168 protein-coding genes and 2 pseudogenes are annotated in these 184049 nt (G+C 65.4%); 94 read left to right on the top strand and 76 right to left on the bottom strand.

The window, feature by feature from the left end:
- The 3 genes from VN706_17585 to VN706_17595 form a co-directional block, all read right to left on the bottom strand.
- Window positions 1-173: IS5/IS1182 family transposase (locus VN706_17585; protein HXT17457.1), on the bottom strand; the 173-nt coding region annotated here is incomplete at its 3' end.
- Window positions 174-314: 141 nt separating this feature from the next.
- Complete coding sequence (locus tag VN706_17590; GenBank protein HXT17458.1) at window positions 315-668, bottom strand: XRE family transcriptional regulator; 354 nt, start codon at window positions 666-668, stop codon at window positions 315-317.
- Window positions 643-1026, bottom strand: a complete 384-nt coding sequence (locus VN706_17595) for a type II toxin-antitoxin system RelE/ParE family toxin (GenBank protein HXT17459.1) — start codon at window positions 1024-1026, stop codon at window positions 643-645. Before VN706_17595 ends, VN706_17590 begins: the two co-directional genes overlap by 26 nt.
- Window positions 1027-1480: 454 nt before the next feature.
- On the opposite strand from VN706_17595, the gene VN706_17600 reads away from it, so the two are divergent.
- Window positions 1481-2212: a hypothetical protein gene (locus VN706_17600; protein ID HXT17460.1), complete on the top strand. Its 732-nt coding sequence runs from the start codon at window positions 1481-1483 to the stop codon at window positions 2210-2212.
- A gap of 374 nt (window positions 2213-2586) precedes the next feature.
- Here the strand turns inward: VN706_17600 and VN706_17605 are convergent, their stop codons facing one another.
- On the bottom strand, window positions 2587-5112 hold the full coding sequence (locus tag VN706_17605; GenBank protein HXT17461.1) for an ABC transporter permease: 2526 nt from the start codon (window positions 5110-5112) through the stop codon (window positions 2587-2589).
- Window positions 5113-5312: 200 nt separating this feature from the next.
- Between VN706_17605 and VN706_17610 the strand changes: the two genes are divergently transcribed.
- Window positions 5313-6317: a helix-turn-helix domain-containing protein gene (locus VN706_17610; GenBank protein ID HXT17462.1), complete on the top strand. Its 1005-nt coding sequence runs from the start codon at window positions 5313-5315 to the stop codon at window positions 6315-6317.
- 402 nt (window positions 6318-6719) lie between these two features.
- On the opposite strand, the gene VN706_17615 is transcribed toward VN706_17610, so the two are convergent.
- A complete protein-coding gene (locus tag VN706_17615; GenBank protein ID HXT17463.1) occupies window positions 6720-7022 on the bottom strand; it encodes a hypothetical protein in 303 nt (100 codons plus the stop codon).
- Window positions 7023-7323: 301 nt separating this feature from the next.
- Here VN706_17615 and VN706_17620 point away from each other — a divergent pair, with 301 nt between their 5' ends.
- Both VN706_17620 and VN706_17625 read left to right on the top strand, forming a co-directional pair.
- Window positions 7324-7614: a hypothetical protein gene (locus tag VN706_17620; GenBank protein HXT17464.1), complete on the top strand. Its 291-nt coding sequence runs from the start codon at window positions 7324-7326 to the stop codon at window positions 7612-7614.
- 18 nt (window positions 7615-7632) lie between these two features.
- Window positions 7633-8313 (top strand): hemolysin III family protein, encoded by a 681-nt coding sequence (locus tag VN706_17625; protein HXT17465.1) that lies wholly within the window; start codon window positions 7633-7635, stop codon window positions 8311-8313.
- Window positions 8314-8343: 30 nt separating this feature from the next.
- Here VN706_17625 and VN706_17630 read toward each other — a convergent pair whose 3' ends face one another.
- The gene (locus tag VN706_17630; protein HXT17466.1) at window positions 8344-8673 is read right to left on the bottom strand and encodes a hypothetical protein; all 330 of its coding nucleotides are present in this window, start codon (window positions 8671-8673) and stop codon (window positions 8344-8346) included.
- A gap of 397 nt (window positions 8674-9070) precedes the next feature.
- On the opposite strand from VN706_17630, the gene VN706_17635 reads away from it, so the two are divergent.
- Entirely contained in the window at window positions 9071-9562 is a 492-nt protein-coding gene (locus VN706_17635) for a pyridoxamine 5'-phosphate oxidase family protein (GenBank protein HXT17467.1), read from the top strand.
- Between the two features lie 3 nt (window positions 9563-9565).
- Here the strand turns inward: VN706_17635 and VN706_17640 are convergent, their stop codons facing one another.
- A complete protein-coding gene (locus tag VN706_17640) occupies window positions 9566-10942 on the bottom strand; it encodes a HAMP domain-containing sensor histidine kinase (GenBank protein HXT17468.1) in 1377 nt (458 codons plus the stop codon).
- 213 nt (window positions 10943-11155) lie between these two features.
- Here VN706_17640 and VN706_17645 point away from each other — a divergent pair, with 213 nt between their 5' ends.
- The 14 genes from VN706_17645 to VN706_17710 all read left to right on the top strand — a co-directional run bounded on the left by VN706_17645 (window position 11156) and on the right by VN706_17710 (window position 31925).
- Entirely contained in the window at window positions 11156-12589 is a 1434-nt protein-coding gene (locus VN706_17645; GenBank protein ID HXT17469.1) for a HAMP domain-containing sensor histidine kinase, read from the top strand.
- The gene (locus VN706_17650; protein HXT17470.1) at window positions 12589-12963 is read left to right on the top strand and encodes a response regulator; all 375 of its coding nucleotides are present in this window, start codon (window positions 12589-12591) and stop codon (window positions 12961-12963) included. Before VN706_17645 ends, VN706_17650 begins: the two co-directional genes overlap by 1 nt.
- Window positions 12964-13142: 179 nt before the next feature.
- The gene (locus tag VN706_17655) at window positions 13143-13547 is read left to right on the top strand and encodes a hypothetical protein (protein HXT17471.1); all 405 of its coding nucleotides are present in this window, start codon (window positions 13143-13145) and stop codon (window positions 13545-13547) included.
- Entirely contained in the window at window positions 13544-15040 is a 1497-nt protein-coding gene (locus VN706_17660; protein ID HXT17472.1) for an ATPase domain-containing protein, read from the top strand. Before VN706_17655 ends, VN706_17660 begins: the two co-directional genes overlap by 4 nt.
- 273 nt (window positions 15041-15313) lie before the next feature.
- Complete coding sequence (locus VN706_17665) at window positions 15314-15697, top strand: response regulator (protein ID HXT17473.1); 384 nt, start codon at window positions 15314-15316, stop codon at window positions 15695-15697.
- Window positions 15698-15764: 67 nt separating this feature from the next.
- Window positions 15765-16058, top strand: a complete 294-nt coding sequence (locus tag VN706_17670; GenBank protein HXT17474.1) for a hypothetical protein — start codon at window positions 15765-15767, stop codon at window positions 16056-16058.
- On the top strand, window positions 16055-24637 hold the full coding sequence (locus VN706_17675; protein HXT17475.1) for a glucoamylase family protein: 8583 nt from the start codon (window positions 16055-16057) through the stop codon (window positions 24635-24637). Before VN706_17670 ends, VN706_17675 begins: the two co-directional genes overlap by 4 nt.
- 154 nt (window positions 24638-24791) lie before the next feature.
- On the top strand, window positions 24792-25130 hold the full coding sequence (locus VN706_17680) for a hypothetical protein (GenBank protein ID HXT17476.1): 339 nt from the start codon (window positions 24792-24794) through the stop codon (window positions 25128-25130).
- A gap of 8 nt (window positions 25131-25138) precedes the next feature.
- Complete coding sequence (locus VN706_17685; protein HXT17477.1) at window positions 25139-25327, top strand: hypothetical protein; 189 nt, start codon at window positions 25139-25141, stop codon at window positions 25325-25327.
- 606 nt (window positions 25328-25933) lie between these two features.
- A complete protein-coding gene (locus VN706_17690; GenBank protein HXT17478.1) occupies window positions 25934-28624 on the top strand; it encodes an ABC transporter permease in 2691 nt (896 codons plus the stop codon).
- Window positions 28625-29101: 477 nt separating this feature from the next.
- Window positions 29102-29344 (top strand): hypothetical protein, encoded by a 243-nt coding sequence (locus VN706_17695; GenBank protein ID HXT17479.1) that lies wholly within the window; start codon window positions 29102-29104, stop codon window positions 29342-29344.
- A 327-nt stretch (window positions 29345-29671) separates the two neighbouring features.
- Complete coding sequence (locus VN706_17700) at window positions 29672-29881, top strand: hypothetical protein (GenBank protein HXT17480.1); 210 nt, start codon at window positions 29672-29674, stop codon at window positions 29879-29881.
- Between the two features lie 90 nt (window positions 29882-29971).
- Window positions 29972-30721 carry a L,D-transpeptidase gene (locus tag VN706_17705; protein ID HXT17481.1) on the top strand — a complete coding sequence of 250 codons (750 nt, stop codon included), beginning with the start codon at window positions 29972-29974 and terminating at the stop codon, window positions 30719-30721.
- Window positions 30722-31259: 538 nt separating this feature from the next.
- Entirely contained in the window at window positions 31260-31925 is a 666-nt protein-coding gene (locus tag VN706_17710) for a response regulator transcription factor (GenBank protein HXT17482.1), read from the top strand.
- An 11-nt stretch (window positions 31926-31936) separates the two neighbouring features.
- Here the strand turns inward: VN706_17710 and VN706_17715 are convergent, their stop codons facing one another.
- Together VN706_17715 and VN706_17720 are read right to left on the bottom strand one after the other, a co-directional pair.
- Complete coding sequence (locus tag VN706_17715) at window positions 31937-33031, bottom strand: AI-2E family transporter (GenBank protein ID HXT17483.1); 1095 nt, start codon at window positions 33029-33031, stop codon at window positions 31937-31939.
- Window positions 33032-33035: 4 nt separating this feature from the next.
- Window positions 33036-33503 (bottom strand): response regulator, encoded by a 468-nt coding sequence (locus VN706_17720; GenBank protein ID HXT17484.1) that lies wholly within the window; start codon window positions 33501-33503, stop codon window positions 33036-33038.
- A 241-nt stretch (window positions 33504-33744) separates the two neighbouring features.
- Here VN706_17720 and VN706_17725 point away from each other — a divergent pair, with 241 nt between their 5' ends.
- The 3 genes from VN706_17725 (at window position 33745) to VN706_17735 (ending at window position 36072) form a co-directional block, all read left to right on the top strand.
- Window positions 33745-34098 carry a hypothetical protein gene (locus VN706_17725; GenBank protein HXT17485.1) on the top strand — a complete coding sequence of 118 codons (354 nt, stop codon included), beginning with the start codon at window positions 33745-33747 and terminating at the stop codon, window positions 34096-34098.
- Between the two features lie 188 nt (window positions 34099-34286).
- Window positions 34287-34823 carry a hypothetical protein gene (locus VN706_17730; GenBank protein HXT17486.1) on the top strand — a complete coding sequence of 179 codons (537 nt, stop codon included), beginning with the start codon at window positions 34287-34289 and terminating at the stop codon, window positions 34821-34823.
- The gene (locus VN706_17735; GenBank protein HXT17487.1) at window positions 34789-36072 is read left to right on the top strand and encodes an ATPase domain-containing protein; all 1284 of its coding nucleotides are present in this window, start codon (window positions 34789-34791) and stop codon (window positions 36070-36072) included. The genes VN706_17730 and VN706_17735 overlap by 35 nt, the downstream gene beginning before the upstream one ends.
- On the opposite strand, the gene VN706_17740 is transcribed toward VN706_17735, so the two are convergent.
- The 4 genes from VN706_17740 to VN706_17755 are packed head-to-tail and all read right to left on the bottom strand — an operon-like array spanning window position 36034 to window position 40553.
- A complete protein-coding gene (locus tag VN706_17740; protein HXT17488.1) occupies window positions 36034-37521 on the bottom strand; it encodes a DUF3943 domain-containing protein in 1488 nt (495 codons plus the stop codon). The two genes, VN706_17735 and VN706_17740, sit on opposite strands and share 39 nt — an antisense overlap.
- A gap of 4 nt (window positions 37522-37525) precedes the next feature.
- A complete protein-coding gene (locus VN706_17745; protein ID HXT17489.1) occupies window positions 37526-38725 on the bottom strand; it encodes an ATP-binding protein in 1200 nt (399 codons plus the stop codon).
- The gene (locus tag VN706_17750; GenBank protein ID HXT17490.1) at window positions 38725-40152 is read right to left on the bottom strand and encodes an ATPase domain-containing protein; all 1428 of its coding nucleotides are present in this window, start codon (window positions 40150-40152) and stop codon (window positions 38725-38727) included. Before VN706_17750 ends, VN706_17745 begins: the two co-directional genes overlap by 1 nt.
- A complete protein-coding gene (locus VN706_17755) occupies window positions 40149-40553 on the bottom strand; it encodes a response regulator (GenBank protein HXT17491.1) in 405 nt (134 codons plus the stop codon). Before VN706_17755 ends, VN706_17750 begins: the two co-directional genes overlap by 4 nt.
- A gap of 379 nt (window positions 40554-40932) precedes the next feature.
- Between VN706_17755 and VN706_17760 the strand changes: the two genes are divergently transcribed.
- From VN706_17760 to VN706_17775, 4 genes are all read left to right on the top strand, one after another.
- Complete coding sequence (locus VN706_17760) at window positions 40933-41316, top strand: response regulator (GenBank protein ID HXT17492.1); 384 nt, start codon at window positions 40933-40935, stop codon at window positions 41314-41316.
- Entirely contained in the window at window positions 41313-41552 is a 240-nt protein-coding gene (locus VN706_17765; protein HXT17493.1) for a hypothetical protein, read from the top strand. Before VN706_17760 ends, VN706_17765 begins: the two co-directional genes overlap by 4 nt.
- A 31-nt stretch (window positions 41553-41583) precedes the next feature.
- Window positions 41584-41877 carry a hypothetical protein gene (locus VN706_17770; protein HXT17494.1) on the top strand — a complete coding sequence of 98 codons (294 nt, stop codon included), beginning with the start codon at window positions 41584-41586 and terminating at the stop codon, window positions 41875-41877.
- Window positions 41878-42118: 241 nt separating this feature from the next.
- Entirely contained in the window at window positions 42119-42646 is a 528-nt protein-coding gene (locus VN706_17775) for an FtsX-like permease family protein (GenBank protein HXT17495.1), read from the top strand.
- A 57-nt stretch (window positions 42647-42703) separates the two neighbouring features.
- On the opposite strand, the gene aroA is transcribed toward VN706_17775, so the two are convergent.
- Window positions 42704-43987 (bottom strand): 3-phosphoshikimate 1-carboxyvinyltransferase, encoded by a 1284-nt coding sequence (gene aroA / locus VN706_17780; GenBank protein HXT17496.1) that lies wholly within the window; start codon window positions 43985-43987, stop codon window positions 42704-42706.
- A gap of 370 nt (window positions 43988-44357) precedes the next feature.
- Between aroA and VN706_17785 the strand changes: the two genes are divergently transcribed.
- Window positions 44358-44894 (top strand): hypothetical protein, encoded by a 537-nt coding sequence (locus VN706_17785; protein ID HXT17497.1) that lies wholly within the window; start codon window positions 44358-44360, stop codon window positions 44892-44894.
- Between the two features lie 214 nt (window positions 44895-45108).
- Here the strand turns inward: VN706_17785 and VN706_17790 are convergent, their stop codons facing one another.
- Entirely contained in the window at window positions 45109-46038 is a 930-nt protein-coding gene (locus VN706_17790; protein ID HXT17498.1) for a hypothetical protein, read from the bottom strand.
- 88 nt (window positions 46039-46126) lie between these two features.
- On the opposite strand from VN706_17790, the gene VN706_17795 reads away from it, so the two are divergent.
- The 7 genes from VN706_17795 (at window position 46127) to VN706_17825 (ending at window position 52275) form a co-directional block, all read left to right on the top strand.
- A complete protein-coding gene (locus VN706_17795; protein HXT17499.1) occupies window positions 46127-46276 on the top strand; it encodes a hypothetical protein in 150 nt (49 codons plus the stop codon).
- Window positions 46277-46740: 464 nt separating this feature from the next.
- Window positions 46741-47169, top strand: a complete 429-nt coding sequence (locus VN706_17800) for a hypothetical protein (GenBank protein ID HXT17500.1) — start codon at window positions 46741-46743, stop codon at window positions 47167-47169.
- Window positions 47170-47298: 129 nt separating this feature from the next.
- Entirely contained in the window at window positions 47299-47616 is a 318-nt protein-coding gene (locus VN706_17805) for a hypothetical protein (GenBank protein ID HXT17501.1), read from the top strand.
- A gap of 71 nt (window positions 47617-47687) precedes the next feature.
- Window positions 47688-48614, top strand: a complete 927-nt coding sequence (locus VN706_17810; GenBank protein HXT17502.1) for a universal stress protein — start codon at window positions 47688-47690, stop codon at window positions 48612-48614.
- Window positions 48615-48798: 184 nt separating this feature from the next.
- Complete coding sequence (locus VN706_17815) at window positions 48799-49851, top strand: multicopper oxidase domain-containing protein (GenBank protein ID HXT17503.1); 1053 nt, start codon at window positions 48799-48801, stop codon at window positions 49849-49851.
- Window positions 49848-50729 (top strand): universal stress protein, encoded by an 882-nt coding sequence (locus VN706_17820; protein HXT17504.1) that lies wholly within the window; start codon window positions 49848-49850, stop codon window positions 50727-50729. Before VN706_17815 ends, VN706_17820 begins: the two co-directional genes overlap by 4 nt.
- Before the next feature lie 163 nt (window positions 50730-50892).
- Entirely contained in the window at window positions 50893-52275 is a 1383-nt protein-coding gene (locus VN706_17825; GenBank protein ID HXT17505.1) for an MBL fold metallo-hydrolase, read from the top strand.
- 84 nt (window positions 52276-52359) lie between these two features.
- Here the strand turns inward: VN706_17825 and VN706_17830 are convergent, their stop codons facing one another.
- The 3 genes from VN706_17830 to VN706_17840 all read right to left on the bottom strand — a co-directional run bounded on the left by VN706_17830 (window position 52360) and on the right by VN706_17840 (window position 54603).
- On the bottom strand, window positions 52360-53103 hold the full coding sequence (locus VN706_17830; GenBank protein HXT17506.1) for a universal stress protein: 744 nt from the start codon (window positions 53101-53103) through the stop codon (window positions 52360-52362).
- A 71-nt stretch (window positions 53104-53174) separates the two neighbouring features.
- Entirely contained in the window at window positions 53175-54065 is an 891-nt protein-coding gene (locus tag VN706_17835) for a universal stress protein (GenBank protein HXT17507.1), read from the bottom strand.
- Between the two features lie 100 nt (window positions 54066-54165).
- Complete coding sequence (locus tag VN706_17840) at window positions 54166-54603, bottom strand: ester cyclase (protein HXT17508.1); 438 nt, start codon at window positions 54601-54603, stop codon at window positions 54166-54168.
- A gap of 612 nt (window positions 54604-55215) precedes the next feature.
- Here VN706_17840 and VN706_17845 point away from each other — a divergent pair.
- Window positions 55216-57135 carry an ATP-binding protein gene (locus VN706_17845; protein HXT17509.1) on the top strand — a complete coding sequence of 640 codons (1920 nt, stop codon included), beginning with the start codon at window positions 55216-55218 and terminating at the stop codon, window positions 57133-57135.
- A gap of 631 nt (window positions 57136-57766) precedes the next feature.
- The gene (locus VN706_17850; GenBank protein ID HXT17510.1) at window positions 57767-58231 is read left to right on the top strand and encodes a hypothetical protein; all 465 of its coding nucleotides are present in this window, start codon (window positions 57767-57769) and stop codon (window positions 58229-58231) included.
- Between the two features lie 21 nt (window positions 58232-58252).
- Here VN706_17850 and VN706_17855 read toward each other — a convergent pair whose 3' ends face one another.
- The 3 genes from VN706_17855 to VN706_17865 all read right to left on the bottom strand — a co-directional run bounded on the left by VN706_17855 (window position 58253) and on the right by VN706_17865 (window position 60624).
- Entirely contained in the window at window positions 58253-58984 is a 732-nt protein-coding gene (locus VN706_17855; protein ID HXT17511.1) for a LuxR C-terminal-related transcriptional regulator, read from the bottom strand.
- 190 nt (window positions 58985-59174) lie between these two features.
- On the bottom strand, window positions 59175-59573 hold the full coding sequence (locus VN706_17860; GenBank protein ID HXT17512.1) for a DoxX family protein: 399 nt from the start codon (window positions 59571-59573) through the stop codon (window positions 59175-59177).
- Between the two features lie 91 nt (window positions 59574-59664).
- Window positions 59665-60624 carry an alpha/beta hydrolase gene (locus VN706_17865; protein ID HXT17513.1) on the bottom strand — a complete coding sequence of 320 codons (960 nt, stop codon included), beginning with the start codon at window positions 60622-60624 and terminating at the stop codon, window positions 59665-59667.
- A 136-nt stretch (window positions 60625-60760) separates the two neighbouring features.
- Between VN706_17865 and VN706_17870 the strand changes: the two genes are divergently transcribed.
- Window positions 60761-61102, top strand: coding sequence for a PadR family transcriptional regulator (locus tag VN706_17870; protein ID HXT17514.1), 342 nt, complete (start codon window positions 60761-60763; stop codon window positions 61100-61102).
- A gap of 15 nt (window positions 61103-61117) precedes the next feature.
- Window positions 61118-61846, top strand: coding sequence for a hypothetical protein (locus tag VN706_17875; GenBank protein ID HXT17515.1), 729 nt, complete (start codon window positions 61118-61120; stop codon window positions 61844-61846).
- 266 nt (window positions 61847-62112) lie between these two features.
- On the opposite strand, the gene VN706_17880 is transcribed toward VN706_17875, so the two are convergent.
- On the bottom strand, window positions 62113-62745 hold the full coding sequence (locus VN706_17880) for a response regulator transcription factor (protein HXT17516.1): 633 nt from the start codon (window positions 62743-62745) through the stop codon (window positions 62113-62115).
- An 18-nt stretch (window positions 62746-62763) separates the two neighbouring features.
- Window positions 62764-64053 (bottom strand): sensor histidine kinase, encoded by a 1290-nt coding sequence (locus tag VN706_17885; protein ID HXT17517.1) that lies wholly within the window; start codon window positions 64051-64053, stop codon window positions 62764-62766.
- Between the two features lie 144 nt (window positions 64054-64197).
- On the opposite strand from VN706_17885, the gene VN706_17890 reads away from it, so the two are divergent.
- From VN706_17890 to VN706_17900, 3 genes are all read left to right on the top strand, one after another.
- Entirely contained in the window at window positions 64198-64935 is a 738-nt protein-coding gene (locus VN706_17890) for a hypothetical protein (protein ID HXT17518.1), read from the top strand.
- A 51-nt stretch (window positions 64936-64986) separates the two neighbouring features.
- The gene (locus VN706_17895; GenBank protein ID HXT17519.1) at window positions 64987-66228 is read left to right on the top strand and encodes an ABC transporter permease; all 1242 of its coding nucleotides are present in this window, start codon (window positions 64987-64989) and stop codon (window positions 66226-66228) included.
- 214 nt (window positions 66229-66442) lie between these two features.
- The gene (locus VN706_17900) at window positions 66443-69919 is read left to right on the top strand and encodes an ADOP family duplicated permease (GenBank protein ID HXT17520.1); all 3477 of its coding nucleotides are present in this window, start codon (window positions 66443-66445) and stop codon (window positions 69917-69919) included.
- A gap of 508 nt (window positions 69920-70427) precedes the next feature.
- On the opposite strand, the gene VN706_17905 is transcribed toward VN706_17900, so the two are convergent.
- Both VN706_17905 and VN706_17910 read right to left on the bottom strand, forming a co-directional pair.
- On the bottom strand, window positions 70428-71321 hold the full coding sequence (locus tag VN706_17905) for a helix-turn-helix domain-containing GNAT family N-acetyltransferase (GenBank protein HXT17521.1): 894 nt from the start codon (window positions 71319-71321) through the stop codon (window positions 70428-70430).
- 52 nt (window positions 71322-71373) lie between these two features.
- A complete protein-coding gene (locus VN706_17910) occupies window positions 71374-72276 on the bottom strand; it encodes a LysR family transcriptional regulator (GenBank protein ID HXT17522.1) in 903 nt (300 codons plus the stop codon).
- Window positions 72277-72396: 120 nt separating this feature from the next.
- Between VN706_17910 and VN706_17915 the strand changes: the two genes are divergently transcribed.
- Both VN706_17915 and VN706_17920 read left to right on the top strand, forming a co-directional pair.
- A complete protein-coding gene (locus VN706_17915) occupies window positions 72397-72918 on the top strand; it encodes a DinB family protein (protein ID HXT17523.1) in 522 nt (173 codons plus the stop codon).
- A gap of 21 nt (window positions 72919-72939) precedes the next feature.
- Window positions 72940-75435 (top strand): ABC transporter permease, encoded by a 2496-nt coding sequence (locus VN706_17920; protein ID HXT17524.1) that lies wholly within the window; start codon window positions 72940-72942, stop codon window positions 75433-75435.
- Between the two features lie 44 nt (window positions 75436-75479).
- On the opposite strand, the gene VN706_17925 is transcribed toward VN706_17920, so the two are convergent.
- From VN706_17925 to VN706_17935, 3 genes are read right to left on the bottom strand one after another with little or no spacing between them, the layout of a single operon-like run.
- Window positions 75480-75968, bottom strand: coding sequence for a DinB family protein (locus tag VN706_17925; GenBank protein HXT17525.1), 489 nt, complete (start codon window positions 75966-75968; stop codon window positions 75480-75482).
- Window positions 75969-76016: 48 nt separating this feature from the next.
- Window positions 76017-76394 carry a Rid family detoxifying hydrolase gene (locus VN706_17930; protein HXT17526.1) on the bottom strand — a complete coding sequence of 126 codons (378 nt, stop codon included), beginning with the start codon at window positions 76392-76394 and terminating at the stop codon, window positions 76017-76019.
- 27 nt (window positions 76395-76421) lie between these two features.
- Window positions 76422-78896: an ABC transporter permease gene (locus tag VN706_17935; GenBank protein ID HXT17527.1), complete on the bottom strand. Its 2475-nt coding sequence runs from the start codon at window positions 78894-78896 to the stop codon at window positions 76422-76424.
- A 224-nt stretch (window positions 78897-79120) separates the two neighbouring features.
- Between VN706_17935 and VN706_17940 the strand changes: the two genes are divergently transcribed.
- From VN706_17940 to VN706_17955, 4 genes are all read left to right on the top strand, one after another.
- A complete protein-coding gene (locus tag VN706_17940) occupies window positions 79121-79768 on the top strand; it encodes an LUD domain-containing protein (protein ID HXT17528.1) in 648 nt (215 codons plus the stop codon).
- Window positions 79769-79774: 6 nt separating this feature from the next.
- Complete coding sequence (locus VN706_17945) at window positions 79775-80365, top strand: carboxymuconolactone decarboxylase family protein (protein HXT17529.1); 591 nt, start codon at window positions 79775-79777, stop codon at window positions 80363-80365.
- Window positions 80362-81540, top strand: coding sequence for a beta-propeller fold lactonase family protein (locus VN706_17950; protein ID HXT17530.1), 1179 nt, complete (start codon window positions 80362-80364; stop codon window positions 81538-81540). The genes VN706_17945 and VN706_17950 overlap by 4 nt, the downstream gene beginning before the upstream one ends.
- Before the next feature lie 155 nt (window positions 81541-81695).
- Complete coding sequence (locus tag VN706_17955) at window positions 81696-82232, top strand: hypothetical protein (protein HXT17531.1); 537 nt, start codon at window positions 81696-81698, stop codon at window positions 82230-82232.
- Window positions 82233-82293: 61 nt separating this feature from the next.
- On the opposite strand, the gene VN706_17960 is transcribed toward VN706_17955, so the two are convergent.
- From VN706_17960 to VN706_17985, 6 genes are all read right to left on the bottom strand, one after another.
- A complete protein-coding gene (locus VN706_17960) occupies window positions 82294-84894 on the bottom strand; it encodes a DUF5916 domain-containing protein (GenBank protein HXT17532.1) in 2601 nt (866 codons plus the stop codon).
- A 95-nt stretch (window positions 84895-84989) separates the two neighbouring features.
- Window positions 84990-86495 (bottom strand): PLP-dependent aminotransferase family protein, encoded by a 1506-nt coding sequence (locus VN706_17965; GenBank protein HXT17533.1) that lies wholly within the window; start codon window positions 86493-86495, stop codon window positions 84990-84992.
- 50 nt (window positions 86496-86545) lie between these two features.
- Window positions 86546-87451, bottom strand: a complete 906-nt coding sequence (locus VN706_17970; protein HXT17534.1) for an alpha/beta fold hydrolase — start codon at window positions 87449-87451, stop codon at window positions 86546-86548.
- Window positions 87451-88386, bottom strand: coding sequence for an SDR family NAD(P)-dependent oxidoreductase (locus VN706_17975; GenBank protein HXT17535.1), 936 nt, complete (start codon window positions 88384-88386; stop codon window positions 87451-87453). The genes VN706_17970 and VN706_17975 overlap by 1 nt, the downstream gene beginning before the upstream one ends.
- Entirely contained in the window at window positions 88383-89360 is a 978-nt protein-coding gene (locus VN706_17980) for an RNA polymerase sigma-70 factor (protein HXT17536.1), read from the bottom strand. The genes VN706_17975 and VN706_17980 overlap by 4 nt, the downstream gene beginning before the upstream one ends.
- 6 nt (window positions 89361-89366) lie before the next feature.
- Complete coding sequence (locus VN706_17985) at window positions 89367-91802, bottom strand: TonB-dependent receptor (GenBank protein HXT17537.1); 2436 nt, start codon at window positions 91800-91802, stop codon at window positions 89367-89369.
- Between the two features lie 183 nt (window positions 91803-91985).
- On the opposite strand from VN706_17985, the gene VN706_17990 reads away from it, so the two are divergent.
- The 4 genes from VN706_17990 to VN706_18005 all read left to right on the top strand — a co-directional run bounded on the left by VN706_17990 (window position 91986) and on the right by VN706_18005 (window position 93797).
- Complete coding sequence (locus VN706_17990) at window positions 91986-92360, top strand: VOC family protein (GenBank protein HXT17538.1); 375 nt, start codon at window positions 91986-91988, stop codon at window positions 92358-92360.
- A complete protein-coding gene (locus VN706_17995) occupies window positions 92357-92803 on the top strand; it encodes a DoxX family protein (protein HXT17539.1) in 447 nt (148 codons plus the stop codon). The genes VN706_17990 and VN706_17995 overlap by 4 nt, the downstream gene beginning before the upstream one ends.
- Window positions 92804-92851: 48 nt before the next feature.
- On the top strand, window positions 92852-93298 hold the full coding sequence (locus VN706_18000; protein HXT17540.1) for a hypothetical protein: 447 nt from the start codon (window positions 92852-92854) through the stop codon (window positions 93296-93298).
- Window positions 93299-93359: 61 nt separating this feature from the next.
- Window positions 93360-93797, top strand: coding sequence for a hypothetical protein (locus VN706_18005; protein ID HXT17541.1), 438 nt, complete (start codon window positions 93360-93362; stop codon window positions 93795-93797).
- Window positions 93798-93822: 25 nt separating this feature from the next.
- On the opposite strand, the gene VN706_18010 is transcribed toward VN706_18005, so the two are convergent.
- From VN706_18010 to VN706_18030, 5 genes are all read right to left on the bottom strand, one after another.
- Window positions 93823-94644 carry a DUF5694 domain-containing protein gene (locus VN706_18010; protein ID HXT17542.1) on the bottom strand — a complete coding sequence of 274 codons (822 nt, stop codon included), beginning with the start codon at window positions 94642-94644 and terminating at the stop codon, window positions 93823-93825.
- A 63-nt stretch (window positions 94645-94707) separates the two neighbouring features.
- Window positions 94708-95580, bottom strand: a complete 873-nt coding sequence (locus VN706_18015; protein HXT17543.1) for a hypothetical protein — start codon at window positions 95578-95580, stop codon at window positions 94708-94710.
- 154 nt (window positions 95581-95734) lie between these two features.
- On the bottom strand, window positions 95735-98476 hold the full coding sequence (locus VN706_18020) for an ABC transporter permease (protein ID HXT17544.1): 2742 nt from the start codon (window positions 98474-98476) through the stop codon (window positions 95735-95737).
- Between the two features lies 1 nt (window position 98477).
- Entirely contained in the window at window positions 98478-98810 is a 333-nt protein-coding gene (locus VN706_18025) for a PadR family transcriptional regulator (protein ID HXT17545.1), read from the bottom strand.
- A gap of 63 nt (window positions 98811-98873) precedes the next feature.
- Complete coding sequence (locus VN706_18030; GenBank protein HXT17546.1) at window positions 98874-99641, bottom strand: class I SAM-dependent methyltransferase; 768 nt, start codon at window positions 99639-99641, stop codon at window positions 98874-98876.
- Window positions 99642-99790: 149 nt separating this feature from the next.
- On the opposite strand from VN706_18030, the gene VN706_18035 reads away from it, so the two are divergent.
- The gene (locus VN706_18035) at window positions 99791-100108 is read left to right on the top strand and encodes a helix-turn-helix transcriptional regulator (GenBank protein HXT17547.1); all 318 of its coding nucleotides are present in this window, start codon (window positions 99791-99793) and stop codon (window positions 100106-100108) included.
- Between the two features lie 245 nt (window positions 100109-100353).
- On the top strand, window positions 100354-102813 hold the full coding sequence (locus tag VN706_18040) for an ADOP family duplicated permease (protein ID HXT17548.1): 2460 nt from the start codon (window positions 100354-100356) through the stop codon (window positions 102811-102813).
- A 38-nt stretch (window positions 102814-102851) separates the two neighbouring features.
- Here the strand turns inward: VN706_18040 and VN706_18045 are convergent, their stop codons facing one another.
- The 3 genes from VN706_18045 to VN706_18055 all read right to left on the bottom strand — a co-directional run bounded on the left by VN706_18045 (window position 102852) and on the right by VN706_18055 (window position 106343).
- The gene (locus tag VN706_18045; GenBank protein ID HXT17549.1) at window positions 102852-104306 is read right to left on the bottom strand and encodes an FAD-binding oxidoreductase; all 1455 of its coding nucleotides are present in this window, start codon (window positions 104304-104306) and stop codon (window positions 102852-102854) included.
- Between the two features lie 163 nt (window positions 104307-104469).
- On the bottom strand, window positions 104470-105264 hold the full coding sequence (locus VN706_18050; GenBank protein HXT17550.1) for a LytTR family DNA-binding domain-containing protein: 795 nt from the start codon (window positions 105262-105264) through the stop codon (window positions 104470-104472).
- Entirely contained in the window at window positions 105246-106343 is a 1098-nt protein-coding gene (locus tag VN706_18055) for a histidine kinase (GenBank protein ID HXT17551.1), read from the bottom strand. Before VN706_18055 ends, VN706_18050 begins: the two co-directional genes overlap by 19 nt.
- 166 nt (window positions 106344-106509) lie before the next feature.
- On the opposite strand from VN706_18055, the gene VN706_18060 reads away from it, so the two are divergent.
- Complete coding sequence (locus VN706_18060) at window positions 106510-106950, top strand: DUF6632 domain-containing protein (protein ID HXT17552.1); 441 nt, start codon at window positions 106510-106512, stop codon at window positions 106948-106950.
- 232 nt (window positions 106951-107182) lie between these two features.
- On the opposite strand, the gene VN706_18065 is transcribed toward VN706_18060, so the two are convergent.
- Entirely contained in the window at window positions 107183-107911 is a 729-nt protein-coding gene (locus tag VN706_18065) for a VTT domain-containing protein (GenBank protein HXT17553.1), read from the bottom strand.
- Between the two features lie 190 nt (window positions 107912-108101).
- Between VN706_18065 and VN706_18070 the strand changes: the two genes are divergently transcribed.
- On the top strand, window positions 108102-108593 hold the full coding sequence (locus VN706_18070; protein ID HXT17554.1) for a FixH family protein: 492 nt from the start codon (window positions 108102-108104) through the stop codon (window positions 108591-108593).
- Window positions 108594-108635: 42 nt separating this feature from the next.
- Window positions 108636-109934 (top strand): cytochrome c peroxidase, encoded by a 1299-nt coding sequence (locus tag VN706_18075; protein HXT17555.1) that lies wholly within the window; start codon window positions 108636-108638, stop codon window positions 109932-109934.
- Here VN706_18075 and VN706_18080 read toward each other — a convergent pair.
- Entirely contained in the window at window positions 109873-110736 is an 864-nt protein-coding gene (locus VN706_18080; protein HXT17556.1) for a hypothetical protein, read from the bottom strand. The genes VN706_18075 and VN706_18080 overlap by 62 nt on opposite strands.
- Window positions 110737-111080: 344 nt before the next feature.
- Here VN706_18080 and VN706_18085 point away from each other — a divergent pair, with 344 nt between their 5' ends.
- Both VN706_18085 and VN706_18090 read left to right on the top strand, forming a co-directional pair.
- On the top strand, window positions 111081-111449 hold the full coding sequence (locus tag VN706_18085; protein HXT17557.1) for a hypothetical protein: 369 nt from the start codon (window positions 111081-111083) through the stop codon (window positions 111447-111449).
- A 124-nt stretch (window positions 111450-111573) separates the two neighbouring features.
- Window positions 111574-112269, top strand: coding sequence for an Ig-like domain-containing protein (locus tag VN706_18090; protein ID HXT17558.1), 696 nt, complete (start codon window positions 111574-111576; stop codon window positions 112267-112269).
- A gap of 48 nt (window positions 112270-112317) precedes the next feature.
- Here the strand turns inward: VN706_18090 and VN706_18095 are convergent, their stop codons facing one another.
- Window positions 112318-114297: a hypothetical protein gene (locus VN706_18095; protein ID HXT17559.1), complete on the bottom strand. Its 1980-nt coding sequence runs from the start codon at window positions 114295-114297 to the stop codon at window positions 112318-112320.
- Window positions 114294-114848, bottom strand: a complete 555-nt coding sequence (locus tag VN706_18100; protein ID HXT17560.1) for an RNA polymerase sigma factor — start codon at window positions 114846-114848, stop codon at window positions 114294-114296. The genes VN706_18095 and VN706_18100 overlap by 4 nt, the downstream gene beginning before the upstream one ends.
- Before the next feature lie 169 nt (window positions 114849-115017).
- Here VN706_18100 and VN706_18105 point away from each other — a divergent pair, with 169 nt between their 5' ends.
- Both VN706_18105 and VN706_18110 read left to right on the top strand, forming a co-directional pair.
- Window positions 115018-116229 (top strand): DUF2911 domain-containing protein, encoded by a 1212-nt coding sequence (locus tag VN706_18105; protein ID HXT17561.1) that lies wholly within the window; start codon window positions 115018-115020, stop codon window positions 116227-116229.
- A 10-nt stretch (window positions 116230-116239) separates the two neighbouring features.
- Window positions 116240-117871: a HEAT repeat domain-containing protein gene (locus tag VN706_18110; GenBank protein HXT17562.1), complete on the top strand. Its 1632-nt coding sequence runs from the start codon at window positions 116240-116242 to the stop codon at window positions 117869-117871.
- A 38-nt stretch (window positions 117872-117909) separates the two neighbouring features.
- Here the strand turns inward: VN706_18110 and VN706_18115 are convergent, their stop codons facing one another.
- Window positions 117910-118233 (bottom strand): hypothetical protein, encoded by a 324-nt coding sequence (locus VN706_18115; protein HXT17563.1) that lies wholly within the window; start codon window positions 118231-118233, stop codon window positions 117910-117912.
- 127 nt (window positions 118234-118360) lie between these two features.
- On the opposite strand from VN706_18115, the gene VN706_18120 reads away from it, so the two are divergent.
- On the top strand, window positions 118361-120778 hold the full coding sequence (locus VN706_18120; protein HXT17564.1) for an ABC transporter permease: 2418 nt from the start codon (window positions 118361-118363) through the stop codon (window positions 120776-120778).
- A gap of 10 nt (window positions 120779-120788) precedes the next feature.
- Here the strand turns inward: VN706_18120 and VN706_18125 are convergent, their stop codons facing one another.
- The gene (locus tag VN706_18125; GenBank protein HXT17565.1) at window positions 120789-121805 is read right to left on the bottom strand and encodes an LLM class flavin-dependent oxidoreductase; all 1017 of its coding nucleotides are present in this window, start codon (window positions 121803-121805) and stop codon (window positions 120789-120791) included.
- A gap of 26 nt (window positions 121806-121831) precedes the next feature.
- Window positions 121832-123451, bottom strand: a complete 1620-nt coding sequence (locus VN706_18130; protein ID HXT17566.1) for an ABC-F family ATP-binding cassette domain-containing protein — start codon at window positions 123449-123451, stop codon at window positions 121832-121834.
- Window positions 123452-123498: 47 nt separating this feature from the next.
- On the opposite strand from VN706_18130, the gene VN706_18135 reads away from it, so the two are divergent.
- From VN706_18135 to VN706_18155, 5 genes are all read left to right on the top strand, one after another.
- Window positions 123499-125631 (top strand): LpqB family beta-propeller domain-containing protein, encoded by a 2133-nt coding sequence (locus tag VN706_18135; GenBank protein ID HXT17567.1) that lies wholly within the window; start codon window positions 123499-123501, stop codon window positions 125629-125631.
- 123 nt (window positions 125632-125754) lie between these two features.
- Complete coding sequence (locus VN706_18140; GenBank protein ID HXT17568.1) at window positions 125755-126201, top strand: hypothetical protein; 447 nt, start codon at window positions 125755-125757, stop codon at window positions 126199-126201.
- A gap of 33 nt (window positions 126202-126234) precedes the next feature.
- Window positions 126235-126801: an RNA polymerase sigma factor gene (locus VN706_18145; GenBank protein HXT17569.1), complete on the top strand. Its 567-nt coding sequence runs from the start codon at window positions 126235-126237 to the stop codon at window positions 126799-126801.
- A gap of 9 nt (window positions 126802-126810) precedes the next feature.
- Window positions 126811-127131, top strand: coding sequence for a hypothetical protein (locus VN706_18150; protein HXT17570.1), 321 nt, complete (start codon window positions 126811-126813; stop codon window positions 127129-127131).
- Entirely contained in the window at window positions 127128-127496 is a 369-nt protein-coding gene (locus tag VN706_18155) for a hypothetical protein (GenBank protein ID HXT17571.1), read from the top strand. The genes VN706_18150 and VN706_18155 overlap by 4 nt, the downstream gene beginning before the upstream one ends.
- A gap of 20 nt (window positions 127497-127516) precedes the next feature.
- On the opposite strand, the gene VN706_18160 is transcribed toward VN706_18155, so the two are convergent.
- Complete coding sequence (locus tag VN706_18160) at window positions 127517-127999, bottom strand: hypothetical protein (protein ID HXT17572.1); 483 nt, start codon at window positions 127997-127999, stop codon at window positions 127517-127519.
- Window positions 128000-128207: 208 nt separating this feature from the next.
- On the opposite strand from VN706_18160, the gene VN706_18165 reads away from it, so the two are divergent.
- Window positions 128208-128867: a hypothetical protein gene (locus VN706_18165; protein ID HXT17573.1), complete on the top strand. Its 660-nt coding sequence runs from the start codon at window positions 128208-128210 to the stop codon at window positions 128865-128867.
- A gap of 34 nt (window positions 128868-128901) precedes the next feature.
- On the opposite strand, the gene VN706_18170 is transcribed toward VN706_18165, so the two are convergent.
- Both VN706_18170 and VN706_18175 read right to left on the bottom strand, forming a co-directional pair.
- Window positions 128902-129627: a DUF4386 domain-containing protein gene (locus VN706_18170; GenBank protein HXT17574.1), complete on the bottom strand. Its 726-nt coding sequence runs from the start codon at window positions 129625-129627 to the stop codon at window positions 128902-128904.
- Window positions 129628-129750: 123 nt separating this feature from the next.
- Complete coding sequence (locus VN706_18175) at window positions 129751-130449, bottom strand: hypothetical protein (GenBank protein ID HXT17575.1); 699 nt, start codon at window positions 130447-130449, stop codon at window positions 129751-129753.
- Window positions 130450-130720: 271 nt separating this feature from the next.
- On the opposite strand from VN706_18175, the gene VN706_18180 reads away from it, so the two are divergent.
- The gene (locus tag VN706_18180; protein HXT17576.1) at window positions 130721-131605 is read left to right on the top strand and encodes a winged helix-turn-helix domain-containing protein; all 885 of its coding nucleotides are present in this window, start codon (window positions 130721-130723) and stop codon (window positions 131603-131605) included.
- A gap of 22 nt (window positions 131606-131627) precedes the next feature.
- Here VN706_18180 and VN706_18185 read toward each other — a convergent pair whose 3' ends face one another.
- The 5 genes from VN706_18185 to VN706_18205 form a co-directional block, all read right to left on the bottom strand.
- Window positions 131628-132305, bottom strand: a complete 678-nt coding sequence (locus tag VN706_18185) for a hypothetical protein (protein ID HXT17577.1) — start codon at window positions 132303-132305, stop codon at window positions 131628-131630.
- A gap of 13 nt (window positions 132306-132318) precedes the next feature.
- Entirely contained in the window at window positions 132319-132939 is a 621-nt protein-coding gene (locus tag VN706_18190) for a hypothetical protein (protein HXT17578.1), read from the bottom strand.
- Window positions 132936-134033, bottom strand: coding sequence for a porin (locus tag VN706_18195; protein ID HXT17579.1), 1098 nt, complete (start codon window positions 134031-134033; stop codon window positions 132936-132938). The genes VN706_18190 and VN706_18195 overlap by 4 nt, the downstream gene beginning before the upstream one ends.
- A 187-nt stretch (window positions 134034-134220) precedes the next feature.
- Window positions 134221-135063: a phosphatase PAP2 family protein gene (locus VN706_18200; GenBank protein ID HXT17580.1), complete on the bottom strand. Its 843-nt coding sequence runs from the start codon at window positions 135061-135063 to the stop codon at window positions 134221-134223.
- Window positions 135060-135725 (bottom strand): phosphatase PAP2 family protein, encoded by a 666-nt coding sequence (locus VN706_18205; GenBank protein ID HXT17581.1) that lies wholly within the window; start codon window positions 135723-135725, stop codon window positions 135060-135062. The genes VN706_18200 and VN706_18205 overlap by 4 nt, the downstream gene beginning before the upstream one ends.
- Before the next feature lie 108 nt (window positions 135726-135833).
- Here VN706_18205 and VN706_18210 point away from each other — a divergent pair, with 108 nt between their 5' ends.
- Window positions 135834-138599, top strand: a complete 2766-nt coding sequence (locus tag VN706_18210) for an ABC transporter permease (protein HXT17582.1) — start codon at window positions 135834-135836, stop codon at window positions 138597-138599.
- Between the two features lie 25 nt (window positions 138600-138624).
- Here the strand turns inward: VN706_18210 and VN706_18215 are convergent, their stop codons facing one another.
- Entirely contained in the window at window positions 138625-139371 is a 747-nt protein-coding gene (locus tag VN706_18215; GenBank protein HXT17583.1) for a hypothetical protein, read from the bottom strand.
- A 226-nt stretch (window positions 139372-139597) separates the two neighbouring features.
- On the opposite strand from VN706_18215, the gene VN706_18220 reads away from it, so the two are divergent.
- Window positions 139598-140539: a hypothetical protein gene (locus tag VN706_18220; protein HXT17584.1), complete on the top strand. Its 942-nt coding sequence runs from the start codon at window positions 139598-139600 to the stop codon at window positions 140537-140539.
- A 12-nt stretch (window positions 140540-140551) separates the two neighbouring features.
- Here the strand turns inward: VN706_18220 and VN706_18225 are convergent, their stop codons facing one another.
- The 3 genes from VN706_18225 to VN706_18235 all read right to left on the bottom strand — a co-directional run bounded on the left by VN706_18225 (window position 140552) and on the right by VN706_18235 (window position 143919).
- The gene (locus VN706_18225) at window positions 140552-142057 is read right to left on the bottom strand and encodes a hypothetical protein (GenBank protein HXT17585.1); all 1506 of its coding nucleotides are present in this window, start codon (window positions 142055-142057) and stop codon (window positions 140552-140554) included.
- 93 nt (window positions 142058-142150) lie between these two features.
- Window positions 142151-142858 carry a LytTR family DNA-binding domain-containing protein gene (locus VN706_18230; protein HXT17586.1) on the bottom strand — a complete coding sequence of 236 codons (708 nt, stop codon included), beginning with the start codon at window positions 142856-142858 and terminating at the stop codon, window positions 142151-142153.
- On the bottom strand, window positions 142855-143919 hold the full coding sequence (locus VN706_18235) for a histidine kinase (GenBank protein HXT17587.1): 1065 nt from the start codon (window positions 143917-143919) through the stop codon (window positions 142855-142857). The genes VN706_18230 and VN706_18235 overlap by 4 nt, the downstream gene beginning before the upstream one ends.
- Before the next feature lie 205 nt (window positions 143920-144124).
- Here VN706_18235 and VN706_18240 point away from each other — a divergent pair, with 205 nt between their 5' ends.
- Window positions 144125-145084: a hypothetical protein gene (locus VN706_18240; GenBank protein ID HXT17588.1), complete on the top strand. Its 960-nt coding sequence runs from the start codon at window positions 144125-144127 to the stop codon at window positions 145082-145084.
- 79 nt (window positions 145085-145163) lie between these two features.
- The gene (locus VN706_18245; GenBank protein ID HXT17589.1) at window positions 145164-145616 is read left to right on the top strand and encodes a hypothetical protein; all 453 of its coding nucleotides are present in this window, start codon (window positions 145164-145166) and stop codon (window positions 145614-145616) included.
- A gap of 98 nt (window positions 145617-145714) precedes the next feature.
- Here VN706_18245 and VN706_18250 read toward each other — a convergent pair whose 3' ends face one another.
- The 3 genes from VN706_18250 to VN706_18260 form a co-directional block, all read right to left on the bottom strand.
- Entirely contained in the window at window positions 145715-146215 is a 501-nt protein-coding gene (locus tag VN706_18250; protein HXT17590.1) for a MarR family transcriptional regulator, read from the bottom strand.
- 195 nt (window positions 146216-146410) lie between these two features.
- Complete coding sequence (locus VN706_18255) at window positions 146411-148195, bottom strand: chloride channel protein (GenBank protein HXT17591.1); 1785 nt, start codon at window positions 148193-148195, stop codon at window positions 146411-146413.
- Window positions 148188-148517: a hypothetical protein gene (locus VN706_18260; protein HXT17592.1), complete on the bottom strand. Its 330-nt coding sequence runs from the start codon at window positions 148515-148517 to the stop codon at window positions 148188-148190. Before VN706_18260 ends, VN706_18255 begins: the two co-directional genes overlap by 8 nt.
- Before the next feature lie 158 nt (window positions 148518-148675).
- Here VN706_18260 and VN706_18265 point away from each other — a divergent pair, with 158 nt between their 5' ends.
- A complete protein-coding gene (locus tag VN706_18265) occupies window positions 148676-149167 on the top strand; it encodes a plastocyanin/azurin family copper-binding protein (GenBank protein HXT17593.1) in 492 nt (163 codons plus the stop codon).
- Window positions 149168-149218: 51 nt separating this feature from the next.
- Here VN706_18265 and VN706_18270 read toward each other — a convergent pair whose 3' ends face one another.
- The gene (locus tag VN706_18270) at window positions 149219-150325 is read right to left on the bottom strand and encodes a hypothetical protein (GenBank protein HXT17594.1); all 1107 of its coding nucleotides are present in this window, start codon (window positions 150323-150325) and stop codon (window positions 149219-149221) included.
- 53 nt (window positions 150326-150378) lie between these two features.
- Complete coding sequence (locus VN706_18275; GenBank protein ID HXT17595.1) at window positions 150379-150966, bottom strand: hypothetical protein; 588 nt, start codon at window positions 150964-150966, stop codon at window positions 150379-150381.
- A 140-nt stretch (window positions 150967-151106) separates the two neighbouring features.
- Between VN706_18275 and VN706_18280 the strand changes: the two genes are divergently transcribed.
- The 7 genes and pseudogenes from VN706_18280 to VN706_18310 all read left to right on the top strand — a co-directional run bounded on the left by VN706_18280 (window position 151107) and on the right by VN706_18310 (window position 155163).
- On the top strand, window positions 151107-151637 hold the full coding sequence (locus VN706_18280) for a hypothetical protein (protein HXT17596.1): 531 nt from the start codon (window positions 151107-151109) through the stop codon (window positions 151635-151637).
- A 91-nt stretch (window positions 151638-151728) separates the two neighbouring features.
- Window positions 151729-152562 carry a hypothetical protein gene (locus VN706_18285; protein HXT17597.1) on the top strand — a complete coding sequence of 278 codons (834 nt, stop codon included), beginning with the start codon at window positions 151729-151731 and terminating at the stop codon, window positions 152560-152562.
- Between the two features lie 159 nt (window positions 152563-152721).
- Window positions 152722-153069, top strand: coding sequence for a hypothetical protein (locus VN706_18290; GenBank protein ID HXT17598.1), 348 nt, complete (start codon window positions 152722-152724; stop codon window positions 153067-153069).
- A gap of 5 nt (window positions 153070-153074) precedes the next feature.
- Complete coding sequence (locus VN706_18295; protein HXT17599.1) at window positions 153075-153473, top strand: response regulator; 399 nt, start codon at window positions 153075-153077, stop codon at window positions 153471-153473.
- Window positions 153470-154321: pseudogene (locus VN706_18300) on the top strand (ATPase domain-containing protein). The gene VN706_18295 and the pseudogene VN706_18300 overlap by 4 nt, the downstream one beginning before the upstream one ends.
- A gap of 95 nt (window positions 154322-154416) precedes the next feature.
- Window positions 154417-154776: an ATPase domain-containing protein gene (locus tag VN706_18305; protein HXT17600.1), complete on the top strand. Its 360-nt coding sequence runs from the start codon at window positions 154417-154419 to the stop codon at window positions 154774-154776.
- Window positions 154777-154920: 144 nt separating this feature from the next.
- A complete protein-coding gene (locus VN706_18310) occupies window positions 154921-155163 on the top strand; it encodes a hypothetical protein (protein ID HXT17601.1) in 243 nt (80 codons plus the stop codon).
- Window positions 155164-155321: 158 nt separating this feature from the next.
- On the opposite strand, the gene VN706_18315 is transcribed toward VN706_18310, so the two are convergent.
- Window positions 155322-155669, bottom strand: coding sequence for a PadR family transcriptional regulator (locus VN706_18315; protein ID HXT17602.1), 348 nt, complete (start codon window positions 155667-155669; stop codon window positions 155322-155324).
- Between the two features lie 113 nt (window positions 155670-155782).
- Here VN706_18315 and VN706_18320 point away from each other — a divergent pair, with 113 nt between their 5' ends.
- Window positions 155783-156634 carry a dienelactone hydrolase family protein gene (locus VN706_18320; GenBank protein ID HXT17603.1) on the top strand — a complete coding sequence of 284 codons (852 nt, stop codon included), beginning with the start codon at window positions 155783-155785 and terminating at the stop codon, window positions 156632-156634.
- A 20-nt stretch (window positions 156635-156654) separates the two neighbouring features.
- Here the strand turns inward: VN706_18320 and VN706_18325 are convergent, their stop codons facing one another.
- Together VN706_18325 and VN706_18330 are read right to left on the bottom strand one after the other, a co-directional pair.
- Window positions 156655-157884, bottom strand: coding sequence for a hypothetical protein (locus tag VN706_18325; protein HXT17604.1), 1230 nt, complete (start codon window positions 157882-157884; stop codon window positions 156655-156657).
- Window positions 157885-157916: 32 nt separating this feature from the next.
- Entirely contained in the window at window positions 157917-158516 is a 600-nt protein-coding gene (locus tag VN706_18330; GenBank protein HXT17605.1) for an ECF-type sigma factor, read from the bottom strand.
- A gap of 105 nt (window positions 158517-158621) precedes the next feature.
- On the opposite strand from VN706_18330, the gene VN706_18335 reads away from it, so the two are divergent.
- Window positions 158622-159092: a hypothetical protein gene (locus tag VN706_18335; protein ID HXT17606.1), complete on the top strand. Its 471-nt coding sequence runs from the start codon at window positions 158622-158624 to the stop codon at window positions 159090-159092.
- Between the two features lie 128 nt (window positions 159093-159220).
- The gene (locus VN706_18340) at window positions 159221-159484 is read left to right on the top strand and encodes a hypothetical protein (GenBank protein HXT17607.1); all 264 of its coding nucleotides are present in this window, start codon (window positions 159221-159223) and stop codon (window positions 159482-159484) included.
- Here VN706_18340 and VN706_18345 read toward each other — a convergent pair.
- Window positions 159481-160014, bottom strand: coding sequence for a hypothetical protein (locus tag VN706_18345; protein ID HXT17608.1), 534 nt, complete (start codon window positions 160012-160014; stop codon window positions 159481-159483). The genes VN706_18340 and VN706_18345 overlap by 4 nt on opposite strands.
- Window positions 160015-160425: 411 nt before the next feature.
- Between VN706_18345 and VN706_18350 the strand changes: the two genes are divergently transcribed.
- From VN706_18350 to VN706_18360, 3 genes are all read left to right on the top strand, one after another.
- Complete coding sequence (locus tag VN706_18350) at window positions 160426-161037, top strand: hypothetical protein (protein ID HXT17609.1); 612 nt, start codon at window positions 160426-160428, stop codon at window positions 161035-161037.
- 84 nt (window positions 161038-161121) lie between these two features.
- Window positions 161122-161451, top strand: coding sequence for a PadR family transcriptional regulator (locus VN706_18355; GenBank protein ID HXT17610.1), 330 nt, complete (start codon window positions 161122-161124; stop codon window positions 161449-161451).
- A gap of 14 nt (window positions 161452-161465) precedes the next feature.
- Window positions 161466-164159, top strand: coding sequence for an ADOP family duplicated permease (locus tag VN706_18360; GenBank protein ID HXT17611.1), 2694 nt, complete (start codon window positions 161466-161468; stop codon window positions 164157-164159).
- 10 nt (window positions 164160-164169) lie between these two features.
- Here the strand turns inward: VN706_18360 and VN706_18365 are convergent.
- Window positions 164170-164751, bottom strand: a pseudogene (locus VN706_18365) (NAD(P)-dependent oxidoreductase).
- 76 nt (window positions 164752-164827) lie between these two features.
- A complete protein-coding gene (locus VN706_18370; protein HXT17612.1) occupies window positions 164828-165100 on the bottom strand; it encodes a hypothetical protein in 273 nt (90 codons plus the stop codon).
- A gap of 129 nt (window positions 165101-165229) precedes the next feature.
- Here VN706_18370 and VN706_18375 point away from each other — a divergent pair, with 129 nt between their 5' ends.
- The 5 genes from VN706_18375 (at window position 165230) to VN706_18395 (ending at window position 171171) form a co-directional block, all read left to right on the top strand.
- Complete coding sequence (locus tag VN706_18375) at window positions 165230-167677, top strand: zinc-dependent metalloprotease (GenBank protein ID HXT17613.1); 2448 nt, start codon at window positions 165230-165232, stop codon at window positions 167675-167677.
- 72 nt (window positions 167678-167749) lie between these two features.
- The gene (locus VN706_18380) at window positions 167750-168082 is read left to right on the top strand and encodes a PadR family transcriptional regulator (GenBank protein ID HXT17614.1); all 333 of its coding nucleotides are present in this window, start codon (window positions 167750-167752) and stop codon (window positions 168080-168082) included.
- A 5-nt stretch (window positions 168083-168087) separates the two neighbouring features.
- Window positions 168088-169455, top strand: coding sequence for an ABC transporter permease (locus VN706_18385; GenBank protein HXT17615.1), 1368 nt, complete (start codon window positions 168088-168090; stop codon window positions 169453-169455).
- 125 nt (window positions 169456-169580) lie between these two features.
- Window positions 169581-170756: an FtsX-like permease family protein gene (locus VN706_18390; GenBank protein HXT17616.1), complete on the top strand. Its 1176-nt coding sequence runs from the start codon at window positions 169581-169583 to the stop codon at window positions 170754-170756.
- A 22-nt stretch (window positions 170757-170778) separates the two neighbouring features.
- Window positions 170779-171171, top strand: coding sequence for a hypothetical protein (locus VN706_18395; protein ID HXT17617.1), 393 nt, complete (start codon window positions 170779-170781; stop codon window positions 171169-171171).
- A 12-nt stretch (window positions 171172-171183) separates the two neighbouring features.
- On the opposite strand, the gene VN706_18400 is transcribed toward VN706_18395, so the two are convergent.
- The 4 genes from VN706_18400 to VN706_18415 all read right to left on the bottom strand — a co-directional run bounded on the left by VN706_18400 (window position 171184) and on the right by VN706_18415 (window position 179965).
- A complete protein-coding gene (locus tag VN706_18400) occupies window positions 171184-173619 on the bottom strand; it encodes an ABC transporter permease (protein ID HXT17618.1) in 2436 nt (811 codons plus the stop codon).
- A gap of 169 nt (window positions 173620-173788) precedes the next feature.
- Window positions 173789-176791: a prolyl oligopeptidase family serine peptidase gene (locus tag VN706_18405; GenBank protein HXT17619.1), complete on the bottom strand. Its 3003-nt coding sequence runs from the start codon at window positions 176789-176791 to the stop codon at window positions 173789-173791.
- Between the two features lie 101 nt (window positions 176792-176892).
- Entirely contained in the window at window positions 176893-179601 is a 2709-nt protein-coding gene (locus VN706_18410; protein HXT17620.1) for an ADOP family duplicated permease, read from the bottom strand.
- Between the two features lie 7 nt (window positions 179602-179608).
- Window positions 179609-179965, bottom strand: coding sequence for a PadR family transcriptional regulator (locus tag VN706_18415; GenBank protein ID HXT17621.1), 357 nt, complete (start codon window positions 179963-179965; stop codon window positions 179609-179611).
- A gap of 216 nt (window positions 179966-180181) precedes the next feature.
- Between VN706_18415 and VN706_18420 the strand changes: the two genes are divergently transcribed.
- The 3 genes from VN706_18420 to VN706_18430 all read left to right on the top strand — a co-directional run.
- Window positions 180182-181468, top strand: a complete 1287-nt coding sequence (locus VN706_18420; GenBank protein HXT17622.1) for an ATP-binding protein — start codon at window positions 180182-180184, stop codon at window positions 181466-181468.
- 20 nt (window positions 181469-181488) lie between these two features.
- Window positions 181489-183027, top strand: coding sequence for a nitronate monooxygenase (locus VN706_18425; GenBank protein HXT17623.1), 1539 nt, complete (start codon window positions 181489-181491; stop codon window positions 183025-183027).
- A gap of 110 nt (window positions 183028-183137) precedes the next feature.
- Window positions 183138-184049 (top strand): TonB-dependent receptor (locus VN706_18430; GenBank protein HXT17624.1); only part of this gene is annotated, 912 nt, incomplete at its 3' end.

The raw sequence follows: 184049 nt of genomic DNA on the forward strand, positions 1-184049 counted from the left end.
AGCGGCATCGGCGGTCGCCCCCGCTTCCCGGCGGTGGGATAGTACGGCGCGATCAACGCGCCAAGCGCGGCCCAGGGAATCACCGCATCCATCTCGGCCAGGAATCGCTCGCGCCGCGTGACGCGCTTCTTCGTGCTCCACCCTTCGCCGGCGAACGTCCGCTGCTCTCCCATGGGGCGCGCTCCGAAAAGAGAAAGGACTTCGACGCGGCAATACCGCATCGAAGCCCATTCCGCACAAGAGAAAACTCTATTAAATCAGACCTTCCCTAGGGCCTTGTGCGGAGAGTCAGGCAAGCTGCTGGGTCTGGTTACTCAGCTGCCGGAATGGGCGAGGTCACCGAGGTTTGAGATTCGAACCTCGCCGTCAGGGAAGGTTGCGACAATGTCAAGTCGTCCGCCCATTGCCTCGACATAGCGGCGGAGCGTACTGACAAGCATATCGGCGCGTCGCTCAAGCTTCGAAATCTCATCCTGACCACACTCCATCGTTTCAGCGAGCGTCGCTTGGGTTAGTTCACGCGCGTGTCTTAGCTCTTGTAGCGGCAACTCAGCGAGCATCGCCTTCGTACGCTCCGTCGCACGCGCACGACGCTCCGGCGACATCTTCGCCCGCAGCTCACTGAACTTCTTGTGCCCGACATTACGGCCCTTGTCCTGTCCCTTCATAGTTACCGTCCTTCCGACTCAAGGCTTCGAGGTGTTCGTCGTAGAGATCATCGGCGTGCGCGATCATGCGTTCGTAGAATCGATCGTCGCCGGTCTTGTCGCCGCCGATAAGCAACAAGCACACGCGGCGCGGGTCCCACGCGTAAAAGACTCGAATAGGCCGCCCGCGATGCTGGATGCGCAATTCGCGCATGCGACCATGCCGCGAGTTCTTCACATCCGAGCTGTGCGGATAGCCCAGCGCCGGTCCGCGCTCTTCGAGCAGACCAACGGATGCCGTTATCGATTCCTGCTCGTCCTCGTCCAGTTCGAGCCACCAGGCTTCAAACTCATCGGTGTATTCGACTTCCCAAGCCATCTCATAGGGTCTCCGGCCCGTGATCCAAAGTCGCTTGCCGACCTGCTACAGCTAATGCATGTCAGTGCATATGCAGTATAATGCATGTTACGAGATGCGGCAGTGGCTTACTAGTCGGTCAAGCCTGGGGACCGTTGGGGACCGTTGACGCTCGATTTTGCGCTAATTCGTTAGCGCGTACCGAAGCAAGCTGGCCGTCCGCCGCAGAAAATCAACGACTTACGCAACGACCCCCTTAGCTTCGCCACGCTTCCCAAGCTGGACGTCGTGGGTTCGAGTCCCATCGCCCGCTCTTCACGAGAGCTATATGTACCCCCTGGACCGCTCCTCGCGGACTCAGGGGGTTCGTGTTTCTCGGATAGTAAGCTCGGCGTCGGTCCAGGGTGGCTCAACCACACACCGTGGCGTACCTTGACCGAACAGTGCGCCTGTGACGCGCTCTGAACCCATTCAGATGTCGACCCTTTTGAAGATGGCGACGCTGCTCGCCACTGCTGGCGGCCTGCTGACGGCCCAAACCGCCCGCGGCACTATTGCGGTACCGAACGTGACGTTCGATTACTCGCCCATCGATCAATCTTTTTTTGCGCTCGCCAAGTTGCCGCCCGACAGCGCTCGAATCGCCGCGACGATGCGGCACCTTCCGGCGTGGCGGGATTCGTGGTCGCGACAGGGCCCGGAGCTGTTTCGTGCGACGGTGATCATCACTCACAGTGCATTCAAGTTCTCCGAAGCGAAGGCGGCGCTCATCAGCTGTCCAGGGTATCCCTCGACGAGCTTTCCACTCATGATCAACGTGCGGCTGCTGTTCGACAGTGCCGGTGTTCCAGTCGCGAGGGATACCGCGCGGTTCGCTTCGTACCTGTTTCACGAGACCCTGCACCGGTACATCAGCGACATCATCGAATCGCGGCCCGATTCAACGACGCCGTTGCTGAGGAAGTATGCCCGCGAGCACCCGCCCGTTCTCGCGCACCTCCATCTGTACGCACTGATGGACACGGTCTATCGCCAGTTGCGCAGAGGCAACAACGTTCTGCAGCCAACGGGACCGACGGCGCCGACCGCCGGAGGCGTGCTCGGCGTGAACGACCTGGACCGCGCGCGCGAAATCGTCAGGGCCGAAGGCGTTGCGGCCTTCGTACGCGAGCTGCAGCCGACGGGAAAAACGTCGCCGAACGATTGATGACAATCGGGTGCCGTTTCACCATCTGGCGAACCGCGTTCGGGATGGTGTTACAGGCACGATGCCTCAGGGTCCACCGGGGGGCCACCAACTCAGTTTTCCGGTCGGGATTCACCGTTTTCCTGTCAGGGTGTGCTGGTCGTAAGCCGTTCGAGTACCGTGCTATTCAGCATAGTGGGTCCGGTAGACCGGTCTCCTTCCCAAGCTGGACGTCGTGGGTTCGAGTCCCATCGCCCGCTCCTTCAGAGTTGTTGAACGACAAGATGTTGAGAGCCCCGGCGCGATCGCGCCGGGGCTCTTCTCATTCCGCCTGACGCTCTGGACGGCGTCGCAGCGAGCGAGGGCGCATCGATATGGCCCGCACGCCCTCGTCGTTACTCGTATCTCAGCGCCTGCATTGGATCGACCCGCGAGGCTCTGAGCGCCGGAAGAAAGCCCGCGGCGAAGGCGACCATCGTCAGCACGGCCGCCGCCCCCGCGATCACCACCGGATCGTATCCCTGGAGCTCGTACAGGAGCGACCGGGCGGCCCGGCCCAGCCCCAGCGCGGCGGCGATCCCGATGGCCCCGCCAATCAATGTCATCACGCCCACCCGGCGCAACACGAGCCAGCGCACGGAACCCGCGTTCGCGCCCAGTGCCATGCGCACGCCGATCTCGCGCGTGCGCTGCGCGACCGAGTACGCCAGCACGCCGTACAGGCCGATCGCCGCCAGCAGCGTCGCCAGCAGCGCGAACGCCACCGTCAACGTGCTGATCATGCGGTCGAGATAGACGTTCTCGCGTACCTGCTGCGGCAGCGGTTCGAACGATGCGAGGGGCAAATTCGGGTCGATCGTCTGCATCGCCGCTCGGATGGCGCGAATGCTCTGGTCCGTGGGCAAGCCGGTTCGCACGTAGAACGTGTTCTCGCCCTGGAGCTCCGACTGCGCCAATGGAAGGAAGTAGACGGGCGGAATCTTGTCCTTCACCTGCGAATATTTCGAATTTGTGGCTAATCCAATGATCTCGATGTTTAAAGAATCATTATACACGGACATGTGCTTGCCCACCGCAGTGCGGCCGAGATTGAACTTCTTCGCGAACGCCTCGTTCACGATGGCCACTCTCGTGGCGCCCGCCTTGTCCGCCGCGGTGAAGTCGCGCCCCGCGAGGAGCGGCACGCCGAGCACGTGGAAATAGTTCGACCCCACGTTGCTGTAGCGCGAGCCGTCATCGGTGTCGGCCACTTTCCTGAATCCTTCGACCGACACGGACCGGCCCCGGTTGTTGCCTCCGAGCAGCGGAACGGTGGACGACGTCACGCCTCGCACGCCGGGGAGCGCCGCGAGCGTTTGCTCGACACGGTCGTACAGCGCCATGGTGCGAGTGCTGTCGTACCCGCTGCGCGCCGGCGAGATGCCGAACTGCACGACGTTCGCGATGTCGATGCCAAGATCGACGCGGCTGATGTTCCGGAGGCTCTCGATGAACAGTCCCGCCCCGATCAGGAGCGCCATCGACAGCGCGATCTGGACGGTGACGAGCGACGCGCGGAAGCGTTCCGCGCCGCGATCGCCGGCGAGCTTGCCGGAGTTGTTGCGCAGCGCTGTCACCAGGTCGGGCCGCGTGCTCGAGAGCGCGGGCGCGAGCCCGAAGAGCACTCCGGTCGCCAGCGAGACGACCGCGGTGAACACGAAGACCTGCGTGCTCAGATGAAAGTCGTACGCCCGTGCGGCCTCGGCCGACAACAGGGCGGTGATTCCGCCCAGCGTCCAGTATGCGATGACGATGCTCACGATCCCGCCAAGCACGGCGAGCAGCAGTGACTCGGTGAGGACCTGAGTGACGAGCTGCCGCCGCGTTGCGCCGAGCGAGAGGCGCACCGCCATCTCCGTGGTGCGGTTCGCGGCGCGCGCCAGCAGCAGATTGGCAATGTTGGCGCAGGCGATGAGCAGCACGATGCCGGTGACGGCGAAGAGCAGTGTGAGCGGCAGCCGTGACGCCGTGATGGCCGAGCTCTGGCCTCTCCGCCCGTCGCTGAGCGTGATGACCTGGGCGCGGAAGCGAGCCGCGGTCTGGACGCCCAGGCCCTTGATGCGCGGCGCCTCGACGTCGTTGATGATCGCGTGATACGTGGGGTTGAGCGACGCGGCCGCCTGTTCCATCGTCGCGCCCGGCGCGAGGCGACCGAAGATGTACACGAAGTGCTCGTCGCGGTCGGTTTCGACGCCCTTCCATCCGTCGATCATGAGGCCGGCCATGCTGATCGGGACGAACACGTCGGGCCGCGCACCCAGGGTCGTGCCGCTGAACCCTCGCGGTGCAACGCCGATGATCGTCAGCCGCTGGCCATTCACCGTGATCTGTTTGCCGAGCACCGCCGGGTTCCCCCCGAGGGCGTTTTGCCAGAACGCGTAACTCAGCACCGTCACGTAATTCGCCTCGATGGGCTGATCGACCGTTCGGTCGAGCAGGCGCCCGAGCGCCGGCTGGAGGCCGAGGACCGGGAAGTAGGATCCCGATACGAGAACCCCATCGCCGGTGACCGGGGTCTGTCCAGGCATGGCGACGCTGACGTTGAACGGCATGTGCCCGGCGATCCCGCTGAACGTCGTCCTCCGTCCTTTCGGCGCCGCCCGCTCGAGGTCGCGGAACATCGGGTAGTCGTAGGCCGCGTCGCAGTCCCCGGCCGCGCCGCAGTTGTAATACATCACTTGCGGGCCCGGACTGGCGAAGTTGACCAGCCGTTCGGGATGGGCAACCGGCAGCGGCGCGAGCAGGATCTCGTTGAACAGCGAGTAGATCCCGGCGTTCGCGCCGATCCCCAGCCCGAGCGACAGGATGGCGACGATCGTCACGAAGGGAGTCCTGAACAGCGTGCGGAAGGGGAGCTCGAGACGGCGTATGGCGGAATGCATTGCCGAACGGGTTGAGGAACGGGGCTGAAGGCGGCGGGTGCCGGATCGAGCAGCGGCGTCGGTCGAACGTCATCGGTCGGTGAGACACTCTAGCTGGCTCGAAGGTTTGAGCTTGGCCGAGAGCGGGGTGTGGAATCGGGGGTTGTCCTTACTAGGAGACGATTGTAGGATATAACAGACAAACGTCTATTACGACAGACATGCGCCCACCCCGCCGCTCCCAGAACGCGGTCCAGACGCTGCTCAACACCATCCTCGGTACCGAGGCGAACGTGCGTCTCCTCCGCGTCCTGTCCCGCACCGACACACCGATGACTGCTGGCGAGCTCGCGCGCCGAGCACTGCTCGGTCGGACGTCGGTGTACCCGGCGCTCGAAGCGTTGGAGAGCACCGGCATCGTCGAATTCATTGGCGCCGGCGCGCGTCGGCAACTCCGCTTCCGCTCCGCGCATCCCCTCGGCGGCGCGCTGGTCGAATTGTTCAACGCCGAGGCGCAGCGAGTGGCGGCGATGGTCGGAGCGCTCCGCGTATCGTTCGCGGCCGTCTCGCCGCGTCCCTCGGCGGCGTGGCTCGAGGGGTTGAACGATGAGCGCGGCGGCGAGGAGTCGCTGAGCCTATGGGTCGTCGCTGATTCGAGGTCGCTGACGCGGCTCACCGATGCGCTCACGGACCGAATCAGCGACATCGAGCGCCGATTCGGCGTACAGATCGCGGTGAGCGGTCTCACTCGCACCGAAATCGAGCGACGGGCGAGTGCCGAACCTGACCGATTTGCGCAGGTTGTGCCTCTCGACGGCGTCCCGCCAATGGCGTTCGTTACGCCCGCGGGCAGACGTTCCTCATCAGAATCGTTAGGCTCACATGGCGAGCATGACACGCGCGCACGTCGCCTCGCGATCGCCGTCGCGGCGAAGCTCAAACGTGATCCAATGCTCGTGCAGCGTGCGCGTGCGCGCATCGCCGAGCGAGAGAAGCATGCGTCGTCTGGCGAACGCCGCGCGCTGCGCGAATGGCTGAGAATGCTGGACACGGCGTCGCCCGGGAAGCTCGAGCGGATTCTCACCGACCGAAGCGAACGCGCCACGCGACTTCGCCAGACGCTTCTCGCGCTCGACTTGCTCACGCCGTCCGAGCGCAAGGCCGTTCTCGCGAGCGAGACGGATGAGGAAGCACGTGCGGTGGTCGCGAGGACCAAGCGCCGGTGACGCGCGAAGAGTTGGAGCACGCGATCCGCGCCGCATGCGACGTCACGCGGGACAACGCCGTGTAGGTGTTCGCCGAGAGTTTCCGTCCGGCGGCGTTGGCCGCCATCGATGCTTCCGCTTCGAGCTCTTCAACGATCTCGCTGACCTCGACACGTTCCCGATGTTGCACGCCTGCATCCACCCGAACCTCAGCGAGCGATTGGGTGATGAGGTCCTGTAAGCCGCCGAGGCCGCGGCCGAGGACGGCACCGGTGCTGCCTCCGAGTCCAAGCTGGCCTTGCTTCAGGACCCCGTACGCGAGCATCGCCGTGTGTACCTTGTTGCGCAGCTCATGTGCGAGGTAGCCGAGTCGCTCCGTTGCATCCCGATCACGCGAGCGTTCACGGAGGCGCTGGTATTCCGTCACGGCACCGGCGATGGCGTCGTCGAGCACTTGTTCAGAACACGAAAATCGTCAGTCGAGATGGGCGCGCCCTGGCCAAGAGCCACGCCCGTGATCGCTTGACAGACGTCGCCATAATCGTGGACGACTTGGGCGATCGAGAAACCCATCCTCAACAGGTCGCCACCGTGCTTCGTCGCGCCGGGAGCGAACGCAGCATCTTCATTTGGATCGGCCATCCATTCGGACAACTGGTCGAGGAACAGAGGAATGCCTTTTTCCAACTCGGTGTCGGTTGGCAGGGGCGCTGAGCGCTTGGCCACTCTCTCGCGGGATCGCTCCGGAATCTCAGTGCGGTTCTGCTTGATAAATCGCCTAGCATCAGCCTTGGATCGCCGGACTCGGTGGACAGATGTTGTCTCGCAGATTCTCGCAGATTCTCGCAGATTCTTCGCAGATTCTCGCAGCAGAACGACAAAGCGAGGGCCGTGGCCGTGGCCGTGGCCGTGGGCGTGGGTTCGCGGCCCAGGCAGGGGAGCGGCGCGGATCGGCTCGGGCGAAGCATGCTGCCGCCGACGTCCGGTGGCTGGTGGTTTGCGATGCTGAGCACTATCCGAGGCCTACATGAACGACGAGCAGAAGAACGAGAAGCAGCAGTACGTCGAGGACCAGACGCGCGAATTTCATGACGCGGGCGGCAACATCTGGTCCGCCCGTATCGTTCAAGGCGGTGGCGGGCCCGCGAACACCACCGATGGGCCGCCGATCGCCCGCATTCTTTTTCAGCGCGTCGGATCGGTCGAGAAGGCGTCGGCGACGGTCAAGGATCCTGGGAGCTGGGATTTGGCTTCGTACTCGGAAGAGCATCTCCGCGCGTTGCTCGACGCCGCCAAGCCGCGCTCCACGGCCTCGTAGGAAGTGCCGCTCGCCATCGTGAGTCAGCGAACGGCCGCCTTGGTCAACCGTTCCGAGATCGGCGGCCGCCGCGAGCCAGTCAATGGCTGGTTTCATTTCGCCGGCGCGGCCCTCGCGTGTATCGGGCTAATCCTGCTCATTCGCGAAGCGCACGCTCGCGGTACCATCCGTCACCTGGTCAGCGCGACGACCTTCGGCGCCACCGCGTTTTTCATGTTCGCGGCGAGTGCGCTCTACCACCTGCGACCGGCCTCACCGCGGCAACGGCTGTATCAGCGTCTCGACCACGCGATGATCTACGTGTTCATCGCCGGGACCTACACGCCTCTATGCCTGATAACGCTCTGGCCCGGCACGGACGCCGTCCTCCTGCTCCTCTCCGTCTGGATGCTCGCGGCCATTGGAATGCTGCTCGATCTGACGGGTCGGCCGTTGCGCCGCGGTCAGGCGACGGCGTTCTATCTCGCGATGGGCTGGGCCGTGTTGTTTCTTCTGCCGGCACTTCGCGGACATCCTCGGCTCGTCGACTGGCTGCTCACCGGCGGATTGTTCTACACGGTGGGCGCGCTCGCGTATTGGCGGCAACGGCCGCGCCGGCGCGTGGGACCGATTGGTTTTCACGAGTTCTGGCACCTGTGCGTCATTGTGGCCAGCGCGAGCCACTTCTGGGCGATCTTCGCGTATGTGATCGCACGCTAGCGACCGCAGCGGCGTGTCGTCGGAACACCGTCAGACGGTCTCTCCCCCGACGGCGTTTCCGCCGAGGTGGCCGAAGTATGCTTCGACGCACCACAGGATGGCGCGCCGCGTCAACTCGTGGCGAGCGGCGGCGGGAATACCGGCCGCGTCATCGATCAGATCGTTGAGAACGAGAATGACTTGCCCCGGAGATGTTCCTGCCGCGCGCTCCAGCCCAACGTACGTCCAGACTCCGCGCTGGAGCATCGTGTCGTCGACGGGCCTCGCGGCAAGCGCTTGTTGAATGACGGATCGGAGATCGTTGGCATCCGCGATCTCCTCGACCGTGCGCGGAACGGACTCATCACGAGATCTCGGCACAGTTCCTCGGGATTGGCTGAGTTGACCACATCGATGAATCGAAGCTCCTGCTTGCATAACGCGCACCTCTACTGCCAGCGAGGCGCACCGGCTTTGCTCGCGGCGCGGTTCGGTGATCCCCGCATGTGTCTGAAGACGTGCCGGTGGAGTTCGAACAACGAACAACGGGATAATTAGAGTTATCTAACAGCGAGTCGACGCGCGCGCGCGATCCCGTCGCTTGCCCGGCCCAGGGTCGACATCGGCCGGCCGCGACAGGACGACGATGCGGCTGTGCGTATGCACGGGCATGCGGTGTGCACGCTGCTGTCGGTGTGGAGTGCCCGCGGACGACTGGGGCCGTCTTGCTCACCCTCACTCGCGACGGCGCCGTCGAGAACGCGCCGAGGATGGTTTCATGACAGCGGCGCCCAATGTTGGTCCATCCCAGTTTCTGGACACGCCGATGACGACGGCCGAGTGCGAGGCCCTGCTGCGGCGCGCTTGCTTCGGCCACTTGGCGTTCTCCACGGGGCGCCACGCGGATGTTCGGCCCATCCGGTACGCGTATCGCGAGGACTGGGTGTATTTTCGCGCGGACGTCGGCCTGCGGAAGATCATTGCGGCAAGTCCTTGGCTCCTGCTGTCCGCTACGGAGCTGCAGGATCCGACTCGGGTCTCGAGCGTCATCGTTCGCGGCGGCTGCTACGAGGCCGAAAGCACCGGGAGCACGCTGGGTGACGCGGTAGCGCTGCAAGGCATCATGGAGTTGCGGGATCGCGCCAGCGTGAACCCGCGACGCGCGCCGCGAGTCCGCCGTTCGTCGACGGTGTTTCGACTCCACGTCGACGAGTTGCGCGGTGTCACGGCGTTCGTGCCGTGTCCGGCGGGCGGGGAACAGCGCGGTTAGAGTTTACTCATTACCGGCATGCGGAGCGCGCCCACGGGGAAGGGCAAGGGTAAACGCGGAGCCGACCCCTTCCTGGCTGACGACGGACACCTCGCCGCCCATCGCGCGCGCCAGCTTGCGGCTGATCGCGAGTCCGAGCCCGCGCCCTTCGCGCCTGCCTTCTTCGGCGCGCGCCAGCGCGTTGCGTCCACGGACGAACGGCTGAAACACCAGCCCGAGATCTTCCTCGGCGATCCCGATCCCGGTATCGGTGACGCGGATCCAGACACAATCGCCGACGACCCGCGCGTCGACCGTGACCGTCGCACCGGGGCGCGAGAAGCGCACGGCGTTGGTCATGAGCTGCAGCAGGATTTCCTCAAGGCGCGTGGCGTCGGCGCGAACGTAGATGTCCCGATCGACCGAATCGCCCGACACGCCGCTGATGATGTGCCTGGCGGCGGCGCTTGCTTCCGTCGCTCGCCTGGCGCTCGCCACCGCGTCATGCACGGGCACGTCTTCAGTGATGAGGTTCTCGCCGTCATCCCACCGCGCGAACGCGATCACCGAGTCCACCAGATTCAGCAGGTGGCGTTCGTTCGCCTGAATCCGCTGCACGTCGTGCTGTTGGTCGCCGGTGAGCGGGCCGCGAACGCCCTCGGCGAGCAGCTGTGCGTATCCGAAGATCGCGTGCAGCGGCGTTCGAAGCCCGTGGCTCAACGACGACATGAAGGCGAGACGCTCGGCCAACGCCACCTCGGCGGCGGCGATCGACCTGGCGCGTTCATCCGCGCGCATCGCGTTGTCGATCGCGAACGCGGCGCCCGCCGCGATCTGCTCCGCCAGCACGCGATCCGCATTGTCGAACGCGCGGCCGCCGCGCGGGCCGATGAACGTCAACGAGCCGATCGTGTCGTCGCGAACGCGCAACGGCACGACCATCACGGCCCCCACGTGCAGGGCGCGCAAGGCGGTCAGCTGCTCGCGCGAGCCGGCGACTTTGGCGAGCGCGTCGTCGGAGAGCTCGGCGATGATCTCGGTGCGGCCCGTGCGCCAGACGCTTGGCGCTCCTCTCCGATCGCGAGGAGGCGGCCAACCGTCGATCAGTGTGGCGGCCGCCGACTGGACGAGCGGGTCAGGATGCAACACCGCGACGCGGCGCGGTGGCGAATCGTGTCCCTCGCCGTGGCGCAGGTCGAGGATGCTCCAGACATTCGGATGCGGCAGCGTGAACCGGGCAACCGACGCGAGCGTTTCGTCGAGGCCGTGCGCGTTCATGGCGAGCGTGGTCGCGCTCGCGACGAGCCGGCTGGCGTTTTTCAGAAAATCCGCTTGCTCCTCGTGCGCGTGCAGGCGCTCGATCAATTGGGAGCGAAGCTCGGTCGTGTCTCGGCTGAGCATGGTGCCCTCGAAAAGCAAACGGGGCGACGGAGCCGGCGGAACCGAGTTGTTCGATTGGCAAGGCTGCGACGGAAGGGGCACGGTCATCGGTCGCACGCAACGTGCCGTTCACGCGCCGCGTGCCGCATTCCGACTACATTCCGGCTGAACGCCGCGCGATGGCCACGATTGTGCTCGTCATGATGACGACGTAGATACAAGTGCAGAGGAGCCGTGCGTCATGATCAGCGCGAGGGCAGTGACCGGCCGGACGCGTCGAAGCGCCGCCCGGATCGCATGACGACGATCAGCCAGCAGACCATCGCCGGTCGGTTGATCGTTGCCGCGCTCGCTGAAACCGATCGCGCCGACGCGGCGGAGCGACTCTCGGATCGCCTCGACTACCTCGCGGGACTTCAGGAACGGTTGGCTGCATCGCTCGACGAGACGGAGATGCGCACGACGTTGTCGGGCGTCTGCCTTCCCGGCGCCGACTCGTGGGCCATTGTTGATCTCGTCGAGGCCGACGATCATCTGCTGCGCCTCGCCATCCCGAGAGCCGATCCCGCCGACCAGGCCATCGCGGATGAGTTGAACGGTCAATGGGCTCCGCGCGACGACGACCCGTTCGGCTATCCGGCCGTCAAGCGTGCTGGAGAAACGATCGCCCTGACCGAGCATGTGGACGACGTGCTCGCCGCGGCGGCGCACCGGCCGGAGAACATCGCGGTTCTCCGTGCGCTCGGATTCGCCGCGTGCCTGGTGGTGCCCATTCGCGCGAACGGCCGCATCACGGGCGCCATCACGTTCGTTGCGCGCCGCGCTCGTGCCGCGTACACGGCCGACGAGATCGAGTTCGCCGAGCAGGTGGCGGCGGCATGCGGACGCGCGCTGGACAACGTGCGTCAATTCGCGGCGATGGATCGGCGCCGGAAGGTCGCCGAGGACTCCGACCGCGCGAAGGTCGACGCCTTGGGGCAGGTGACGCACGAGCTGCGCACGCCGCTCAGCGCCATCGGCGGCTACGCGGAGCTGATGGAAATGGGCGTGCGCGGGCCGATCACGAACGACCAACGTCGCGACCTCGAGCGCATTCGTTGGAATCAGCAGCACTTGCTGTCGTTGATCAGCCAGATTCTTGCGTACGTTCGCGTCGAAACCGGCCGCGCCGAGTTCACGCTCGCCGACGTCGATCTCGGACCGGCCGCGGTCGCGGCCGCGGAGATGGTCGCGCCGCTCATCGAGGCGAAGGGGCAAGTCGTAACCTACGAAGCATGCGAAGCAGGAGCTGCGGTGGCGCTCGGCGACATCGACAAGATTCGGCAAATTCTCATCAACCTCATCACGAACGCGATGAAGTATTCACCCGACCAGGCGCGGCTCGTGGTGCGCTGTGGAACGAGCCGAACCGCCCGCTTCGTCGAAGTGTGCGACGAGGGCGAAGGTATTGCCGCGGACAAGCTCGACTCCATCTTCGAGCCGTTCGTGCAACTGCCGGGCACGGCGGCGAAGCGCGGCGGCGGTGTCGGGTTGGGCCTGGCGATCGCCCGCCAGCTCGCGCGCGGCATGCACGGCGAGCTTTCCGTCGCGAGCGAGCTCCACGTCGGCTCCGCGTTTCGTTTGACGCTTCCGAGCGCTGAACAGGCGCGGCGCGCCACGGATTCGTGATGACGACGTCACCAGCGGCGACGTTGCTCATCATCGAGGATAACGAAGACAATTGCGTGATCATGTCCGTGTGGCTCAAGCACGCCGGCTATCAGGTCGTGCTGGCGCACGACGGCGTGCGGGGCGTCGCGCTGGCGCGTTCGATCGTGCCCAGTGTGATCCTGATGGACGTCGAGCTACCGGGGATGGACGGATGGACCGCCGCGCGAGCGTTGCGCGACGATCCGGCGACCAAGGACATCCCCATCATCGCGCTGACGGCGATGGCGCTGCCGCAAGACGAGGAGCGTGCGCGCGAGGCCGGCGTGGAACTGTATCTGACGAAGCCGGTGAGCCTGGCTCGCGTGCTCGAGAGCGTGCAACAGGTTCTGTGAACGGTTCCAGTCGGTTCCAGTCGGTTCCAGTCGGTTCCAGTCGTACTCGTTCTCGTTTGAACGAGAGTTCGACGTTGCCGTGATAGCGCGTGCCTGGGAGGTACGCTAGTCTCAGGAAGCGCACGACGCCCTCCACACGCGCCGGTAGCGCCAACGACCCATCCAGGAGTGCCATTCACATGTCGCGCGACGGAGGTTCTGTCAACGCGAAAGCGGTGGCGCGACGGCTCGTGGAGCGCGGAGCGGACGGCGAGGTGCAGGCAGAGGCACTCGGCGCGGCGATGCAGCGGGCTGCCGGGCAAGTCGTCGACGATCTCAGAAGTGTCGTCGGCGCCGACGGACTCGACGCGTTGCTCGATCGCGCGATTGCGCGTGCTCAGCACGAACACCCGGCGGTCGCGAGCATGCGGCGCGCCGACGACAGCGCCGGCATTCCACTGAACGTCATGCCGGCGATCGAGGCGCACGGAGCCGCAGCCGCTCGCGCGGGGCTCGAAGCCGTCCTCGCGGCGCTCGTCGACATTCTCACCGCCCTCATCGGAGCGGACATGGTACGTAATCTCCTTCACGCCGACGATTCATGACCGCTTCTCCATCCGTGTCCGACGATTCGGTGATGCGGAACATCGCCACCGGTGTTCCGGGGCTCGATGCCGTGCTTGGCGGCGGCCTCTGCGAGTATGCGTTCAACCTCATCGCGGGCGCCCCGGGCGCGGGCAAGACGACGCTGGTGCAACAGATCTTGTTCGCCAACGCGACGCGCGAACGGTCGGCGCTCTATTTCACGGTACTCGGCGAACCGACGGTGAAGATGCTGCGCTACCAGCGGCAATTCGAGTTCTTTGATGCAGCCCGGGTGCCGACGGCCGTGCGATTCGTCAATCTCGCCGCGGAAGCCGCGAGTGGCGACCTCGAGGCCGTGCTGCAGCGCGTCATCGCCGAGGTCGCGGCCGCCCAGCCGGCGTTCGTCGCGGTCGACTCGTTTCGCACCATCGTCGGCGGACGTCGAGCGGGGGAATCGCACGAGTCGCTGGACATGGCGCATTTCGTCAACCGCCTGGCGCAACAACTCACCACGTGGGAAGTCACGTCGTTTCTGATCGGCGAGTATTCGGACACCGAGCAGCGCCAGCCGGTGTTCACGATCGCCGACACCATCCTGTGGTTGTCCGAGGACGTCGACCGCAACTCGGCGACGCGCAAACTGCGCGTGGTGAAAGTACGCGGTCGAAATCCGATGCCGGGACTGCACACCTTTCGACTCAGCACGGCGGGCGTACAAGTCTTTCCGCGGATTCCCGAGCAGGCGCGGCCGCGCCTGCTCCAGCCGGTCGTCCGTCTCAGCACCGGCGTGCCTGGGCTGGATGAGATGACGGGCGGCGGCATTCCGGCGGGCGACGTGGTGCTCCTCACCGGGCCGGCGGGCAGTGGCAAGACGACCTTCGCGACGCACTTCGTCGCGCAGGGCCTGGTCGACGGCGAGGCCTGCGTCGTCGCCGTGTTCGAGGAATACCCCGACGCGTATCTGATGCGCGCCAAGACGGTGTCCGCCGGCTTGGAACACATGATCGACATCGGACGATTGGTCGTGACGTATCTGCGTCCGCTGGATTTGTCGGTGGACGAGATGCTCGCCGAGATCGAGCGCGCCGTCCAGCGCGTCGGCGCCACGCGCGTCGTCATCGACTCGCTCTCGGGATTCGAGGTGGCGCTCGCGCCCAGCTATCGCACAGACTTTAGAGAATCATTATACCGGCTGGTCGGCGCGCTCACCGTGTCGGGCGTGACGGTGCTGATGACGGACGAGGTGATGGACGCGAGCCCGGGCGGCCGCTTCACGCACGAGCGCGTGTCGTTCATCACCGACGACATTCTCGTGCAGCGCTACGTCGAGATCGGCGGCGCGCTGCACAAGGTGCTGTCGGTGGTCAAGATGCGCGGGAGCGAGCACGCGACTGACTTCCGCACCTATCGACTCACGGCGAGCGGCGCGGTCATCGGCGAGTCGCTCGAGCGGTATCACGGAATCACGACGGGAGTCCCGACGCTGGCGGCGCGGGCGGACAAAAGTCCGTGAACTCTCCATGAGCTCTCCATGAGCTCTCCATGAGCTCTCCATGAGCTCGCGCGTCGAGCCGGCGCGTGGCGCCGCCGCGCGTCGCGTCCGCTTGTTTTGCGTTTTCTAAAGTCCGCCGGCATTCCGGTGCCGCGGAGCCAAAGACCCGCCGCCGGTGTATATTACGAATGCTGGTGTGTGGCCTGTGCGCCACCTCCCCCTGGTCTCGCGGGCGTTACCGCCCCCGGCGACTCGAGAGCCTCTCGGTCCAGCTGTCCTCTGATCGGGAGCGCCATGCGCAGAGTCGCCGGCCGAACCGTCCTCATCGTCGAGCCGGATGCCGACTCGCGCGCGCAACTTCGCGCGACGCTCGAATCCGACGGCTACACCGTCATCGCGACCAGCGGCGGCGACGACGCACTGTCCTTGATCGACAATCCGCGAATCAATCTCGTGGTGACCGAGCTCTACCTCGGAAATCGCAAGAGTCGTTGCCTGCTGAACGCGATCTGCACTCCGGCGCCGCGGCGGCGCGCCAAGGTATTGGCATACACCACGCATGGCCAACCGAAAGACCGCGCGTGGGCGGCCGCCTCCGGCGCGGATGCCTACGTGCTCAAAAAGAACGGCGCGGCGCGACTGCTCGAAGTTGCGGACCGGCTCGGACGAGCGCGATGAGCCGCGGTTGCGCGCGGCGCTGTCGGCCGGCGGTAACAATGACGAACCCGTCATGGAGGCGGTCGGCATGATCCGTCGCAGCTTCACCGACCGCGACGGCGTGGCATGGACGGTGGCGGAGTCGCCGCCGCGCGTGCTCACGCTCATTCGCGCGCGCGAGCGGCGTGGCGAGCCGCGCTCACGCGGCCGCGTCGCCGGCGCCGCGAGATTCGCGACGCGCGATCTCGATATGCCGTGCTTGCGCTTCGAGTCGGCGCGCCAGCGGCGCCAGGTCACTCCGATTCCATCCGGGTGGGAGGAGATGCCGGAGGATGAGCTCGAGGACTTGCTCGGCACGTCGACGTTGATGCGCGAGGCGTGACGACCGCTTCGCGTACGCTGTCCCTGGACGCACCGGATGTGCCCGACGACCACGGCTCCGCCGAGCGGAGTCCCATCAAGGGCGAGATCTTTGGTGCGGCGCGGCTAGGTTCGCACGCGCGACGGTTGGCGCGCCGGCACACGCTGGCACCTGTCGCGGCGACGCAATGGCTCCGTCGCCGAGACCGCGGGCCGCTGATCGCGCAGCTCGACGCCACCGAGCGCGCCTTGAACGCGGCGCGCGATACGCTCGCGGCCGCGTCGGCGAGTGGCGCCGACGTTGGACCGGCGGGCGCCTGGTTGCTCGACAACTTTTTCGTCGTGATGGAGCAACTGCCGGAGATCCGCTCCATGCTCCCGGCCGGCTACTACCGCGAGTTGCCGAAGCTCGCGGGCGGCGGACCGCGCGCGGGCTATCCGCGGATCTACGACATCATCGTCGAGTTGATCACGCACACGGACGGCCGCCTCGATGACGCGAGCGTGTGCATGATTCTCACGGAATACCAACGCGTGAGCGCGCTCACCCTGGGAGAGCTGTGGGCGATTCCGGCGATGTTGCGCATTGGATACCTCGAGAACGTTCGGCGCATGGCGCTTCGCGCGTCGCGCGAGGTTGCCGACCGGGCGTCCGCCGATGCGTGGGTGTCGCGTCTCATTGCCGCGAGTCCGGTGGATGACGACGAGCTCGCGGCATTCGTGCATCGCGGTCCGCCATTGTCGGCCGCATTTCTCACGCGCTTCCTCCAGCAGATTCGCAGCCGGCGCGCCGACTTCATGCCGCTGCTCTGGCTCGAGCAGTGGCTCGCCGAAGACATCATGACGGTGGAAGACGCGGCGCAGCGCTCGGCACAAGAGCTCGCGCTCACGCAGCTCGTGATGGCGAACTCCATCGCCAGCCTCCGCCACGTCGCGAACATCGATTGGACGACGCTCGTCGAGGCCGTGAGCATCGTGGAGACGACACTGCGCGAGGATCCGGCGCAGGCGTACGCCCACATGACGCGCTCGACACGCGACCAATACCGGCACGCCGTCGAACGGATCGCCAAGGGCTCGGCGCTCGACGAACACCACGTCGCGGCCGAAGCCGTTCGTGCCGCACGGACCGCGGCGGACGCCGACGGGATCGACGCGCGTCGTGATCACGTTGGTCACTATTTGATCGGCGACGGGCGGCCCGCATTCGAGCGCGCGTGTGAATTTCGCGGCGGACACGCGGCGCGGTTTCGCGAGCTCATCCTCGCGCATCCGGCCGCGTCGTATTTCGGCGCGCTGTCAGTCGTTTTCGCCGCGACGCTTGGCGTGTTGCTCTCGCCGTTCCTGCTCGTCGCGGTGTCCGCCGACCGCGCGTTGTGGTTCGTGATCGCGGCCGCGTTCGCGTGCCTTCCGGCCGCGGACGCGGCCGTCGCGATCGTGCATCAGCTCGTGAACCTCGTCATCCCCGCATCCCGTCTTGCGCGTCTCGACTATGCGGACGGCGTTCCCGAGCGCCACCGCACGGTCGTCGTTGTGCCATTGCTCCTGGGAAGTCCCGAGGCGGTGACGCGTGCGCTCGATCACATCGAAGTGCAGTTCTTGGCCAATCGCGATCGCGAGGTGCGCTTCGCGCTACTGAGCGATTTCCTCGATGCGGCCACCGAGCACACCGCGGAGGATGCGGCGATCGTCGACGCCGCGGTCGCGGGCATTCGGGCGCTGAACGAAGCGTATCGCGGCGAACACGGCGAATCGTACGCGCCCTTCTACATCCTGCATCGCGCGCGAAAATGGAATGACGCCGACGGTGTGTGGATGGGCTGGGAGCGGAAGCGCGGCAAGCTCGTCGAGTTCAACGAATTCATACGCGGCGCGGCGGCGCAAGCGTTCGCGGTCACCGAAGGCGATCTCGAATGGCTGCGCGATGCGCGCTACGTCATCACGCTCGATGCCGACACGATGCTTCCGCGATCCGCCGCGGCGGCACTGATCGGAACGATCGCGCACCCGCTGAACGGTGCCCTGTACGATGCGGCGCGCGGTCGCGTGGTTCGCGGTTATGGAATTCTCCAGCCGCGCGTGAGCGTGTCGCTGCCGAGCGCGAGCGAGTCGCGATTCGCCGCGATCTACGCGGGCCACCCGGGTGTCGACCCGTACACGACCGCGGTGTCGGACGTCTACCAGGACCTCTTCGGCGAAGGCACGTTTACGGGAAAGGGCATCTACGACGTCGACATCGTTCGCCAGGCGACGGACGGCCGATTTCCCGAAAACAGTTTGCTCAGCCACGACTTGCTCGAGGGAACGTTCGCCCGCGCCGGACTGGTCACCGACATCGAAGTGTTCGACGACTACCCGTCGCGCTATCTCACATCGGCTCGCCGCGCGCATCGATGGATGCGCGGAGACTGGCAGTTACTGCGCTGGCTGACGACACGTGTGCCCGGTCATGCCGGCGCCAATCGCCATCCGCTGTCGGCACTCTCGCGCTGGAAGATCGCCGACAATCTGCGCCGCAGCACGACACCGGTCGCGGTGCTGATGTGGCTCGTTGGCGGATGGACGATTCTTCCCGGAACATGGATGACGTGGACGGCGGCCGCCCTCGCCGCCTTCGCCACGCCGTGGATCACCCCGCTGGTGTTCGCGGCCGCGCGCCCGCCGCGCGATCAAGCTTGGCATCCGTACTACACGGCCATCGCCCGCGATGCGTCGCGCGCGCTCGAGCAGATCGTTTTGGCCGTCGTGCTGCTCCCCGACCAGGCGTTGTTGGCCGTCGACGCGATCGCGCGGACGTTGATTCGCGTGCGGTGGACGCGCCGTGACATGCTCGAGTGGCAAACGGCGTCGCACGCCGAACAAACGACAGGACACGGTCGGCGATCGGTGTGGCGCCGCATGTGGCCGTCAGTGCTGCTCGGCGCGAGCATCATGGCGATCGTCGCGTGGCATGCGGGCGTCGCTCCAATGACGCGCGGCGTCATGTGGTGGTCCGTCGCGGCCGCAGGGACGATGCTGACACTCATATGGATGCTCGTACCGGAAGCGGTGCTGGCACTGAGCGCGCCGGTTCGGCGCCGCTCGCTCGTGCTCGACGGCGCGGAGCGAGCCTCGGCGCTGCGCTACGCACTCCATCATTGGCGCTACTTCGATCGCTTCGTCACCGAGGAAACGCACTGGCTCGCGCCGGACAACTTCCAGGAGACGCCGAAGCCGCTCATCGCATCGCGGACGTCACCGACGAACATCGGTCTCCAACTGCTCGCCACCGCGTCGGCGGCGGATCTCGGATTTCTGACGCGCGGCGAGACGATCGATCGGCTCGAGCGCGCGTTGGACGCGATGGAGAAGATGCCGCGCATTCACGGCCACTTCTACAATTGGTACGGCCTGTCCGATCTCGCGGTGCTCGATCCCCCGTATGTCTCAACGGTCGATTCGGGTAACCTCGCCGGGCACCTCATCGCGCTCGCGCAGGGGTGTTTGGAGATGACGCTCGCGCCGATCGATGACGGTCGCGTCTGGGCGGCGATCGAAATCGAAGGCGGACCGCGCGAGAAAGTCAAAGGCACTTGGATCGGCGAACGGCTGCTCGCGTATCAGTCGGCCAACCTCGAGTTGCGCCGCCGAGCGGCGACGGTCGATTCGGACAGCGCCGCGGCCGTGCTTTGGGAGCGGCAGCGTCTGCAAGCGACGGCGGACGAGTTGTCGAGCCTCGATCTCGATCCCGAATGCGATGCGTCGGTTTCGCTTCGCGAGATCGCGGCGTCATCGTCGGCCGCGGCGGCGCTCGTCGCGCGACTCGAGGCGCTCGCCGCGCGATCGCGCGAGATGGCGACGGCCATGGATTTCCGTCTCGTGTATGACGAACGCCGCCGGCTGTTCTCCATCGGCTACGACGCGCGCGCCGGAACGCGCGACGAGTCGTTGTACGATCTGCTCGCGTCGGAGTCGCGGCTCGCGAGCTTCATGGCGATCTCGAAGAACGACGTGCCGGTCGAACATTGGTTTCATCTTGGCCGATCGCTCAGCGTCGCCGACGGCGCGACGGCGCTCGTCTCGTGGAGCGGCACGATGTTCGAGTATCTCATGCCGCTGCTCGTGATGCCGGCGCGGCCCTTCTCGCTGCTCGATCAAACGTGCCATGCGGCGGTGCGCCGCCAGATCGCCTATGGCGACGCGCGCGACGTCCCATGGGGGATCTCCGAGTCCGCGTACAATCTGCGCGATCGCCATGAGACGTATCAGTATCGCGCCTTCGGTGTGCCCGACCTCGCGCTCAAACGCGGGCTTGCTTCGGATCTCGTCGTCGCGCCGTACGCGACGGCATTGGGGCTGACCGTCGACGCCCACGCGGCGTTGCACAATTTCTCTCGCCTCGAGCGCCGCGGAGCGCTTGGCCTCTACGGCTTTTACGACGCGCTCGACTACACGCGACACGACGAGGATGAGCGATTCGCCGTCGTCCGCACGCACATGGCCCATCATGTCGGCATGAGTCTCGTCGCGTTCGATAATGCGTTGAGCGTTGCTGCTCGTGAGCGTGAGGGCATCTGGCAGCGGCGGTTCATGGCCGATGCGGCGGTTCGCGCGACCGCCCTCCTGCTCGACGAGCGTATTCCGCGCCGGTACGTTCCGCGGCCGGCGCAGTCCAACGCCCCCGTGGCGACGCCGGCCGCCGCGTCGGCGACGCGAATCGCCGTGCACGAGGTCAACACGCCGCACACGCCAGATCCGCACGTGGCGCTGCTTGGCGGCAACGGGTACAGCGTGCTGCTCACGAACGCGGGAAGCGGCTACAGCAGAGCGAACGACATCGACGTGTTGCGCTGGCGCGCCGACGGTACGCGTGACGACACCGGGCAGTGGATCTACATCAAGGATCTCACTGCGGCGACGCTGTGGTCCGCCGGATACCAGCCGACCTGCGCCCAGCCGTCGTCCTACCGCGCCTCCTTCGCCGCCGATCGCGTCGTGTTCGAGCGGCGCGACGGAGCGGTGGAAACGCATACGGAGATCGTCGTTGTCGCCAGCGAGCAGGCCGAAGTGCGCCGCGTGACGCTCGTCAACCGCTCGCGTGCCACCCGCGAGCTGGAGCTGACGAGCTATGGCGAAGTCGTCCTCTGTCCCGCAAACGCGGATCGCGCTCACCCGGCGTTCCAGAAGCTGTTCGTGGAGACGGAACGGGCGCAGGACGGTGCGCTGCTCGCGAGCCGCCGCCCGCGCTCCGCCGACGAAGCGTGGCCGTGGTGCGTGCACGTGGTCGCGGCGGGTCCGGAACTGATCGGCGACATTACCTGCGAAACCGATCGCGCACGCTTCCTCGGCCGCGGGAGAACGGCTCGTGCGCCACTCGCGCTCGATCGCGATGGCGCGTTGTCCGGAACCGTCGGCGCCGTGCTGGACCCGGTCGTCGCGCTGCGCGTCCGCGTTCGAGTCGAGCCGGGCCGCTCCGCGGTGATCGCGTTCACGACGGCGGTGGCCTCGACGCGAGAGGCGGCGCTTCAACTCGCCGATCGGTATCGCGACAGCGCCGCCGGCGATCGTGCCCTGAGCTTGGCGCGCACGGAAGCCGAAGTCGAGCTGCGCGATCTCGACATCGCGCCGGCCGACGTCGCGCTCTTTCAGGAGCTCGCCGGGGCCCTGATCTATCCGCACGAGGCGCTCCGCGCGCCCGCCGCCGAACGCGCGCTCGTGACGTCCGGGCAGGCCGCCCTCTGGGCGCAGGGGATCTCCGGCGACTGGCCCATCGTGCTCGCGACGATCCGCACGCCGGCTGGATTGGCGAGCGTACGCCAGCTCCTCGTGGCCCACCGGTATTGGCGCATGAAGGGCATTCGGTCGGATCTCGTTATTCTGAACACGAAGGCGCATTCCTACGCGCAGGAGCTGCACGATCAGCTGATGACCGTCGCGATGTCGTCGAGCGAAGGCGGTGTGCTCGAGCAACCAGGGGGCGTGTTCGTTCGCCGCGCCGATCACCTGTCCGCCGACGAGACCGCGCTGCTGCGCTCCGTGGCGCGCATTCACGTCGCATGCGACGGCGTCGGGCTCGGTGAGATCGTGGCCGCCAATCTCCTGAGCCACGCCACGCGCGCGCCCGCCGAACCCAGGACGAACAAAGACGACGAGCCGCCGCGGCCCGCGCTCGCCGTCGATGCGCGCGCGGTTGCTCTGCCCGCGAACGGGTATGGTGGTCTGACCGCGGCTGGTGATTACGCGGTCGATGTGGCGGGCGAGCGCGTGCCGCCGGCGCCGTGGTCGAACGTCATCGCGAATCCGGCCATCGGGTTTTGCGTCACCGAACGCGGCGGCGGTTTTTCGTGGGCCGAGAACAGCTACTTCTTTCGGCTGACGCCGTGGTCGAATGATCCCATCTCGGACCCGTGCGGTGAAGTCATCTACCTGCGCGACACCGAGACGGGGGAAACGTGGTCGCCGACACCGGGGCCGAACGCCGCCGCCGGCCGCGCGTCGCAGTCGCCGCGCTACGAGGTGACGCACGCGCCCGGCGTGACGCGGTTCTCGCACACGCGCGGAAACATCGCGACCGAGCTCACGCTCGGCGTGCCGCGCGCCGACGCGGTAAAGATCTCACATTTACGAATTGTGAATCGCGGCCCGACCTCGCGGCATCTGTCCCTGACGAGCTACGTCGAATGGGTGCTCGGCGCGGAACGCGAGCATACGCGACATCAGCTGCATACGCGATACGACGCGGCCTCGGGCGCCGTGCTCGCGCAGAACTGCTTCGCGCCCGACTTCGCGAATCGCACGGCGTTCTCCTGGATCAGCGAACGCGTCACGAGTCACACGGCGCGGCGCGATCACTTCATCGGGCGGACCGGCGACCTGGTGTCGCCCGCTGGGCTGCGGGCGCCGCAGCTCTCTGGCGCGAGCGGCGCCGGCTACGATCCGTGCGCGGCGCTGCGGTGCGCGATCACCCTGGCGCCGAACGAGACGCGCGATGTCGTCGTGCTGCTCGGCGTCGCGGAAACTGATGCCGCGGCCCGCGAGCTGATCGAGCGATACACGTCGCCCGAGGCCGCCGCCGCCGCCGTTCACACTGCCGCCGACGCGTGGAACGACCGGCTGTCGGTCATCACCGCGCGAACACCCGACGCCGACTTCGACGCCCTCGTCAATCGCTGGTCCTTGTATCAAGCACTCTCCTGTCGCATGTGGGCGCGATCGGCGTTCTATCAATCGAGTGGAGCGTACGGCTTTCGCGACCAGCTCCAGGATTCGATGGCGTTCGTGTACGCCGAACCTGCGATCGCTCGCGCCCATCTGCTGCGCGCCGCAAGCCGCCAGTTCGTCGAGGGGGACGTGCAGCACTGGTGGCATGAGCCGTCCGGACGCGGCGTGCGAACGCGGTTCTCCGACGATCTCGCCTGGTTGCCGTTCGTCGCCGCGCACTACGTGCGCGTCACGGGCGACAGCGGCGTCTTGGACGAACGCGTCGCGTATCTGGAGATGCGTGAGCTCGTCCCCGGCGAGCAGGAAGCGTATGATCTCCCCACCGTGAGCGCGCACACCGGATCGCTGTACGAACACTGCGTACGTGCGATCGACCGCGCCTGCACGGTGGGCGATCACGGATTGCCGCTCATCGGCGCGGGGGATTGGAACGACGGCATGAATCGCGTCGGCGTGGGAGGGAAGGGCGAGAGCGTGTGGCTGGCGTGGTTCCTCGCGACGACGCTGCGTGAGTTCTCGGCACACGCCGAGGGGCGCAGCGACGTCGATGCCGCGACGCGGTGGCGCGCGCGCGCCGATGACTACGCCGCCGCGGCCGAGCGCAGCGCGTGGGACGGCGCGTGGTATCGCCGCGCGTTCTACGACGACGGTACAGCGCTCGGCACGGCCGCGAACGACGAATGCCGCATCGACGCCATCGCGCAGAGCTGGGCCGTGTTGTCCGGCGCCGCGGATCCGGAGCGCGCTCGCGCCGCCATGCAATCCGTGAACGAGCACTTGATTCGCGACGACACCGGCCTCGTCCTGTTGCTTGCCCCGCCGTTCGATCGGTCGCCGCGCGATCCGGGGTACATCAAGGGATATCTGCCGGGCATACGCGAGAACGGGGCTCAGTATACGCACGCGGCGTTCTGGACCGTGCTCGCGTTCGCGCGGCTCGGCGACGGTGACCGTGCGGTGGCGCTTATGAGAATGCTCAATCCGCTGGCGCGCACGCGGACGCCGGAGGATGCGCGCCGCTACGCGACGGAGCCGTACGTCATCGCCGGCGACGTGTATGCGGCGTCCGGCCACGAAGGCCGCGGCGGATGGTCGTGGTACACCGGTGCGGCAAGCTGGAGCTACCGCGTCGCGCTGGAAGGGATCCTCGGCTTCGAGAAGCGCGGCGCACAACTCAGGTTCGACCCGTGCATTCCCGCGGTGTGGCCGGGCTTCGAGGTCGACTATCGGTTTGGCGGCAGCCTCTACGCCGTCAGCGTGAAGAATTCAACGAGCGCATCACGCGGCATTCTGTCGATGACCGTGGACGGCACGGCGGTGACCGACGGGTGGATCAGTCTGGTCGACGACGGCGTGCGCCACTCCGTGGTCATCCTGCTTGGCGCCGACCGAGCGCCGTAGTCGAGCGGCAAGCCGCGCCAGCGATTAGATTACCATGTAGCTGGTGAGCAGCCTCCGGCGGCTCCCTTTCGGCGCTCCCTGTCGCGCTTCGTGCGCGCGGTACGCCTCGAGCCATTTTCTGGCCAGCGTCTTCGCGTCCAGTCAGGGAGGCTCGATGAGTCGGTCTCGAACCCCGCGCGTCGAACCGCGCACGCTCGCGCAGCTCGAGGACACGCAGGATCTCGAGGCGGTCATCTGCGCGGCGCTCGCGGCCCGGCCGATCGACGAATCGATGCTGCGCCGAGGCGTCTGGACGTACGTCCGGGAGGAGCATCACGCCGGAACGTCGCCCGGGCGCGTCATCTTCGCGCTCACGGAGCTGATCGAGAAGTCGATGGCGAAGGCGACGTCGAAGATGGAGCAACAGGCCGTCATGCGCCGCGTCATCCTGTGGTGCGTCGAAGCCTACTTCGGACATCTCGGGGATCGGATGGATGGACGCGCCCGTGTCTAGCTAGCGGCGTGATCCTGATCGTCGAGCGGGACCGGCGGGTTCGAGCGCTGCAATCATTCTTCTTGAACAGGACGATCGACGGACTGACCCTGTGCCGGCTCGTGCGGAGCGACCCGGCACTCGATGACGTTCCGGTCATCGTCTTCAGCATCCTCGCCGCGGCGATCCGCGCGAAGGACGCCGGCCCCGACCCGTGATCCACTGTCGCTCGGCGATTTGTCGCCGGTTCGATCGGCGCAAACGCATGACGATGCGCGATTTAGAGTTCTCGCATTCCTCGTGAGCATGCGAGGATCTCGCGAGGTCGGACCGACGACGTCCAAATGCGTTGTCCGGGCTTCCGGGGCCAGTGCCGGCGCGCGTCAGGCAAACCTTCGCCGATCGGTTCGACCCACCGGGGAACGCGACGACTGCAATGTCACTTGACACGCACGGCGGACCGTAACATAGCCTATCTATGTCATGACGCGCCCGCGCCACGAAATCCCGCCCCAGGAACACTGGACATGCTGATTCTCGGCACGCTCACACGCGGTGATGCCCTACACGGAGTCGAGATCGCTGGGGCCGTTCAGCGGGCCTCCCCGGACGTGCTGCCTGTCGAGGACGGTTCGTTGTATCCGGCACTTCAGCGAATGCTCATCAAAGGTTGGATTCGCGGGACATGGGGCCGCACGGCGGACAGCCGCCGCGCCCGGCCCTCCCGACTCAGGCCCGCCGGGCGGCGGCAGTTCAACCGCAAGGTCGTGGACTACACGACTGTCTCAGCCGCCATCGTCCGCATCCTCCGCCCCGCTTGACCGATGTCGTTCCCTGGTGAGTTCTGGCGGCGCCTCGTGTTTCTCCTGCGCCGAGACCGAATGGCGGCCGATCTCGAAGAGGAGATGCGGCTCCACGTCGCGATGCGCGCGGAGTCGCTCCAACGCGCCGGCGTGGCCGAAGGTGAAGCGCGACTGGCGGCGCGCCGCAGGTTCGGCAACCGGACCACCATCCAGCAAGAGAGTCACGACATGTGGGGAATGATCGGCCTCGAACAGCGCGCGCAGGACCTTCGCTTCGCCGTGAGGGGGCTCATGCGGAGGCCGGCGCTCACGGCCGTCGCCGTACTCTCGCTTGCCCTCGGCATCGGCGCGACAACGGCCCTCTTCAGCGCGACGAACGCGCTCTTGTTTCGCTCCCTGCCGTACGCGGCGCCCGACGAGTTGATGAAAGTCACATTGGTGAAACCGCCGCGAGGCGACCGGCCCGCTGACGACCAGTCGGTCTGGTCGTATCCCAAGTTCCTCACGTTCCGGGCCGCACAACGAGTGTTCTCCGAGCTCGCGCTCTACGGGCCGGACCGGTTCCGAGTGACGAGCGGAACGGCGGAGAGCATCGGGGCGGAGTCCGTCAGCGCCAGCTACCTTCGCACGTTGGGGATTGCGCCCGTCTTGGGCCATGACTTCGATCGCGATCTCGACACGCAGTTCGGCGTGTCCGGAGTGACGATTCTTTCATATGAGTTTTGGGTGCGCCGCTTCAACGGCGACTCTCTGGTCATTGGGAAGACGATTGACCTGAACCGAGATCCGTTCGTGATCATCGGCGTCACACCACCCGGCTTCCGCGGCCTGACCGGGCAAGCCGACATCTTCGTCCCCATCACGGTCCAGCCGGCGACGAGACTCACCGCACAGTCGCACAGCTTCTGGCTTGTCGCGCGTCGCGCGGCGGGTGTCGCCACCCCGCAAGCCACCGCGGAGGTCAAGCGGCTTGGCGTTGTAGTGAACGACGCTCATCCCAACGACTGGGACAAGGTGAAGTGGGGCGCGGCTTCGGAGCCGCTCGACAACGCGCGTGTCGCTCCGCTCGTCAGACGCTCCGTGCTGGTGCTCTTCGCCGCAGTCGCGCTCGTGCTGTTGATCACCTGCGCCAATGTTGGCAACCTGCTCCTGGGCCGCGCTCGAGCACGGCAGCGCGAAATGGCTATCCGCTTCGCGATGGGCGCGAATCGCACGCGCGTTGTGCGCCTTCTGCTCACGGAGGGATTGCTCCTCGCACTCCTTGGCGGCGCGGGCGGCGCGCTGGTCGCGTGGTTCGGCGTGCGCGCACTCTCGTCCCTGAACCCGGCGACGATTCTCCGTGTCGACCGGCCCGGCGCGGTCGGTGCGATCACAATGTCCTCAATCTCTTTGGATTGGGTTGCGCTGGCGTTCGCCTTCGGCGTTGCGCTCGTCATTGGCGCCGCCTTCGGACTTGCTCCTGCAATCCCCATAACGCATTCCTCTCTCGCGGATGCGCTGAAGGCTGGCGCCTCCGAGGCGAAGCGCGGCGCCGGTCACGCGCTGGTCGGGCGGCGCGTATTGGTGATCGCGGAGTTCGCGCTTGCTCTCATCCTGCTTGCCGGTTCGGGTTTGATGATCCGAAGCCTCGGCAAGTTGCTTTCGGTGGATACGGGATTCGACGGGCACGACGTGCTCACCGTTCGCCTCAGCGTCGCCGGCGACACGGTCAAACGCGAATCGGTGCCTCCGCTCTTCACGGAAGTTCTCGAGCGCATCGCGGCCCTGCCGGGCGTTGCCGACGCGTCACTCAACAACTGCCCGCCGCTCGCCGGAGCGTGCAACTCGACCAACATCCGCTTCCTCGACCGCCGCGAGGTGGATATCGCAAACAGCCCGAGCGTGGGCATAGACTGGGCATCGCCCACATGGTTCGCGACGATGCGCGTTCCGCTCGAACGCGGCCGCATCTTCAGTGCGGCGGACCGCGCAGGCACGCAGCAGGTGGTAGTCGTGAACGAAGCGGCCGTTCGAAAATTCTGGCCGAACGAGGATCCGATTGGAAAGCACATCGAGCTTGGGATGGGCGGCCTGAAGGACGCCGAAGTGATCGGTGTCGTCGGCGACGTGCGCCGGCGCGCGGACTCCGCGGCCACCGCGAGCGTCTACGCGTCGGTCTACCAGTCGCCGTTCACGGATATGACGCTCTTCGTTCGCGCGACGGTCGATCCGTCGTCGCTCGGTGGAGCGGTGCGCCGCGCGATTCGCGCTGTCGCGCCCTCCTCGGTCCTGTCAGATATGCGGCCGATGCGTGACCGCGCGGCCGACGCCACGGCACGGGCGCGCTTCAGTGCCGTGCTGTTGACGTTGTTCGCGATCACGGCCCTGCTGCTTGCTGCAATCGGCATCTACGGAGTCATGTCGTTGGCGGTCGCGACGCGCACTCGCGAAATTGGAATTCGCATTGCGTTGGGGGCGGATGGCGCGCGGGTGCAGCGACTCATCGTAGGCGAAGGCGCGGCCCTCGTAGCAATCGGCAGTGCCCTCGGGATCGCCGGTGCCCTCGCGACGACGCGAGTGTTACGGGCGTTGCTGTTCGACCTCTCGCCGTTCGACCCCGGCACGTACGCCGGAGTCGTCGCGATTCTTGCGAGCGCCGCACTGCTTGCGGTTTGGATTCCGGCGCGACGTGCATCACGCGTGGACCCATTATCAGCGACGCGGGTCGATTGAACTACAAGCGACGCTCACCTTCGTTCGATTCGACGGCGGGCTATCTCGGTGATCAACCCGCGTCCGCCGTCAACTAGGGCGCTACGGCGGGCCGCGAACGCAGACGGCGACAATACTCTCGGGATCCATCGACGCTTCGCGACGAGAGCGTTTGAGGAGAACGAGGTTGGCCGCAATGAGCCTCGATTGTTCCGAACGGCCCGCCGATCCCGGCGGGCCATTTTCTTAGCCGGTCGGAGCGCCAACCCGGACCGTAACCGCGTTCGAGAGCCGGTGGTGACCGTTGGGCGTGGCGGAACTACCAAGTCCGTGATCGGCCCGTTGCTTCGCGCAGTCGAACGCTGTAACGGACGACCAACGCGAGCGTCCGGTTGATCGTCTCCCAACAGGATTACTCCTTAGGTGTGATGGTTTCCGGTCCCCGATGAGGGCTACCATGCGTGCGAGGCAGCACTTCCCCGAATCCCGGAGGGATTCATGTCACATTCGACGTCAGCACGCTGGATCGTCACCACGGCATTGACCGTGTTCGCCTCCGCACCGATGCTCCACGCGCAAGGCGCTCCCGACTCCACGAAGATGAAGGCCACGTCGGCGCAGCGGATTCACATCACCAAAGAGACCGGTCCGGGCGCCGAGGTCGTAGTCGCTCGCCGCGACACCGTCACCGTGTACCGAACGCGCGCCGATGCCGGCGCCCTCCATAGTGCGCGTGCTTGATGGGCTCTACTTCGGCCTCGCGGCGGGGACGACATCGCCGACCGGCTCACTCTTTCAAGCGAATAACGCCGGTATGGGCGGGCAGGTGCAGCTGGGATGGAACGTTCCCGGGGTGCCGCTCGGCATCAGAGTCGACATGAACTACGCGCGCTTTGGCCAGGACGCGGCATACGCGCAGGCACATGTCAACGGACAGCTGCTTACGGGCAACGCGGATCTGCGTCTCGCGCTTCCGGTGCTGACGCACCTTCTCGGCCTCTCACCGCGCTTCGGGTTGTTGGCGTCGGCGGCCTCACCTACGCGTCGTATCGAAACCTGCAAATGGATATGCGCGCGGATGTCTGCTGCGGCACGGGTCCGACGAACACCTCGGCGCCAAGCAGCGCGAACCAGCTCGGATGGAACGGCGGCGCCGGCGCGACACTCTCGTTCGGCCACAAGGAGCTGTTCGTCGAATCACGCCTGATCGACTTCAAGTCTCCGAATGCGCTCTCGGCGCGTGCGGTGCCGATCCTCCTCGGGATGAACTGGTTCTAACCAGTCAACGACGGACGGCACGTCGCGGGGATGGTTGACGAGAATCGCGAGCCGTCCCCGTTTCGTTTCTCGAAGGAACTGGAGGGATTCATGTTCACGCATCGAACGGGACGAACGCGCGCGAAGTCGGTGCTCGCCATCGCGCTGGTGCTCATGCTCGCCGCGCTGTGCGGTCTCAGCGCGCAGGCGCCGCTGGCAGTCTCACCGGCCGCGGCGGAGCGCATGGCGAAGCACGCATCGGGATTCCGCATCGTCGTGTCGCTCGCCGAGCGGCGGCTCTGGGTGATCGAGGCTGACGGAGACACGGTGCGTTCGTCGAGCGTCGCGATCGGCGTCGGCACGAGGCTGCGCTATCGCGGGCAGAAGTGGAAGTTCGACACGCCGCGCGGCGAGCGACGAGTGATCGCGAAAGATTCCGGGCCGGTGTGGGTGCCGCCCGAATGGTTCTACGTGCAGACGGCGGAAGAGAATGATCTCAAGCTCGCGAAGATTGACGCGGGGCGGGGGATCGTGCTCGCGGATGGCCGCCGACTCGAGATCCAGAATGGCGTCGTGGGCGTGTCGAGCGACAGCATTGCGTTCGACGCGCTACCAATCGATGAGCACATCGTGTTCGACGAAACCTTGTACATGCCGCCGATCGGCACGCAGAACCGCCGGGTCGTCGGTGCGCTCGGGAGGTATCGTCTCGACCTCGGCGAGGGGTACTTGTTGCACGGCACACCGGACAAGCAGAGCATCGGGACCGCCGCCACGCACGGCTGCATCCGTCTCGGCGACGATGATATCAAGTGGCTGTACGACAACGTGCCGGTCGGGGCGCGGATCTACATCTACTAACGCCGCGCCATCACGCGAAAGAAGCAGGTCGGGCGTCATTCCTTCAGGCGATGGCTGCGCCGAGGCCGCCGCGCGTACGCTCCAAGTCATATCACGGCTGCTGTATGAGTTCTCGAATGTCGCGAGGAATGCCTGATGGCCCGTCATCATCTTGCCATCAACAACGACGCTATCCACACCACCGATGCAGCGCGGGGCGGCGTCGTCGGCCTGCGTGGCCCATGGAATTGCGTGAATCGGTAGTAACACTTTTCTCTTTTCTCTCCGCACGGCGGAATGACATGCTCAGACTGATTCGTTCGAGTATGTTCGCGTTCGTGCTGGTGTCCGTGCTCGTGGCGTGCGGCCGCGGTGCGATATGCGTACCGAGACGTGGTGGTGCCGATTGGTACGTCCATCACGTCGACGCTCGAGGACGAGCTCGTAGCCGCGAAGTGAACGAAGTGAACATGTGAGTCGAGCCGTGTATGTTTGATGTGGCGGTCCGCGCACCGCGGATCGGCACACATCGCTCGCTGAACGCTGCACGAGGCGGCTCATGACGTCGATTTTTTCTGACGGCGATCGCACGATCACCGTGGCGGTGGTCGACGACAATCGACTCGTGCGCGAAGCATTGGCCACGATGCTGAGCGCCGTTCCCGACTTGACCGTTGTCGCCGCCGCCGTCGCAGACCCGGCGTTCATCGAACAAACGAGGCCGGATGTCGTGCTCCTCGACGTCGGATTGGCCGACGATGACAGCCTGAGTGTGGCGACGGCACTCGTGAAGCGGTGTCCCTCCGTCAGGATCATCGTCATGGACCTCCTCCCGATGAGCGACGACACCATGGCGTTCGTCAATGCGGGCGTGTGCGGGTTCATGCTCAAGGACGCGACGTTCGACGAATTCGTCGCCACCATCCGGTCCGTCGCCGCCGGCGACAAGGTGTTGCCCGCGCGCATGACGCAGTCGCTCTTCTCGCAAATCGCGAAGGTCGTCGAAACCGCAGAACCCGCCCGGATCATCGACGATGTGCGCATGACCCGGCGCGAGCGCGAGGTGATCGAGCTGATCGGCGAAGGCCTGAGCAACAAGGAAATCGCGCAGCGGCTCAACATCGCGTCGCACACCGTGAAGAGTCATGTGCGAAACGTGATGGACAAGCTGGCGCTGCACACTCGGCTGCAGATCGCCGCGTACCTTCGCCGGGACGGCGCGTGACGGCGTCCGATTCAGTTGTCGAGTAGCTCGCCCACGTGCCCGAGCGCCGGGACATAATCGCACACGAGGCGAACGCAGACCGTGAGCGGCACGGCGAGCACGGCCCCGGGAATTCCCCACATCCACCCGAAGAACAACAGGCCGAGAAAGATCGCGACCGTATTCAGCGGGAGGTGGCGTCCCAACGCGAACGGCGTCACGACGTTGCTCTCCGTGAGGTGAATCGCGAGAAACACGGCGGGCGCGACGAGCGCATGGGGTAGCGAGTCGATGCTCGCGGTGGCCGCGATCGTGATGAGCGTGAGCGTCACCGTCGCGCCAAGGTAGGGGACGAAGTTCAACACGGCGGCGATCGATCCCCACAGCACCGCGTTCGGAACCCCGATCAACGCGAGAGCGAGCGCGGTCGCGACGCCGACACAGAGATTGACGAGTGACACCGTCACGAGAAAATGAGACGCCGCCATCTCGATCTGATCGAGCAGGCGCTCACGGCGGTCGAGCTCGACCGGGCCAGGCAACAAACCGGCGAGCTTTCGCCGGCCGAGCGCGTCGTTCGCGAGCAGAAAGTACGTCAGAAAGACAACGCTGAGCGTGGCGGGAATGGCCGTCAGCGAGCCGGTGGTGAGGCGCTCCACCATGCCCGGGCTCACGACCTGCACCATAGTCGGCGGCCTTGTCCCCGGCGTTCCCGCCGCCTGCTGCATACGGTCGGCGGATTGCTCGAGCGCGTTGAGGGGCTTCATGACGCGGCGAACCTTCGCCTCGACCGTTTGGATGGTTCGTGGCGCGGAGGCAATCCACTCCATCGCGGGCGACGCGACCAGCGCCGTCGCGCCGCCGACCAGTCCAATCACTCCGAAGACGACGAGTGCCGCCCCGAGGCGGGCGGGGATGCGGTGGCGCGCGAGCCAGCGAACAGGTGCCCGAAACGTGAGGGTCAGCAGGACCGCGATCACGATCGGTAGGGCGAGGGCACGTCCCAATCGGAGCGTCGCGATGACGACGACGATGCAAATCACGACTGCAATGGGCGACGACCGCCGGGTGCGTCCCGCGGGCAGGTCGGCGGCGAGCAGCTTCTGCACCTCTTGCAGCATCGCCATTCGCTTACGGCGCCGTCGGTCGCGATTCCAGCAGCTCAAAGCCGAACCGCCCGAGCACGTTCATCGCGCCGACGAACCCCGAGAACGTCAGCGGCTTCGTGATGAACGAGCTGGCGCCGAGTCGATGGCTGTCGATGACGTCGGAGTCGAGCCGGGACGTCGTGAGCATCATCATGGGAATGTCGACGAGCGTTGGATCGGCTTTGATCCGCTCGATGGTTTCGAGGCCGTCCATTCGCGGCAGGTCGAGGTCGAGCAGAATCAGCCCCGGGCGCGGCGCGGCTCCCGTCTCGCCGGCGTACGCGCCGCGGCGTTGCAAGTAGTCGAGCAGCTGCTCGCCATCTTCGACGAATCGCAGGTCGTTGACGATGTGCGCGTCCTGGAGTGCCTGCTGCGTGCACATCCGATCACCTTCATCGTCGTCACAGATGAGAATCGTGATCGGGATCGTGTACGTGTCCTGGGTCATCATGATGCGTACTCCGCGTCCGTGGGCGTGGCGGGCAGGGTGAGAACGGCGAGTCGAGACGATCCTACGATGCAGCGTAGGATTCGACGCCGAGCGGCGCAATCGCACGAAGGGGCTAGACCGCATCCCGTGGTCTCGCGTCCGCATGCGAGATGGCACTGCTCCAGTCCGGTCGGCGGTGCGTGACGCGTCTCGCCCATTCGTGCGATAGCGGTGCCGAGGCAGCGAGCGTTACCATTCGATCATGAACCGTGCAATCACTACCATCCCCGACCTTTCCTCCCGTGCCGACCGGCTCACGATGAGCACGCGCGGCCGATTCGGCCGTGCACTCATCGATGCGCTACGCGGCCGCCGACACATGTCGCGCCGGCAGCTCAGCGATGCCGTCGGCGACGCGAGCCACGAGCTCCGATGCGGCGGCCTCGATGATCCGGCCGTTCTCGCCTTTCTGGGCGCGGTCGTCGAGGACACGGGGCGGGCGTGCGGCGCCGACCGCCCGTCGCTCCTGTCCGGCCAGCTCCGATGGATGCCGGTTCGTGCGCAAGTGCTCGAGGCCGCGACCTTCGCACTGGCCATCCCACAGGTAGACTCTTGACGCCGACCGGCATGTCGCTCGCCGAATAATCGCGCTCCCGGCGCTGATTCTTTATTTACCCGTTCGCGCGATACCAAGTCGAGCCGACCGAGCATAGTGTTCATAGGCGCGGGACGATATCGATGTGAAGGAGCGGTGCGCCTTACGATCAACGCGACGGCGGGAAGTGACGCGGCTCGGCAGACCGCGTGACGGCGTACACCGAGCAGACCATTGCCGGCCGGTTGATTTCCGCGGCGCTCGCTGAAACCGATCGTGCCGATGCCGCCGAGCGCCGGTCCGCTCGACTCGACTATTTGGCGGGCTTACAGGAACGACTGGCTGCATCGCTCGACGAATCGGAGATGCGCAAGACGCTGTCCGGGGTCTGCCTGCCGGGCGCGGACTCGTGGGCGATCGTCGATTTGGCGGAGTCTGACGGGCGACTCATTCGCCTCGCGATTCCACGCGCCGACGCGGCCGATCAGGCGATCGCCACGTTGCTCAACGACCAGCGGGCTCCGCGGGACGACGACCCGTTCGGATATCCCGCCGTGATGGCTACAGGGAAACCGATCGTACTCGTCGAGGACGTGGACGTGGACGCGGCGCTTGCCGCGGCGGCGCACAGCCCCGAGAACCTCGCGATCCTGCACGCCGGCCGAGCGGAGCGCGCTCTACTTCACGGTGTTGGGGGAGCCGACCGTAAAGATGCTTCGCTACCAGCGGCAATTCGAGTTCTTTGATGCCGCGCGTGTTCCGGCATCGGTGCGGTTCGTCAACCTCGCCGTCGAGGCGGCGAGCGGCAACTTGGACGCGGTGCTCGAGCGCGTCGTCACCGAGGTCGCGGCGTCCGAGCCCGCGTTCGTCGCCGTGGATTCATTCCGCACCATCGTCGGCGGACATCGAGCCGGCGAGCTCGACGGCTCGCTCGAGATGGCGCACTTCGTGAACCGTCTCGCGCAACAACTCACGACGCGGGAAGTGACGTCGTTCCTGATCGGCGAGTATTCGGACACCGAACAGCGCCAGCCGGTGTTCACCATCGCCGATACGATTCTGTGGTTGTCGGAAGACGTGGACCGGAATTCGGCGACGCGCAAACTGCGCGCGGTCAAAGTGCGCGGTCGAGGCCCGATGCCGGGATTACACACGTTCCGCGTGAGCGCCGCGGGCGTGCAGGTGTTTCCGCGCATCCCCGAGCAGGAGCGCCCGCGCCGCATGGAGCCCGCCGTTCGTCTCGGCACGGGCGTGCCCGGACTCGATGAAATGACCGGCGGCGGCATTCCCGCCGGCTACGTGGTGCTGCTCACGGGGCCGGCGGGCAGCGGCAAGACGACCTTCGCCACGCATTTCGTCGCGCAAGGCTTGGTCGACGGCGAAGCATGCGTCGTCGCCGTGTTCGAGGAGTATCCGGACGCGTATCTGACGCGCGCCAAAACGGTGTCGGCCGATTTGGATCACATGATCGACATCGGGCGGTTGGTCGTCACCTATTTGCGTCCGCTGGATTTGTCCGTCGACGAGATGCTGGCCGAGATCCAGCGTGCCGTGCAGCGCGTCGGCGCCACGCGGGTCGTCATCGACTCGCTGTCCGGCTTCGAGGTGGCCCTCGCGCCGACGTATCGCGCCGACTTTAGAGAATCATTATACCGGCTCGTCGGGGCGCTCACGGTCACGGGGGTGACGGTCCTCATGACGGACGAGGTGATCGATGCGCACCCGGGCGGCCGTTTCACGCAGGAGCGCGTGTCGTTCATCACCGACGACATCCTCGTGCAGCGCTACGTCGAGATCGGCGGCGCGCTGCAAAAGGTCCTGTCGGTGGTGAAGATGCGCGGTAGCGAGCACGCCACCGATTTCCGCACTTATCGGCTCACGGCGACGGGCGCCGTCATCGGCGAGTCGCTCACGCAGTACCACGGAATCACCACCGGCATCCCGACGCTGACAGGATCAGCGCCACTTCACGGCGCCGAACCGGTCGGCGCCTAGGAACGTGTACGCGATGGTGAACGCGCCCTCCGACGACGTGAGGTTCGGCAACTTCCCGTACCGCGCGTCGCGCGTCGATTCGACGAACCGCACGCCGAGCGCGTGCCCCCCGACGAACCGCACGTTGAAGCCGATGTTGCCGCGGAAGATCGTCTCGGACCCGTGGACGTCGTCGGAGCCCAAGCCGCTCACGTAGTACTCGCGTGCGGCCATATCAAGCATCAGCCGATCGCCGGCAATGAACCGCAGTGTCACGAGCGCTTGCGGCGTCACGCCAAAATGGTAGTCGCGAATGGCGGCGTTGGTCGGCGTGCTGGGAATGATCGTCGTCGAGCCCGCGGCGCCATACCCCACGCCGCCGAGCGCCGTGCCCTGCATCGCGAGCGCGGGCGTGAGCCAGTACTGGCGCGTCGTGCCGAGCGACGCCGCGGTGCTCGACACACGAAACAGGAACGGCGAGATGTAGTCGTACGTTCCATACACTCCCCACACGCCGCGCGACGTCGGCGTCTCCTTCGTCGGCGCGCCCTTGAGCAGGCCGCGAATCATCACGTTCTCGATGGGGTTGCTCGAGTTGGACAAGAGCGACATCTGCAAGTCGAAGTAGTCGAGCGGACGCGTGTACGCATAGCCCGGTTTTCCCGGCAGGCCGTACGACGCCCAGACCTCCGCCGTCGCGCCGCGATTGAGCAGCGTTCCGGGCACGGCGGTATTGTGCGCGACGGCGTCGAGCGATGCGCCCAATCGCACCTGCCACGACGTTGCCGGCGTGCTGTCGGGCAATTCGGCGCGAAACCGCTCGCCGAACACGCGGCGATTCACCGCGCGCGGCTGCGAGATCGCGTCGGCGACGAAGTCGTGCCAACGCGGCGCCTTGCCGCCACCCGCCGGCCGATCCTTGAGCACGAGATCCGCCACGCGATAGAGCGCTTCGCCAAGCAGGCTTCCCGCTTGGCCCGTCGTGATCATGTCGTTGATCGACGGCGGATCGGTCTCGCCGGCCATCTTCCAGATGAAGCTGCCGATGTTGGCGTGCGCGAGCGACGTCCAGAACGTGTGGCCGCTCGAGCGCGCCAGACCATACATCATCGCGCCCTGATAGGGATGCTCGAATTGATTGACGTTGAACGGATCCTGGTCGTGCACCCAGCGCTGCGTGCGGAGATGGTCCCACGTGCTCGCGAACGTCGCGCTGTACACGCGCTTGCCGTCCTGCATCTCGTTCGCGTACGCAACGCGATCGTAGACGCTGAGGACGGTGAGGAAGCTCGCGATCTCGACGACGGGAAGTACGTTGCTCTTGCCGCCCGTGGTATCGGCCGACGCGCCCGCCTGCGCCGCGGCGAAACGCGTGCCAGCCGTGACGAGCGCGGCGAACCACACGAGCGATCGCAGGACCAGTCCCGCTCCAGGAGAGGATTGATAGAACGCTGATGAAAGGCTCGTCATGCGGTCAGATGGTGACCGCCATCGGCAAGCGGATCGAGAAGCGCGACCCGGCGCCAAGTTCGCTTGCAACCTCCATCCGTCCGTTCATTTGTCTGACGAGTGCGTCCGAGATCGCCAACCCAAGCCCCACGCCCGGCGCCGCCGCCGTCGTCTCGCTTCGGTAATAGGGCTCGAAGATCGACGCTTGATCGGCGTGCGAGATACCGGGACCATTGTCCGACACGAGGACTTCTCCGCACGGGCCCGAGTCGGTCACGCCCTCCGCGGTGCTGAGCGTAATCGACCCCTCGGCGTGGGTAAACTTCACGGCGTTGCCGACGAGATTGACGAGCACCTGGCGCAGCCGCGCCCCGTCGCCGACGACCACGACGTCCGGTCCGCCAACCAGCTGGAGCCGCTGCCGTTTCGCGTACGAGGCCGGGGTGAGCAGATCCACCGCTTCCCTCGCGACCTCGAGGAGACGCACCGGTTCGCTGCGGACGTTGATGGCGCCCGCGCTGAGCCGCGCCATGTCCATGACGTTGTCGAGCAGCGAGAGGAGATGCCGCCCGGCCATGCGAATGCGGCCCAGGCCTTCCCGCTGTTTGGCGGAGATCTCCCCATACAACCCATCTTCCATGATCGTACAGTATCCCTCGATCGCGCCGAGCGGACTGCGGATGTCGTGCGCGAGGGTGGAGAGCGCGCGATCCTTCGCGTCGGTCGCGCCTTTGCTCGCGCGAAGCTGATCCGCCAACTCCACACGCACCTCGCCAAAGAGGCGCGCGTTCTCCAGCGCGGACGCCGCTTGATCCGCGAGGGCCGAGAGCAGCCATTCATCGATGTCGACGGCCGGCCGGTCGAGCGCGAGAGCGAGGAGCCCGATCACCGTGCCGCGCGCGATGAGCGGCACCGCGAGCAATTGGTCGCCGGGCACGTCGAGCAGTCCGCCGAGACGTGCCACGACCTCGTCCGACAACGGCGCGCCGAAGCGAGCCACTCGATCCGCCGCGACGCCATGGGACGCGCGCACCTGCAGCAGATCGTCGGCATCCTGGAGCATCAGGACTGCCGACGGCGCCGACAGCAGATCGGCCCCCTGTTCCACCGTGAGGCGAGCAACTTCGTCGAGCGACGTCGTATACGAGAATGCGCGGTTGATGCCGGAAAGCTTTCGCAGTTGGCCCACCCGCGGCGCCACGCCGCGGGGCTGACTTCCGATCATCACGTGACGATCTCGACGCCCGCGCCGCTGATGGCGATTTCTCGAATCCGGAGGTCGTGTGCGCTGCCACGCGTCTTGAGAATCCGGATCGTACGGCGCGTGGTTTCCTCGCCACCGACCGTGAGCAACAGGACATTGTCCGACAGATAGCTCATGGCGTTCTGCACGCCCTGAATGGACACGGAGTTTGCCGTCGTCTCGAAGTTGAGGATGCTCGTGATGGTGCTCACGGCGAAATGCTGCACGAGCGCATAGAGATAATCGTGCAGCCGCTGTTGATCCGTCGCCGCGCTCGCGAGATCGCCGAGCGCGTCGATGACGACTCGACGAATCTTGCCCTGTTGAATGCGACGGAACATGTCGACGATGATGCTGTCGATCTGCAGTTCGACCGGCGACGCGTACACGAGCTGGAGTCCGTGCGCCTGCGCTTCTTCCAAGTCGACGCCCAGGCTGCGGATGGTGCGCATGAGCTGCGACGGATTTTCCTGAAAGTTCATATAGAGACTGGGCTCGCCTTCGCGGGCTCCCTCCAGCGCGAACTGCAAGCCGATCGTCGTCTTCCCGGCGCCCGACGGTCCGGCCAGCAGCGTGGTCGTACCGCGCCAGACGCCGCCGTCGAGCATGCGATCGAGGCCCGCGATGCCGGTCGAGATCCGTTCGTCCGGTGGTTCGTAGCCTTCCGGCATCGACGGGCTGACGAGCCGCGGATACATGTCCAAGCCCGCATCGGTGATCCGGAATGCGTGTGCGCCTTCGAGATACTTGCTGCCGCGCAGTTTGTAGACGCGGAAGTATCGTTCATCGCGGTTGCCGAGCCGCCGTCGCGACATCTCGACGATGCCGTCCGCGATGGCGAACTCGGGGTAGCGCAGGATGTCGTCCTCGGTGTATTCGCCGAGGAGGAAGGCGGTCGTTCCATACGCCGTGAGCAACGCCGTGAGCTCGTACACGAGCCGGCGCCGGTCGCCGTCGGACGGCATGAGATCGTGCACGGCCTTGAATGAATCGATGACGATGATCTTCGGCGCGAGCGAGCGAATCGCTTCCTTGAGCACCGGAATCAAGATGGCGGGTCCCTCCTTCGACAACTGTTCGCCGACGTCCTCGTAGATCACTTGCGTGCCGAGCTTGGTCTCGTCGAAAAAGCGAAAGCCCTGGAGATAGCGCACGACTTTGGAGAGCGGCTCCGACAACGTCGTGAAATAGAGGATCGGCCGGTCGTCGGCCGCGTTGTCGAAGATCAGTTGTTCGGCGAAGATCGTCTTGCCGGAGCCCGGGTGACCCATGATGATGTTGATCGAATTCGTCGGGAATCCGCCGCCGAGGATGTAGTCGGCCTCGCGATTGCCCGACCGCATGCGGTCGCCTGTTTCGCCGTCGACGTCTCGCACCAGGCGGCGATCGGGAGGTAATAGAATGCTCATGTTACAACCGTCATGACATGGTCCTGGACTGTGGTCAGCTGGCTGACCGTTGCGATGAAACTGGATTCGATGAACGGCTTGCGCAGGAACCCGCGGGCGCCGGCGTCTTCGGCCCGCGTCGCGGCCGCGAGAATACTGAACACGAGCACGGGGACGTGGCGCGTCGCCGGCTCGGCGCGCAGCCGGCGGCAGAGCGTCAGGCCGTCGAGCTTGGGAATGAGGATCTCGGTGATGATCAGCGCGATCGCGTTCGACGTCGCATAGGCGAACGCCGCCTCGCCGTCGTCGACAAATGCCACGACGAAGCCGGCGGCCTCGAGTGCGAATGATTGAAGATCGCGGACGTTGCGATCGCGCTCGGCAATGAGAATCAGCCGACCAGCCAACTGGTCCGTCAGCATTCGCGACGACGCCGAACCATGGTGCCTCCGCCAACGCAGGAGTGGGCTGACCAGTCATGGCTCGGGAGGGCCGGCGCGTCTGCCGCGATGCCGAAGCCCCAAACGGGCAGCCACCAGGCTGCCCACCAGCAACGTCGTAATCTAGCACATTACAGGCCGCGCCGCTCGACACCTCGCTCGTGCACCGCGCGGCCTCATTTCGGTTTTCTAAAGTCTTCCGAATTGTGTGTCGGCGCCGCCGAGCGCCAGATCCGCGGCCGGTGTATATTACGACTGCTGGTGTGTGGCCTCGGCGCCACCTCCCCCTGGTCGCGCGGCTCTCAGCGCCGCGACGACTCGAGAGCCCCTCGGTCCAGCGTGTCCTCTGATCGGGAGCGCGATGCGCCGAACCGCCGACCGAACGGTCCTCATCGTCGAGCCGGACGCCGACTCACGCGCTCAGCTTCGCGCGACGCTCGAATGTGATGGATACACCGTCATCGCGACCAGCGGCCGCGATGACGCGCTGTCGCTGATCGACAACCCGCGGATCAACCTCGTAGTCACCGAGCTCTATCTCGGGAATCGCGAGAGTCGTTGCCTGCTGAATGCGATCTGTTCGCCAACGCCGCGACGGAGCGCGAAGGTGTTGGCGTATACCACGCACGGCCGTCCGAAAGACCGCGCGTGGGCGGCGGCATCGGGAGCCGACGCGTACGTGCTGAAAAAGAACGGCGCGGCGCGGCTGCTCGAGGTAGCGGCCAAGCTCCGTCGCACACGATGAGCGGCGACCCGCGCGACGCACAGCGATCATTCATACGCGCGCCGCTGGCAACGCCGTCCGAGATCGCGAAGCAAGACCCCGCGTATCCCGCGACCGACGCCACACAGCCGAACGAGTCATTGTTCGCCGACTGGCGTCAGCGGTTGGCGCGAAACCTCTCGCGGCGCAGCGACGGCCGATGGGATCCGTTGACGTACGTTCATGACGCGCGGCGCGATCCTGTCGAGGACGAATGATCCCGGCGAGTCGGTCATCGGAACGATCGCCATGATCCGTCGCACTTTCACCGACCGCGACGGCCTTGCATGGACGGTGGCGGAGTCGCCGCCGCGCGTGCTCACGCTCATTCGGCCGCGCGAGCGGCGTCACGAGCCCCGCTCGCGTGAACGCGTCGTCGGTGCCGCGAGATTCGCGACACGCGACCTCGGTCTGGCGTGCTTGCACTTCGAGCCGGCGCGCCAGCGGCGCCAACTCACGCCAATTCCGTCGGGGTGGGAAGAGATGCCGGAGGACGAGCTCGAGGATCTTCTCGGTGCGTCGACGCTGTTGCCCGACGCGTGACGACCGAGTCGCGCGCGCTGGCCGCGGCCGCACGCAGCTGGTTCGGGACGGCGCCGGCCTTCTGCTGTTGCTCGCGCGGCCGTCGACCGGTCGCCGCGCGATCCGGACTACATCAGGGTGAATCTGCTGGGTATACGCGAGAATGGGGCGCGGTACACCCACGCCGCACTCTCGACCGTGCTCGCCATGGTTCGCCATGGCGCGGCTGGGCGCGGAAGACGGTGACGGCGCACTTATGAGAATGCTCAATCCGCTCGCTCGCGCCGGTACGCCGGAGGACGCGCGCCGCTACGCGACGGAGCGGTATGTCATCGCCGGCGCGGACCCGCCGGACGTCATAACCATGGAGCAAGCGCATGAGGATGAGCTCCGGCCGTGGCGGCTTGGCGCTCAGCTCTTCGCGCTTCCGGGAATCATCGCGTTGATCGTCGCCACCTTCGGCATGTACAGCGCAATGGCGTACGTCGTGAGTCAGCGCACGCGCGAGCTCGGCGTCCGAATCGCGCTCGGAGCGCAGCGACGGCGAATCGTCACCGACGTCGTGGCCTCAGGAGTGCGCCCGCTCGCCGCCGGTCTGGCCATCGGCCTCAGCGTCGCGATCGCGTTCGGGAGTCTCGTCGAGACGATGCTCTATGCCACAACGCCGCGCGATCCGCTGACGTTAGCCGCCGTCTCGCTTCTGCTGTTGGCGTCCGGAGTTGGCGGGATGCTCGCGCCGACCTACCGCGCGCTGCGCGTCGATCCGATGACCGCGTTGAGAGCCGAGTAGGTCACTCGCGCCAGGTACGAATCTCCAGAACTCGCTGGCCACGCGCGGCGCGGCGAGTCAACGCGTCTGGCTGATCCGGCGAAAATCGTCGAAGTATGCCGGATATGTCTTGGATGTTACGCCCGGATTTCGAATTACCTGCGGCACGTCTCCAAGCGCGGCTAGCGAAAAGGCCATCGCCATTCGGTGATCGCCATACGTATCGATGACCGCGGAGGTCAGGCGGTCCGGAGGCGTGATGTGTAGATCGCCGGCTCCCTCCACGACCGTTGCTCCCACCTTCCGGAGCTCGGTTGCCATGGCCGCCAGCCTGTCAGTTTCCTTGATTCTCCAATTCCCGATCCCACGAATCGATGTCGGCCCCGTGGCGAACAAGGCGGTGGTGGCGAGCGTCATCGCCGCATCCGGAAAATCGCGCGCATCGACGTCAATACCGTGGAGCGTGCCGCGGCTGACTTCGACCCAATCGTCGCCGCGACGAGTGAATGCCCCCATGTCGCGGAGCGCATCGAGAAACTTCACGTCGCCCTGCGAGGTGTTTCGCTCGAGCCCGGCGACCCGAACGGTGCCACCGCGAATTGCTCCGGCCGCAAGAAAATAGGATGCGGATGACCAGTCGCCCTCGATCGAGATTCGCCCGGGCGACCGATAGGTCTGGCCTCCCTCGACGAGATACGACGACTCACCGGCAAACTGCACGTCGATACCAAACCGCTTCATGACATCGATCGTCATGGAGACGTACGGCAATGACACGGGGTCGTTGACGGTGTGAATCAGCGAACGGCCACGCGCCAATGGCGCGGCGAGCAACAGCGCGCTCGTGAACTGGCTCGACACGCTTCCATCGATGTGAACTTCGCCGCCATCCAGACCAGCGGCGTCGATCCGGAGCGGGGGATAGCCGGCGATCGCGAGGTATTCAATGTGTGCGCCGAGCGCGGCGAGTGCGTCGACGAGCGGACCGATGGGCCGTTCGTGCATGCGCGGATCGCCGCGCAGTGTGAAGGAGCCGGCCCCCGTCGTGAGCATGGCCGTCAGTGGGCGCATGGCGGTTCCGGCGTTTCCCAGAAAGAGATCCGCGTGGCGGACGCGAAACGGCCCGCCGACGCCCGCGATTTCCAGCGATGTCGCGTTTGGTGGTCGTCGGGTCTCTACTCCTAGATGGGCCAGCGCGTCGAGCATGCGGCTCGTGTCGTCGGCGACCAGAACGTTGTCGACCTGCGTGACTCCAACGGCGATTCCCGCGAGCAACACGACCCGATTGGTGAGGCTCTTCGAACCGGGGACCTGAACGACACCTGCGACGGCGCGAACGGGTTCCAGGCGCAGGATTTCCATGTCGCCAGTATAAACTACAGCGCAACATGCACCATCTGGACGAGCAGCGTTGACGGCAGCCGTCCTCTGTCGTGATTCGAGACGGCCTTGCCTTGATCCGATGCCTGTGGTCGACTTCCGTCACTCGGCGCACGGTACTGTAAGTGATTTATTGACAATATATTACACGGACCCTGTATTCGGACGTTTGCGGTCCGGTGCTTGCCAATACGGAGTCGGCAAAGGGTATCGCACCGAGTAGAATCCCCGGCTTGTCAAAACGGAGTGCGCGCGTGAAATTACTTTACGTGTTAATTATTTACCTGAGTAGTTAAGAAACTTCTGTTTCCCACGCTCCGCCCCTTTTCAATCCCCCCCCGGAGAAAACCCCATGTCACTCGCTTCCAAGCTCCTACCACTCGCGGTCCTCGCGACGGCGTTCGTCGCCGCTTGCTCGGACGTCTCATCGCCCGCCCAAACCCTTTCCCCGGCCAGCGCCTCGATGGCAAAGGGCGGCACTGGCGGTGGCGGGGGTGGTGGCGGTGGTGGTGGTGGCGGCGTCACGACCAACCCGATTGTCATCACGACGCCTCCGACGGTGAACGCCTCCGGCAAGTGGTTCGGCACCACGGACGGTCCGGACGTCGTGCACTTCTATACATACGACCTGAATCAACAGGGGTCTGGTATCGTGACCGGGTTCGGCACGATCAAGACGGGTTCGCTCACGTTGCCGACGTCGATCGTTCAGGAGCCGATCATCGGTACGGTGAACGGGGACACCCTCACGATGTACGTCGGCGTCTTGAGCTGCACGCCGGCGACGTGCGTGATGACGCCTTTCTTCCGCGGCATCGTTTCCGGCACGTCGATCGACGGCAAGTTCCTGAACGGCGGTGTCTCGCCGATCACGCTGGCCAAACAGTAAGCCGCCGTCATCCTCATCGCTCGCGCGCGCGAAGCGAGCCGCTCACAACGCCGCCGGAATCACCGATTCCGGCGGCGTTGTCATTTCTCACGAAACGATCGCGAGCGATCGCGAACCAACTCCGGCATGAAGTCGGCCGGTCTCGCCCTGACCGCTCCGGGAAAAGCAGACGTTGATTCGGATAACCGCGAGCGCGCGCGACGCCGTGCGCAATTTAGTGTGTCTTGACGGTTCCCACGATCGGATCGGTCATGTCCTGGACCATGAGCGCGAATGCGTCCATCGGCACGCCGTGTACGGCATGCGTTCCGTTCCAGGTTCCCTCGCCGCTGCAGTCGCTCACCGGATTCAGACTATACGCGGCGACCTGCGACGGCGACGTGAAGTGAGCGAAATACAGCGCACCGAGCGGGCCCGCCGGGACGTCGAACGCCGTGCACAGCCACGCTGAAACGGCGGTCTGCGGAAAGTTGATGAAGACGGATCCATCCCGGTCGACGATGCTCATGGCGCGCAGCGCATCCAACTCGCTCGGCGTGGGAGGATGTGTCTCATCGCTGCAACTGGCGATACCCGAATATGTGCGCATCTCGTTCGCATGCATTTCGCCCAATTCCGGACTCGCCGTCCACGGACCACCCTCGGTGCACCCGAATTGACCAGCGGCACAAATCTCGATCGGTTTCGGCGGCACCTCGCACGCCTTGGACAGGTCTGAAAAGACTGGTCCGGACGAAAACATGGCCTTATCGAGATAACTGCCGGCCCCGTACCACGAGAGCGCGTAGCCCAACGCTCCGGTACCGCCGCTGTGTCCCAGGGCGCCCATTCCACCCGAGGCGCTCTGGCCGCCATGAACATTCTCATAAATGAATTTCATGAGCGTCGCCGGTCTGCATGCGGCAACTCGCAGGTTCTTTTGCGGCAGTCCGGTGTCTTCCCAGTCCGTCGCCCATGCCAGCTGAACGATGCGATAGCCGGCATTTAAAAAACTCTCAGCAAACGTTCGCCCGTCGCGCGGACCGTGATCGAAGGGCGTCGTTCCGCCGCCTCCATCGTGCATGAGAATGGTGCCCTTCACGGCGCCCGGCGGGGTTCGGTAGCCATACGTGACGAGGAGAGGCGCCGTCGCGGGACAACTCACGGTCGATTGAAAGCAACTGGATCCTGCGTAAAAACCAGAGGGACAGCGCGAGAGCGCGGTCGGACTGCTCGCCGTTCCCAGCGGCAAGATGCCTGAATTCGTGGAGGGAATCTCGGGTGCAGTCGCGGGCGATGACGATCCGCAGCCGGCCGCCAGGATCAACGAAGCGAACGCCAGCAGTGAAATGGCGATGGGGTCTTTCGACAAACGTCCTCCGCTCGGCATCGGCTGCGTCTAAACGTTCCCGGTCACCACCAGTGACGAAGACGGCGGCAAAACGTTAAGGCCTCGCGGGCCTCGGCCTCCTGCGAAATCGGCTCCTTGCACAACCTGATGGTAGGACGCGAGCACTTCGTCGCACAGTTCGCGGAGGCGGAGCTTGGTGCGGCGATCCGTCGCCCGATTCGCTTGCTGAGTGGTGGTATCGGCGTGTGTCATGTTGCTGGTTCCGAGGATGAGTTGTGCCGTCGTGGTCGGCTCGAGTCCCCCACCAAGGCAGAACCTGGGCCACCATTCTGCTGCGACCGAGCGTCGTACGCCTGTGCGTTCGTCGAGATCGACGACGTCTCGAGTGAGTGGGCTATTCATTAGAAGATCCGCCGGCAATCCGCCGCATCATGCGAACGAAACACTTCCCTGAGTCGAGTGTATCTTTCGGGACGTATATGCGCACTGGGTTGGCGCATGGTGCGGAGGAGAGACATGAGGAAACTCGCAGGCACCCTCAACGTGATGCCGTCCGCTTCGCGATCGTTTTCGCGGAGCTCGCGCACGCGTGCGAACCTCCAGCACGCTGTGACGCGCCTGATCACCGGCGTTGTCGCGGTTGCCTCCCTCGTATTTGCGGCGCAAACGCTGGATCGGCCGCGTGCCGATGCTTCGCTCGACACGCTGCATTCAGTATCGCCGCCGGCGCCGTCGTCCCTCTTGCGATCGGTGCCATCCTCCCGGATCGCGCTCGAATCGCGGTCACCGGCGCGTTCCGCGACCGGCCTCGGAGCCGCGCTGCCGGTATTCGCGCGGGCGACTTTCGCCAGCACCGTTGCGAGCAGTGCCGCCGCAGGCGCATCCGGCGCCGCCAGCGCGTCGATCATTGGTCGCGGGTACGACGCCACAGCGCCTCCGCGCTGAGTTGATTGCTCGGCACCGCCGAGCGCGTTCCTTCTCGAATCCTGATGGGCACCGGCCTCGCGGCCTCGAATCGCGAGGAGCTCGCGGCTGCCTGTCGATCAACTCATCGCATCACGGGCGAGTCGGGGCTTGGCTGCTCCACTCGCAGGAGACGTATTCATGTCAAAACATAAGAACCATCTTGCACAGTCTCACGAGGAAGACATTCCGCGCCTCGAGCCGTGGCTGTGGGTGCTGGCGAGCTCGGTCATCCCGGTTGTCCTCGCGCTGTATGCGCATTCTGGTTTTGTCATCCCCTCGATCGTGGCAACCGTCGCGCTGTTTCTCACCGGTCTCGCAATGCTTCGGCGCGACACGGTACGACGGCGTCGCGAGGAGGAATGCCAGCATCCGTTCAGGAAGGTTGGCGCGGAACCTTTCACACATCTGGAATTGGAGGGCTTATGACTCGCGGACAACTCGCAACTCCGCGGTCGTCGCTCCCGGCGGCGACAGTGGGCACCCTTTTTTCGCGGATCATGCTGGCAATCGACTTTGGCTCGGCATCGCTCGGCGCCGCGCGCTGGGCGACGACGTACATCGCGTCGGGTGGCGAGGCCGTGCTGATGCACGTCGCGCCGTGCGACGACGATCTCGGGCGCGCAGACGGAGATGCAGACGGAGATGCAGACGGAGATGCAGACGGAGATCACGAGCATGGTGACGAATCAATTCGAGGAATGACGCCTGCATTCGCCGGCGGCCTCGGGGGATTCGCGGCGACGCTCGGCGTCCGGGCCGCGAGAAACATCGTTCGCATCGGCCGCCCATCGAGCTGCCTGGCCGCGGTCACCAATGACGTCGAAGCGCCGCTGCTTGTGCTCGGCCGGCGCATCGCGGCGAATCGTATCGGCATCGGCGAGCCGAACGTGATCGAGCGTGTCGCGCGGCGAACGAACGCATCCGTGCTGGTGGTTCCCGAGGGTACTGCCCGTGCGCCCGAGCACGTCGTGGCGGCGGTCGACGACAGTCCATTTGGACCACTCGCATTGCGCGCCGCGAGCAGGCTGGCGCGCCTTCACGAGATCCCGCTGACCGTCTTGCACGTGCTGTCGCCCGTCGTCGGCGCGTACGAGCGTGTGATTCGCTCGGCGAAGAAACTGCTCGCGTCGAACGAACATGCAACGCGGAGCGCGGGTGCGAGCCATGTGCATGTATCGCCGAACAAGGCACAGTGGCTGGTGAACCTGGGGCGTGCACACGGCGTGTTGGGTCGTGACTCGACTGAGATTGCCATGGGAGATCCGGCGCGCGAGATCACCCGCGCGGCCGCCGAGCGCGGTGCAGCGTTGGTCGTCGTCGGAATGCGCGGCTCGGATGAGGCGCCGGTCGGAAGCATCGGCTCGGTCGTGAGGGAATTGCTGACACGCGCCCCGGTGCCGGTACTGGCGGTCAACGGCATCTAGTGTCTGATTCGAGTGCCACGGCACCGACCGAGTGCGGCGCACCCGCATCCGGTCGGGGCCTGCCAACCTCCTCCAAGGGAAGACTGTGAACGAACCAGAATCTTCGACGGAAACTGACGCGGACGTCACGGATCGCCGGAGTTTTCTGAGCCGCGCGGCGGCGCTATCTCTCGCGATTCCCGGGATGACGCTCGTCTCCTGTTCGACCGGTCAACAGCCGGCCGCCGATACGGCGAAGAAAGGAGCGGCGGGCAACGCGGCTTCAGGGGCGCGGCAGCCTCATAACTCCGATAGCCGTCTCGATTCATCGCTGCTCAAGGGCGAGCATCACGGAGGCACATCCGCCACGGGGACGGCAACTCCGGGTGCTCAAAGCGTCGCATACCATCGCTGGGATCCGGCGCTGCCGCCGGCGTCGACGAGTGGCCGAATTCAGTTGAACTGGCGCGCGCGAGAAGCCCCGGTGCGCACGTCGGACGACACCGTCATCGCCGGTTGGACGTTCGAGGGCGACATCCCGGGCCCAATCGTGCATTGCCGAGTCGGCGATACGGTCGAGTTTACGCTGACGAACGATGCCGACATTCCGCATTCCATGGATTTCCACGCCGCGCAGATCGATCCGAAGAACGCATTCAAGTCGGTGGCGAAAGGGCAGTCGGTGACATTCACGTTCACGCCAAAGTATGCCGGCGCGTTCATGTATCATTGCGGCACGTCTCCGGTGCTCATGCACATCGGCAGCGGCATGTTCGGCTGCATTGTCGTGAGCCCGCGCGAGCCGCTGCCCGCCGCGAAAGAGTTCGTGCTCGTGCAGAACGAGTTCTATCTCGCGGAGGCGGCGAACGGCGTGCGGGCATCGGACTATCAGAAAATGCTCAACACGCTGCCGGACATCGTGTGCTTCAACGGCCGGCCGAATCAATACGTGAAAGAGCCGATCCACGTGCGAGTGGGGGATCGCGTTCGGTTCTGGGTGGTGAGCGCCGGGCCGTCACACCCGTGCAACTTCCACGTCGTCGGCGAGCAATTCGACAAGGTTTACCTGGGCGCGCCGCCCGGGAACGCGATTTCCGGCGTGCAGACGTTCAGCATACCACCGGGCGGCGGCATGGGCTTTGAGCTCGTCTGTGATGTTCCTGGCGAGTTTCCGTTCGTGAATCACGGCTTCGGGCACGGCCAGAAGGGAGCAATTGGAATTTTGGTTGTCGACGGCGAACGCGTTCGAGTGAAATGATGAACCTCCTTCGATTGAAAGTCGTGCTCGCCGCCATCGAGATCGACGAGACGGCGGTCACCACGCTGCGGACTGCATCCGCGCTCGCCGCTGCCGCCGGGGCGCGACTCGACCTGGTGCACGTAGTGCACGCGGCGCGCGACGACGATGCGCGTGAATCGAAGAAGCGAGGCGAGCAAGCCGTGCGCGGGCTGCTCAGTCGCGCAGGAATTGACGTCGACAACACGCCCCTGCACGTGCTCGCCGGCGACGCGGCGCATTCGATTCGCGTACTCGCGGACAAGATCCGCGCCGACGTCGTCGTGCTCGGACCGCACCGACAAGAAATCGATCGCGGGAACAGATTGGGAAGCACCGCACTGGCGATCGTCACGGCGTCGTGGGCGCCGTGCCTGATCGTCACCGAGAGGATGCGCCTGCCGCTCGAGCGCGTGCTCGTGCCGGTGGACTTGTCGGACACCGCTCGGGGAGCGCTGGTGGTCGGGTTGTCGTGGGCATCGGCGCTTCGGTCGCAGAGGAGCGACACCGATCCTGGTGTCCGCTTGACGGCGCTGTACGCCGATCAGTCGTCCAGCGAACGCGGAACGGCGCCGGTCCCTCAGCTCGAGGCCGAGTTGATGCACGTTCGCGCCGCTGCCGGAACGTGGTCCGGCGTCGCGATCGAGGGCCCCGAAATCGTGCCCGGCGATCCCGCGACGGTCATCGCCGCATACGCAACCGAACAACCGGTCGGTCTGATTGTCATGGGGACACGCGGACTCGGACTCGACACGCCGGGACGACTCGGGTCGGTTGCAGGCGATGTCGCCAACCGCGTCGACACACCGATCCTCCTCGTACCGCCGGCGGTGTGGCAGGCGCACGCCGATGCGTGGTGAGATGCTGTTCAAAGATTCGAATATTTGCCGTCTGCTCATGCCACACAAGCATGCCGGACGTGCGTGACGAACGCGCGGGTCGTATGTTCGGCCATGGCCTTTCTGCGGACACCGCGAGACCGCGCCGGCCTGCTCATCCTCGTGTTGCCCCATCATACGCTCAATGAACATCACCTTTCTCGGCGCGGCGCGTGAAGTCACCGGATCGTGCCATCTCGTGCACGCCGGCCCATCGACGATCGCGCTGGACTTCGGAATGTTTCAGGGGCGCCGAAAGGACTCGAACGAGAAGAATCAGGCACTTCCGTTCGACGTAAAGGAACTGAACGCGGTCGTCTTGTCGCATGCGCACATCGATCACTCGGGACGCTTGCCGATGCTCGCCCGATACGGCTACGATGGCCCGATCTACGCCACTCCGGCGACGCACGATCTCTGCGCGATCATGCTCGCGGATTCGGCGCACATTCAAGCAAAGGACGCGGAGTTCCTGCAGCGACGGAACCGCGAGGTCGCGCCGCCATTGTACGACGCGCGCGACGTCGCCAAGGTCATGGGCCAAATGGTTTGTATTCCCTATGACAAACCGTTCGACGTCGCGCCCGGGATGCGAGGCACATTCGTCGAAGCCGGACACATTCTTGGCTCGGCATCAGTCATCCTCGAGTGTACCGAGGGCGCGACGAAACGCCGGCTCGTCTTCTCCGGGGACGTTGGCCGATGGGGGCTGCCGATCATCCGCGATCCGCATCCTCCGGAGGGCGCGGATGCCGTCATTCTCGAATCGACCTACGGAAATCGGGATCATACTCCGGTCGATGAGATGCCGAACCGTCTCGCGGAGATCGTCCGCGAGACCGCGGCGAAGGGAGGGCGTGTCATCGTACCCGCATTTGCGGTCGGGCGCGCGCAGGAGCTCATGTACGATCTGCATCGGCTCTCGCGCGCGAACGCGATTCCACCCATTCCGATCGTTCTCGACAGCCCGCTCGCCATCGCCGCGACGACGATCTTCGCGACAAATCCTGAGGCGTGCGATCAGCGGGAAGAGCTCGTGAACGAGGTCGACGACCTGTTCGACTTCGAGCAGCTCGAGTTTACGCGCGATGCGAACGCGTCGAAGGCGCTCAATACGCGGCATGGTCCGATGATCATCATTGCGGCATCCGGCATGGCCGAGGCCGGACGCATTCTGCATCACCTTGCCCACGGCGCGCCCGATCCGAGAAACACGATCCTGATCGTCGGTTTTCAGGCCGAGCACACGCTGGGGCGTCGGATCGTCGAGCGGCGAGAGACGCTCAAGATCTACGGTGAGGAGGTCCCGCTGAGGGCGCGCGTCGAGATTCTCAACGGCTACAGCGCGCACGCCGATCGCGGGGAGCGGCGGCGGTGGATCGACGCGGTGCGCGGGCCTTCGAGGCGCGATCTGCCTGTGCATCTCGTGCACGGCGAGCCGGAAGCGCAGGACGCCTTCGCCGCGAGTTTGCGCGCGGACGGTTACGCCGTCACTACGCCGGAGCGGGGAGCGACGACTTCGTTCTGATCTTGTGAGAAATATCTAATACCGAACGGTAGCTTCAACGGATTGATCGCGTCATCGTCGTGCTTGGCTTCAGATGCCACCGCGTCACGGACCGCCCTCTCCGGAGCGGGCAGTGACGAGCAGCACCGGAACCTCGCTGTGCGTGACCACATGCTCCGCGACGCTCCCAAGTACCAGTCTGCGTAACCCGCTCGCGCCGCGTGTCGACATTGCAATGAGCTCTACGAGCTCGTTGCGGATGGAGTCGACGATGACAGATCCAACATCGGCGGACTCGATGACACGCACCTCGGCGTGACTTCCGCGCGCGCGAAGGCGCTCCGCGATCGCACCCAGGCGCTGGTCGGCGACGGCGGCTCCGACATGCGTCCATTCGCCGCCATCCGGCGCTTCGTCACCCGACGTCGGCGTCCCCGGCGGCATGACGTGACCGCCGACGCGCTCGCGTCGCACGACTTGAAGGAACACGAATTCCAGCATCTCTGCCCGCGCGAGCGCGAGCAGCCTGGGAATGACACGCAATGCGGCTGACGATCCATCGAGAGGCACGAGTACCCGGCGAAGTGTGACCTGTTTGCCGCGCATGTACTCGCCTCGCGGAGGAACGACGACCACGGGCCGAGGCGATTCGCGAACGAGGCGGTCGGCGACACTTCCTTGAATTGCGCGGCCCACCGGGCCGGCCGCGTTCGTGGCCACGACCACGAACGCCGCATCGTGCGTTTCAAGATCGTGGAGCAACGTCGCGGCGACGTCGGCGCCATCGATGACGTCTCCCGTGACGTATCGCCGAATCCGCGAGCTCGGCCAGCGCGACGGCCACCGCAATCGCGCGCTCGTCCTTGTCCGACCCGTCGACGGTCAGCAGGATCGTCGGCGTCAGGGGTCTCTCGTTCGCATCAGAATGGGTCGACATCGCGCACGTGGTCTCGCCAGACGGCGGGTGGCACCAGGAGGATCGGGACCGACAACCGGCGAGTGACGGCGGCGGAGACAGATCCCCAGATCGATAAGCCGTGGTCCGCGGATGATCGCGTTCCCAGGATCACGAGCTCGCTGCCAGAGTCGATTGCGTGCCGCGAAATCGTAGCAGCGGGATCTGAATTCCTGATCGTGAGCCGCTCGACGGCGACGCCGGCCCAACCGGGCGCATTGCGCTGGAGAACATCGGCGTCGTGGACAACCGATCGCCGCATGTGCGCTGCGTCGTCCGTCGGATCTGCGTCGGTATCGACGTGAAGGACGGTTAGCGTAGCGTCGGTCGAGCTTTGATCTCGAAGCGCGGATGACCATGAGACGGCCACGAGCAGCGATCCTCGCGCGGCCTCGGACATGTCGACAGCGACGAGCGCGTTACGCAGCGGTAGCGTCAATGCCTCTGCGACGACCAAGACGGGAATGAGCGTACACGTCACGCACGCGTAGGCCATACTGCCGACCGGACGGTCGGATGCTGCCTTCGATTGTCCGTCCCGGCGCCCAAGAATTACGACGTCTGCTTTGAGCGTATGGGCGAGCGACGAGAGCGCGTGAGGCGGGTCGCCGAATACGACATGCGCCTGCGGTCGCGTTGCGCTCTTCACCAACGGCAGCGCCTTCTCGATATCCCTGTCGTATTCGCGGCGGCGGTCCGGTGTCACGCTGAGTTCGTCCCGCTCCGACGCGACGTACGCAACGTGCAATGTCGCACCGATTGCCGCCGCCAGGCGCGCGCCGGTTTCAACCGCTCCCGCCGACGTCTTGGTCAGATCGGTCGCGACGAGAATTTTCTCAATTTTCAGCAGACGCATGGGCGGGATCACCAACCCGTCGTGAAACAACCACGATATGAACTACGTGCCATCCAGGGCTATTGGACGACGTGCGTATGCCGATCGTTCAGGCCCGTGTTCAGCCAAGACCAATCTGTTTCATGAACGTTACGAGATCATAAAAGAGATTTTCTTCGATGATTTGTCCGTTCTCATCCCAACGCGCGACGGTGCAGAAGTCCACTTCGAACGACTTGCCGGTCGGTTTGATCTCCGTTCCATCGGGTCCCGTCATCGGTCCAGTCATGGTTCCCGTGAAGTGCGCGATCGAGCAGGTCCAATCGCCCGAGGCGAAGAAGACGCGATAGGGACGATTGTCGAGGTGCTGATTCGGGAAGGCCTTGAAGAAATCGATGGCCTCCTGGTTATGCGCCTTCAGGCCGTTGGTCGGCGGCTTGCCGGGCCAGGTGACGACGACGTCGGGCCGATGCCGCTTTTCGAACGTTTCGAGATCCTGCGAGTTCCAGGCGTCGTCGAGCGTTTGCATCAACTCCATGTTTCTCTTTTCGTTGCTCATGCCGCCCTCGTGTGATAGGAACGACAGCCGCGCTGCAAGACAAGCGCCGTCCAGCATCGCTATACTGCGAGTCGGCACATAGTTCCGCAGTCGGCAAAAGGTCCAACCCCGGAACACTCGCATCTCTCCTTGAGGGATTGACGATCGGCGCGTGGCCGGGCAGCGGATAATGTTCCCGTACCTTCGTCTATGACGCCTGTACTAGCGACGCACCGCCAGTCAACTGATAGACTGTATAATGCGGCGATTGATCCAGCCTGTGGTCGGCGACGATCAAACGGTATGCTCGCGCTGTCTGGTCCCCGGCCTGCGGCGGTGCCCGAGGAGTCCTGGTGCGTGGCGTTCGATACCCCCTGACTATGCGGGGGTCGTCGTTGTGCCGACTGCTTCAGATCTCGGGAGTCGCGATTGCCTCATTCGACGCGGCCGGTCCTTCGATCCGCCGACGGACAATCTCACGAGGCAGGAGGAGAGCGCCTCCAGAAGCGGCGTCGTAAACAGCGGAACCAGGAGGCTGGCTTGACCGGCACCGAGCGGGACGAATCAGCCTCGGCCCGAGCCTTCGATGGCGAGCGTCGAATCGCCGCTCAAGGAACGTTCCGAGTCGCGTCCATGTCCACGGGATTCATCGCGCTCGCGTTGGTCGTCGTTGCGCTGGTCTTGTCGGTGTTGATCCCGGCGCGACAGACCTGGCTCATCACGAAGCTGCTCCGCGAAACCACTGAGGTTCTGAGCCCTGCTCGCTTGCTTCAGGCCGAGTTGCAGTCGGGACTCGCAGAGGAAATTGGCGCGCTTCAGAGTTATGCACTGTCGGGAGACACCACGTTCCTGGCGCGATATGGGGTGATGTCTGCGCGGGACGATAAACGCCTCGCCGCCCTCGACGCGGTCGCCGGCCGCTTCGGCGCGCACTCGGCAGCACATCTCGACACGGTTCGACAACGAATCGAAACCTGGCGACGCACGGCCGGCGCGTCGATCGCGCAACGGGCGGCTCGCGACGACGTCGCGGCGGCGTTTCGGAACGGTCGCGGCGACTACTACGCCTTTCAGGTCGCGATCGCCGACTTGTCGGCGGACTTTGCCGCCGAAGCCTCTGCGCGAGACGATCGGGTTCAGTCGCTGGAGCACCTCGGTCTGATCTGGAACGCCGCGATGGTGCTCGCGGCCTTTGTCGCGCTTTGTGCGGTGGTGATGCTGACCGTTCGAGAGCGCCGGCTCGCGGCATCGCTTCGGAGGCGCGTCAAACAAGAGTCGATGCGTGCGCGGCAGGAGTTGGCGCTGCGCGAATTTGCCGAAGCATTGGCGGGCGCGTTCACGATCGACGACGTGACGCAACGCATTGCCGATGCTGCCTTGGCAACCGTCGGGGGCCGCGGCGCCTTCGTCGAATGGATCTCGATGCAACCGGATGAACCAGCCTCCGTCAGTGTCAGAGCCGTCGCGGGCGCGGGCGTACCACCACTTTCCAGCGTATGTGAATATGCTGGTTCGTATACGGAGCAGGTGGCGGTGAATCCGAAGCCCGCGCTCATTCCGAACCTCGGTCAGGCTGATTCCAGTGCGCGCACCACGCTGAGTGGACCGCAAGGTCCGGCTATCGTCGTGCCGCTTCGATCAGGAGGGAAGCCCCTCGGCGCCCTCTTCGTGCTGAGTAGCCGCGACCATTTTCGTGCGGACGATGTGGCGCGGGCGGCGATCTTCAGTCATCTGGCAGCCCTTGCCTACGAGAAGGTGCGGTTACTAGACGAAGCCATTCAAGGGCGGCGGAGACTCGAGCGCGTGATCACGAGCCGGTCGCGCTTGATGCGTGGATTCAGCCACGATGTGAAAAACCCCATTGGCGCCGCGGACGGATACGCCGAATTGCTCAGCGACGGCGTGTATGGCGACTTGAACGCACGCCAACAAGAGAGCGTCACGCGCTTGCGTCGCTGCGTTCGCGAGGCGCTCGACTTGATCGACGACCTCCACGAGCTCGCGCGGGCCGAGACAGGTCATCTGGCGCTCTCGCCGGATCCGGTCGATGTCGCGGAGCTAGTGTGCGGCGCGGTCGAGGAATATCAGGCGAGTGCGGCGTCGCGCCGGCTATCGCTCACCGTCGAAATCGCGGACGATTTGCCAATGCTCACCACGAGCCGAACGCGGGTCCGTCAGATCCTTGCCAACCTGCTCTCGAACGCCCTCAAGTACGCGGACGCGGGATCAGTCGCCGTGAGCGCCGGTCGCGCGTCAACGGGTCCATTCGGCGCCGGAGGGGATTGGGTGTACATCCAGGTTCGCGATACAGGCCGCGGCATTCCGGCCGACAAACTGGACTTCATCTTCGAGGAGTTCGGCAGAATCGGCGACAGCGATCAGACGGGTGCCGGCCTCGGACTCGCGATCAGCCGGCTACTCGCGCAAGCGCTCGGTGGTCAGATCTCCGTCGCCAGCCGGATTGGAGTCGGTTCCACGTTCAGTCTTTGGCTACCGTTGACGTCTCAGGAGGTTTTGGAGACCGCCGCGGCCGTCCACGAGGGGTCGGGATAGGATCGCAACGTCGCGACAGGCACGATCATCGTGCTCGCGACCTCGTGCTGCGCTTCGCTTGCGTGCGCTTCATACGCGCGCGAATGACATCCGCGAGAACAATGGCGTCGTTGTGTTCTTCGTCCCGAGCCCCGAACACGAGCGTAACACGTTGTCTCGAGGCCCATCGCGCGAGTTGATCGACGAGCTGCGCGTGTTCGCGGAGCTCGCGTTTGTATCGCCGTCGAAACTCGATCCATTTCTCGGGGTCGTGTTGGAACCAACGCCTCAGCTCCGACGAGGGCGAGAGCTCTTTCATCCAGTCGTGAATCGCGAGCCGCCGCTTGCTCAGCCCTCTCGGCCACAGGCGGTCGACAAGGATGCGTCGGCCATCCGACGCCTCCGCCCGTTCATACGCGCGCTTTAGCCGTATCACGCTGAACCTTCCGTGAGATCGAGGAATCTGTCGTGCGGGCTGAGTGCTCACAGCCGGTTCTTGGGCCTCCGACGGGTAAGGTGTCGGCCGCGAGGCGCTGTGTCGTTGGTACGTCCGTCGAGCATCATGGTACACGCGCGTCATTTTGAAGCATCGACGCTGACGACAACTTGTCAATCCCGGCCGTTCACCACGTAGTGAGGAGGATGGAGAATCATGACTGCGTCGCAGATCTTGTCGCTGCAGCCGCCACGCCGCCACAACGCACGGCGAGAAGGCGTGCGCCTCGGGTTGATCATGGCCACGGCAACGTGGCTCTGGGTTGCGCTGGTCGACGCCGTGTTCGGACATGCTTTTCACACGTTCACCGCACTCGGCGGCATCGCGGGCTTCACTGTGATGCACTATCTGTTGAACATCACGTACGCGGTGGTGGTTCTCTCCGTGATTCACGGCGCCGCGCGCGCCCCGAGCCTGATGTTCGCCGTGATTTTCGGAGTGCTGATGCTCGAAGGAGGGATCGCGATGATGACGAACCTCGTGGCAGAAGCAGCGGTCGGAGATATCGCCTGGGTCGGGATTTTCGGCGGCAGCCTCATCGCGACGGCTATCGCCCTTGCTCTGCTGGTTCGAACGCATCCGCTCGCGACGTACCTGCGGCGGGCCGAGGAAGAAACGTAAATGTGCTCAAGGCGGGACGGGTCAGTCGATCAGGCCGCGACGTTGGGCGTGTGTCACGGCTTCGAGTCGATTGTGCGTACGGAGCTTGCGATTGATGTGATGCAGGTGATTCCGCAATGTCTGTGGCGAGATCTTCAGTTTGCGCGCGATACTCGTCGCGTTTTTTCCCTGGGCAAACAACGCGAGAATGCGGCGCTCCTGCTCGGAGAGCGGTTCGACCGGCGCATGATCCGACACGGGATCGGTGACCGCCACGACTTGGCGCGCCAGGTCCGACAACTTCGTCACGAGCGCCTCCCGCTGGCGTCGTTCGGTCATGTCCCGCGCCAGCCTCACGAAGAGCCGTCGGCCAGTCCGCGAATTGTCGAAGACGATCGTCGACACGTTGATCCATATGCGCTCGCCCGGCTTCGTCGAGACCTCCAAGTCGAAGTTCGGAATACCTCGCTCGTCGTTCCAATGGCGCGCGGCGGCCTCGAGGCCGCCGGCGAGCGCGTCGGTGCCCAGCGCGTCCCTCGCGTTGAGCACACTGTCGATGTTTCGGCGGACAACGTCCGCGCTCGCGTGACCGAGCAGACGCTCGGCGGCTCTGTTCCACGAGCAAATCTCGCCGTCGGACGTCACGGTGTATGCGGCATCCGCAGTGTGCTCGAGCAATGCAAACAGTTCCGATTCGAGCATGTGTCTCAGCGTTCCCGGCGTGAGATGCTTGGTAAGGTACGTCGCCGCCGGCTCGAGCGGTGCGTCGGACATATTCGCCCGTGGTACCGTGGCGGCCGGGCCCGCGGACGAGCAGATCGGAATGCGTGCGTACGAAATCTACCGCGAGCGCGGAGGCCGAGTCGGCGACGCGCGAGCACGAACGCGCCCATCGTGTCACGTTTGCGCGAGATCGATTCGACGCTGTCGTGGTGCGGAATGACTGTATTCGCGGAAGTATTACCTATGCTTCCGCGTCACCGCTGTTCCGCGTGGCTGACCGTTCACGTTCGCCGCGCGACATGAGCGCACGAATGTCGTACGATGGTTCGTGCAATCCGACCACGACGGCAATGCCGCCGAGGACGAGAGGGATGATCACAGCGAGCGGATCGCGCAAGACCGTCACGTGTGCGATCGCGGCACCGAGCATCGTTGCAGCGAGGAGCAGCGCGCCGTATCGGCTCGTCCGCGGCGGCGCCATCAGCACGCCGCCGAGCACCTCGACGACGCCGGTGAACACGCGAAACCATTGGCCGAGGCCGATGCGAGCGAAAATCAGCACCCATTCGCTGCCAGGGCGCGAGTCGAACTTGCCCAGGCCGATCGAAACGAAGATGAGCGCGACGCCGACTCGGATCACCCAAAATGCGGATGGTGGCCCGGAGGGCTTCATGGTGGGCCCGCTGTTCTTCCGCGGCGCACCATCGCCGTGATTGCGCTGATCACGACGCTCAACGGCGCCGTACGCGTTCGACGACGTCGCGTACCGCCCACACCACCGTATCGGGGAACTCCAGCGGAATGAAATGTCCGCTTTGTGCGATGACGACCGCGCGGCCATTCGTCGATGCAGCGGCGAGCTCCCGGTGAATGGCCAGCTTTTCCGTCAATGCGTCGGGCGGCAGCGCATCATGGCCTGCTGACAGCACGAGCACGGGCGTGCTTCCGAACCCGCCGGCTGCGCGCGCCTCGTCGCCCAGCGATTGATACGGTCCTTCGCCGCTGTTCGCGACGATGGCGCTCGGCTCCTGCTCGAGGGCGTTGAGCTCGCGCCAGTCACTGGCGGTCCAGGACGGCGGGCGCGAGGGAGTGGGCGCGCTGAAAAATCTAGGTACGCCAAAGAATCCCAACGTCCTGGCAACGCGCGCCATCCCCGCGGGAGACAGCGGGGGCGTTCGCCGCGGTGTGCTGCGCATGCGCGTCGCGATGTCCTCGCTTGCCGGGTCAATCAATACGAGTCCGGCAACTTCATCGCGATACGAGGCGTTGAACACGCGCGCATAGAATCCGCCGAGCGAGTGCGCGACGAGCACGTACGGTGGCCGCTCGCCGGCGGCGTGGAGCAGCGCGTGCAAATCGCTCGCGATCTCGGCCGCCGTGCGCGGCGCCGGGGCCGGATCGCTCCAGCCCATGCCGGCGCGATCGTACCAGCAGGACCGCGCGAACGCCGACGTTCGCGTGAGGATCGGCGTCCAGAAGAAGCCTGGGATTTGCTTTCCCGCTTCATAGACGATCGTCGGCGCGCCGCTGCCGGCGCAATGCAGGTTGAGCTCGCGCGCGCCAATCGATACGCGGTGGCCGACCGCGGGATACCGGCGACTGTCGCGCCATTCCGCGATACGCTCCGATCCTGCGCCGACGATGGCGAGCGCCGGAAGAGCCGCAATGCCGGCCATGCCGAACCGGTTCATTTGGATGCTCCGTCACCTGAGAGGACGACGCCACTATTCCCAAAACGAGAATAGTATGGCGCACTATACCCGGAACGGGAATAGTCGTCAAGCCGTCGCCGCTTGACCTTCGCGGTACGGTCCCTGATACTTGGACATGACGAACAGTTCGCGCCCGCTGGGGCTCACGGCGATCCGGCTCCTGATCGGCCTGGCCGACGGTGAGCGGCACGGGTACGCGCTCATGCAGGAGCTGCGCGTTGACGGCTTCGGTCCGGCGCTCGGGCCCGGCGCGCTGTACCGTACCATTCAGCAACTCGTATCGCAGCACCTCGTCGCCGAGTCGGCGGGCGCGTCGAGCGACTCGTTTGACGAGCGGCGCCGCTACTTTCGTCTCACCGCAGCCGGACGACGAGCGCTCGCGACCGAAGCGGATCGGATGTCCGAGCTGGTGCGCCGAGCGGCGAAGAAAGGCATCGTCGCGCGCGCGCGCGGCTAGGGCGAGCGCCGTCACGTGTCGCGTCCGTCAGAGAGCCGCTCCGTTGCCGTGTATCGGCGACTCGTGGGCGCGTACCCGTGGCGTTTTCGGTCGCGATACGAGGAGGCGGTCGTCGCGGCGTTTGCTCTCGAACTGGAGCGCGTTCAGGGCTCGCGGTCCCGGCGCGCGTTGGCCGCGTTCTGGGCGTTCATGCTCGTTGATCTTGTCGCGAGCGTCGGACTGGCTCATCTCTGGGCTACGCGGCGGCGTTTGGCCTACGCCGCGCGATTGATTCACGAAAGCTCCGGATTCATGGCGGCGTTCGGGACGTTGATCATCGTTTCGGTATGGGCGTGGTCGCGCTTTGCGACCGATGACGGCACGCATACGCGCGCCGTCGCGCTCAGCTTCTGCGTCTCAGCGGTGGCGGCGGCTGTGAGCTGGGCCGTCTCACGATTGATTTGCGTATCGTACGGGGTGCGTCGGCTGCGTAGCCTGGTTCACTACGCCAGCGTACGACGCGCACGAGTCCTGGCGGGTTTCGCAAAGGTGTCATTGACGACGCTCGTCGTGGCTTCGGCAATCGAGCTGCGACATCAGCGCGCGAGCGACGTGTTCATCAACCAAGCGGTCTCGTTTACCTTCTGGGCCGGCCTCGCAGTCGCGCTGACCGCGCTCATCGGTTTGCATTTCGCGCTGGATAAGCTGCTGCAGTATTGTGGCCGCTGCGCGCGGCTCGTCAGCGACCCTTGGAAACGGATCTAGTCCCGCTTCGACGACCGGAACGTTGCCTCGGCGCATGAGGACGCGGTTCCGTCGAGCAACGGGCTCGCTCGTCCACGGAGATAGCGATCGAAGAACGCCACCGTGTAGGCCGAAATGATCTCATGGTCGCGCCGCGCGTTCAACAGCGTCGAGATTCTCCTGCGCGGCGGCCCGAAGCGCTTCGGGTGCGCCCGATGGACGCAGCCGTGAGCGCGCGGATGAATTGGTGCGGTCGAATGGTCATCATATGGGCCGTTGGGTTGGCATTATTCTTCTCGAATGAGCCCCTGCTCGCGTGCCACGCGCACGGCCGCCGTGCGGTTGTCCACGCCCAGCTTTTCGAATATGTGCACGAGGTGCGCTTTGACCGTCGGCTCGGCGATCCCCAGTCCGGCCGCAATACTCTTGTTGCCATCGCCGCGTGCGACACGGTGGAGGACCTCGAGCTCCCGATCGGTCAATGTCACGCGGGCCGGTTGCTGCCAACGCGCCATCAATCGTTCGGTAACGAGCGGTGCGAGATATCGCTCGTCACGCGCGACCGCGCGCAATGCGCGGAACAACTCATCGTGCGGGACATCCTTCAGTAGGTAACCGACCGCTCCCGCTTCGATCGCCCGCAGTACTTCGCCGTCGGACGCATACGTTGTCAAAACGACGATGCGCGTCGACGGACGAGCGCGAAGAATCGCCGCCGCCGCCGCGACGCCGTCGCGGCCCGGCATTCGGAGGTCCATCAGCACCAGATCCGGCTCCAACCGTGCGGCGCCGGCAATCGCCTCATCTCCCGTTGCAGCCTCGCCCACGACGTCGAAATCCGCCTGCGTCGCGAGCACGCTCGTAATGCCACTGCGGACAATCGGATGATCGTCGACGACGAGAATACGAATTCGCGTCATGCGCGCGTCATGCGCGCGTCATGCTCGCGGCAGAGAGATCGCTGCCAACGGCAGCGCGACCGTGATACTCGTGCCGGTTCCACGATCGCTCTCGATGAGAACGTGCCCGCCGAACGGACGCACACGCTCGCGCATTCCGGTGAGGCCCATGTGCTCCACGCGCGAATCATCCGAATTGGTGAACCCACAACCGTCGTCTTCGACGCAGAGCAGCACGAGCTCGTCGACGCATTGCATCGAGACGCCCACGCGTGTCGCGTGCGCGTGACGGGCGACGTTGCTCAGCGACTCCTGCGTCGCGCGCAGAAAGATGACATCGGCGTCGGGCTGGAGGGGTGGCAGCACGCCGATCGTACAGGTGGCGGCGACATCGTTCGCTTCGCTCCATTGCGCGACGATGCGCTCGAGCGCCGCAGGCAGCGTTGCTTCGACCAACTGTGGCGGTCGGAGTGCCCAAACGAGCCGGCGAATCTCCGCCAGGCTTTCTCTCGATACTGCCTGCGCGCTCGCGAGATGCGGACGCGCGCTCGCCATGATGTCGTCGAGAGAAGCGCCGGCTTCAGTGCTCGATCGGCCCACGACCAGCTCGACCGCCTCGAGATGCTTGATCACGCTCGTAAATCCCTGGGCGAGCGTGTCGTGAATGTCACGTGCCAGGCGTTGCCGCTCTTCCTGCACGCCCGACTCCCGCGACCGCTCGGCAAGATCACGCTGCGCATCGTCGAGCTGACGCAGCAGTTGCGACCGAACTGACGCGTCACGGTTGGAGCGATGGATGTAGAGCATGACCGTTCCCACGGTGAGCCCGGTGGCCAAGAGGCCTACGATCCGGGCAAGCGTCAGCTTCGCATCCCATCCGTGGCGCCCGCTCTGGACGAGCAGATCGCCGAGGGAAAGCAGAACGATCAGCGTGAGCGTTGCGATGCCCCATCCAAAGGGGAGAAAGATGAATCCTTGAAGAATCGCGCCGAGGATCAACAGGCTGAATGCGGTATTCGTTGCAACCGCGGCGACGATGATCGCCCAGCCGAGCGTGACGAAGAGGGAGATTGCCCAGCGCCGCCGGAGTATCCAGGCATACGATGAAACGCCGACGGCGTGGTACGCGGCGATCAACACGACTGCGCCGATGGTTCGTGCCGAGCCCCGAGACAGGAGGAAGCGCTCGATTCCGCCGGAGGCGTCGAGGACGATGTAGCAGACGACGAGGAGAGCCGCCGCTTGCGTCCCTGCCCACACGCGGAGCCAGAGGCGCCCGTTGGACGCAAACAGCGGTTCGACTGGCGATTGATCAGAGGCGACGGTCATGACGCGTAGACGAAGGATGCTTCACCAACGTACGCCGCGCATCCGTCAAAAGTTGTATGTCCCCCGCGACCTCTGGACGATACCGGCATTTGCGCTGGAGACGTAGCGTCAGCGCTCCGGCTTCCGGCCCACACTGGAGTGCTCATGTTCCGTCTTGACAGTCGCTTGCTGCGAACGCTGTGCACCGTCGCCATGTGCGTCGTTGGTTCGGCGCCCTCCGCTCTCCAGGCCCAGGCGCGGTGGTATGTCTCCACGATCGGCGCGGACACACTGACACTCGAGCGCGTGGAGCGGGCGGGGAGCAGGATCTCAGGCCTCTGGGTTACCTACCACAATGGCGCGGATCGACATCGGGAGATCATGCGGCATGAGTACACCATGGCATTGACCTCCGAGGGACACCCCAAGTCTGCACACCTCTTGCTGCGGCATCCGGGCGGGAAGGTTGAATACACCTACGACGCGCAGTTTACCGACGATACGGTGTTCGTTGCAATCGTCTCTGACTCCGCGGTGCGCCGAGCGATTGCTGCCCACGGCGCCTATCCCATACTTGGCGGGTCGATCGGGATGTTCGAGGCGATGATTGCCGGGGCGAGAACAGGCCGATCCGCGCCTGATTCGACCGTCATCGTCACCGTGCCGATCACCGGGCCGTTCACGGCGCAGTCGCTGCCGATTGCGCTGCTCACGGTGAATGCGACGCGGCTAGGTCCTCGTGGCGGGCCCACGCTGTATACCGACGCCCGTGGGAGCGTCGATTCGATCGCCGGCGCAAATGGGCAGGTGCCGTTGCGGCGTGTTTCCGCGTTTGACATCGATGCCGTTGCCCTTTCCGCGCATCGATCGCTGGACGCACCGAAGCGAGTGCCGCCGCCATGATCGCTCATAAGCGTACACTAATGAGCGTACACTCATGATTAGATACTCAACATGATCGCGGTGTCTCGCGCGTCCCTGGCCGAAGGCGTCTCCGCCATGACAGCCAATCCATTGCGGACCGCGCTCTCGACACTCGGCGTGGTGATGGGCATTGCATCCGTGATCGCGACGCTCACGCTCGCGGACGGATTTGAGGGATTCCTTCGCGACCGCATTGCCGCCCAGACGGGCATCCTGTCCATTGCCGTCAGTCCGAGAACGCAAATCATTCGTGACGGCTTTGCCTTCCCGAACGCGGTTTACCCGGTCTTCGACCGACACGACGCCGCCGAGCTGCACGCATTCCTTGGGGGTCGTATCGACGTGACGATGAGCGTCACGGGCACCACAATCGTGGAGGCGCCACGCAAACCGGCCCACGCCGCGGCGGTGACTGCGACGCTTGCGAACTATCTCCGCTTTGGCGCCCGCGATGTGTTCGCGGGCCGGTACCTCACCGAGGCCGAGGTCGCACACAACACGCCGGTTGCCGTGCTGTCGTACAAGCTTGCAACGGAACTCTCACCCACTGGAGATCCGGCGGAGATGATCGGTCGCGAAGTGAGGGTACGAGGCCACATGGCCACGACCGTCGGCGTGATGCCGCCCTACGTCGGTGAGACGACGTTCGAAATCTTCGTTCCGCTCCGCCAGGCCGCCGCCGCGCTGGGTGCGCACGACGGGAAAGTGCCATCGCTCGCCGTCCTCGCGCCGAGTATCGAGCTCGTTGATCCCACCAGGGAGCGAATCATTGATTGGCTGGCGACACGCTATCGCGATTGGGACCGTCAGGTGTCCGTCACGACCTCGCTCGCGCAGCTCGCGCAAGTGCGCGGGGCAATGAGCGTTTTGAAATTCGTCCTGGGCGCGTTCGCCGGAATCGCGCTCGTCGTTGGCGGTGTGGGAATCATGAACGTGTTGCTTGCCGGGGTCGCCGAGCGGACCCGTGAGATCGGCGTCAGAAAGGCGCTCGGCGCGCGTCGTCGCGACATCATGTGGCAATTCCTCACCGAGTCTATTGCCATTGCGACCCTTGGAAGTGGATTGGGGACCTGCTTGGGGCTAGGCGGTGCGTTTGCACTTGCGGCGCTGGTTCGCTGGCGTGTGCCGGGAGCGCAACTCTGGGCCGCCGTGACCTGGCCAACCATCGTGACGTCGGTGGTCTCGGCGGTCGCCGTCGGTATCGTGTTCGGAATGTTGCCGGCACTTCGCGCGGCGCGACTGTCGCCGATCGACGCGATCCGCCACGAATGAAGCGCGTGTGCGCGATCCCGCGGCAGTACACCATTGATCGGCCTCCTAAATCCGACCAAGGACCAATGGGTCCGCTCTCCTGCGTGTCATAGGGTTCACGCTGCGCCTGTCTCGGTGAAACAAATCCGTCGCGCGACAGACGCGCGACCGGGCGATCCGCGCGCGGTTTCGGGAATCGCCTGGACATCCGGCGCCTTGCCGCGCATTTATCGGAATGCCGGAAGACGCTTGCGCCGCCGTCGAGCGGCAACTTGGCAACCGCTATCAGATCGTTCGCGCGCTTGGCGCCGGCGCGTTCGGCGCCGTCTACCTCGCGCGCGAGCGCGATCTCCACCGGCTCGTGGCAATCAAGGTGCTGCGCGGCGACCGCGCATGGAGCGACGACGAACGCGAGCGCCTGCTCCGCGAAGCGCGCACCATGGCAAATCTGAGCCACCCGGCGGTGGTGCCGCTACTCGCCGCCGGCGAGTCGAACGGCGCGGTCTACATGGTCATGCCCTACGTAAGCGGAGAGACGCTCGCCGATCGCATTGCGCGCGACGAGCCGTTCGACGCCGACGAAGTTCGACGAATCCTCATCGAGATCGCCGACGCCCTCGCGTATGTGCACGGAGAAGGGGTGCTGCATCGGGACCTCAAGCCCGAGAACGTGCTGCTCGAGCGTGCCGGCGCGATCGATGACCACATCCCGCCGCGCGTGCGACTCATCGACTTCGGCGTCGCCGCGTTTCCGATGCGCGACGCCGGCGTGAACGCGACGCGTGAGACGTGGGGCACGCCGCACTTCATGGCGCCCGAGCAGATGCTCGGCGAGCCGGAACTCGATCCCCGCAGCGAGATCTACTCGTTCGGCGTGCTGGGATTTCTTCTCCTTGGAGGACGTCTGCCGTTCGATGCCACGTCGCCGGCCGAGCGACTCAGGCAGCAGCGCAACGGACCCGTTGTTCCGCTCGGCGTGTGTGCGCCCGATGCGCCGATGGATCTCGTGCGCGCGATCGAACGGTGCCTCGCCTACGACCCCGATCAGCGTTGGCGCCGTGTCCGCGATTGTCGCGATACGCTGATCGCCGGCACAAGCGTCGGGAACAATTCGTTCACGCCGCTGGCACTCGTGCGCCAACGTTTGCGTCCGAATCCAGCCGCGCTCGAGCGATACGCGGCCAGACGTCGCAAACGTGAACAGCCGCGGCGTCCGCGGCGTCCGCTGGTCAAGCGAATCGCCGGCGCGTTCTCCGGGCTCGATGCCGACGCGCGCTTCGCCGCACGCGCGATCAAACGGGCACCGGCATTCTCGGCCGCCATCATCGGAATTCTCGCGATCGGGCTCGGCGCGACGACCGTCGTACTGAGTGCCATCGAAGCGCTCGTCCTGCGCCCGCCGCCGGTGGCGGATCCGAAAGCGCTCGTTGTGATTCAAGAGCAACGGAAGGGTCCGAACAACGTGAATAACTTCGGTGCGAGCGGGTTTCGGTACGACCGCTATCTCGCGTACCGCGACGCCACGGCCGGAGTGTTCACCAACATTGCCGCACAGAGTCATGCGTCCTTCTCGATGCGAGTTGGGAACGCGGCGCGCGCGGTGAGCGGCCTGCTCACATCGGGCAGCTACTTCGACGTTCTCGGAATCCGTCCCGCGCTCGGGCGATTTTACGATTCACAAATCGACAAGCCGGGCGGTGCGCAGTCGGTCGCGGTGCTCGGCTACGACTTTTGGCGAAGCGCGCTCAACGCAGATCCGAACATCATTGGTAGAACGATTCATCTCGACAGCCGCCCGATGACGATCGTCGCGGTGGCACCGCAAGGCTTCCGGGGCGCGATTGGCGCCGTGTTTTCGATCGACGTGTGGGTCCCAGCTCCAGCGTATGCAAGGCTGACTGTTCGCGGCGGAGGCCATAGCGACGACAAAACCGCCGCTGTTCTGCCCGGCTTCTGGATGAACATCTTTGGAAGGCTGCGCCCCGGAGTCGCCGTGCGCGGCGCGAGTGAAGCGCTCAGAGTCATCGCGCCCCGTGTCCCGACCGAGGATCCGAGAACGCGGATTCTGAATGCGTGGGCCGAGCCCGTGCGGACGCTCCCAACCATGATGCAAAAGTCCATGGAGCAATTCATCACGATGCTTTTTGGCGTCGCGCTGCTGGTGCTCGTGGTTGCCGCGGCGAATGCCGCCGGGCTGCTGCTCGCGCGCGCAACCGCCCGCACGCGAGAGATGGCGACGCGGATGGCCGTGGGCGCGGGTCGCGCGCGTCTCATTCGGCAGCTGATCGTCGAGAGCGTGATCTTGTGTGCGGCCGGCGGAATTCTCGGAACACTCATCGCGCTGTGGCTTTCGCGATTTCTCAATGCGTATCGGCCGTCGGGAATTCCGATGTCCGTCGCATTCGGCGTGAATGCTACGGTCCTCGCGATCGTCGGCGTCATTGTGCTGGGGACCGCGCTCGTCGCGGGCATCGTTCCCGCCCTTCACGCCACGGCGGTCGATCTCGCGAGCGCGCTCAAGGCGAGCGGTGTGCAGACCAGCGAGAGACGATCGAGGCTGCGCAGCACGTTCGTCGTCGCCCAGATTGCGTCGTCCGTCGTGCTGCTTGCGATCGCGGGACTCTTCATCCGCTCGCTTCAACGTTCTCTCAACATCGATCCAGGCTTCCGGGCCGAGGGTGTGATCGCCGGCGATTTGAGTGTCGGAGTTCACGGCTACGACCGAAACGCGGCCGAACAATTCTATCAGCGTTTGCTGGCGAGGCTGCGCGCGCGTCCCGAGATCGCTGCCGCCGCGACCGCGAACGCCGCTCCGCTGAGTGGGGCGGTGATGAACGAGGAGACGAAACGCGTCAGTCATTCCGACGACGATGTCGTTGCGCAATGGGCGGTGGCCGACTCCGGGTTCATCGAGCTTCTCGAGACACCATTAGTATCCGGCCGACTCTTTACGAGCCACGATCGGCGCGAGCCGGCGCCCGTGGCGATCATCAACCTGACGCTCGCGCACAAGCTGTGGCCGAACGATCCGCCGCCGAGCATTGTCGGTCGCCGCATCGTCACGTTTGGACGCGAGATGGAGATCGTCGGCATCATCGGCGACGGCAAATACGCGAGCCTGCAAGAGGCGCCCAAGGCGTTCGGATATTTGCCGTCTGCCGAGCAGTTCGGCACGTCACGCCTTCTATACATCCGTGCCAGAACCACGACCACCTCCGCGCTGCGGGCCGCGACAGAGGAGTTGGCAAAGCTCGATCCAAACGTCGCACTCGAGCGCCCGAGGTTACTCGCGCAGGACGTCGACAAGTTTCTCCTGCAGCAAAAGCTTGGCGCGCGGCTGATCGCGGCGTTTGGCCTCGTCGGTGTCGTGCTCGCCATGACGGGTCTCTACGCGGTCCTGGCGTTTGGCGTCGCACAGCGCATGCGTGAGTTCGGGGTGCGTCTCGCGCTTGGTGCGCGCGGAGCGGATATCACGTGGTTGGTCGTGCGGCATGGGTTTGCGCTCATGGCCGTCGGTCTCGTGATCGGGCTCGCGGGCGCGATCGGCGCGGGTCGCGTGGTTTCCAGATTCCTCTACGGCATCGGCGCAGTCGATCCGGCAACGCTCGTGGCCGTTCCACTTCTTCTGGGTTTGGTTGCCGTCGGGGCGTGCGTCGTGCCGGCGCGTCGTGGCGCGGCGGCTGATCCGATGGCGTCGTTGCGCGCGGAGTAGCGCAGCATTCCCCTCGAACGCACGCCCGAGACGCTGCATGCGATGTTGCACGATGTCGGCACGGCGTGGATTGACGCCACGGGAGGGCCCGATACCTGAGGCGCTTACGCCATCCTCGCACATCTCGTCCGCGGCGAGCGCGCGAACTGGATCCCGCACGCCCGGTTCATCCTGTCTCAAAGTACGAGCCGCCGCCTTCCGTCGTACGATCGGTTCGCGCACGTCAGCGACAGTGAAAGCAAATCGCTGTCCCTCCTCTCGCGTGATGGCGAAACAGTACCGGGACGCAATCGGGCCGTGGTGTGCGTAGTTGGCCATCGTGGGCCGATAGAGGAGTGGAAGCGTTCGCGATCGTCGTCTCGTTTTGCTGCATGGTGCACCGAGTCGATCAGACGCGCACAAAGAAGCCGCGCAATGCGGAACCGGCCGGCACCGCGGCGCATTCGTGCGCGAGACGCGAACACTTGTCCATCACGTCCGTGGTTTTCGGGCCAACTTGACGCGGCGGTCATCGCCTGCGACGAAGCTTCTTTTCGAACCAGTGGTGCGCGTAGGGCTCGTCATTGAACGGTTCGATCTCGACGTATCCTGATCGCCGGTACATCGAAATGGCTTCCGTGAGCGTACGGTTCGTCTCGAGGCGCACCGCCGTCGCGCCGGCCATTCGCGCTTCATTCTCGAGCACGTCGAGAAGACGTTTGCCGAGTCCGAGCCCGCGCGACTCCTTGGCGATCCACATGCGCTTGAACTCGGCCGGCTGTTTGCCGTTGAACTTCACGGCGCCACACCCGATCGGACGGCCGCGCACTCGCGCGATCACGAATGCTCCGCTGGGGCGAGCGAACACGCGAGTGTCGGCGTACAGACTTCGCGCCGGATCGAAGCCAAGGTCGAAGCGCTCATTCAACTCGGCGAAGTACTGGGAGAGACACCATCGCGATGTCGCGGTCCGCGGATCCTCGACGTCGAACCGGACCATGGACGCCTGGAGGAGACGTTCGATCTCGGCCAGCGATGACAAGAACGTCTCTCGTTGCGTCGCGCTGAGCGGCTCGAGCATTCGCTGGGCGACAGCGTTGGACCTCTTGTCGAGCTCCCGGCGTTCAGCCAATCCTCGCTTCGTAAGCGTCGCGCGCCGCAGGCGCGCATCGCCGGCGTTGACGCGGACGGTCACCAGCCGCTGCCGCTCGAGCAATCGTAGAAGCCTGCTGACGTATCCTGAATCGAGACCGAGCCGGCCCCGCAGGTCGCGGACGTCGGCGCCGTCGGTGCCGATTTCCCAGAGAAGCCGCGCCTCACCGAGCGGACGGGATCGTCCGAGAAAATGATCCTCGAGTGCGCCAATGCGCTCGGCGACGAGACGGTTGAAGCGCCGGACTTGCTCGATGGCGGGGTTTGCCATGATGTCTGACCTCGGTCAGATATCTGTCCGGGCCGATGACGGGGCGCAAGTCCTATTCACGATCCGTGAAGTGGCTTCGAAACTCCTGCTCGAGAAATGACGCCGCGGGTTCGAGCCGGCCGAGATGGGCGGCTTGCACGAACACGATCGACGCCTCGATGCTGATGCCGGACCGCGTGATTCGCTCCAGCCGCCGGCGTTTCGAATGCGAGGCAAGAAATCGCGAGGGGATAGCCCCGAAGCCGATCCCGCTCGCCACGAGAGACAATTGCATGTCGATATTGTTGATCGCGGCGGCGAGTTCGAACGGAGTGCCGAGCTCGCGCAACCTCGCCTCGATCGCGGCTCGAATAAAGCAACCGGACGGGTTGAGCACCCAGCGGCCGTCGAGCGCGTGATCCTTCGACTTGCTCGAGCGCCGCGGACGAGGTTGCGGTCCTTTGGCCTTGACCAAGACCAGACGTTCTGACGCCAAACGGCTGCTGGCCAAATCGCCGGGTATGGTGTCGTTCGCCGAGAGGAACGCCAGGGCGACGTCGAGCTCGCCGGTGCGGAGCTGCTCGATGAGCTGTTGCTTGAGGTGGGTGCTCAGCACCGGTTGAAGCCGGGGGAAGCGACTCGTCAAGCGCTCGATCGACGCGACGAGGCTCGGCTGTGCGAGCATAAACGACAATCCGACGCGGAAAGCTCCGCTTGGCTCGGCGTCCGCCGCACTGTTCGCCTTGAGATCGTCCATGATGCGCAGCATCTGTCGGCCGCGATCGAGCACCTCGCGGCCTTCGCGAGTGATCCGTCCCGGCTTCACACGACGATCGAGCAGTGGCGTCTTCAATGCCGCTTCGAGGCGCTGGATCTGCCGGGTGACCGCCGACGGCGTCAGGAAGAGCCGTTCCGCCGCCCGCTGCAACGAGCCTGATTCGGCCAGGACGACGAACGTCCGCATCTCATCGAGCACGACAAACTCCCAGTTGCTGGTCGAGCAATATGATATTGCCAAAAGTGCATTTGACGCAAACGTGAATCAGCCTTAACCGTTCGTTCGGGAAACCCCCATCACCAAATGAGGCTGCTCCATATGAAGAAAATTCTGATTCAGTTCGGCTTGTGCGCGCTTGCGGTCCTTCCAATGGCGCCGTCGGCGCAGGCGCAGCGGCAGGCGGGGGGATTACAGGCCGCCCTCGCGGAAGATGCCGGAACGCTGTCCGACAAATTCACTGGCCTCGCGCGTGTCATGTCGGGCAAGTACGACTGGAAGCCCGGGGAGGGCATTCGCTCCGTCAGCGACGTCTTCAACCTGATCGTGGCCGAAAACGGCCTGACCGCCAACGTGCTTTCAGGCTCCCCGGCCCCCGCCAGGCCGGCACCCATCACCGATCCAGAGAAGATGCAGGACGCTCTCAAGACGTCTTACGCGCAGCTGCAAAAAGTGATTGCAGGACTGTCCGACGCCGATCTGCGGACGAACGTGAAACTGTTCGGAAAAGAATGGCCGAAGCGGGACGCCCTGATGCACGTCCTCCTGGATCAACACGAGCATTTGGGACAGTCGATCGCGTATGCGCGCACCAACGGCGTGGTTCCACCCTGGTCCAAGTAGCCGGCCATGCGGGAGATGCGGATGACACGGTTCGTCTCGGAGCTCGGCCAAGATGTTCGCTATGGTGCGCGCATGCTGGTCAAGAAGCCCACACTCACCATCGTGGCCGTCCTGACGCTGGCGCTGGGCGTGGGAGCCAACACGGCCATTTTCAGCATCGTGGATGCCGTGTTGCTGCGTCCTCTGCCATACCGCAATCCGGATCGTTTGGTACGAGTATTCTTTAATGAGCCCGGCGCCGGATTGCGCGACGTCAGGTTTTCCGAGCCCGAGCTCGAGGACCTGCAAAAGCGATCGGGCGTCTTCGACGATGTCACGCCGATCTTCGAGGGCAATGAGGATGTGATCGGCGACGGACCCCCCGAACGTGTCGAGGCCGTCAACGGGAGCTTCAGCTACTTTTCCCTGCTCGGTGTGACGCCGCAAGTCGGACGGTTGTTTCGTCCGCAGGATTTTGTGCCGGGTTGGTCTGATAACGTCGTGATCAGCGACGGCTTCTGGCGCCGCGCCTACGGCGCCGATCCGAACATCGTCGGGCGTATCCTCCGGGTCGACAACGATCCCCAGATCATTATTGGAGTTCTGCCGCGCGGATTTCGCCATCCTGGACCGACCATCTCCGGCGAACCGGAGGTGTTTGCCGCCGGCGGCTTCACCGGGCCGCCTTTTCCGAAGCCAGCGCGCAGTGCCCGCCGTTTTGTCAATGCGATCGGACGACTGAAGCCTGGCCTGACACTGGCGCAAGCGCAGACCCGGCTCACGACGATGGCCGCCGAATTGCGCCAGGCCTATCCCGGCGATTACCTGCCGACGACGCAATGGACAATCGAGATTCAGTCATTGCAAGAAATGTTGGTGGGAAATGTTCGGCCGATGCTATTGGTGTTGCTGGGGGCGGTCATCCTGATCGTTTTCATCGTCTCGTTGAACATTGCGAATCTCCTGTTGGCCCGCGCTTCGGGACGACAACAAGAGATGGCGGTGCGGCAATCGTTGGGCGCGAGTCGCGGCCGTTTGGTGCGACAGATGGTGACCGAATCCATGCTGCTGTCGCTCGTCGGCGGTGTCGCGGGAATCGCAACCGCGGCGGGTACGTTGCGCTTCATCGTGCGCTTCGTGCCGTCGAACGTTCCCCGCCTCAACGAAGTACGAATCGACTGGGTAGTGCTGGCGTTCGCGCTCCTGCTTTCCGTGCTCACCGGTTTGGTGTTTGGACTTGCCCCCGCGTTTCATTCGGCAAAAGGGGCGCTCGCCTCGGCCATTCGCGAAGGCGGTCGAGGATCCGGCTACAGCGTGAAGACCGGCCGATTGCGGGATGTGCTCATCGTCTCCGAGTTGGCATTTGCCGTCATACTCATGGTCGGAGCCGGCTTGCTGCTGCGTACGATGCGCGACCTGTTGCAAGAAAATCCGGGGTTTAATCCGACTCACCTCGTGACGGCAAACCTCGAGCTTCCAAACCCGAACGACCGCGCAACGGACCCGTATCGCGATGTACCTCGCCGAGCCACCTTCGAGCGTGAGTTGCAGCGCCGCATGAACGCAATTCCGGGAGTGGAACGCGCCGCGATCACTTCCGTTCTCCCGAGCACCAATACCAACCCCAATGCGGTCGGTGGTGTGCCGAATGAAGGCTTTGCGATCGAAGATAGACCGGACGCGTCCCTTCAGGACGTGCGCGCCGAGAGATTCCAAATAAGCCCCGATTATTTCAAGGTGTTACAAGCCTCACTCGTGCGCGGCCGCGTATTCACCGAGGACGATGAAGACGGCAAGCCGCTGGTGGCCATCATCGACGAAAGCACCGCGCGAAAGTATTGGCCAACCACCGATCCCCTGGGCCGCCGAGTGCGGTTCACGCGAGACGCGACGAAGCCATGGACGACCATCGTGGGGATCGTCAAGGACATCAAGAGTGACGGCCTCGACATCGACGGCGTTCCCCACATCTACGTGTCGAGCTATCAAGACTCCAACAAGCGACTGAGCGTGGTATTGCGGACGCCTCTCCCCGCGGCTGCTCTGGAACCGCGGATTCGGCACGAAATCCAGAGCATCGATGCGACCTTGCCGGTCTTTGGTGTCGCTTCCATGAACGACGTCCTCGATCGGTCACTGGCGTCACACCGTTTTTCTGCCGACCTGGTGGGCGGATTTGCCGGACTGGCGATGCTCCTGGCCTCGATCGGAATTTACGGCTTGTTGTCGTATATGGTCGGGCAACGGGCGCGCGAGATCGGTATCCGCATGGCGCTGGGCGCCCGGCGGGAACACGTGATGAGAATGTTCTTACAGCGAGGGATCGTGCTCGCCGGCGTGGGCGTCGTTATCGGATTGATCGTTGCCGCATCGTCTGCGTCGCTGCTGGCCAGCTTGCTCTATGGGGTCCGCCCCCACGATCCGGCGGTGTTTCTGATCGTGCCTCTCCTCTTGTTTGCCGTTGCCGTTCTCGCCAGCTACCTCCCGGCGCGGCGCGCGACGAAAGTGGACCCGTTGATTGCCTTGCGCGAGGCATGATCGCGCGGCCCTTTCGCGCGATCGGCTACATCTGACTTCATCACTTATCGAATCAACGCGCCGATGACCGCGAGATGATGATCATCGTGCTCCGCGACAAACTCCGCGTGGTCGATCAGCCGCAGCTCCCGCTTGAGGCGCGGATGCAGCGCGGTACGCGTGACGATCGTCTCGTCAGCATCCATTAGCAGTCGCACCAGCCGGAGTCGCGCCGCACGAAAGCCGGACAGCAGATATTCGATGCTGCGCGCGTTGTGATTGGCATTGGTCGTGGTCCGATTCGTAAGATCGGCCGGCGCAAGCTCGCTCTCACCAGCCAAGTATTGCTCGGCCCGGCGTAACCACAGTGCTTCGAGATCGAACAGATGCCCGACGTTCTCCTGCGCTGACCACCGACCCGGATGCGCTCGCGTCAGGCGCTCTCGTGGCACGCCGCGCGTACGCTCATCGAGGCGCGCGGGAGTTCCGCGGAGCCGCTCGAGCAGGCTCGGAAACCGGCTTGCCGGCAATGTGAATTCAAACGAGTGCTGCAACCACTTTTCCGTTTGCAAGAATAGCCTCGCTGCTATGAGCCTGGATCGTTAGCCGGCGATCATTTCCATCTCGACGATCGCGCCGAGTGGCAGCGCCGCGACCGCTACTGTCGTGCGAGCCGGATACGGAGCCACAAAATGCTTGGCGTACACCTCGTTCATCTCGGCGAAGTGCCGTATGTCGGTGAGATACACGTTCACTTTCACGACATCGACGAACGACTTGTTCGCGGCGCTCATGATCGCTTCGAGGTTGCGAAAGATCTGCTCTGTTTGAGCGACAACGCCGCCCTCGATCAGCTTGCCCGTGGCAGGATCTTGTGCGACTTGCCCGCTCGTATACACGCGATCGCCGTCGCGGACGGCGGGTGAAAATGGACCGACGGGTTTCGCGAGACGGTCAGACGTAATGGGTTGTAGCGGCATATCCAGGGTGTTGGGGAAGGGGTGTGACTACTTGAGCGCCTGTATCGGAGAAACGCGCGTGGCGCGTCTCGCGGGAATGAAACACGCGGCCAGCGCCACGATCCCGAGCACGGCCGGCACGACGGCAAACGTCGTTGGGTCGTTCGACGACACGCCGAACAAGACGCTCGACATCAGCCGCGTCACGCCGATCGACGCGGCCAAACCGACAATGGTACCGGCGGCGGTGAGAATGAGGCCGGGACGGAACGCGAGCCCGAGAATATTTCGAGGCATCGCACCCAGGGCCATCCGAATGCCGAACTCCTGCGCGCGCTGGCCGACGACGAAGGCCATCACCCCATAAATTCCCAGCGCGGCGAGCAGGAGCGCCGACACGGCGAAGACCGACATCAGGAAGAGTGAGAACCGGCGCCGCGCCATCGAAGCCGACTTCAGGTCAGCCATGCTCATGACGCCGAACACCGGAAGCTCCGGATCGATGCTGCGTACCGCCGCTGTGAGTGCTTCCTTCGTCGCCTTCACATCCACATCAGAACGCGTGCGCAGAAACACGGCCAGCTCCTGGCTGGGATATTGAAGAATGGACTGGTACACGCGCGGTGGCGGCGCGATATCCAGCCCGTCGTTTCGCACATCCCCAACCACGCCGATGATTTGGGCTTCTTGTGCTTGACCCCTCGCGATGAACCGCAGCCGTTGACCAACCGCCTCTCGTTGTGGTGAAAATCTTCGGACGAACGCTTCGCTGACTACCACGACCCTCGCGGTGGATTCGGCGTCGTGCTCGGTGAAGCCGCGTCCTCTCTTGAGCGGCGTCCCGAGCACGTCGAAATACGCTGCGCTCACCGCTCCAAACTCCGCCGCGTGATCATTTTCCTGCGTCGACATCTCGTCGGGCAATGAAAACGGGAGGGGACTGTTCACATTGCTCAAGAGCGGGATATCGCTCGACGTGCCCACCGCGGATTGCTCCAGGCCGGGGAGCAGGGCGATCCGGTTCGTTAGTTCCCTGACAAGCCCGGCGCGCTGCACCTGCGTGAAGTATTGATTCGCCTTGGGATTGTTCGGAAAGGGAACCCAGATTTGACCGGTGACGAGCCTCTCCGGATCGAGGCCAGGATCCTGGCTCAGCGCGGCGGAGAAGCTGCGGACGAGCAATCCGGCGCCAACCAGCAGTACCGCCGATAGAGCAACTTCCAGCACGACCAACGCGGCGCGCGATCGATTTTGGCGCACGCTCTGCCCACCGCCCGTCCGTCCGCCATCCCGCAAGTCGCGATTTGGGTCGAGCGTCGATGCGTGGAGCGCCGGCATCAATCCAACCAGCACGCCGGTCGCGAGGGAGAGCACGAGCGCGAGGAACACCATTCGCCAATCAGCGTGTACCTCGGCGAGTCGCGGGACGTCCGCGGGCATCAGCGCAAGAAGCGATCGTTGCGCGAAGAGGAGCATGGCAACGGCAGCGGTGCCTCCGGTGAGCGATATGAGCACGCTTTCCGTCAGAACCTGTCGAACAAGCTGCCCGCGAGAGGCGCCCAGCGCCTGGCGAATTGCAAACTCCCGCATGTGTGCCGAGCCCCTGGCGATCAGCAAGCTGGCGACGTTGACGCAGGCGATCAGCAGCACAAAGCTGACGGCGGCGAGCAGGATCACCAGCGTCGGCCGCACGTTGCCCGTCAGGCTGGTTTCGGCAGGCTCGAGCCGAAGCGACCAACCCAACTGCTTGGGATAATCATTGGGGAAGGTCTGTTGCAACGAAGTCGCCAGCGCATCGAGTCGCTGTTGCGCCTGCTCAAGTGTGATTCCCGGTCTCAACCGCCCCAACGTTCCGGGTAGAAAGCGCCTGACGCGTTGCGGGGGCGAAGGGAATGGATCGCCCGAGAAGCCGGTTCCTGTCCAGATGTCGACGTCGCCGCCGACGGTGTTGCCCGGGTGGCGAAAGTCGGGAGGCATGACACCGATGATCGTGTAGGGGTCTTCATCCACGCGAACGCGGCGCCCGATGATGTGTGGATCCGATCCGAATTGGCGCTTCCAGAGCCCGTCGCTGATGACGACGCCGTCCAGGAAACCCGGCACCCACTCCGCCTGCGTGTACGTCTGTCCGAGGGCCGGCCTCGCTCCGAGGAGCTCGAAGTAGTTCGGGCTCGTCCCGAGTAACTCGATCCGCTCCACTCGGTCGCCGCCCGACAACGCCGTGCTCACGGGAACAATCGCGCTGATCTGCTCGAATACGCCGGAGCGGCGCAAATCGTCGAGCTCGGGGACCGACATCCCAATGTCCTTCGCTCCCGCACGGCCTACGTCATCGAACACGCGCACGAGGCGTTCGGGCTCGCGGAAGGGCAGCGGCTCGAGCAGCACGGCGTTCACGACCGTGAAGATCGCGAGATTCGCTCCGATCCCGAGCGCGAGCGTCAACACGGTGATCGTCACGAACGCGGGGCTCTTCCTCAGCGTCCGGAGCGCATAGCGCACGTCCTGCAGGAGACCGTCCATACCGTCCTCCGTTCGATGCGGCACCGGCGTGATGGCAACGGGCGATTGCCACCTCCCAATGGACGAATGGGTACGTGCAGAACCGTAGTGCGTCAAATGCATGTTTAGCACTATGATATTGCTGACAAAGCACAATCGATAATCAAGTCTTGTGCGTCGGCGCGACAGCCTGTCACACCACGCCACGCTGCTCGGTCATGAAGGCATCACTTTCCGAGAGCCTGATGTCCGCGCAGACACACGCCAGTGCTGTATCGGTCGAGGATTCGTTCGCTGTTCCGGCCACAGCGGAGCAGTTGCAACAGGTGGCTCTGGCGCTCGAGTCGAACGGCTTTGCCGCCGAGGTGGTCGATACCGCGGAGGACGCCCGGCGGCGGATACGTTCGCTCGTTCCGGGCGGCAGCAGCGTGCTGACCGCGGCGAGCGAAACACTTCGCCTGTCCGGCATTGCCGACGATATCGACCACTCGGACGCCGCGGTATCGATCGGAGCCCGCGTGCACTCGATGAATCGACAAACCGAGGGCGAGGCGATTCGCCGCCTCATGGCCAGCCCGGACGTCGTCATCGGAAGCGTCAGCGCGGTGACCCACGATGGATCGCTCGTCGCGGTTTCGGCCAGCGGGAGTCAACTGCCGGCGTATGCGGGCGGAGCCGGTCGACTCATTCTCGTCATCGGCGCGCAGAAAGTGGTCGCCGACCTCGCGGCCGCGATGCGGCGCATCGAGAGCTATGCGCTCCCGCTCGAAACGGAGCGGACGAAGCGCGCCTACGGAGTGCCGAGCTTCATCGGGAAAATCCTGATCATCAATCGTGATTATCGCCCGGGACGAACGACCATCATCCTCACCAAACAGGCCATCGGGTTCTAACGACACATGCCACGCCTTCCAATTCCTACCTTCGATACCGCCCCGGCGGTCGCGCGCCCCGTCCTCGCCGACTTGCGCGAACGCTCTCTCTCGCCTGGAACGCTGCTCAACCTCCACGCGCAAATGTCGACCTCACCCGCGACGCTCATGGGATACATGGGTATGCGGAGCGCCATCGAGCAGTACGGGACGCTGGACGCGAAAGTGCGAACGGCGATCATGCTATCGGTGAGCCGAACTGACGGGGCGGGGTACGCGCAGGCGATCAATGTGATGCTCTGTCGTCGCGCGGGATGGTCGGCCGAAGAGGTCAGCGAGATCGCCGCCGGCACCTTCAACGACGATCCGAAGATCGCGTCACTGCTCGAAGTCGCGCGTCAAGCCGCCAGGAACATCGGCCATGTCGACGACGGCGCGTGGCGCATAGCGCGCTCGAACGGCTGGAGTGCCGAAGAACTGAACGACACGTTCGCCAGCGTCGCGCTCACCATGGTGGTCGACTACTTCGTGCACTTCGCGGAGACCCCGCTGGACGTTCCGGCCGCGCCCGCGGCCGCGGACACACGCAACCTCGAACGAATCAGGAGCCACTCATGATGAAATGGACAATGTCAGGCGCGGCCATGATCGCGGCCCTCGCGATCTCGGCGTGCAGCGATCAGGGAACAACGCAGCCAAGGAGCGCGCAGCCGCCGGTGTCATTCGATCGGCATGACGACGCGTCCACCGACGGCGTCGGTGCCGTGTTCACCAGCAGCAACGCCGTCGGCGGAAACGTCGTGTTCGCGTTTACCCGGCGCGGCGATGGCGTACTGTCGAAGACCGGAGAATTCCCGACTGGCGGGAACGGCGTAGGCGGTGACGTCGACCCACTTCAGTCGCAGAACTCAGTCGTGCTCGCCGACGACCGTCAGCATCTGTATGTCGTGAATGCCGGCAGCAATACCGTTTCGACGTTCTCGATCGCGCCGAACGCGACGCTCCAGTTGCTCGGCACGACCTCGTCAGGCGGCGTTCGGCCGATTTCGTTGGCGGTCAGCAATCACGACGTGTTCGTGCTCAACGCGGATAACTCGGTTGCTACGCTCGCGCTCGATGACGCCGGCGTCCCGGTGGGAGCTCCTGTGGCCCGTGTTTCACTCGGCGACGCGTCCGACGGTCCTTCGACGATCGCCGCGACTCGCGACGGAGACTTTCTCTTTGTGACCCAGCGTTCGGCGAACGCAATCGATGTGCTGCGTGCCGACGCGCGTGGCGCCCTCTCTCTCGTCGAGCGTCGTCCCTCGAGCGGCGGAGTTCCGTTCGGCTTCGCGGTGACGAAACGTGCGCAGGTGATCGTGTCCGAGGCGGCTGGCGATGCGCCCAACGGTGCTGCCTCGTCCTATGATCTCGCGCGAGATGGCTCGCTGACGTCCATCACGTCGTCGTTGTCGACGCACCAGGCCGCGTCATGCTGGCTCGTGCTCAGCAACAACGATCGCTTTGCGTTCGTCGCGAACGCCGGCAGTGGCTCCATCAGCGGGTACGCCGTCGCCTCGAACGGAACGCTCACGGCGCTCGATCCCTCGGGCCGGACCGGCATCACGACTACTCCGGACGCCACACCGCTCGACATGAGCGTGACCCGCGACGGGAAGTTTCTCTACGCCCTTCAGACAGGGACGGGAACGATCGGTTCGTTCGCGATCGCGGCGGACGGCCGTCTTACCACTCTCGCTGACACGCCGGGCCTCGCCGCCGCGGCGGGGTTCCAGGGCCTCGCTGCCTACTGAGCGGGAACGCGATGCACAGGTATACCTCGTTGACAAGTCTTTAATGGGCGCGCGCCGAGGGCAGTCCTCGGCGCGCGCCACGTGCGAGCGGCCTTACTTGGCGGCGATCACCGGAATCGTTTCCTCATTGCCGGTCGCTTCGTCAATTGATCGACATGTTGCCACACACGGGCGAAGACACCGCCAACCGCCGCTCAAATGCGAATCCGTCGCGCGAGGCAGTGCCGGGATTCGTGCGACTGCTGACGTGGCTCATCGCCATTGGGCTCGGCTACAGCTTTCTTGTCCTTGGCATATCACTTCGCGACCGTTATGTCGCGTACAGCGGAACCGTCATCGCCAAGGGCGTCAGCCCGACCTTGCACAGAACGACGCAGTACCTGGTCATTCGTGATTCGAGCGGTCACGATCATCGCCGCTATGTAACGCCTATGAGCGGCGGTTGGATACCGGTCGGCACGTTCGTCGTCAAGCGGCGCGGACTCTCGGCCACGGTCGAAACTCCGGGGAAGCTCACGCCGTGGCAGATGCTCGATTCCGCTGACAAGGTTCTGGCGCGGCACGGGATCAGACCAGAAGACAAGAACGATCCACTTCAGAACCCGGGGGCGTTCGAGGTCTTCGTTCTCGTATGCGCGGTGGCGGGCATGTATGCCTGCAGCCGGGTGCTGCGCGCCTCGGGCGCGCGATAGCGGTCGTCGGCGCCGACGGGTCCATGAGTTGGCCCGACACTCGTTGCGCCCGGGTGGCGTCTCAATCGGTAAGCCAATACGACACTTTCACCAGCACCGTGTTCGCCGGGTGAAGCGCGAACAGATTCCGGAGATCGTCGCCCAGTCGAAGGCCGCCGTTTGAATCGATCGATCCGCTTCGTCCTTCGTTCCAGACCACGAACAACGTCGATGCCGGTTTGTACTCCCACCGAAAAACGAGATTCGATTGCAGCTGCTTCACGTCGAAGCCGCCGGGATGTGATACGGCGGCCGCGTTGTCGAATGGTGCGAAGCGGTCATCGTACGCGCCCGCGCGCGGCGTGGCCGAGAGCTGGCGAACGTTCGAGTAGACGCCCGTCGAGATGAAAGGCTGAAGGTATGCCTGAAGTGACATCGCGGGCGTCATGGTGTAATTCGCGCGGAGCGTTGCTGACGTCGTCGTTTGGTCGAGATGCGTGAACGCGTAGTGGGCTCCGCCAGCGTCGTTGAACAGCCCGTACCATTGCGCGTCGTTGATGTTGTGGTTCCAGCTCAGCGAGAGAGCGGAACTGAACCGGCCGCCTGCCTTGTAGTCCAACTCCGGCGTGGCATACCAGTCCGCTGCATGGCCGCCGAACGCGCTGTTCGCCCCGGCGCTGAGCGCTGCCACCAGCGACCTGCGATCGTCCGTTGCGACGGACGCAAACGGCCAGATGGTCGACGACTGCCGCAGCGCGGGTCCGCCGCGCGCGGATCGGTCATCATACGTTGCACCCAGCTCGCCAAGGCCAAACCCGCCACGAACGTTCCAGTTGTTTCGGAATAAGGCCGTTGCATTGGTGCTGAAGCTCGCCTCGGTCGGCAGCCCTTCGGCGGTCCAGTGCTGCCACCAGCTCGTCGTCCACGTGAGGTCGCGATAGACCGAGCGCTCGTGATGGTCGGTGACGCTCACCACGTTGTTCCACGCCTGCTCGTCGGCGCGCCGCAGAAAACCCACGTCGTTGATCTCGAATCCAGGCGATCGCCGCTGGTAAAACGTTTCGTATTGCAATCGCTGGCCGCCCACCTTCGCGAACCGGAGCTCCTCCGCGTCGCCATCGAGCATGGTACGAGTGCTGTCCACCGCCAGCGCCCCGTCAGGGCGCTGGAAGTAATGAACGGGATCGGTCTGAACACGCACGATCGCCGCGCGGCTGCCGTGAATGCGGCTGGCGTCCAGGGAACCGCTCACCTCGTACGCGTTCGCGGCAAAACGATGGCGAAAGTCGAGACCGCCGGTGTACGCGTCCGACGTCAGGAATGGCGCTGACCACCGGTCGGTCGCGCGATTCACCGCGGTGACGATGCCGCCGAGGGAAGTGTTGCCGCCGCGGAGATCCTGCGTGAGTCGCACCACCGAGAAGTTCGTCCGCGGTTCGAAGGTCGTGTCCCCCGAGCTCGCCGCTCGGTCGGTCACGGCGTCGAACACGCCGACTGCCAGATTGCCGGCGGTGCGGCCCGTCAGCTTCGCGGCGCCGAGTATGGTGGTGGGGGCGGTGAGCACGGTGTCTCCGTACGCGCCCGCGAGCTGTGGCGCGCGGCCAATCCGCCGGCTGTAATACAGGCCTTCCTTGAAGCAGCTGACGTGACTGCAATTCACGTCGAACCGAAAGATCCCGCGCCCGGCGACGAAGAAGGGCCGGCGTTCGTCGAAGAAGGATTCGTTCGTCGTGAGATTCAGCACCGCGGGATCGGCCTCGACCTGGCCGAAGTCCGGATGCACGGTGGCGTCGAGGATGACGTTCGACGCGAGATGATACCTGAGATCTCCGCCGATGGAAGCGGTCGACGGGTTTGTGAAATGATTGTTCGCGATCGAGGACGCGCGCTTCGACACCGCGTACGGCGTGAGCTCGAACATCCCCGGCGCGTCGACCGAATCGATCCCCGCGAGGGTGCCGAGCTGCGACAGGAGGTCCGGTTGCGAGAGGCTGTACGACGGCCAGCGCACGCGCTCATTGTAACGGTAGATCTGCCGGTCGATGGCGAAGCCGAACGCGCGTTGGTCCGTGTGTTCGAAGCGGAGCTGCGACAACGGAATGCGAAACTCCGCGGTCCATCCCAGGGAGTCGATCGCGGTGGCCACGTCCCACACCGCGTCCCACGCGGGATCCTCCACGCCGCCGTCGTACACCGCCTGATCGATCTTCGTGCCCGCGGCGTTGACCGCGAACTCGTAACCGCTCCGCCGGTCATGGTATGAATCGACGAACAGCCAGATCATGTCGGACGGCGTGAACGTGTCGCGTCGTTCGAGAATTCTGATGATGCTGTCCGGTCGTGCATCGAACGCGCGAACGAAGACGTACAGGTTGGCGGCATCGTACGCGACCTTGGCCTCCGTCCTGAAACGCGGTCGCTGCCCTTCGGTCGGCATCCATTGCGTGAAGCCGGATATCGTCGGCGCCCGACGCCAGATCGCGTCGTCGTCCCTTCCATCGATAATGGGTGGCGTACTGGTCCGAACCGCCGAGATGGTTGCCGCAACGCTCGACGTCTCGCTCGGCTCAGCGCGCGATGCGCCACTCTGAGTTTGTGCGGCAAGAGAGCCCGGTGCGACACACGCCAGGACTGGCGCGAGCGCCGCGAGCGCCGCGAGCGCCGAAATACGAAGCCGAGTCATGCCGACAAACTCGCGACTCGCTCGGCCCTCGAACAGCGCCATTCATGGCGCGGCGATGGAGCCACTTCATCGTGCTGACTCGCGGCTCCCGGTCTTCAGAGAAGGTCGGCCAACGCCCGCACACCCTGGGCGATCCTGCTTGGAGGGGAGCTCGCGAAGTTGAGGACCAGCCCCGGGCCCGGCGCGCGCCGTGCGTAGTACGCGGCAACGTCGCGCAGGTAGAGATGCTTCCGTGCCGCGCGCTCTCGCAGGCGTGACATGTCGGTCCCCGGAGGCAGCCACCCGACCATGTGCATTCCGGCTTCGCTCGCGCCCAGCGTGATGCGGCCTGCGGCGTATCGGTCGACCGCCTCGCGCAGCGCATCTCTTCGTGTGCGGTACGTCTCGCGCATGGTGCGAAGATGTTGCCCGAAATGTCCGCCATTGATGAAGTCTGCCATCACGGCCTGGGTCATGGCCGGCGTGTGACCGTCCAGCCACTGACGTGCATTGGCGGCCGCCGCGGTCAAGCTCGCGGGCACCACGAGATAGGCCAGCCGCAGTGAAGGAAACATGGCTTTGTTGAACGTGCCGACGTAGAGCGTTCGCCCGGCCCGGTCGAGTCCCTGCAGCGCGGCGATAGGGCGCCCGCTGTATCTGAACTCGCTGTCGTAGTCGTCCTCCACGATCCAGGCCGACGCTTTCTCGGCCCACGCGAGCAACGCGAGACGCCTCTCCGCCGTCATGGTGACGCCGAGCGGGAATTGATGCGAAGGTGTCACGTACGCCATGCGTGCGTGCGGAGCGGCTCGAATGCCGGCATCGACATCGAGCCCATGTGCGTCCACGCGGGTCGGAATGATTCGAGCGCCGGCGTTGCGAAACGCGGCCGTCGCACCGGCGTAGCACGGTTCCTCGAGCCACACCTCGTCTCGCGGATCGAGGAGCAGGCGCGCGACCAGATCCAATGCCTGCTGGGTGCTCGACACGACGATGACCTGCGACGATTCGCATTGGACGCCGCGCGCCGCGGTCACGTACGTCGCAATCGCGTCGCGCAGGCCCGCGAGCCCGCCCGGCGGCACCTCATCGAGCAGGCGGCGGTCCAGACGGCGCGAGCGCCGGCCCATGAGCCTGTTCCATATCTCATATGGAAAGACATCGATGCCCGGGCGACAGACGCCGAACGTGGCGTCGACGTCGGCGGCGGCGCTCGGCCCCGCTATGGCCATCAATTGGCCGCGTTTCGACAACGCCGGGTGTTCGGCGGTGCCGCGAAGCGTTCTCGCCGCGGAGCGCGGACTGGAGCGCGGAGTGGAGCGCGGAGTGGAGCGCGGCGCCATCAACGAATGCGTGAGCGCGCTGACGTAACTGCCCGATCCAACCTTGCGGGTGATGAAACCCTCGGCTTCGAGCTGCGCGAACGCCGCTTCGATCGTGTTGCGTGCGACGCCCAGATCGGTCGCGAACGTTCTGGACGACGGAAGGCGCTGGCCCGGCCGTAGCACGCCTCGCACAATCATGTCGCGCAGGCGCGCATAGGCGCGCCGATAGAGCGGAATGGTGTCATCACCGTCCGCATCCGCGAACAACGGGATCGGCATATCGACGCGGTGCTTCATGCCACAATGCTAATGTCGCGTTCCTCCCCTCCGCCAGACTTTGCCGATTATTACGGTGTGCCCCGGCCGTTGTTCGCGTGATGCCACTCGCGGATGGCGCCGGCAACGAGACTCGGGTCGTCGCACATCGGAAAATGATTGCCGCCCGCCAGCACGAGCTCGGACGCATGTGGTACGCGACGCTTCCACTCCGCCTGAAAGCCGAACGGATCATTTCGGCCTCCGAAAATCGTGAGTAGCGGGCCGCGTTGCACGATCGTGCTCACGACTCGTTCTGCTTCGTGGTGGAGCGGCTCGCAGCGTAGAGCGTCGGCCAGGTACTGATGGAACGCACGGATCTGCGGCGCCTGCATCGATTGACGGAACGCCCGACGGCTCGAGGGGTTCAGATGCCGGCCAATTCCGAACCGGCTCGCGGTGATTCGCGGCACCACGTGCGTGAGCACGTCGAGCTCCCGCGCCGCCGCGCTGCCCGCGATCCGAAGCATGAGCCGGAGGAAACGGCCGTTCGGCTGCCAGGCAAACGTGTTGATTGCTACCACGCCATGAAGCGCGGCCCGCGATCGACCGGCACCGACGACGCCGCTAAGGCCGCCGAGATCGTGAACGACGAGCGTGAGCTCTCTCAGGTCGAGGGCACGGATCACGCTGTCGACGGCGTTCGCTGCACTCTCGAGGCTGAGCGGCCAGCTTCCGATTCCGCTGTGACCGGTGCCCGGCGAATCGACGGATATGCACCGGAAATGATTCGAGAGATGTTGAATGACATCGCGCCAGATGAACGACCACAGCCCGGTGTGCACCAGCAACAGTGTGGGGCCGCTGCCAACGTCGTAGTAGGCGACCGGTGCGCCATCAACGTCGATCGCGCGTGCCTGATACGGCCAGCTGCGATCATCGATCGATGGCTGCGTCAGCGCGCGTGAAGATTTCGCTGCTCGTTGTTGTATTGCCATCAATCGGCGCCCACGGGTAACGATCCTGCAAGTTCGCGTGACGGTGCCGAGCGCAGTTTGTCCAAGAGGCGGCCGGAGAAACGCCAGAGCTCGTCCCACGCCGCGGGAACGGCCGCATCGGCTTTCGGCTGGTATGGGCGCAGTCTTCGAATTCTCGTGAACAAAGGTGGCGCGGACGCCTGTACGGACACGCGGCGCAGAACGTCCATGGCGGCATCGGCTGCCTCGACAGGCGTCTGCGCCAGCCACGGATCGAGAACCGGCACCGCCAGCTTCATCCACCAGGGGAAATTCTGGCGAATCTCCGTCTTCACCACGCCAAACTTGAGACACGCGACCCGCGGCGCGGCGCTGTCACCGTTCAGCTGCTCGTGGTATAAGCGTAAGGCGAACAGATCGTTCGCGCGGCAGAATTGGCGAACTGCGCGAAGAACGCCGAACGTTCGCCCCGCGAGAATGTCCTGGTAGCGAATCGGCTCGCCATGCGCCGCACCGTTTATCAGCAACACGACGGACCTGGAACGGTCGGTGTGACTGCTCAAGAGTGGAGACAAATACTGCTGAAGCACGAATCTCGAGAAGTAGTTGATCGCGAAGTGCTGGTCGATTCCGTCGGGCGACAGCTTCCGCCGGCGGTCGACAATGCCCGCGTTGTGCACGATCAGATCGATGCGAGCGGTGTATTTCGAGATCACCAATGCCAGATTTCTAATACCATCGACGGATGACAGATCTCCGGGCACGAACCGTGACTCTGGCTCGATAGTCCTGAGCTCACCCTCGAGCGCATGACCGCGCTCCTCGTTTCGTCCCACCACCATCGTCGCGTAACCTTCGCGAACGAGTCGCCGCGCGAGCTCCCGGCCGATGCCGTTCGTTCCGCCCGTAACGACCGCGATTCTAGCGTAGCGGTTGGAACCGGACGCCGTGATCATGCGACACCGTTCGTCGTGTTCCATTTCCATTGAGAGGCAGCTGACTCCATTGCGGCTGCCGCGGCATCGAGTGTGTGCAAGCGGAGCTCGACCCGGCGCAGCTTCTCCGGATTCGCGACGATGCTGATGCCGCGAATGCGTCCGTCGCTCACGACGATCGTCAACACCTGTTGCGGCGAGTTGCCGACCGCGGTCACCAGCGCCGGTTCCCCGTTGACGTCCAGGACCATCGTCCGCAGGTCCGCCGGACCGACCTTGCGTGTTACACCGGAGAGGAACTTCGCGATCGCCAACGCGCCGCGCAGCGGGCGCCGCGCCGCGGCGCGAATGACGCCGCCGCTGTCCACGTACAGCATCGCGTCCTCGGCCAGCAGGTTCACGACACTGTCGATGTCTCCGAGACGCACCGCGTGCGCGAATTCCGCGAGCAGTCGAGCGTGGAGTGCTCGGTCCGGCCGATAGCGGCGCACGTTCTGGCCCAATCGCACCTTGGCACGGTGAAACAATTGCCGGCAATTCGTTGCCGTGAGCCGCAGTACCTGCCCGATCTCGTCGTATTCGTAGTCGAAGACGTCGCGCAGGACGAAGACGGCACGCTCGCGCGGATTCAACCGCTCCATCACCGTGAGAAACGCGAGAGAGAGCGAGTCGGCAAGCTCCAGGCGTTCGTCCGCCCCGACGTGATCCGTCGGAAGCGGTTCGGGTAGCCATGGACCCACATACTGCTCTCGTCGCGTTCGGCTGGACTGAAGCTGATTCAACGCCAGCCGAGTCACGACGGTCGATAGCCATGCGGCCGGAGTGCGGATCTCGTCGCGCGTGGCGGTCTGCCACCGCAGAAACGTCTCCTGAACCATGTCTTCCGCGTCTTCGACGCTGCCCAGCATGCGGTAGGCAATCGCGAACAGCCGCGCGCGGTGTTCCTCGAAGACCGAGAGCGGTGCAGGCGGTAATTCAGAAATCGAATCGGCCATGGCCAGTCAATAGAGAAGCTTGAGTCCGAATGTCGGAACGATACGAACTCCATCATACACGAGCCGTCCCGTGCGCTCGACAAAGCGCGCGTTGTTGACGTTCAAGCGATCGTACGCGTTCAGTACATCCAGAAATGCGTCGATGCCCAAGGCGCGCGCCTGGCGCTGATAGTCGGCGCGTACGTTGAGTGTATGGAGGTCTGGAAATCGCGCGGCATTGTGCCCGACGATCTCCTGCGAGAACCGCATTGGTCCACTCGGCCCGAAGATCGCGTCGTGCACGACGTACACGTCGGTCGGTTTCCCCTCGGCGAACTTGAACTTGCCCGAAAACGACCAATGCGAGTCGAGCGTATACCCACCCAGAACGTTGATCGCGTGCGGTTGGTTCCCGTCCGCGTCATACCAGCCGTCGCCGCGATGGTCGTTCCGGCGAGATTGGCTGTACGAGTAGCCAAGCTGTCCAAAGAACTTGTCGACCAGCCGCTTGACCAGCGTCACGTCAAGGCCGCTCGCGTATCCCGTGCCGATCGCCTCTTCGATACCCGACGTCTCGTCGCGGCGCACCGCAAGGTCGCGCAATCCGCGATAGTATCCTTCGACCGTCAGCTTCACATCCGGCCGAAGGAGGCGCGACAGGCCGGCGATGGCGTGAGTCGCGCGCTGCGGCGGGAGAGCCGCGTTGGACTCGGAGCCGATCAGGTCGCGCAGCAGCAACGGTTCGAGATAGAGGCCGCCGGCCGCCGTGAACGTGATTCCGTTCCAGGCGGGGCTCGATGCGCTCAGACGGGGCGAGACGTTCGTCCGGCCGCTCAGGCCGTCGCGTTCCACTCGCGCACCGATGGTTACGTCGCCGTCAGCTCCAAGTGCCCGCCGATAGCTCGACGAAAACGCGGCGTCAGTCACGCGTCGCGCCACACGCGCGTTGTACGTTTGCGGGGTGACGACGACGTAGTAAGTGCTCGGCGACGCGCGTGGATCGTTCTTGCCGAACGAATAGAGCGTATCGGATCCGGAAACGGCGCGCCCACCGCCGACGGAACGACCTGCCAGTTCCAGCGACGAAATGAGCGAGTGCGCGCCGTGCACGAGATGCACGACCGATCGTAGGCCAACCTGCGTCTCGGATTCATCGGCGCTGAGGATGTCGGGGCGCGCGGCGATGGATCGGCCGCCGTCGATCGGCGAGTCTGGATACGCGGTGCCGTTCTGGCTCGTTCGAGTGTACCGCTGCGCGTAAACCGTCGTTTGAACGATCGACGCTCCGCCCACCAATGTTCGCAACGACGCGCCGACGACCGCCTTCGTTTCTTTCCAGTAGTATAAAGCGGCGTCGTTCGTGTCGGACTCGGTCAGGATGTTGTCGACCGTCCGGAGCACCTGCTCGGGCGCGAAGATCGCGAGCACCGTCAAGTGATTGCGACGGCCCACGTCGGTCGTGGTCTTCACGATCGCGTCGGTGAAGCTCGGCGTCCCCGCGTCCGCGCGTCCGATCAGCTTGAGCGCACGCTCGAGATTTTCATGCCGCGCCGAAGCGAGGACGCTCGTGTTCGCGAACAACCGGCTCGGTCCATCGTAATCCGCCTCCCAGCCGAGGAGATCGTACCGTCCGCCGAACGTCGGTGTCTCGGTGTTGCCGTCCCGCAGCCGCAGCGACAGCACCGACGCGTCCTTGCCGCCGTACTGCGCCGCGAATCCGCCGGCCCGGAAATCAGCCGACTGTACGAGGTCGGGCGCGAAGATGCTGAAGCGGCCGCCTTGCGCTTCGTCGCTCTCGATGCCGCCCTCGAGATGCGTCACCTTGTCGAACGGGATGTCGTCGATGAGAATGAGGTTGTCCCGCGGCCCGCCGCCCCGCACGGAAAACGCGGAAAATTCTCCGCCGCTGCTGCTGACGCCGGGCAGCGTCTCGATCGCGCGAAACAGGTCGCCGGCCGCGCCCGGGGTTCGCCGGATCTCATCCGCCGTATACGTGAAGCGCGAAACGTCCTGATCGGCGTCTTTCGGGAACGCCTCCGCCGTGACACCGATGACGTCGAGTTGTTGCGCCGCCCGGTCGAGTTGCGCGCTCAGGATGGAGACCTTCCCACGCGTGACGCGAACGTTGACCTCTCGCGCCGCCACATACCCGATACGTCGCACGACGACCACGTAGAGGCCTTCCGGAAGCTCGCCGATCCGAGCGACGCCCAGCGAATCGCTCGTCGCCGCCCGGCCGCCCGGTTGCACGGCGACCGCTGCGCTGTTCAACGGGCGCTGCGTCGATGCGTCGACCACCATGACGCGCAACGCGCCCACCTCCTGAGCGAACGCGCAGCGCACGCACAGCGGCGAGGCGGCGATGAGCGACAACAGGAGGAACGGTGACGCGCGGCGGCCCCATACGGGTGTGCTCTTGAGCATGAGGACCTCGAGCGGGTGATCGATCGGGTCGGCACGCATTCCAAGTCCGCGGCGTGTCGATGGCACAATGCTGCGATAATGACCGGAATGACGGAGTGGGTGTGACATTCGCTTCCGGTGGCGCGGCGCGCGTCACATAGCGGGTCTCACACCACACGTGTCACACGGCGCGTGCGCCGGCGGTCATGATGTCGAACCACGACGGCCCGCTGGCCAGGGCGCATGAGACTCGCACAGGTACGCCTCGTCACGACAGATGTCGTTCGGCTTTCCGAGTTCTACCGCCGGCTCACGTTGCGTGAGCCGCTGGGCAGCGAGGACTACGTCGAGCTGCACCTTGGGGACGCGGGCATCGCGATCAGCAGCCAGCGGGCCGCTGATCTCTACGGCGCAAACGCCGCGACCGCGGCGCGAAACGGTTCGGCGATCATCGATCTCGAAGTCGATGATGTCGATGCCGAGCGCGCGCGGCTCGCGCCGCTCCTCGTCGACGTCGTGCTCGAGCCGGTGACACAGCCGTGGGGCAATCGCGCCATGATGTTTCGCGATCCCGACGGCAATCTGATCAATCTTTTTTCACGCGGAGAGCGGCAATGACCCACGCGGCGACGCACGCACGCAAGCAAACGATCGACGCGATCGCGCCTCCGCAAAACGCTCAATCGGTCAATCGGCCGCGGCGAATCACGGGCAACGTGCTCATGGGAATCGTCGTCGTCGCCTTGATCGGTGCGGCGTCCGCGAAGCTCGTGCATGCGCCATTCCTCGTGAATCAGTTGCGTCCATTCGGATTCGATGACGCCTGGATTTCGATTCTTGGCGTCATCGAGCTCGGAAGCGCCATCCTCTTTGCCATCCCACGTACGCGAGCACTCGGACTCCTGTTGATCACCGGCTTTCTCGGCGGAGCGATCGCCACGCACATCCAGCACGGCCAATCGCCGGCGCAGCCGGCGGTGTTGCTGGCCGTGGGCTGGACCGGCGTGTGGTTGCGGCACCGCGAAGCCAACTGGAGCCGACAGGCTCCGGTACATCCGTGAAATGTCGGAATTTCAAATATCTCTAAACAGTCAGCCAGGCGGCTCGAAATGAAACGGCAGGACATCGTGATGTGGTTTAGCCGGATCATCCTGGTGCTCGTCGCCGGGGTCCTTGTGCTCATCGCCAGGAAGTACCTGTTCGATCCGACGAGCGCGTCGGCGGAACGAGGGATCGTCCTGTCGACGGGAGCGGGGCGCACGATCGCTCGCGTTGGGTTCGGAGGTTTCCCCCTCGCTTGCGCGATCGTCGTCGCGGCATGTGTAGCCTCGGCGAGGCGCGTGAGGTACGGTTTGTGGTTCGTGATCGCGTTGTTCGGAACGGTGCTGTTCGTCCGCCTTGCGGGTGCGGTCGCCGACAACAGCCTGGCCGACAATCTGCCGCTCATCATTCCGGAAGTGGTTTTTCTGACGTTGACCACGGCGGCGCTCATCGTCGGTCGTGCGCACGACGCTGGACCGCGCACGGCACGCGACGCAGTCTCGCGTTCGGGGTGACGAGTCCTTTGAAACCTGTTCGTCACGCAAGGGGTTCGTCGTCATTATATGACTCGAATCCATGCGTGAAACTCCGCAGCGCCTGCGCACTGCCTTCGGGATAGCCCCGCTCGCGGCGCCGCTCGCGGTATTCGTTGCGGTACTTGCTCGCGCCGCCTCGAATGGCGGCCGTCTCTCCGGTCCGACGCCGGCCACTCCGGCGTCGCTCCTGGTGCTGCTCTGGGTATTCATGCTTTTCGGAGCGCCGCTCGCGTATGCGGCGACGGTCATCGTCCTCTGGCCCGCGACCGTGCTGCTCCGGCACTGGAATCTCCTGCGATGGTGGACACTGGCAACGATCGGCGCGCTCGCCGGCACCGTGCTGCTGCGCGCCTACGCCGCGCTGTTGCAGCCAAATGGCACGATCGATCTCGTCCCCGGCGCCGGTGCGATCGCCGGCGCGGCGGTCGCGCTCGCGCTGTGGTGGATGGGACTTCGCGGTGCGCGGCGGGACGTGTAAGCGGTATCGCGCCGGTTGTTCACGCTCACCCCGCCGGGGTGAACTCGCTCAGCGTTCGCAATCGAATCGCCGGATCCTGCCGTGCGATCTCCTGGAGCCAGCCGACGTGTCCGTATCCGTAGATCACGAGAATGCGATCCGCCTCGGAGCCGATCAGGCTGACGATGTTGCGGTAGATCCTGATATTTCTCAGATAGTAGTTTCCTAACAGATCCGCTCCGGCGTAATCGCCCGGCTCGCCCAGCCGCGCCAGCGCGAAGTAGGGGTCCATGTTCTCGGCGATGAACGCGGCCGAATTGGCGTGCGCCAGCGTTTCCAATACCGTGTGCGCCTTCAGGTAGGCGTCCAGCTCCTTGGTGGCTGCGCTCCATTGCGCCAGGATCGGCTGCAATTGCGCCTCCTTGCCGTGCGCCTTGGCATAATCGCTCACGGGTTGAAGCGGGAAGTCGTTGCCCGCCCAGGCATTCACCGCATGGACGCTCCTCAGGCCGAGCTCGCGGGCGGTGCGGTACCCGAGCTGGTTGGTCTCGTCTGCGGATAGCTGATATCGCCCGGCGAGGTACTCGGCATACTCGCGCGCGATCCGGCGGTCATCCTCGATGTCGGCTTCGATCGCGACCGTGGTCGGATGAAACCGTTTCAGCACCTCGATGACTTCGGCGATCTCGCGCTGCCGCTGTGGCGAACGGACGTCGTCGGCTTGCACGTCGTACAAATCGTGATTCCGGTTCGCCATGTGGAAGCTGCCGACGATGAGAATCTCAGGCCGGTGCTGGGACTGCGCCCGGAGCGCGGACGTTGCGCCCGACGCGGCGATGAGTGCGAATGCGACCACGCCCGCCTGCATCTGAATCTCCGAAGAAGCCAGTGCATAGACACGCGACGGGTGCGGAGGGTTGGCCCTCGACTCTTAGATCGCGTCCTTGTGCGTGAAGACCTGAATGACGTTGGCGCGCAGCACTTGCCACGTGACGCCGTTGGGCGTCGTGATCGTCGATCCATCGAGCGTGCCGACGACGTTGAAGAAATTGGCGACGAACTGCGCCGGCGCCGGTCCCTTGCAGTCGAGATTGATCACGTTCGTGAGCGGCTGCGTTCCGTCGAAGTAGTTCGTGATGACGTAGTAGTTCACGCCGTTCGACTGGAACCCGAACTGCTCGAAGACTCCGAATGAATCCACGCTGCCGAACATCATCACGCCGTTGTACACCGCCTGACCGACGAGCTGGGAGCACGGCGCGAGCGGCGTCTTCACCTGGACGTTCACCGTGACGCGGTTGTTGGCCGGCTGCGGATCGGGCGTGTCCGACGTAATGACACCGGTGTTGCTGAACGTGCCGACGGTCGGCGGCGCATTGAGGTTGATGGTCACGTTCGGCGTGTAGCCCGTCGTCTTGTCGAAGTTGCCCATCGCGCACGTCACGACTTTCGCGTTCTGGGCGCAGCGCGCCGGAACTCCGTCCACGGCGGCGTAATTGAACCCGACATTCGCCGGCAGCGTGTCCGTGAACATGACATTGTTGGCCTGGCCGCCGCTCGACCATTTCACCTGGAACGTGTATGTGAAGGCGGCGCCGCCGTTCGGCGAGCCCGTGCTCGACGAGCCGGACATCTGCATGTCGGCGCTGGTGGGCGCCGTATTGAACGAGGCGCGGAGTCCCTGCGGCTCGTTGATGGTCGAGGTCGAGTCGCCGCATGCGGCCAGACCCGCGACGCCGACGATGGTGACGATGGTGACGATGGTGACGATGCAGCGGAGGCGGCCGGACGTAAACGGCGGCATGGTGGTTCTCCAAAATGAACGAGGAAAATCGTTGTCGATGATGCATTACATGGAGATAGTTTATACGACAACTAAATTCGCACAATCGGGAAACCGCTGTCAGACATTAGCTTACGCGCTCCTCAATACCGACCGAAGCCGCTTCCCGGCCTCTTTATTCGTTTCGGAGGGATCGAATCGGATCGACGCCAAGCGCATGCTTGGCCGGCAACACGGTCGCCAAAGCCGCGCTGACGATGATGGCCGCTGCCGCCGCTCCGAGACTCAACAGGTCAACAGGGGATGTGGCGTACAGCAGCGATTGAATTCCACGACCGACGCCGACAGCGGCCACCGCGCCGACGGCGAGACCGACTCCGACCGAACGGAACGCCTCAGCGACGACCAGGCGGATCACCTGCGAGGCGCGCGCGCCGAGTGCGATGCGAATCCCGATTTCGTGGGTCTGCGATCGCACGATGTACCCAACCATTCCGAACACGCCAACACTCGACAACAGCAGGGCAAGGACCGCGAAGCCTCCGACGAGCAGCATCAGAAAGCGCCGTGGCGAAAGCGATTCGGTGACGGCGCTCTGCAATGGCCGGACGCTCGCGATAGTGATCGCCGGGTCGGCGGCTTTGAGAGCCTTCATGACGGCGGGAATGAAACGCGATGCCGGAAGCGAGGATGATAGCACGAGCGAGCCTCCGATTCCCGGATTCTGCGCGAACGGGATGAACACGGTAGGCGCCGGAGCCTTGTCGACCGACTCGCCGCGCGCATTCCGTACGATGCCGACGATCGTGCGGTAGGCGGCGAATGTCTGGTCGTCGAAGAGAAAGATCGTCTTGCCGAGAGGGTCCTGGCCGGGAAAGTACCGCGAGGCCATCGCTTGGTTGATGATCGCTACTCCCACCGGCCTGGGCACCGACGGATTCGTCAGCTCGTCCTGGGTGAAACGATCGGTGTCGTCGAACGAGCGACCGCGAACGACAGGGATGTTCAAAGTTTTGAAATAGCCGGGCGTCACCGCCTGGAATGCCGCCTTCCATTGATCGGCGGCCGACGTCGGCGGTTTCCGTCCGTGAGCGCCGGGCGCATCGGTTCGCCACATGCCACCCGAGTGCGCATCACCAGTGAGTGGAAGCAGCGTAGTCACTCCGACGCCGGTGACTCCGGGAAGACGCGACACCTCGCTGACCAAGTGGTCATAGTACGCCACGCGAAGGAACCAAGGGCGCGCGCCGGGGAATCGGCCGACGGATACACGCAGCTGCGCGGTGTACACGTTCCGGCGGTCGAATCCGAGATCGGTGCCGCGCAGTCGCTCGAAGCTCCTCACCAATAGGGCCGCAGCGACCGTCAGCATCAACGCGAGCGCGACCTGGGCCGCGACGAGCGCGGCGCGATACGGGCGGCCGCCGCCGATCGCGGACGTGCGAGACCGCATCACGCTGTGCGCGTGATCCAGCCCGGCTCGGGCGAGCGGCGCAACTCCCACCAGAAGCGTCACGCCGGTGGTGGCGAGGAGCGCAAACGCCAACGCCGAACCCGCGAACCGTACTTCACTCAAACGAGGCAGTTTCGACGGCGCGAACGCGACGAGCAAGTGCGTAGTGCCGTAGCCGGCGGCGATGCCGGCGAGGCCGCCGAGTGACGCGAGCAAGAGGCCGTCTGTTATTGAATGGCGCATCAATTTTCGGCGGTCGGCTCCGAGCGCGATTCGGACGGCGAGCTCGTGAGCCCGCGCCCTCGCCCGGGCCAACACGAGCGTCGTGACGTTCGCGCAGCCGATCAGCAATACACAGACTGCGAGCCCGAACAGCGCGAGGAGCATCGGACGATTATCGCCAAGTATCGCGCGATCGAGTGGCGCGGTTTGAAGCGACCATCCGGCATTGGAGGCCGGATACTCGGCCGCCAACTGCGCCTCGATCGCCGCCAGCTCCCGCTCGGCGCGTTCCACAGGCGCCGTGTTGCGCACGCGGGCAACCGAGCCGTAATAGCGAAATTGGCGCTCGACAGGCGACAACGAGTGAGCGTACGACATCGGCGTCCAGACGTCGGTCCCATTCGGGAATGCGAATCCGGGCGGCATGACGCCACGCACCCGATAACTCCACGCGTCGTCGACCTTCAACGTCCGGCCGACCACATCGGGTCGGCCGCCGAACGCACGCTGCCAGAGCTCGTAGCTGATGACGACGGAATTCTGAAGTTGGTTCTGACCGTCGAGAGCTGGCTCCGGCGGGAATCCGCTGCCAAGAATGGGATGCACCTCGAGAACGTCGAACAGCGACGGCGTCGCTCCGGCTTCGTGCACGGCCCAGTGATCATGGTCGTCCTCCACCGAGGCCACCGCGTCACGCTCGCCGTACAGCGCAATGTGATCGAGCGAGTGCGCTCGCGCGCGCAACGCCACGAACGTTCCCGGCGACACGGGCCCGTGCGTGACGCTCTGCGCTCGATTCTCTTCCCAAATTCGTATCAGTCGCTCGGGTTGCGCGTAGGGAAGTGGCGCGATCACGATCGCATGTACCACGGCGAAGACGCCGGTGGCGCTACCCACGGTGAGCGCGAGCGTCGCGACGACCGCCGCGGTAAACGCCGGCGCGCGCCGCAACGTGCGCGCGGAATATTTCAGATCTCGAATGGTATCGTCGATCCAGGCGAGCCGCTGCACGTCACGCAATGCTTCGGCGGTCTGATTGACGCCGCCAAACGCGAGCAGCGCCGCGCGTCGTGCCGCGTCCGGCGTGAGTCCGGCGCGCCGGTACTTCTCCGTCTCCATCTCGAGATGGAACGCAAGCTCGGCGTCCGCCTCCCGTTCAGTCGCCCGAGGGCGAAGCAGCGAACGCAGGCGGCGGCTCCAGGCCCGCGCGCGGTCCTTCAGTGTGGGCCGGGTTCGAGACATGTCACCGCCCATCCAGAATCAGGTCGACCGCGTAGACGTACTGGCGCCAGCTCTTCGTTTCAGCGGTCAGCGCGCGGCGCCCCGATGCGGTCAGGGTGTAGAACCGCGCGGGACGATTGTCTTCCGTCGTTCTCCATTCGCTCTGGATCCAGCCCTGCTGTTCGAGTCTTCGGAGCGCGGGGTAGAGCGAGCCCTGGCCGATGCGAAGGAGATGCTCCGATTGCTGCTCGATGCGCTGGGCCAGCGCCCAGCCGTGCAGGGCGCCGAGGGCCAGTGATCGGAGGATCAGGAGATCGAGAGTTCCGCGCAGGAGGTCGGTCGACGAGCGGGCCATGTCGAGTATTGTCGGGTTCCGACAATAGTGCGGCGACTATTGTCGAAAGTCAACAATACGGGTTCATGCGCGTACGTCGCCACGCGCACCGGAACCGGACGAACGCGCGACGACGATCCGGTACCCGATGTCCAACGTCGTGCGCGCGAGGAGGTCGGCGTGTCGTTCAGCCCAGTCGCCGCTCTCGACGTCGCGGCGCAGTCTGATCAGACGTGGATCGTCGTCTGCAACATCATGAAAGGACGAAATCCCTGACCGTACAACGGCATCGAGATACGCCTCGGGGCGGCGCCAATACGCGCCGAGAAATCCGTCGGTGCAATCGGCGGGGATGAGCACGTCATGAACTTCGATCGGGCCCATCATCGCGGTCAGCTCGGCGAAGGTCGCGAAGCGCGGTAGATCGAGCGCCTGAAATTCCGGGAAGTACTCGCGAATGAGCCAGTAGTCGTTGCACGTCGGATCCCACGTCAGGAGGACGACGCGATCGCGCGCGACGCGCCGGCACTCGAGCAGGCCGCGACGCTGATCGGTCCAGTGGTGCAGCGTCAGAATTCCCAGCACCGCGTCGAACTGCCCGTCGCGAAACGGAAGATGCTCGGCCACGCCGCACACCGCCGCGGCGGCGTCCGACGGCCGCTGCGCGATCATCACACGCGACGGCTCGAGCGCGATCACCGCGCGGTCGGCCGGCTCATACGAGCCGGTGCCCGCGCCCACGTTGAGCACGGACGGTGAGCTTCCGAGGGCGGACGCGATCGCGGCCGCGATTCGCGGATCGCTGTGTCGCCGCGCCGAGTAGGCGCGTCCGAGAATGTCGTAAGTGGTCATCCGCGATCCATGATGTCACGTGAAATTATTGCTCGATGGTCGCTCGCGCACCCCGCGGCGATTCGCACGGCGAAGGGCCGAACATGGGGCTTGCGCCGTGCAGGTTCGCACGGCAATAATAGTGACAATGTCACACTTATGAGACGCTCATGCTCGGCGAGTTCGAACAGGTGCTCCTGTTGGCGATCCTCCGGATCGGCGAAAACGCGTATGGCATTCCCATCCGCGACGAGATCCGCGACTGCACCGGACGCGACGTCACTCTTGGCGCCATCTACAAGACCCTCGGACGATTAGCCGAGAAGGGATTCGTCACCGCCACGACCGGAGCGCCGACGCCAGTGCGCGGCGGCCGGCGCACTCGATGCTACTCGGTGACGGCCGCCGGCCGGCGCTCCATTCGTGAGAGCGTACGGGGGCTGAGGAAGCTCACCGCGGGCCTCGACCTCAGGTTCGACGCGCGATGACGAATCACGCCGCGCGTCGATGCGCACCCCGGCTAGCACTCTGGCTTCTCGGCACCTTGTTGCCCGAAGCCGAGCGTGAGCACGTCATCGGCGACCTGCTCGAGGATTTTCATGACGAGACGAGACACGCGGGGCACTTCGGTGCCCGGAGCGCGTTCTGGCGTCAAGCAATCGCCGCGGTCTGGACGCTTTCATTGCACCGCCAGCGCGCCGCCGGTTCACCCGCTCCCCATGGAGATCCATTGATGCGCCAACTCTGGACCGACGTGCGGCATGCGGCGCGGAGTCTTCGCTCCGCGCCGGGCTTCGCGATCCTCTGCGCCGTTACGCTGGGACTCGGGATCGGCTCTGCCGCGGCCATGTTTGGAATCGTCGATCGCATCCTGCTCCATGGCCCCGATCATGTGATCGAGCCCGCGCGGGTCATGCGATTCTACGCCACCGTCAGACACCCGCCCAACGAGCTCGAGACCAATAGCACGACGAGTTACGCCGCGTACACGGGATTGCGCGACGGTGCGCATGCTTTCGCGAGCATCGGCGCATACCAATCGAGCTCCTGGGTCGTGGGAACAGGTGTGAACGCTCGCAGCCTGCCCGGCGTCGCCGCATCGGCGGATTTGTTCACCACGCTCGGGGTTCGGCCCTACCTTGGCCGGTTCTATTCCGCCGCCGAGGACGATCCGCGTGCGCCGCAGGACGTGACGGTGCTCGCGTACGAGTACTGGATCAGAGCGTTTGGCGGTGATCGCGACATTCTTGGACGCACGATCACGATTGCCTTCCGTCCATTCACGGTGATCGGCGTTGCACCACCGGGATTCACCGGCGCCGAACGCTCGGAGGTCGACTACTGGATTCCGCTGTCGAGCGGTGCTCATCCCCGGCCTGACTGGCCGACCACGTGGAACGCGCGCTGGGTGCAGATCGTTGCGCGCGTGCGTCCGGGAATCGATGCCGATCAAGCATCGTCGGACGCGACGACGGCGTTTCGGCGCGCGTACACGGGAACGGACACGAACTGGCGTGACGCGACGATCAGTGTGCGGCCCATCTCGTTCACGCCTGAAGGAACCGAGCCCGCGGTCGCATCGCTTGCGCGGTGGTTGACAGGGGTGACGGTCGTCGTGCTCCTCATTGCCTGCGCGAACATCGGCAATCTGCTGCTTGCACGCGCGCTCCGGCGGCGCGGCGAGCTGGCGGTGCGCCTGGTGCTTGGCATGAGCCGACGGCGAATGATTCAGCTGCTGCTCGCCGATGGCATGCTCGTCGCGCTCCTCGGCGGCGCGGTGGGTGTCGTCGTCGCGAACGCCGCGGGGAACGGGATTCGCCGTTTCTTTCTCACCGATATGACGTGGACGACGTCGGCGGTCGATCCGCGCGTGCTCGCCGTGATCGTCGTTCTGACCGCAATCGTCTCGCTCGTCGTTTCCGTGACGCCGTTGCTTCAGTCGCGTCGCATCGATTTGTCGCAGGCGGTGAAGGGCGGCGCGCGCGACGGCGGCGGCCGACACGAGCGAGTACGCACCATGCTCCTGTTCGCGCAAACCGCGCTCACCGCCGTGCTTCTTATCGCCGCCGGCTTGTTTGTGAGAAGTCTCATGAACGTGCGGCGGATCGATCTCGGGATCGACACCGACAAGGTCGTGGCGGCATCGGTGTACTGGCCGGTGTCGCCGCCGGGCGACAGCGCCGCCAAAGCCGCGGCGGCGCAGCAGGCGCTCGCATGGAATCGGATTCGCGACAGCGTGGCTCATCGGTCGGATGTGACGGCCGCCAGTCTCGTCATCGGTTCGCCATTTCGCAGCGCGTTCACCGTGAATCTGAGCGTGCCGGGCCGGGACACGATCCCGGTCCTCGGCGGCGGCGGGCCGTATGTGACCGCGGTCGGCGATGACTACTTTCGAACCGTCGGCACGCGCCTGCTCAGCGGGCGAGTATTCTCTCCGCACGAGGGCGCGTCGCGCGTCCGCGCCGCGATCGTCAATGAAACGATGGCGCGCACCCTCTGGCCGCACGAACGAGCGCTGGGCAAGTGTCTGCTCATCGGTGGACTCGAGCAGTGCGCGACGATCGTTGGCATCGTCGCGGATGCCCATCGGTTCGGCATTCGCGAGGAGCCGGCGATGCAATACTACGTTCCGCTCGGCCAGGAGATCGGCATCTCCGGGACGACGTTGCTCGTCCGGCCACGCGGGCCGGTTGGCGCGGCGATCGAGATGACGCGGCGCACGGTTGCGCGGCTTGCCCCGGCGGCGCGGTATGTCGACGTCGCCGCGCTGCAGGACCGCGTCGATCCGCAGATTCGCACGTGGCGCGTTGGCGCGGCGCTGTTCGGCGCGTTCGCGGCGCTGGCGATGATCGTCGCCGCCACCGGTTTGTATAGCGTGATTGGTTATCTCGTTGCCCAGCGGATGCGCGAGTTCGGCGTGCGCATCGCGGTCGGCGCTACGGGAAGGAACATCATCACGTTGGTCGTCGGCTACGGTGTTCGGGTGGTGTTCATCGCATTATCCGCCGCGATTCTCGTCGCATGGGCGCTCGGCGGACGCATTGGCCCGCAGTTGTTCGACGAGTCGCCACACGACCCCGTTGTCTATGTGGCGGTGTCGGCGACGATGCTTGCCGTGGCGTTGATCGCGCTGATCATGCCCGCATGGCGCGCGGCACGAACCGATCCGGCGCTGGCGCTGCGGCAGGAATAGTGCGCGAGCGCCGGCACGCGGCTCGTCTGCACGTGCCCTTATGCACGCGCAGGCGGAATATTGCGGTTGCGATGAAAGACGTTGTCGGGATCGTACATGCGTTTGATCGCGGCCAGGCGTTCGTAACTGTTGCCGTAGGCCGCACGCACCGCGGCGTTGGAACTCTCGCTGAGATAGTTGACGTACGTGCCTGTATCGGCGAACTGATGCAGCGCACTCCAGGTGCCATCGACCCATGTGAGCGCCCGGTCCGCGTCCTTTCCATCGCTCCAGCTCGCGCTGATGAAATGGGTGGACTGACCCAGCTTTCGCTGAAATGGCGTCGCGCTCGCCGCGACGTCGCAAATGCGGCCATGCATGTAGTGGCCAAGGCCCAGTTGCCAGCCGGCTGGCGCCGAGGCGATGGAATTGGCGAACGCCGAAATCGCGCCGTCGGACAGCACGCTCAACGTGTCGCCGCGCCAGTAGGTGTTGCTGGTCCTGACCATCGTCCGCTGCGGCATTCTCGCGAGGAATCGCGTCCATGGGGCTTCCTCGATCGTATCAGCAATCGGTGTAGCGAATGTGCGGAGCGGCTCGAGCGCGCGTAGTCCGGCGTCAGGCGGACCGTTCCAGCAAACCATCGCCCAGATTACGGGGTCGGGGTCGCTGAAGATCGACACTTCGACCGCGAGCGGATCAGGCGCCGCCTTCATATAATCGCGATAGAAGCGAAGGAAGGCGCCGATGTCGCTCTGCCGAAACGCGACCACGCCGCCCACGACAGTAGTGATCGGGTGTACGCGATATTCGAGCTGCGTCACGATACCGAAGTTTCCGCCGCCGCCTCGAATCGCCCAGAACAGATCGGGGTGCTCGTTCTCGCTCACGTGAAGCAACTCGCCGCCGGCGGTCGCGATGGTTGCCGATGCGAGGTTGTCGCACGCCGCGCCGTGCGTTCCCAGGAACCACCCAATGCCTCCTCCCAACGTAAGTCCCGCGACGCCGACCGCGGGATTGCAGCCAAGTACGGGCGCGAGGTCCGGTGGAAGAGCCGCCTTGAATTCGCCTGAGACCACGCCAGGCTGTACTCGAGCCGTGCGTTGTCTCGAATCGACCTCGATGGCCTTCATTGACGAGAGATCGATGATCAAGCCGCCATTTACCGTCGAGGCGCCGAGAATGTCGTGGCCGCCGCCGCGAACGGCGAGCTCCAGCGAATGCTCGCGCGCGAACGCGACCGACTTGAGGACGTCGTCCGCGTCGGCGCAGCGAACGATTGCCGCCGGCCGGGCATCCGTACGCGGATTGAAGCTCCACGTACGCCGCGCGCGCTCGTACGGCGCGTCTGCCGGAAGCAGCAGTGTTCCCCTGATCGACGCCCGCAAGGTCTCGAAATCCGATCCCGCTCGCGGAAAATCGCGAAACGCGGACCGACCCAGCAATGGTCGGCCGGCAAATGCCGCGGCCGCGATGGCGCTACGTGAAACAAACGACCGGCGGGAGAGTGTCATGGAAATGCACGCAACGAACGTGAGGAGCGGAGGGAACCGCGAGGCGGATTGGCGATCTGCTGTCCGTGGCGAAGAAAACCGCCTATGTGTTTCGACCATTCCAATGTTCGAAAGGTTTGAAACACACCGCGAGCCCGAAACGTTGCCGGGCCGTCGCTCTCGCTTAGGCTCCGAGCTCGAGCAATCGGCGCAGACCGGCCTGATAGAACCGGCCGGTGACCACCTTCGCACCGCTGCGGAGATGCACGACGTAGGTGCCCTTGCCGTACCGCTCGATCTTTCCCACGAAGCGCGTGTTGATGAGGGCCGTGCGTCGCACGCGCAAGAACGTATCGGCTGCCAGGCGCCGCGCGACGCGATCCATCGTCGTCCGGATCACGAACGCGCGACCGCCGCTATGCACGTGTACGTAATTGCCGGCGCTCTCGATCCACTCGATCTGGCTGGATTCGAGCAGGCGCAGTCCCTCTCCATCTCGCACCGTCAGGCGTTGTGCCGGAACGGGTGCAGCGCTGGGGGCCAAAGCAGTCGGCAGATGCGTCAACAGCCGTTCGAGCCGATCGGCGAGTGAAGCCCCGCGCTGCAACGACAGAACGGAGGCGGCCCGGTCGAGCGCTTCCCGCAGGCGATCGGGATCAACGGGTTTGAGGACATAGTCGAGCGCATGCACCTCGAACGCCTTGAGTGCGTGGCGGTCATACGCCGTCACGAAGATGACCAGCGGCATTTCCTCGACGCCGATGTCTTCAATGATCTCGAATGCCGTCGTGCGGCCCAGTTGGATATCGAGTAACACGATGTCCGGTTTGCGCTCGAGAATCATCGCGACCGCCTCGTCGCGGCGGCCGCACTCGCCGACGCACGCGATGTCCGGCAAGAGGTCGAGCGCGCGCCGGAGCACCCGCCGCGCCAACGGCTCATCGTCCACCACGAGCACGTTCATGACGACCCGGCCCACGGCAGCCGGATCACGACGCTGGTGCCGCGCAGTTGCGCGGCGTCGCGCCGCGCCGACAGCTCGACCGCCGCTCGCGCGCCGTACAGATGGTTCAGCCGCGCCCGCGTATTTCCGAGCCCGACGCCTTCGCGTACCGGATTCACGACTGCCAGCCCCGGTCCGTCGTCCTCGACGCGGATGACCAGCTGATCTCCGTCGCGATGAGCGGACAGACGAATCGTCGTGTGGCCATCGTCGGATTCTCCGTACTCGATCGCGTTTTCCAGGAGCGGCTGCAAGAGGAACACCGGCACTCGCGCCCCGAGCGCGCCTGGCTCCGTGTCGACCTCGACGACCAGTTGGTCTCCGAACCGCAGCCGCTGGATGTCGAGATAATCATCGAGGAACGTCAGCTCCGTCCGAAGCGGAACCTCGTGGGAGTCTTCGTCGAGACTCCGCCGCAGGAGCGAGGACAGCCTCAATATCATCCGGTGAGCGTTGTCACCCTGCGGTACGAGCCCCGAGATGGCGTTGAGCGTATTGAAAAGAAAATGAGGCCGAAGCTGCGATCGTAACGCATCGAGCTTCGACCGGTTGAGCTCCAACTCCAGTGCGGCGTAGCGACCTCGGAAGCGCAGCGCCGCATCCACTGCGGCGACCAGCCAGTAGAAGAACATACCAGCAAAGGCACCCCATGCCAGCGCGGACGGACTGGTGGCGGCTTTCAATGCTTCATGCGCACCGGCCGATCCGGACAGATACAACGCGAACGACCCGAGGCCGAACGCAAGCATGGTTTGTACGACGGCCATGACGATCGATAGGCCCAAGTGCAGAAGCACCGGTCGATAGATCGGCGTTGTGTCGAGTGGCCAACGGTGCGTGGCCACCAAGACCACGGGAGTCAGCAGAGCCCATAACCCCCAGAACAGCAACGCGGCGAGGACGGTCGGTCCGACGTCGACGGGCTGGCCGGTGTGGAGTTGCGTGAGCACCACTTGCCCCGTGAACAGCGTGCCCGCCGCGAGCGCGAGCGCCACGATTCGCGAGATCTGCGTGATGCGCGTGGTCCGCGTGATCCGCATTACGTCGGTTGCCATGCGACATGATGCGTCGATGCTCTGGCGGCGGCAACCGGGTGTCGTTTGTCACGCAACGAGTTCAGTCGATCAGCGTGACGCCGTCGTCGATCCCACAACCCTTGTTGGCATCGTGGAGCACGAGGTAGCCTGCTCTCCGTTCGCACATCTCAAACCGGAGGATGGCATGAAGCGTCAGCGCGCGGTGCAGGTCGTCGTGGGCCTCGTGGGCCTCTTGTATCTGTCCTGGATGTACCCGCTGTTCGATAGCCTGTTGCGGCCCAACTGGCTTCAAAACCATCAGGACGCCTTCCCGATGTTCGTGAGCGTCAACACCGTGCTCGGGGTCTTTCTGTTGCTGGCCGTGAAGCAGCCGGCACGACATCGCTCGCTGATCGCATTTGGCGCTTGGTCCACGCTCGCTCATGCGACAACGATGGCGGTCATGACCGCCGAAGCCTGGTCGCACGGGCTGCACAGGAAGGACAGTCCACAAGACATCGTGATCGTTGGCGCGATTGGCCTGCTGCTCCTCGCCGCGTTACCGGCACGAGACCCAGCACCGGCGCGCACGGAGAGATCTCATTCCGCTCGAACCTCCGTTCAGCCGAATCCAGCGGGGGCGTAGCCAACCGCGGCGACGATCGGGCCGCCGGCCACCAGTTGCTTGTTGCGCGGATCGACCTTGAGGTTCATGTCCCGGCGGCCACGCCGGTGCTCAGGGCCAGCGTCGTTCAGGTCTTCACCCACAAGGACGCGATCTGGCGGAACGGCGGCGGCCCGATCCAGCACACGGCCGCCGCCGCCGCCGCCACCGCCACCGCGATCGCCTGCGCCTTCGTTCGAGGATCACCGCGCGATCACGTCCGGCGCATGCGACGCACGAGCGCCGGCGCGAAGCTCATCGTGACCAGCACCACGCCCGCGCCGACTGACCAGAGCAACGCCTCGTGGGCCGCGCCGGTGGTGAGTCCCGTCGCCACATGAGACGCCAGAAACACGAAGATCGCGGTGCTCGTGAATGACCCGAGCATCGTCGCGCCGACATACGCCACATAATCCATGCGCGCCGTGCCGGCGGAGTAGTCGAGCAGAAGCGACGGAATCAGCGGGATGGCGCGCAGCCGCAGCAGCGTCAGAAAGCCTCTTCGTCCGTGCAGCTTCGCGATGATGTCCTCATGTCCCGCGAGCAGCCGGGTGACCGAGGCGCCGCCGATGAGCCGCGCGATCCAGTACGCGCCCGACGTGCCGAGGATCAGGCCGACCCAGGCGACGACGACCCCCTCGGCGAACCCGAACAGCGCGCCGGCGAGGAGAACCAGCGGCGTCAGCGGAATACCAAGCGCCGCCACGAGCGCAAAGCCGACGACGTACAATGGGCCGATCCACGGCACGCGATGCAGACGGTCCATGAGCCGGCGAAGGCCGCCGCTGCCGAGCAGCGTGAAGTAGCCAAGCCGCCAGGCGACGAGGCTCGCGGCGCCAAGGATCACGACCAGGATGGCAATGCGGACGACGAGCTTCCGGCGGAGACCACGGCGGTCTTCGGTCGATCCATTCACCGCCGGTGTCGCGTGTATGGCAGGCATTCGTGCACACACTGGCAAGGCACGCGCCAGACGCCCCCGATCGCTGCCGCGTGCGTCGCTCTACACACCGGCAATGCATCGAGTCACCGCATACACACGCCGGACATTTTCTGCACAAATCCGGCACGAAAGATTCGCTCGGCACACTGAGCGTTGTGCTAACGTGTCGTTCACCGTGCACCCTCCCCGGATGGCATTCGGAATCATGCGAATCACGCGCCTTGTCTCCATCCCTGTCGCGGCGTTGGTGTGCGCCGCCGTGGTCGGGGCAACCAAGCTGCCGGCTCAGACGTGCACGATTCAGCAAGGCTGGAAAAAGGATTTCATTCCCGCCGTCGCGCGCGATTTTAGCCGCACGCGCGTGACGCAAGGCGGCTTGTATCGCGTCTCGATCAAAGCCCCCGAGTCGCCGCCGCCCACGGGCAAGCTCCACGAGTGGATTCTGCACGTCGAAGACACGACCGGCGTCGCGGTCGACGAAGCGACCATCTGTGTCGACGGCGGCATGCCGGAGCACGGGCACGGACTGCCGACAAGTCCGGAGATGAGCGGCGTGCCCGACGGCGGCGATTACCGAATCGAAGGAATGAAGTTCAGCATGTCCGGTTGGTGGGTCGTCAAGTTCGTGATCCAGGGCCCGGCGGGAACCGACAGCGTCCGGTTCAACCTCGGGTTGCGCTGAGGAATGCCTGTGATGATGCCAAGGCTCATGATGCGAAGGCTCATGATGCGAAGGCTCGCGTTCGGGGCATTCCTGGCCGCCGGCGGCGCGGCCATGATCGTTGTTACGGGATTCGCACGATCGACGATTCCGGACCACACGTCGGAAAGCTGGTCGGCGGACGAGATAGCGAAGCTGCAATCGCTCACGCTCGCGCACATCGATGAGCTCCCGGCCGACCCGTCGAATCGGTACGCCTCGAGCGCCATGGCGGCGGCGTTCGGGCGACGAGTGTTCTTTGATAGCAGTTTCAGCATAAACGGCCGAGTGGCCTGCGCGACGTGCCACCTCCCCAATCGGCAATTTCAGGACGATCGACGCCTTGGTGCCGGTGTCGGGACAACCGGCCGCCGTACGATGACCGTGGTCGCTTCGACGTACAGCCCATGGCTGTTCTGGGACGGCCGAGCCGACAGCCCCTGGTCGCAGGCGCTCGGTCCGTTCGAGAGCGCGGTCGAGCATGGCGGCACTCGTACGCTGTATGCGCGCGTGGTTGCACAATCGCTCGCCCGGGACTACGAACGAATATTCGGCGCGCTTCCTGACGTGAGCCATTTGCCCCATTCGGCGGGACCAAACGGAACCGCCGACGAACGCGCGGCGTGGGACCGGCTGCCCGACGCGACGAAGGACAGTGTGACCCGAGTATTCGTCAACCTCGGTAAATCCATCGAGGCGTTCGAACGTGGCATTCGGTTCGGTCCGTCGCGGTTCGATCGTTACGTCGCCGGCCTGGGCGACTCCGCCGGCACGCGTCGCGACCGCGTGTTGCTTTCTCGCGACGAACGCGCCGGGGCGCGACTCTTCATCGGGCGCGCGCAGTGCACTCGATGTCACAGCGGCGCCTTGCTGACGGACAATCTCTTTCACAACGTCGGCGTGGGCGGTGCGCAGCCGCGGGATTCGGGTCGCAGCGTCGGCATCAGGCTCGCGGATGCAAGCGATTTCAATTGTCTGGGCCGTTACAGTGACGCCTCCGCGAACGACTGCGCGGAGCTGCGCTATGCGAAACGCTCCGGCGCGGAGCTCGTCGGGGCGTTTCGCACGCCGTCACTCCGCAACGTTGCGCTGCGGCCGCCGTACGGACATGACGGCGAGTTTGCGAACTTGGCCGCGGTGCTCGATCACTACAATCGGGCGCCGGCTGCCGCGGTCGGCCACTCTGAGCTCGAAGCGCTTCACCTGACGAGCGCCGAGGTGCGACAGCTCGAGGCGTTTCTGCGCACGCTCGACGGTCCGGTCATTGTGCCGGGATCTCTCGGCCGAGCGGCATCGGACACGGCCCGACATCCACCGACATGAAGTGACCGTCGAGCAGGTCTCGGCCGGTCTGAACGGCGCTGTAGGGAGGAGTCCACCCGTTGTCGAACGCCATGTGACCGACGAGGCGGTCCTCGGTGCGCGCCGCGGTGAACTTGACCGTTCCCGATCCCCGGAGCGTGCTGCCACCGCAGCGGTTCGAGTAGGGCGGAGTCGCGACATATGTGCCCGTGCCGTTGACCGAATCCGCCGTCCAGCGCAGCGCCAGCCGCAGCAGAATTCCGTCCGCCCCGCCGGACCACGTTCCGTCGAGCACTGTCCCGGGCGGCACGATGTATTCGAGTCCGATGAAGATCGACGCGGCCGTAACCTGCGCGGGAAGCGTTGGTGATCGCAGATCGGCGCTCGCCGTCAGGATGTAGGTATCCGATGGCAGCGAATCGCCCAGGATCTCGGCGTTGCCGATTTCTCGAGTCAACGAAACACTCGCGTTCGGCGCGAGGACGAGTGGCAGGGGGTGTCCGGGACAGGGCACGACCGGTACCGCCGACGAAAGCCACGCCAGCGTGTTTCGTCCATTCGCGTGATGCCACGCTCGCACGATCAGGCCGCCGTCGCAGCTACCGCTCTCTGACGAATACAACGTCTCGGGTCTCGTGCCCCGGTTCATGATCAGCAGCGTGACGTCGACCGCTGCGCGCAGAGGACTCGGAGCGACGGACGCCGTCTCACGGAAATCGCCGTCGACGGAGGCGGTATCGCTCAGCAGTGTGCCGGTGCTCAGCCCCGATCCGTCGGAACAGGCGGCGACCGTCAGTGGCACAACGAACGTCATGAAGGTCATGACAGCGAGCGACAGACGCGATGAGGCAGATCGATTCAGCATACGATGCCGAACCGCGCCGATTCCGCCGGCGTCACCGGCGTCACCGACTCGCGATGCATCGCACACGCTTTCTGCGCTCGGCGCTTCTTACAGATCCTGGACACATCTGGCACGAGACGGTCATCGGACGCGGAACGCGGTCAAGTATCCTCCGCCAACCTCGAATTCACTCTTTTCACAGGCAGGGTGTGATGTTCGCTCGGAGATTTTGCGTGGGGGTGTGCGCAACCATTCTTGCGGCCGCCGCTTCTCTCGGCGCGCAGTCAAGTGCAAACCACCCCGACATCACGGGGACCTGGAAGATGGATACCACGAAATTCGACAAGCACGATCCCGCATTGGCTGGTCTTACTCTCACCGTGTCGAACCATGGCGATACGCTCCTCGTCGTCGCGGACGTGGTCGATGCCGGGCGACCACCCGTTCAGATGCGTTCGACCTACCTGTCGATGCAGGCGGCCGCTGGTCAGCCCATCGAGACGCGGACGAGCGTCAAAGGGTGGATCGGCGATACGCTCGTACTGCGGCGCGTCGAGAAGCGGCCGGACCGAACGCTCGAGATCGAGGAACGTTGGACACTCGACGCGAGCGGCCGAACCCTGTCGCGCTCGCAGACGGCGGTCGATGGAATCCGCTGGAGTCGCCAGACACTGGTATTCACGCGGCAGTAACGTCCCGTCGCCGCTGGCTCAATCGTCGCGTGGGATCCCCTGAATCTCGCGCGTGTACTAACCCGGAATCACCAAACCATTCAGCAGCCATTCCGGGAGCCTGGTCGTGTCGTATCTGAGAAGTATGATCGTCGCCGCTGTCGCGTTCGCCGCCATGGCGTGCGCCGGCGATTTGTTCAACCCCTCAGGGCCTGATTCAAAGCCGGCAACTATCGCATCCGCCGTCGGCGATACGCTTCGCGCGGACGTCGCCACATCCGTTGCCATTGCGGCCACCGTACTGGACGCCGGCGGCAATCCCGTTCAGGGAAGTTCCGTCATGTTTGCGATTACCAGCGGAGGCGGATCGCTCGCGACGACGACCGCACAGACGGATAACCTGGGACAGGCAAGCATCATGTGGACGCTCGGAACGAGGGCCGGCCCGCAAACAGCGACGGCAACCGCCGACGGGCTCTCACCGGTCGTGTTCACCGCGATCGCCGAGCCCGGCGCCGCGCTGACTCTCGACATCGCCGGCGGCGGCAACCAGTCAGCGATCGCTGGAACGGCGGTGCCGACCGATCCCTCGGTGCGGGCGCTTGATACGTACGGCAACCCGGTACCGAACGCCATGGTGCTCTTCCAGGCGCGCAATGGCGGATCGGCGAATGGGCGCACGGATGGCAACGCGGCGTCCGCCTTCACGAACGCGGATGGTATCGCGACGGTCCATTGGATTCTGGGGCCGAGCGTCGGCGCCGATACGCTGCTTGCGCGGCTCAACGGGACGGTAGCCCCGATCGCGTTGTTCGCGAACGGGATCGCGCCGGCGCCGTAGGCCGGAACCGGCGTTGAACGTCTGCTGCGAGGTGCATTCATCATCCATTCACTTTTTTCTCGACTGTTGAACGGCGGCGACCATGCCTGCCAAATCAACGGCGCGGTTCGTCACGAAGCGAACCTTGCCGTCGTCGACCACGAAATACTGCGGCGTGACGCTCTGCCTGATGGCCCTCGCGACTTCCGCGCGGTCGTCGAACATCACAGCTCCATGGAATCCCCATCTCGCGAACGTCGTGGAAATCGCCGAGTCACGTCCCTCCTCGACCGCCATGAGGGTCGGCACGTCCGCGTCGCGCAACAGACGGGAGACGGAATCCACCGATGCGAGATCGCCAAGCGAGGGCGCGCAGTAGCGCGAGGCGAACGCGATGACGGCCACTCCATCACCGACGATGTCCTTGACGCGGTAGCGGCGTCCGCTGGAATCAATCAGCGAAGCGTTCGCGTCGAACGGGCGGTGAATCGCGGTCACAAGCAGCTTCGCCAAAAGGTCGGCACGTCGGTGCTGGACGAGATCCGTCCACGACGAGTCATGCAACGCGCCGACGCGCAGACGCAAACTGTCGCCGAGCGCGCTCGGCAGCCGCCAGTCGGCCGCGGCCCACGCGTACTCGCGGGCAGCGCCGATCGTATCGCCCAACGCCAAGGTGGCGTCACCCAGCAAACGCGCCGCCGATGAACTTCGGCCGAATGCGACGGCTTCGCGCAGCGTGTCGCGCGCCGCGACCAAATGGCCGTCACGCAGCAGCGCTTTTCCAAGGTTGAGAAGAAGCGGCGCCTGTTGCGCACGTGGTGTCGAGCCCAGCATGTCGCGCAGAATCCGCTCGCCCTTGTCGCGAAGATTCGGAATTTCGATGTACCGCGCCGCCACCATCGATTGATAGCCGCCGCCGAAATCGGCGAGCCGGTCGCCCCAGCGGATGACCGCGGCCGAGTCGGACAGCGACGTCGCCAGGTTGAACGCGTCGGCGAGCAGTTGAATGGCCTGGCCTCCACTTTCGCGCCAGACCAGTTCGAGCGCGGCAAGTCGTGCGCGCGGGTCGGGAACGGAATCGAAAACCGCGAACACGCGCTGCTGGATGGTGCCGGGCGCGCGCGGGTATTCACGAATCATCCGCTGGCGCCAGTGCCGAAGGAGCGCCGTGTCACGCGCGACGCCGGCGAGAAAAGCCATCTCGCTCATTGTCGATGCGTCGACGCGCGCGTCGGCGAGCTTCGCGGCCACTGCGTGCACACGCGGCCGAAACGCCGCGATCACGGCGTCGGCGTTCGCGGCACCGCCAAGTCGCAATGAGTCGCCCAGGAAGAATCGCAGCCCGGTGGGATTGTCGGGATAGTCGCTCGCCATGGTTCGCGCGGCGACGAACGACCGCTCCCAGTCATCGCGGCCATGCAGGGCGAATTGCACCCAAAGACCGTCGAACGACGGCTTGCCGCCGTCGCGAACAATCTGCTCCCATCCGCGTGAATCGTTGTCGTCGACGCGTTGGCCGTCCGTCGACGCGACCGTGAACTGCATGAGTGTCGTACCGGGCGGCAACGGTGCTGTCGCCTCGAAGAGGCCGTCGTCGCGCCGTTGAAGGCCGACGGTTGCGACAGGGTGGGGAACGAGCTGGCTGTTCTGATAGGACACAATACGCAACTCGAGTTGCCGATCGCCGGCGAGCGTCGCCGGCGCCGCATATCGTACGGTCACGACAGGCTCATTCGCCGTTCCGCCCTGCCGCACGTCGAGCGTGCCGGCGGTCGGACTCGCGTCCACCGCCCGGCGCGGCAGAATCACCAGCGACAGTCCGGCCAGCGCCAATGCGGCCCACACACCAATGCGGCCGAAGACCGGTCGGGCGTGCGCCGGCGAATCGTTCACCGGAAGCAATACCTGCTCGCGTGCCGCCACGCGTTCGAACACGCGATCGCGTACCTGCGGGCGCATTCGCGAAGCGAGCGGCCGGCGCAGCGCGGACTCGATCGAACGTACGTCCTCGACCGAGAGGCGACGAAATCCATCTATCGAGAATCTCATTGTGAATCCTCTAACAATCGTTTGAGCTTGAGAATGGCGCGGTGAAAGCGAACTTTGGAGGCGCTGACGCTGATACCGAGCAATCGTGCGACCTCCTCGTGCCCATGACCCTCGAGCGCCTTGAGCACGACCACCGCGCGCATCCCCGCCGGCAATGCCGCCAGTGCGCGCTCGACGTGGTCGTCCTGCGGCGGCGCGCTCTCCACCGTGACTTCGGCCGCGGCCTCACGCATGGCGCGTGTTCGCGCGCTGCGGAGCCGCATCAACGCGGTGCGTGCGGCGAGCCGCCGAAGCCACGCGCCGAATGTGCCGCGCTCCTCATACTTGCCCAGCGCCAACCGCAATCCGACGAACACGTCCTGCACCGCATCCTCGGCGTCGTCTCGTGATCCGAGGAGGCGAAACGTGAGGTGATAGATCGCCTCGGCATGACGCTCAAAGAGCGCGGCAAGCGCTTCGTCGTCGCCGAGCCGCACGCGCTCGGCAAGTTCAGCGTCGTTCGCCGTGACGATGCGGGGCGTTTCTATTCGAGGGGAGTGGAGGCTCGCCATACATCATGAGAATGCACGCCGGGTCGAAAAGGTTACCTTGGCCTCCGGCAGGCCCGGCGAAGGTGGCGTACGGATGCTGTAAGTATGGCGCCCCCGGGTGTGGCGCGCGGCGATCAGAGATCTATTGTAGTCTCATCCGCTGCTTCCTCGACCCTCGCGCAGGCATCGTATGACTTCCACCGCTTGTCGCATCGCCCTGCTGCTCGCGCTCGTCGCGTGCGGCACCCAGCACGAAGAGCGCTACGGCTTCGTCGCGACGCTTGGCAGCGACACCACCTCCGTCGAACAGGTGACTCGAACGCCGAGCCGCATCGTCGTCGACGCCGTCGGCCGATCGCCGCGCGTCACGCGCCGCCACTGGACGGCCCAACTCGGGCCGGACGGGAGCGTGCAGAAGTGGTCGATGGACACGTACATCCCGAATGCCGAGCCAGCGAACCAGCACATCCACCACACCGCCGACTTCAGCGGCAACACCATCTCGCTGTCGCGCGGGGTCGCGGCGGGTTCGCGCGACTTCGCATACCAGAAGCAGTATCCGGCCACCGTGCCGTGGAATGCGTTCGTGTACAGCACCTACGAGCCGCTGTTCGACGCGGCGCGCCGACAAGGTGCGGCCGCGCGCATCGGGCAATACTTCTTCGAGGGATGGGACGAATCGCACATCGGATACGCCGACATCAGGCGGCAGTCCGACGGCTCCTATTCGCTCGCCAGCACCGGGCTCGCGGGCAGCGGTGTGGCTCACTTCGATTCGGCCGGGCGGATGGTGGCGTATTCCGGCGCGGGCACCACGTACAAGCAGGAGGTGCGCCGCGTATCAGAAGTTCCTAATATCGATTCTCTTACAACACGTTTGGCCGCCGCGGAGCTCGAGACCGGCGTGCCGTCGGAGCTGAGTCCGGGCGACTTCGTCCAGGACACGCTCGGCTCGGCGATACTCACGATCACGTACAGCCGGCCGGCTCGTCGCGGGCGCACGCTGGTGGGTGGGCTCATCCCGTACGATCAGGTGTGGCGCACCGGAGCGAACGCCGCCACGCAGTTCACGACGTCCGAGCCGATCACGCTCGCCGGTATTCCGCTTCACGCCGGCAAGTACACGTTGTGGACGCTGCCCTCGAAAACCGGCGTGCAGTTGATCGTGAACGGGCAGACAGGACAGTGGGGAACGTCGTATCGATCGAGTGCCGACGTCGCGCGAAAGCCAATGCAGGTGGATTCGCTTCCCGGCAACGTGGAGCAATTCACCATTCGCGTCGAGCCGGACGCCGCGGCCAAAGCCGGTGCTGGACGTGGCCGGCTCGTCATGGAGTGGGGTCAGTTTCGATGGTCGGCGGCGATACAGGCTCCTGTTCCCGCGCCGGCGAAGACCCGGTAACTTCGCGGCCATGCGCCGCTTTGCTCGTTTCCTCCCCGTCATCTTCGCCCTTCGCGTCGGAGCACAAACTCCGAAGCGCCCGCCGCTCGATTCCGCGGCGATCGCTGACATTGCGACGCTCCTGATGCTCGAGGACACACGTGCCTTCGATGCACCGGAGCTCACGCGGCTCCTCGCTTCCGCGCATCCCGAGGTCCGCCGTCGCGCGATGCTGTCGGTGGCCCGACTTCGAGACGCGCGCGGAGTCGAGCTGCTTCGCGCCGTGCCGCTCGATCGCGATACCGCGCTCGCGGCGACGCGCGTATTTGCCGTGGGACAGTTGCATGATAGTCTCACGATCCCGTGGTTCGACTCGCTGCTCGCAAATTCGCGGACACCGCGGACGGTGTTGACCGAGGCGGCGTGCGCGCTGGGGAAGATCAAGACCGCCGCGGCGCGCGAGGCGCTTGCGCGTTTTCTCACGCGCGCGACCGCGGGACCGCGATCCAGCGACGCGATAGGAGAGGCGCTTCTATCGATCGGTCGTTCGACCGCGCGCGGCGACATCGCGCCCATCATGAAGTGGACGACGTCGGCCGACGAAGAAATTCGTTGGCGAGCGACGTGGGGGTTGTTTCGCCCACGAGATCCCGCGGCCGTGCCGGCCCTGCTGACGCTCGCGCGCGATCGTTCACCGCTCGTTCGTTCATGGGCGGTTCGCGCGCTCACGAAACCGCAGGCGGACTCGGCGTCCGTAGGCGATCGCGCCGAACGCGCGCTGATCGCCGCACTCGGGGATTCCGATCGGCGCGTGCGCACCGAAGCCATTCGCGCCCTGGCCACCTTCAATGATTCGGCGGCGGTCGCGCGCTTGGCCGGCGCACTGGACTCGAGGGATTCGTGGATCTCAGTCAGTGCCGCAGAGGGCTTGGCGCGGGCGCGGGCGGCGTGGACAATTCCGCGGCTGCTCGATGCCGCGCGGAATCCGCGCTCGTGCGCGTTGCGCGCGACCGCCATGCGCACACTCAATGTGTTCGCGAACGCTGAAGCGCGCGCCGCGGCGACCGACATGGCGAACGACAGCGTCTCGTATTGCCGGAACGCCGCCGCGCAGTTGCTGCGCGACACGATACCCAACGCGGGTCGCGGCGGTGGTCGAGGACCGCGTCCGCGGGCGACGATCGCGGCTCGTCCAATGAACGAGTACCGTGCGATCGTCGAGACGTGGGTTGTCCCGGCGTACATGGGTCAGCCACTGCCCCGCGCGCGCTGGGAAACGCCGCGCGGCGCCATCGAGATCGAGCTCTATGCGGGCGATGCTCCGCTCGCGACGGATGCGCTCGAGCGAATCACGAACGCGGGAACGATGGTGGGTACGGAATTCACGCGCGTCGTTCCGGACTTCGTGGATCAGCAGGAAACGATTCGCGACGCCGCGGTTCAACGCGACGAAGTGAATCGGCATCGGCTCACGCGCGGCAACCTCGCGTGGGCGAGCGCCGGGCTCGATACCGGACGTCCCGGCTATACGCTCAACCACACGCCGCAGCCGCACAACGAAGGCGATTTCACGTCGCTTGGCCGGGTTGTCGCGGGGCAGGATGTGGTGGATCGGATCGAGCTCGGTGACCGGATCGTGAGCGCGAGAATTCGTCGCCCGTAAACTCTCCGGTGCTTGCCCACCGTTCAAAATCACCGACGCTAGCGCGCCGGCGTTCCGTGTGTGGCCGCGACGTCGTAGTGCGCGGCCTTCGCGTCGTATCGCACGAGATACTTGCGCCGCTCTTCCGGAACGATCGCGGTCTCGTAATCGTCGTGCCCCGCGGCCGCGCGAATAGCGTCGAGCGAATCCCAGAGCAGGATCGTGATGAATTCGACCTCACCGCCGAGCTCCCGGCGTAACAGGTAGCTTCCCCGGTAGCCCTCTTTGTCTCCGATCCCGGGCAGGAGCTCCGGCTTGAGCATGTTCTCATAACTCTCAGCGTTCTCCGGCGTCGCATAACCGTGCCAGACGCGTGCGATCATCAATCCCTCCGGGGGTTTTGAATGAGTACTCGAGCCGGCACATCTCGCGCCGACCTCGTGCCGCTGAGCGGTCGCGTTCGCCAGCCGCTTCTCTTGACGCTTCGACAGAAATAAACCAACCTACGCCATGTCGCGCGAAGCAGTCGCCGATGAAGTTCGCGGAGCGTTTGCCCGCCTGCGCCGACGGCCGGCATTCACGATCGGGGCGGCGCTGTCGCTCGCGCTGGGCATGTCGCTCGCGACGGCGATCTTCAGTATGGTGGACGCCATTTTTTTGCGGCCGCTCCCATATCCGCATGCCGAGCAGCTCGTTCACCTCTACGAAGTCATTCCCTCGACGCGCGCATACCGCTGGAGCGTCAGCCCGCGACATCTCGAGGCGGCGCGGACTGGCGTGAAATCGTTCGCGTCGATTGCCGCGTGGCGATTCGGAACACCACCCGCCGTCATCGGCGTGAGCGGCGACGCACGCGAATATCCGGCCGCCAGCGTCACCGCGAGCTTCATCGATGTCCTCGGGACGCGCCCGTTCCTCGGACGATCGTTCACGCCGTCCGACGCACGACTCGGGGCGTCCGCCCCCGTGATCCTCTCGTTCAACCTGTGGCGATCGCGCTTCGGCGGAGACCGCGATATCGTCGGACGCGCGATCACGATCAACGGTGCGCAACGGACGGTGGTCGGTGTGATGCCCGATCACTTCGACCTTCCAGCCGGCGTACAGCTCTGGTATCCGCTCGACGACGACGCGCTTCGCGCCGACGCAGCGTCCGGCGATCGTGACGTTCCATACTACGCCGCGATCGCTCGGCTGGCTCCGGGTGCGACGCCCGAACGCGCTTCCGCCGAGCTGGCCGTGGTCGTGCAGCGCTCGGACGAGATGGTGCGCGATCGAGGAAGCTTGTTCCGCCCGCTCGCGATGCCGCTCGCGAAGCATGTGACCATGGATTATCGCGAATTGTCGAGCATCTGGATCGCGGCGGCGATCGCGATCGTCGTGCTCTGCGCGGTGAACTTCGCGACAATGGCGCTCGCGCGCGGCATGCGCCGCCGCGGCGAGATCGCGGTCCGCTCCGCGCTCGGCGCCGGCTCGCGGCGCATCGTCGCGCTGCTCGGTTCGGAGGGTGTGATCATCGCGCTCATCGGCGCGGCGGGTGCCGTGATCCTTGCGCGTTGGCTAATCGGGTTCAGCAAAGTCTGGCTCGGCGGCTCGCTGCCCGTCGAACCGTCGCTCGATTGGCGAACGATCGCGTTCGGCGCGCTGCTGACGACGATCGTCGGCACCGTCTGCGCGCTTGCGCCCGCGATCGATCTATCCCGAATCGATCTTCGCGTCGTCCTCTCGGGCGACGCCGGCACGGTGACCAGCGGCGCCCACGAGCTGCGCGGTCGTCGAAGCCTTGTCGCGCTACAGATCGCGCTCGCGCTGATCTGCGTCTCGTCCGTCGGAACGTTCGTGCAGATGGCGCGCCGTGCGGAGTCGCGAGGTCCGGGGTATGACTATTCTCACATGGTCGCGGCGAACCTCTTCGTCGCCGACAGCTCGGCGCGCGCCGGCGCCGCCGCGGACGTGCGCGAGTTTCTCCGCGGCGTTCCGGGCGTTGCGAGTGCCGCGGTCGTTCGCTCACCGAGCGGGGAAGCGATGCTCTGGCTCGCCGATGGTCGCTCGGTGGAGGCGGCGATCGGCTGGCACGACGTGACGCCGGACTATTTCTCGACGCTTGGACTCGAGCCGATCGCCGGGCGACTTGCGACCGACGCCGAGTTTCGGAATCACGCGCCGGTGGCGGTATTGTCGGAGACGTCGACCCGTTATCTGGGCTACGCGAGCCCCGACTCAGCAGTCGGACGCCGCCTACGCTGGCGCGACGGGCGCAAGAAGGTGTGGTTGACGATCGTCGGCGTGGTTCCCGACGTTCGCTTCGGCCCCCACTTCGCCGCGCTCAGCGAACCGATCTACACGCTCGGCGCCATCTCCGCTTCGTTTCCCGTTCAGCGACTCTTCGTACGACTGCGGGGCGACGTGCGCAACGCGCTGCCGCCGCTTTCCACCGCGCTGCGGAAGTTCGATTCGAGAATCGTCATTACCGATCTGACATCGGTCAATGCGCAAGTCGAACAGTGGACGGTGCTCAGCCGGGGGCGGGGAATGTTTCTGCTCACGATCGCCGTGTTCGCGCTTTTCCTGGCGATGGTCGGCGTCTACAGCCTCACCTCCTTCACGACTGAGCTGCGCGCGCGCGAGCTTGGCGTGCGCATCGCTCTGGGCGCATCGAGTGTGAACCTCGCTCGCGCGATCGCGACCGATCTCTGGATGATGGGATTGGTTGGCCTCGTGGCCGGCTGGTTCGTGAGCGGCCGCGTCGCCGCGCTCGCGGGATCGTATCTGCTCGATCAACGCCGGCCGGCCGATGCGTTCATCCCGAACGCATTGCCGACGGGAATTGCGGCGGCGGCGCTCGTTTGCATCGTGATTGCCGGAACCTATGGACCGCTCCGCCGTGTAACGCGCATGGACGTCATGCGCGTGATACAGGGCGCGTAGGCCGTGACGCTCATCGCCAGCCCAGCGCCGGCGCGACGTGCGTGAGAATGGATTCGATGACGTGCGCGTTGTACTCGACGCCGAGTGTGTTGGGCACGGTCAGCAGGAGCGTATCCGCTTCGGCGATCGCTTCATCCGTTCTGAGTTCTTCAATGAGCACTTCTGGATCAGCGGCATATGATCGGCCGAACACCGCCCGCATGTTGTCGAGCAGTCCGACCTGATCGCTGCTTTCATCGCGGCCGAAGTACAGGCGGTCGCGATCGTTCATCAGCGCGAAGATCGATCGAGACACCGAGACGCGCGGCTCTCGCGTGTGTCCCGCCTCCTTCCAGGCTTTCCGGAAAATGCGGATCTGGCGCGCCTGCTGAACGTGAAACGGTTCGCCCGACTCGTCTTCCTTGAGCGTGGAGCTTTGCAGGTTCATCCCGCGCTGCGCGGCCCAGGTCGCCGTCTTGTTCGACGCCGAGCCCCACCAGATGCGATCGCGCAGTCCCGCCGAATGCGGCTCCAGACGAAGCATGCCGGGCGGGTTCGGAAACATCGGCCTTGGATTCGGCCGAGCGAATCCTTCTCCCTTCAGAAGTTCCAAGAACTCCTCGGCATGACGGCGGCCCAAGTCCGCGTCGGTTCCGCCGTCCGGCGGCGCGTAGCCGAAGTGTCGCCAGCCTTCGATGACCTGCTCCGGCGAGCCGCGGCTGATTCCGAGCTGGAGCCGGCCGTTGCTGATCAAGTCGGCCGCGCCCGCGTCCTCGACCATGTAGAAGGGATTCTCATACCGCATGTCGATGACGGCCGTGCCGATCTCGATGCGGCTCGTTCTGGCGCCGACGGCGGCGAGCAACGGGAAGGGAGACGCGAGCTGCTGCGCAAAGTGATGGACGCGAAAGTATGCGCCGTCCGCGCCGAGCGCTTCGGCCGCCACCGCCAGCTCGATCGACTGCTGTAGAACGTCGCGCGCCGAGCGCGCCGCTGATTGGCGCGACGCGCTCCAATGACCAAATGACAGAAAGCCGATCTTCTTCATCGTATTCTCATGTTATTCTCATGAGGCTAGGCCTTCGCCGCACGACGCACGCGATCCGCTTCCCATTCGACGAACGGGCCGTCAAAGTCTCGGACATGCGTACCGTCGAACGCCCAGACCCGCGTCGCCACCTCGCGGAGAAATGCGCGGTCGTGACTCACCAGGAGCACCGAGCCGTCGTATTCCTCGAGCGCATCCTCGAGCGCCTCGATGTTCTCGACGTCGAGATGGTTCGTCGGCTCGTCGAGGATGAGGAGGTTGGCATGCGCGAGCGTCATGAGGGCGAGTGCAACACGCGCGCGCTCACCGCCGCTGAGCGTGCCGATCTCGCGTTGCACGTCGTCGCCGCTGAACCCGAACGCGCCGAGACAATTTTGTATCTGGCCGCGGCTCCAGAGCGGACGCTGATCCTGGATGGCGTCGTACAACGTCTTTCGAAGCGGGAGGTCGCTCAAGTCCTGACGAAACCACGCGGGCGTGATCGATCCGCCGATTTTTACCTCGCCGCTCGCCGGCTCCCGGTCGCCGATGATGGTCGAGATGAACGATGACTTGCCCGCGCCGTTCGGCCCGATGAGCGCGATGAAGTCGTTCCGCCGCAGCACGCCGGTGAAGTCTTGGACGAGCACGCGGCCCGGTACCTCGACCGTGAGATCCTTCACCGCGATCACCTGATCGCCGCCGCGTTCATCAACCTCGAATGTGAGATCCATCGCGGCCGGATCGCCGGGTGGAGGCGCGAGCCGCGGCAGACGTTCGAGTCGCTTGCGCTTGCCCTTCGCCTGAAACGAGTTGACGCCCGCGATGTTGCGCCGGATGTACTCCTCTTCCTTCTTGACGTACGCGCGCTGCTTCTCGATCTCGCGATCGCGCGTGAGACGTCGCTCCGCGCGCTGCGGGACGAACTGGCTGTAGTTGCCCTTGTACGACTCGCTCGTACGCCCTTCCACGTGCAGGATGTGCGTGCAGATGGCGTCCATGAAGGCGCGGTCGTGCGACACGACGATGACCGTCTCGTCGGCTTCGCCGAGCCATTGCTGGAGCCACGTCGTCGTATCGAGATCCAGGTGGTTCGTGGGTTCGTCGAGCAGCAGCAAGTCGGCCGGCGCAATGAGCTGCGCCGCGAGTCCGACGCGGCCGCGCTCGCCGCCCGAGAGCGTCGACACGAGACGCGTCTTCGACTCCTCGGCATCGAAGCCCAACCCCTGTAGCACTGCGTCGACGCGCGCGTGATAGATGTAGCCGCCCAGGTCCGAAAAGCGCTCCTGGTCGTGCCCGAATTTTTCGAGGAAGGCGTCGCTGACGCGCTCGCCCAGCTCACCCAGTTCGATCGCCTGCTGGGCGATGCGTTTTTCCAGGGCGATGACCTCGCGCCATGCAGCCGCACCCGCTTCCCAGACGGTCGTGGCGCCCTCGAATGCGCGGTGCTGGTCGAGCAGTGCCCAGCGGAGGCCAGGTTTGCGCGCCACGCTGCCCACCGTTGGTTCGAGCTCGCCGGTGATCAGCCGGAAGATCGACGTCTTGCCGGCGCCGTTGCGCCCGATGATACCCCAGCGCTCGCCCTCGGCGACGGTGAAGGTGATGTTCTTGAACAGTTCGGTGGCGCCGAACGAGACGCCGACATTGGATAGCGAGAGAAGAGTCACGTGCGAAAGTTAGTTGAATCAGTTCGGTGCTTGCGGTAGCGTTGGGCATGTTCACTCCCCGAATGCTGTCGCTGCCGGCGCTGGTGCTCCTTGCCGCGAGCTCCGCCGCGCAATCGAAGCTGACCATCGATCAGCTCATCGCGATCAAACACCCCTCGAGTCACCAGTGGACGCCCGACGGCAGCCACGTCTGGTTCACCTATGACAGCGCCGGCATCAACAACGTCTGGGTGGCGCCCGCGAACGGCTCGAGCCCGGCGAGGCCGCTGACCACTTACGCCGACGGCCAGAGTGGCAATGGCGGATTTTGGAGCAGCGATGGTCGCACGTTCTTTTTTCAGCGCGACGGGGGGCTCGTTGCCGTCTCGGTAACGGGTGGCGCACCGCACACCGCGTGGGCCTCGGCCGCACACGCGCACGGGTTCTCGCTGTCGCCCGATGGGACGCGCATCGCGTTCGTGACCGGAGCCGCAAACGGCGGCGATCTCATCGTTCATACGCTCGCGACCAACACCGACCAGACGATCGCGCACGCGGACAGCACCCTCGGCGCGCCGTCGTGGTCGCCCGACGGCGCGAATCTCATCTACTCCGTCGGTGGGCGCGCCGCCGAGCCGATTCCGCACTATGCATCGCCGCCGGAGATCGGACCGAAGCTCATTTTCGTCGCGTCGGAGTTCGCTCGCGGTGGCGGCGGCGGTACGACGTTCACGGTGCCCGCGAGCGGTGGAACACCCCAACGCATTACCGGGCGCGGTGGCTTTGGCCGCGGCGGAAACGTGATCGACGCGACGCACACACTCTCGACGCGCGTCTCGAACGGCGGATTGACGCGCACGACCGAGTCCATCGATGCGAACGGCGGACCGCCGATCATTCTCCACGTCGACACGGCCGAGAAGTTTTTCAGTTCTGTCAACACCACGAACAACGCGATCTCTCCCGATCACCGATGGCTGCTCTACACGAGCGACGTCACCGGCTGGGATCAGATCTACGTCGTCCCGACGGCCGGTGGCACGCCGGTGCAGATCACGAAGACGCCGGGCGAACACTGGCGCGCCGTGTGGTCGCACGACAGCAAGCACATCGCGTGGGACGCGAACACGGCCGAGAAGCCGGGCACGCGTGAGATTCAGTTTGCGACGATCGGCGACAATCCCGCGAACGCAACCATCGTCACTGTCACGTCGGGAAGCGGCACGAACACGGCGCCGCAGTGGTCGCCCGACGACGCGCGGCTGCTCTTCCAGCACACTGACGCTCAGAACTCGGCGGATCTCTACGTCGCCGGCGCGGTCGCGAACGCCAGGGTGACGCGGCTGACGTCCTCGATGCCGGGGAGCATCGACAAGTCGCGGCTCGTCGCGCCGACGCTCATTCACTATCCGGGTCCGGACGGGAAGCCGGTACCCGCGTGGCTCTTCGTGCCGAAGAACTTTGACCGCACCAAGAAGCACGCGGCAGTCGTCTGGATTCATCCCGACGGCGTGAATCAGAACTACGACGGCTGGCACACGGACCGCAACGAAGCCGTCTATTATGAGTTTCATCAATATCTGCTGCAGCAGGGCTATGTCGTCATCGCGCCCGACTACCGCGGCAGTATCGGATATGGCCGGCAGTGGCGCAACGACGTGTACATGGACGTCGGCGGCAACGATGCGAAGGACGCGCGCATGGCGGCGACGTATCTCAAATCGCTCGGCTACGTCGATCCGGATCGCATCGGCGTCTGGGGGCTGAGCTACGGCGGGTTCTTCACGCTCCTCGCCATCACGCAGGAACCAACGTGGTTTCGCGCGGCGGTCGACGTCGCCGGCGTCGCGGATTACAAGCTCTATTATGATGATCCCTATCACGGCGGCTGGACGACGAGCCGCATCGGCACGCCGGACGAGCATCCGGACGTGTATGCCAAGGCAGCGCCGATGTCACACGTCGATCAACTTCAGCATCCGTTGTTGATCCTGCACGGGACCGCGGACGTCAACGTGCCGTTCATTCACTCGGTGCTGCTCGTGGATCACCTGCTCAAGGCGGGGAAGGGCGATCTGACAAGCTTCATGGTGTATCCCGGCGAGTATCACTACTTCGACCGCGGCTTCGTGGTGCGCGACGCGTGGCATCGCGTGGATGCGTTCTTTTCGAAGAACTTGCGGCCGGACGTCGTCCAGTGAGGTGCCGACAGGCGGGCCGCGCGTCGCGCGTGTAAACGGAACTCCAAGTCGTGCGAATTCAGGGCATCACCGCGCCGCACCGCCGGCGCCACCGGGTCGCCTCACACTAGTCCGGAGTCCTGCATGCTTCGCCGCCTCGCCTTCACGATCCTTGCGCTCGCCGCCGGCTTCGCCCCCGCCGCTGCGCAGATGCCCGCACCATCGCACGCTCGAGTGCATGCTCTCGAGCACGCGACACTCATGTCGGGCGCACCGATCGACTCCGCGCAATGTGCGACGCTTCACGCCGCCTTGCAACAGCATTTCGCCGATCTGCAGTTGGACTCGACGCAGATGCTGGCGCTGCACACCATGCTCCTGGCCCACGCCGGCGTCGTACAGCTCGACTCGACGCAGCTCGCCTCCATCCACGGTACGCTCCAGCAGGCGATGGCAAACGGAGCGCTCGACGACACGCACGTCGCCCTGTTCCGCACGATCGTGTCCGACTCGACCCATCTCGCGGCGATTCGCGCCTGTTTCGCCGAGCACGCAGGCGGCGCGAGTGCCCAAACGTCGCACCGACACTAGCGGCGTTCGCGGCTCGCGGGGCGGCATCGCCGCGTGAGTGATGAACCATCGTCCGACGCCGAGCTACTCGCCGCCGCCTCTCGAGGCGACGGCGTGGCGTTCGGCGTGCTCGTGCGCCGATACGTCCGCGCCGCAACGCTTCTCGCCGCGCAACTCCTCGGCGATTCTGACGACGCCGAGGACATCGTGCAGGAGGCATTCACCGTCGTACACCGCGAAGCGCCCGCGTACGACGCATCACGGCCGTTCGGGCCGTGGCTGTTCGGCATCGTACGACGGCTGGCGTCCAACCGCCGCGCGCGAGACGCACGACGGAGTCGCCTGCTGCGGTTGTGGTGGGTGCATCCGGATTCACCGAGCACCACGCTCCGAGGCGACGAGGCCATCGTTGCGCGAATCGATGCCGAAGCCGCGGTGCGCGCCGTCGCGGAACTTCCGCCGATGCAACGTGCGTGCTTCGAGCTCGTCGCGACCCGCGGGTTGTCGGCGAGCGAGGTAGCCGCAATGCATGGAATCGCCGAATCGACCGTGCGGCAGCATGTCTTCCGCGCTCGCGCGGCGCTGCGTGCTGCACTCGGCGAGGACACGCGATATGATTGAGGCCACACGATGACTGATCCTGAGCTCTTCGACACACGCGGCGTCAAGGACGACGCCGACCACTGGGATGCGCTGGCCGAGCGAATTGCGCGCGAGGCCGCGCGCCCGTCTTCGCGTGCCGGGCTGATTGCCGCGTCGCTGCTGCTCGCCGCGTCGCTGGCATTCATGACGATGACCTGGCGACAAGCGTCGCCGAGACCGGCCGCCGAGCTGGGGCAGGCGCTGGCACCAAGCGACGACGTCGGGCGTGCGATGGCGTCGACGGGGAAACCGCCGGCGGTCGCCGCGCTCTTGTTTGACCAACCGCGCCAGAGCGGGGGACAACCGTGAGGCCGGCGTGGCTCCGCGGCGCGTTGATTCTCACGCTGACATTCGCCGCCGGCGCGGCGGCCGGCGTCGGCTATGACCGCCACGTTTCGTCAGCGCACCGCGTACAACCGCCGCCGACGGACGCCGAGCACGTCATGCAATTCATGCGAGCGCAGCTTGGCTTGGACTCGACGCAGACCGCGGCGATCCAGACGATCCTGGCGCATCATCAGCACGCCGTGGACTCGAGCTGGCGCACCATGCAGCCGAAGGTGCGTGCCAACCTCGACTCGACGCTCCGCGAGATTATGGGAGTGCTCAAGCCGGAGCAGGTGGGGCGATTTCGGGAGATGGTGCACGTGATGCATCCGGGCATGCTCCCGTAGCCTCAGCAGCTTCAGCAGCGTCAGCGACAGGGCTCCCAGCGATCCGGTCCAGCGGGCGTGCCGGGAATGATGATGTCCGGCGTACCGGGTGAGCCCGGAATGTCTCCAATCGCCGGCGTCGGTGGCGTCCCCGGAATGATCTGGTCCGGCGTACCCGGACTTCCCGGCACGAAACACAATCCGGTGTGCGTCGCCTGTGCGTTGTGTCGACGCCCGTTCACGATCGCTATCGTCTCGCCGATGGCGGAGCCGATTGCAAAACCGATGAACGCGCCGTTGTTCCCCCCGGTAACGTGGCCGACGACGAAGCCCACGGCCGGCGAGACCAACGCGAGAATGCTCATCGTACCGGACGCCTCGGTGCGGGCTGCTGGCGTACTGTGCGCGGCTGTCGTATCGGCGGCCGGAGCGTTCTGCGCTCGCACCGGTGCGGTGATCGCGAGGGCGACCGTCAATGCGCCGGTGATCGTCGTGCCGCGACGACCAAAAATATTGAGGCTCATACTGCAGCATGTACGCGTGTCCCGCCGTATGCCAGTGCCTCACAGGGCATCATGTGTAGGCATCTCGTAAACCATCCGCATGTCGTCTCGCCGCGGCCGACATCGGCGATCGGCGCGTTGATGCTCGATTCGAGCGTCGCACCCCGGAACCAACGGTCGCGCGGCCGGATAACCTCGATCGTTTCCGACCGGTTTCCGGGATCAGAGAATGTTCATTCTCGTGCTCGTCGTGGTCGCGGCCGGCCTGTTGTCCGCCATCGCCCTGGGCTTCGTCGTCCCGATCTGGGCCGTCGTCGATTGCGCGACCACGGTGGAGCAGACGGCACGGAAGGTCCTCTGGATCGTCGCCATCGTCGTCACGGGCATGACGCTCCCGGGACACATGATTTCGGTGGGCCGATCGTCGAGCTCACCGGTGGCGCGCGCGACTCCCGCGAACGCCGACCCGAATGCCGCGGTTTCGACAACGGGCAGCGCGACGGAGCCGGCCGCCGTGACCGCCTATGACAGTATTCTAAAAATCACCCCGAGCGCGCCCGACGCGTTGCTCGCTCGCGGCGACGACAAAGCGAGCGCGTGCGACAGCACCGGCGCCGATCATGATTTTCGCGCCGCGATCGGCGGGGCCATCGAGCGCATGAACGCCGACTCGCTCGATCCGCAGCCCATCTACTGGCAAGGCGTTGGGTTGCACCGCCTCGGCGATTATCCGCATGCGCACGTAATGGTTCGCGAAGCGATGCACCTCGATTCACTCCGCGGCGCTGCGCATGCCACGCGTTACCGGCAAGAGCTCGACGCCATCGAGCTCGACTTGGCGACCGCACGCACGCGAACGTCTGGATGTCGGGGCAAGTCACCCGCGTGAGATCGGTCGCGCGCTCGCGCAATGAGATAAGAGATCACGAAACATCGATCGACGCCGCCAGGCGAGCTTGCTCTCGCCAGCGACCGGCATCGACGCCTCTTGCCGCGAGCCAGAGCGGCAGCGACAGCTCGCCGGCGAGACCAACCGGAGCGAAGTAGATCAGGAGCGCCGGTGAAACGGGCGCCGCGGTGAAGAGCAAACCACCGACGCCCGCAACGCCGAGCAACACGGATAACAGGCGCGGCAGGAACTTCGAGCGTGCGATCAGGTAGGCGAGCACGATAAACTGACAACCGAAGAAGGCGATGCTGACGTTTCGTGTGTGGCGCTGAAATCCGGCGAGCATCTGCACGATCGCCTGCGTCTCGGCTGGTGTAAGTCCGGCCGGTGGCGTCACCGTCACGACGAGCGGCGCAAGTTGAAACACGTAACCCACGGCCGCGAGTGCACACGCGAGCACTCGAAACAACGTTGCCATCAACGACATGCCGGGATCGACGGGCTTGAACACACCATAGAGCAGGGCTGCCAAACCGATGGACGTTGCGGTCGACATCACCTGCGACGCGAACGCCAGCCGGTATCGGCCGAGATGCGTGCCGATGTTACTCGCGGTGGCCAGCGCGTCGCCTGGCACGGCAAAGCCTTTGAACAGAAAGATGGCGGCGAAGATGGTGACGATGTTCGCCAAGTAAAAGAGACCGGCGGCTCGCGCACGGGTGCGCGGAGCCATCGGCAGGTTCGGCGTCATGCTCGGCATGGTCGACCTCGACGTGGTAGGATACAGGCCCGTCGCGGTCCACTTGGTTACCGAGGGGGCGTGCTCCGACGTCGTACGGCCGACCATCGCGGCGGTTTCACGCCCGCGTTTGCGTTACAGCGTTTACCTCCGAGTTGCCGTGACGATCGGCGCGGGATCGAGAACCGCGACCTCGCCCGCTTGGTCCCCGCGCATGCCGAACCTCAGTCGCACAGCCTCCGCACCGGCCGGCGTGAATTCGTGGACGCCGATCGCGATCAAGGGCCGTGCGAACGGTAATCCGGGCCGCGTAATCGAAAGGCCGGTCTTGTCACTCGTGACAACGAGGACCTCGTCGGAGCCATCACCGAACGCGTAGGAGCCGGCGTACTTCGTGCGCTCGTTCTCGTCGAGCGCGATTGCCCCAGCGGGCTTCGGGTCCGCGCCGCCAAGTTGCTCGAGATACTCACGCACGGCGCGCGCGCGGTCGCCGCCGGCGCGGGCATGCGCCAACAGCGTGATGCTGTGCGGTCCGAACGTGCTCTGACATCCCGGCGCGCTCGTCACGAACGCCTTGACGACGTCGAGTTGCCCCATCATCGTCGCCGAGAACAAGGTCGGGCGCGCGCCGTGCGCGATCAGCAATTGTGCGATGTCGTAGCGTCCCGTATGAGATGCCGCGCCGAGCGCGTCTTCCCAATCGCCGAAGCCCCAGTCCACGGCGGCCTTGGCTAACGCGGGGTGTGCCTCGAGCAGTTGTGTGACGCGAGCGAGATCGAAATGCGCTACTCTGACCATCTCACTGACCATCGCGGGATCCTGTCGGGGAAACTGCGTCGACATGGGTCCCGGTGCCGGCACAGAAGGACGGGGCAACGGCGCGCGGCGAGGCAGCGTGCCCGCAATCAACGTTCCGGCTCCGAGGGCGAGGAACGATCGACGATCTCCAGACGGCATGACGACAGCGCTCCGTGAAGTTGTGCGACGATGTTCCGCTGCCGAGCCGGCGAAGTCCATTCGCGTCTGCTGAGCGCTTGCTGATTTTCTGATGAGCGAACGAAACGTTTACGTTTCTGCGAGTGCGATCCAGCCTATCCGACGCTACGTTAGCCCCGTGTACGCCTTTGGTGATTTTCGGTTTGATTCCGCGACCGGCGAGCTGACTCGGGGTGACGCGGTCGAACGCCTCGCGCCGCAGACCGCGCTCGTGCTCCGCGTGCTCGTCGAGCGATCTGGCGAGGTAATCTCGCGCGACGAGTTCCGCCGGCGCGTGTGGCCGAACGCAACGGTCGAGTTCGACCAAGGGCTCAACTTCAGCATCCGCCAGCTGCGCATTGCGCTTGGCGACGACGCGGCCGCGCCGACGTACATCGAAACCCTGCCGCGCCGCGGCTATCGGTTTCGCGCGCGAGTCGTGCGTGACGAAGTGGACGCCGTCCAACCTGACTCTCCGAGCGCGCAGACCGGCGCTGGCCGTCGCGTCATAGCTCAGCGCTGGGCCGCTCTCGCTCTGGCGATCGTCGTGTTCGGCGGCGCCGTCGCATGGGTCGCGCACAGGTCGGGTCGTGCGCCCGTTCTGGCGATCGTTCCGTTCGATGCGGATTCGACCGTTCCCGGCCTGGCAGAGTACCGCGATGAGCTGAGCGAGTCGCTCGTCGAGCGCTTGACCAGCCGACTCGGCGCATCGGCCGTGATCGTCGGCCCGGCTATGACGAAGCGATTCGGATCGCGTACGCCGATCGACAGCATTCACGCCACGCTCGGTGCGGCCTACGCTATTTCGGGTGTCGTACGCCGGCGCGCGAATGGGGTGGATATATTCGCGCAATACGTGCGCGCGAAGGACCGCGGCCACGTCTGGGGATTCCGTGTTCTCGATTCCACCGCGCACCGTGACGCCGAGATCGGCGCACACATCGCGGATTCGGTCGCGGCGATCGTTCTGAGTCCGACGCCGCGAGCGGCACGCGGCTTCGAGCGGCCGGTCAAACCGCGGTAGACGTCGGTAGACGCCGCCGCGCTCAGCGCGCTTCAGCCGCCGACTCGCCCAACGACGCGAGCGTTTTCTTGATCACGGCCTCCGCCTGTGTGTACGTCGCCCGCAGCTCGTCTTCATTCGAAACCAGCTCCGCCGTGTAATTCGAAAGCTGCGGACCCGCCGTGCCCGTTCCGCCCGCGGCAACCAGCCGGTTGATGCCGTCGCGGCTCTCGTCGCGCACGCGGGCCTGCAGCGTGTAGGTGAGCGACAGCGCCGCGACGGTCTCGTAGTCGAGCTTCGTGAGCGCCTGGGTCGACACGGCGGTGGTCCACGCCGTCTCGAGCAGCGACGGCGCGCGCAGACCGTCCACGCCGCCGCCGGTGGCGAGATCCGGCGGCAATCGCGTCGTGTGCGCCGAGTCCGCGCGGGCGAGGATCGTGCGAATTCCGCGATGATACGGTATCACGTCGTCGAGCCGCGCTTCGTTGCGGCGAACCTCGGTGAGAAACGTGCGCAGCGACTTGATCGCCAGCTCGTGGTCGGCGCGCCGCTCCTTCCACTTGTCCACCCAGAGCGCCAGGAGAATGCCGACCATGATCGACGGCGACTGCTTGATGATTTCCTTCACCCATTCGGGCAGGCGCATCTTGCGGCGCCAGTCGGCGGGCTTGCCGCCGTCGCGATCTTCGTTCGTCGAGCGCTCGACGCGTTCGTCGCTCATCGTGGCATCTCGGTCACTTCAGCGGATAGCCGGGATCGGACGGGAGCTTCCCGTCGATGCGCAGGACCTTCACACCGGACGTCACGGCTGACGCGGGCACGAAGGTGATCGAGCCGCGAATCGCCTCGACGAGGTTGAGCGCCATGTCGGTGCTGTAGACGATCTTCGGTCCGCCCGCCACCTCGGCGCGAAACATCTTGCCGATCCAGTATTCGTGAAAGCGCTCCTCATCCATGTGATAGATGCGCTCGAGCACGATCGACCGCTCGCGCGCCGTCGGCGCGCGCACGAGCAGCGTGACCTTGGAGTGATCGTGCCAGAATTGCTGATCGCCCATGAAGAGACGGCGCAGCTCGTCGAAGCTCACGTTGTTCACGCTCGTGTGCGGGTTCACGACGATCGCGATCGCCTGTGCTTCGCTCGCGGCCGACGCAGCCGGCGTGGCTCGGTGTTCGGTGCGCGGCGCGGTTGGGCGTTTGGCGGGAACAGCCGGCTCGGACCGCGGTTCGGGTGTCGGTGCGGGCGCCGCTGTGGTTTCCGGCTTCGACGTCGCGCCGCCGCATGCGACGAGCAGCATGATCGTCGCGGCGAGACTGCCGGCCGCGGCACGCCGGCCTGATATGAGAATGCTCATTGGTGTACCGTCTGGCTCTCGCCGGTACTGAACAAGTCAGGGACGGTGAACGCCGCCTGAATCGCAAATGCGCGTGACCAGCCCGTGCTTTGAAACCGCTCGCCACGCATTTCGGCCTTGAGCGCGGCGTCGGCCGCGAAGTCGTAGCGGATGCCGGCCGTCAGACCGTCGTAGCCGAGCAGGAGCGGCGCGAAGACGACGTCGTTCTGCGCGATGGTGATTCGTTCGCCGCGCACGTACGGCTTCCACGCACGCGCCTGGCCTGGGAGGCGATAGGCGAGCTGCGCATAGTAGGCGTGGTTCGCGGTCTCGTCGCCGCCGGCGAGCGGCGTGTGCGCGATATGCGAATACTCGGCGAGGAACTCGGTCCGGTCCTGCTCCCACGCGATGTACGCGGATGCCGTGCCTTCGGTCGCCATCGGCACACCCGCGGGATCCACGCGATCGTGGTAGTAGGAAACGCCAATCTGCGAGCCGGGCAGCGACAGCGGTCGTGCATAGACGGCGGCTGTCCACGCGCGATTCCCGTTCACGTCACCCGCGTCGCCCGCTCGTGAGATCGTCGCGCCGCGGCCGTTGCCCAAGCCCACCTGGTAGCCAAGCCCAAAGGCATTCGACGGCACGTTGCCTTCAGCGAACGCGCCGACGAAGTGTGTCGGAAGCAGCTGCGAGCCGAACTTGATCTCCTCGGGGCGAAGGATGGTCGTCTGCAACCATGCGCCGTGGTGGAAGGCGGTGTTCCAGTAGCCGATCGGCGTGTGGAACCGCCCCACCGAGAGTTTGAATTCGTCGGTGAAGTCGTAGCGGAGAATCGAGCGCTCGACCTCGATCGCATAGCCGGTCGGCTGGGCGGTCGCGCTGACCTCCCCGAACAGCGTGAGATGATCGCTCAGTGCGGCGTTGACGTGGCCGACGAGCTGACCGAGCGAGAACCCCGTGGGCACCTTGCGGGTGGTGGCGAGATAGTCGGCGTCGCCGAACAGGAGGGCGTGCACGGTGGGGCCGGAAGGCGGCGGCGTTTCGTCCTGCGCGTCGGCGGCATGAGCAAACGCGAATAGGACAAGAACCGCGGCGGCGGTGCGACGTGCAATCATCGGCGTGACTCGGGGGCGGGCGTCGTGAAGCGTAATGCGACGCAGCTCTCCGTGAAACGTCGCGAGCGGCAAACGTACGAGTTGGCGCGGAGGTCGACAAGGCGGGTGGGAAGCCTGGCGAACGGCAAGATCCTCGCGCGGGGCGACGGAGAATTTTCCGGCACCCAAGTGCGCGGCGATCTCGGCGTCAGAACGGCACCAACCCGAACGACAATCCGCCCGCGCCAACGCTCACCGTCGCCTGCATTCCGAGCGCGCGCGAGCCCAGGAATTTCCGGTCCAGCACGTTGTTCGGATGCGAATGCGTGTACTGCACCACCTTCTGCCCGGAGAGGACGCCGAGGAAGACGCCGAGCGCGATGTCGCTCGCCCAGTGCTCGTCGAGGTAGAGGCGTGCGAGCGCCGGCATCGTCGCGCCAACGTAGAGCGCGGGCGTGATGATGTTGCGGTTCGGCGTGTGGCGAAAGCGCATCTCCTGCGAGAGCGCCGACGCCACCGCGAAGCTCGCCATCGCGTGCATCGACGGGAACGAGCGATAGTTGAAGCTCGTGAAGCCGTGCAGGGGGTCGAAATCGTACGGATCGCTGTCGTGCTGGTGTCCGTCTTCGTCGACGACGTACGGACGCGCGCGCCCGGCGATGCCGCGCACGACCTGAATGAACATCGCCGCTGAGAGCACCGACATCGTGCTGTGCAGCGCGACGTCGGCGGTGGCGAAGTCCTGTTTGCGGTCGGCGATGAAGTACACGAGGCCGCCGGTGCCCATCAACACGGTTTCCGTCACGATGCTCGCGCGCTTCGCCACCGTCGTGTAGTTCCCATGACGCGCGTGGAGCAGGGTGTCGCCGAAGCTGTGCGCGATGCGGACGTCATACAGCGAGAGCAGCGCCGACCCCGCGGTGGCCGCACCGACGACGACGAGATCGCGATGCGTGATGAGGGGTTCCTGCGCGCGGGCGCGCGATGAGAGAAGTGTGAAGAGACCGGAGCAAGAGACGACAACGTGCCGGGTGCGGGCGATGCGATTCATCGTGAGAGGGTTGTACGGTTTGTACGGGTCAGAGCGATTTCATAGGCGGCCGCGGCCACGCAGGCAATGATCAGCCCGGCCAGCCAGCCGCCGGCGACGTCCGTCGCCCAGTGCATGTCGAGATACACGCGGCTGATTCCGACGATGACAGGCAGAGCAATCCCCGCGCCGATCGCCGCCGCGCTCGGCAGGAGGCGCTCGCGCCACAACACGTACGCGAGCGTACCGCACACGGCGGCGGCAATCGTCGCGTGGCCGGACGGGAAGGCGTAGGTCGGATCGACGGCGTAGCCGTGCGCGGGTCGCTGCCGGGCGATGACGCGTTTCGCGATCTCGAACGCCTGCATCCCGGCGAGCACGACCGCGGCCATGCCGATGCCCAGCCGCCGCGAGCGAAACACGAACAGGAGCAAGGCGCTCGCGAAACCGACGATGCGCATTCCGGTCGTGCCGCCCAGTCTCGAGACGATGTCGAAGAATCCGTGCACCCACGGCGCCTGGTGCGCGGCGCACCACTGTTCGACGCGGAGGTCGAACGCGTCGACGGACGGCGCCGTGACGACGTGTACGAGGACCAGGAACAGGACGAGGGCGGCGATCGCGATGAGGAGCGCGGCGGTCGTGAGCGACCGGGCAGTCGTGAGGGAGGCGTGCGTGTCCATTTTCCGTACATCTTAGGCACGATCCGCGCTCAACTGACCCCTTGCGCTTCTACATGAGGGATCGCATTCTTCCGCCGACCTGTAGAAGGACGAGAGGAAACGACCGCCATGCTTGCCGAACTGCTGAGCGACATCCGATATCGCCTCCGCGCGTTGTTCTCGCGCCCGTCCCTCGAGCGAGAGCTCGACGCCGAGCTGCGCTTCCATGTCGAACGCGAAGCGGAGAAGTACGAGCGGCAAGGCATGTCGCGGGACGCGGCGCTCCGCCGCGCGCGCCTCGAGTTCGGCGGCGTCGAACAAATGAAGGAAGCGAGCCGCGATACGCGCGGGACGGCGCGCCTCGAGTCCATCGTGCGCGATGTGCGCTTTGCCGTTCGATCGCTCAAAGGCCGACCCGCCTTCGCGCTGACGGTCATCACCACGCTCGCACTCGGCATCGGCGCCAATACCGCGATCTTCACGCTCGTCGACGCGCTCTTACTGCGTCCGCTGCCGGTAGCGCATCCCGAGCAACTCGTGATCGTGAGCGATCCCACGCAGGTGAACAACAACAATGTGGGCTCTCCGCTCACCGGCTTCGTGTCGTTCCTGCTCTACCGGGACGTGCGCGCGCGCAACACGGTGTTCACCGACATGTACGCGAACGGATGGTCGGGGCCGATAGACGTGCAGATGGGCGCTGGCACCGGGGCAACGGTCGAACAGCCGCACGCACGATTCGTGACCGGCAACTTCTTTTCGGTGCTTGGCGTGCCCGCCTACGCCGGACGCACCTTCACCGCGGCCGAAGATGAAACGCCGGGACAGGATCCCGTCGCGGTCATCACGTACGAGTATTGGCAGCGCCGCTTCTCGGGGTCGAGCGCCGCGATCGGCAGCGTCATGCGCGTCAACGACGTCGCCGTGACGATCATCGGCGTGACGCCGCCGGGCTTCAGCGGCGACATCATCGGCCAGCCGTTGGATTTCTGGCTGCCGATGATGATGGACCCGGCGATTCAGCCGGGTATGAACAAATTGGACGATCGCGCGTGGTCGTGGCTCATGATGATGGGCCGGCTCAAGCCGGGCGTTACGCTCGAGCAGGCGCGCCAGCAGGTGAGCGCGGTCGAGGCGAACGCGATCCGCGAAAATCTTTCCGGCCGCGCGCTGTCGCAGTTCGACGATGGCCTCAAGGCGAATCCCGTTCCAGTCGTGTCGGGCGCCCGCGGATTTTCCGAACGGCGCGCCGAGTATGCAAAGGCGCTGTGGGTGCTGATGGCGGCGGTCGGCTTGGTGATTCTCGTCGTCTGCGCGAACGTCTCGAGTCTGATGCTGGCGCGCATCGTCGCGCGCCGCCGCGAAATGACGGTCCGCATGACGCTCGGCGCGGCACGAGGACGGTTGATTCAGCAACTGCTCGTGGAAGGGATGTTGCTCGCGATCGTGTCGAGCGTGCTCGGACTGCTCGCCGCGACATGGGGCAGCCGAGTGTTGCTCACGACCGTGCACGTCGGTTCGGCTGTCTCCGGCCCGATCGCGATCGATACGACACTCGATGCGCGGGTACTCGTCTTCACGGGCGCAATGACGCTTGCCTGCGTGCTGTTGTTTGGTTTGTTGCCTGCGTTTCGCGCGACGCGGGTCGACCTCGCGACGTCGCTGCGTTCACAAGGACGAAACCTGATGGGCGGTGCGCGAGTCGGCGGAGGCCGCGTTCCGTTTGGGCGCGCGCTCGTCGTGGCGCAGATCGCGTTGTCGATGCTGCTGCTCATGGGCGGCGGATTGCTCGTGCGGAGTATGCAACAACTTCTGCACGGCGACATCGGCGCGGATCGCGATCACGTGATTGCGGTGCGCGTACGGACGTCGCGTTCGCAGTACGTCGGGGCGCGCCTGGGTCAATTGCGGCGCGATCTCGCGGACCGGATCGGCCGTGTGCCTGGTGTGGATGCCGCCGCATTCGCCGATCACGGATTGTTCAGCGGGGGGGCCGCCGGGGGCCGCGTCGATGTGTCGGGATTCGTACCACAAGCGGATTCGGAGCGCATCGTTTCAATCGATCAGGTCGGCCCAAACTTTTTCCACGCCATTGGCGCGCGGTTGATTCGCGGCCGCGACATGGAGTCGCACGATCTCGAGACGGGACCGCCCGCCACAGGTGCTGTCGTGATCAACGAGACGATGGCGAAAAAGTACTTCGCTGCTCGTAACCCGCTCGGCGGTACGGTGACGCTGGCCGACACGCTGCACTATACCGTCGTCGGGGTCGTGCGCGATTTTCAAAGCAAGAACGTTCGCGGCCAGCCGATTCGCGAGATGTACACCGTGTTCAGCAATCCGAACGTGGGCAACTCGGGGGCGGCCAAACTCGTGGTGCACGTTCGAGGAGATCCGTCGCGCTTCGTCGAGCCGATTCGTCGTGCGGTGGAAAACGTTGCCCCAGCGCTCCAGGTCCAGGTCGATCCAGTGAACGACCTCGTGCGCGGTACGGTATCGCAGGACGTGCTGCTCGTGCAGGTGACGATGTTCTTCTGCGTCGTCACGTTGGTGCTCGCGGCGCTGGGCTTATACGGTGTCACCGCATATTCGACCAGTCAGCGCACCAGCGAATTCGGCTTACGCGCGGCGCTCGGTGCCGAGCCGGGCGACGTGACGCGAATGGTGCTTGGCGAGGCGGTACGCGTGGCCATTATCGGAATTGTCATCGGCGTACCGGCGGGGTTTGTCGGAGCGCGATTGATTCGAACGCAGCTTTTTGCCGTCGGGGCGATCGACGTGCCGTCGCTCAGTCTCGCGATCGTGGTCCTGGTGACGACGGCGGTCGTCGCGAGCTATTTGCCGGCGAGGCGCGCGGCGAGCGTTGGGCCGTTGGAGGCGCTGCGGTTGGAGTAGCGTGCGCCGTACTGTAATTGCACAGCTATTGGCGGTCGAACACGAGGATGTGCGGGTCCTCTCCCGCAATGGCTGGAGTCAGCGTCATCGTTTTGAGATCCGAGGAGAGCTCGAGCCGTATGCGGGGAGTGACTTGGCCATCGCTCGCCTTGCGCATCAATTCAATCGTGTGTTCATCCAGCCGGCGCACCAAGGTCGCGGGGAATTGCACGTTTCCCGTGACTTGAGTAGCGGAATCGACAATGGCAAGTCCGCCTTCGTCGTAGGGCCGGATCTGTAACACGACGACGTAGTTCACGGCTTGCAGGCTCGTACTTACCCACGTCCCCGCGAAACCCGATTCTCCGGCGCGTCGCTCGTAGACATAGTTCAGCTGGAAGGGCGAGCCGTCGGCATTGAACGAGGTGAAATGATCGGTCAGCGCCTTGCCGTCCTTTGAAAGACTCCAATTCGCGGTGATCGTGGTGCGGCCGTTCGTCTTGCGAATGACCTTCCACTTGTCGCCTTCGACCGCGACCGCGAGGGTGCCGTCTCCGGAGAGGGGCGTCCTTTGGTCTGTGCCATCGACGACGATCGTCTCCGGTCCACCGCCGAAATTGAACGTGTACTTGTTGCCGCCGGCGCTCTCCACCTTCATGCGATCGGTGAGCGTGCTCTTGGACGGATTGAGCTTCCAATCACCGACGAACGGGCTGTCCGCCGCGCGCGGTGCGGCTGGTGCGGCCGCGAGGAGACAGGGAAGGAGCAGTAGTCGAAGGCTGCGCTTGATCATCGGCGGATCCTTTGCGTGTCAACCTTAACCTTAAGAGCGGATTTTGTCTTTCACAATAATGTGAAGCGGGCATCTCCCTCTCTTGGCAGTTTCCTTACTCATGTCCCAGTCCAACGTCGGACAACGTACGACGGAGCCGGGACGTGGCCCGCTGCTTGTAATCTTCCTGGCAGTTTGGACGCGATAGGTTTGGAGGTGTCGTATGGCCTCTTACCGGAGCTCGCCCATGTTCCGCCCCCGCTGGCTTGCCGTCGCTGTCGCCGCAGTCACGTTCGCTGGTTCCGCGACTGGTGCGCAGACGTCGCATTATCACGTCGTGAAGACGATCGACATCGGTGCCGCGCGCGCCGATTACATCATCATCGATCTCGAAGGCCGCCGCCTTTACGGACTTGGTGACAAGGTGGTCGATGTGGACAACGACAACGTCATCGGCACGGTCGAAGGGGGCGGAGGCGGCTACGCGATCGACCACGAGGATAACCGCGGCCTCGTCCGCAACGGCACGCTCTTCGATCTCAAGACGCTCGCCGTTACCGGGCACGTGGACGCCAAGGGCGACGGGAGCCGCTATGATCCGGTCACGCATCGGGCGTTCGTCTGGGCCGGCAAGGATGGTTGGGTGGTCGACATGCGCACCGGCAACTTGCTCTCGAAGACGATGATCGGAGACGGGCTCGAGTCGGCCGCGGCCGACGGGAAAGGGAAGCTCTACGCCGCCATCGAGGACAAGGGCGGCCTCGAACAGTTCGATACGCGAACGCTAAAGATCGAAAAGACGTGGGACGTTCCCGGCTGCGGACGCGCGCAGGGGCTCACCATGGACACGGAGACGCGCCGCGTGTTCATGGCCTGTGATACGGACGTCGTCGTCGTGAACGCCGACAACGGCGCCGTCGTGTCGCGCGTTCGCGTGCCGAGCCGCGCGGATATGAACTGCTTCGATCGCACGACCAAGCTCGTGTTCAATCCGAATCGCGCCGATAGCACGCTGACGGTGATTCACGAGGACTCGCCGTCGAAGTTCACCGTCGCCGAGAAAGTGCCCGAGGGTGGAGCGGCGCGCACCTGCGCGGTCGATGAGAAAACGCACAAGGTGTACGTGTTCTACTATGAGGGAAATCCGCGGCAGGGCGGCAAATTATTGGCATCGGTGCTCGCCCCGTAACGCCGGATTCAGTCAGCGGCCAATCGCCGCGCGGATTCCCTGAACGAAGCTGCTCCACGCGAACGGACCATAATTCTGGACGCAGAAAACGCTGTCCACGTCGAGCCGCTCGCGCGCGACGGCGTTTACGAGATCCGTTGCCTCCGTTTCGAGGAACCCGGCGGCCGGCTGGCCGTCCGCCGATCGGTTCATGAACACGAGGTCCGCACCGTACAGCAGTTTATGTCCGGGAAAGTACGCCATCAGCATGCGCTCGGCGTACGGCCCGCCGACTGGATAGAGCACGATTTGATTGTCGCCGCGGCCGATCGTTGTCTTGCCCGAAACGGCGACGACGCGTGGCTCGCGCCGTGAGCGCGCCAGCGAATCGGGCGCGAGCGTGTGCGGCGCGGCTGCGAGGCGTTTCAGGAACGGAATGCTGTTCGCCTGCGCGTAGATCGGAATTCCGAGCGCCATCGCCTCGCGAACGCCGCCAAGATGTGCCCAGGGATCGGACGTCATCACGAGCGCCTTCACCGGCGCGCCGGGCCACCGCCGGCGCGCTTCGTCGATGACGTCGTGCAGGTAAGCAGCGCTGATGTGCGCCTCGAAGATCACGACGCCGTCGGCCTGTTTGACCAGCGTTTGCGACCAGAAGTCGGGAACGCGTACGATGCCGGCTATGAGCTCCGCCGGTTGGCCGCGCATGCCGAGTCGAAACCGCGAGAAGTTCTGGAGCGATGCACTGGCGTACCGCCGCCGCGCCGAGTCCGCAACGACGAACGAGTCGGACGGGACGGCTGATGCCGTGACCGCGGTGGCGTACGTCACGTCGCGAAGTGGCTCGCCATTCAGCGAGATTTTTTGCTGCATCGGCCAGTAGGAGCCCGCGGCCGTTATCTGCCAATCGACGTTCTCGGTGCGCATCGTGACGTCGCCGAACGGGGCCCAGCGAAAGTTGTCGGCATAGGGCCGCACAATCTCTACGGCATCCGGCAGGCGCGTCGCTCGGCTCACCTCGATGCGCATGCGGCCGTTCCGCCAGGGAAAGGAGACGACGTCGTGGGGCACGCCGAAGCGTGTGACTGCTGATTCCCGGCGAAGCTCGGTCGAGGCGGCGGCAAGTTGCAGCACGCGTTCCGGTTCGCCGTCGACGCGATCGATGTAATCCTCGAATGTCCCGTGCGAGCCGCCCGCGTAGGCTCCGTTGGCGAGCACGACGAGCACGGAATCGGTCAGGATCGTCACGCGGTCCGGACCTGTTGCCGCACCCGGGCGGATCGATTGGTCGGTGCGGCGCAATCTCCCGCCGGCGACGTCGTATAACTCGGAGAAACGCGCGTACGCGACGCGCCAAGGACCCTCGGCGCGCTCCGCATTTCCGAGAATCCACGTGTGCTCGATTCCGGTGAGCGTCACCGAGACGATGGCGCTCCTGTCGGCGTGGTGCAGCGCCGCGATCGCCTCGTGGACGATAGACTGCGGCGTGTTGGGACGAGGTTGCGCCGCGAAGAGCAAAGCGACGACGTGTGCGAGCATGTCGCGAAATCTCCGAAGAGTGTCGCGTCATGATAGTGTCCGGTGCGAGACTCGGCGGCTCACGTCGGCCGGTTTTGTCGGGAACGGCTTTGTCTACGTCGCGAACGGCTTGAGAAGTTCAGCGATCGATGCGCGCCGCCTCCGGCTCACCGGTAACGCGACGCCGCCGATGACGACCTCCGCGTTGCCACCCGCGAGACGGCGAACTTCCATGATTCGATCGCGGCGCACGATGTACGACCGGTGAACGCGACAGAATAGGCGCGGATCGAGCGTGCGGTCCAATGTGTCGAGCGATGCACGAACCAAGAATCGTTTGCCGCGCGAGACAACCGCGGCGTAGACGTCGTCGGCTGCGATGTAGTCGACGTCGTCCGTCGGAATGACGATGTCGCGTGTCCCCACACGAGCGACGAAATGCCGCGGATAGACGTGACCTCCGCCGAGGCGGTGCCTGATGCGCTCCACGGCCTCGTCGAAGCGCGGCTCGACGAGCGGCTTGGTCAGATAGTCGACTGCCGCGACCGCGAACGCGGGCAATGCGAATTCCTCATACGCGGACACGAACACAACGAGCGCGCTGGCTCGTGAGCCATCGCCCTCGGCTACCTCGAGGCCGCTCCTCAACGGCATGCGGACGTCGAGGAACGCGACGTCCGGCGCCAGCCGCGTGATGGCGTCGTGCGCGGCATCGCCATCCGCGCACGATGCGATGACGGATACGTCGGAATGGCGCGCGAGCAATTGCTCGACGACGCGGCGCGACATCGGTTCGTCGTCGGCGACGATGGCGCGAATCATCCAGGTGCGGCGGCGGGTGGCATCCACGGAATGACGATGTCGACCGCCACACCGGGGCCGGACTCGGCGTTGGCGACCAGTACGCTGGCGCTCGATCCGTACATGCGTTCCAGGCGACTGCGTGCGTTGGCGATCCCGAGGCCGGCGATCGCCGGCGCGGTAAGACCGCGCCCATCGTCGCGAACGCTCAGGCGGAGCGTTGCGTCGACGCGCGACGCGGCGATGGTGACGCTATTGCCGGCGCGCTCGCGCAGAATGCCGTGCTTGAGGGCGTTCTCGACGAAGGGCTGCAGAATGAATCGCGGAACTCGCGCGCGACTGAGCTCCGGCGGGATGTGAATCGCGACGGCGAGGCGGTCGCCGAAGCGCATGCGCTCGATCTCGAGATACCGTGTCAGGAAATCCAGTTCTTCAGCGAGCGTGGTTTCATGGCGTCCGTCGGCGCTCATCGCAACGCGGAACACGTCGCCGAGCAGCGCGAGTGCTCGGATGGCGTCATCCCCGCGCTGATCGCGGACGAGTCCCATGACCGCGTTGAGCGCATTGAACAAGAAGTGCGGTTGAAACTGCATGCGGAGCGTCGCCAACTGGGCGTCGCGCAGCTGCGTTTCCAGCTCGAGCGCTTGCTGCTCGCGCTCACGGAGACGTGCCTGGCTCGCGAGCGCATGGCCGATAATGACCACGGCGAAGTACGCGAGCGTCGTCGCCGGCAGCTGCCCGATGAACCAACTCGATGCCGATGCCGCGAGCGAGCGAGACGACGGCCGAACGAGCGCCCCGACGAATGCGTCGGCGGCCGCGGCGATGAGACTCGCCGCGAGCGACGCGCCGGCGTGCACGAGGAAGTTGCCGCGCTTCTCGCGGCGCCCCAACGGAAATCGTTCGGCAAGACGTAGAATCGCCGGCGTGAATGCCGCCCACGCATACCACTGCGGTGCCTCGCTCACGAAGGCCCGCCACACCGGAATCGGGTGTCCGGCTTGCCGCGCGAATACCACCGTCTCGAGGGTGGAGAGGAGGGCGGGGATGGACCAGATCGCGAATGACAGGCGACCAGTCAAGCGAGCGTGGCGCGTTGGCGCGTCCGGGCGGGACATGCTGAAACTTGTGATACGGATGTCAGCGGAGCAACGTCCGGCCCGTTGGGGGGTGCGGCGCAGTGAGAGTAGCGAAATCGCCGCGTGGCGGCATATTCTCTTCGCTCACGCCATGGTTTTTCTACGGAACGATCATATGACACGCGCACCGCGAGCCGCGGGTTCACTGGTGGCACCATTTTCGGCAAGCATTCGGCGCTCGTCGCGTCTCGTCGGCGTCGCACTTGTCCTCGCGGTCAATCGGCTGGGTGCGCAGACCCCGCACGACACGGTGACGGTGACTGGAATCGTCGTCTACCGGGTCAATCCGTCGGTGGCCGATTCATCATCCGATCGCCGTTTCGACAACCCGCATTACATCAGCTTCGATCGCTCCGCCAAGGCGGATGCGCCGCTCCTCGTCTTCTTTCCGGGCACGGGCGGCCGCCCACAGAACACGACGGTGTTCTCCGACGTCGCCGTGAAGCAGGGCTACCGCGTCATCGGCCTGGAATACGTCGACACGCCCGCAGTCCAGCAAGTGTGTCCGCGTGAGCCCGACCCGGGATGCGCGGAGAAAGTCCGCCGCAAGCGGATCTATGGCGACGACGTCACGTCGCTCATCGACGACCGCGCCGAGGAGTCGATTGTCGCGCGACTCACCAAGCTTCTCGCGTATCTCGATCGACAGCATCCGGGTGAACACTGGTCGCAATATCTCAAGGACGGACAACCGGATTGGTCGCGCATCGCCGTCTCCGGTTTGTCGCAGGGGGCAGGGATGGCCGCGTACATCGCGCAGCGCACGATGGTCGCGCGCGCGGTGCTGTTCTCGAGCCCGTGGGACAACTACGGTCCGCGACACGTGCTGGCCCCGTGGGTGACGCGCGGATCCGGCGCGACGCCGTCCGATCGATGGTACGCGGCGTATCATCGCAATGAGAACACCGCCGATTTGATCGCGCGCGCCTACTCGGCCCTCCGCATTCCGCGCGATCACATTCACGTGTTCACGTTGGAGCCCGCGGCGATCCTGTCGCAGAATCCGAATCACCTGAGCGTGGTGACGAACGGCGCCACCCCTCGAAAAGCAGACGGTACACCCGCCTATCTCGAGGAATGGCGCGCCATGCTCGGCGACATGCGCTGAGCAGCCTGGCGTCCATCCTGGCGCAACCGGCGGCACCGTGATTAATATGGGGGAGACCCCCTTTTTGATGGATCCGGATGTGAGCGACCGTGAATGGCCGGACCTCCGCTGGTGCGGTGAGCCGCCCGTACTCGCCGCTGAGGCGATGGAGGACTGGCTGGCTACGCTACGCGCCTGCCGTCCGTGGAACGACATGTGGCTCGACGACGTGACCGGTGGCTTTCGTGCCGTGCTCGAGGAACTGCTGCAGTGCGGTGGTCTGCTTCCTCCAGGCGTGCGAGCGGCACGCCTTCGAGCGGTGGCGCGCGAGCACGGTGCGTTCAGGCGCCGCCAGGGATACCACGCCTTGATATTGGCCGAGGAGATCAGCGTCGCCGAAGACTCGATCGTCGCTGCGCTGATGCGAACCGGCGTGGCGCCGGAGATCGTGGCCACAATTCGAGACTCGCTGGCGCCGGTGATGCGCGCGACCGAGCGCGCCGCCTACGCCGGGTACGTCGATGGAGGCGAATTGCCCGGATTCGGTATCTAGGCAGGCTCGTATTCGAGCGCCGGACTCGAGCGCCGAGGCGCGGCGAGAATCGTAGCAGCTCAGGTTTGCAGGTGGTCAGCCTTGCATGCGCGAGCCAATCACTTCGACTTGGAGCGCTTCGGTCGAGCGTGGGGCCTCGCTCGAATGACGCCGTCATCCGCGAACAGCATCGAGGGCGGCTCCGCTGTCGCTCCGAGAGCGACGGTGAGTTGACGCAGAGACCGCGCGAGCGCCGTGAGCTCTCGGCGTTCGAGCCGGCGAAGCGCGGCGAGCAGCGCGGTGGTCGGCGCGTCCGGCGCGCGTCTCAGAATTCGCCCGCCGGCCGGCGTAATCCGCACCACGGCTCTGCGTCGATCGGACGGGTCGGTCGCGCGATCGACGAGGTGCTGTATCTGCAAGCGGTCCACCACGGCCGCAACCGAGCTTCGATCGGTAAGCGTTCGTTCAGCCAGTTCGTTGAGCGAAAGCTCGGCGCCATCGCTGAGCTGTTGCAACACGAACAACTGCGCCGCGCTGATCCCGGCCGCTGCTTGCGTTTTTTGCGACGCCAGGCGGAGCACGCGGACAATTCGCCGAATCGATGCGACGGCCGAGGACATGTCGTTTTGTCGAAGCGACCCTGCGGTGCGGGATCTCGTCGTTCGAGGCATGGCGATATAAAAAGACTAAAGTCGTGATTGGCGTCGACGATCATCGAGGGAAACGCCCCAATGTAGATCCAATCGGCGCGAACGTCATCCCTCGACACGCAGGCCACTAGCGATCGGGCCGCGATTCTCGCGACCAAGGCGTGCTCACCAGAGTTCCAAGTATGTGCCGAGTTGCGGAAGCGCCGTTTCGGCGGCGACGAGAACCAGTCCGTCGCCGCGCTGAAAGACGGTGTCCGCACGCGGCACGATCATGCGATCCTGGCGGATGATCGCGATGATGTTGGTCTCGACTCCCGCGATGGTCCGCCCACTGCTCGCAATCGTGCTGCCCACGATCGGGCTCGCCGCCGGCACGACGCCGACGAAGAGTCGCTGTCCCCCTGCGAGCTCCACGGGAATGCCGACGCGCAGCAGCCGCACGAGATCGACCTCGCCGATGTTGCCGATGTTCGACAGTTCTTGTTCGCGAATGATCCGAAGCGCCGTCTCGAGATGCTGTGTATGGTGCGCCGGCGAATCCGTCCGATTGGCCACCTGCGCCTCGTACACGCTTCGATAGGCGAGCCGCGAGCTCAATCTCATTTGCACGAGATAGCTCAGCATCACCGCCAGTGCCGCCGGAACGAGCAACGTGTACCCTCCGGTCATCTCGGTCACCATCATCATCGTCGCGATGGGTACGTGAGCCGAACCGGCGAATACCGCCGCCATCCCGACAACGACGAACGGAGCCGGCGGCAGGTGCGCGGCAGCCGCGCACGCTCCGCCAAGCATGGCGCCCGCGAACAAGCTCGGCGCGAACACGCCGCCCGACCCGCCCGAGGCAACCGTCAGGCTCATCGCCACGATCTTGACGACGGCAAGGGCGAGCAGGACGCTGAGCGCGACGTGCCCGTCGATGGCGCGCTGAATCCACCCGTAGCCGCCGCCGATGACTTGTGGCCACGCCAATGCAACCAGGCCCGTGAGCAGTCCGCCGATCGCCGGCTTGAGCGCCGGGTGGACCCGCATTGTACGGAACAGATCGCGTATGCGATAGAGCACGACGGGAAGCGCGGTCGCGAGCACGCCGGCCGCCACGCCGAGTATCGCATACCATCCGTAGGAGAGCGGGGCGCGCAGCGCCGAGATCGGTGGAACGACGAAGAGCGCGTTCCAGCCGACGATCATCCCGTTCAACGCATACGCAATGATCGCCGCGAGCGTCGCGTACAGGAGAACGCCGGACTCGAACTCCATCTCGGCGTAGAGCACCTCGATGACGAAGAGCGCGGCACCGATCGGCGAGCGAAATACCGCCGACAAACCAGCCGCCGCGCCGACGAGCAAAAGCAGCCGCCGATCGCGCGCGTCACGCTTCGTGATATCGGCGTACCACGATCCGACACCCGCGGCGATCAATGCGATCGGCCCTTCGCGACCCGCCGAGCCGCCCGAACCGATCGTAATCGCCGATGCGACGAGCTTGACCGGCGCGACGCGTGTCCGCAGCGATCCTCCCGTCTGATGAAATGCTCGAACGACGGCGTCGGTGCCGTGTCCTTCCGCTTCGGGGGCCAACCACGTTGTGAGCGCACCGACAATGAGACCGCCGAGCGTCGTGGCGACGGGAACGAGCCACAAACCATGCGACCCGACGATCTCGACCGGCTGCCCACCCTCACTCGGCAATCCTGGCGGCTGATACCCCGCGACGCCGCGCAAAAAGAACGCGCCGGACCACCCGAGCAAGAAGTTGAACAGTTGCGCCGCGGCTGCGCCCGCGGCGCCCAGGATGATCGTGTCGATGATGAGGCGGCGCTGGCGCGTCCACGGACGTTGACGGGTGACGCGGGACCCACCGAGTTGCGGCGGCCGCCCTTGCGTAGCGTGGCCTGGGACGCCGTTTCCGGACGTGATGTTCGGCGCCGTTAGTTCAGTATCACTCATCGCGAGTGGGGCCTCGCGGGCGTTCGCGGCTGCGCGGCATCGGCGTGGTCGGGTTCGAGTGTTGGCGGAGTTCCCAACGCGCGGCCCCGACCGCCCAGCCCGCGACAAAACACCAAATCACGAAGCACATGGCCGCGATGCCCGCGATGCCCGCGATGCCCGCGATGGTCGCGGCGCTCGCGGGCGCGGAGGATGCCGTCTCACCGCGCACGCCAAGCGCGGCGCCCAGCGCGGCGAGCGCACCGGCGATGATCCCCCACGGCACGACGCCGTGGCGGAGGATGAAGCACGTGCGCGCGTCGTTCGTGAGGCCGAGTCTCATCGCTGGCGCCGTCGAAGAGGGCATCGACTGAGCTGTGGTCCACACCCACCAAGATACGGGGTATCCCCCGTATTGGCCAGCACGGAAGTCGCCGGCGGCCCTCGGGCCTGGCATGCAACTCGCGGCGGCATCGTTCCACGAGACGAATGGGGTGGGCCATGCTGCCGAAATCATGCGCGCGGGTGCTCTTGGCGCTCGCGGTGTGTGCGATGTGTGTGATGCTCGCGTGTGGGCGTGCGGAGAAGCCGCGAACCGACACCGGAACGGCCGCGCCGCCGCCGGCGCCTTCCACGCCTTCGGCGCAATCGATCGCCGGCAAGACGTGGGATGTCAAAATGTTCGGTGACGCGACGGGTTATCGGTTCGATCCCGCATCGCTCACGATCAGGCTTGGCGACGGCGTTCGGTGGACGGTGGTCTCCGGACTACCGCACAACGTGACGTTTTGGTCCGACAGTATTCCGCCCGCCGCGGTACCTGTATTGCGCGCAAACATGCCGCAGACGACCGCGCCGTTGACCGGACCACTGCTCATGAATCCAAGTCAGACGTACACGATCTCGTTTGGCGGTGCGCCGGCGGGAACGTATCACTATTACTGTACGCCGCATCTCGCGTTTGGAATGAAAGGCACCATCACCGTGCAATAGCCGGCGCGCCATGCTCGGCGACATGCGCTGAGCGTCGCTACCGCCTCAGCGTCAGCCCGCCGGCTCGTAAATGCGCAGAACCGGATGGCCGTTGATGTTCTCGAGCGGCAAATACACGCGATGCGAGCGGGGATCGACCGACACCGTGTGCGCATGTGCCGCGCGGATCTCGCCGGCCGGTTTGAGCGTCGTGCCGTCCAGCCAAAACGCCGATAGCACTCCCGATTCCGCGGACACGTAGAGCCGCCGCCTCGCCGCGTCCCACGCGAGCACGTCGGGGTCGTCCGGAACCTGGAGCCGCTGAATCGCTTTCATCGTGCGAAGATCGAGCACGATCAGCGCGGCATTGCCCTCGCACGAGATGAATGCCAGCCGATCCGGCTCGTCGATCGTGAATCCGTGCGGGTGCTCCGAGCCCGCGAGGTCATAACGCTGCACGACGCGCTCGGCGATCGGATCGATCGCGACCATCTGATTTCGCGTTTGGACGGCGACGATGATGCAGTGGGAAACCGAATCATAGTGCGTGTTGCCGGCCTCGCCGCCCAGGTCGATCGTCGACCGCTTCGCGCCCGTCGTCGCGTCGATCACGGCATCCACGCCGCCCGATTCGTCCGAGACGAACACCTTGTCGGCATTCGGCGCATACGCGATTCCATCCGGAAAACGAACACCGCCGACGCGTTTCCGGATCTTAAGAGTTCTATCATCGACGATCGCGACGTCGTGCGCCCCGGCGGCCGAGATGTACACCTGATGATGCGACGGCACCGCCAAGACGCCGGTCGCACGCGGCACGTCCATGATCTCGGCGACGACGCGATCGCTGTCGGCATCGAATACCACGGTGCGGCCCGCATTCATGTGATTCATGTAAATCCGGCCGGTCGACGGATCGAAGCTCTGATAGTCGAACCGATTGGCGGGGCCGGGAAGTGGAATCTCTCGAATCAATTTGAAGCCGGGCGTCGGCGGCTTCTGCGGCGACGGGGCAGGGGCCTTCCAGCTGGTTGGCGTCATCGAGGTCGGCGTGGCAAAGCATGCCTGCCCGCTCGCACGAGCAAACGGCAGCGAAATAGCCGGCAGCGCCATAGCCGCCAGCGATATAGCCGCCAGCGCGATCGCCGCGGCGGCGCGTTCTGTTCTGACGTGCTTCACGAGTGTTCCTCCTCGGATGCGCGTAACGAGCCGGAGCGGCGTCGACGCAACACCTAGTGCATCGCCGCCTTGCCGCCGCTCTGTGCCCACAGCGCACGTTCGACCTTCACCGGTGTCCATCCCTTGCCAAGCTGCTCCGCCTTTTCACGCAGCGCGCTCGCGTACTTCGCATAGTAGCCGAGCGTCCACGCGACCTTGCCGAGTCCAGGCACTTGCGCGGCGACCAACTCGTCGAAGAACGGATACACGCCAGGCGCCGTCGCGGCCGCGACCGCGGAGGCCGTCGCGGGGCCGACACCGTCGAGCTTCGCGATCTCGGAGATCGGCTTCGTCGGATGCGGGATCATGCTCAGCGCCGCCGTCGTCGTCGCGATGACACTCGCCGCGTCATTGCCATTCACCAGGACCAGGTTTCGCGCGCGCCACTCACCGCGCGACATCTTCCACTCGGTGAGCTTCACGAGCTCGGCGAGCGTGACGTGCGGTTTCGCACGGCCGACGATCGCCTTCGGCAACTCCTTTCGATACCAGGCGTCCCGCTCGGCGAGTTTCGTCACGCCTTGCCGTTCGATGACATCCTCGTAGCGATCGAGGGCGTCGCGCCATTTCGCCACCGCGGGTGAATTCCAGAGGTCGGGCATACATCAATGTGAACATGCCTCAGCCCGCCGGTCCAGCCCGCTAGAAAGGGACAAATCATCCGTAAACATTGTGATCGGCGTCATCGGCGAGTCCATCGAGCCATGCTACCGTCAGGCTTCGCACTTGGCGGGAGGAAGTAATGCGATCATCGATGGCCATCGCCGCGGCGCTCTGTCTGAGCGTCGCGGCCTGTAGTGACTCCGGCCGAGCGCCCACCGCGCCGCCGCGCGTGCAGCCTGCGGCGCAATTCACCGAGACGCCCGCGACTCACTTGCTCGTGTGTCCTGCGACCGACAGCGCGCGTACGAGCGGCGTCCTCGGTGTTCTCGGCGGCGTACTCTCGCTGGGCGGCGACGCGCTCAGACTGCCGCTCAGCGCCGTCTTGCTCCCCACGGCGTTCGAGATCGTGGTTCCTCCGTCGCAGTATATGGAAGTGGACGTCCACGCCGTTGGGCTGACGACGTTTCTCTTCCAGCAGCCGGCGACGATCACGATTGATTACGCGCGTTGTTCGCCGGACGCCATTCCGGACGGCGTTCAGTTGCACGTCGTGTACATCGACCGCGACACGAAAGCGATTCTTCAGGACATGGGCGGGAGCGACGATCGCGCGGCGCACCGCATCACGTTCACGACCGGCCATCTCTCGGGCTACGCCGTTGCCTACTAATGCCACTGACTCCCTTTCGCGGGCGCGAAGTCTGACGCCGCTCGGTCCGCGGCCGCACCTGTCGCGCGGGCTTCGCTACGAACAGGCCGGCGTGTCGGCCCGTGCAATCTCGGCATATGAGACGGCGCTTCGGGCGAGTGTGACGCCCGTCGAACGCGCCGAAGCGCACATTGGTCTCGCGCGCGTCTATCGCACGCTCAGTGATTGGGACGCCGCGATTCGCGAAGCGTCGTCGGCCGCGCGTCTGGCCGACGAGGCGGCAAACGGAGATCTCGCCGCGGAGGCGATGAACGTCGAGGTCGGCGTGCATCAGTTGCGCGGCGACTTCGTTGCGGGCGAGCGCCTCGCGCAGCACGCGCTGAGCAAAGCGCACAGCCCGCGCGTGCGAGGCATCCTGCTGCAGAATCTCGGCGCCATCGCGGCGCAGCGCCGTGAGTTTAGTGTCGCCGAGCGGTATTTTTCGCAGTCGGTCGAGGCGTTTACGGCGGCGCGCTACGAGATCGGGATCGCGATTGCGCTGAACAATGCGTCGGCGGCGGCGCGCGACAGCGGGGATTTCGAACGGTCGCTCGAGTTGGCGATCGTCGCGACGAACGTGGCCGACCGCATCGACGCGCTCGATACGACGATGCTCGCGCTGCAGAATCAAGCGCACGCGCTGCTCGAGCTCGGACACGTGGCGAAAGCCGAGAGCATTCTGAGCCAGACGCTCGGACACTATGCGGCGACGCACAACGCGCTGCGCTACGCGGAGTGTCTGGAGATCATGGGGCGCATCCACGAGTGGACGCCGGGATACATCGACTCGGCCGTCCAGTGCTATCAGTTGGCGGCGGCGACGGCCGAGAAAGTGAATGACCGCGTGCTGGTCGCGCGCCTGGAATCACGGCTGGCGCGGATGGGAAGGTCCGCCAACGTGGCGTGACGATATCGGCAAGCGGCAACCCGCGTCATCGATTAGATTCCTCTTCAGCTGGCGAGCAGCCTCCGGCTGCCCCTTTCGGCGCTCCTCGTCGCGCTCCGTGCGCGCGGTCCGCCTCGAGCCATTCCTGGTCAGCCTGCTCCAGAAGGATTCGGAGGCTCCATGAATCGGCCGTCAGCGCCGCGCGAGCAAACGCGCACGCTCGCGCAGTTCGAAGACACGCGGGACTTGGAGTCGGTCATCGCCGCGGCACTCGCTGTCCGGCCGATCGACGAATCGATGCTTCGTCGCGGGGTGTGGACCTACGTCGGTGAAGAGCGCCACGCCGGCCGTTCTCCCGGGCCAGTGATCCTAACACTCACCCAATTGATCGAGCAGTCGAAGTCGACGTCGAAGATGGAGCAGCAGGCCGTGATGCGGCGCGTCATCCTCTGGGCCGTCGAAGCGTATTTCGGCCAGCTCGGCGGCGACCTGGGCGGCGCGATCGACGACCGGATCACCGCGAGGTAGCGCGGATGCGGAATGACGACGCCCGGCGGACGATCCTCATCGTCGAGCGCGATCGCAACGTTCGAGAACTTCAATTAGTTTTCTTAAATAACGCCGGATTCGCCGTCGAGTTCGCGGACGATGGCCAATCCGCGCTCGACCGCGTTCGGCTGGACGCGCCGGCGCTGTTGATCACCGAGATTCTGATTCCCCGGATCGACGGGCTGACGCTGTGCCGGCTCGTTCGGAGTGACCCCGCGATCGGCGGTGTGCCCGTCATGATTTTCAGTATTCTCGCCGCCGCGGCCCGGGCGACCGACGCCGGCGCCGCGGCCTTTCTGCGCAAGCCGCTGGTCGAATCGACCTTTCTTGCCGTGATCACCGAAGTATTGATGAATGCGAATACCGTGGTGGCTGTGCGATGACCGCCTCCCTGACTCCCCTCCTGTCCGATCGCCGGGTGCACGGGCGCGAGCCCGACGCCGACGCCACCGAGCGCCTGACGTCGGGCAACCGCGAGGCCGACTCCATCCTCGGCGGCGGCTTTCCGGCGAACTCCATCAACATCATCATGGGGCATCCGGGCTCGGGCAAGACGATCTTCGCCGAACAGCTCATCTTCGAGAACGCGGTCGACGAGCGGCCGATCCTGTATTTCACCACGCTCTCCGAGCCGCTCGCCAAGGCCGTCCGCTACCTCCAGGGATTCCAGTTCTTTGATGAGACGAAGCTTGGCACGCAGGTCATCTTCGAGGACGTCGGCGCCGAGCTGGCCAAGAGCGGGCCGGACGCGCTGCTCACGGCCTATGGCACCACCGCGTTTCTGCTCGGCGAGTACACGGAGGAGGACATTCTCCTCTATCCCGAGTTCGCCGTCGCCGACGGCATCGTCGAGATGTCGCGCCGTCGTCTCGGCAACCGCGACGAACGCTATTTCCGGGTCTACAAGCTGCGCGGCAGCCGGTATCTCGAAGGCGCGCATGCGTTTCGGATCACCACCGCGGGTCTCGACATCTATCCGCGGCTCGTGAGTCCTCAGATGCCGGAAGGCTATGAGCCGGCGACGGAGCGCATCTCCACGGGCGTCAAGGGCCTGGACGCCATGCTCGGCGGCGGCGTCTGGTGCGGGAGCACGACGTTGCTCGCGGGACCATCGGGCGCGGGGAAGACCACGATCGGATTGCAGTTCGCCCTGGAAGGCGCGCGCGAGGGTGAGCCCAGCCTGTACATGAACTTTCAGGAGAATCCGTCGCAGCTCATGCGGACGATTCGAAACCTCGGTGTGGTCCCGACGTTGCCCAGGCGCAAGGCCTCGACCTCGTGTATGCGTCGCCCGTCGAGCTTCAGATCGACAGCATCATCGTCGACATGTTTCGTCGTATCAAGCAACGGCGTGTGCGCCGGCTCGTCATCGATGCACTGGGCGACCTGGCGAGCGCGGCGACGGATCCGCAGCGCCTCCACGATTACTTGTACGCGCTCGTCCAGCACTTCGCGGTCAGCGGCATCACCAGCATCCTGAACTTCGAGACGTTGGGCAACACCATCGCCGGCAATGGCATGCAGAACGCCATGAGCTATCTGTCGGACAACGTGCTGCTGCTGGCCGTCGACGGCGAGGAACGAACGCGCCGCGCCATCCGCGTATTGAAGACGCGCGGCAGCGCGCATGACACACGCGTGCGTGAAGTCGAGATCAGCGCGGCGGGCCTCGCCGTCCTGGAATGAGCGCGGCCGCGGCCACTTTCTCGAGAGCCGGTCGCGCGCAAGCGAAGGCGCAACGAACGCGAAGGACCGCGCCCTGTCGCTGAACGTGACGCGATCTTCCAGGCGTACTATCGCAGTGAAAGCACCTTGGCCCTCGCGGGTATCGTGCGACGCGACGAACGCGTGAATCGCCGCGGTCACGACCAGTATCGATATCAAGAGAAACAGGTCGGCGGCGCAGACCGGCGGCGTGAGAAAGGCGGTTCGCGGGCCGCTGCGACCCAACTCGAGCGCCACCGCAATGACGAGCATGAGAACGGCAGCGCGCGGGATGTGGTCGCGGACACCCCGAATGCGCGTCATCAGTACACTGGTCGCCCAATCAAGCGTTATGAAAACTGCAAATGAGGCGATGGCGGTCGCCGATTGACTGGCCCGCACGCGGGCCAGCTCCAGGGCGAACGCCTCGACCATCGCCTCACCGTATTGCGTTCGAAAGCGTTCGGGATACCACGCGATGGCTCGGCGGTACAGAACAACGAGCGTGTCCTCGCCGGCGCCGAACATCAGCGCTGACCTCGCGCCGGCACGAACAAGCCTTTCGACGCCGCGCGTTTGACCAGCTCCGAAAGCCGCGCCGCCTCCCGAGCCAGCGCGCGACGCCCCGCCGGTGTCAGCCGAAAGTATCGCCGCCGCTCATCGGTGCTGGCGCTCGACGGGCTCGCGGATTCGACGATGAGCTTCTCCTCGAGCAATTGGTCGATGGTGCGATAGAGGGTACCGGGCCCCAAGGCCGCTCCCAATCCGTCGGAGCGAAGGTCTCGCATGATGGCATACCCGTGACGCTCACCGTCGGCAAGCGCGAGCATGATTCGCGACGTCGTGAGGCCGAGTGCGCGCGGCGGCTTTGGCATTCCGCAGTATTCGCTCGCCCGGGGTCGACCGTCAAGGGATCGGTCATCGGCGAACTATTCCCAAAACGGGAATAGACCCTTGACGACTGTTCCCAAAGTGGATACAGTGCCGAATGCGTCGACATCTGTGGTGCGCCATTGGCGCGATGGCTCTCGGACTTGTGCGACCAGTCCGCGCGGACACACAAGCGCCCGGGCCCGCGACGTCGGCGGCCGAGCGCGTCGTCACCTTTCCGAGCGGTGCCCTCACCCTTCACGGGGTCGTGTACAAACCGGCCGGACCGGGCCCGTTTCCCGCGGTGGTGTACAATCACGGAAGCGCTCCCGGCATGCTCAGCAAGCAGGCGTTCGACGTCCTGGGGCCAGTGTTCGCACGGCATGGTTGGGTCTTTTTCGGACCCTACCGCCGAGGTCAAGGGCTGAGCGCGTCGGCGGGAGCGTACATTGGCGACGAGATCAAGGCGGCGACGAAGCGCGGCGGCGTTTCCAGTGGAGCGGCGACGATGGTGCGCTTGTTGTCGACGGATCACCTGAACGACCAACTCGCCGCGTTGGCCTGGCTCCGGCGTCAGAATTTCGTGACGGCGAATCGGATCGCCGTCGCGGGCAACTCGTTCGGCGGCATCCTGACGGTGTTGGGCGCCGAGCACGGTTCATACTGCGCGGCGGTCAATTCCGCCGGGGGGGCGCAGAGTTGGGCAGATGCCCCCGCACTGCAACGCATGATGGAGAAGAGCGTTCGGAATGCTCGCGCGCCGATCTTCTTCTTTCAAGCCGCGAATGATTACGACCTGGCGCCGAGTCGAGTCCTTTCGCAGGCGATGAAGGCGGCCGGCAAGGAGTTCGAGCTCGAGATCTTCCCGCCCTACGGCAGCTCCACGCAGGACGGCCACACCTTCGGTTACTTCGGAGACTCCGTGTGGGCCGATGATGTATTCAAGTTTCTAAATGCTCACTGCCGATGAAGGCGCGACACCGGCGTGCCTCATCGCCGCCGAACGATCGCGATCCGCCGCCCATCCGGCGACACGTCGTACATCGAGTTGAATGAATGCTCATATCCGGAGTGAAATAACGGGCGTTCGACGCCCAGGATCGGCGGTTGCCCGCCGCGCGAGCCGTCGATCGGCACCGCGATGAGCGCGTCGCCGCGCCAGTAGTAGAGCTCCCGGCCGTCGCCGCGCCACACGGGATCGACGCCACCACCTTGCGACACCAGGGCGCGAACACCTGGCTGCGGGTAGGTATCGACGTACACCTCGTCGCGGCCGGACTCGTTGGACGTGTAGGCAATCCAGTGCGTGTGCGGTGAAATCCGTCCGGCCGTTTCTTGCGCGCGCGTCGCGGCATATGGACGCGACGGCGTACCGTCAGCCGGCTGGACCAGAATGTTTCGGTGACGGCCTCCGGCATCTTCGCTGACGAGCAGTGCGCTGCCGTCATGCAGCCAGTCCGTGAGAGACTGCCCGCTCGGCCCCGACGCGAGAACGCGCGTGCCACCGCCGCCGGCCCACTGCGCGACGATGTCCCTGCCATCTGACGCGTTCGCGGAATAAGCCAGCGTCCCGCCGTCCGGACTCCATTGCGGAGTGGTGTTGTCCGCATCGTCGTTCGTGAGGCGTCGCGTTGCACCTCCATCCAGATCCGAGATCCAGATGTCACTGGTGCCGCGACTCTCGCCAATGGCGCCGTATGCGATGCGTCGCCCGTCGGGAGAAAAGCGCGGCGTGCCCGGCCGCTTCGCGGCAATCTCACGCACGACCTGGCCATCGCGGTCCAACACGACGAGCGACAAGTCGCCGCTCGCTCCACTGACTGCCGTACGCGATGCAGTGTTGGCGTTCGCCTGCTGGCGTATCGCCCGCAACGTCCCGCGCCACCGTTCGATCGTCGCCGAGTGCGCGAGGTTCCATCCGGCCATCGTACCGAGCACGATGCTCGCGGCAACCGCATAGATCAGGAACCGGGCGGACACCATGCGTTTGTGGGCTGCCGATGGCGTGGTCGGTGAGCTCACATCGTGTTCGTCCGCCGCAGGACGCTCGAGGAATTCAGCGGGCGTCGCATCGTACGCCGCGAGCAGCGACGACACTTCCTTCGTGAGCGAAACGTCGTCGCCGCACGACTGCGCGACGAACTCGTCGCGGTGATCGCGGCTACACGTGAGTGCGCCCTGCAGAATCCGATCGACGGCACGCCAGCGCTCAGGTGTCATCGTTGATGTCGAGGCGGCCGTCATTCCTCGAGTCATTCCTCGAGCTCCCGGCGCAACCACATGCGCGCGACCGACCACTCGCGCCCCGCCGTCGCGAGCGAGATGCCAAGGGCCTCCGCGGCTTCCGGCATGCTCAAGCCCGCGAAGTACCGGAGCTCGACGAGTTGCACCTTCCGCGGATCCAGCGCGCCCAGGCGCGCGAGTGCGTCGTCGAGGGCAAGGAGATCGATCGGGTCCAGTGCCGATCGGGGTGCCGCGGACACGCCCTGTCGCTCATGCTCGCGGTCGACGGCCCCGAGGGTGATCTGAGTTGACGCGGCGCCGCGCTTGGCGGCGTGGCGCCGGCGCGCATGGTCCACGAGGATGCGCCGCATCATCTGCGCGGCGACCGCATAGAACTGTGACCGGCTGTCCCACTGCATATCGCGTTGTGCATCGAGGCGCAGCCATGCCTCGTGCACGAGCGCCGTGGTCTGAAGGGTGTGTCCGTTGCTCTCGCGGCGGAGCGCGAGTCCGGCCTGCCGGCGCAACTCGTCGTACACGAGCGGCCCAACGGCGTCGCTCGCCTGCGCGTCTCCCGCGCCCCACGCGCGCAGGAGATCGGTGACGTCCTTCGCCGATTGGTCGATCATGAGCAGTCAGACACCGTGTGAGTCGTTTTCGTTGGTATTTGCGCGCTATGGGAAGAGGCGCTCGAACGACTCGAGGCGCCCGCTTCTTCTCGAGGGGGAGATACCATGCGTACGCGGCGCAACGGATCGGTAGTTTCAATCGCTGCCAGGGCGGTACTCGTCGCGGCACTCGGGGTGGGTGTGAGTGGCGCGTGTGGCGCGTGTGCGCGGCCCCAGACGCCGGTACCTCAGCTGCAAACCGGCATCCTGGAGTTCGACAATCAGGCGACGGTGTATGTCGACGTCTATCTCGTGGGCGGCCGAGACATGCAGTGGAGGCTGGGCCGCGTTCCGGCCGGCATGCGCGCGGCGTTGAGAGTTCCTGAATCAGCGATCGATTGGACCGAGGGATTCGTCCAGCTCGCGGTCATTCCCGGCTCACAGACGTCGGCGGAGGCCTGGCGCGATCCACGCGCGATCATCGCGATCGCACAGCCGCTGCCGGAGCTGATGTCGCAGGAGTGGACTGTTCGTCCGCAGGCGGGCGCCGCGCTCGCGCTCCAGGCAACGCGATTACGGTCAGGCCCCCCGTTCTGAGACGCATCACAAAACCCGCATGCGGCCACATGCGTGTTGGCAACCGCGCAAATTCAAATGTGCGAATGTGTTGTGATGCTCATCACAAGCGGGCCGAGCTGGAATCGCTTTTGCGATTGGTACCTGCCGTGCCGATTCGCGAATTCGACGACGCCGATGGCGTAAAGTGGAAGGTCTGGAGCACCATCCCGTACACGACCGGCGTGCTCGGCTCCATGCGGGGAGGGTGGCTTACCTTCGAGTCGCGGGACTTTCGCCTTCGTCTCGTTCCGATTCCCACGGGGTGGGAGGACGCGTCGGTTGCTCGGCTCCGCGGGTATTGTCGTCAGGCGCAGCCCGCCGGTCAGACGCCGATTACGGGCACGCGGCGAATCGAACGGGACGGATCCTAACGCGTCGTACGGGTCGTCGGTGTGGTCGGTGTGATCGGTACCACCGGCGAGGTGCGCGCTCGCCGCATTGCCGGCTCGGCATGTTTCAAGAGCTCTAATAACTGCTCGTCGATCAGTTCTTGCCAGCCGGCGGGAATCGGCGCCACTCGTCGCGTCTCCGCACCCGAGTCGAACGAGAGCCATCCGTCGCGGAATCGCTCACGAACGCTCGGCCGGTCGGCGGAGGTCGTTGGATGCACCTCGAAAGCCGACCAGCGCACGCCGTACTCGTCCTTGACTTCACGGCTTGCGGACGGACCTTCGGCCGGCAACGCCTGCGTTGGGCGCCGCTCGGTCGCGATTCGACGTCTGACGGAGATGGCTTCCTTCGCCGCCTCGTTCGCGATCGCAAGCACTTCTTCGACTCGGATCAGCTCGCCCGTGTTGGCGTGCTCGATGTCGGCGCGACACGCTTCACTGAGCGCCGATTTCAGATTCGCTCGTGCGTCCTCGAAGGTCCGATCGAGTGCTTGGCTGTCGTCTGTTCGCATCGGTTACTCGCAAGATGCGTGAGGCGGACCGATGAGATCCACCTCACAGTTCACATCTATCGGTTCAGCGCGCCTCGTTCACCTTCGATCGATTCAACGAGCGCCGCGCTTCATCTGTCCATTGCAGCGACCATACCAGAATACGGTGAGTCGCGTCACCGTGCGCTCTCCGATTCGGGGGCGCGCGCGAAGTCGTGCACGTGTAAGACTTCCGTAAAAGCTGACATCGGCGGAGTCTCACCGCGCCACGCCGGCTACATTCGACCCAACCAAAAACCGGGGGGGCGGTGCATGTCGCGATCGTTCGTCGGTCTTCTGTTGGGACTCGCGGTGGCTTGCCGTCCAACGCCCGCGCCGTCCACGGCCAGTTCGGCAGTCGGCGTTCGCCCGAGCACATCATGGGCGGCACCATTGTCGCTGGACGCTCGCGTCAGCGACTGGAAGGCGGCGATTCGCGGAGCCACCGACACGACCGAGCGTCTGCTCGGCAGAAAGACGATGACGCAGACGCCGCTCGAAGCCGGAACGGCGAACGTGCTGATCGTCGCCGCGTGGCACCCGCCGCTCGTATCGACCGACTCGCTCGTGGTCGCGGCGCGTGCGTTGACTCCCGTGCGGGAGGTGCTGGCCTACAACGGTTTCATCCGCCGGTACACGTACGACGGCACGCATGTCTCCGGCACGGTGCAGCACGCGGACTCCGCACCGAGACGGTTCGACCGCGTATTCACGGAACCGGTATTCGCGTTCAGTGAAGTCGATCTGCTCGTGCGCGCCGTTCCATTCCGTGAGGGATGGAGCATCGTGGTCCCACTGTTCTCCGAGTCCGACGAGGCGGTCGAGTACGACACGATCACCGTGACCGCGCGCCGTGAGGACGTCTGGGTCGTTCGCTTCGCGGATCCGGCGATCGTGTCCACCTACGATGTGCTGGCCCGGTCGCGCGAGATCGTGGCGATCGACACGGAGCAGCGCCGAACCCGCGCGGTCATCCGATACCGCCCGGAATCGCGGCCCTCCTAGCCGCGAACTCGGGCTTGACAAGCTCCGTACCGGCGACAATACTCATCGAAGACTCTTAGTCGAGCGTCTTTGATGAGCAACGTAATGCCCGTTCTCAAGGGCAACCTGGACATGCTCGTGCTCAAGTCCCTGTCCTGGGGCGACATGCACGGCTTCGAGATCCTCGAGTGGCTCGAGCAGCGCTCCGGCGGGCGGCTCGAGATCGACGACAGCGCCATCTATCAGGCGCTGCATCGCCTCGAGGAACGCGATCTCGTGCATGCCGAGTGGGGCGTGAGCGACAAGAACCGCCGCGTGCGCTTTTATCGTCTCACGCCGGACGGCCGCGCCCAACTCCGCGCCGACGCCTCGCGCTGGACCGAGTACGCCGAAATGCTCATCGACATCATGCGCGGCCAGCGCAACCCGGCCTGACTGGAGCATTCCTCGTGCACCGCCGATTTCGCCGCTTGTTCCGCCACGTTCCCGACCGCGCCGATCGCCTCGAGCGCGAGTGGGACGATGAGATCCAATCGCACATCGCCGGTCGGGTGGAGCAGCTGGTGGCGCGCGGCCTGTCGCCCGATGAGGCGCGGCGCGAAGCACTGCGCCGCTTCGGCGACGTCGACGCCGCGCGGGCGGTCTCCGCCGCGACGGCCACTCGTCGTGCGGCGAGAATTCGCACCCGCGCGCGCCTTGGCGATCTGCGCACCATGGTCGGCGGTCTGCCTCAGGATCTCAAGCTCGGCCTCCGCGCGTTGCGCGCGCATCCGGCGTTTGCCGTGGCGACGATCGCGACACTCGGGCTCGCGATCAGCGCCGCGGTGACCGCGTTCAGCTTCGCCGACGCAATCTTTTTGCGCCCGCTCCCGGCGCCGTCGGCCGATCGAATCGTGCGGGTGTATTTGCCGCGCTCGGATCACCGCGTCACGCAGGTCGGCGAAGCGGGAGCGGGGCTGCTGCGCGCTCGTCGCGACGTGTTCGAGCGCGTCGCCGCGGAGCGGTGCTGCTGGGTGAAATTCGTTCGGGAGCGCGGCTCGCTCGATCAGCGATACGCGGCGTTCGCCTCGTCGGAGTTCTTCCCAATGCTCGGCGTGTCGCCGGCGCTGGGCCGATTCTTCCTCCCGAGCGAGACCTCCCACGACGGCGGCGATCCGGTCGCCATTCTCAGCTATTCGCTCTGGCAGCGCAGGTTCGGCGCCGACCCGCATGTCCTTGGTGAGCATATTCTCATCGCGACGGTCGATTTCACGATCGTCGGCGTCGCTCCGCCCGGCTTCGTCGGTGTGAGCGCCGGTCAGGCGCCGTCCGAGATCTGGCTGCCGTCGACGATGAAGGCGGCGGTTGGGATCGGATGCACGCCGGCACTTCCGTGCAACGACATGGACGTTCTCGCGCGCCTCGCACCCGGTGTGGGCGTCGCGAAAGCCACCGCCGGTCTCGCGAACCTTGGGGCGGCTCTGTCGCGCGTCGCGGTCGGCGACGACAGTGTGCGCCGTCCCGTGGTCCTGCGCGCGTCCGGGGCGCTCGTCGCGACACAGCGTCAGTATTCTTCACTCGCTCGTTTGCTCGGCGCCATCGCCGGCGTGCTGCTGCTCATCGCCTGCGCGAACTTGAGCGGGTTGCTCATCGTTCGGGGCGTGTCGCGCGCGCGCGAGGTCGCGTTGCGCCGTTCGCTCGGCGCGAGTCGCATTCGTATCGTGCAGCAACTCCTCGCCGAAAGCGCGCTGCTCGGTGTCGCTGGCGGCGCGCTCGGGTTGCTGCTCTCGACCTGGAGCGCCAAGCGCCTGATGGCGTTCTTCGTCACCGACAGCGAGGGATTCGAGACGTACTTCCGCATCGGGCTCGACGCGCGAATCGTCTGGTTCGCGCTCGGCATTTCGCTCGGAGCGACACTGCTCTTTGGACTCCTGCCCGCGCTGCTCGGCACTCGGGCGCAACCGTCGGAGGTCCTCAAGTCCGGCACGCCGGGAAGCGGGCGGGCGCGTGCGCGCTACGAGCTCGTGACGATTCAGGTTGCGCTCACATCCACACTTCTTTGCGGGGCGGTGCTGTTGTCGACGAGTTTCGACCGTCTCATTCACGCGCAACGCTTCGACGCCGATCACGTCGCGCTCTTTCGGGTGCGACCCGCCGCCGCGCGGTACGACGCTCCGCGCGCCGAGGCATACGTGCACGCCGTGGCGCAGCGGGTGGCCGCGCTTCCCGGCGTGGAGAACGTGGCATACGCCCGCGGCGTGGGGTTCACGTGGAGCGGGTCGCCCGTCGAGGTCGGCGTAGGTATGGCAGCAGGGGATAGCGCCCGGCGCGTCGAAGGGCATTTCGTATCATCAGGATTCTTTAATACACTGCGCATTCCGGTGATTGAAGGGCGCGAGTTCGACCACCGCGATGCCGCGAACACACCGCTCGTCGCGATGCTGAGCGCATCCCTTGCGAAGCAGCTGTCGCCCGGGTCCGACGTGCTCGGCCGAACCCTGTACGCGCGTGGCAAGGCGTTCCGTGTCGTCGGCGTAGTGCCCGATTATCGAATTCTCATGCATGGCGAGCCGATTCCCCTCGCGGCCTTCTTCGCGTTCGAGCAGAACGGGCTCGGCGAAGAACTGGATGTGCGCTTCGCCGTGCGTGTCCATGGCGATCCAGCCGCCGCGCTACGTACCCTGCGACTTGCCGCGACATCGGTGGACGCCGGTGTCCCGGTGGCCGAGGAGATGACGCTGGCGCACCAGATCGATGCGAGTTATCCGCAGATTCGCCTCGGCCGGGCGGTACTCATCGCGGCCGGAGGGCTCGCGCTCCTCTTGAGCGCGATCGGACTCTACGGAATGATCGCCTTCCTCGTGACGCGGCGGACGCGAGACATCGGCGTCCGCATCGCGCTCGGCGCGCCGCCCGCGCGAGTCGCGCGCGAGTTCGCCGCGGGCGGAATGCGGGCCGTGGTGATCGGGCTCGCGGCCGGCATCGGCGGCGCCTGGATGCTCGGGCATCTGCTCGAGGCGTGGCTGGTTGGCGTCGAGGCCCACGACCTGACGGCGTTCGGCATCGCCGCGTTCGCGGTCGTCGCGGCTGGTGCGATCGCATGCGTCGTCCCGGCGCGGCGCGCGGCGGGAATCGATCCGGCGGTGGCGCTCCGCGCCGAGTGATCGCGAACCGCTAGCGCTCGGACAACTCCGACACGCCGAGATACCGCTGCACGTTCTCAACCGCGCGCCGCAACCCTTCGGCGATCACTTCCGGGGTCACGCCGGCGTTGTGCGGTGTGAGCACGACGTTCGGAAGCAATCGCAGCGCGTTCTCCGCCGGTAGGGGCTCTTCATCGAACACGTCCAGCGCCGCGCCGGCGATTCGTTCATGTTCGAGCGCATCGAGCAGCGCGTCGCGATCGATCAACGCGCCTCGTGCCGTATTCACGAGATACGCAGTCGGTTTGAGTAGCGCGAATTGCGCGCGTCCGAGGATGGCTCTCGTCGCATCGGTCAAGCGAAGATGCAGGCTGACGACGTCCGACTGCGTGAGCAGCTCCTGAAGCGGCACATGCCGAGCGCCGAGCGCCGTCGCGCGACCCCGGTCGGTGCCGGCGGTGGTTACGAGAAGTGTCATGCCGAACGCGCGCGCGAGCTCGGCCACGGCGTGCGCGTTGACGCCGAGTGTATTCGCGACGGTGATCCCGCGGCGCGCACACGCCGCGAGGTCGACGTGGTCGGTGCCCGTACCCCATACGGAGATCATGCGAAGACTCGAACAGGCGCCTCGGCGCTGGTCGCGCTGAGGACTGGTGGAAAATCGTCGGGAACGACGATGGGGCGCGCCGTCACGTCAGCTCGCGGCCGCGAGTCTCCGGAATGCCGGTCCACGCGATTGCGCCGAGCACGGTGACCGAGCCGAGCGCGCCGGCTTGAGTCTTCGTTAAAGACAGATCGCGAATGACATCCGGCTGCGTCAGCGAGAAGAGCATGACGTCGAAGGCGTCGAGACCCCACGCCATGGCCGCCGCGACGAACGCTCGCTTGGCGTCGAGCGTTCCTTCGCGCCACCAGCCGAAGAGGCCGGACGCCGCATCGTCCATCGCCGCCGTTGTTGTCATGGTGAGCGCCAGAACGTAGTACGCCGCTGCCGGTCCGGCTACGGCGCGACATTGCCTCAGCCCGGGCCGTCCGCCACATTGCGAATCCGCACACAACCCATCGCCTTCTACAACCGGCCAAGACCGCACATGCGAGTTGTTCGCCGCGCCCTCGTTGGCGCCCTCGTCATCTCCGCCGCCGCCGCCGTCGGCGCGCAGCAGCCCACCGCTCCCCGTTCGATCGCCTCGCAGACCTCGGGGCTCGAACGTCACGACGGCTTCATCCCGTTCTACTACGATGAGCGTACCGGCAAGCTCCTGTTCGAGGTTGACCGGCTCAATCAGGATTTTCTCTACCTCCCCACGCTCGCCACCGGGCTCGGCTCGGATGCGCTCGGCCTCGATCGCGGCACGACGGGCCCGGAGGCCGTCGTTCGCTTCGAGCGGTTCGGACCGCGCGTGCTGCTCGAGAGCCGCAACCTGCGCTTTCGAGGAACGGGCGACTCGCTCCAGGCATACTCCGTCGAGCAGTCGTTCGCCACGTCGACACTCGCGGCGATGCCGATCGTCGGCGAGGACGGCAACAGGTTGCTGGTCGATGCCACCGACTTTGCGCTTCAGGACGCGATGAACGTCACCGCGACGATTCTGCGGCAGCGACAGGGCACCTATCGCCTCGATCGCAATCGCAGCGCGATCTACCTGCCGCACACGAAAGCGTTTCCCAAGAACACTGAAGTCGAGGCGTTGCTGACCTTCGCGAGCGATGCGCCCGGCCGCGAGGTCGCGCGCCATACGCCGGACGCCGAAGCGCTCACGCTGCGCGAACACTTTTCATTCGTCGAGCTCCCCGACGCGAACTACAAGCCGCGTGCGTTCGATCCGCGCGTGGGCATCTTTGCGCTCACCTTCATCGATTTCTCCCGCCCCTTCACGGAGAAGCCGGAGGTGCGGTGGATTCAGCGCTGGCGTCTCGAGAAGAAGGATCCGTCGGCCGCGATGTCCGAGCCGGTCAAGCCGATCGTCTATTATCTCGACCCGGGCATCCCCGAGCCGTATCGTACCGCGTTCCGCCAGGGCGCCGCATGGTGGACGAAGACATTCGAGGCCGCCGGATTCAAGAACGCCTTTCTCGTCGAGGATCTCCCGCCGGGCGTCGATCCGATGGATGCGCGCTATTCGATTATCCAGTGGGTGCATCGAAGCGACCCGGGCTTCTCCGTCGGCCAGTCATTCACCGACCCGCGCACCGGCGAGATCATCAAGGCGATGCTCAAGATGGACACGTATCGCTCGATCACCGATTACAACATCTTCGCCGGGTTGGCGCCCGCGACGGAGTTCGCGTCCACGGACTGGATGGCATCGCTCGACCCAACGGTCAACGGGACCGAGTTCGCCATGTCGCGCCGCCGCCAGCACGTCGCGCACGAGATCGGCCATACGCTCGGTCTCGCGCACAACTACATCGCGCACGCGTATGGTCGCGCCAGCGTGATGGATTATCCGGGGCCGCTCGTGACGCTGCGACCAAACGGCACGCTCGACGTTTCGCACGCGTGGGTGACGGGCACGGGAGCCTACGACACGCTCGCGATCCGCTTCGCCTATACACAGTACCCGAACGCGCAAGCCGAGCGGGCAGGGCAGGAGGCGCTCGCGCGTCAGGCAATCGCCGGTGGCGCGCGCTTTCTCACCGATCGCGATGCCTCGGCGGGCGTGATCCCCGAGGTGACGCGCTGGTTGAACGGGACCGACGCGGTGAAGGAGCTCGCTCGCGAGAGCGCGGTGCGTGACGTGCTCATTTCAAAGTTCAATGAATCCGTCATAGCGCCCGGCGAGCCGATGTGGATGCTCAACGAGCGTTTCGTGCCCGTGTACCTGCACCATCGGTACGCGATCGAAGCGGCGACGAAGGCCATTGGCGGCATGGAGTACACCTTCGCGCTGCGCGGCGATGGACAGACGCCGGCGAGCGTGCTCGCGCCGGCGAAGCAGCGCGAGGCGCTGCGCGAGCTGATCGCGACGATCCAGCCGAAGGCCCTCGCGGTGCCGGAGCGTATCGTGAAGATGATTCCGCCGTCGCCGAACGGCTTCAGCGGCGGGTGGGGATTCGCGACGACGCCGGCGGGCATCGTGTACGATCCGCTCGCGGTCGCGCGCTCGTTGGCGAGCAACGTGGCCGACGGAATTCTGCAGCCCGACCGCATCGAGCGCGTGATCGCGTTTCATGCGCGCGACGCGGCGTCGCCCTCGGCCGACGAGGTGATCGGGCAGTTGATCGCGGGCGTGTATACGAACGCCGCGGCGGCGACAGCATACGAGCGCGGCGTTCGCCGGCAGGCGAGGCGCGCAGTCGTCGACGCGCTGTTCGCGCTGACGACCGACCAACAGTCGACGGCCGACGTACGCTCCGCGGCGGATGATCAGTTGAATCGCCTTGCGATGCGACTCTCTTCCGCGCCGAGCGACGACGCAGACGATCGTTCAGCGAATGCGGAAGTCGTGCGCGACGTGCGGAACTGGTTGGATCGCCGGATTGCGCCGCCGAAGCCGACCGGGGTGATTGCGCTGCCGCCGGGCACGCCGATCGGATGATGCCGTAACGTCCCTTGACCTTCGTGCGCGACCGCGCCATCTTCTCCCCTAACCTGGTGGAGGGAGTACGGCGTGGCCCGCGACACGAGCGACCTGCTGCACGGCACCCTGGACCTCCTTGTGCTCAGGGCAATCTCCTGGGGGCCGATGCATGGCTACGCCGTCAGCAAGTGGATCGAAGCGCGAACCGGTGAGGAGCTCCAGGTCGTCGACTCCGCGCTCTACAAGGCGCTGCACCGCCTTGAAGACAGCGGCGCCATCGCGGCCAAGTGGGGCGTCTCCGAGAACAATCGCCGGGCGAAGTACTACTCGCTGACCGCGCGCGGCCGCCAGATGATGCGCGCCGAGATCGCGACGTGGAAACGGTACGTCGCGGCGGTGACCGGTGTGATCGAGACCGGCTGAACGGCATGTTCAAGTTTACTCATCGGTTGCCGAACGGCGTGCGCGGGATCTTCCGGCTTCCCTCGAGCCGCATCAGGCTGCTGGAAGACATGAACGATGAGATGCGCTTTCATGTCGAGATGCGCGTGGCCGAGCTGCGCGCCGCGGGCCTCGACGAACGCGACGCTGAGGCCGAGGCGCTTCGGCGATTTGGCGATCCCGCGGAGTTTCGCGAGTATGCCGCGCGGCGGTCCGCACGGCTCAATCGGCGTCAGCGCATCGTGGCGTGGATGCACCAAGGTGTACAAGACGCACGCTACGCCGTCCGTCAGTTCCGGCGAAATCCCGCGTTCGCGGCGCTCGCCGTCCTCACGGTCGCGTTGGGCATTGGGGCGAACACGGCGATGTTCAGCATCGTCCATCACGTGCTGCTCGATCCGCTGCCGTTCGACGACGGAAACCGGATCGTGGTGTTCGGCACGGGGCCCGAGCGCGAAATCGATAGAAGGTTTCAGTTCCAGTTCAATGTGCCGGCATCGGCGATTCGCCGGCTCGAGGCGCAGTCGCGCGCCGTGACGGAAGTGTCCGAAGTGGCGGACGGTGATGCGGTGCTGGATGCCGATGCACATGCGGATACCGTGAATGGGGCGGCGATCAGTGTATCGTTCCTTCCGATGCTTCGCGTCCACGTCGCAATCGGGCGCGCGTTCAACGACGGCGATACCCGTCTCGACAGCCCGCCTGTCGCATTGATCGCCTACGGAGTGTGGCAACAGCGCTTCGGCGGAGATCGCTCCGCGCTCGGCAAGATCATCACGGTGAACGGGCTGGCTCGAACGATTGTCGGCGTGACGCCGCCCGATCTGAACATTCCAATTCTCTCACGCGGTCGGCCGCCCGACGTCTGGACTCCGCTCGCGCTCGACGCGACCGGTGGCGTTCCACTGGTGTTCGCGAGGCTCACCGCCGGTGCGACGTCGGCGTCGGCCGCGCGCGAGCTGCAGTCGTTCCTTGCCCAGGCGCCGGAGTTCGTCACCTATAAGGGGCTTCAGGTCTATGCGTCGACCGCACTCGACTCGGTCGATCCCGGCGCGCGGCGCGCGATCGAAATTCTCTTCGTGACGGTGTGCGGGCTCCTGCTCATCGCGTGCGCCAACCTCGCGAATCTCCTGTTCATGCGCGGCTGGACGCGCCAACGCGAGCTCGCCGTCCGTCGCGCGCTCGGCGCGGGGCGCGCGCGGCTCATGCGGCAGCTGCTCACCGAGAGCCTCGCGCTGTCGCTGTTGGGGGGAGGGGCCGGTCTCCTGGTGGCCTGGGTCGGTCTCCGACTGTCTCACGGCTCGGAGTACACGGCGGGCGCGCACATCGACCGCGCGGTCATGGCTGGGCGCTGATCCTTTCCATCGTCACCGGCTTGGTCTTCGGCGTCGGACCTGCGCTGTGCTCGGCGGCCGGCTCGGTTGGAGATTCATTGCGCAACGGTGCACGGAGTATCGCCGGACATGCCGCGGCGCGCCGAATGCGTGGCGCGCTGGTCGTGAGCGAGATCGCGCTCTCGCTCAGTTTCCTCATCGCAGCGGCGTTGCTCATCCGATCGTTCATCGCGCTCGAGCGCACGCCGATCGGCTACGATCCGCGCGGGCTCGTCGCGGCGCAGGTGCGGCTCGCGCATGAACCGCCCGCACCGGCTCGCGTGGCGTGGGAGCGTGACATCGCCCGCGCGCTGCGAGCGGCGCCGAGCGTCGCGGAAGTAGCGATCGGACCGCAGCCCCAAACCGAAGTGCGGATGGGACCGTTCGCCATCGACGGTTCCGCGGGCCCCGAGACTGTGGACTTGAGTATTTGTGAAATGCCGTTCGTGGAACCGTCGTACTTCGGCGTGGCTCGCATTGCGCTCGTCGAGGGGCGAACCTTTGGGTCACTCACCGACGCCGGAACGTCGCAAGAGCTCATCGTCAATCAATCGCTGGCCCGGCGGCTCTGGCCGAATCGAAATCCACTTGGCGCGCGGCTGCGCGTGGGTGACGGGGCGAAAGGGAAGTGGTTGACGGTCGTCGGCGTTGCGCACGATCTCCATCTCGTGGGAACGAGCGGCGATCTGTTCAACTTGCAGATGTACCGCCCGGTGAGCGCCGACGCGGACTTCGAAAGAACGATGCTCGTGCGCGCACGCGGAGCGCGCGGATCGCTCGCCGCGCTCGAGCCGTCACTCGCGCGAGCCGTCGAGCAGGCGGGTGTCGGAGCGACACTGGAGCGCGTGGTGTCGATCGAGTCGACGATCGACAATCGCGTGCTCGCGCGCCCGCGGCGCGCGCTCGTGGTGTTCGCGATGTTCGCGATCGTCGCGCTGGCGCTGTCGGCGGCGGGACTATACGGCGTGATCGCGTATGCCGTCGCGCAACGAACTCGGGAGATCGGGGTACGTGTAGCGCTCGGGGCGGATCCGGCCGCGGTGGCTCGGCTCATCCTCGGCGATAGCGGGCGGCTCGTCGCCGCCGGCGGTGCGTTGGGGCTGCTCATCGCGTATGTGGCGACGCGCGCGGTGAGCGCGTTTCTCTACGCGGTCGCGCCGACCGATCCAATGGCGTTTCTTGGCGCCACGCTGTTGCTGTTCGTCGTCGCTCTCGTAGCGGCAGTTGCGCCGATGCGGCGCGCGTTGAGGATTGATCCGTGTGAGGCGCTTCGTGCGGATTGATCGCCCTTTCGAGGAGGCTATCATGTTTCGTTTCGCTCTCGTCTTCCTGGCGGCCCCCATCATCGCGGCCGGCGCGCAGGGGGTGAGTGGTTCAGCGGTGCGCGTCGAGGTTTCGGCGGATGGGTACCGCGTTCAACCCGCGGCGGACTCGGCGCGCGCGGCGAACGGCGGCGAACGCGCTCCCGCGGCCATCACCGGCGCCGGCAAGTTTACGTACGCGTTGGCGTCGGGCGATGAAGTGACCATCGCCGCGACGACAGCCAACGGCCGCGTTCACGTCGAAGTGAAGGACGAAACGAGTGTCCTTGGACTCGCCGACGCGCATACCGTGACGATCCGCAATCGGAATGGTGTGATCAGCTTCGAGGTGCAGCGAATGGGCGCTCTGCACTTCAAATATGGTACGATCTTCTAGAGCTGCATCATCTCATTCCGCCCGCAACGCCACCAACGGGTCGCTGTGTCCGGCACGCCGCGCTGGCAGGTAACACGCGACGGCGGCGACGGCGAGGATGACGCCCGCCACTCCGACATACACGGATATGTCCGTCGGCGTGACTTCATATAACAGTGACCGAAGCGCGGCTCCCGCTCCGAGCGAGACGAGAAGCCCAGTGCCGAGGCCCGCAAGCACCAACGTGAGTCCCTCGCCGACGACGACGCGAGCCAAGGCGGCGGGCCGCGCACCGATCGCGGCACGAATTCCGAATTCACGGCGGCGGCTCGCGACGTACAGGGACATCACGCCGTACAATCCGCATGCGGCGAGAAGCACGGCGAGCAGCGCAAAGCCGGACAGCAGAAGCTCCATCATTCGCTGCGTCGCGAGCGAGCTCGCGATCGCCGCGGTGACGGCGTGCGGATTATCGATCGGCACGCCGGCGTCGACGGTCGCGATACGCTGCCGCACCGCGCGCACCACGGCCGCCTGTTCGTCATCCGATCGCACGACGAGCGTCGGACGGCTACCCCCATATTGCGCGTACGGGAAGTACGTGTGTGCGCGCGGTGCGTCGGCGACGCCTTCATCCCGAATACTTCCGACCACGCCGACGATCGTCCGCCACGCGGTATCGCCCGTCATGCGGATGCGCTTACCGATTGCATCGGACGGGCTCCAATAGCGGGACACCAGCGCTCTGTCGACGATGACCACCGACGGCGCGTTGTCGCGATCGGCCGCGGTGAAGTCACGTCCCGCGAGCATGGGGATGTCGAGCGTTCGGAACAGCCCGGGGCTTACGGAATACTGCAGGGTCAACTCGCTTGGCGCGTTCGGTGCGACCGTCTGTCCTTCGACGATGAAGCCGTCGCTGTTCACGTCGTTGACATACATCGCGGGAAACATGACGGCCGCGTTGCGCACCCCGCGCAAGGATGACGTGGCACGAACGGCCTCGTCGACAAAGACGTATGACCGGGGCTTGTTGGCCATGGCATATCGCTGAGGCGGCAGGGGCATGGTGAACGCCATGACGTGACGCGCGTCGAATCCAAGATCGGTTGTGACGAGACGACGAAAGCTCTTCAGCATGAGCCCCGCGCCGATCAGCAACACGAACGAAAGCGCGACTTGCCCGGCGATCAGCAGCTTGTTCGTGACCCGCGCGCCACGGCTGGCAGACGATTTTTGGCCGGCAAGGACGCCCCCTAGCGCGCCGGGTTCGGACGACAGGGAAGGAACGAGACCAAAGAGGATGCCTGACACGACGCTCGCCGCAGCGGCGAACAGCATCACGCGCCAGTCAACGCCGATCTCCTCCATGCGGGGAAGCGATGCCAATCCGGAATGCGTGAACGTTCTCACGAGTCCGTACGCCGCGACGCCGCCGAGTGCACCGCCGAGCACGGCGAGCACGAAGCCTTCCGTCAGTGTCTGACCGATGATGCGACCGCGCGACGCGCCGAGCGCGGCCCGAACCGCCACCTCGTGGCGCCTCCCCAGACGCCGCGTTCCGAGCAGCGTCACAACGTTCGCGATGGCGATGAGCAGGATCAGTAGGACGCCCGCCTGCAAGACCAGCAAGGGTCGCGCGACACTGCCCGCGATCGCGGTGCGCAGCGGTGTTACCACGACGTGGAGACGGGTACGCTCAGGCGGCGTACCGGAGAGGACGTCCGGCGAGCTGCGCGCCCAGTTCCACAGGGCGAGCGTTGCCTCATGCGATGCCTGGTCCGCCGACACGCCGCCGCGCAAGCGCCCGAGCCCGGTCAGGAAATTCGGGTGGGCGCGAGTGGGGTCGAGTCCAAGCGGAATGTAGACTTCGACGTCGGGTTTCGGAAACGCGAACTCCTTGGGCATGATGCCGACAATGCGCCGGGGCTGACCGCTGAGATCCATGCGTTGCCCAAGGGCGCTCGGCGATCCGGCGAAGCGCGATTGCCAGAAGTCATATGAGAGAACGACAACCGCGTCGCCGCCGGTATGATCATCGTCGCGCCCGATCACGCGGCCGAGCAGCGGGTGCACGCCGAGCAGTGTGAAGAAGTCCCCGGTGACGACTTCGGCGATCACGCGATCGGCGGTTCCGTTCACGTCGAGCGTCAACCCGGTGCGAGCGTGCGCCGCGAACGACTCGAAGCTCGTCAGCCCGAGATAGGTCGCTGTGTTCTGCTGGGAGAGCGTCCAGCGGTCGAGCTTCTTCTCGGGGAACGACTGCACGACTTCGACGAGCCGATCGGGTTGGCGGAACGGCAATGGTCGCAGGACGATGTCGTCGACGAGCGTGAACATGGCGGTGGCGGTGGCGATCCCGAGCGCCAGCGTCGCGATCACGACGCCGGCGAAGACTGGACGCCGGGCCAACGAGCGCACGGCGAAGCGCACATCCTGGAAGGCGGTCTCGACGAGCAGGGCAGGCATGGCGCGCATCTCCGTGAGCGATGATGGTCGATTCGACAATCGCGATGCCCGCAAGGTTGAACGTCGTTTCGGACGGCGTCCCGACGAATTCGGCCAGATGAATCAGAACGGCGGCTGGCCCGATGAGGCCAGCCGCCGTTGCGATGTACCTCCAGCCGAACCGGATCGCTTACCGGATCGGACTCCCTTTCTCCGTCTGCGGCAGCCCGTCAGCCATCCATTTGGGCATCGGCGCGCCCATCAGATAGTGATCGAAGTACTGCTTCATCCGGATGGCGAAGTCCTTTTGATCGGCGCGATCGGTGAGGTTGTGGGGCTGGCCGGGATACGACAGGAAGATCACCTGCTTGCCCTGCTCCCGCGCGGCGTTAAAGAATTGTAATCCCTCGACGTAGTCGACCGCGTTGTCGTCGCCGCCCTGCAGGATCATGAACGGCGTGCGGATGTTCTTCACGTGGAAGATCGGCGACTGATCCTCGAACATCTTCGTGTTCGTCCACGGATCGACGCCGACGCCCAAGCGCACCTGGCCGACGGTCGTGATGCCTTGCTGCACGGTGCCGGTGCTCTTGTACAACTCACCGTAGAAGCTCGTGAGGTTGGTCGGCGGCGCGCCGGTCACGACGGCCGCGAACATGTCGGTTTGCGTCACGATGTACGACGATTGATATCCGCCCCAGCTGTGGCCGTGCAGTCCGATGTGCTTCGGATCGGCATAGCCCAACGCGATCGCCTGCTTCACCGCGCTCGTAATGCAATCCACCGCCGACGTGCCCGGCTTGCCGATCTCGTAGACGACGTCGGGCTGGAGCACCGCATAGCCGTTGCTCGCGTACATCGAGATCTGCGGGGCGTCGGCATACCCGGGCATCGGGAAATTGTGATGCGTGTTCGACATGATCTCGTAGAACTCGACGAGCATCGGGTACTGCTTGCCCGGCTGATAATTCGCGGGCAGCGTGAGCGTCGCCTGAAGCGGGTGCCCGAACCGATCCTTGTAGTCGATGAGCACCTTCTTGCTGGCCCAGGCAAATCCCGCGAGGATGGGATTGGCGTCGGTCACGCGCGCGGGAGACGCGAACGTGCCCGTCGTCGACCAATAATCGGGGAATTCGTTGAAGTCCTGCTCCGTGTACACGATGCGATCGGCGTCCGCCGCCTTCATCGCACCGCCGACGTTCTTGTCCTCCCACACGAGCGCATGTGGCGCCTGTCCAACGCTCACTTGCCAGTAGCCGAACTTCTTCGAGCGAACGCCGTACGCCGAGAGCGTTACGGGTTTGGCGAGATCGACGCGTTCGGTGTCAGGGGCGATGCCGCCGCCACCAAAGCCGCCGCCGCCTCCACGCCCGCCACGCGCGCCGGCGGCCAGCTGCACGACGCGGAACTGAATTCCCTGCGCGCGACCCACGCCGCCGGTGAGATTCATTGCCTTGGTGCCGTCGAGCGGCACCTGCCAGACGTCGAACTTGTCGTAGAGCAGAATTGCCTTGCCGTCTCTTGTCCAGCCGCCGACGCCCCAGAGCGGGAGCTCGTACGCGTGGTCGTCGTCCTCGTTCACATACGACTTGGTCGCCAGACCGCTGGCATCGAGCGTTACGTTCGAGCCGCTCTCGAGATTGAACGCGTGGACTTGCTTGTTCTTTAAATAGACAAACCACCGCGAGTCGGGTGAGGTGCCGTACGTGCGCGACAGCGATTTGTCGATGAGCGTGCGAGCCCCCGTCGCGACGTCGACGCGATAGAGGTCCGCCCGGTTCGCGCCCCACGCCACCTCGCCGCGATACGCCCCATCATCTCGGCCCACTGCCAACGTGCCGTCAGCCGTTGGCGCGACCGTGCGCATCGAGTCGTTGCCAAGCTCAACGAGCTTGTGGGTAGCGACGGTGATGGCCGCCGGAAGCGTCGCGCGGCGGAGCTGCTGGATCTGCACCACCTGCACCGACTGCGGCATCTGATCCTTCCAGTGCCAGATGTCGACGTTCGCCTTGTTGGAGTCGGCGGCGACGACCTGCGGCTCTTGCGCCTTGATGCCGACGAACACGCGGGCTCCGTCCGGACTCCAGCGCGGCGCGCTGTATTCGCTCAGCACCATGTCCTTCGGGAACGACGGATCCTTCGACGGATCGTACGTGAAGGCCGCGCCGTTCGACTTGACACCCGTCCACGCGAGCAGCGCATTCGCTTTCTGTTTCATACCGGGCACACTGTCGCCCCGCAGCACGGCGAGATTGTCGCGGTCGTCGCTCCAGGCGAGCTGGGCGAAATCGGACGATCCGGTGTTCAGCGCCCGCGTCTCGCCGGTCGCGGGATCGAGAAGATAGATGCCGTTGCCGAGGCGGTCCGGCGCCTCGACGGTGAAGGCCAATAGCGTTCCTGAATTATCGAACTCGAAATCGGCGACATTGCCGATGTTCCGCACCGCGCCCGAGGTCATGTCGCGGACCACGAGGTCGGACGGCGCGGCGGCGCCGCCGCCACCACCACCGCGTCCGCCGCGACCGCCGGCCGGCACCGCGGCGGCCGTCGCGGGCGCTCCCTCACGGCCAAGCTTGACCGCCAGCCACCGCGAGCCTTTCGCGAACTTCCACGACGCCGCGCCAGGGATGGCCACTTTCTCGCCAGTGCCGAGATTCAACAACTCTAAATGTGCCGCGGGGCCGCTCGGCGCCGCGCCTGCTGGGGCGCCCGCGCCGTTACGGCCGCCGCGACCCGCCCCGCGCCCCGCCGCACGCTGCGGCGTCACGAGGTACGCCGCCCAGCGAGAGTCGTCGGAGAAGGACGGTGCATTCCCGCCGCCCGCTCCGCCGCGACCACCGCCCGCCGCGTCGCCGCCGGGGCCGACGACCGTCGCGTAATCCGGCCCCCCGTCGAGCGACTTGACGTGCAGCATCGCCTGACCACCCTCGTTCGGCGAGTAGGTGAACGTCATCCACGTGCCGTCGCGCGAGAGTGCCGGCGACGCGATGCGATTCCATTCCGCGAAGTCCTCGAGCTCGAGGACCTTTCGGTCCTTCGCCGTCGCACCGGCCTGTACGACGCGCGGCGTCGTAGTTGGGCGCGATTGGGCGTGAACGCTCGCGAACGGCAAGGCTGGCAAGGCGACGGCAGCTGCGGCAACCGCGGCCAGCAGCGAGAATGACGGTGGTGAGAGGCGAGACCGGCGAGGCATGAGCCGTACTCCAGAGGAGGGAGAGTGCTACCAAGTACCACGCCCAATCTGGCACACGTACCGCTGGGCTGCTACATCGCGCGCCGCGCCCGCATTACTGCCTACTCGACCCGCAACGCCACGATTGGATCGACCGCCGTCGCCCGGCGTGCCGGCACGAAGCACGCGAGCGCCACCACGAACGCCAGCGTTCCGATTACGCCGAGCAGAATGACCGGATTGAACGCGCCGGCGCCGAACGTGAGGTCCGGCGCATCGGGCATCGCGATGAGCGACCGTAGCACCAACGACACGCCGATTGCGCCGGCCACGCCGGCCACCGACCCGATCGCCACCGGCCGGAGCGTTCGCCGCATCACGAGTGACACAACTTCCGACCCGCGCGCGCCGAGCGCGATGCGCACTCCGATCTCGCGCGTGCGTCGCGTCACGATGTTCGAGATCACGCCGTAGATCCCGATGCAGGCGAGTGCGAGTCCCGACAGCGCCAGCGCCAGCGCGACCGTACCCGGCGCTTCGGCCATCAATCGCTGCAACGCCATCGGGCCGCCGACCATCGTCATGATGTGTGTGTTGGCCTCGGCCGTTGGCGACACGGCGCTGATCGCCACGCGCACGGCATTGATCGCCGACGACGGGGTGCCTCGCGTGCGGACGAGGTATGCGCCGTACGGGCCGGTGAAGTTGTACGGGAAATAGATCGTCGCGCCGTTCTCGCGTGACAGATAATCAGAACGAAAGTCGGGAACCACACCCACGACGGTGTACGTCGCGGTCGTGTCGGGTCCCGATGCGACGGTGCCCGGCGGCACGGTCTTGCCGATTGGGTCCTCTCCCGGCCATTGTCTCCGCGCCATGGCGTCGTTCACGATCATCACGTGTGCGTCGGTCCGAACTTCGTCGGCGGTGAACGATCGCCCGCGCGCGAGCGCCACGCCCATCACGTCGAAGTAGGACTCGGCGACGTGATTGACGGACACGCTGACACTGCCCGCCCGGTTCGTGAAGGTGCGTGTCTCGGTGCCATCGAGTGGAATGCGCTTCGTCCACACGACGCCGCGCACCATCGGCAGCGCCGCGAGCCGCCGCTGCAACTCGGCGCGATCCGCTTCGCGGCGCTCGGACGGTACGGATCGACCGTCCATGAATACGATCAGTTGATGCGCCGTATCGAATCCGGGATCAATGCGCGGCGCGCGCCGCATGCCGGCGAGCAGGAGTCCGGACGCGGCGAGCAGAATCGTGCAGGCGGCAATCTGCACGCCGAGCAGGACATTTCTGCCGCCCCACAGCGCAGCCGTCGCGGTCGAGGTGCCGCCGGCGCGCAGCACGGCGTTCGCGTCGCCGCGCGCCGAGCGTATAGCCGGCCAGAGCCCCACGGCGAGTCCGATCGCGACCGAGAGGGCGACTGTGTACAGCGTAACGCGCCAGTCGACGCTCAGGTCGAGGAACACGTTGACCAAGCCGCCGCTGATCGACGACATCGTCGCGAAGATCCAGTCGCGAAGCCAGTTGGCCGCGTCGCGCGAGACGAGCAGGCCGAGGGCGCCGCCACATACGGCCAGGAGCACACTTTCGCTCGCGAGCTGCCGCGCAATGCGTTCTCGGCTCGCTCCCAGGGCGAGCCGCACCGCGATCTCGCGCTCGCGCGCGGCGTTCCGGGCAGCGAACAGGTTGATCAGGTTGACGATGGCGATGCACAGAATGAGGGCGAGCGCCACCATGAACGCCGCGCTGACTTGTTTAAAGACTTCGAATTCGCCGCCGTCGGCCTGGAAGAACGTCGCGTGCGTTGCGACGAGCGCGAGCGGCTTTCCGACACTGTCCGGAATGCCGGCGCCCAGCGATTGGAGCTCAGCGTTGGCCTGCGCCAGGGAAGCGCCGGCGGCGAGCCGCGCGATGATCTGCCAGTGCGGACGACCGTCATAGCGCCAGTCGCTCCCGACGAGCGCGGGAAGGGAAGACGTGGGCAGCCAGACGTCCGGCGCGGTCGCGGGGATGCCCGTTCCCGCGAAGCGTTCGCCGGCGATTCCGACGATGGTGAACACCCGGTCGTGGATCGTGATGCGTTGTCCGACCACGTGCGGATCCGCATGCATCGTTCTCGACCAGAATCCGTGATCGAGCACGGCCACCGCGTCTTCGCCTTGACCGAACCACCGTCCCGCGAATGTCTCCGGCCCCAGGGAATGAGCAAAGTTTGACGAGGCGAATCGCGCATTGACGATCGTGGCCTCTTCGGTCGGGCGGCCGGGCAGTGTCGCGATGAGAGCTTGCGGCGCCGTCACGAGCGTGACCGACGTCATCGTCCGCGACCGGCGGTCGAGCACGTCGTAGGCAGCGTACGGCAACTCTGCGAGCGAGCTGACGCCCGCATTCTCGACGATGCGAACGATGTTGCCCGGATCGCGCGCGGGGAGAGGCTTCAGGACGACCGCGTCGTAGAACGTGAATGCCGTGGCGTTCAGTGCGACGCCGATCGCGATGGTGGCGATCGCGACGATCGCGAACACCGGTGTGTGCGCGAGTTGTCGCGCGACGTATCGCAGATCCTGCCCGAATCCATCGAGCCAGTGCCATCCCCATGCGTCGCGGGCCGCGCTTTCGATGCGTGTGGCATTGCCAAACTGTCTGCGCGCGGCGAGCGACGCGTCGGTGGTGCTGAGCGTTGCACTCGTCTCACCTCCGTGCTCGAGCAGTTGTTGCGCGCGGAGGTCGACGTGCAACGCCATCTCGTCGCGCAGTTCGCGTGCGATGCGCCGCCGCCGGAAAGGAAACGTGAGCCGGGACCATACCTCGTGGAGTGTCATGGCAGCCTCATGTGGGCTGAATGATGAGCGTGACGGCCGCGGCCACGCGGGTATAGGAGGCGATTTCGCGGTCGAGCTGCTTCTTGCCGGCCGGGGTCAGGCGGTAATACCGCGCGCGCCGCCGCTCGGGCGTATGGCCCCACTCGCCGGCGATCCATCCTTTGATGAGCATGCGCTGCAGGGCGGGATAGAGCGATCCCTCCTCGACGTGCAGCACGGATCGCGAGCGCTGATGAATGGCTTGGGCGATCTCGAACCCGTGCAGCTGGTTCGCGCCGGCGCGGGCGAGCGTCTTGAGGATGAGCATGTCGAGCGTCCCCGGCGGGATGGGCTCACGTTCGATGGCGGCGCGGGATGTTGACATAGATTGTCTATGTTATGACCATGACATTCTATGTCATGGGCCGCGGCTGTCAAGAGTCCGGACGCCTCGACAGACCACCGCGCCCCCGTTGCCCGGGATTGGGGGCGAATGTGACAAACTCTTCCGCGCCCGACCTCTTGAGGAGCGCGCGTCCATCTCCGAGAATTCACCTTCGGGAGTCACCTCGATCGGATCGCCGCATACCCAGGAGCGCCGATGCTTCCACCCGACACGCCGTCGCCGCCCGGAACCGAGTTCTGGGCGAACAATCCCGCACGCTGGCTCGCCGCGATCGTCGACTCGTCGGACGACGCCATCATCGGCAAGACGCTCGACAGCGTCATCCGCAGCTGGAACGGCGGCGCCACGCGCGTGTTCGGCTACACCGCGGAAGAAGCGCGGGGCCAATCGGTGCTCATCCTCATTCCCCCCGATCGGCAGTATGAGGAGACCGAGATCGTCGCACGCCTGTCGCGGGGCGAGCGGATCGACCATTTCGAAACGGTGCGCATGAGAAAGGACGGCACGCTCATCGACGTGTCGCTCAGCGTGTCGCCGATTCGTGACGACCAGGGCAACATCGTCGGCGCCGCGAAGATCGCGCGTGACGTCACCGAGTCGAATCGCCTGCGCCGCGCCGAGCGCGAACTGTCGGAGCTTTTGCAGGAGCAAGCCGCCGAGCTCGAGCAGCAGATCGAGGAGGCGCAGTCCCTTCAGGAAGAGCTCGAGCAGACGAACGACGAGCTGCATCAGTCGCTCGAGACCTCACGCGTCGCGCAGCAGCATGCCGAACAGGCCAATCGCGCGAAGAGCGTGTTCCTGGCGACGATGAGTCACGAGCTTCGAACCCCGCTCAATGCGATCGCCGGCTACGTCGACTTGCTCGATCTGGGCATCCGCGGCGAGTTGAGTCAGCCACAGCGCGCGGACCTGGCGCGCATCAAGCAGAACCAGGAGACGCTGCTGCGGCTCATCGAGGATGTGCTCGATCTCGCGAAGCTCGAGTCGGGCCGAATCGAGTTTCGCATCTGCGACGTGAAGATCGACGAGGTCCTTCGCACGCTCGAAACCTTCGTCGCGCCGTCGCTGCAGAAAAAGGGCCTGGCGTACGCCTTCGAGCCGTGCGGCGACGGCGTGGTCGCGAGAGCGGACCGTCACAAGGTCGAGCAGATCATGCTCAACCTCCTCTCGAACGCGGTGAAGTTCACCGAGCGTGGGCGAATCGCCGTGCGATGTATGACGCGCGATCACACGGTGGAGATCGAGGTCGCGGACACCGGCACCGGCATTCGGCGCGACTTGCTCGACAAGATCTTCGAGCCCTTCGTGCAGGGCGATCAAGAGCTCACGCGATCGGCCGAGGGAACGGGACTCGGCCTGTCGATCAGCCGGCAGCTCGCGCGCGGCATGGGCGGGGACGTGCTCGCGTCGAGTGAATACGGCGCCGGCTCGACATTCACGCTCGTGCTCCCGAAAGCCAAAGCGGGAGCGGCGACCGGCTGATTCGCGTCAGCTGATTCGCGTTGGCTGATTCGCGTCAGCTGATTCGCGTTGGGAGAACGCCCGACAGCGGGGTCGCGATGCACGTGGCGATCATCCACGACATGCATACTTCTCCTGCTTCTCCTGTCGTTCGCAAGTCCGGCCATCCCGTGATCATCCAGGGCGGCATGGGCATCGGCGTCTCGAATTGGGTGCTCGCGCGCACGGTGTCTCGTCTTGGCCAACTCGGCGTCGTCTCCGGAACGGCCGTCGACACCCTGCTCGTTCGCCGCCTGCAGGATGGCGACGCAGGAGGCCACATGCGCCGCGCGATAGAACAATTCCCAATCGCCTCCATCGCAGAGCTGGTGCTGAGCCGCTACTTCCTGGCGAACGGCCGAGGCGATGCGCCGTACAGGCTGCTCCCCATGTACAAACAGTCGGTGAGTATCGCGCGGCAGCGCATAAGCATGCTCGCCAGCTTCGTCGAAGTGTGGCTCGCGAAGGAAGGGCACGACGGTCCCGTCGGAATCAATCTGTTGACGAGAGTGCAGATGCCGAACCTCGCGTTGTTGTACGGCGCGATGCTCGCCGGTGTGGACGTCGTGATCATGGGTGCGGGAATTCCGCGAGAGATTCCCGGTGTGCTCGACGCGTTGGCCGAGCATCACCCGGCAAAGCTCAAGCTCGACGTCGATGGACTCTCGCCGAGCGAGACGGAGTGGTTGACGTTCGACCCGCGGCAGCACTGGTCGGAGATTCCCGCTGATTTGCGACGGCCACAATTTCTGGCCGTCGTCTCCGCGCACTCGCTCGCGGTCTCGCTCGCGCGAAAATCGAGCGGACGCGTTGATGGCTTCATCGTCGAACGACCGACCGCGGGAGGCCACAACGCGCCGCCACGCGGCGACGTGCGCGTGAACGAACGCGGTGAGCCGATCTACGGCGAGCGCGACGAGGTCGACCTCGAAAAAATGCGTGAGCTCGGGTTGCCATTCTGGCTCGCCGGCGGTACGGGTTCACCGAAGGGATTGGATGCGGCGCTCGCGGCGGGAGCGACGGGAATTCAAGTCGGGACGTTGTTCGCATACTCTGAAGAATCCGGGGTGACGCCGGAGCTCAAGCGTCGCGTGCTCGATGGCGTGCGCGCCAACGCCGTCCGCGTCGTCACCGATCCGCGCGCATCGCCGACGGGATATCCATTCAAGGTCGTGGAAGTCGACGGTGCGGCGTTCCAGGATGAAACGCGCCGACGCGTCTGCGATCTGGGGTATTTGCGCACCGGGTATCGGCTTCCATCCGGGAAGCTCGGCTACCGTTGTCCCGCCGAGCCGGTCGCCGACTATCTCGCAAAGGGAGGCGATCTTGCCGACACGGCGGGCCGCCGATGTCTGTGCAACGGCCTCACCGCCAATGTCGGGAAACCGCAGCAGCGTGAGAGCGAGGGCGAAGAGCGCCCACTCCTGACGAGCGGTGACGACCTCATGTCGCTCGGTGAATTTCTGGGACAGAGAACACGCTACGGCGCTGAGGACGTCCTGCACTATCTGCTCGGCACGCCGGCGGCTCGTCCGGCGTAGCTCATGTGATCCGACATTGGCCCAACGTCCAATGTCCCCTCTCTCCGTTCGGTGGCACATCACGTCGTGCCCGCCAGTGAACGTCTGTCGCACCCGTTCGGGGGAGATTCATGTCGCGTCGCGCCCGCCTTGGCGCTTGGCTCCGGCTCATGTCGTCGACGGTGGTTTGGGCCGCGATCGCGATGCTCAGCGCGGTCGCGCACGACGCGCGCGCAGCGAGTGCAGCGGATGCAAGAAACGGCACGAACGCGCAGGGTCCGGTGACGGCGACGATCGCCGGACGGATTCTGGACGAGCATGGGCGGGGACTCCCCAACATCGAGGTGATCGCGTCCAATCGGGCGACGGGCAGCACCATGCGCGCGACCTCTCGCGCCGACGGTCGATACCTGATCAGCGGATTGGAGATCGGCGGTCCGTACGCTGTCACAGGGCGGCGCGTCGGACTCCAGAGCAGCGCGAAGACGGGCATCTACCTGAGCCTGGGCCAGCGATTCGAGATCGACATCGTGATGGCGGCGCGCACGGTGTCGCTTCCATCCGTGGAAACGCGCGCGACACGCGACCGCGTGCTCTCGCGCAGGCACACCGGCATCGAGACGCTGCTCCCGGACTCGCTAATTCATCAAGTTCCGTTGATTAATCGAGATCTCTACGATCTCATTCGACTCGTGCCGCAGATGTCGACGGGATTCGCCGTGACGCCGTCCGGCGCCGGCCCGCGCACGAACAGCATTCGCATCGATGGCGTCAGCGACGAGGTGCCGTCCAGCAATCTCGCCGCGGGGGCTCTCTACGGCGGCAAAGTCATTCCGCTCGACGCCGTGAAGGAATACGAGGTGTCGGTGTCGCCGTTCGACGTCCGGCAGGGCAGCTTCGCCGGCGCCGGTGTGAACGTCGTTACGCGCGGCGGGACCAACGAGCTCCAGGGCAGTGCATTCGGATACGGCACCAACGAGCGACTCGGACCGAACGTGCCGTTCGTTCGGCGCGCGCGCTATCAGAAAGAGCAGTTCGGTGCG

The sequence above is a fragment of the Gemmatimonadaceae bacterium genome (assembly GCA_035606695.1).
Classification (GTDB): Bacteria; Gemmatimonadota; Gemmatimonadetes; order Gemmatimonadales; family Gemmatimonadaceae; genus JAQBQB01.

Excerpts from the sequence above, each read along its gene's own strand:
- VN706_18000 (HXT17540.1), top strand. The coding sequence starts at position 92,852 with ATGAAACGGCAGGACATCGTGATGTGGTTTAGCCGGATCATCCTGGTG.
- VN706_18390 (HXT17616.1), top strand. The coding sequence starts at position 169,581 with ATGCGTGGCGCGCTGGTCGTGAGCGAGATCGCGCTCTCGCTCAGTTTC.
- VN706_18385 (HXT17615.1), top strand. The coding sequence starts at position 168,088 with ATGTTCAAGTTTACTCATCGGTTGCCGAACGGCGTGCGCGGGATCTTC.
- VN706_17735 (HXT17487.1), top strand. The coding sequence starts at position 34,789 with ATGCTTCGCTACCAGCGGCAATTCGAGTTCTTTGATGCCGCGCGTGTT.
- VN706_18200 (HXT17580.1), bottom strand. The coding sequence starts at position 135,063 with ATGAATCGCATCGCCCGCACCCGGCACGTTGTCGTCTCTTGCTCCGGT.
- VN706_18275 (HXT17595.1), bottom strand. The coding sequence starts at position 150,966 with ATGCCCGACCTCTGGAATTCACCCGCGGTGGCGAAATGGCGCGACGCC.
- VN706_18280 (HXT17596.1), top strand. The coding sequence starts at position 151,107 with ATGCGATCATCGATGGCCATCGCCGCGGCGCTCTGTCTGAGCGTCGCG.
- VN706_17670 (HXT17474.1), top strand. The coding sequence starts at position 15,765 with ATGATCCGTCGCAGCTTCACCGACCGCGACGGCGTGGCATGGACGGTG.
- aroA (HXT17496.1), bottom strand. The coding sequence starts at position 43,987 with ATGGAAATCCTGCGCCTGGAACCCGTTCGCGCCGTCGCAGGTGTCGTT.
- VN706_18150 (HXT17570.1), top strand. The coding sequence starts at position 126,811 with ATGACTGATCCTGAGCTCTTCGACACACGCGGCGTCAAGGACGACGCC.
- VN706_17620 (HXT17464.1), top strand. The coding sequence starts at position 7,324 with ATGAACGACGAGCAGAAGAACGAGAAGCAGCAGTACGTCGAGGACCAG.
- VN706_17855 (HXT17511.1), bottom strand. The coding sequence starts at position 58,984 with ATGTCCGACGCACCGCTCGAGCCGGCGGCGACGTACCTTACCAAGCAT.
- VN706_18045 (HXT17549.1), bottom strand. The coding sequence starts at position 104,306 with ATGACACTCTCCCGCCGGTCGTTTGTTTCACGTAGCGCCATCGCGGCC.
- VN706_17930 (HXT17526.1), bottom strand. The coding sequence starts at position 76,394 with ATGCCGCTACAACCCATTACGTCTGACCGTCTCGCGAAACCCGTCGGT.
- VN706_18080 (HXT17556.1), bottom strand. The coding sequence starts at position 110,736 with ATGACCTTCATGACGTTCGTTGTGCCACTGACGGTCGCCGCCTGTTCC.
- VN706_18090 (HXT17558.1), top strand. The coding sequence starts at position 111,574 with ATGATCGTCGCCGCTGTCGCGTTCGCCGCCATGGCGTGCGCCGGCGAT.
- VN706_18160 (HXT17572.1), bottom strand. The coding sequence starts at position 127,999 with ATGAGCCTCAATATTTTTGGTCGTCGCGGCACGACGATCACCGGCGCA.
- VN706_18040 (HXT17548.1), top strand. The coding sequence starts at position 100,354 with ATGCGCCAACTCTGGACCGACGTGCGGCATGCGGCGCGGAGTCTTCGC.
- VN706_17960 (HXT17532.1), bottom strand. The coding sequence starts at position 84,894 with ATGACTCGGCTTCGTATTTCGGCGCTCGCGGCGCTCGCGGCGCTCGCG.
- VN706_18210 (HXT17582.1), top strand. The coding sequence starts at position 135,834 with ATGCTTGCCGAACTGCTGAGCGACATCCGATATCGCCTCCGCGCGTTG.
- VN706_17745 (HXT17489.1), bottom strand. The coding sequence starts at position 38,725 with ATGATCGGAAGTCAGCCCCGCGGCGTGGCGCCGCGGGTGGGCCAACTG.
- VN706_17990 (HXT17538.1), top strand. The coding sequence starts at position 91,986 with ATGAGACTCGCACAGGTACGCCTCGTCACGACAGATGTCGTTCGGCTT.
- VN706_17970 (HXT17534.1), bottom strand. The coding sequence starts at position 87,451 with ATGGCAATACAACAACGAGCAGCGAAATCTTCACGCGCGCTGACGCAG.
- VN706_18265 (HXT17593.1), top strand. The coding sequence starts at position 148,676 with ATGCTGCCGAAATCATGCGCGCGGGTGCTCTTGGCGCTCGCGGTGTGT.
- VN706_18225 (HXT17585.1), bottom strand. The coding sequence starts at position 142,057 with ATGCTCGCACACGTCGTCGCTTTGCTCTTCGCGGCGCAACCTCGTCCC.
- VN706_18395 (HXT17617.1), top strand. The coding sequence starts at position 170,779 with ATGTTTCGTTTCGCTCTCGTCTTCCTGGCGGCCCCCATCATCGCGGCC.
- VN706_17680 (HXT17476.1), top strand. The coding sequence starts at position 24,792 with ATGAGTCGGTCTCGAACCCCGCGCGTCGAACCGCGCACGCTCGCGCAG.
- VN706_17640 (HXT17468.1), bottom strand. The coding sequence starts at position 10,942 with ATGCTCAGCCGAGACACGACCGAGCTTCGCTCCCAATTGATCGAGCGC.
- VN706_17595 (HXT17459.1), bottom strand. The coding sequence starts at position 1,026 with ATGGCTTGGGAAGTCGAATACACCGATGAGTTTGAAGCCTGGTGGCTC.
- VN706_17715 (HXT17483.1), bottom strand. The coding sequence starts at position 33,031 with ATGGCGATGCTGCAAGAGGTGCAGAAGCTGCTCGCCGCCGACCTGCCC.
- VN706_17635 (HXT17467.1), top strand. The coding sequence starts at position 9,071 with ATGACAGCGGCGCCCAATGTTGGTCCATCCCAGTTTCTGGACACGCCG.
- VN706_18140 (HXT17568.1), top strand. The coding sequence starts at position 125,755 with ATGCTTCGCCGCCTCGCCTTCACGATCCTTGCGCTCGCCGCCGGCTTC.
- VN706_17785 (HXT17497.1), top strand. The coding sequence starts at position 44,358 with ATGTCACTCGCTTCCAAGCTCCTACCACTCGCGGTCCTCGCGACGGCG.
- VN706_17950 (HXT17530.1), top strand. The coding sequence starts at position 80,362 with ATGATGAAATGGACAATGTCAGGCGCGGCCATGATCGCGGCCCTCGCG.
- VN706_18095 (HXT17559.1), bottom strand. The coding sequence starts at position 114,297 with ATGAGATTCTCGATAGATGGATTTCGTCGCCTCTCGGTCGAGGACGTA.
- VN706_18250 (HXT17590.1), bottom strand. The coding sequence starts at position 146,215 with ATGTCCTCGGCCGTCGCATCGATTCGGCGAATTGTCCGCGTGCTCCGC.
- VN706_17705 (HXT17481.1), top strand. The coding sequence starts at position 29,972 with ATGTTCACGCATCGAACGGGACGAACGCGCGCGAAGTCGGTGCTCGCC.
- VN706_18190 (HXT17578.1), bottom strand. The coding sequence starts at position 132,939 with ATGAGCATTCTCATATCAGGCCGGCGTGCCGCGGCCGGCAGTCTCGCC.
- VN706_18170 (HXT17574.1), bottom strand. The coding sequence starts at position 129,627 with ATGCCGAGCATGACGCCGAACCTGCCGATGGCTCCGCGCACCCGTGCG.
- VN706_18165 (HXT17573.1), top strand. The coding sequence starts at position 128,208 with ATGTTCATTCTCGTGCTCGTCGTGGTCGCGGCCGGCCTGTTGTCCGCC.
- VN706_18320 (HXT17603.1), top strand. The coding sequence starts at position 155,783 with ATGCGTCGACATCTGTGGTGCGCCATTGGCGCGATGGCTCTCGGACTT.
- VN706_18135 (HXT17567.1), top strand. The coding sequence starts at position 123,499 with ATGTTCACTCCCCGAATGCTGTCGCTGCCGGCGCTGGTGCTCCTTGCC.
- VN706_18185 (HXT17577.1), bottom strand. The coding sequence starts at position 132,305 with ATGAGCGACGAACGCGTCGAGCGCTCGACGAACGAAGATCGCGACGGC.
- VN706_17800 (HXT17500.1), top strand. The coding sequence starts at position 46,741 with ATGAGGAAACTCGCAGGCACCCTCAACGTGATGCCGTCCGCTTCGCGA.
- VN706_17760 (HXT17492.1), top strand. The coding sequence starts at position 40,933 with ATGCGCCGAACCGCCGACCGAACGGTCCTCATCGTCGAGCCGGACGCC.
- VN706_18335 (HXT17606.1), top strand. The coding sequence starts at position 158,622 with ATGCGTACGCGGCGCAACGGATCGGTAGTTTCAATCGCTGCCAGGGCG.
- VN706_17590 (HXT17458.1), bottom strand. The coding sequence starts at position 668 with ATGAAGGGACAGGACAAGGGCCGTAATGTCGGGCACAAGAAGTTCAGT.
- VN706_17890 (HXT17518.1), top strand. The coding sequence starts at position 64,198 with ATGTTCCGTCTTGACAGTCGCTTGCTGCGAACGCTGTGCACCGTCGCC.
- VN706_18400 (HXT17618.1), bottom strand. The coding sequence starts at position 173,619 with ATGCCTGCCCTGCTCGTCGAGACCGCCTTCCAGGATGTGCGCTTCGCC.
- VN706_17770 (HXT17494.1), top strand. The coding sequence starts at position 41,584 with ATGATCCGTCGCACTTTCACCGACCGCGACGGCCTTGCATGGACGGTG.
- VN706_17690 (HXT17478.1), top strand. The coding sequence starts at position 25,934 with ATGTCGTTCCCTGGTGAGTTCTGGCGGCGCCTCGTGTTTCTCCTGCGC.
- VN706_18030 (HXT17546.1), bottom strand. The coding sequence starts at position 99,641 with ATGACCACTTACGACATTCTCGGACGCGCCTACTCGGCGCGGCGACAC.
- VN706_18110 (HXT17562.1), top strand. The coding sequence starts at position 116,240 with ATGCGCCGCTTTGCTCGTTTCCTCCCCGTCATCTTCGCCCTTCGCGTC.
- VN706_17655 (HXT17471.1), top strand. The coding sequence starts at position 13,143 with ATGTCGCGCGACGGAGGTTCTGTCAACGCGAAAGCGGTGGCGCGACGG.
- VN706_17895 (HXT17519.1), top strand. The coding sequence starts at position 64,987 with ATGATCGCGGTGTCTCGCGCGTCCCTGGCCGAAGGCGTCTCCGCCATG.
- VN706_18085 (HXT17557.1), top strand. The coding sequence starts at position 111,081 with ATGGATACCACGAAATTCGACAAGCACGATCCCGCATTGGCTGGTCTT.
- VN706_18125 (HXT17565.1), bottom strand. The coding sequence starts at position 121,805 with ATGAAGAAGATCGGCTTTCTGTCATTTGGTCATTGGAGCGCGTCGCGC.
- VN706_17920 (HXT17524.1), top strand. The coding sequence starts at position 72,940 with ATGACACGGTTCGTCTCGGAGCTCGGCCAAGATGTTCGCTATGGTGCG.
- VN706_18370 (HXT17612.1), bottom strand. The coding sequence starts at position 165,100 with ATGACAACAACGGCGGCGATGGACGATGCGGCGTCCGGCCTCTTCGGC.
- VN706_17905 (HXT17521.1), bottom strand. The coding sequence starts at position 71,321 with ATGGCAAACCCCGCCATCGAGCAAGTCCGGCGCTTCAACCGTCTCGTC.
- VN706_18105 (HXT17561.1), top strand. The coding sequence starts at position 115,018 with ATGACTTCCACCGCTTGTCGCATCGCCCTGCTGCTCGCGCTCGTCGCG.
- VN706_18355 (HXT17610.1), top strand. The coding sequence starts at position 161,122 with ATGCCCGTTCTCAAGGGCAACCTGGACATGCTCGTGCTCAAGTCCCTG.
- VN706_17810 (HXT17502.1), top strand. The coding sequence starts at position 47,688 with ATGCTGGCAATCGACTTTGGCTCGGCATCGCTCGGCGCCGCGCGCTGG.
- VN706_17965 (HXT17533.1), bottom strand. The coding sequence starts at position 86,495 with ATGAAGCACCGCGTCGATATGCCGATCCCGTTGTTCGCGGATGCGGAC.
- VN706_17975 (HXT17535.1), bottom strand. The coding sequence starts at position 88,386 with ATGATCACGGCGTCCGGTTCCAACCGCTACGCTAGAATCGCGGTCGTT.
- VN706_17750 (HXT17490.1), bottom strand. The coding sequence starts at position 40,152 with ATGAGCATTCTATTACCTCCCGATCGCCGCCTGGTGCGAGACGTCGAC.
- VN706_17700 (HXT17480.1), top strand. The coding sequence starts at position 29,672 with ATGCGCGCGGATGTCTGCTGCGGCACGGGTCCGACGAACACCTCGGCG.
- VN706_18010 (HXT17542.1), bottom strand. The coding sequence starts at position 94,644 with ATGCAGGCGGGCGTGGTCGCATTCGCACTCATCGCCGCGTCGGGCGCA.
- VN706_18215 (HXT17583.1), bottom strand. The coding sequence starts at position 139,371 with ATGATCAAGCGCAGCCTTCGACTACTGCTCCTTCCCTGTCTCCTCGCG.
- VN706_18315 (HXT17602.1), bottom strand. The coding sequence starts at position 155,669 with ATGCCAAAGCCGCCGCGCGCACTCGGCCTCACGACGTCGCGAATCATG.
- VN706_17600 (HXT17460.1), top strand. The coding sequence starts at position 1,481 with ATGTCGACCCTTTTGAAGATGGCGACGCTGCTCGCCACTGCTGGCGGC.
- VN706_18410 (HXT17620.1), bottom strand. The coding sequence starts at position 179,601 with ATGACACTCCACGAGGTATGGTCCCGGCTCACGTTTCCTTTCCGGCGG.
- VN706_17835 (HXT17507.1), bottom strand. The coding sequence starts at position 54,065 with ATGCGTCTGCTGAAAATTGAGAAAATTCTCGTCGCGACCGATCTGACC.
- VN706_18405 (HXT17619.1), bottom strand. The coding sequence starts at position 176,791 with ATGCCTCGCCGGTCTCGCCTCTCACCACCGTCATTCTCGCTGCTGGCC.
- VN706_18075 (HXT17555.1), top strand. The coding sequence starts at position 108,636 with ATGATGCGAAGGCTCGCGTTCGGGGCATTCCTGGCCGCCGGCGGCGCG.
- VN706_17725 (HXT17485.1), top strand. The coding sequence starts at position 33,745 with ATGAACCGTGCAATCACTACCATCCCCGACCTTTCCTCCCGTGCCGAC.
- VN706_17765 (HXT17493.1), top strand. The coding sequence starts at position 41,313 with ATGAGCGGCGACCCGCGCGACGCACAGCGATCATTCATACGCGCGCCG.
- VN706_18005 (HXT17541.1), top strand. The coding sequence starts at position 93,360 with ATGCGTGAAACTCCGCAGCGCCTGCGCACTGCCTTCGGGATAGCCCCG.
- VN706_17660 (HXT17472.1), top strand. The coding sequence starts at position 13,544 with ATGACCGCTTCTCCATCCGTGTCCGACGATTCGGTGATGCGGAACATC.
- VN706_17650 (HXT17470.1), top strand. The coding sequence starts at position 12,589 with ATGACGACGTCACCAGCGGCGACGTTGCTCATCATCGAGGATAACGAA.
- VN706_18205 (HXT17581.1), bottom strand. The coding sequence starts at position 135,725 with ATGGACACGCACGCCTCCCTCACGACTGCCCGGTCGCTCACGACCGCC.
- VN706_17985 (HXT17537.1), bottom strand. The coding sequence starts at position 91,802 with ATGCGTGCCGACCCGATCGATCACCCGCTCGAGGTCCTCATGCTCAAG.
- VN706_17880 (HXT17516.1), bottom strand. The coding sequence starts at position 62,745 with ATGACGCGAATTCGTATTCTCGTCGTCGACGATCATCCGATTGTCCGC.
- VN706_17865 (HXT17513.1), bottom strand. The coding sequence starts at position 60,624 with ATGAACCGGTTCGGCATGGCCGGCATTGCGGCTCTTCCGGCGCTCGCC.
- VN706_17955 (HXT17531.1), top strand. The coding sequence starts at position 81,696 with ATGTTGCCACACACGGGCGAAGACACCGCCAACCGCCGCTCAAATGCG.
- VN706_18415 (HXT17621.1), bottom strand. The coding sequence starts at position 179,965 with ATGTCAACATCCCGCGCCGCCATCGAACGTGAGCCCATCCCGCCGGGG.
- VN706_17850 (HXT17510.1), top strand. The coding sequence starts at position 57,767 with ATGACTGCGTCGCAGATCTTGTCGCTGCAGCCGCCACGCCGCCACAAC.
- VN706_17710 (HXT17482.1), top strand. The coding sequence starts at position 31,260 with ATGACGTCGATTTTTTCTGACGGCGATCGCACGATCACCGTGGCGGTG.
- VN706_17980 (HXT17536.1), bottom strand. The coding sequence starts at position 89,360 with ATGGCCGATTCGATTTCTGAATTACCGCCTGCACCGCTCTCGGTCTTC.
- VN706_17940 (HXT17528.1), top strand. The coding sequence starts at position 79,121 with ATGTCCGCGCAGACACACGCCAGTGCTGTATCGGTCGAGGATTCGTTC.
- VN706_17795 (HXT17499.1), top strand. The coding sequence starts at position 46,127 with ATGCCTGAATTCGTGGAGGGAATCTCGGGTGCAGTCGCGGGCGATGAC.
- VN706_18025 (HXT17545.1), bottom strand. The coding sequence starts at position 98,810 with ATGGCCCGCTCGTCGACCGACCTCCTGCGCGGAACTCTCGATCTCCTG.
- VN706_17755 (HXT17491.1), bottom strand. The coding sequence starts at position 40,553 with ATGCTGACGGACCAGTTGGCTGGTCGGCTGATTCTCATTGCCGAGCGC.
- VN706_17995 (HXT17539.1), top strand. The coding sequence starts at position 92,357 with ATGACCCACGCGGCGACGCACGCACGCAAGCAAACGATCGACGCGATC.
- VN706_18020 (HXT17544.1), bottom strand. The coding sequence starts at position 98,476 with ATGTCTCGAACCCGGCCCACACTGAAGGACCGCGCGCGGGCCTGGAGC.
- VN706_17825 (HXT17505.1), top strand. The coding sequence starts at position 50,893 with ATGAACATCACCTTTCTCGGCGCGGCGCGTGAAGTCACCGGATCGTGC.
- VN706_18420 (HXT17622.1), top strand. The coding sequence starts at position 180,182 with ATGCTTCCACCCGACACGCCGTCGCCGCCCGGAACCGAGTTCTGGGCG.
- VN706_17915 (HXT17523.1), top strand. The coding sequence starts at position 72,397 with ATGAAGAAAATTCTGATTCAGTTCGGCTTGTGCGCGCTTGCGGTCCTT.
- VN706_17610 (HXT17462.1), top strand. The coding sequence starts at position 5,313 with ATGCGCCCACCCCGCCGCTCCCAGAACGCGGTCCAGACGCTGCTCAAC.
- VN706_18175 (HXT17575.1), bottom strand. The coding sequence starts at position 130,449 with ATGTCGACGCAGTTTCCCCGACAGGATCCCGCGATGGTCAGTGAGATG.
- VN706_17695 (HXT17479.1), top strand. The coding sequence starts at position 29,102 with ATGTCACATTCGACGTCAGCACGCTGGATCGTCACCACGGCATTGACC.
- VN706_17945 (HXT17529.1), top strand. The coding sequence starts at position 79,775 with ATGCCACGCCTTCCAATTCCTACCTTCGATACCGCCCCGGCGGTCGCG.
- VN706_18115 (HXT17563.1), bottom strand. The coding sequence starts at position 118,233 with ATGATCGCACGCGTCTGGCACGGTTATGCGACGCCGGAGAACGCTGAG.
- VN706_17820 (HXT17504.1), top strand. The coding sequence starts at position 49,848 with ATGATGAACCTCCTTCGATTGAAAGTCGTGCTCGCCGCCATCGAGATC.
- VN706_18255 (HXT17591.1), bottom strand. The coding sequence starts at position 148,195 with ATGAGTGATACTGAACTAACGGCGCCGAACATCACGTCCGGAAACGGC.
- VN706_17665 (HXT17473.1), top strand. The coding sequence starts at position 15,314 with ATGCGCAGAGTCGCCGGCCGAACCGTCCTCATCGTCGAGCCGGATGCC.
- VN706_17605 (HXT17461.1), bottom strand. The coding sequence starts at position 5,112 with ATGCATTCCGCCATACGCCGTCTCGAGCTCCCCTTCCGCACGCTGTTC.
- VN706_18330 (HXT17605.1), bottom strand. The coding sequence starts at position 158,516 with ATGATCGACCAATCGGCGAAGGACGTCACCGATCTCCTGCGCGCGTGG.
- VN706_18260 (HXT17592.1), bottom strand. The coding sequence starts at position 148,517 with ATGAGACTCGGCCTCACGAACGACGCGCGCACGTGCTTCATCCTCCGC.
- VN706_18295 (HXT17599.1), top strand. The coding sequence starts at position 153,075 with ATGCGGAATGACGACGCCCGGCGGACGATCCTCATCGTCGAGCGCGAT.
- VN706_17900 (HXT17520.1), top strand. The coding sequence starts at position 66,443 with ATGCCGGAAGACGCTTGCGCCGCCGTCGAGCGGCAACTTGGCAACCGC.
- VN706_17775 (HXT17495.1), top strand. The coding sequence starts at position 42,119 with ATGCTCAATCCGCTCGCTCGCGCCGGTACGCCGGAGGACGCGCGCCGC.
- VN706_18195 (HXT17579.1), bottom strand. The coding sequence starts at position 134,033 with ATGATTGCACGTCGCACCGCCGCCGCGGTTCTTGTCCTATTCGCGTTT.
- VN706_18305 (HXT17600.1), top strand. The coding sequence starts at position 154,417 with ATGTTTCGTCGTATCAAGCAACGGCGTGTGCGCCGGCTCGTCATCGAT.
- VN706_18375 (HXT17613.1), top strand. The coding sequence starts at position 165,230 with ATGCGAGTTGTTCGCCGCGCCCTCGTTGGCGCCCTCGTCATCTCCGCC.
- VN706_18015 (HXT17543.1), bottom strand. The coding sequence starts at position 95,580 with ATGCCGCCGTTTACGTCCGGCCGCCTCCGCTGCATCGTCACCATCGTC.
- VN706_18345 (HXT17608.1), bottom strand. The coding sequence starts at position 160,014 with ATGCGAACAGACGACAGCCAAGCACTCGATCGGACCTTCGAGGACGCA.
- VN706_18230 (HXT17586.1), bottom strand. The coding sequence starts at position 142,858 with ATGATTCGCGCCATCGTCGCCGACGACGAACCGATGTCGCGCCGCGTC.
- VN706_18060 (HXT17552.1), top strand. The coding sequence starts at position 106,510 with ATGAAGCGTCAGCGCGCGGTGCAGGTCGTCGTGGGCCTCGTGGGCCTC.
- VN706_18325 (HXT17604.1), bottom strand. The coding sequence starts at position 157,884 with ATGACACCTGAGCGCTGGCGTGCCGTCGATCGGATTCTGCAGGGCGCA.
- VN706_18120 (HXT17564.1), top strand. The coding sequence starts at position 118,361 with ATGTCGCGCGAAGCAGTCGCCGATGAAGTTCGCGGAGCGTTTGCCCGC.
- VN706_18055 (HXT17551.1), bottom strand. The coding sequence starts at position 106,343 with ATGGCAACCGACGTAATGCGGATCACGCGGACCACGCGCATCACGCAG.
- VN706_18070 (HXT17554.1), top strand. The coding sequence starts at position 108,102 with ATGGCATTCGGAATCATGCGAATCACGCGCCTTGTCTCCATCCCTGTC.
- VN706_17885 (HXT17517.1), bottom strand. The coding sequence starts at position 64,053 with ATGACCGTCGCCTCTGATCAATCGCCAGTCGAACCGCTGTTTGCGTCC.
- VN706_17870 (HXT17514.1), top strand. The coding sequence starts at position 60,761 with ATGACGAACAGTTCGCGCCCGCTGGGGCTCACGGCGATCCGGCTCCTG.
- VN706_17935 (HXT17527.1), bottom strand. The coding sequence starts at position 78,896 with ATGGACGGTCTCCTGCAGGACGTGCGCTATGCGCTCCGGACGCTGAGG.
- VN706_17740 (HXT17488.1), bottom strand. The coding sequence starts at position 37,521 with ATGACGAGCCTTTCATCAGCGTTCTATCAATCCTCTCCTGGAGCGGGA.
- VN706_17815 (HXT17503.1), top strand. The coding sequence starts at position 48,799 with ATGACGCTCGTCTCCTGTTCGACCGGTCAACAGCCGGCCGCCGATACG.
- VN706_17845 (HXT17509.1), top strand. The coding sequence starts at position 55,216 with ATGTCCACGGGATTCATCGCGCTCGCGTTGGTCGTCGTTGCGCTGGTC.
- VN706_18100 (HXT17560.1), bottom strand. The coding sequence starts at position 114,848 with ATGGCGAGCCTCCACTCCCCTCGAATAGAAACGCCCCGCATCGTCACG.
- VN706_18065 (HXT17553.1), bottom strand. The coding sequence starts at position 107,911 with ATGCCTGCCATACACGCGACACCGGCGGTGAATGGATCGACCGAAGAC.
- VN706_18035 (HXT17547.1), top strand. The coding sequence starts at position 99,791 with ATGCTCGGCGAGTTCGAACAGGTGCTCCTGTTGGCGATCCTCCGGATC.
- VN706_17720 (HXT17484.1), bottom strand. The coding sequence starts at position 33,503 with ATGATGACCCAGGACACGTACACGATCCCGATCACGATTCTCATCTGT.
- VN706_18290 (HXT17598.1), top strand. The coding sequence starts at position 152,722 with ATGAATCGGCCGTCAGCGCCGCGCGAGCAAACGCGCACGCTCGCGCAG.
- VN706_17840 (HXT17508.1), bottom strand. The coding sequence starts at position 54,603 with ATGAGCAACGAAAAGAGAAACATGGAGTTGATGCAAACGCTCGACGAC.
- VN706_18220 (HXT17584.1), top strand. The coding sequence starts at position 139,598 with ATGTTCCGCCCCCGCTGGCTTGCCGTCGCTGTCGCCGCAGTCACGTTC.